Source organism: Amycolatopsis sp. NPDC114478 (assembly GCF_055633805.1).
In genome coordinates, this window is sequence record NZ_JBVKDO010000001.1 from 667,678 (window position 1) to 891,801 (window position 224,124).

Below are 224,124 nucleotides of genomic sequence, written 5' to 3' on the forward strand. Positions count from 1 at the left end.
CGCCGAACCGGCGTCCATGAACCCTTCGAAGTGGTGCAGCAGCACCGCCCCGGTCAGGTCGGGAACGTCCGAGTCCACCTCGTACAGGTCGTCGGGATCGAGTCCCACCGGATCCTCCTGCTCGCTGATGCTTCAATCCTTCAAGCACAACACACCCCGACGGCGTTTCCATTCCTCCGACGGTGTTGCCGATCGTAACGGCATGCGATCGAACCCGGACCGGATCGGCATCGTGACACTTGTCGTGGGCGCGCAAGGCGCCGATCGGGCACGCTTGACCCGTGAGCGAACACACCACGAACACAGCGGCGGTGCGGCTGCGGCCACCGGCGCACCGGGTCAGCCGCCGGGCCATCGGTTACTGGACGGCGATGGCGTCGATCTCCTGGATCGTCGTCATCGGGATCCTCACGGCCATCGTGGTGACCAGCGACGATCCGCCCGCGTTCCTCACGGTGGCGCTGGTGGTCGCCTGCGTGGTGGGTCCGCTGCACCTCGTCGTCATGCCGCAGTGGCGCTACCGCGTGCACCGCTGGGAGGTCACCGGCGAGGCCGTCTACACGCAGTCCGGCTGGCTGAAGCAGGAGTGGCGGATCGCGCCGATCTCCCGGATCCAGACCGTCGACATCGAGCGCGACCCCGGCGAGCAGCTGTTCCGGCTGGCGAAGATCACCGTGACGACGGCGTCCGCGGCCGGCCCGCTGCGCATCTCGGGCCTGGCGCACGACCGCGCCCTCGAGCTGGCGGACGAGCTGACCAAGACGACCCAGGCCGTCCGCGGGGACGCGACGTGAGCAGCGGCGCCGACGCACTGGCAGACGGCGCGGCAGCCGTCGTGACGCGACCCGCGGAGGGGACGCCGGAAGCGCCGTGGCACCGCCTCGACCGGCGCATGCTGCTCATCCGGCCGGTGCTGGACTTGGTGCGCTCGCTGCCGGTGCTGCTGGGCGCGCTGCTGTTCGGCCACGGCGAACCGTGGCAGTGGATCGGCCTCGTCTTCACCGCGGTCGCGGTCTTCACCGGTGTCTCGCACGTGCTGACCTCGCGCTACCGGATCACCGAGACGCAGGTCGAGTGGCACACCGGGTTGCTGCTGCGCAAGCAGCGCGCGATCCCGCGCGACCGGATCCGCACGGTCGACGTCACGTCCGAGCCGAAGCACCGGCTGTTCTCGCTGGCCGCCGCGCGGATCGGCACCGGACGCCACTCCCACGGCAAGGGGCCGGGCAAGGACGAGCTCGTCCTCGACGCCGTCACGATCGCCGAAGCGCAGCGTCTGCGGACACTGCTCTTACACCGTAAGGCTGTGCCCGTCACCGACGAGACCCCCGCGCCGCCGGAGCAGCTGGTCGCCGCCGTCGACAAGAAGTGGCTGCGCTACGCGCCGTTCACGCTGTCCGGGCTGGCCGTGGTCGGCGCCGCCGTCGGCACCGTCTACCACTTCGCGCACGAGCTGCACTTCGACCCGATCCGGTTCTCGCTGGTCCAGACGGTCGTCGGGCACTTCGCGGACACGTCGACGTGGGTGAGCCTGGTGCTCGCGGCCGTCGGACTGCTGGTGCTCGTCTCGCTGCTGTCGATCGGCGGGTACGTGCTGTCGTTCTGGAACTTCCGGCTCACCCGCGAACCCGCGGGCACGCTGCACATCCGGCGCGGGCTGATCACGACGCGCTCGGTGTCGATCGAGGAAGACCGCCTGCGCGGCGTCGAGATCCGCGAGCCGCTGCCGCTGCGGCTGGCCGGCGGCGCGCGTTGCGTCGCCATCGCCGGCGGTCTGCGCGAAGGCAAGGGCGCGGACAAGAGCGGCGGCTTGCTGCTCCCGCCGGCGCCGCTCGCGAAGGCGCACGAAGTCGTCGCGGAGGTGCTGGGCGAGGACCCCGCCGCGACGCCGCTGGTGCGTCATCCGCGCCGGGCGCTGTACCGGCGGCTCACCCGGGCCGTCACCGGGGTGCTGCTGCTCGCGGCGGCGCTCTACGGCCTGGCGTGGCTCGGTGCCCTGCCGGACTGGCCGTGGCAGGCGGCGCTCGTGCTGGTGCCGTTCGCCGCGCTCGTCGGCTGGGACCGCTACCGCGGCCTCGGGCACGCGCTCACCGGCCGCTACCTCGTGACGCGCTCGGGGTCTCTGGACCGCGGCACCGCGGCGGTCCGCTGCGACGGGATGACCGGCGTCGTCGTCGAACGCTCGTACTTCCAGCGGCGCGCCGGGCTCGTCACGATCATCGCGCCGGTCGCCGCCGGCAAGGGCCACTACCGGGTGCTCGACGTCGGCGAGTCCGACGGGCTCGCACTCGCCGACCGCGCCGTTCCCGGCCTGCTGACGCCGTTCCTGACCGATGAGCGGGACCGTGGTTGACGCTCCACCCGCACGGCTTCTAACGTGAATTTCGCCGTCCGAACCCGCTAACCGCGCTAGAGAGGACGGCAGGAATGTTCCGGAAGCTCCTTGGTGTGGTGGCCGCGGGTATCGTCGCGGCCTCGGTCCCGGTACCGGCCGCGGCGGCCGACAACCCGTACGGCGACCCGAACCTCGTTCCGATGTTCGACGGCACCAGCCTCAGCGGCTGGACTTCGTCGAAAACCGACCTTTGGTCGGCGAAGAACGGCGTCATCCACGGCAATGGCACGGCCCGCGGCTGGTTGTACTACAACAAACAGCAGGTCGGCACGTTTCGGTGGATATTCAATGTCCGTCAGGTCAAGGGCAACCACAAACCGACCGTGCTGATCTGGGGCACCACCGACCCGATCCGCGACGCGCTGAGCGCCATCCAGTTCCAGCCGCCGAACGGCGGGCACTGGGACTACCGGCCGGGCCACAACGACGGCGGCGGCAAACTGTTCACGCAGCTGCCGCACACGTCGATCGACATCAAGAAGTGGGCGCAGTGCGAGCTGATCGGGGACATGACGACCGGCGTGGCCCGGATGGCGTGCTGCCCGCTCACCGGGACGGCCGTGACCTGCAAGGGCACCGAGGTCCTGCGGTTCACCGACAAGACCGCCGGGCGCGTCGGCCCGCTCGCGCTGCAGGTGCACAACTCCGGGATCCAGGACGAGTACCGCGGGCTCTACGTCGAGTCACCGGTGGTGACGAAACCGGGCGAGTTCCTCACGCTCTGACCCCGTTTTTTCCCGAATGGCGGGCCGTCGGCGGATTACTGGCTTTCGTTTAACACAACGTGCTAATTTATTCACCCCGTGTGATAGCGAAGGTCGTTTTTGTCTCACCGAGAGGTCATGATGACGCCTGCCGTCAGTGCCGTCGACGGTTCCGCCACCACCACCGCCCCGCGCCGGACTCCCGGCGCCAGCAGTTCCCGCAAGGTCCTCCAGCTGCTCCTCGCGTTTTCCGAACGGCGCTGGGAAGCCAGCGTCGCCGAGCTCGCCGCGACGATCGGCACCCCGGTCGCGACGACCTACCGCTACGTCGCGCTGCTCAAGGAGCTGCAGCTGCTCGAAGAGGGCCGCGCCGGGCACTACCACCTCACCAGCCAGGTGATGCCGCTCGCGCGGGCCGCGCAGCTGGCGAACGACCTCGTGCGGCTGGCGAAGCCGGCCATGGAGGAAGCCTCGCGGGAGCTCGGCGAGACCGTGATGCTCTTCCAGCAGTTCGGCGACGCCGCCGTGTGCGCGGACCGCGTCGAGTGCGACCGCGCCATGCGGTTCACCTTCGAGCCAGGGCATTCGCTGCCGCTCGGCGTCGGCGCGTCCGGCAAGATGCTGCTCGCCCTGCTGCCGGAGATCGAACGCGACCGGCGGCTGGCGCCGGTCGTCGAGCAACGCGGCACCTACGTGCGCGACGAACTCAAGCACGCGCTGGAGAACCGGTATTCGGTCAGCTCCGGGGAAATCGACGAGGGCGTGTGGGCGTGTTCCGTGCCGGTGAGCGCCTACGGGCGGCGGCCGACGGTGCTGACCATGGCCGGCCCGGCCGCGCGGATCACCGAGGACGCCCGGCACAACGCCATCACCGCCCTGCGCGGGTACGCGACCCGCATCGAGCGAACGATTTCGTCTTATTCGCTGTGAAGAACCCGGCGGGGCGCGTACGAATGCCTGCGTGATCCGGCTCGCGCGCCCTGACGACCTGCCCGCGCTGATCGACGTCGAACGCGACGCCGGCAGCCTGTTCCGCGCCGTCGACATGGCGGCGATCGCCGACGACGACCCGGGCTCGGTGGCGGAACTGGCGGTATACCAGTCCGCCGGCCGCGCGTGGGTCGCCGTGGACGACGGCGACCGGCCGGTCGCGTACCTCGTCGCGGAGGTCGTCGACGGGTGCGCGCACATCGAGCAGGTCTCGGTGCGGCCCTCGCACGCGCGGCGCGGGCTCGGTCGAGCGCTGGTGGAGACGCTCGCCGGGTGGGCCGCCGCCCGCGGATTGCCGGCGCTGTCCCTTACAACGTACGAAGCAGTGCCGTGGAACGCGCCGTACTACGAGCGGCTGGGGTTCCGGGTCCTGGTGGACGCCGAGATCGGCGACGAGCTGCGGGCGATCCGCCGCGCGGAGGCGGCCCGCGGCCTCGACGCGTGGCCGCGCGTGGCGATGATCCGGCCCCTCTGAACGGTTCTCACCTGCGCGGGGGATGCGGTGGCGCGGACAGTCGAACATGTGTTCTACTGTGCTCGCCGGCCTCGGAGGGGGAAGCTCCTGGGCCGGCCCACAGACTTCGGGAGGTTGTCATGGCGGTCAAGATCACCCACCTGACGAACGGCCAGCAGGTGCGGTTCGCCAACGCCGACGGCGCCCGCCGCTACGCCGAGATCATGGGCGGCGGCGTCGACAAGTGGCGCTTCACGGTCGTGCCCGAGGACCCGATGCTCCGGAAAATGTCGGACTCGGTCGTTAACGTGCCCGTATGGCGCATGACTTCCAGGTAGTGGTGGATACGGCCGACCCGCACGTGCTCGCCGACTGGTGGGCCGAGACGCTCGGCTGGCCGGTCGAACCGACGGACGAGGACTTCATCCGCGAGATGATCGCGAAGGGGTACGCGAAGGAAGAGGAGACCCGGACGTACAACGGGTCTCTGGTGTGGAGAACGGGCGCGGCGATCCGCCACCCGGACTCGCCACCGGACGGTCCACCCCGGCGGATCCTGTTCCAGGAGGTCCCGGAGCCGAAGACGGTGAAGAACCGGCTGCACATCGACGTGTGGGTGGGCGCGGACAACGTCGAGGCGACGCTCGAGAAGCTGACGGCCCGCGGGGCGAAGTTCCTGTGGCGCGGGCGGCAGGGGCCGCACAGCTGGGTGACCGTGGCCGATCCGGAGGGGAACGAGTTCTGCATCTCGTGACGTCGTGAACGGCTCTTTCCTGCCGTCTCCAGGACTGGAAAGAGCCGTTCGCGGCGTCAGTTTCAGCTCTGCGCGGCCAAGCGGTCCAACGCCTTGGGCAGCGCCGAAGCCAGCAGGTCCAGCTCCGGCTCCGCCGCCACCAGCGGCGGCGACACCGCGACGCCGCGGCCGAGGTTGCGCACGATCACGCCCTCGTCGCGGCACGCGCGCTGCAGCTTCACCGGGGCTCCCGGGTCCGCGTCCATGACCTCCGCCGTCAGCTCGACCGCCGCCAGGAAGCCCAGCCCGGCCCGGACCTCCGCCACCAGCGGGTGCCCGCTCGCCGCCGACACCGCGTCGGCCAGGGGTTTCTCCAGCTCGCGGCCGCGCGGGATCAGGTTGTCGCGCTCGTAGATGTCCAACGTCGCCAGGCCCGCCGCGCAGGCCACCGGGTGGCCCGCGTACGTCGGGCCGTGGCGGAAGATCGGTGCGCCCGGCGCTCCCGTGAAGAACGGTTCCGCCACCCGCGGCGCCACGACCAGCGCGCCCAGCGGGATCGTGCCGCCGGTGATGCCCTTCGCCGTCGTGATCATGTCCGGCCGGACCGCCCAGCGGTCGATGCCGAACCACGTCCCGAGCCGGCCCCACGCGGCGATCACGCAGTCCGCGACGAACAGCACGTCGTGCCGGCGGCAGATCGCCGCGACCTCCTCGAGGTACCCGTCCGGCGGCAGCAGCACGCCGCCCGCGCCGATCACCGGCTCGCAGAAGAACGCCGCCACGCGCGACGCGCCGACTCGCTCGATCTCGGCCTCCAGAGCCGCGGCGTCGTCGAACGGGACGTGCGAGAACTCCGGCGGCTGCGGCCCGACGCCGGCCGCGTTGGCCGGGATGCCGCCGACGGCCGTGCCGAAGCCGTGCGTGCCGTGGTAGCCCTGCGTCCGGCCGATGACGTGCGCCTTCTCCGGCCGCCCGGTCTGCGCGAAGTACGCGCGCGCGAGCTTCACGGCGGTGTCGATGACGTCCCCGCCGCCCGAGCCGAAGAAGACCTTCGACCCCGGTGTCGGCGCCAGTGCGGCGACGCGGTCGGCCAGCTCGATCGCCGGCTCGTTGGCGTTGTAGCCGAACAGGTTGTACGAGTCGAGCGTCTGCAACTGCTTGGTCACGGCCTCGGTGATCTCGGGCCGGCCGTGGCCGAAGTTCGCGTACCAGAGCGACGCGGTGGCGTCGAAGTACCGTCGTCCGGCGTCGTCCCAGACGTAGGAGCCCTCACCGCGGGTGATGACCATCCGGTCGTTCGCGACCGCGCCCATGTCGGCGAACGGGTGCCAAAGGGCGTGCTGTGCTGACATCGGTCCTCCTCAGTCCTTCCCCCATCCCTACCAGGGCGAAGCGGGGAGCGCGAACACTCCATCGTGCACAGTTCGCACCACCGGACAGGCCGGAACGGCAGCGCAACCTGCAACGGCGACGCGCAGACCAGCCCGACGGTCTTCGCCTTCCGCACGCTCGCGGTCCTCGCCCCTGGCGGTTCCCGCTCTCCGGCCACGCCTGGTCCGACCCCGCACTGGTGCCCGGCCTCGCCGCGTGGGCGACCGGCATCCTGTTGACCGTCCTCAGCCTGCGACCGATCCGGCTCGCCGCGAAACGGCGGACAGTCGCCGACTACCTCCACTGGCGACCGCCGGGAAGCTGAGCCTCACCCGAACTCCGCGATCTCCTCCGCCGAGTAGCCCAGCTCCGCCAGCACCTCCGCCGTGTGCTGGCCCAGCGTCGGCGGCGCGGACGTCGGCCGCGCCGGGGTGTCCGACGCCTTCACCGGGAAGCCCGTCCCCAGGTACGTCCCCACCGTCGGGTGCGGCAGCCGGACCACTTGGTCGCGCGCGGCCGTCCACGGGTCCGCGTACACGTCGTCGATCTCGTTGATCGGGGCCGCCGGGATGCCCGCCGCGTCGAACGCCTTCAGCCAGTCCGCCGCCGTGCGCGTCAGCAGGACCGGTTCCAGGAGTGCGTTCAGCTCGTCGCGGTGAGCGGCCCGAAGGGCGTTCGACGAGAACCGCGGGTCCGCCGCGATGTCCAGGCTCAGCACCCCGCAGAACGCGTGCCACAGCTTTTCGCTGCCCACCGCGATGATCAGCCAGCCGTCCGAGACGTGGTACGCCTGGTACGGGACGATGCTCGGGTGCGCCGAGCCCATCCGGCGCGGCCGGGGCGCGTCGTAGAAGTGCGCACCCGCGGCGTAGACGTGCCAGGCGAGCTGACTGTCCAAAAGGGACACGTCGAGGTACTGGCCGCAGCCGGTCGTGTGGCGGGCCTGCAGCGCCATCAGCACCGCGATGATCGCCCACGTCCCCGCGTTCAGGTCCGCGACCGGCAGCCCGACCTTCGCCGGCGCGCCGTCCGGCTCGCCGGTCAGCGACATGACGCCGCCGAGGGCCTGCGCGACGAGGTCGTAGCCCGCGCGGTCGCGGTACGGACCCGTCTGGCCGAAACCGGTGATCGACACGTGGATCAGCCGCGGGATCAGCACCGCCAGGGCCGCGTACCCGAGGCCCCCCTTCTCCAGCGTCCCCGGCCGGAAGTTCTCGACGAGCACGTCCGCGTCGGCGACCAGCCGCCGGAGGGCTTCGCGGCCGCGGTCGCTCTTGAGGTCGAGCACGATCCCGCGCTTGTTCCGGTTCGCCGCGAGGTAGTACACGGCCTCGTCGCTCTCGCCGACGAACGGCGGTCCCCAGCCGCGGGTGTCGTCGCCGTGCCCGGGCGGCTCGACCTTCACCACGTCCGCGCCCATTTCGCCGAGGTACTGCGTGCAGTACGGCCCGGCGAGGATGCGGGACAGGTCGACGACCTTGATCCCGTCCAGCGGGCGGAATCCGGCGTGGTCGGCAGGCATCGACGTCATGACCCTTTCCTTCCGGTCGGCGGCTCACGCGCGGCTATCGCAGCCTTACGTTGTACGTGCGCTGAGCGCGAGCAGCAGCGCTTCGGCGTCGCGGAGGTAGCGGTCCAGCGCGGCTTCCGCCGCCGAGAACCGGCCGTCCCGCAGGTCGCGCAGGATCTGCTCGTGGCAGCCGAGGAACGGTTCGTAGAACTCGCGCGTGTTCTCGTTGAGGACGAAGAACAGCCGCGTTTCGGCGAGCACCTGGCGCATGGTCGCGGAGATGCGCTCGCTGCCGGCGAGATCGGCGAGCGCCTGGTGGAAGTGGATGCTCGCGGTGCCGACGGCCGGCCAGTCCTCGGCCGCGGCCGCCGTCCGGCCGTCCCGCAGGGCCAGCTCGACCGGCGCCAAGTCCACAGTGGACAGCTCGGCCGCCCGCCGGAGCGCGCCGCATTCGGTGGCGCGGCGGACGACGTACAGGTCCTCGATGTCCTCCGTGGTCAGTTCGCGGACGAACACACCGCGGTTCAGCTCGTGCACCGCCAGCCGCTCGTGGGCCAGCAGCTGGAACGACTCGCGCAGTGTATTGCGCGAGACGCCGAGCGCCGAGCTGATCACCGGCTCGGACAGCCGTTCACCGGGGGCGAAGACGCCGTCGGTGATGTACTGGCGCAGGATCGCGGCGACCCGCTCGGCCGTGCCGCTGCGTTCGAGCAGGTGCCGCTCGCTCTCCAGCCCCGAGGCGTCGATCGACACGGCACTACCTGACGCCGAGGTCGAAGTCGAGGCTGTAGCGGTTGCCCGGCATCGCGCCCGCCGCCTTCGCGCCGTCGATCGGCAGCACTACGCCGTTGATGAACCGCGACTCGTCGCTGGCCAGGAACACGACGGCTTTCGCGACCTCCCAGGCTTCGCCGACGCGTGCCGCCGGCGTGCTCGCGACCAGCTGGTGCTGCTTCGTTTCGAACTCCTCCGGCGAGTTCAGCGTGCTGCGCAGCATGTCCGTGTCGATCGCGCCGGGGTTCACCGTGTTGGCGCGGATACCCTGGTGCGCGTGCGCGACGGCGATCGACTTCGTCAGCCCGACCAGCGCGTGCTTCGTGGCGTTGTAGACCGGGTCACCGGGGCGGCCCATCACTCCACCGTTCGACGACGTCGTGATGATGCTGCCCGCCTTTTGCTCGATCATGTGCGGCAGCACGGCGCGGGTGCCGAGGAAGGCGGCGCGGACGTTGAGCGCGAAGATGTTGTCGAACTCGGCCAGCGTCGTGTCGGCGAGCGGCTTGCCGAGGTGGATGCCGACGTTGTTGAACAGCACGTCGATGCGGCCGGCCTCGGCGAGCACGCCGTCGACGAACGCCGCCACGGCGTCTTCGTCCGTGGCGTCCACTATGGAGTGCCGGTAGCCCTCGACGGGCTCCGCGGGCTCGCGGATGTCGGAAGCGAACACCGTCGCGCCCTCGGCGAGGAACTCCTTCACCGTGGCGAGGCCGATGCCCCGCGCGCCGCCGAAGACGACCGCCACCTTGCCGGCCAACCGACTCATGTCACTTCCCCGTTCTCAGTCGTGCTGTCTGCTCTTCGTCGACCGCGTAGTCCTCCGGCAGCCGGACGAGCGCGTCCGGGTATCCGTGGTACCTGATGGATACTCCGTATACATTGCGTGCGGCGTCGACGGAGACGTAACCGTCGACGACGTCTGCGAGCACTGCCGCCACGGGACGCTCGAACGGCGACCCGTACCCACCGCCGCCCGGCAGCGTGACGTCCACGACAGACTCCGGTGTCAGGGTGACGCGGCTCTTCGCGGGCAGGTCGGGCCCGTCGTGCAGGCCGAACCGCCCGGCCGCACCGGACAATCCACTGTCCACCCCGGAGGCCGCCGCGCGCACGCGATCGACGTTGCCGTTGACGCTCCACGCGCCGCCCTCGCGCAGTGCCATCGTCGTTACCTGGCCGAGGCCGCCGCGCCAGCGTCCGGCGCCGCCGGAGTCCGCGCGCAGCTCGCGCGTGTGCTGGACCAATGGCGCCATCGTCTCGATGACCTCGGTCGGCGTCGAACGCAGACCGCTCGGGAACCCGGTGGTGTTAAGGCCGTCCTTGTCCACGCGCGCGCCCATGCCGCCGGTCTGGAAGACGTTCAGCATGAACCCCGGACCGCGCCAGATGGTCATCCACAGCGCGTCCGCGCTCGGCGCGATCGCGGCACCGGGCAGCGCGCCGATCAGCAGCGACGGCAGGAAGTGCCCGATCAGGTGCCGGGACGCGACCGGCGCGGGCGGCAGGCAGTTCAGCACCGAACCCTCCGGCGCGCAGACGTGCACGGGCCGGAACGACCCGGCGTTGTGCGGCACCTCCGGCGAGATCGCCGCCTTGACCGCGAACGACGCGTACGCGCGCGTGTAGTTCAGCACGACGTTGATCCCGCGCCGGCTCTGCGGCGACGACCCGGCGAAGTCCAGGTGGATCTCGTCGCCGCCCACAGTGGCCGTCACGCGCAGGACGATCTCTTCGTCGTCGAAGCCGTCGGTAACGATCTCGTTGGTGTAGACACCGTCCGGCAGCTTCCGCAGTGCGTCGCGCAGAGCCTTCTCGGACCGGTTCATGATCTCGGCGGCGACGTCGTCGAGATCGTCGAGACCGAATTCCCCGAGGAGCCGCAGCAGGCTGGCCGCGCCGACCTCGTTGCCGGTGACCTGCGCGTACAGGTCGCCGATCGTCTCCTCCGGCGTCCGGACGTTGGCACGGATCAGCCGTTCCAGATCGGTGTCGACCTCGCCCGCGCGCAGGAACTTCAGGATCGGCAGCCGCAGTCCCTCTTCGAAGACCTCGTGGGCTTCGGCGGACACGAGCCGGCCGCCGATGTCGGGCGCGTGGCAGCAGGACGCGAACCACGCGACCAGCCTGCCGCGCCGGAACACCGGTGTCGCGACGGTGATGTCGTTGATCTGCCCGGCCGTCTGCCACGGGTCGTTGGTGAGCAGGACGTCGCCGGGCTCGAGGGTGTCGGGCGGGTACGCGGCGACGAAGTGGTGCATGCCGGTGGCCATCGCGTTGATGTGTCCGGGCGTGCCGCCGACGGACTGGCCGATCATCTCGCCGCGCGAGTCGAACACCGCGCAGGCCAGGTCGAGCGATTCGCGGACGACGGCGGAGAAGGCCGTGTTGACCAGCGCGTTCTGCTGCTCGGCGAGGATCGAGTGCAGGCGGTTGCCGAACAGCCCGACCAGGATCGGGTCGACGCTCACGCCGTCACCTCCAGCGCCGCGTCCTCCCGGACAACGCAATGCGCGCCCGGCGGGACGACGACGGTGGACTCGCGTTCCTCGACGATCGCCGGTCCGTCGACACGCTCCCCCGGCGTCAGGAGGTAGCGATCGAAGACCGCCGTGTCGACAAATCCACCAGCCGCCGGGAAGTAGGCCTTGCGGGTCCTCTTGCGCGCGTTGCCGCTCTTCGCCGGCACCTTAAGCCGTAAGGTGACGTCCGGCGCGGGGCCGCTCGAAACCACCCGCCAGTTCAGCACCTCGACGCCGACTTCCGGCCCCGATCGCTGGTAGAGCGCGCGGTAGGTGCGAGTGAACTCCTCGATCAGTGTTCGCGGCCAGTCGCCGCCGCGGACCGGAACGCGGATCTCGTAGCCTTGCCCGGCATAACGCATCTCGGCAATCCGCCGGTGCGTGACTTCGGCCGCGCCGGACTTCGCGAGCAGCGCTTCGCCCTCGGCCTCCATCTCGGCGAACAGCGCGTCGACCTGCTCCCACTCGAGGTCGTGCACAGCCGCGCGGGCCGACCGGACGAAGTCGAACGCGAGCGGCGCGGTGAGGAACCCGGCCGCGCTGAGCACGCCCGCGGCGGGCGGCGCGACGACCGACGGCGCCCCGAGCGCCCGCGCGACCCCGACGCCGTGCACCGGCCCCGCGCCGCCGAACGTGTACATCGGCAGTTTCGCGGGATCCTGACCGCGCTCGACGGCGTGCACCCGGGCGGCGTTGGCCATGTCTTCGTTGACGCTCGTGTGGATGCCCCACGCGGCCTCTTCGACGCTCACGCCGAGCGGGCCGGCGATCTTTTTCTCCAGCACCGTCCGGGCGGCATCGGCGTCCAGGCGCATGCCACCGCCGAGGAAGTAGGCCGGGTCGAGGTAGCCGAGCACCAGGTCGGCGTCGGTGACCGTCGGCTCGGTGCCGCCCCGGCCGTAGCAGGCCGGGCCGGGCTCGGACCCGGCCGAGTCGGGACCGACGGTCAGCAGGCCCAGCGCGTCGATCCGAGCGATCGACCCGCCGCCGACGCCGATCTCGATCATGTCCGTGACCGGCACCTGCACCGGCAGCCCGGAGCCGGGCAGCAGCCGGTACTTGCGGTCCACTTCGAACTGGTGCGTCACGAGCGGCGCGCCACCGGCGATCAGGCAGAGCTTCGCCGTCGTGCCACCCATGTCGAACGCGAGCAGGTCGTCCGGCCCGATCGCGGCCGCCGCCAGTGCCCCGCCCGCCGGTCCGGACTCGAGGATGCGGATCGGGTGCCGGGCCGCGGTGTCCACGGTCGCCAGACCGCCGTTGGACAGCATGATGTGCGGCGCTCCGGGGATCCCGAGCCGGCGCAAGCGGTGTTCGAGGTCGCGCAGGTAGCGTTCGGTGAGGTCCTGAACGTATACATTGGCGACAGTGGTCGACGCGCGCTCGAACTCGCGGATCTCGGGGACGACGTCCGACGACAGCGCCACCCTGAGCGAGGGCGCCACCTCCGCGAGAATCTCCGCAACGCGCCGTTCGTGCGCCGGGTTCGTGAACGCGTGCAGGAAGCAGACGGCGACCGCCTCGATCCCGCGGTCGGCCAGCTCGCGCCCGAGCCTTACAACGTACGGCTCGTCGAGTGCGGTGTGGACGGACCCGTCGGCGAGGATCCGCTCCGGGACGTCGAACCGCAGGTGCCGCGGGACCAGCGGCGCGGGCAGTTCGAGGTGCAGGTCGTACAGCTCGTACCGGTGCTCGCGGCGCATCTCCAGGACGTCGCGGAAGCCCGCCGTCGCCAGCAGCGCGGTCCGCGAACCCTTGCGCTCGATCAGCGCGTTCGTCACCAGCGTCGTCCCGTGCACGACCTGCTCGACGGCCCCGGCGTCGGTGAGCAGCGCGGCCAGTCCCTCTTCGACCGCCCGGGCCGGCTCGTCGTGCGTGGTCAGGACCTTGCCGACCGCGACGATCCCGGACTCGTCGACCGCGCAGAGGTCGGTGAACGTGCCACCGATGTCGACGCCGATCCTCATGTGCGGTACCACCGCGGGGACGTGTTCAGGGGCGGCTTCAGCCGGGCCTTCACGACCAGGACGTTCGGCTCGTCCGACTCGACGAACTCGCCGAGCAGCCGCCGGAACGCGCGCCCGAACCCGGAGACGCGGTCCGCGTGCACACCGAAGGACCGCGCGAGACCGACGAAGTCCGGGCTGTCCCAGTCGACTCCGCGACGCGGGAGACCGGCGCGTTCCTGGTCGTAGCGCAGCATGCCGTAGCCGCCGTCGTCGACCAGGACGACCGTGACCGGCAGCTGCTCCTGCGCGAGCGTCGCGAGATCGCCGCAGCCGTAGAGGAATCCGCCGTCGCCGGTGATGCAGATGGCGCGTCCGACACCCGCCGCGGCGGCGCCGAGCGACGCCGGGAAGCCGTAGCCCAGGGTGCCCCAGCCCATCGGGTAGGCGAGCTTGCGCGGCGCCCGCACCCGGTGGAAGCCGCCGACCCAGTAGCCGGCGACGCACATGTCGGACACCAGCACCGCGTCCATCGGCAGCACTTCGTCCAAAGTGGACAGGAAGTCGTAGGCCTGCGGTTCTTCGTCGCGGATCCGCTGGCGCACGCGGCGGCCGATGCCGGCCAGCCGCAGGGTGATGTCGTCCAGGCCCGGCCGTTCCTTGGGCAGCAGCCGCTCGACGATCCCGCGCGCGTCCCCGACCAGCGTCAGGTCGGGCTGGTAGTTCTTGGCGGCGTCGTCGGCGTCGACGTTGATCGCGACGAGCCTGCGCGGCTTCGGCATCCGCCAGTTCTGCGTCATCAGGCCGTCGAAGTCGGTGCCGATCGCAAGCACGACGTCGGCCTCGTCCCACAGCTCGCCGACCTCCGGCGTGTGCACCGGGTTGGGCGCGAGGCACGGGTGGTCGAGCGGGAGCAGGCCGCGGGCGCCGAAGGTGGTGATGACCGGCGCGGCGATCTTCTCGGCGAGCGCGCCGATGGCGTCCCCCGCCCCGGACCGCAGCGCGCCGCCGCCCGCCCAGATCAGCGGGTGCTCCGCGTCGGACAACAGAGCCTCGGCGCGCGCGAGGTCGGGGACGTCGCCGTCGGGCTTGCGGTGCGGCGCGGGCGGACGCCGGTGCGGCACCGTCTCGCGCAGGTAATCGGTCGGCACACCGAGGTAGACGGGACCGCTCTGCGGCTGCAGCGCGAGCCGGGCCGCGCGGTGCACGGTGGTGCCGATCTGGTCGGCGGCCCGCACGGTGAAGCCGCCCTTGGTCACCGGCGCGAACATCGCCTGCTGGTCGGACGTCTCGTGCAGCACGCCGCGCACGACGCCGGGCCGCCGCAGCGTCGAGGGGATGTCGGTGGCGATGACCAGCACCGGAGCCGCCGACGCCATGGCCTCGCCGACCGCGCCGAGGGTGTTCGCGGCGCCCGGACCGGTGGTGACGAGGGCGACGCCGAGCTTGCCGGTCGCGCGCGCGTAGCCGTCGGCCGCGTAGCCCGCGGTCTGTTCGTGGCGGACGCCGACGAGCTTGATGCTCGTCTCGGCGAGTGCCTCCCACAACGGCAGGTTGTGCACCCCCGGGAGGCCGAAGACGATCTCCGTTCCCAGCGCTTGAAGCGCGTCCACCAGCTCCCGAGCACCACTCACAGCCACGGCGCGGATACTGCCAGATCGTTGAACGATCTGGCAATCGGCCCCTAGATGATGTTGTGCTCCACCGGTGCGGTATCGGCGCTTTCGAAGCGCCGGACGTCCAGCTCGGTGACGTCCACCGCCGGCTCGCGCCCCAGGTAGAGGTCCCGGATCAGCTCGCCGGTGGCCGGCCCCATCTGGAAGCCGTGGCCGGAGAAACCGGTCGCGTAGAAGAACCGTGACAGCAGGACGCTTTCCCCGATGATCTGGTTGCGGTCCGGCGTCATTTCGTACAAGCCGGCCCAGGCCGTCCGGATGCCGGCGTCGAGCACGGCCGGGATCCGGCGGCCCGCCAGCTCGGCCAGCCGCGGCAGCCACTCGCCCGTTTCGTAGTGCGTGTCGAAGCCGGGGAAGCCGTCGTCCTCGCTGAACGACATGGCCAGGCCCGCGCCTTCGCGGTGGAAGTAGAACGCCGACGGCAGCTCGATGGTCAGCGGGACGCGCTCCGGCAGTCCGGGCACCGGGCCGGTGAACACGACCTGCCGCCGGAACGGCCGCACCGGGAGGTCCAGTCCGGCCAGCGTCCCGATCCGTCCGGACCACGCGCCCGCCGCGCACACGACCGCGCCGGTCCGGACGAACCCCGCCGCGGTGTTAACGCCGGTTAACGTGTCGCCGTCACGTTCGATGCCGGTGACCTCGACGCCGGTCCGGAGCGTCGCGCCGCATGTCCGCGCCGCACGCGCGTAGCCCCGGACAACCACGTCCGGCGTCGCCTTCGCGTCGTCCGGAGACCACAGCGCGGACACGACCCCGTCCGTCTCGAGCAGCGGGAGGACACCCTTCGCTTCCGCGGGAGTCAGCAGGTGGCTGCGCACTCCGTACTCCCGCTGCAGCTCCGCGCAATGTCCGATTGCAGACACCTCCGCGGGGTCGGCGAGCAGGTAAAGGTAGCCGTCGCGGCGGAAGTCGATCTCGACGCCGAAGCGCTCCGAGAAAGCGCTGTACGCCGCGAGCCCGCGCAGTCCCAGCTCGACGTTCACGCGGCTGGTGAACGACGACCGGACGCCGCCCGCGGCCTTCGCCGTCGAGCCCCCGCCGAGCCCGCCGCGCTCCACGAGCAGGACGTCGACACCGGCTTCCGCCAAGTGGAACGCGCAGCTCACGCCGATCACACCGCCACCGATCACGACGCACTCGGCCATCGGTGGCAACGACGTTTCCCCGGCGCTGGAGACGGTCATACTCGCCAAAGTAGAACGTGATCCACCCACGGCCGCCGAGCGCGTACAGTCGGCGTGCCGAGTGCGGAAGGTGATGTCCCATGGCGATGATGCCCGTGACCGACTCGATGTTCCTCCTCGTCGAAACGCGCGAGCATCCGATGCACGTGGGCGGTCTGCAGCTGTTCAAGAAACCGGACGGCGCCGGGCCGGACTACCTGCGCGACATCCGCAAGAACCTGCTCGAATCGGACAACATGCGCTCGGTGTTCCGGCGTCGCCCGGCGCGGCCTGTCAACACGATGGGACACGTGGCCTGGCGCACGGAGACCGACCTCGAGCTCGACTACCACTTCCGGCACTCGGCGCTGCCGCAGCCGGGCCGCATCCGCGAGCTGCTGGAGCTGACGTCCCGCTGGCACAGCACCCTGCTCGACCGGCACCGGCCGTTGTGGGAGACGCACCTCGTCGAGGGGCTCGCCGACGGCCGGTTCGCGGTCTACACCAAGGTCCACCACGCGCTGATGGACGGCGTCTCGGCGCTGCGCCAGCTGCAGGGCTCGCTCTCGGACGACCCCGCGGACCTCGACTGCCCGCCGTGGTGGGGCAGCCGGCGCAAGCCCAGCGAAGGCCGCGTCAAGCGGCCCCAGTCGTTCCTGCAGACCGCGAGCAAGACCGCCAACCAGCTCGCCAGTCTGGCACCGGCCGCGATGAAGGTCGCGCGCGAAGCGTTCGGTGAACACACGTTAACCCTGCCCGGACAGGCGCCGCGCACGATGCTCAACGTGCCGATCGGCGGCGCGCGGCGGTTCGCCGCGCAGTCGTGGTCGCTCGACCGCGTCCGGCAGGTGGCGACGGCGGCCGGGGTGTCGCGCAACGATGTCGTGCTCGCGATGTGCTCGGGCGCGCTGCGCGACTACCTCATCGAGCAGCGCGCGCTGCCGGACGCGCCGCTGATCGCGATGGTGCCGGTGTCGCTGCGCCGACAGAACGACCCGGGCGAAGCGGCGGGCAACAACATCGGCGCGCTGCTGTGCAACCTGGCCACCGACCTGCCGGACGCGGGCAAGCGGCTCGTCACGATCCACCAGTCGATGCGCAACGGCAAGCGGCTGTTCTCGGAGCTGACGCCGTTGCAGACGCTGTTGTTATCGGCCGTTAACGTCGCGCAGCTCGGCGTCTCGCCGATCCCGGGCGTCGTCAACAACACGCGGCCGCCGTTCAACCTGGTGATCTCGAACGTGCCGGGGCCGCGCAAGCAGATGTACTGGAACGGCGCGCAGCTCGACGGCATCTACCCGGCGTCGGTCCTGCTCGACGGCCAGGCCGTGAACATCACGCTGACGAGCAACGGCGACAACCTCGACTTCGGCGTCACGGGCTGCCGCCGGAGCGTGCCGCACCTGCAGCGGATCCTGACGCACCTCGACACCGCGTTGGTGGAGCTGGAAGCCGCGGTCCGCTAGCACCGCTGATCGGCACCCCACTGCGCCATCGGAAGGAAACTTTCCGAACTCCTCTGGCCAGCCGGCTCGTCGCGCTCTTACCGTGGCGGCGACCGGACCCCCGGGAGAGGAGCACGACATGACCGAGGTGTGGACGACCCCCGACTTCGTCGAATACGAAACACCCATGGAGGTGACCGCCTACGCGGCTCGCCTGGCGGACTGAACGATGCCCGTCGAGCCGCTCGCGGAAAGCGCATTCATCGCGGCCCTGCGCGGTCTTTCCGACCGCTACTGGGGCACGCACCCGTTCCACCACCGGCTGCACGCGGGCGAGCTCGACGCGCACGGGCTGCGGATCTGGGCGGCGAACCGCTGGTACTACCAGTGTCAGCTGCCGCAGAAGGACGCGGCGATCATCAGCAACTGTCCGCTGCCGGAGATCCGGCGCCAGTGGCTCGACCGGATCGTCTACCACGACGGCCCGCACGCCGGCGCCGGCGGGATCGAGCGGTGGCTGCGGCTGTGCGAGGCCGTCGGCCTGGACCGGGACGAAGTCCTCGACGAGCGGCACGTCGCCCCCGGGGTCCGGTTCGCCGTCGACGCCTACGTGACGTTCGCGCGGACCAAGCCGTGGTGGGAGGCCGTCGCGTCCGGACTCACCGAGATGTTCGCCGGGCACCTGATGCAGCAGCGCGTCGCGGACATGCTCGCGCACTACCCCTGGATCGCGCGCGAGGACCTCGCGTACTTCACCAACCGCATCGACAAGGTCTCCGGCGAGGGCAAGGACACGCTCGACATCGTGGTCCGCCACTGCGTCACGCGCGAGCAGCAGGACCGCGCGATCGCCGCGCTGTCGTTCAAGTGCGACGTCCTGTGGTCGATGCTCGACGCGATCGAGCGGGCGGCGCGGTGATCACCGTGGGTTCGGTCCCGCAGCTCCGGCGCGGTGTCCGATTGTCGTTCGACCACGTCCGGGAGACGCACGTGCTGCTGTTCCCGGAAGGCGTGCTGGTCCCGAACACGACCGCGGCGGCAGTGCTCGAACTCTGCGACGGCGCCCGGACCGTCACGGAAATCGCCTCGGCGTTGGGCACCCGCTTCACCGGCGTCCGGGAACAGGACGTCCTCGACGTGCTGACCCGGCTGGGCGAACGGCGGGTCGTCGCGTGGACGTGAAACCGCCGCTCGGGCTGCTGGCCGAGCTGACCCACCGCTGCCCGCTGCACTGTCCTTATTGCTCGAACCCGCTGGAGCTCGTTTCGCGCGAGGCCGAACTGTCCACGGCGGACTGGATTTCGGTGCTCTCGCAAGCGCGTGAACTGGGCGTCCTGCAGGTGCACATGTCCGGCGGCGAGCCACTGGCCCGGCCAGACCTGCCCGAACTAGTGGCACACGCGAGCTCGCTCGGGTGCTACGTCAACCTCGTCACCTCCGGGCTCGGGCTCACCGCCGCCCGGCTCGACGACCTCGTCTCGCGCGGGCTGGCGCACGTCCAGCTGTCGGCGCAGGGCGCGACGCGGGAGCGGTCCGACCTGCTGGCCGGCGCGCGGGCGTTCGACCACAAGCTCAACACGGCCACGTTGGTGAAGGAGGCCGGGCTGCCGCTGTCGCTGAACGTGGTGCTGCACCGGCGCAACCACGACCAGCTGGCCGGGATCATCGAACTGGCCGAGCGGATGGGCGCGGACCGTCTCGAACTGGCGAACACGCAGTACTACGGCTGGGCGCTGCGCAACCGCGCGGCGCTGATGCCGACGCCCGAGCAGCTCGCCGAAGCGGAACCGATCGTGCGCGCGGCGGTTTCGCGTTTGCGGGGCACGATGGAGATCGTCTACGTCGTCGCCGACTACTACGAGCCGTACCCGAAGCCGTGCATGTACGGGTGGGGCGCGCGGCAGCTGACGATCGCGCCGGACGGGACGGTGCTGCCGTGCCCGGCGGCGTCGGCGATCTCGACGCTGCGGCTTTCTTCCGTGCGCGATACGCCGTTGGCCGAGATCTGGTACCGGTCCGAATCGTTCAACGCCTACCGCGGCGAAGACTGGATGTCCGAGCCGTGCCGCACGTGCGACCGCCGCGAACTCGACTTCGGCGGCTGCCGCTGCCAGGCGTTCCTGCTCACCGGCGACGCGGCGGCGACCGACCCGGTGTGCTCGCGGTCTCCGCAGCGTTCGCTGGTCGACCTCGCGCTGTCCCGGCCTCCGGTCACCGACCTGGTCATGCGCCGGTGAAGGTGATCCTGCTCGGCACCGCGGCGGGCGGAGGCTGTCCACAGTGGAACTGCGCGTGCCGCCTCTGCGCGTCCGGACTGCCGCCGCGCTCGCAGGACTGCGTCGCGATCAGCGCGGACGGCGCCGGCTGGTACCTGCTCAACTGTTCCCCGGACATCCGCGCCCAGATCCTCGGGACGCCGGAGCTGCGGGCCGGGCCGGGGCCGCGGGAGATCCCGCTGCGCGGGGTGCTGCTCACCGACGCCGAACTCGACCACACGCTGGGGTTGCTGATGCTGCGGGAGTCCGGCGGACTCCCGGTGTGGGCACCCGACGCCGTGCTGCGCGCGCTGTCTCCGTTTCGCGAGATCGTCGACGGCTATGGCGGCTGGACGTCTCTCACGGACGTCCCCGGACTGCGCGTCGACGTACTGCCGGTGAGCGACAAGAAGCCGAAGTACGCGGCCGCCGGAGAGGGCCCGTGGGTGGTCGCGTACCGGATCTCGGACCTCGCGACCGGCGGCGTGCTGGTCTACGCGCCGTGCCTGAAGAGCTGGCCTCCCGGGTTCGATTCCTTTGTGGACGGCGCGTCGCTGGTCCTGCTCGACGGAACTTTCTACGCGCCGGACGAGATGGCGGGAGTCGGCGGACCGGACCAGCTCGCGATGGGGCACCTGCCGATCACCGCGAGCCTGCCCCGGATCGCCGGGCGGCGCTGGGCGTTCACGCACCTCAACAACACGAACCCGGTGCTGGACCCGGCGTCGCCCGAACACGCCGCCGTCCTGGCCGCCGGCGCTCTGCTCCCGCCGGACGGCACCACGTACGTGCTCTAGGCAATGCCCTCGGGTGCGGCGCCGGCGACCTGGACGGCGTCGGCGGTGATCCGGTCGATCTCGGCCAAGTCATCCGACGTCAGCTCGACGTCGGCGGCGGCGATGCTCGCTTCGATGTGCTTCGGCTGCCGCGCGCCGACGATGGCCGCGTGCACGCCGGGCCGGGCGAGCGTCCAGGCGATGGCGAGCTGGCCGACTTCGAGATCCTTTCGCGTGGCGTACGCCGTAAGGTTGTCGACGATCTTGAGATTGCGGCGCAGGTTGTCGCCCTGGAACGCGCTGGACTTCGAGCGCCAGTCGGTGGGTTCGAACGTCGTGTCCGGCGTGAGCGCGCCGGTGAGCAGACCGCTGCCGAGCGGGCTGTATACGAAGACGCCAATGTTTTCCGCGCGGGCGTAAGGCAGCGGATCGGTCTCGATGCCGCGGCGGAACAGGTGGTACGGCGGCTGCAGCGTCTCGGCCACGCCGAGGTCCGCCAGCTGTTCCGCGCTGTAGTTCGAGACACCGATGTGCCGGACCTTCCCGGCGTCGACGAACTCCTGCAGCAGTCCGGCCACGTCCGCGGCCGGCGTGTCCGGGTCGGGCCAGTGCACCTGGTAGAGGTCGATGTGGTCGACGTCCAGGTTGCGCAGGCTCTGGTCGAGTCCCTGGGTGAGCCACGCGCGGCGGGAGTCGCGCGGCCGTTCCGCGCGCGGGTTGATACCGCCTTTGGTGGCGATGATGACGTCCGGCTGGTTCTTGAGCGCACGTCCGAGCAGCACCTCGGACCGGCCGCGGCCGTAGGCCTGCGCGGTGTCGAAGAAGTTCACGCCGAGGTCGCGGGCGTGGTGGATGGCCGCGATCGCGGTGTCCTCGTCGAACGCGCCCCAGTCGCCGCCGAGCTGCCAGGTGCCGAAGGCGATCTTCGACACTTCCAGGCCGCTGCGGCCCAAGATCGTCATACGCATGCGTCCAGCACAGCACAGACGTCGGACGACTGGGGCAATCTTCCCGGCCAACGAGACCCCCAAATAACCCTTTGACAGTCGTGTCAGACTGACGTCATGCCCCACGACAACCTGCGCGTGCTGGCGCACCCGATGCGCATGCGGATCCTGTCGCTGCTGACGGGAACGGCCCTGAGCGCGGCCGAAGCGGCGCGCGAGCTGGGCGACACGCAGGCGAACATCAGCTACCACATGCGCCGCCTGCACGACGCGGGCCTGCTGGAGGTCGCGGAAGAGGTGACCATCCGCGGCGGCCGCGCGAAGCGCTACCGCCACGACCCGGCGTCGGGCCGCCGCTTGACCACCCGTTCACCGGCCGAGCAGCAGCTGCTGACCAAGGCGGTCGCGGGCGAGCTGCTGCGCCGGGCCGAGTCACGGGCCCCCGACCGGCGAGCATCGTTGACGGACGCGGAGCTGTGGGTGGACCCGGCCGTCTGGGCGCGCCTGCTGAAGCGGGCATCGGAGCTGAGCCAGGAACTCCACGCGGCGGCCCAGCCACCGCGGACCCCGGGAACGGTCCGGGTCAGCGCGAGCGTGGCCCTGTTCGAACTGGCAGAGCCGGACCAGTCCGAGTCCCCGTGACCGCGCGGGTGGCGCCCGCCTGGTTCGCCGAAGCCGTCCACCCGACTCACGTCTCGTTCGTCCCCACCTCGCCGGAGCAGCTGCCATGACTTCCCCGCTTTTCGCCCCGCTTCGCGAACCTCGGTTCCGCGCTCTCGTCACCGGACGGACGTTCGCCGACTTCGCCAACGTTGTCGCGCCCTTCGCGCTGGCCTTCGCCGTCGTCGACCTGACCGGATCGGCCGTGGACCTCGGGATCGTCGTCGGGGCGCGGTCGATCGCCAACGTGCTGCTCGTGCTCTTCGGCGGGATGCTCGCCGACCGGTTGCCGCGGTCGGTGATCCTGCAGGGCACCGAGACCGCCGCCGCGCTCACGCAGGCGGCCATCGCCGCGAGCGTCCTCTGTGGATTCGCCTCGATCCCGCTGCTGGTCGGGCTCAGCCTGGTCAACGGCGCCGTCTCGGCGATCTCGCTGCCCGCGGCCGCGTCACTCACGCCGTTGACGGTGCCCGCGCCGCTGCTCGCCCAGGCGAACGCGCTGGTCCGGCTGCTGTCCAACACCGGCCGCATCGCCGGCGCGGGTCTGGCCGGGGTCCTCGTCGCGTTCGCCGGCTCGGGGTGGGCGCTCGCCGGGAACGCGGTCCTGTTCCTCGCGGCCGCCGTCGCCTACCGGCGCATCCACCTGCCGAGCGGCGAACGGATCCCGAGCAGCCGCCCGCTCGCCGAGCTCGCCGAGGGCTGGCGGGAGTTCCGCGCCCGGTCCTGGGTGTGGATGGTGGTGTTGCAGTTCATGATCGTCAACGCGGTCAACGCGGGCGCGCTGCGGGTGGTCGGTCCACTGGTCGCCGACGACACGTTCGGCCGCACCGGCTGGGGCCTCGCGCTGGCGGTGCAGACAGCCGGGTCGCTCCTCGGCGGCGTCGTCGCGGCGCGCTGGCAACCCCGGCGGATGCTGCTGATCGGCGTCGCGCTGGTGATGGTCGACGCGCTGCCGATGCTCGCGCTCGGCCAGACGCCGTACCTGCTGCCGCTGCTGTTCGCGATGTTCCTCACGGGCATCGCGATCGAGCAGTTCGCGGTCGCGTGGGACGTCTCGCTGCAGGAAAACGTGCCGCCGGAGAAGCTCGCCCGCGTCTACTCCTACGACATGCTGGGCTCGTTCATCGCGATGCCGCTCGGCCAGATCGCCGCGGGGCCCCTGGTCGAGCACGCCGGCCGTTCGGCGACACTGCTGGGCGCTGCGGCCCTGGTCGTCATCGCGACGGCGGTCGTCCTGGTCAACCCGCAGATCCGCGGACTGGTCCGCCGCGCACCGGTCAGCCCGGCGTGACCGAACCGGTCTGACGGCCCGCGCGGGGTTCCGGCGTCCGGTCGCGGTGGCCGTCCAGGCGCCACCAGCTCTCCAGCGTCTCCCGCAGCACCTTCAGCAGCTCGCCGCCCATCTCCAGGGGGACCAGCGCCGGTTTGCCGTCGTCCACCCGCAGGGCCGCCGTCAGCCGGCCGCCCTGCTCGATCAGGCCGACCACCACCCGGGTCGGTTCCCCCGCCGGGTCGACGGTCGGAATGGCGCGCTCGTACCGCCAGCCTTCAGCGTTCACCCGGCGACAGTGGCACAGCCTTCGCCGCCCCGGCGCGGGTTTCACCCTCACGTGTGGTCACGCCGGTGCCCAGGGCCGGACTTCCTCCAAGAGCTTCGCCACCGCGAGCACGAGGTCGTCCGAATGCCGCGGCCCGATGATCTGCAGCCCCACCGGCAGGCCCGAAGACGTGGTGCCGGCCGGGACGCTGATCGCCGGCTGCTGGGTCATGTTGAACGGGTACGTGAACGGCGTCCACTCCGGCCACTCGCTCAGCCCGCTGCCCGGCGGCACGTCGTGACCCGCTTCGAACGCCGGGATCGGGACGGTCGGCGTGATCAGCACGTCGTAGCGCGTGTGGAACTCGCCCATCAGGATGCCCAGCGCGGCGCGCTCGGCGGTCGCGTCGAGGTAGTCGCTCGCGCTCCACTTCTCGCCGAGCTCCCAGACCTTGCGCAGGCCCGGGTCCGTCCGCTCCTCCGAACCCGGCGGGAACGTGCCGAGCAGCTTCGCCGCGCCCGACGACCACAGGATGTCGAACGCCGGCTTCGGGTCGGCGAACCCCGGGTCGGTTTCCTCGATGTGCAGGCCCGCGTCGCCCAGCGCGCGCACCGCCGCCGCGACGACCTCGGCCACCTCCGGGTCGACGTCGACGTACCCGAGCGTCGGCGAGAAAGCCGCGATCAGGCCGCGCACGTCCCGCCGGACGGCCTCGCGGAACGACGCCACCGGCGGCGCCAGCGCGGCCGGGTCGCGGTGGTCGGGCAACGACAGGACGTCCAGCAGCAGCGCGGTGTCGTCCACCGAGCGCGCCATCGGGCCGGCGTGCGAGAGCGGGCCGAACGGGCTCGCCGGGAACAGCGGGATGCGGCCGTGCGTCGGCTTCAGGCCGACGATCCCGCAGAACGACGCCGGGATCCGCACCGAGCCGCCGCCGTCGGTGCCGACGGACAGTTCGCCCATCCCCGCTGCGACGGCCGCGGCGCTGCCGCCGCTCGACCCGCCCGAGGTCTTGGACGGGTCGGCGGGGTTGCGCGTGATGCCGCACAGCGGGCTGTCGGTGACGCCCTTCCACGCGATCTCGGGCGTGGTCGTCTTACCTAGTAAGACCAGCCCGGCCTCGCGCATCCGCGCAGCGACGGGACTGTCGACGTCCCACGGCTGGTCCGGGTCGATGCTCTTCGAGCCCCGGACGGTCGGCCACCCCTGCGTGAGGAACATGTCCTTGATCGAGGACGGCACGCCGTCGAGCCAGCCGATCGGGTTGCCGTCCCGCCAGCGGACCTCCGACGCCTTGGCCTGCTCCAGTGCGCGGTCGGCGTCGACGAGGCAGTACGCGTTGCACTCGCCGTCGCGGGCTTCGATGGCCTGCAGCGCGTTCTGCGTCGCCTCCACCGGTGACAGCTCACCGGTCGCGTAGGCGGCGACGAGCTCGCTGGCGGTCAGCATCCTGTCGTTCATCCGGCTCCCTGGTTCCCCGACGGCACGTAGCCGAGCGTCTTGTCGACGACATTGCGCAGCGGCTCCCCAGCCAGCCAGCGGCGGAAGTTCTCGGTGAAGACCTCGACGAGCGTGTTCCGCCAGCCGATGAAGTCGCCGGACATGTGCGGCGAGACGAGCACATCCGGCATGCTCCACAGCGGACTGTCCGGCGGCAGTGGCTCGGTGTCGAACACGTCGAGCGCGGCGCCGGCGATGGCCTTGCTTTCGAGCGCCGCGACCAGGTCGGACGTGACGACCAGCTCGCCCCGGCCCACGTTCACGAACCGCGCCGACGGTTTCATCGCGGCGAACGCGCGCGCGTCGAACATGCCCTTGGTGTGCTCGGTCAGCGGCGCGACGGCGACGACGTAGTCGGCGTGCGGCAGGAACTCCGCGAGCCGCGAGGACTCGTGCACGACGCCGAAGTCCGGATCACCCGTCCGTTCGCTACGCCCGGCGCCGCGCACCCGCATGCCGGCCGCGCGCAGCAGCCGCGCGATGGCCCGGCCGATCGGCCCGGTGCCGACGACCACCACCTCGCGTCCGGCGATCCGCTCGCTCTCGCGGTGCAGCCAGCGACCCTCGCGCTGCAGGTCGTGCGACCGCGCGAAGTCCTTCGCGAACGCCAGGACGACGCCCAGCACGTACTCCGCGATGGCATCGTCGAAGACGCCGCGCGAGTTGGTCAGGACGACGTCGCTCTCCACCAGTCCGGGGAACAGCACGGGGTCGACGCCCGCGCTCGCGATGTGCAGCCAGCGCAGACGATCGGCCGCGTACCACGCGCCCGGCACAGCCGTGGAGAGGAAGTCGTAGACGAAGAGCGCGTCGGCTCCGGACAGCGCTTCGGGCAGGCCCGCCGCGTCCGTGTAACGCACGACCGCCCTGGACTCGACAGCACGCATGTCCGGTGGGCGGTGCTCGCCACAGAGCACTGCCAGGACCGGAGCTTCCTGGTTTTCCGAGGCGATCACGTTGACACGGTAAAAGCGGCTCGTATGATTGTCAACAATCCGAGGAACGACCCCCGGAGCACCGGACGTGTCATCAAGTGCAGACGTATTCCGGAGGCTGAGCCTTGGATTTCGACTTCCTGGCGTTCGACGGCCCGCTGGCGCAACGCGGCATCGGGGTCATCGCGCCCTTCGACCTGGCGCTGGAGCGCGAGCTCTGGCGCTGGGTACCGATGGAGGTGTCCCTCCACCTCGCCCGGACGCCGTACGAGCCGGTGCCGGTCAGCATGGAGATGGCTCGCCTGGTCAGCGACAGCCACCACCTCGCCAGCGCGACCCGCGATGTGCTGCACGTCGAGCCGGAGGTCGTCGCCTACCTCTGCACGTCGGGCAGCTTCGTCAACGGCGTCGACTACGAGCGCTCGCTGACCAAGGCGATCTGCGACGCCGGCGCGCCGGACGCCGTCACCACCTCGGGCGCGCTGGCCGAGGTGCTGCACCAGCTCGACCTGCACCGCGTCTCGGTGCTGACGCCGTACGACGCCGACCTGACCCGCGCGCTGCACGACTTCCTCGCGGAGCTGAACGTCGAGACCGTCGCCAGCGACCACCTCGGGCTGGGCGGCGGTATCTGGAAGGTCAGCTACCGCACCATCGCCGAGCGCATCCTCGCCGCCGACCACGGCGAGGCCGAAGCGATCTTCGTCAGCTGCACCAACCTCCCCACGTACGACCTGATCGAGCCGCTCGAGACCGCGCTCGGCAAGCCGGTCCTGACGGCCAACCAGCTGACCATGTGGGCGTGCCTGCGCCGGATGAACCTGCCCATCGTCGGACCCGGGAAGTGGCTTCGTGACGTGTCGTGAAGGTATTCCTTGACCACCCCTCTAGGATTGTCGACAATTTGCGTCCCTCCGGAGGTTCCGTGACCACCATCGGTTTCATCTACCCCGACCACGCGGCCGAAGACGACTACCCGCTGGCCGAGCAGCTGCTCGGCGGCGCGGCCGCCGACGAGGGCGACATCCGGCTCGCGGTCGAGCACATCTACGGCACCGACAAGCACGCGGTGGCCGAACTGCTCGACCTCGGCAGCGAGAGCCGTCTCGCCGACGGTGCCGCTCAGCTCAAGAAGCACGAGCCGGACGCGGTCATCTGGGCCTGCACGAGCGGCAGCTTCGTCTACGGCTGGGACGGCGCGCGCGACCAGGCCGACCGCCTCGCCGCCGTCGCCGGGGTTCCGGCCTCCAGCACCTCCTTCGCGTTCGTGCACGCCGCGCGCGCCCTGGACGTCAAGCGGGTCGCCGTCGCCGCCAGCTACCCGGACGACATCGCCCGGCTGTTCGTGGACTTCCTCAAGGCCGGCGGCGTCGAGGTCGTCGCGATGGCCAGCGCCGACATCTTCACCGCCGCCGAAGTCGGCGCCATGCCACCGGAAGCCGTCGTCGAGCTCGCCGTGCGCCACGACCACCCGGACGCCGACGCCGTCCTCGTGCCGGACACCGCCATGCGCACCCTCGGCGAGATCAACGCCATCGAAGCCGCGCTGAAGAAGCCCGTGCTGACCGCCAACCAGGTCACGGTGTGGGAGGGCCTGCGCCTGACCGGCCAGCACCGCCTCGTCCGCTCGCTCGGCGCGCTCTTCCGGCACCTGCCGGACGGGAGCGCCTGACATGGCCCTGCCACCGGGCATGCTGCCCGAGATCGAACCGATCAGCCGCGAGTCGACGGCCGCGGTGATCGCGCGTCAGCTGCGCGACGCGATCATGACCGGCGCCCTCCCGCCCGGGACCCAGCTCGGCGAAACCGAGCTGGCCTCCCGGTTCCAGGTGTCACGGGGGCCACTCCGGGAAGCAATGCAGCACCTGGTCTCGGAAGGGCTCCTGCGCAGCGAACGGCACCGTGGGCTGTTCGTGATCGACCTCGAGCCCGGGGACGTCTACGACATCTACGCAGCTCGCTCGGCGATCGAACGCGCCGCCATGCTTCGCGCCCTGCGTGGCGGCGAACGCGACCGGATCGCCGACATCCTGGAGCACACCGTCACGGAGATGGCGACCGCCGCGAGCGAAGACGACCCGAACGCGCTCTCCACCGCGGACCTCAGGTTCCACGAGGCCCTCATCAACGCCTCCGGCAGCAAGCGGCTCGTCCGGATGGCCCGGACGCTCCTCATCGAGACGCGGATGTGCCTCACCGCGCTGCAGAGCACCTACCAGCGGGTCGAGGAACGCGTGGAGGAGCACACGAAGCTCATCCAGGCGCTTCGCGACGGGGACGAAGATACGGCCCTGGCCCTCCTCGAGGCGCACATGGAGGACGCCGTCCAGCGGCTGGCTCCGGGGACGAGCCTGCGGGACGGGCAAGCCCCGCCGGTGCCGGGAAACGCGTGACCGGAGCGCCGGCAGCCGGGCTCCGACAGCGGACAGGCGTGATCGAAGAGTCGCCACGCGTGTCCGCACTTTCGACACGCGCAGCCGGATGGGCGGCTCGGGTACCCGGACGGAGTCCACGCGCGCGTGGACGGCAGGCACGGGTTCCGGGAAACAGCCTCGGGGCGGGGCGCACGGGCACTTAGCGGGCACGGCGCACCCCCAGGACCGGCTGGCCGCCGCGGCCGTCACGGTAGTCCGGAGACCACGGCCAGCGGCCGCACGCGTCCGGGTAGACCAGTTGCAGCGCCCGGATTTCCGGGCCGTACAGGTCGGCCGCGAACACCAGGTGCGCCGACGGTTCCGCCAGCGCGACCACCTCGATCAGCGTGCCGCCCGGCAGCGAGACGCGTTCACCCGCGGCCGGTGGCGAGCTGTCCAGGACGCGCGCGGCCGAGTCGTTGAGCAGCCTGCCGGCCGCCATGACCGGCAGGCCCGTCACGACCAGCTCGGGCAGGTCGTACCCGCTCAGGCCGATCGTGTAGGCCCATGGCGGGTACGACCCGCTGCTCTCGATCCCCTGCACCATCCAGCCGCGCTCGGCGACGCCGTCGCGAATCCGTTGCAGGTAACCGGGTCTGTCCGGGTTCTCGCAGGCAAAGCACATCGGTGGCTCCTCCCCCTCGGTGGGTGTGCGACCACCGTGCCGGAGGGCACCGACAAAAATCAGCCCAGCGCTTCGGCCACCGCCGTGCCGAGGCGTTCTGTGGTATCCGTGCCGCCGAGGTCGGGGGTGCGCACCCGGCCCTCGTCGAGCACCCGGTCCACCGCGGCCCGGATCGCTTGCGCGGCAACGGTTTCACCCAGGTGTTCGACCAGCATCGCGGCCGCCAGGATCTGCGCGACGGGGTTCGCGATCCCCTGTCCGGCGATGTCCGGAGCGCTCCCGTGGACCGCCTCGAACATCGACGGATTTTCACCCGATGGGTTGATGTTGCCGGACGGCGCCATGCCGAGGCCGCCAGTGATCGCGGCCGCGAGGTCGCTCAGGATGTCGCCGAAGAGGTTCGAGGCCACGACGACGTCGAGCCGGTCCGGCGCCTGAACCATCCGTGCGGCCAAGGCATCCACGTGCATCTGTTCACTGTGGACATCCGGGTACTCCGCCGCGACCTCGGCGAAGATCTCGTCCCAGAACGGCATGGAGTGGATAAGCCCGTTGGACTTCGTCGCCGAGCAGACGCGCGAAGACCGCGTCCGCGCAAGTTCGAAGGCGTACCGGATGATCCGTTCGACGCCGACGCGCGTGAACACCGACTCCTGCAGCACGAACTCGTCCGGCCGCCCGGCGTTGTGCCGGCCGCCGATCGCGGAGTACTCCCCTTCGGAGTTCTCGCGGACGATGACCAGCTCCAGCTCCTCGGCCTTCCGCCCGGCCAGCACGGACGTCGTGCCCGGCAACAGCCGCACCGGGCGCAGGTTGACGTACTGCTGGAACGCGCGCCGGAGCGGGATCAGCAAGCCCCACAACGAAACGTGGTCCGGAACGCCGGGGAAGCCGACCGCGCCGAGCAGGATCCCGTCGAACTCCGAGAGCTGCGCGACGCCGTCGTCCGGCATCATCGACCCGAGCTGGGCGTAACGCTCGCAGCTCCAGTCGAACTCCGTCCACTCCAACGAGAAGGCGAACAAAGCGGAAGCCCGGTCGAGGACCTTGCGGGCCTCGACCGTGACGTCCACGCCGATGCCGTCGCCGGGGATGCTCGCGATGCGGTAGGCCGTCACAGGGCCACCGCGATGTACTTGATCTCCAGGAACTCCTCGATGCCGACCGAGCCGCCCTCGCGGCCGAGCCCGGACTGCTTGATCCCGCCGAACGGCGCCGCCGGGTTCGACACGATGCCCTGGTTGAGCCCGATCATCCCGGCCTCGAGAGCTTCGGACACGCGCAGCGCGCGCTTGAGGTCGCTGGTGAAGAGGTAGGAGACGAGGCCGAACTCCGTGTCGTTGGCCTTCGCGATCGCTTCTTCCTCGGTGTCGAACGGCGTGATCGGAGCGACCGGTCCGAAGATCTCCTCGTGCGTCAGCCGCGCCTCCTGCGGGACGTCGGTGAGCACGGTGGCCTGGTAGAAGTGTCCGGGCCCGTCGACGGCGGAGCCGCCGGTCAGCACCTTCGCGCCGCGATCGGTGGCGTCCTTGACCAGCTCCTTCACCTTGTCGACAGCCTTGTCGTCGATCAGCGGGCCGACCACGACGTCCTTCTCGGTACCGCGGCCCATCGGCAGCGCCTGCATGCGCTCGGTCAGCCGCCGCGAGAACTCCTCGACGACGCCGCGCTGCACGTAGAACCGGTTCGCCGCGGTGCACGCCTCGCCGATGTTGCGCATCTTGGCCTGCATCGCGCCGTCGATGGCCGCGTCCATGTCCGCGTCGTCGAAGACCAGGAACGGCGCGTTGCCGCCCAGCTCCATCGACGTCCGCAGGATCTTGTCCGCGCACTGTTCGAGGAGCTTCCGGCCGACGCCGGTGGAGCCGGTGAAGGAGAGCTTGCGGGCGCGGCCGTCGCGGATCAGCGGTTCCATCACGCCGCCGGAGTCGCTGGTCGTGATCACGTTCAACACGCCCTCGGGCAGTCCTGCCTCGGCGAGGATGCCGGCCAGCGCGAGCATCGACAGCGGCGTCTGCGCGGCGGGCTTGATCACCGACGTGCAGCCCGCGGCGATCGCCGGGCCGATCTTGCGGGTGCCCATCGCCATCGGGAAGTTCCACGGCGTGATCAGCAGCGTCGGGCCGACCGGCTGCTTGGTGATGAGGAACCGGCCCGCACCGTTCGGAGCGATCGCGTAGCCGCCGTCGATGCGGACGGCTTCCTCGGCGAACCAGCGGAAGAACTCCGCGGCGTAGGCGATCTCACCCTTCGACTCGGCGAGCGGTTTGCCCATCTCGAGCGTCATGAGCAGCGCGAGCTCCTCCTGGCGCTTCATCAACAGCTCGTACGCCCGGCGCAGGATCTCGCCGCGCTCGCGGGGCGCCATCTTCGCGAAGTCGGCCTGCGCGGCGACGGCGGCGTCCAGCGCGGCGACGCCGTCCGCCGGCGACGCGTCCGCGACCTGGCACAGCTCCTTGCCCGTGGCCGGGTCGACCACGGGGAACGTCTTCCCGGCCTGGGCGGCGACCCACTTGCCGCCGATGAACAGTTCCTTGCCGACCGCGTCGACGACGCCGGACTCGGTGCTCGCGCTCATCCCGACTGCTCCTCACGTGTTGTCCCGAGGGCCATGCTATGGATATTGTCAACAATCGACAACCCGCTCAACCGACCAAGGAGCACGCTGCCATGGCCCAGCTATCTCCGCTGCTCAAGCAGGCAACGCCCGTCGTGGTCGACCACGGTGAAGGGGTTTACCTCTACGACGTCGACGGCAAACGCCACCTCGACTTCACCGCCGGCATCGGCGTCACGAGCACCGGGCACTGCCACCCGCACGTCGTGCGCGCGGCGCAGGAGCAGATCGGCAAGCTCGTCCACGGGCAGTACACGACGGTGATGCACAAGCCGCTGCTCGAGCTGACGAAGCGGCTCGGCGACGTCCTGCCGAGCGGGCTCGACTCGCTCTTCTACGCGAACTCGGGCAGCGAAGCCGTCGAAGCGGCGTTGCGGCTTTCGCGGCAGGCGACGAAGCGCCCGAACGTCATCGTCATGCAGGGCGGCTTCCACGGCCGGACCGTCGCGGCGGCGTCGATGACGACGTCCGGGACGCGGTTCAGCGCCGGCATCGGTCCGCTGATGGCCGGCGTGCACGTCGCGCCGTTCCCCTACGCCTACCACTACGGCTGGGACGAGCAGACCGCGACGAAGTTCGCGCTGCGCGAGCTGGACTACCTGTTCCAGACGGTCAGCGCGCCGAACGAGACCGCGGCGATCTTCGTCGAGCCGGTGCTCGGCGAAGGCGGGTACGTCCCGGCGAACACGGAGTTCATGGCGGGCCTGCGCGAGCGCGCCGACCGGCACGGCATCCTGCTCGTACTCGACGAGATCCAGACCGGCTTCGGCCGCACCGGCAAGTTCTGGGGCCACGACCACTTCGACGTCTCCCCCGACATCGTGCTCATCGCGAAGGGCCTGGCCAGCGGCTTCCCGCTGTCCGGCATCGCCGCTTCGCAGGAGCTGATGGCGAAGGCGTACCCGGGCTCGCAGGGCGGCACGTACGGCGGCAACGCCGTCTCGTGCGCGGCGGCGATCGCGACGCTCGAGGTCATCCAGCAGGAGAACCTCGTCGAGAACGCCGCCGAGCGCGGACGGCAGCTGCTCGAAGGCGCGCGCGTCATCGCAGACAAGACGCCGGCGATCGGCGAGGTGCGCGGGCTCGGGCTGCTGGTCGGCTCGGAGTTCACCACCGCGGACGGCGAGCCGGACGCCGCGACGGCCGCGGCCGCGCAGCAGACAGCGGCGAAGAACGGCCTGCTGCTGCTCACCTGCGGGCCGTACATGAACGTCGTGCGCATGGTGCCGCCGCTGGTCGTCAACGCCGAGCAGGTGGACGACGCGCTGCGCATCTGGGGCGACGTCGTCGCGTCCGTGACGGGGAGCTGAGCATGGCGCGGTACATCACGACCACCCTCGACAAGCGCGGGGTGTCCTGCCGCGCCCGCCTGCTCGACGACGAAGCACCGCGGACGTGCAAGGCCGTGTGGGACGCGTTGCCGCAGAGCGGCTCGGCCTACCACGCGAAGTACGCGCGCAACGAGGTCTACACGCTCGTGCCGCCCTTCGCGGAACCGAAGCCCGGACGCGAGAACCCGACGATCACGCCGATCCCCGGCGACGTCGTGTACTTCGGCTTCGAGGCCTGGGAGATCGGCAACCCGGCGTACGGCTACGACGACGAGAGCGAGGCGCACAGCGACCAGGGCGCGACCGACCTCGCGATCTTCTACGGGCGCAACAACCTGCTGATCAACGGCGACGCGGGCTGGGTGCCCGGCAACGTGTTCGCCACGATCGAGGAGGGCCTCGCCGAGATGGCGGCGGCCGCGCAGGACCTCTGGTTGCGGGGTGTCGAGGGCGAGACGCTCTCGTTCGCGCGAGCCTGATTTCCTTTCCTCCCAAGGGGACGCCGGGTGCGGTGACCGCACCCGGCGTCCCTTTTCGCTGTCCGCTGCCACCCGAAAGGGTGATCATCGGGAGATCACCTTTCGTGGCCGGTGATCACCGGATCGAGCTACTCACGTGCCCGTGATGCCGGATCAAGGACAGAATTACCGACAGTGATATTCCGCCTGCTTACTACCCAGAGTGGCTGACCGCCGAAACGGGGACCCCGGCATCAAACACGAACGGATTACGTGTTTAGCATGGGAAGATTCCGCGGCGGCACAATCTCTCGAAACGGCTCTTTGACAGCTCGCCAGCACAGTGAAAACCTGACTCCGCTCTCGCGAGAGCATCTCCAGGGAAACCATTTCGAATCAACAAGGAGCCGTTCCATGCAGACGTTCGCCCAGCATGCCCTCTACTGCCACGACATCATCACCGGCGCGCTGGCGCACCTGGCGCACGTTCTCGGCTGGCTCGTCTGAGCCTGACCGGAACACGACGCCCGGCCGCGGGAAACCGCGGCCGGGCCGTTTTCACGCCAACTCGGACAGACGCGCGAAATCGTCGTCGGAAAGCGTTATTCCGGCCGCGCCGCAGTTTTCTTCGAGGTGCGTGAGCGATGACGTGCCGGGAATGGGAATCACGACCGGCGAGCGTCGCAGCAACCAGGCGAGGGACACCTGAGCGGGGGTCGCTCCGAGGCCGGCCGCGACCTTTCCGAGCACCCCACCCGCCGTCGCGTGGTCACCGCGCGCGATCGGCAGCCAGGGGATGAAGGCGATCCCTTCGCGTTCGCAGTAGCCGAGGACGTTCTCGGACGCGCGGTCGGTCAGGTTGTAGCGGTTCTGCACGCTCGCAATGGGCGCGATCGCCCGCGCTTCGGCCAGTTGCGGGACGCTGACCTCGGACAAGCCGATCCGGGTGACTTTGCCTTCGTCCCGAAGCCGCGCGAGCGCGCCGATCTGGTCGGCGAGCGGGACCTGCGGGTCGAGCCGGTGCAGCTGCAGCAGGTCGAGGCGTTCGACGCGCAGGCGTCGCAGCGAGAGTTCCGCCTGCTGCCGCAGGTACTCGGGCCGGCCGAGCGGCACCCACTCACCCCGGCTCGGGCGCGCGTGTCCGCACTTCGTCGCGATGAACAGTCCCTCGTACGGGTGCAGTGCGTCGGCCAGCAGTTCCTCGTTCAGTCCCAGGTCATAGGCGTCGGCGGTGTCGAAGAACGTCACGCCGAGCTCGGCCGCGCGGCGCGCCACCGCGGCGGCGCCGTCCCGGACGTGGTCCCACTCGGTGAGCCGCATGGCGCCGAAACCCAGCCGCCGCACGGAAACGCCGTCTTCGAAGGTGTACGTCGATGTCATACCGGAAAGCTTCGCCCGGCCCGGAGTCACCCACCAGAGATTTAGTCTGAGCTAAATCCTGCTCAGTAACCGGGTGGTCACGCATTTCATCCGGATTTCATCACCCCTCCCTAACGTCCGCGGCGCAGTGATCAACTGACGGAGGGGACTGCGAAGTGAAGAGTCTGAAACGCCTATCACTGATCGGGGCGGCGGTGGCCGCGCTCGTAACCGGGTTCGTCACCACACCGGCCGCGCACGCCGAAGGCGCGCACTACTACATCCTCATCGGCGGCACCTGCAACGGGAACGCCGACCAGTACCAGGAAGCGTGGCTGCGCGGCGGGATCCGGAAGGTGGTGAACTACCCGGCCGGCGCGTCCGGGCTGCCCGGCCCCTGCGGCCAGACGCCGATGGACCAGAGCGTCGCGATCGGCCGCGAAGAGGCGAAGCGCGTCGCGCAGGACGCGTACCACGAAGATCCCGGCGGCGAATTCACGGTCGTCGGGTACTCGCAGGGCGCGATCGTCGCGAACTTCCTGCTGAACGACATCGCGGACGGCGTCGTCGACGTCGACCGGAGCCGCTTCACCGCGAAGCTCTACGCGGACCCGATGCAGCCGGTCGGACCGCCGGGACGCGGGATCAGTGCGGTGATCCCGGCAGGCGCGGGCGCACCGTCGCCGTTCGGCGGGTACGTCTCGTTCGGCCCCGGACGGACGGACTTCGGCGGGATTCCGTACATCCGCTACTGCATCCAGACCGACGGTGTCTGCCACTTCGACACGCTCGAAGCGCCGGGCGGCTACTTCGCCCAGCACTGGTGCTACGTCGAGCGCCCGATCATGGCCGACACCCTGGCCGACGGCGTGTACACGAACTCGTCGATCGAACTGCCGCGGCAGAACTGTCGTCCGCCGTGGCCGATCGGCTGAGCCGATCACTGCCGGGCGGGCGCTGTCTCGGCGTCCGCCCGGACTCGTCCGCGCAAATGTGAAAAACCTTCATGGCGGCGTACCGGCGGTACGTACTACGCTGCGGTAACCACAGCAACGGCGCGGAGGAGAGACTGTCGATGGGCGACGTGGCGGCACGGCTGGCCGAGATCGTCGGAGACAAGAACCTGCTGACCGGCGAGGCGATCTCCGAGGACTACGCGCACGATGAAGCGCTGACTGCGGAGCCACAGAAGCCTGCGTACGTCGCGAAGCCGGCAACCGCGGAAGAAGTCGCGGAGCTGCTGAAGGTCGCGACAGAGCACAACGTGCCCGTAACCGCGCGCGGTTCCGGCAGCGGACTGTCCGGCGCCGCGCGGCCACGCGAAGACGGGCTGCTGATCTCCTTCGAGCGGATGAACGCGGTCCTCGAAGTCGACACCGGGAACCACGTCGCCGTCGTCCAGCCCGGCGTCACGCTCGCCGAACTCGACGCGAAGACGGCCGAAGCCGGGCTCAGCTACACCGTCTACCCCGGCGAGCTGAGCGCGAGCGTCGGCGGGAACGTCGGCACCAACGCGGGCGGCATGCGCGCCGTCAAGTACGGCGTCACCCGGAACAACGTGCTCGGCCTGCAGGCCGTCCTGCCGACCGGCGAGATTCTCCGCACCGGCGGCAAGACGTCGAAGATCTCCACCGGCTACGACCTCACGCAGCTGATCATCGGCTCCGAAGGCACCCTCGCGCTGGCCACCGAGATCACCGTCAAGCTGCACCCGCGGCTGACGCACGGCGCCACCGTGCTCGCCCCGTTCGGCGACTTCGGCCAGGTGATGGCGGCCGTGCCGGCGATCCTCTCCAGCGGGCTCGGGCCGCACATCCTCGAGTACATCGACAACCTGACGATGGCGGCCATCGTCTACAACGAGAAGCTCGAGCTGGGCGTCCCGGACAAGATCCGCGAGACCAGCGAGGCTTACCTTGTAGTCGCTCTGGAGAACCGCGACAGCGGACGTCTGCAGGAAGACGTCGAGACGGTCGGCGAGCAGCTCGGCGAACTCGGCGCGACCGACGTCTACGTCCTCGAAGGCGGCGCGGCGCGCAAACTGATCGAAGCCCGCGAGAAAGCCTTCTGGACTGCGAAGGCAGCCGGCGCCGACGACGTGATCGACGTCGTCGTGCCGCGGACCGCCATGCCGCAGTTCATCACCAAGGCGCGCGAGCTCGCGATGGCCGCGGGCGGCGGCGCGCTCGGCTGCGGACACGCCGGCGACGGCAACGTCCACCTCGGGATCTTCTGCAAGGACGCGGACAAGCGCAAGCAGCTGCTTACCGACATCTTCGCCTACGCCATGGAACTGGGCGGCGCGATCTCCGGCGAGCACGGCCTCGGCCGCACCAAAGCGCACTACCACCAGGAACTCGAAGACCCGGCGAAGATCGAGCTGATGCGCCGGATCAAGCAGAGCTTCGACCCCGCCGGGATCCTCAACCCCGGCGTTCTCTTCCCCGAAGGAACCGCATGAGTGAGATGAACGGCGCCCAGTCCCTGATCCGCACGCTGGTCGACGCCGGCGTCGAAGTGTGCTTCGCGAACCCCGGCACGTCCGAGATGCACTTCGTCGCCGCGCTCGACACCGTCCCGGAGATGCGGGGCGTGCTCGCGCTGTTCGAAGGCGTCGTCACCGGTGCCGCCGACGGCTACGCGCGCATCGCGGACAAGCCCGCCGCGACGCTGCTGCACCTCGGCCCGGGCCTGGGCAACGGCCTGGCGAACCTGCACAACGCGCGCCGCGCGCACACGCCGATCGTGAACGTCGTCGGCGATCACGCGACCTACCACAAGCAGTACGACGCGCCGCTGGAGTCGGACATCGAGGCCATCGCGGGCTCGTTGGAAGGCTGGGTGCGTCGCTCCGAGCACACGAAGGACGTCGGGGCGGACGCAGCCGCCGCGGTCGCCGCGTCGCAGGACGCGCCCGGCCGCGTCGCCACGCTGATCCTGCCCGCGGACGCTTCGTGGGGTGACGGTGGCGAGACGTGCGCGCCCGTCCCGCCGCGCGTCCCGCAGGCTGTCGACGCCACCACCGTCAAGGACGTCGCCGCCGTGTTCGGCGCCGGCGAGCCGGTGGCGCTGCTCATCGGTGGCGGCGCGTGCCTCGAGGAAGGCCTGCGCGCGGCCAGCCGGATCGCCACCGCGACCGGCGCGAAGGTGTTCGTCGAGACCTTCCCCGCACGTCTGGAGCGCGGCGCCGGCCTACCGGCGATAGAGCGGCTCGGCTACCTCGCCGAGCAGGTCACCTACCAGCTCGACGGCATCAAGCACGTCGTCGTCGCGGGCACGAAGGCGCCGGTGTCGTTCTTCGCCTACCCGGGCAAGCCGAGCGACCTGGTGTCCGAAGGCGCGCAGGTGCACACGCTTGCGTCGGTCGGCCAGGACGTCACGCGCGCGCTGAACGAGGTCGCCGACCTCATCGCCGCGGACGCCGAACCGGTGCTGTCGCCCGCGTCGCGGCCCGCGCTGCCGAGTGGTCCGCTGACCCCGCAGAACTGGGTCGACGTCATCGGCGCGCTGCTGCCGGACAACGCGATCATCGCCGACGAGGCCAACACGTCCGGTCTGCTGCTGCCGACGGCGACGGCCGGCGCGCCGCGGCACGACGTCCTCACGCTGACCGGCGGCGCGATCGGCTACGGCATGCCGGTCGCGACCGGGGCGGCCGTCGCCGCGCCGGACCGGCCGGTGCTCAACCTGCAGTCCGACGGCAGCGCGCTGTACACGATCTCGGCGCTGTGGACGCAGGCGCGGGAGAACCTGAACGTCACGACGGTGCTGCTCAACAACCGCGCGTACGCCATCCTGCGGATGGAGCTGCAGCGCGTCGGCGCGGCGTCGGGCGGCCCGAAGGCGAACGACCTGCTCGACCTTTCGCGGCCGGACATGGACTTCGTCAAGATCGCGGAAGGCATGGGCGTCCCGGCGACGCGGGCGACCACGGCCGAGGAGCTGGCCGAGCAGCTACAGCGGGCCTTCGCCGAACCGGGCCCGCACCTCATCGACGCCGTGGTGCCGCCGCTGCTCTGAACCGGACTATTCTCCCGTCACACCTCGAGTCCGGGAGCGGCGGATGAGCGAAGACGAACACGCGAAGCGGGGCATCGACCTCGAACGGCCGAACGCGGCGCGCGTGTACGACTACATGATCGGCGGCAAGCTGAACTACGCCGTCGACCGGATGTTCGCCGACCGGATTCTGAGTGTGCTGCCGAACGCGCAGCACATGGCACTGACCAACCGGGCGTGGCTGCGCCGCGCGGCGCGGTTCGCGGCGGAGCAGGGCGTCCGGCAGTTCCTGGACATCGGCTCGGGCATGCCGACGGTCGGGCACGTGCACGAAGTCGTCCAGGCGATCGACCCCTCTGCACACGTTGTATACGTCGACAACGAGCCGATCGCGGTCGCGCACAGCGAGATCGTGCTGGAGGGCAACGACAACGCGGCGATGGTCCAGGCCGACGCCGAGTACCCGGACGAGGTGCTGGAGCACCCGACCACCGAGGCACTGCTGGACTTCAGCCAGCCGGTGATGGTCATCATGGCGGCGTTCGTGCACTTCATCCCGGACTCCCGGAACCCGGCGGGACTGATCGCGGCTTACCGCGACGTGCTCGCGCCGGGCAGCTACCTCGCGTTGTCGTCGGGCACGTGGGAAGGGCAGGGCGAGGAGTCGCAGCGCTCGGTGGCGCTGTACGAGAAGAGCGGCACGCCGCTGACGCTGCGTTCGCCCGACGAGCTGCGCGCGCTGGTGAAGGGCTTCGAAATCCTGCCGCCGGGAGTCGTGTTCACGCCGGAGTGGCGGCCGGACGAGCCGCTCGAAGACCCGCCGGAGCAGTCGGGCGGACTGGCTCTGGTCGCTCGCAAGGAGTAGCCGGCGCTATCCTCGCTGTCGCACCGACGGTGAGGGGACGGCGATGACCGACGACCACGCGAAGCGCGGGATTGACTTCGACAAGCCGAACGCGGCGCGCGTGTACGACTACCTGATCGGCGGCAAGCTCAACTACGCCATCGACCGGATGTTCGCCGAGCAGATCCTCCAGGTGCGCCCGGAGGCCAGGGAGCTGGCGTTGCTGAACCGGCGCTGGCTGCGCCGGGCGGTGCGGTTCGGCGCCGAGCAGGGCATCCGCCAGTTCCTGGACATCGGCTCCGGCATGCCGACGGTCGGACATGTGCACGAAGTCGTCCAAGCCATCGACCCCACTGCACACGTTGTATACGTCGACAACGAACCGGTCGCCGTCGCACACAGCGAGATCGTGCTGAAGGACAACGACAACGCGGAGATGGTGCAGGCCGACGCCGAGTACCCGGCGGACGTCCTCGAACACCCCACGACCGAGCGGCTGCTGGACTTCGACGAGCCGGTGATGCTGATCATGGCGGCGTTCGTGCACTTCATCCCGGACTCGCGCAACCCGGCGGGACTGATCGCGGCCTACCGCGACGCGCTCGCGCCGGGCAGCTACCTCGCGTTGTCGTCGGGCACGTTCGAGGGCCAGGGCGAGGAGGTCCGCCGCGCGGCGGAGATGTACCAGCAGAGCGGCACGGACGTCGTCGCCCGGTCGCGCGCGGAGCTGCAGGCCCTGCTGGACGGCTTCGAGCTGGTGCCGCCGGGGATCGTGTTCACGCCGGAGTGGCGTCCGGACGATCCCGCGGAGGTGGGCGAGCACCCCGAGAAGGCCAGCCAGCTCGCGCTGGTGGCGCGCAAGGCTTAGCCGCCCTCTGCAATCGGACATTCGCCGGACACGAACGACCCGCTATTCTCGCCGTCACACCGGACCGTGGAGCGGCGAATGAGTGAAGACGAGTACGCGCGGCGTGGCATCGACCTCGACAAGCCGAACCCCGCGCGCGTGTACGACTACATCCTCGGCGGCCAGCTCAACTACGCCGTCGACCGGATGTTCGCCGACCAGGTGCTCGCCGCGCAGCCGAACGCGCGGGAGCGCGCGCAGCTGAACCGGCAGTGGCTGCGCCGGGCCATCCGGTTCGGCCTGGACAACGGGATCCGGCAGTTCCTCGACATCGGCTCCGGCATGCCGACCGTCGGGCACGTCCACGAGATCGCGCACGCCGTCGACCCGACCGCCCGCGTGGTCTACGTCGACAACGAGCCGGTCGCCGTCGCGCACAGCGAGATCGTGCTCGAGGACAACGAGAACGCCGCCATGGTGCACGCCGACGCCGAGTTCCCGGACGACGTCCTCGAGCACGAGATCACCGAGATGATGCTGGACCTGGACCAGCCGGTGATGGTCGTGATGGCGCTGTTCGTGCACTTCATCCCGGACGAGCGCGACCCGGCCCGGCTGATCGCCGCCTACCGCGACGCGCTCGCGCCCGGCAGCTACCTGGCCATGTCGTCGGCGACCCCCGAGCAGCAGAGCGACGGCACCGCCCGCGCGGTCGCGATGTACCAGAAGAGCGCCAACCCGGTGACGCCCCGCACGGCCGACGAGCTGCGCGCGCTCGTGGACGGCTTCGAGATCCTCGACCCGGGCGTCGTCTTCATCCCGCAGTGGCGGCCGGACGACCCGGCGGACGTGCCGGAGAACCCGGCCGAGTGCGGCGGGCTCGCGCTGGTGGCGCGCAAGAACTAGCCGACACGAACTAGCCGACACCGACGAGTTCCGGCGCCACTCGCGTCTTCGGGACCAGTCCCGCCAGCAGCACGCCGGCAAGCGCGGCGCAGGCGGCCACGGCGAACGTCGCCCGGAAGCCGGACAGGGACGGCACCGTCAGCCCGCCGACGGTGATCGTCAGCTGGGCCAGCATCGCCGCCATCACGGCGCTCGAAACCGCCGTGCCGACCGAGCGCATCAGGGAGTTCAGGCCGTTCGCGGACGCCGTTTCGGTGACCGGTACCGAGCCCATGATCAGCGCGGGCATCGCTGCGTATGCAATGCCGACACCGGCGCCGATGAGTACCGAAGCCGTGATCAGCTCGGCCGTGTTGTCCATCAGCGCGATCGCGAACACGTACCCGAGGGCGATCACCAGCGCGCCGCACATCAGCGTCGGACGCGGGCCGAACCGGGCGATGAGCCGGGCCGACACCGGCGAGAGCAGCATCATCACCAGGCCGTTCGGGGCGAGGGCCAGACCGGACTCGACCATCGTCCGGCCCAGCCCGTAGCCGGTCGACGCGGACGCCTGCAGCAGCTGCGGGAAGGACAACGCCATCGCGTACATCGAGAACCCGACCATGATCGACGCCAGGTTCGTGAACAGCACCGGCCGGCGCGCGGACACGCGCAGGTCGACGAGCGGGTCGCGCCGGCGCAGTTGGTAGGCGCCCCAAGTGATCAGGATGACGACGGCCGCCGCGGCGAACCCCAGCGTCGGCGTGCTGGTCCAGCCCCACGTCGCGCCCTTGACCACCGGCAACAGCAGGCAGACCAGGCCGGCGGCCAGCCCGAACGCGCCGAAGTAGTCGAACGGCGCGGGGGTGCGCAGCGGCGACTCCGGCACGAACCGCATGATCAGCAGCGCGAAGAAGAGCCCGAGACCGGCGGCCATCCAGAACAGCACGTGCCAGTCGGCGTTCTCGGCGACGATCGCCGCGACCGGCAACCCGATCGCGCCGCCCACGCCGAGCGTCGCGCTCATCAGCGAGATCGCGCCGCCGACGCGTTCGGCCGGGAGCTCGTCGCGCATGATGCTGATGCCGAGCGGGATGACGCCCATCGCGCAGCCCTGCAGCCCGCGCCCGAGGATCTGGAACGCGAGCGCGCTCGTCGTCGCGGACACCACCGAGCCGGCGATGAGCAACGCGAGGCTGACGAGGATCATCCGGCGCTTGCCGTAGAGATCGCCGAGCCGTCCGCTGACCGGCGTAATGACGGACGCGGCCAGCAGCGTCACGGTGACGACCCACGACGCGTCGGCCGCCGAAGCGTTCAGCAGCCGCGGGAACACCGGGATGAGCGGCACGACCAGCGTCTGCATGAACGACGCGACCAGCCCGCACGAGGCGAGCACCACGACGATCGCGCGATCGGACCGCCCGGGACGGGACACCAGCACACCCCCGGTGTGTAGTTAGTACGCATCATGCAACTTGATGCACTGTACCTACCGGGTGGCCGCTTTCGGTCCGATTGGTGATTCGTCACAGCCAGGTGCGGACACCGCCGTGGCCGGAGCAGGTGCCGGAGCGGTGCTGGCTGTAGCTGTAGGTGCCGTCCTTGCAGAGGGCCGTGGCGCCGGACGGGTTGTCGCTGGGCCGGTGGACGCAGTTGCCGTCCGAGTTCCGGTAGGAGTCGGCACCGCACTCGGCCGGCTGCGGCGCCGCCTGCGTGGTGGTCTTCGGCGCCGCTTTGGGCTTGGCCACGGTCGTCTTCGGCGCGACGGCTTGCGCCTGCGTCGGCACAGTCGTGGCCACGGGGGCGTCGGACGTGGCGGTGGGCGTATCCGTCGTGCTCGGAGCGGAGTACGAAGGCGTTGTATACGACGTCGACGGTGCATCCAGAACTCCGACACCGCCCGGATCCTTTGCCGGCACCGAACCGACGCCACAGCCCGCGACCAGCAGGCCTGCGGCCAGGATCCACCCCCGTTTCTTTCCCACGACGACTCCTTAGCAACACCAACCAATGCCGCCTAGTCGCTGGCCCGGGAGCGTTTGTTACGACGTAGGTCTGACGCCGGAACCGTCACGGCTTGTTCGTCCGCCGCGCGATCGCGGAATGTCCGCTGCGACTGGAGGCTCGATCGCTGACAGTGCAATCGGACACCTCCGGACAGTTCCTGATCGTCGAGGCCGCAGTTCTCGCCGTGCACACGGACCCGCGCGTGGTGGTTCCGGACACCGAGCACGTCGACCCGTCGATGTGGAGCCCGCTGATCTACAACTTCCGCCACTACTTCGGCCTGGGCGCGGAACTCGGGCACAGCTTCCGCTCGGACACCGCGCGTACCGTCGAGCGCCTCGACGGATTGGGGAACCGAGCATGATCGCACGTACCTGGCGCGGCTGGGCGCCCGCCGCGACGGCCGACGACTACCGGCGGCACTACAAGACCGAAGTGGGCGGAGCATCTGCGTGAAGGCGCGCGACGAGCGCTGAGCCGGTGGGACGACCACGTCAGCCACGCCGAGGTGGCGGTCACGCTCTGAACGCCGTGAAGGCCACCTCGCGAAACTCGAGGTGGCCTTCACGGAGTTAATGCTTATTCGTAGATCTCGCCCTTGGCGGCCTTGTCCACCAGCGACTGCGGCGGCTCGAAGTGGTCGCCGTACCGGGCCGCGAGCTCACGCGCCCGGTCGACGAAGCCCTGCAGGCCACCGTCGTACTGGTTGATGTACTGGATGACGCCACCGGTCCACGCCGGGAAGCCGATGCCGAAGATCGAGCCGATGTTGGCGTCCGCCACCGACGTCAGCACGCCTTCGTCGAAGCACTTCACCGTCTCGAGCGCCTCGGCGAACAGCATCCGCTCCTTGAGGTCCTCGAACGGCACCTCCGCCGAGCCGGACTTGAACGCGTCGCGCAGCCCCGGCCACAGCCCGGTCCGCTTGCCGTCCTCGCCGTACTCGTAGAAGCCCGCGCCCGTCGAGCGGCCCTTGCGGTCGAACTCCTCGACCATCCGGTCGATGACGCCTTCCGACGCGTGCGCCTTCCACGTGCCGCCCGCGGCCTCGATCGCTTCGCGGGTCTCCTTGCGGATCTTACGCGGTAAGGTCAGCGTCAGCTCGTCCATCAGCTGCAGCGGCGGCGCCGGGTAGCCGGCCTGCGAACCCGCCTGCTCGATCGACGCCGGCTCGACACCCTCGCCCAGCGCGGCGACGGCCTCGTTGATGAACGTGCCGATCACGCGCGAGGTGAAGAAGCCGCGGCTGTCGTTGACGACGATCGGGGTCTTCTTGATCTGCAGCGTGTAGTCGAAGACCTTCGCGAGCGTCGCCGGGGATGTCTTCTCGCCGCAGATGATCTCGACCAGCGGCATCTTGTCCACCGGCGAGAAGAAGTGGATCCCGATGAAGTCCTCGGTCCGCTGCACGCCCTCGGCGAGCGTAGTGATCGGCAGCGTCGAGGTGTTGGAACCCAGGACCGCGTCGGCGTTGACGACGCTCTCGATCTCGCCGAACACCTTGTGCTTCAGCTCGACGCTCTCGAAGACGGCCTCGATGACGAAGTCGACGCCCGCGAAGTCGGCCGGGTCACCGGTCGGCTTGATCTTCGCCAGCAGCGCGTCCGACTTCTCCTGCGTGGTCTTGCCGCGCGAGAGGGCCTTCTGCTCGAGCTTCTCCGCGTAGCCCTTGCCCTTCTCGGCCACCTCGAGCGAGACGTCCTTGAGGACGACGTCGATGCCGGCCTTCGCCGACACGTACGCGATCGCGGCGCCCATCATGCCCGCGCCGAGCACGCCGACCTTCTTGGCCGTGTACTTCTCGAAGCCGTCCGGACGCGAGCCGCCCGAGTTGATCGTCTGCAGGTCGAAGAAGAACGCCTTCGTCATGTTCTTCGAGACCTGGCCGGTGGCGAGGTGGATGAAGTAGCGCGTCTCGATCGTGATCGCGGTGTCGAAGTCGACCTGCGCGCCCTCGATCGCGGCGGCCAGGATCGCCCGCGGCGCCGGCATGTTCGCGCCCTTGATCTGCTTGCGCAGGTTCGCCGGGAATGCCGGCAGGTTGGCCGCGAAGCTCGGGTTGGACGGGGTGCCGCCGGGGATCTTGTAGCCCTTGACGTCCCACGGCTGGACGCCGCCTTCGGGGTTCGCCTTGATCCACGCCTTCGCGGCGGGGACGAGCTCCTCGACCGTGCCGACGAGCTCGTGCACGAGGCCGAGCTCGAGCGCCTTGGCGGGACGGTGCCGCTGGCCCTGCAGCAGGACGTTCAGCAGCGCGCTCTGGATGCCCAGCAATCGGACAGTGCGCACGACACCGCCACCGCCGGGCAGCAGGCCCAGCGTCACCTCGGGCAGGCCGATCTGGCTGCCCTTGACGTCGGCGGCGATGCGGTGGTGCGTCGCCAGCGCGATCTCCAGGCCACCGCCGAGCGCGGCGCCGTTGATCGCCGCGACGACCGGCTTGCCGAGCTGCTCGATGCGGCGCATCTGCCCCTTCATCAGGGTGCTGCCCTCGGTCAGCTCGACCGCGTTCTCCGGCTTGGCCTGGATGAGGTCGTTCAGGTCGCCACCGGCGAAGAACGTCTTCTTGGCGGACGTGATGACGACGCCGGTGATGTTGTCCTTCTCCGCCTCGAGGCGGTCGACCGTGACGCCGAGCGACTCGCGGAAGGCGGCGTTCATCGTGTTCGCCGACTGGTTCGGGTCGTCCAGGGTCAGCGTGACGATGCCGTCTTCGTCCTGCTCCCAGCGGATGGTCTTGCTCTCGGCCATTTCTTTCCTCACACCCGCTCGATGATGGTCGCGACGCCCATGCCGCCGCCGATGCACAGGGTCACCAGGGCGCGGCGCGCCTGGCGGCGTTCCAGCTCGTCGACCACGGTGCCGACCAGCATCGCGCCGGTGGCGCCGAGCGGGTGGCCCATGGCGATCGCGCCGCCGTTGACGTTGACCTTGTCCTCGTCGAGGTGCAGGTCCTTGATCCACTTGAGCACGACGGAGGCGAACGCCTCGTTGAGCTCCCACAGGTCGATGTCCTCGGGCTTGAGACCCGCGGTCTTCAGGACCTTCTCGGTGGCCGGGGTGGGACCGGTGAGCATGATCGTCGGCTCGGAGCCGATCGACGCCGTCGCCACGATCCGGGCGCGCGGGGTCAGCCCGAAGGTCTTGCCGACCTGCTCGGAGCCGACGAGCACCAGCGCGGCGCCGTCGACGATGCCGGAGGAGTTGCCGCCGGTGTGGACGTGGTTGATCTTCTCGACCGAGTGGTACTTCTGCAGCGCCACGGCGTCGAAGCCGCCCAGCTCGCCGATGCCGGCGAAGGCGGGCTTGAGCTTGCCGAGGCCCTCGACGGTGGAGCCGGGACGGCGGTGCTCGTCGTGGTCCAGGACCGTGACGCCGTTGATGTCCTTGACCGGCACGACGGACTTGGCGAAGTAGCCGCCGGACCAGGCCGCCTCGGCGCGGTCCTGCGAGCGGACGGCCCAGCGGTCGACGTCCTCGCGGGAGAAGCCCTCGATCGTCGCGATCAGGTCGGCGCCGGTGCCCTGCGGGACGATGTAGTTGTCGTACGCCGTGGTCGGGTCCATGAACAGCGCGCCGCCGTCGGAGCCCATCGGCACGCGCGACATCGACTCGACGCCGCCGGCGATGATCAGGTTGTCCCAGCCGGAGCGGACCTTCTGCGCGGCGGTGTTGGTGGCTTCCAGGCCGGAGGCGCAGAAGCGGTTGAGCTGCACGCCCGCGACGGTCTCGGGCAGGCCGGCGTTCAGCGCGGCGGTGCGCGCGATGACGGCGCCCTGCTCGCCGACCGGCGAGACGACGCCGAGCACGATGTCGTCGATCGCCTTCGGGTCGAGGTTCGGGTGGCGGACCTTGAGCTCTTCGATCAGGCCGACCACCAGGTCGACCGGCTTGGTGCCGTGCAGGGCACCGCCCTTGTTCTTGCCGCGAGGCGTGCGGATCGCCTCGTAGATGTAGGCCTCGCTACTCACAGAACAACTCCTCGCGAGCGTGTGGGACGTCTTCGTACCGTGGCCGATGATACCGACCAGTAGGGCTAATGGCCATTAACATATCGCCGGATAACCCCATGGTGTCAATGGGTTGCAGGTGTGCCGTTAGCCGCTATCGTTCACTCACCATGACCGACGTTGAGCGCAGCACGCGACCGCGCGACCGCAAGGCCCAGCTGGCCGCGGTGGCGGCGGAGCTGTTCCGCGCCCGCGGCTTCCCCGGCGTCGGCATCAAGGACATTGCGGACGCGGCGGGCGTCACCGGGCCGGCGCTGTACCGGCACTTCGCGGACAAGCAGGCGATCTTGTCTTACGTTGTACTAAACGGCTTCGAGGACCTCGAGGCAGCGACAGCGGAGGCGCTGTCGGACTCAGATCCTGCTTCTGACCAGCTCCAATCCCTCCTCGGACGCCTTGCGACGCAGGCTGTCGAGCGACGCGAGATCGCGGCGCTGTGGCGCTGGGAGGGACGTCACCTCCCGAAGGGAGACCAGCGCGAGATCGCCCGCCGGTCGACGCTGGCGCTGGCGACCTGGTCGAAGGCGCTGCTGGCTCAGCGTCCGGACTTGCTGGCCGAGGACGCGGAGCTGCTCTGCTGGGCGGCGTTGTCGGTGTTCGGCAGCGTGTCCGTCCACCACACGTCCGTGGCGCGCCGACGCTTCGCCGCACTGCTGGTCGAGCTGGCCCTGGATGTGCTGAACGCCACACTCCCGGCGCCGTCTTCACCGCCTTCCGCGCCGGGCGTGAGCCTGCGCACGCCGTCGCGCCGCGAGCAGGTCCTGGCGGAGGCGACGACGCTGTTCGCCCAGCGAGGCTTCCACGACGTGAGCATGGAGGACATCGGAGCGGCGGCGGGCATAGCGGGTCCGAGCGTGTACCGCCACTTCCCGAGCAAGGCGGCCCTGATGGTCGCAATCGGACACCGCGCGGCAGACAGGCTGGCGTTGGCCGCGGAGCGCGCACTGCAGGCGCCGGACGAAGTGTCCGCACTGCGCCGCCTGGCGGCTTCGTATGTGCACACGATTCTGCACACGCCGGAGCTGCTGGTGTCGTTCTCGGCGGACCGCGTGACGATGCCGGACCGCGACAAGGCGGACCTGCTGCGAGTCCAGCGGGACTACGTGGCCCAGTGGGTGACGCTGTTGTCAGCGGTGCGTCCCGAGTTGCCGGCGCGGGAAGCGAAGATCACGGTCCACGCGGCGTTAACGATCGCTAACGACCTGGCCCGAACCCGTCGCCTGGCAGCGCGGCCACACTTCGAGGCGGAGCTGACGGCGTTGCTGCACACGGTGCTCGGCATCGCCTGAATCCGGGTCAGCGGCCCTCCGGCCACCGCGCGATCAGCTCGGCCAGCCGCGTGACTTCCGGAGAATGAGGATCGATCGTCACAACCGCGTCGAGCAGGCACTGCAGGCCACCTTCGAAACGAAGGCACGTCTTCGCCAGCGCGATCACGTGCAGCCGGTCCTGCGGGTAGTAGGAGACCTGCGAGGTGATTTCCTTGCGAGGAAACATTTCCAGCAGCAGCCTTCGACTGTCGCTGTTGCGCACCCACGGGACGTCCATCAGCGCTTCGATCAGCGCGGTGAAGTCGGGAGCAGAATCGGGGGCCGCCACGCGGCCGACTTCCGAAGCACCCATGAGGCGCAGCCACGCGATCGTGCGGGTTTCCTTGACCGACACCGGGATCCGCGCGTACTCGCCGGGTGCGGCGGCCGGGTCTTGGGCCACGACGTCGTCGTAGAACATGACGGACGCCAGCAGCACCAGGTCCGCGCCGGTGGCCTTCTGCGCGGCTTTCGCCGCCGAGGCGTCGAGGATGCGGAACGTGGCACTGATGGCCTTGCCGACGGCACCTTGGCCGCCCCACTGCACTTCGCCGGCGTTCAAGGCGACCCGCAGCTGGATCTGCGCCGCCTCGGAATGCACCACGTTGTAACGGCGCAGTTCGGCGTGCAGGCGCTCAGGCAGCTGCGCAACGAGGTCCGCTTTCGCGATTTCCGGCGGCAGCAGGATCATCGCGCCGTCGCCGGTGTTCTCCACGAAGCAGACGTCCCACGGGATGCCAGTCTCGGCGAAGCTGCCTTTGAGAACCGACCAAAACCCCTCGTGAACCTCGCGCAGATGGGCCAGAGTGCGGCTCGGGTTGTTGTAACCGGCGATGTCGACGGCCATGATCGTCCTGTGGTGCGCAGCCGAAAGCGAATCCACGCCACACCTCCCCGTCCCGTCGCTCATTGTCCCAGACCCATGCACCCTCGGCCATGTTCGCGCAGGGCGTTACCGGGAAACCGGTCCTCCTTGTCCTTGTTTCGTCCATAATTCGGCGTGCCCACGAGACGACTGCACCTGGTGACCGCGGATGAGGACCACCGTGTCTCCACCATCGAGCTCTTCTTCGACCTGGTCTTCGTCTACGCGATCACCCAGACCACCCAGCTGATGGCCGACCACCTGAGCCCCGCCGGGGTCGGGCAGGGGCTCGTCATGCTCGCCGTCCTGTGGTGGTGCTGGTGCTCATACGCCTGGCTCGGGACCACCATCCACGTCGACCACGGGGTGGCCCGGCTGGCCATGTTCGGGGCCATGACCGTGATGTTCCTCGTGTCGCTCACCATTCCCGAGGCCTTCGTCGACCGGCCCGGTGGCTTGTTCGCGCCCGTGCTCTTCGTCGTCTGCTACGCGCTCGTGCGGCTGCTGCACCTCGTCGCGTACCTGGGCGCGGCACGACACGACCCCGGGTTGCGGCACGTTCTGCTGCGGATGTTCGTCGGGCTGCTGCCGTCCGTCGGGCTGCTCGCGGTGAGCACCGCGCTGAGCGGGCCGTGGCAGCTGGGGCTGTGGGTCATCGCGCTGCTGGCCGACTACCTCAACGTCTACCTCGCCGGCCCTGACGGCTGGCGACTGAACTCGCCCGCGCACTTCGCCGAGCGGTTCGGGCTCATCGTGATCATCGCGCTGGGTGAGTCGATCGTCGCGATCGGCATCGGGATCGGGCCGCTGCCGATGTCGTGGCTGGTCACCGGGGCGGCCGTCTGCGGGCTCGCGCTGGCCGCCGGGATGTGGTGGACGTACTTCGACGTCGTCGCGCGCGTCTCCGAGCACCGGCTGGCCCGGGCGACCGGCGTCGAGCGCACCAAGCTCGCCACCGACACCTACACGTTCCTGCACCTGCCGCTGATCGCCGGCATCGTGCTCGTCGCGCTCGGCCTGAAGAAGGCCTTTGTATACATTGCCGACACTGGACACCATTCGCCGGACGAGGCGCTGCACGGCGTCCCGATCTGGGCGCTGACCGGCGGGCTCGCGGTCTACCTGATCGCGCTGAGTGCCCTGCGCAAGCGCAACCTCGGCAGCTGGAACGTCCAGCGGCTGGTCGTCGGCGTGCTGCTGGTCGCCGCGACGCCGCTGCTGGAGCACGTGCCCGCCGCGGCGTTGCTGCTGATCGCCGCCGCGGTCGTGCTCGGGCTCATCACTTTCGAGCGACTTCGGTTCGCGGACTGGCGCAGAAAGGTGCACACCGCCCACTCGTAAGTGAGCCCACACTGGCGCGATCCCCGCCCACCGGTTAACCTACTGGCGAGTAGGTAACGGATGGAGGGCCACATGGCTGCGCCAAGGAAACGGGACGCGATGGGCTGGGGCCTTTCCGCGCTGACCCGGCTGGCCGGGAGCAAGGTCGTCGATCGGGCGGGGCTGCGCAAGCCCATCGAAGGCCTGGTCACGGCGGGAACGCGCAACGGCTTCCGCGTCGCCGGCGCGGCGACCCGGTCGTTCAAGTCGGTGCAGAAGCTGGGCAAGCCCGCCCGGCTCGCGCCGTCCGCCGACACGGGGCTGTTCGACCTCACGCCGAGCGAGGACCAGCAGCTCATCGTCGAGACGGTCACCGAGTTCGCCGCCGAGCAGCTGCGCCCGGCCGCCGCGGACGCCGACGCCAAGCTCGAGGCGCCCGAAGGGCTGCTGACCAGGGCCGCCGAGCTGGGCATCAGCCTGGTCGGCATCCCCGAGGAGCTCGGCGGCGTCGGCACCGAACGCTCGGTCGTCACCAACGCGCTCGTCGCGGAAGCGCTTGCGCACGGCGACCTCGGCCTGGCCGTTGCCGTCCTCGCGCCGTCCGCGGTCAGCACCGCGCTGGTCAGCTGGGGCGACGAGCAGCAGCAGGCCGACTACCTGCCCGCGTTCGTCGGCGAGAACGTCCCCGCCGCGGCGCTGGCGCTGCAGGAGCAGAAGGCGCTCTACGACCCGTTCAAGCCCGCGACGAAGGCCCGCCGCACCCCGAAGGGCTACCAGCTCGACGGCGTGAAGTCGCTGGTCCCGCGCGCGGCGCAGGCCGAGCTGTTCATCGTCTCGGCCGACCTCGAAGGCCGCGGCCCGGCGCTGTTCCTCGTCGAGTCGTCGACCGCCGGCGTGACCATCGAGGCCGAACCGGCCATGGGCCTGCGCGGCGCCGCGACCGGCAAGCTGCACCTGGAGCACGTGAACCTGCCCGCGGGCGCGCTGCTCGGCGGCGGCAAGCTCGACGTCTTCACCGACCTCGTCCGGCTTTCGCGGCTGGGCTGGGCGGCGCTCGCCGCCGGCACCGCGAAGGCCGTCCTCGACTACGTCGTCCCCTACGTCAACGAGCGGGTGGCGTTCGGCGAGCCGATCAGCCACCGGCAGGCCGTGGCGTTCTCCGTCGCGGACATCGCGATCGAGCTGGAGGGCCTGCGCCTGGTGACGCTGCGCGCGGCGGCGCGCGCCGAGCAGGGCAAGTCCTACGCGCGGGAGGTCGCGCTGGCCCGGAAGCTCGCCACGGACAAGGGCATGCAGATCGGCAGCGCGGGCGTGCAGCTGCTCGGCGGGCACGGCTTCGTCAAGGAGCACCCGGTCGAGCGCTGGTACCGCGACCTGCGCGCCATCGGCGTCATGGAAGGCGCCGTCCTTCTTTAGAAAGGGCTTTGACTCATGATCAACCTGGAAGCTCCCAAGAAGGCCGGCGCCCTGATCAACCAGGCGTACCAGGCCGCGGCCGAGGTGTTCCGGCCGATCTCGCGCAAGTACGACCGCGCGGAGCACACCTACCCGAGCGAGCTGGACATGTTCGCGGCGCTGCTGGACGGGCTCAACTCCTCCGGCGAGGGCGGCGCGGGCGCGGCGGGCGTGCGGCGGTCCGGCGGCTCCGACGACAAGGAGAAGGGCAACCGCAACGGCGCCAACCTGAACGTCGTCCTCGGCACGATCGAGATGTGCTGGGGCGACGTCGGCCTGCTGCTGTCGATGCCGCGCCAGGGCCTCGGCAACGCGGCGATCGGCTCGGTCGCGACGGACGAGCAGCTCGAGCGCTTCTCCGGAATGTGGGCGGCGATGGCGATCACCGAGCCGTCCTTCGGCTCGGACTCCGCGGCGGTCAGCACAACGGCCCGCCTCGACGGCGACCACTACGTGCTGAACGGCGAGAAGATCTTCGTGACGTCGGGCGAGCGCGCGGACGCGGTGGTCGTGTGGGCGACCCTGGACAAGTCCAAGGGCCGCGCGGCGATCAAGTCGTTCGTAGTGGAGAAGGGCACGCCGGGCTTCGAGGTGGTGCGCGTCGAGCACAAGCTCGGCATCCGCGCTTCGGACACGGCGGTGCTGCGCTTCGAAAACTGCCGGGTGCCCAAGGAAAACCTCCTCGGCACGCCGGAGATCGATACGGCCAAGGGTTTCGCGGGCGTCATGCAGACGTTCGACAACACGCGTCCCCTGGTGGCGGCGATGGCGATCGGCGTCGCGCGGGCGGCGCTGGAGGAGACGCGTCGCATTCTCACCGAAGCCGGCGTTTCGATCGACTACGACCGTCCGGCGAACTCGCAGCACGCGGCGGCGGCGGAGTTCCTGCGTCTGGAAGCGGACTACGAGTCGGCGTACTTGCTGACGTTGGAATCCGCGTGGATGGCGGACAACCGCAAGCCGAACTCGCTGCAGGCGTCGATGGCGAAAGCCAAGGCGGGGCGCTCGGTGGTGGAGATCGCGCTCAAGTGCGTCGAACTCACCGGGGCTTACGGGGAAGAGTCTTTGCTCGAAAAGTGGGCTCGGGACGCCAAGATCCTCGACATTTTTGAGGGGACGCAGCAGATTCAGCAGCTAATCGTCGCGAGGCGGATCCTCGGGAAGACGTCGGCTGAGCTGAAGTAGGTCACTCGCGATCGGCCTCCGGCACCCTCGCGGGTCAGGGAGGCCGATCGTGACCGACTTCATCGTTCACCAGCCACGCGAAGCCCTTGCCACCCGGATCGCCGCTCGCGACGCTCCCGACACCGACGCGGACGCTGGGGAGAACATCGTCCGCGTCTTCCTGTCCGGCAGTCCCGGTGGCGCGATCGTGGCCCGGCCCCGGCTGGGCGGGGACGGCTTCGCGCGGCCGATGTGGGTGTCGAACATCTACGCGTGGGGCTCGGACCGCACGGGCGTCGGCCACAACCCGCGCAACTGCCGGGCCACGACCCGAAGCTGACGTCGCACCGGCGTTACGACGTGCCCGGCGCGGTGTGGGCCGACGTCCGCTACAGCGTTCGAGATCGACCTAGTCGGCTGAGATCTGGTCGTCGAGGAACTCGTCCAGGTAGCGCCACGTCGTCCCGCGGGCCTTTCGCCCCGTCAGCACGCCCAGGTGCCCACCCGGCGCCGTCTTGAAGCGGACCTCCGGGGCCTTGTCCAACAGCTCCACCACCCGCTCCACCGACGGGCGCGGCGCGATCGTGTCGTTCTCGCCCGCCACCACCAGCGTCGGGACGCGGACCGACGACAGCGAAATGATCCGCCCGTTCAGGTCGACCTTGCCCTCCGCGAGGTCGTTCGTGCGGAACAACCGGTGGTACAGCTGGCCGAACGTCCGCCCGGGGTAGGCGTACATGTTGCTCATGAAGTGGTCGACGGCCTCGATCTGCGCGAGGTAGTCGCGGTCGTCGAGGTGCGACAGGATCGCGATCGGCTTCGTGATCTCCTTGCTGATGCCCGTCGCGCGGAACACGCGGCTGACCAAATAGGACGGTGCCCCGCCGAACGCGCGGTAGATCGGCGTCAGCAGGTGGCCGTTCGTGAGGTCCACCAGCGGGCGGAACGGCGCCACGATCGGGATCGCCGTGAAGTCCACCGGGGAACCGATCGCCGTGATCGACGCGATCGGCAGGTCCGGCTGGTCGGCGTTCACCAGCAGCGAGAAGATCCCGCCCAGCGACCACGACACCAGGTGGACGTCCTGGCCACCCGCGTCCGCACTCACGCGCCGGATCGCTCGCGGCAGCACCTCGTCGATCCAGTGCTCGATGCCCAGGCGGCGGTCGGAGAACGCCACCATGCCGTAGTCGACGAGGTAGGCGTTGCGGCCGCGCTCGACCAGGTGCTCGATGAGGCTGCAGCCGCGGCGCAGATCGAAGCAGATCGCCGGCGCGGCCAGCGGCGGCACCAGCAGGATCGGCGGCCCGGACACCGGGCGGCTGCTGTGCGTCATCCGGTACACCGAGCGATTGGGACCCTGGTCGATCAGCACCCGCGGCATCGGCCGCAGGTCGGCGACGCCGCCGTGCAGCACCTTGCCGACCACGTTCGACGCCGCGGCGGCCAGCCGTGCGGGCGGTGAAACCATTTCCTCGAGCCTCCTGCGACGTCCCCGGGCACTTCCGGTCAATCTTGCCCGGTCAGGCCGGTGGACTCAACACCGTCCACGTCCAAATCGGACAGTCGCTAGGCCGTCCGAGTTACTCCGCACCGGCTCCTGGCGCGCTTTCCGCCGCGCGCGCCTCGTACTCCGCGCGGGCCGGGGAATGGGCCGCTGAAGCCAGAAGCTGGTCCGCCTTCAACGCACGGGCGAGCCCTTCGCCGAACCGCCGCGGGAGCAGCCGGGTGAGCTTGCCCATAGTTCCCACGGACCGGGGCACGTAGACGTCGAAACGAGGCTTGCGCAGCGTGGATACGATGGCGTCGGCCACATCTTCCGGCCGCGAAGACTTGAACAGCTTCGCCTCGCCGAGGCCGCTCGCGAGCTCCGTCCGCACGATCGCCGGCATCACGCACGAAACGTGCACGCCGGAACCGTGCAACTCCAGGTGCACCGCTTCCGACAGCCCGACGACCGCGTGCTTGGTCGCGCAGTACGTCGCCGCGCCGGGGAAACCCGCTTTGCCCGCGAAGGAAGCGACGTTGACGATGTGCCCGGACCGCCGCGGCCGCATCCGCTTCATGGCCTCGCGCGTCCCGTGGATGACGGCGTGCAGGTTGATCTCCAGCTGACGCCGGGTCGTCGCGTCGCTCTCCTCTTCGAGGTGGGCCAGCGGCATGATCCCGGCGTTGTTGATCAGCACGTCGATGCGGCCGTGCCGGCGTTCGACCTCGTCGAGGAACTCGGTGAAACCGGCGATGTCGGTGACGTCCAGCGGGAGCGCTTCGGCGTCGAGCTCGCCTGCGGTCTTCTCGGCCCGGACCTGGTCGAGGTCGCCGATCACCACCTTCGCGCCCAGCCGGGACAGTGCGGACGCGGTCGCCGCGCCGATCCCCTGCCCGCCGCCGGTGATGACGACGACCTTGCCCGCGAGCTCCTCGGCCATGGCGACTCCTTCGTCTGTTGGCAACGCGTCAACAGTGTCACCCCTGGCTCGCGATCGCGCTACCCCACGCGTTGCTCGAGGACCTGCCCGACCCACTCGTCGACGTGGAACTGCACGGTCGGCTTGAAGCCCTGGCTCTCGTAATAACGTTGTAAGGCGCCGTCGCCACCGGCCCAGCAGTCGACGCGCACGAGGTCGATGCCGCGCCGCCGCGCCTCGTCGAGCGCGTACTCGATCAGCCGCCCGCCGACGCGCCGCCCGGTGAACCGCCGGGACGTGATCAGCAGCCGGACGTACAGTTCACGCTCGTTGACCGGCGGCACATGCGGGTCGTGCTCCTCGGAGACGATCAGCGCGCCGGCCGGCTCGCCGTCGACGACCGCGATGCGCAGACCCGGGTCCGCGGCCATGCCCTTGACGCGTTCGACGCGCTTCGGCACGCGGCTCCACGGCTCGGTCCCCCACTGCTTCGAGCTGCCGCGCGCGACGAGCCATTCGACAGCTTCGTCGAAGAAGCTCAGCAACGTGTCGACGTCCCCAGAGTCACCCGATCGGATGACGGTGTTGTCCATGCCCTTGTTTACCGCACCGCGCGTACGCGCGGGCCGACTTCGGCGATCCACGTCGCGTTCAACCGGTGGCTCGCTTTGCGTCATCCGAGCTTCAAAGAGCGCTGATTGACTTTCTCCGTTCCCCACCTCTCTCGCGACGAGGACGAATTGACTCAGTCAGTGCCCCCGGGCGATCCGTTGGCCGCGTTCAGCGTCGAACTCGAAGAAATCCGGGCAAAAGCCGCAGCAGCCGAGGAAGCGCTCCGATCCGCCACCGCCAGCGTGCAGTCGCCGGACGGGGCGGTCTCGGTGACCGTCGGTCCCAGCGGCGTGCTGCAGGACCTCCGGTTCGGCCCCCGCGCGTACGAACGCCCGCCGCAGGCCTTGTCCGGCTTGGTGATGCAGCTGATCGGACGCGCGCAGCAGAAGGTCTCGGCCCAGGTCGCCGACGCGTTCGGCGGCATGGTCGGCGAGAACTCGGCCGCCCGTGAACTGCTCGACGAGTTCCTGCCGGCCCCCGAGACGGACGAAGGGCCGCCCCCGGACAAGAGCGACGTGTTCATGCCGGAGCAGGAGGCCGACGACCGCCCGCCGCGGCCGCCCGCGCCACCGCACCACCCGCCGCCGCACCACCCGCCGCCGCACCACCCGCCGCCGGCCCCGCCCCAGCCGCAGCGTGACCAGCCGCGCCGACGTCCCCGGCCCGCGCCGGACGAGGACGACGGCGAGAGCAATCCCTGGTAGCAGGAGGAGAAACCAGTGGTTTCCGGAGAAGGTTTCTCGGTCGACCCGGCCGAGCTGCAGAAGTTCAGCCAGTTCCTGTCGGGCACCACGCAACCGGCGGTGCAGGAAGCCGCGAACCGGATGCAGGCCGCCAACGGCTTCGACAACGCCGCGTTCGGCATCCTGCTCGCCCAGGTCCTCGCCGTGCCCTCGCGGATCACGATGGGCGTGATCACCGGGGAGATCAACAAGCTGGTCGGGGACATCGGCAAGTCGGCCGACGACGTCAAGAAGGCCGCCGAAACGTACGCGACCCACGACTCGAACACCGCCAAGGGTTTGAGCACCTTCGAGACGGAGCTGGGCAAGTGACCGTTCCCATCACGGCATCGAACTCCACGACCGGCGCCGGCGTCTTCGACAGCTGGAAGCAGGTCGGCGACTCGATCGGCAAGGTCCAGACCGAGCACGGCGGCGACCTCGCGGCCGTCAGCGTGGAGCTGGGCGTCAACGTCATCAGCGCCGTGCTCGACACCGTCGCGTTCGCCATGGACCCGCTGGCGAAGCTGATCGCGGCGGGGCTGGGCTGGCTGATCGAGCACGTCTCGTTCCTGAAGTGGCCGCTCGACCAGGTGGCGGGCAACCCCGCGGAAGTCACGAAGGTCGCCAACGAGCTGCACAAGATCGGCGAGTCCCTGCGCAACACCGGTACCTCGCTGGACGACACCCTCAAGTCGACGATCACCCAGTGGCAGGGCAAGGGCTACGACAGCTTCCTCAAGTCGATCAACGACCGGAAGGGCTGGATCGACGCGAACGCCAAGGCGGCCGACGTCGCCGGCTACATGGTCGAGACCACCGGGGCGCTGATCGGCGCGGTCCGCTCGCTGCTGCGCGACATCATCACGACGATCCTCGGCGACATCATCTCCACGATGCTGATCGCACTGGCGCTCGCCATCCCCACCTTCGGCGCGTCGATCGCCGTCGGGGTGACCAAGTGCGTCGCGACCGTCTCGGTGCAGGTCGCGGCGATGATGGCGAAGCTCGCCAAGGTCGTCGCCTACGCCGGCCGCACGCTGGCCCGGCTCACCGGGCTGTCGAAGCTGGTCAAGGGCAAGCCGGGCTCCTCGTCGAGCGCGGGCCACGAGCTGAGCAACCTGCCGCCGCACGGCGGCGGGGTGCCGAACTTCTCGCGGCCGCTGCCGAAGCCGCCGGGCACCGCCGTCACACACGACGGCCCGCCCACCACCGGCGGCGCGACGCCCAGCACCCGGCCTCCGGGCGACGGCACGACACCCAACTTCTCGCGGCCGCTGCCCCCGCCGGGCACGGCGGTCACCCACGACGGGCCGCCCGCGCCCGCGGGCGGTACTCCCAGCACCCGGCCGCCGGGCGACGGCACCACGCCGAACTTCTCGCGGCCGCTGCCGAAGCCGCCGGAGCCGCCCAAGCCGACGCCGCCGAAGTCGCACCTGAGCGACCACGACGTTTCGGTGATCAAGAAGCACGAAGACTGGCTGAAGACGAAGTTCGGCGACAGCTACAAGAAGATGAAGTTCGTCGACGACTGGCTGAAGGCCAAGCACCCGGACTACTACCCGATGCTGAAGGCGTTGTCCGACGCCAAGAGCTCGAAGAACTTCGTGGGCTGGGGCGGCAAGGACATCGTGCAGGTCGACCGCGGCCTGACCGACATCCAGATGCAGGCGGAAGCCGCGTGGGCCGAGGAAGACAAGAAGGAACAGCAGCCGAAGTAATCGTAAGGGGGGCACCTCCCGCGGGAGGTGCCCCCCTTACGTCGTCAGGCGACGCCGAGGTGGCGCGAGATCAGCATCTTCTGGACCTCGCTCGTGCCCTCGCCGATCTCCAGGATCTTCGCGTCGCGGTAGAAGCGGCTCACCGGGAACTCGTTCATGAACCCGTAGCCGCCGAAGATCTGCGTCGCGTCGCGGGCGTTGTCCATCGCCGCGTTGGACGCCACCAGCTTGGCGATCGACGCTTCCTTCTTGAACGGCTCGCCGCGCAGCATCTTCGACGCCGCCTGGTAGTACGCCAGGCGCGCGGTGTGCGTGCGGACCTCCATGTCGGCGATCTTGAACTGGATCGCCTGGTACTCACCGATCCGCTTGCCGAACGCGACGCGGTCCTTCACGTACTGCAGGCATTCGTCGACGCAGCCCTGCGCCAGACCCACCGACAGCGCGGCGATCGCGACGCGGCCTTCGTCCAGGATGGACAGGAACTGGGCGTAGCCGCGACCCCGGACGCCGACCAGGTTGTCCGCCGGCACGCGGACGTCCGAAAAGGACAGCTCGTGCGTGTCCGAGCAGTTCCAGCCGACCTTGGAGTACTTGGGCGCCACCTCGAAGCCCGGCGTTCCGGACGGGACGATGATCGCCGAGATCTCCTTGCGGCCGTTCTCCATCACGTCCGTCACCGCCGTGACCGTGACCAGGCGCGTGATGTCCGTGCCCGAGTTCGTGATGAACGCCTTGCTGCCGTTGATCACCCACTCGTCACCGTCCAAAGTGGCGCGCGTGCGGGTCGCGCCCGCGTCCGAGCCGCCGCCCGGCTCGGTCAGGCCGAAGCCGCCCAGCGCGGTGCCCTCGCACAGCGAAGGCAGCCACTTTTCCTTCTGCTCCTGGGATCCGAAGCGGAAGATCGGCATCGCGCCGAGCGAAACGCCGGCCTCCAGGGTGATCGCGACCGACGAGTCGACCCGCGCGAGCTCCTCCAGCGCCAGGCACAGCGCGAAGTAGTCGCCACCCATGCCGCCGAACTCCTCGGGGAACGGCAGGCCGAACAAGCCCATCTCCGCCATCTTCGCGACGATGGCGTACGGGAACTCTTCCTTGTCGTACAGCTCGCCGATCACCGGCGCGACCTCGGCGTGCGCGAAGTCCTCGACGGTCTTGCGGAGGGCCTCGTACTCCTCGTCCAGGCGGAAGTCGATCACTGCTGCTCCTCTTGGGGCGTCACTACGGCAAGGGTTTCGTCCAGCGCGACCTGCTGGCCGGCCCGGACGGGGAGTTCGCTGACGACGCCGTCGATCGGCGCGGTGACCGTGTGCTCCATCTTCATCGCTTCGACGACCAGCAACGGCGTGCCGGCCTTCACGACGTCGCCGGCGGCGACCTTCACGACGAGCACCGTGCCCGGCATCGGGCTGGTGACCGGCCCGGCCCCGGCGGCCTCGCCGCGAGACGAGAGCACGAATTCCTGCTCCCCGAAGGGAAAGCTCAGTCCGTCACGGGCGAGCCAGACCGTCCGATCGGGACCGCAGGCCTGCCGGTAGTGGTCGAACCCGCCGGCGTGCCGGATCTCCAGGACATCGCCGTCACGCCGCGCCGAGACCTCGGCTGGCTCGACGTCGTCGACCTGGACAACAGCGGCGGCCGGTGTGCCCTGCACCCGGACCACGGCGCGCGCCGCGCCGGACTTCAGCCGGAACACGACGCCACCGGAGCCGCCCATCCGCCAGCCGTCCGGCACGTCCCACGGGTCCACAACGGACCCCGACGGCTGCAGTTCCAGGAACCGGTCCAGCGCGGCCGCGACGAAGAACTCCGCCGGCACGTCCGACGAGACCAATTCGGACAGCCGCCGGTCGACCAGCTCGGTGTCGAGCCGGCCCGCGCGGACGTCGTCGTCGGCCAGCAGCCCGCGCAGGAACGCCGTGTTGGTGCCGACGCCCAGCAGCGCCGTGTCGGCCAGCGCGCGGTCGAGCCGGTGCAGCGCGGCCGCGCGGTCCGGGCCCCAGGCGATGACTTTGGCCAGCATCGGGTCGTAGTTCGAGCCGATGACCGCGCCGCGCGTCATCCACGAGTCGACGCGGACGCCGTCGCCGGCCGGCTCGTGCACCGCCAGCACGGTCCCGCCGGTCGGGATGAACCCTCGCGCCGGGTCCTCGGCGTACACGCGCGCCTCGACCGCGTGTCCATTGAGGACGAGGTCTTCCTGCGCGAGGGAAAGGTGTTCCCCCGCCGCGACCCGGACCTGCCACTCGACGAGGTCGAGGCCGGTGACCAGCTCGGTGACCGGGTGCTCGACCTGCAGGCGCGTGTTCATCTCCATGAAGAAGAACTCGTCGGGGTTCTTCGCGGACATGATGAACTCGACGGTGCCGGCGCCGACGTACCCGACCGAGCGCGCGGCTTCGGCGGCCGCCGAGCCCATCTTTTCGCGAGTCGCCTCGTCCAGCAGCACGGACGGCGCTTCCTCGATGATCTTCTGGTGCCGCCGCTGCAGGCTGCACTCGCGCTCGCCGAGGTGGATGACGTTGCCGTGCTTGTCGGCCATGACCTGGATCTCGATGTGCCGCGGCGTCGTGACGAACCGCTCCATCAGCAGCGTGTCGTCCCCGAACGACCCCTTGGCCTCGCGCCGCGCCGACTCGATCGCGGCGTCCAGCTCCTCGGGCGCGTGCACGAGCCGCATGCCCTTGCCGCCACCGCCGGCGGATGGCTTGAGCAGCAGCGGGTAGCCGACCTTCGCGGCGGCTTCGGCGAAGCCGCCTTCGGGAATGTCCACGTCGGACGCGCCGGGCACGACCGGGACGCCGGCCTTCGACACCGTCGCCTTGGCGCGGATCTTGTCGCCCATGGCGTCGATCGCGGCGACCGGCGGGCCGATGAACACGAGCCCGGCGGCCTCGCAGGCGCGCGCGAACTCGGCGTTCTCCGCCAGGAAGCCGTAACCCGGGTGCACGGCCTGCGCGCCCGACGAAACGGCAGCGTCCACGATGGCCGGAATGGACAGGTAGCTCTTCGCAGCTTCGGCGGGACCGATGCGGATGGCGGTGTCCGCCTCGCGGACGTGCCGGGCTTCGGCGTCCGCGTCGCTGTACACCGCGACCGCGCGGATGCCGAGCGCCCGCAGCGTGCGGATGACCCGGACCGCGATCTCGCCGCGGTTCGCGACCAGTACTGAGTCGAACATCATCACATCCGGAAGACGCCGTAGTTGACATCGGACAGGGGCGCGTTGGCCGCGGTCGAGAGCGCGAGACCGAGCACCGTGCGGGTGTCCGCCGGGTCGATCACGCCGTCGTCCCACAGCCGCGCCGTCGAGTAGTACGGGCTGCCCTGCGCCTCGTACTGTTCGCGGATCGGGTCCTTGAACGCCTCTTCGTCCTCGGCGGACCATTCGCCGCCGCGGGCTTCGATCGAATCGCGGCGGACGGTCGAGAGCACCGACGCCGCCTGTTCGCCGCCCATCACCGAGATCCGCGCGTTCGGCCACATCCACAGGAAGCGCGGCGAGTACGCCCGGCCGCACATCGAGTAGTTGCCGGCGCCGAACGAGCCGCCGATAACGACCGTTAACTTCGGCACCCGCGCGCAGGCCACCGCGGTGACCATCTTCGCGCCGTGCTTCGCGATGCCGCCGGCCTCGTACGCGCGCCCGACCATGAAGCCGGTGATGTTCTGCAGGAACAGCAGCGGGATCGAGCGCTTGTCGCACAGCTCGATGAAGTGCGCGCCCTTCATCGCGGACTCGGCGAACAGCACGCCGTTGTTCGCGACAATGCCGACCGGGTGGCCGTGGATCCGCGCGAAGCCGGTGACCAGCGTGGCGCCGTACTCCTTCTTGAACTCGCCGAAGCGGCTGCCGTCGACGATCCGCGCGATCACCTCCCTTACGTCGTAAGGGGTGCGCGGGTCGGTCGGCACCACGCCGTACAGCTCCGCGGGGTCGACCGCCGGAGCTTCGGTCGGCAGCACGTCCCACGGGCGCGGCGTGCGCGGCCCGAGCGTCGAGACGATCTGCCGGACGATCCGCAGCGCGTGCGCGTCGTCGTCGGCCAGGTGGTCGGTGACGCCGGACTGGCGCGAGTGGACGTCGCCGCCGCCGAGCTCCTCCGCCGTGACGACCTCGCCGGTCGCGGCCTTCACCAGCGGCGGGCCGCCGAGGAAGATCGTGCCCTGGTTCCGGACGATCACGGCTTCGTCGCTCATCGCCGGGACGTACGCGCCGCCGGCGGTGCAGGACCCGAGCACGGCGGCGATCTGCGGGATGCCGCGCGCGGACATCGTCGCCTGGTTGTAGAAGATCCGGCCGAAGTGTTCACGATCCGGGAAGACTTCGTCCTGCCTGGGCAGGAACGCGCCGCCGGAGTCCACCAGGTAGACGCACGGCAGGTTGTTGTGCAGCGCGACCTCCTGGGCGCGCAGGTGCTTCTTCACCGTCATCGGGTAGTACGTGCCGCCCTTGACGGTGGCGTCGTTGGCGACGACCACGCACTCGCGGCCGGACACGCGCCCGATCCCGGTGATGATGCCCGCGGAGGGTGCCTCGTCGTCGTACAGTCCGTTCGCGGCCAGCGGCGAGAGCTCCAGGAACGGTGAGCCCGGGTCCAGCAGCGTGTCGACGCGGTCGCGCGGCAGCAGCTTGCCGCGTTCGACGTGCCGCGTGCGCGACTTCTCCGGGCCGCCGAGACGGGCGGCGGACAAACGTTTGCGGAGGTCCTCGACCAGCTCCGCGTGGGATGTGGCGTTGCGGGCGTAGGCCTCGCTGTCCGGGGCAGCCGAAGTCCCCAGTGCCGGCGTGTCCATGGGCTCCCTCGAAGTTAGCGGTCGTTAACCTCCGCCTCGATGTTAGCGACCGCTAACGTGGGTGTCCAGTCGCCGGAATGCGGCAGCGTCGGAATGCAGAAAGGCCACCCCGGCGAACCGGGGTGGCCTCCGTACCGCGGGAGGTGCGTCAGCCGATGGCGCCGCGCAGCGGGGCGTAGTAGCCGCCCGACTGCCCGGCCACCGTCGGGTGGTAGGACTCGATCACCGGCCAGGTGAGGCTGTGCAGGTAGTCGTCGGCCGACGAGCAGATGTTGTGCCCGACGAACGACGGCCGCACGTCCACGAACGTCGCACCCGCCGACGCCGCGCGGGACTGGATCACCGAGGCGAGGGTGTCCGCGCCGGAGTTGATCGCGGTCCGCTTGGTGTCGCTGAGCCCGACCCAGCAGGAGCCGGGCACGGTGTAGAAGCGCGGGTAGGACAGGACGACGAGGCGAGCGCCCGGCGCCTTGGCCTTGATCGCGTTGTAGGTGTTCGTCAGCAACGGCGGCAGGGTGTTGTTGACGTAGGTCTTCGCGGTGTTGACCCGGTTGACGCAGTCCGAGTCGCTGCCGAGGGTGCAGGTCTGGATCACGTCGCTGAAGCCGGCGTCGTTGCCGCCCACGGTGACCGTGACCAGGGTCGCGTTGGAGGGGATGGAGTTGGCCTGGTTGATGACGTCGCCGGTCTTCGCGCCCGAGCAGGCGAGGAAGGTGAACGACGTGCCGCTGTGGGCGTTGGCCCAGAGCTGACCGTAGGCGTTGGAGCTGCGGTAGCAACTCCCGGAGCTGCCGTAGCTGCCGGCCCCGACTCCCGAGGAGTAGGAGTCGCCGAGCGCGGCGTAGACGGTCCCGGCGGCGTGGGCGAGGCCCGTGACGCCGAGAGTGGACAGGACGACGGCCCCGAGAGCCGTGCTCAACCTCTGGACAAACCGTCGCGAAAGACGGATCGGAACCCCCATGGGCCACTCCTTTGTGACAGAACCGACCTGAAAATCACAGCAGGTGGAAGCCCCACAAGGAACCCCTAGTTACCTGTAAGTAACCCACTCGGCCCACGCCGGAAGACGGGAACACGGTTAGCGCTCGCTAACAGGGAGTTTCGCCGGAACAGCGGGACGGACAGAGGCGGACATCGGCGACACGCGGCGAGGTTCACCCGGGCCGGTGACCGCACCGTCCGGCCGCGCCCGCGGACGTCCCGAAGCGAGGCGGGCGCCACTCGGTGTTAGCGCTCGCTAACCTGCCGCTCTACTATGACCGGATGCCGGCCAACCCCACTCCTCTCGTGAACGGCGAGAAGGCCAACAGGCGCGAACAGATCCTGGCCGCGGCCGCCGAGCTGTTCGCCCACCACGGGTTCCACGGCGTGGGCATCGACGACATCGGCGCCGCCGTCGGGATCTCCGGGCCCGCGCTCTACCGGCACTTCCGCAGCAAGGACGCGATCCTCGGCGAGATGCTGAACTCGATCAGCCGCTACCTGCTCGACGGCGGCACCACGTGGGCGGCCCGGCCCGGCACGCCGGACGACACGCTGGCCGGCCTGGTGGCGTTCCACGTCGGCTTCGCGCTCAACCACCCGGCGTTGATCACCGTTCAGGAGCGCAACCTCGCGAACCTCACCGACGCCGACCGCAAGCAGGTCCGCGCGCTGCAGCGCCAGTACGTCGAGGTGTGGGTCCGCGCGATCCGGGAAGCCACGCCGGAGCTGGGAGAACGGGAGGCGCGGTCGGCGGCACACGCCGTGTTCGGACTGATCAACTCGACGCCGTACAACCGCCATCTCGGTGACTCGGAGCTCGCCGAACTGCTCGCCCGGCTCGCGCTGGGTGCGCTCCGCGCGGTCGGATGACCGACCCGGATCAAGGTATCCCCACGACCGCCGTCGCTGGTGTTTGATGGGGCACGTGGATGCGGACTGGAACGAGCAGGAGCTCGTCGAGAAGGCTCAGCGCGCGCTGACGGCGTTGAGCCTCGGAGACGACGCCGAAGCCCTCGTCGAGGTCGCGCCGACGGCCGTCGAACCGCAGGCCCGCGCGGACGAGACGAAGGCGTTGATGCTGCTGCTGTTCGGCGAGTGCAGCGCGATGGTCTCCACCCTCGGCGACGGCGGCAGCGCCCCGGTGAAGGTCCAGGTCTTCGACGAGGACGGCGAAGAGGTCTCGATCGACCAGGCCGACCCGCCGGTGCGGACCGCGGTCCGGACGCTGCTGGCGGAGGTCCACGGCAACACCGAGGCCGCGCAGGAGCAGGTCGAGATCGCCCTCGCCAACGCGGCGCCCGACGAGGTGGACAGCCTGGTGCTGCAGGCCTTGCGCTGGACGATCCGGCTGTCGGTCGAATGCCTCGACCGCGACCTGCCGGTGGCCCCCTGGATCTCGGAAGCCGTCTCCGACTAGGCGCGGATGCCGTCGACGATCACCGCCACGATCCGGGGTGCCCGCTCGTCCCACTCGGCCTCCGGGATCCGCGAAAGCGCTCCGAGCAGCCGGATGACGTCGGCGGCGTCGACTCCGGCGCGGATCTCTCCGACCGCCTTTCCCTGGTCCAGCAGCGTTTCGAGCGCTTCGTCGAGCCGGTGGTGCTGGCCGGAGTAGAGGTCCTGCCACGCCGGCACCTCGATCGCCGCCATGACGCCGCGTTTGACGCGCGCGTACTCGACCAGCCGGTCCAGCCAGCGGGACAGCGCGTCCAGCGGCGAGTGCTTCGCCAGCAGGGGCTCGACGGTGTCGACGAGCTGGGTCAGCTCGGCCCGGTACACCTCCGCCAGCAGGTGCTCGCGCGTCGGGAAGTGCCGGTAGAGCGTGCCCTGCCCGACGCCCGCGGCCTTGGCGACCCGGTGCAGCTTCAGGTCGTCGGCCGCGCCGTTGGACTCGCTCAGCTCCGCCCGCGCGGCCTCGACGATCCGGTCGCGGTTGGCGACGGCGTCCGAACGGCGCTCACGACCGGCCACAGCACTCTCCTCGCATAAGTGGACAAGTGTCCGTTAGGGTTAACCGGACAGTTGTCAGTTTAACGGAGGACCTCATGACGAACGGACTGGACAAGGTCGTCGCGATCACCGGCGCGAGCAGCGGGATCGGCGAAGCGACCGCGCGGGAGCTCGCCGGCCGCGGGGCGGCGGTGGTGCTCGGCGCCCGGCGCACCGACCGGCTGGAAGCGCTCGCGGAAAAGATCCGCGACGACGGCGGCCGCGTCGAGGTGCTGGACGTCGACGTCACCCGGCGCGCCGATCTCGAGCGGCTCGTCACGCGAGCCGTCGACCGGTTCGGACGCCTCGACGTCCTGGTGGCCAACGCCGGCGTCGCCCGGATCGCGCCGATCGCGGACCTCGACGTCGACGCCTGGGACGCGATGATCGACGTCAACCTCCGCGGCGTCCTGCACGGCATCGCCGCCGCGCTGCCGGTGTTCCGCGCGCAGGGCCGCGGGCACTTCGTCACGACCGTCTCGACGTCGGGACTGAAGATCGTCCCGACCCAAGCCGTCTACGCGGGGACCAAGAACGCCGTGCGGACGCTGCTGGAGGCGCTGCGCCAGGAGTCCATCGACGGCGTCCTGCGCACGACGTCGATCTCGCCGGGGTACGTGCGCACCGAACTCGTCGACTACGTCGAGGACCCCGCGCAGCGCGAGCAGGCCCAGCAGGCGATGGCGACGCTCGGCATCAGCCCCGACGCCGTCGCGCGGGCCATCGCGTTCGCCATCGAGCAGCCCGACGACGTCGAGATCGGCGACCTCACCATCCGGCCCACCCGGCAGGGCTGAGTCAAGGACGCAGCGAGCGGACGATCGGCGCCAGGTACAGCTCGGCCAGCCGGCGGCGCTGGGCGTCGTCGTCCACCGGCAAGACCGTCTCCGGGGTCAGCACCAGCGACACGACGATCCGGATCAGCAGCTCGGCCATTCCGTCGACGTCGCCGGCGGGCAGGCGGAGCCGGCCCGCCGCGATCTCCGCGTGGAAGTGCGCCGCGATCCGCGTCCGGGCCGCCGCGAACAGGCCGCCCGCCTGGACCGTCAGGTGCGGGAGGATCAGCTCCGGCTCGGTGCGCAGCAGGCGGTTGAGCAGCCGGTGCCCGCGCAGGTACCCCAAGGAGAAGCTCAACCCCTCGATGAGCTTCTCCTCCGGGGTCGGCTGCGCCTCGACGACGGCGTCGACCTTCGTCAGGAACCGCTTCATCTCCCGCTGGATCAGCGCGCCCAGCAGCTGGTCCTTCTTCGGGAAGTAGCGGTAGATCGTCACCCGCGAGAGGCCGACGCGGCGCGCGACGTCGTCCACGGTGAACCGGCGCAGCCCGAAGTCCTCGGCCTGGGTGAGCGCCGCGCCCATGATCCGTTCCGCGGTCTCGTCGCCGGGCAGTTCGGCTTCGAGCGCGTGCTTCAGGAGATCGCGCATGAGCGGACTTTACATCTTGACGGAGATTGTTTCATGCGTTCTAGTGTTAAACGACACAGGGAGGCACGGATGGGTGATCGCGAAGCCACCGCGGAACGGCTGCTCCGCTCGAGCGCCCGGCTCTCCTACGACCCCGGCGTCGACGTCCACTGGGCCGCGCCGCTGAACGACGACCAGTTCTTCATCCCCGAAAAGCTCGTCTCCCTATACGGCACGCCGGTCTGGGACACGCTGAGCCGCGCGCAGCGGATCGAGCTGTCGCGCCAGGAGCTCGTGAACACCGTCAGCGTCGGGATCTGGTTCGAGCTGATCCTCATGCAGATGCTGCTGCGCGCGTCCTACCGCCAGGACCCGACGACCCGGCACGTGCACTACGCGCTGACCGAGGTCGCCGACGAGTGCCGGCACTCCACGATGTTCGCGACGCTGATCGAGCGCGTCGGCGGCCGGCCGTACCGCAACAACCGCTGGCTGCAGCTGTCCGCGCAGGCGCTCCCGGTGATCCTGCACGGCCCGGCGATGTGGGTGGCGACGCTGATCGGCGAGGAGATCTTCGACGCGCTGCAGCGCGAGCACCTCGACGACGAGTCCGTGCAGCCGGTGGTCCGCGCGGTGATGCGCATCCACGTCACCGAAGAGGCGCGGCACGTCCGGTACGCGCGTGACGACCTGGTCCGGGAACTCGCGGACGCGCCCTGGTGGCGCAAGGAGTTCGCGCGGATCGTCGTCGCCGTCGGCGCGCTGCTGATGTCCCGCCTGCTCTCGCGGCCACGGCAGTACCTGCGCTCGGGGATCGACCCCGGCGTCGCGGTGGCCGCCGCCCGGACCAGCCCGCACCGGCGGAAAACCCTGGCTTTCGGGGCCCGCAAGCTCGTCCGGTTCCTGCGGGAGAACGACCTGATCGGCGGCCCGAGCGCGGTGCTGTGGCGCCGCGCCGGAATGCTCTAGCGGAGGGGAAGTCATGGCACTCAAGGATCTGCTCGCCGCGGGCACCGGCCGGCTCGCCGACCGGATCACCACCGCCGGCGACGAAGCGGGCGACCGCGCGGACGACGTCGCGTGGCGGGTCGCGAAACTATCCGACCGCGCGGCCGAACGCCTCGGCGACTACGCGGCGGGCGCGTCACGCCGAGTGGCGAACCGGTTGGTGCGCCTGGGCGAACGCGTCGCCGGGCGCTGACCGCGCCGGAGCAGGATTTCGACGACGACCAGGTTGACGACCCAGCCCAGCGTCTGCCCGACGGGGATCAGCGCGGTCGCGCTCGCCGGGTCGACGCCGCCGAGCGGGGCCTGGGCCAGCAGCAGTACCGGCACGAGCACGCGTGAGGTGACGGCGAGGAACGTCAGCGCGTAGTTCCGCAGCATCCACGCCCGGTGGGCGGCGAAGTCGCGCCGCCTCGCCGCGCGGTACGCGAGGCCCCCGGTGACCAGCCACAGGACCGCCGCGGCGGTCAGGCTGACCTGCGCGAGGGGGCGCCCGGACCAGACGGCGACCGGGATCGCGGCCAGCGCCGACGGCACCACCCCGGCCAGGAGGTAGACACGGCCGAGCGTCCGGTGGAGCCGCTTGCGCGCCCGCACCTGGGGCACGAACTGCAGCGGACCGAGCACGAGCGCCACGGTGGCCGTGAAGATGTGCGCCACCAGGACCGAGTACTGGACGCCGTCGCGCACGTCGAGCCGGCTGTCGGCGATGTCGAGGCCCAGGTACGGGTAGCCGAGCAGCGCGCCGAACCCGATCGCGACGCCGAACAGCAGCCAGGTTTTCCGCATGCCGCCACGATCCCGCGGCGACGCGGGCCCGGTCGTCCGTCCGGGAACGGCTTGTCGTCGTACGCCCGGGAACGTACTAACCCAGCAACGCCTTCACCAGCGCCGAGATCTGGCCCGTCTCGATGAGGAACGAATCGTGGCCGTACGGCGACGACACCACCGACGGCTCCGGCGCGCCCGGGATGCCCGCGGCGATCTCCGCCGACTGGTACAGCGGGTAGAGCCGGTCGCTGTCGACTCCCCCGATCACCGTTCGAGCCGTCACCCGGCCCAGCGCCGCCGCCACGCCGCCGCGGTCGCGGCCGACGTCGTGGGTGTTCATCGACTCCGTCAGCACCAGATAGCTGTTCGCGTCGAACCGCGCGGCCAGCTTGTCCGCGTGGTGGTCCAAATAGGACTCGACGGCGAACCGCCCGCCCCGCAACGGGTCCTCGTCACCCTGGTACGACCGGCCGAACCGCCGGGCCAGCTCCGGCTCGCTGCGGTAGGTGACGTGCGCGATCCGCCGCGCGATACCCAGCCCGGCGTGCGGTCCCGCCGGCGACGAGTAGTAGTCGCCGCCGTGGAAGTGCGGGTCCGACCGGATCGCGTGCAACTGCGGCGCCGCCCAGGCGATCTGCTCGGCCGACGCCCGCGCCGTCGACGCCAGAACCAGCACCGACGCCACGCGCGCGGGCAGCGTCACCGCCCACTCCAGCGCGCGCATCCCGCCCATCGACCCGCCGACGACGGCCGCCCAGCGCTCGATGCCCAGCGCGTCCGCCAGCACGGCTTCGGAAGCCACCTGGTCCCGGACCGTCACGACCGGGAACCGGCTGCCCCACGGCTTGCCGTCGAAGTCCGACGAGGGTCCGGTCGAGCCCTGGCACCCGCCGAGCACGTTCGGGACCACGACGAAGAACTCGCCGGTGTCCAAGGCCTTCCCGGGGCCGATCAGCCCGTCCCACCAGCCCGCGCTGGGGTGTCCCGGTTCCCGCGGCCCGGCCGCGTGGCTGTCTCCGGTCAGCGCGTGTTCGACGAGAACCGCGTTGGACGCGTCCGAGTTCAGCGTCCCCCAGGTTTCGTAAGCGATCGTTAACTCCGGCAGCACGCCACCGGCCTCCAGCGCGAGCGCGCCGGGACCGGTGACGAACTGCCGGCGGCCTGGCGGGTCCCCGACCCGCCAGGCGCCGGTAACGGTCACAGTTCCGCCTTGGCCGCCCGGAATCCGGCCTCCAGGTCGGCCTTGAGGTCCTCGATCCCCTCCAGCCCGACGGCGATCCGGACCAGGCCCGGCGTCACGCCGCTGGCGAGCTGCTCCTGCGGCGCGAGCTGGCTGTGCGTGGTCGACGCCGGGTGCACGATCAGGCTGCGGACGTCGCCGAGGTTCACCAGCTGGCTGTGCAGCTCGGTGCCGTCGACGAACTTGCGTCCCGCCTCGACGCCGCCGCGCAGGTCGAACGCCAGGACCGCGCCCGCGCCGCGCGGCAGGTACTTCTGCGCCGCCGCGTGGTACGGGCTGGACGGCAGTCCCGCGTAATACACTGTATCGACCTCGTCGCGCTGCTCCAGCCACTCCGCGAGCGCCTGCGCGTTCTGCACGTGCCGCTCGATGCGCAGCGACAGCGTTTCGATGCCCTGCAGGATCAGGAAGCTGTTGAGCGGCGCGATCGCCGCACCCGTGTCACGCAGGAGCTGCACGCGCGCCTTCGCCGCGAACGCGCCCGGGCCGAGCGCCTCCCAGTACTTCAGGCCGTGGTAGCTCGGGTCCGGCTCGGTGAAGCCCGGGAAGCGCCCCGGGTCCTTGCCGAAGTCGAACGTGCCGCCGTCGACCAGGACGCCGGCGATCGTCGTGCCGTGTCCGCCGAGGTACTTGGTGGCCGAGTGGATGACGACGTCGGCGCCGTGCTCGATCGGCCTTACAAGGTAAGGCGTCGGGATGGTGTTGTCGACCAGAAGCGGGACGCCGGCCTCGTGCGCGGTGTCGGCGACGCCGCGGATGTCGAGGACGTTGCTGCCCGGGTTGGCGAGCGTCTCGGCGAAGAAGAACTTCGTGTTCGGCCGGACCGCGGCGCGCCACTGCTCGAGGTCGTCCTGGTCGTCGATGAACGTGACCTCGATGCCGAGCTTCGGCAGCGTGTAGTGGAAGAGGTTGTAGGTGCCGCCGTAGAGCGACTGACTCGAGACGAAGTGGTCACCCGCGCCCGCGAGGTTGAGGATCGCCGCCGTGGTCGCGGCCGAGCCGGAGGCGAACGCCAGCGCCGCGACACCGCCTTCGAGCGAGGCGACGCGCTGCTCCAGCACATCCTGGGTCGGGTTCATGATCCGGGTGTAGATGTTGCCGGGCTCGGCGAGGCTGAACAGGTCGGCGCCGTGCTGGCTGTCGCGGAAGACGTACGACGTCGTTTGGTAGATCGGCGTAGCCCGCGCGCCCGTGGCCGGATCCGGCGCGGCGCCCGCGTGGATCTGCCTGGTCTCGAAGGACCACGCCGAGGTGTCGTCCGCGCTCATCGGTTTCTCCTTGCGGGTCAAGGGGTCTGGTGGTTCGAAGCTACTTCGGCCGAACGGAGTACCCAACCGTTCCCACGTCCTGGGAGAGCAGTCTCCTTGTCAAGCCAATCTCTTTGTGTCTAAGATATTTGCACAGGGAGATTCACAGACAGGGAGGAAGTCATGCCGGAGCGAGTTCAGGTGCTGGTCGTGGGGGCCGGGCTGGGTGGACTGGCCGCGTCGCTGTTCCTGGCGCGGGAGGGAGTGGATGTGCTGACCGTCGAGCGGCACGCCGGAACGTCGGTCCACTCGCGGGCCGCCGGGCAGAACTGGCGCACGATGGAGCTGTTCCACTGGGCAGGAATCGACCGCGAGGTCCTGGAAGTGAGCCCGCGGGCGTCGCAGGGGCTGCGGATCACCGTCGCGACGAGCCTGGCGGGCCGCGTGTTGCACCGGCTCATGGAGGACGGCAGCGAGATCGACGTCTCCGCGTCGACGACGATGCCGGCCGGCATGGCCGGGCAGGACGTCGTCGAGCCGATCCTGCTGGCGCACGCGGAGAAGGCGGGCGCGCGGGTGCGGTTCCGCACCGAGCTCGCCGACCTGACCCAGGACGACGACGGCGTCACCGCGACACTGCGGCACCGCGACTCGGGCGAGGAGACGGTCGTGCGCGCGGACTACGTCGTCGCCGCCGACGGCGGCCGCAGCGGCATCCGGGCCCGCCTCGGCATCGGGACCACCGGCCTGGACGCGCTGAGCCACTGCCTCGGCGTCGTGTTCGACGCCGACCTCGGCGACCGCGTCCAGGCCGGCGTGACCGACCTGTTCTACCTGCAGCACCCGGAATTCACGGCGGGCCTGGTCAACACCGACATCCCGAACCGGTACGTCTTCGCGCCGGACTACTTCCCCGACCGCGGCGAGAGCCCGGCGGACTTCACCCACGACCGGCTGGTCTCGATGATCCGCGCGGCGACCGACCTGCCGGACCTGGAGCCGGAGATCGTCTGGACGGGCTCGTGGGAGGTCGCCGCGCGGCTGGCCGACCGGTTCCGCGACGGACGCGTATTCCTGGTCGGCGACGCCGCGAAGGTGACGCCGCCGACCGGCGGCCAGGGCGGCAACACGGCGGTCGGCGACGGCGCGGACATCGCGTGGAAGCTCGCCGCGGTGCTGCGCGGCGAAGCGGGTCCGGCGCTGCTCGACACCTACGAAGCCGAGCGCAAGCCGATCGCGCGGATGATCATCGACACCTCGCTGCACAACATGAAGCAGCGCATGCACCCCGGCCTCGACCTCTCGGGGGTCGGCGAGCCGGAGGACATGCTGAACGCCATGCTCGGATTCCGGTACCGCTCGACGGCCGTGCTGTCGGAAGAGCCGGACGACGGTGCGCGCGTCGAGGACGTCCACGCGCCGACCGGGCGGCCCGGCTTCCGGGCGCCCGGCCTCGCGTCCACTGTGGACCTGCTGGGCCGGTCGTGGGTGCTGCTCTGCGCGGGCGACGGGTCGCGGTGGTCCCCCGCCGCGGCGGACATCGCGGCCGAAACCGGCGTCCGCCTCGAATGCCACGCGCTCGACGACATCGCTGCCCGCTACGGCCTTTCGGCGGGCGGCGCGTCACTCGTGCGCCCGGACGGCATCGTCGCGTGGCGGGCGAAGGAGCCGGTCGACGACCCCGTCGGCGAGCTGCGGCGGGTGCTGACGGCCGTGCTGTCGCGCTAGTCGCTTCCCGACGGCAGCTCGTCGCGACGGGCCGGCCGCGGCAGTGCGCGCACGAAGTGTTCGTGCAGCTCACGGACGTGGTCGGCCCAGAACAGCCGGCGCCCGCCGCGGGTCCGGGGCGCGGGCAGGCCCTTCCGGCCCGCGAGCCGGTAGAACCCGGACCCGGCGTCGTCCGCGCCGAGGTCGCGCACGAACGCGCCGAGCAGCCGGCCGCCTGCCTCCTCGAAGGCGGCGTCCGAAATCCGGTCGACCAGGTACGCCATGCCGGCGCGGCCGTCCGCGGTGGTGAAGTCGAACCCGGCGTGGCCGGTGCAGCGGACCAGCGCCGCGGCGAATTCGCCGTAGGAGAGCGTCCGGTCCACCACCGCCCGCGCGATCAGGATCGCCTTGCCGGCCACGACCAGCCTTTCCCATTCCGCTTCGGCACGCCCGTGCAAGCCGATCACCTCGCGCTCCCGAAATCGATCGCTCCGGCCAAGCGCGAGAGAATGCCACAAGATCGACGAGCCGGTTCAGCGGGGCGGGTTTGTTGCCCCGCAAGGACATCCGCCGCCACCGGTCGGTTCTTTCCGTCCTCCCGGAGTTCGCGGCGGGAATTTTCGGCGATTGCGAAAATCGGGGGAACGCGCGGGGGAAGCTCGGTCCCGCCATTCCCGGAATAGCACGGATCAGTCGTCGTCGAATGGTCGGGCGCCCGGCGCACCGGCAGGCCCGCCCAGCACCCAGTGGAAGGTCGCCGCGCCCTCGGGTTCGTGCATGGTCACGGTTTCGTCGACGACGAGCGTGAACCCGGCCGCCGCCAGCAGGCGCCGGTTGACGTCGGGAGCGTGGCTGCTGAAGAACATCGGCGTGCCGAGCCAGTTCTCCTCGACGCCGTCCGCTTCGCTGCACCCCAGCGCGGCCAGGAACCAGTCGCCGGGCCGCAGCCAGCGCGCGATCCGCGCGAAGAGCGCGCCCTGCTCTTCGCGCGGCACGTGCAGCACCGAGTAGAACGCCGTGACGGCGTCGAAGCTCCCGTCCGGAAAGGACACTTCGGCCATGTCCGCCTTCTCGAACCGCGCGGCCGGGACGTTGCGCCGCGCGAGGTCGAGCTGCGCCGCGGACAGGTCGACGCCGAGGACGTCGTGCCGCTCGGCCAGCACCGCCGTGCAGGGCACGCCCGCTCCGCAGCCGAGGTCGAGGACGCGGGCGCCGTCGTCGAGCCGGGCGGTCAGCTCACCGAGGAAGCGCAACCGGGGGTCGTCGGCGATCCGGGCGCTCCACTCGAGGTAGCGCTCAGCCGAGCTGTCGTAGCCGGTTTCGACGATCCGCCGCGCGTCGCTCACCGTTTCGACCCTACCGAGCCGTCCAGCGGTTTCTCGGCCAGAATGACGTCGTGGTCTCGGTGCGCAGCGTGGTCGACCGGGTGGGGCCGACGCTGCTCCACGCGCTCCAGGTGCCCGACGACTCGCCCGCCGTCGCCGACGTCGTGATCGCCGAACCCGGCGGGGCGCTCGCCCTCGCCGCCGGCGACCTCGTGCTCGGGGTGGCCATCACCGGCCCCGAAGACGCCGCCCAGCTGGTGAAGCGCAGCGCCGAACAGGGCGCCGCCGCGGTGCTGCTCAAGCCGCCGGTGGCCGCGAAACCCGCCGTCAAGCGCGCCGCGAAGGCCAGCGGCGTCGCCCTCGTCCAGGTGCACGCCGCGACGTCGTGGGCGCAGCTGGTGTGGCTGCTGCGGACCGTCCTCGACGCGCTCGCCGACGAGTCCGAGGACCTCGACCCCGGCTCCGGCGACCTCTTCCGGCTGGCCGACGCCGTCGCGTCCGTTGTGGACGCGCCGGTGACCATCGAGGACACCAACTCCCGCGTGCTCGCCTACTCCGCGCGCCAGGACCTCACCGACCCCGCGCGCGTCGCGACGATCATGGGCCGGCGCATCCCCGACGACGTGCTCGCGCGGTTCCGGTCGCGCGGGGTGTTCCGCGAACTGTCCCGCGGGCGGCAGACGATCTTCGTCCCCGCCCAGCGCGACGGCACGCTGCCGCGGCTGATCGTGCCGATCCGGATGGGCGGCGAGCTGCTCGGCTCGATGTGGGCGGTGGTCGCCGGGCCGGTGTCCGACGAGCGCGCGGCCGCTTTCGCCGACGCTGCCCCGGTCGTCGCGCTGCACCTGCTGCGGCGTCGCGCGCACACGGACGCGCAGCGCCGCGCGTCGGCGGAACTGCTGCGCGGCGTGCTCGAAGGCCGGGCGAACCCGCGCAAGGCGATGGCGGAGCTGGACCTGTCCGACGAGCCGCACCGCGTGGTCGTCATCGAGGTCACCGGCGGCGACGGGCGTGACGCCGAAGGCCTGCGGCTCGCCCTGCTCGAACGGATCTCCCAGGGCATCGGCCGCCGCCCGGTGGCGACCGAGCTGGGCGGCCTGCTCTACGCCGTGGTCCCCGACCGGCCGGGCCCCGGCGGCTGGGAGGAGCTGCGCGGGGCGTTGTCGACGACGTCGTCGCGGCGCGGCGGCGCCCCGCGAGCCGCGGCCGGGGCGCCTGGCGAGATCGGTGACCTGTCGGCGTCGCGCCTCCAGGCCGACGAAGCGCTCGGCCTGCTGCGCGCGGAACTGCTCGACGAGCGCGTGATCACGTTCGACGAGGCCTGGACGGCGTTGACGCTGCACCGCGGCGCGACGGCGGCGGCCGGGGCGAAGGTCGCGGAGCTCGGCCCGCTGGGTGCGCTGCGCGCCCACGACGAGTCGGGCAAGGCCGGTTACGTCGAGACGCTCTACGAGTGGCTGCGCCACCCCGGCGACCCGCGCGCGGCGGCGCAGGAGCTGCGGATCCACCCCAACACACTGCGGTACCGGATGCGCAAGCTCCTCGAACTGGTCCCGATGGACCTCGACGACCCGGACGTCCGGCTGGCCCTGATCACCCAGCTGGTGGCGCTGCGCTGGAGCTGACGTTGGGCCGATCGGCCCAACACACGTCGTATGCGTTACTCCGCATGGATCGCGCCGAACGTTCCGATTGTCTTTTCCACCCGAAAGGTGGTGGATTCCGGTGATCGCCTGACTCACCTTCTTCGCAGCACCCGCGGTAGCCGGGTCGTCGCAGAGGAGTCTCCATGAGCAGTTCGGAGCGGTTCCGCAGGGCCGTCAAGCTGGGCGCGGTGTCCGCGCTCTCCCTGGTCGCCCTGGTCGTCCCGGGCACCACGACCGGCAGCGCCGTCGCGGCGCCGTCGGGCGACTGCTTCACCCCGACGCAGTCGGCCGACCGCAGCAAGGACGGCCAAGCCGACAGCCTGTCCCCGGCCGAAGCCGCCCGCGTCGAGGCCGACATGCAGAGCAAGCTCGCCGGCAAGCGCACGGCGCTGACGGCGAAGGCCGCGGCGGCCGTGTCGATCCCGGTGTACTTCCACGTGATCACCAGCGGCTCGACCGGCAACCTGCCGGCGGCGACGATCACCAAGCAGATCTCGGTGCTCAACAGCGCGTACGCCGCCAGCGGCTACAGCTTCTCGCTGGTCAGCACGGACTACACGAACAACTCCACCTGGTACAACGGCATCACCGACGGCACGTCCGCCGAGCGCAACATGAAGACCGCCCTGCACAAGGGCGGCAAGAACGCGCTGAACATCTACACCGCCAACCTCGGCAACAGCCTCCTCGGCTGGGCCACGTTCCCCTGGAACTACAACTCGCAGCCGACGATGGACGGCGTGGTGATCCTCGACGAGTCCCTCCCGGGCCGCTCGGCGACGAACTACAACGAAGGTGACACCGCCACGCACGAAATCGGCCACTGGATGGGGCTCTACCACACGTTCCAGGGCGGCTGCTCCGGTTCGGGCGACTACGTCTCGGACACGCCGGCCGAGTCGACGGCGACGTCCGGCTGTCCGGCGAACAAGGACACGTGCACGTCGACGGGCAAGGACCCGGTGCACAACTTCATGGACTACAGCTACGACAGCTGCATGTACGAGTTCACCGCGGGCCAGACCACGCGGATGAACAGCTCGTGGTCGGCCTACCGCGCCTGACTTCGTTCCCTGAAGGGCACTCTAATGACTTTTGAGTCCATAAGAGTGCCCTTCAGGGCGTTCAGGCGACCAGCAAGGTCTTGCCGATGGTCGCTCGGGATTCGATCGCCGCGTGGGCGTCCGCGGCCTTCTCCAGCGGGAAGCGCCGGCCGATCACCGGGACCAGGCGGCCCGCCGCTGCTTCGGACAGCGCCGACTCCGTGAACGCCCGCATGTCGGCCGGGCTCCCGATCGAACGGACCAGGGAGACTCCGCGCGCGGCAGCGTCCTCTTCGGACACTTCCGCCCACGAGCCGCCCGCCAGGCCGTACACCGCCATCCGGCCGCCCGGGCGCAGCAACCCGAACGCCGCGGTGCCGATCTCGCCGCCCACGCCGTCGAACACGACGTCGACCTCGCCGGCGCGCGCGGGCCAGTCCGGCGCGAGGTAGTCGACGACGACGTCCGCACCCTGGACGTGGGCCACCTTCGCCGGCCCGCCCGCCGCGCCGACGACGACCGCGCCCGCCGCCTTCGCCAGCTGCACCAGCAGTCCCCCGACGCCGCCCGCCGCCGCCTCGACCAGGACTCGATCGCCCGGGCGCACCCTGGTCGCATGCACCAAGCCGGTCGCGGTGCGGCCGTCCGCGAGCAGCGCCACCGCCGCGTCGAGGTCGAGCGCGGCCGGCACGGGGAACACCGCCGCCGCGTCCACCGCCACGCGCTGGGCGTACCCGCCGGAGCCGCCGGTCGACGTCACCACCCGCTGCCCCGCCAAGCCCGGATCCACCCCCTCGCCGACCGCGCTGATCACGCCGCCGACGCCGTTGCCCGGGATCAGCGGCGGCTCCGCGCGGAACGGCCCGGGAGCACCCGCCCGGAACTGCGTCTCGACGAACGTCGTGTTCGCGTACGCCACTTCGACCAGCACCTGACCGGGCCCGGGGACCGGGTCGGGCGCGTCTCCCGGGACCAGCACTTCCGGCCCGCCGAACTCCCGCAACCACACAGCTCTCATGCGGCCACGCTGCAACCTCCAGCGAGGTCGAAGTCAACGCACTTGTCCGCCGGGCACCACGAAACCGGCTCAGAAATGTCCGCCCAGCACGATGACACCGCCGTCCGGGTGGTTCACCGTGAGTGCCAACACCGCCTTGCATCCGGACGCAGACCGACCCAGGAGGCCGACCGTGCGTATCGCCGTTCCCCGTGAAATCAAGAAGCACGAGTACCGGGTCGCGCTGACCCCGGCCGGGGTGCACGAGCTGGTCGGCCGCGGGCACGACGTCTTCGTCGAGACGGGCGCCGGCGTCGGTTCGTCCATCACCGACGAGGAGTACGTCGCCGCCGGCGCGAAGATCCTCGCCACCGCCGACGAGACGTGGGCCGAGGGCGAGCTCGTCCTCAAGGTCAAGGAGCCGATCGCCGAGGAGTACCCCCGGCTGCGCGCCGACCAGGTCCTCTTCACCTACCTGCACATCGCCGCCGACCGCCCGCTGACCGACGCGCTGCTGGCCGCCGGCACCACCGCGATCGCGTACGAGACGGTGCAGACCGCGACCGGCGCGCTGCCGCTGCTCGCCCCGATGTCCGAGGTCGCGGGCCGGCTGGCCCCGCAGGTCGGCGCGTTCTCGCTGATGAAGCCGAGCGGCGGGCGCGGTGTCCTGCCCGGCGGCATCCCCGGCGTGCACCCGGCGCGCGTCGTCGTCATCGGCGGGGGCGTCGCGGGCCTGAACGCCGCCCGCGTCGCGCTGGGCCTCGGCTCCGACGTCGAGATCCTGGACACCAACGTCGACCGCCTCCGCCAGATCGACAACGACTTCGGCGGCCGCATCCGCACCGTGACGTCGACCCGGCTGTCGGTCGAGGAGTCCGTGCTGCAGGCGGACATGGTCATCGGCGCGGTGCTGGTCCCGGGGGCCAAGGCGCCGAAGCTGGTCTCGAACGAGCTCGTGTCCCGGATGAAGGCCGGCAGCGTGCTCGTCGACATCGCGATCGACCAGGGCGGCTGCTTCGCCGACTCGCGTCCGACCACGCACGACGAGCCGACCTACACCGTCCACGAGTCGGTCTTCTACTGCGTCGCGAACATGCCGGGCGCAGTGCCGCGGACGTCTACGTACGGCCTCACCAACGTCACGCTGCCTTACGCTGTACAGCTCGCCGAGCACGGCTGGAAGGCCGCGCTGCAGGCCGACGCGGCGCTGGCGAAGGGCCTCAACACCCACGCGGGCGCCCTGACGAACGGCCCGGTCGCGGTCGCGCACGACCTCCCCCACACGGCGCTGGAGACGGTGCTCGCCTGAGCTATCCCACCCGAGCGGGCCCCTGTCGTTCTCCGCCAGGGGCCCGCTCCCCTTTCCCGAACCTGCGCCCGAACGCGATCGCGGGCAGCTCGACCCACTTGCGCAGCGCGCAGGCGAAGAGCAAGGCCACGGCGGACGTCGCCGCGGCCTTCGCCAGACCGGTCGGGAAAAGCAGGCCGGTCACACCCGCCGCGCCCGTTTGCGCGAGGTAGAGCGCGTAGGACCGATCACCGATGAAGGCCAGCGGACGGCTCGAGAGCAGCCGCCGCACCGGGCCCGGTCCGAGCACGGCGACGAGCAGCAGCGCCGCGCCCACCGCGTAGACCGGCACGACGAACTGCCAGTTCCCGCCGAGCGACTGCCCGAGCGGCCTGACCGACAGCTGCAGGACGACGAACCCGAGCGCGACCAGCACCGCCGCGGCCGGGCTGGTCAGCGGCCGCAGCACCGCGAACCCGCGCGGGTGGTGCAGGGCCAGCGCGAGCAGACAGCCGACGACGAGCGAGCCGTAGTGCACGGTCAGGCTCGCCCACTGGTGCGCGGGCGAAAGCGGCAGCACGCCGAGCACGAACCCGATCGCGCCCGCGCCGATCAGCACCCGCAACGCGGTCTTGCCGGACTTCGCGAACGACGTCAGCACGAGCACCGCGGGCCAGACGAGGTAGAACTTCTCCTCCACGCCGAGCGACCACGACGTCGGGTACGGCGTGTTGAAGTCGACGACCTCGTTGAAGAACGTCAGGTAGTACGGCATCGCGTCGGCCAGCCGGCTGCTCTGGTACGTCCCGGCGAGCGTGACCGCCAACGTTGTAAGGCTGAGCAGCAGGAGGTACACCGGCATGATCCGGAAGACGCGCCGGACGTAGAAGGCGCGCAGCGAGATCCGGCCCGTGCGGTCCTCTTCGCGCAGCGCGAGCGTGGTGATGAGGAAGCCGGACAGCACGAAGAACAGCTGGACGGCGATCCAGCCCTGCAGCCCGTCGGTGCTCGGGCCGCCGTAGTGGAAGAACACGACGGCCAGCGCCGCGAGCGCGCGCAGGCCGGTCAGGCCGGGGAACCAGGACGACGACCGGTACGCGGCGTGGTCGAGCGGCCGCCAGGAGATGATCATGCGCGCAGCGTCGGTCGCCGACGCTGAACCGAGCCTGAAGCTGACTTAAGACGTCTTCAGCTCCGGCAGCCGGACGACGAACCGGCTCCTGGCTTCGACCGCGGCCGTGCCGCCGTGGGCGCGGGCGATGTCCGCGACGATCGCCAGGCCCAGACCCGATCCGCCGTCGTCGCGGGCCCGGGCGTCGTCGAGGCGGACGAACCGGTCGAAGACGCGCTCGCGGTCCGCTTCGGGGACGCCGGGCCCGTCGTCGGTGACCGAGAGCACGGCCCAGCCGTCCACAACGGACACTTCGACGGCCACCCGGGACACCGCGTGCCGCCGGGCGTTGTCGACGAGGTTGCGGACGAGCCGTTCGAGCCGCGACCGGTGGCCGCGGACGACGGGCGTCCCGCGCACGTCGACGTGGACGTCCCGGCCCGCCACCACCGCCTCGACCACTTCGGACAGTGCCACGGGTTCGAGGCGGTCCGGGCCGGCGTGGTCGAGCTTGCCGAGCAGCACGAGGTCGGCGACGAGGTCCTGCAGCCGGGTGACGTCGAGCAGCGCGTTTTCGCAGGAGCGGCGCCAGTCGAGGCGGTCGGGGTGGGCCAGCAGCACTTCGAGCTGCGTCCGCAGGGAGGCAAGCGGGGTGCGCAGCTCGTGCGACGCGTCGGCGGTGAACCGGCTCTGCCGCGTGACGGCCTCGTCGAGCCGCGCGAGCATGGTGTTCATCGTCCCGGCCAGGCGGGCGATCTCGTCGCCGGTGCGCGGGTCCGGGACGCGGCGGCTCAGGTCGTGCGCGCCGATCTCGGCGACCTCGCCGCGGATGGCCTCGACCGGGCGCAGCGACCGCCGGACGGCGAGCCACGCGATGACGCCGATGAGCAGCGCGACCGCGGGCACACCCGCCGTGAGCACGGTCCGGACGGAGTCGACCGCCGCCTGTCCCTCGGCGTCGACACTGGCGCCAGCGTATACATTGTATGCACTGTCACCACTGTCGGCGTGGACGACGTGCAGGGTGAGGTCGTCGTCGAGCCCGCGCAGCTCGGGCGCGCAGCCGACGGAAGCCTGCGCGGACCGGTCGTATTGGTACGGCCGCAGGGTGACTTCGGTGTCGTAGCCGGCCAGCGTCGCGTCCCGCAGCACCGGACAGGACGCAACGCTTTTGCCCGTGCGGTCGGTGACCTCGTAGATCGAGTCGCGGACGAGCAGCGCCAGATCGGGGGGCCGGGCCCCCGTGTTGAGGAGCTGGACAATCGCGTCTGCGTGAGCGTCGGCGAGCTGAGTGGCGGCGTTCTCGAGACGGCCCTGCGCCTGAAGCACGAACCAGACGGAGACAGCGCCGAGCGCGACAGCGGAAGCGGCGAAGGCGGTGACCGCGACGCGGAAGCGGGTGGCGCGAAAGAAGCTAGGCACCCGCCGGCACCACGTGGTAGCCGGCCCCGCGGACGGTCCGGATGGTCTCCGCACCGAACGGAACATCGATCTTACGACGTAAGGCACTCACGTGGACTTCGACGAGGTTGGCGGTCGCGGAGGCGGCGAAGTCCCAGAGGTTGTCGAGCAGTTCGGCTTTGGTGACAACCTGCCCAGGCCGTTGCATGAGGTAGGCAAGAAGAGCGAACTCCTTACCGGTGAGGGCGATGTCGGCAGTACCGCGCCGACAGGTCCGCCCAGCCGGGTCGAGTTCGAGGTCACCCAGTTTGAGGACCCCCGCCCGAGTGGCCCCACCCCGCCGGATGAGCGCGCGAAGCCGCGAAAGCAGGACACCGTAGGAGAAGGGCTTGGGCAGGAAGTCATCGGCCCCGGTATCAAGGGCCTCGATCTCATCATCCTCACCATCTTTGGCGGTGAGCATGAGAATGGGGGTGGAGTCCCCCTGATCCCGCAGCCGCCGACACACCCGATAGCCGTTCAGGCCGGGCAGCATGATGTCGAGAACGATGGCGGAGTAGGGATGTTCCCCAGCAAGCCAAAGAGCATCCCGCCCATTGTGGGCAACATCAACGGCATAGCCCTCAGCACTGAGCCCGGCCCGCAGAGCCTCAGCCAGCCGCCGTTCATCTTCAACGAGCAAGATCCGCACCGAGCAAAGATGCCACACCCACACAGAAGCGCCACCCACCCAACCCGCACTCGCCACCCCGAGAAGCCAGGAGAGAGGCACCGTGGGGGTCCGGGGGCTCGGCCCCCGGGAGAAACGGGATGAGTCGAGCGAAGGGCGAAGCCCGAAGCGGAGACGAAGGGGCGACCCGCTCAACCAGCCTGGGGGTCACTGGGAGCGGGCCGCCGGTACCTAGCTTAGAGGTGTCCGGCGGTCTGCGCTGCACCGGGTCGGCAAGTCACACGAATTCTTTACCAAGTTGATCTGACCTGTCGCTGACACCGCGGACGAAACCTCAGGTCAGCGCCCTTCCTGCGGCACGTGCGACCGCCGCGGCCGGTTGCCGAACGTGACGAAGGTCGCTCCGCGCGGGTTCGGCCGTTCCGTGCGCGCGGGTCGCGCCGGTAGGGCAGGATGACGCCGCATCAGCGGGGAACGTTAGGGGACGGTATGCACGACGGCAGTGGCCGGATTGTGGTGCAGAACCTGAGCAAGCAGTTCGGCGCGGTGAACGCGGTGCAGAACCTCAGTTTCACGGTCGAGCCGGGCTCGGTGACGGGCTTCCTGGGGCCGAACGGTGCCGGGAAGACGACGACGTTGCGGATGCTGCTCGGGCTGGTGACGCCCTCGGCGGGGCAGGCGACGATCAACGGGCGTCCGCACTCGCAGCTGGGGAACCCGGCGCGGGTGGTGGGTTCGGTGCTGGAGAACGAGGGGTTCCACCCGAGCCGGACGGCGCGCAACCACCTCCGCGTGTACGCGGCGGCGATCGGGGTGCCGGACCAGCGGGCGGACCAGGTGCTGGGGCTGGTCGGGCTGGGCAGCGCCGCGGACCGGAAGGCGGGCGGGTTCTCGCTCGGCATGCGGCAGCGGCTCGCGCTGGCGACGGCGTTGCTGGGTGACCCGCAGGTGCTGGTGCTGGACGAGCCGACGAACGGCCTCGACCCCGAAGGCATCCTGTGGCTGCGGAACTTCCTGCGCTCGTACGCGCGGGAGCAGCGCCGGACCGTGCTGGTCTCGAGCCACCTGCTCAACGAGGTCGAGCAGCTGATCGACCAGGTCGTCATCATCAGCCAGGGCGTCACGCGCTACTACGGCTCGCTGGACCAGCTGCGCAAGAGCCAGCAGTCGCGGGTGCTGGTGCAGCCGGCGGACCCGGGCGCGCTCGTGAAAGCGTTGCAGGAGAACGGCATCACCGCCGTCTCGCCGACGCCGGACGGCCGGGTCGCGGTCGCCGGGTCGAGCGTCCAGCAGATCGGCGACCTCGCCGCGAAGGCCGGGATCGCCGTCTACGGGATGCAGGAGGACCACGCCGACCTCGAGCGGATGTTCTTCCAGCTGACGCAGGGCCAGTACACCGGCGGCCCCGGTCAGCCGCCGCAGCCGCAGTACCAGGGTCCGCCGCCGCCCGGCTACCCGCCGTCGGGCCCGCAACAGCAGCAGTACTGGGGAGGACCGCAGCGGTGATGGGCAACCTGATCAAGGCGGAGTTCCGCAAGACGCTCTCGCTCAAGACGTGGTGGGTGCTGCTGATCCCGCTGGCGCTCGTGGCCTTCTGGCTGACGTTCGCGTGGGGGAAGATCACCAACGACTTCGCCGACTTCCTGAGCAGCGACAGCGACGCCCGGCAGGTCACCCGGCTGATCGGCCTGGACCCGAACCAGGTGCCGGTGGGGCTGCTCGCGCTGGCGCACGGCGTGAACATCGCGCAGCTCGTCCCGGGACTGTTCGGCATCTTCGCGCTGGCCGGTGAGTACCGCAGCAAGACGATCACGACGACGTTCCTCACCGCGCCGAACCGGTTCACGGCCCTGGCCGCGAAGATGCTCACCTACGTCGCGTGGGGCGCGATCTACGGGCTGGTCAGCTTCGGCGTCTCGGCGGTCGCCGTGATGTCGTCGGTCGACTCGGGCCGCTGGCCGTCGGCGGGCCAGTGGCTGGCCGCGCTCGGCGGGACGGTGCTGGCCTCGGTGCTGGTGACGCTGTTCGGCATCGGGTTCGGCGCGGTGCTGCGCAACGTGCCGCTGGCGGTGGTGCTGTTCCTGGTGTGGTTCCTGATCGTGGAGAACGTCCTGGTGATCCTGTTGTGGGGCCAGACGACCCTGCTGGGCGGGATCCTGCCGAACGGCACCGCGAACGGGATCGTCGGCGGCATCGCGGCGGACGCGTTCGGGTTCAACTCGCTCAACTTGCCCGACGACGTCAACTCGGGGGCGCAGCTGCTGCTGCAGTACACGGCCGCGGCGCCCGGCGTGCTCTCGTGGTGGGCCTCGGCGTTGATCTTCTTCGCCTGGACGATGGTCTTCTTCGGCCTGGGCTGGGCGGGCAACCAGAAGCGCGACGTCACGTAGATCACCCGTCCGTGAAGGCCGTCTCGAAGTCGCCGAGACGGCCTTCACGGCTTTCGGGGAAATATTTTGTCGGTGGCGGCGCTTAGTGTTGCAACGTGACCATCGCTCCGCCCCGCTCCCGTCAAGAGCTCCCACCCGCTGAGACCGTCGGCTGGGTCCGCCGGCTGTCCGCCGCGGCCTGGGAGCACCGCGCCATCGTCGTGCTGTCGCTGCTCGCCGCCGTCTTCAGCGTCGGCGTGCAGGCCGCGAGCCCGCTGCTGGTGCGCACGGCGGTCGACGACGCCGTGGCGGGGCGGACCGGTGCGCTGCCGGGGATCACCGTCTTCCTGGTGTCGCTGCAGCTGGTCGCGTTCGCCACCGCCTTCCTCCGCCGGTACTTCGGCGGAAAGCTCGCCCTCGACGTGCAGCACGACCTGCGCCAGCGCGTCTTCAACGCGGTCTCGCGCCTCGACGGCGGCAAGCAGGACGCGTTGCGCACCGGCCAGGTCGTCTCGCGCGCGATCTCGGACCTGCAGCTGGTCACCGGGATCCTGATGCAGGTCCCGCTTTCGTTCGGCTCGGTGATCTTCGCGCTGCTGTCGTTCGCGGCGATGCTGTGGATGTCGCCGGTGCTGACGCTGATCGCGCTGGTCGTCACGCCCGCGGTCGGCGTCATCATCGCCCGCAGCCGCAAGCGCCTGTTCCCGGCGACGTGGTCGGCGCAGCAGCGCGCGGCCGACGTCGCGCAGCAGGTCGAGGAGACCGTCACCGGTGTCCGGGTGGTCAAGGGTTTCGGCCAGGAGGCGCGGGAGGTCTCGAAGCTCGAAGGGACCGCGCGCAAGCTGTTCGGCGAGCGGCTTCGCGCGGCGAAGCTGTCGGCGGTGCCGACGGCGACGACCGCGGCCCTGCCCGCCGCCGGCCAGGTGGCCGTGCTCGGCATCGGCGGCGTCCTCGCGCTGAATGGCTCGATCACCCTCGGCACCTTCCTCGCCTTCGCGACCTACCTCGCGACGCTGATCGGCCCGGCCCGGATGCTGTCCGGCCTGGTCGTGCAGGCCCAGCTGACCCGCGCGGGCGCCGAGCGCGTCTACGAGCTGATCGACGCGCAACCGGAGGTCGTCGACTCCCCCGGCGCGCGGCCGCTGCCGTCCGGGCCGCTCGGCGTCGAACTCGACGACGTCCGCTTCGGCTACACGCGCACCGAACCGGTGCTGGCCGGCCTCTCGGTCACCGCGAACCCGGGCGAAACCCTCGCGCTGGTCGGCACCGCGGGGTCCGGGAAGTCGACGATCTCCTTGCTGCTGCCCCGGTTCTACGACGTGCACGCGGGCTCGGTGCGCGTCGGCGGCCTCGACGTCCGGGACGTGCCGCTGCGGCAGCTGCGGCAGGCGATCGGTGTCGTGTTCGAAGAGGCTTTCCTGTTCTCCTCGTCGATCCGGGAGAACATCGCGTACGGCCGCCCGGACGCGAGCGAAGAAGAGATCGTCGCGGCGGCTCGCGCGGCCGAAGCCGACGAGTTCATCCGCGCCCTGCCCGACGGCTACGACACGTTGGTCGGCGAGCGCGGCCTTACGTTGTCAGGCGGCCAGCGGCAGCGGCTCGGGCTGGCCCGCGCGCTGATCACCGACCCGCGGATCCTGATCCTCGACGACGCGACGTCGGCCATCGACACCGTCACCGAGGCGGCGATCCACGACACCCTGCGCTCGGTCACGGCGAGCCGCACGACGCTGCTGATCGCGCACCGGCGCTCGACGCTCGCGCTGGCCGACCGGATCGCGGTGCTGGACGAGGGCCGCGTCGTCGACGTCGGCACCGAGGCCGAGCTGATGGCGCGTTGCCCGCTCTTCCGCGAACTCGTCGCGGGCCCGGGCGACGACGTCGAGGAGAAGCACCGCTGCGAGGGCCTCGACTGCGGCCAGGACGGGATCACGCCGGCGCTGTGGCCGCGGGACGAGAGCCGCGACGAGGTCGACGACCTGGCGGACGCGGCGCGGCAACGCAGCGGCGACCCCACCAGCAGCGGGTTCGTCGGCGGGGGCGGCGGCCTCGACGTGCCGCCGACGCCGGAGCTGATCGAAGGCGTACGCAAGCTGCCCGCGGCGGTGGACGAGCCGCGAATGTCCGATGTGGACGTCACGGCGCCCGACCCCGGCTTCCGGCTGGCCCGGCTGCTGCGTCCGGTCCGCTGGCCGCTCGCGCTGGTCATCGGGCTGGTGGCGGCGGACGCGCTGGCGTCGATCGCGCTGCCGGCGCTGTACCAGTTCGGTGTCGACCACGGCGTGAAGCCGGGCATCGAGTGGATGGTGTGGCTGGCCGCCGGGATCGGCGCGCTGGTGATCGCGGCCGACTGGCTGGTCGTGTTCGCGCAGACGCGGCTGACCTCGCGGGTCGGCGAGACGGTGCTGTACGCGCTGCGCGTCCGCAGCTACGCGCACTTGCAGCGGCTCGGGCTCGACTACTACGAGCGGGAGCTGTCCGGGAAGATCATGACCCGGATGACGACGGACGTCGACGCGCTGTCGACGTTCCTCCAGACCGGCCTGGCCACCGCGGTGGTCAGCGCGCTGACTCTGGCCGGGATCACGGCGGCGCTGCTGGTCACCGACGCCGGGCTGGCGATGTTCGCGCTGGCGATGGTGCCGGTGCTGGCGGTGGCCACGGTGATCTTCCGGCGCGCGGCGTCGAAGGCGTACAACGAGGCCCGCGAACGGGTCAGCGTGGTCAACGCGGACATGCAGGAGAACGTCAGTGGCCTGCGGGTCGCGCAGGCGTACACGCGCGAAGACCGCTCCGCGGAGGCGTTCGCCTCGCGCAGCGACGACTACCGGCGCTCGCGGCTGCGGGCGCAGCGGTACGTCGCGACGTACTTCCCGCTGGTGGCACTGCTGTCCGACCTGGCGACCACGACGGTGCTGGTGGCGGGCGCGAACCGCGTCTCGGCGGGGACGCTGTCGGCCGGCGTGCTGCTCGCGTTCCTCCTGTACCTGCAGCAGTTCTTCTCGCCGATCCAGCAGCTGTCGTCGGTGTTCGACGGCTACCAGCAGGCCCGCGTCGGCCTGAACCGGATCGGCGACCTGCTGCGGACCCCGACTTCGGTGCCGGCGGCGGAGAACGCCGTGGCGGTGCCCGAGCGGCTGCGCGGCGAGGTGTCGTTCAAGGAGGTCGACTTCGCCTACGCCGGCACGGACGCCCCGGCGCTGGCGGAGTTCTCGCTGGACGTCGCGGGCGGCGAGACGATCGCGCTGGTCGGCGCGACGGGCGCGGGCAAGTCGACGGCGGTGAAGCTGGTGGCGCGCTACTACGACGTCACCGGCGGCGAGGTCCGGATCGACGGCACGGACGTCCGCGAGTACGAGCTCGCCGGGCTGCGGCGCCGGATGGGCGTCGTGCCGCAGGAGGCGCACCTGTTCTCGGGCACGGTGGCGGACAACGTCCGCTACGGCCGCCCGGCGGCGTCGGACGCGGAGGTCGAGGCGGCGGTCCGCGCGGTGGGCGCGTTCGACGGCGTCGCGGCCCTGCCGGCGGGCTTCCTGCAGCCGGTGGGCGAGCGCGGCCGCTCGCTGTCGGCGGGGCAGCGCCAGCTGGTGGCACTGGCCCGCGCGGAGCTGGTGGACCCGGACGTCCTGCTGCTGGACGAGGCGACGGCGGCCCTGGACCCCTCGACGGAAGCGGCGGTCCTGCGAGCGACGGAGACGGTGGCCCGCCGCCGCACGACGTTCGTGGTGGCCCACCGCCTGGCGACGGCGGCGCGGGCGGACCGCATCGTGGTCCTGGACCACGGCCGCATCGCGGAGACGGGAACGCACGAAGAGCTGCTGGCGGCCGAGGGCCTTTACGCCCGCCTGTGGGCCCTGGGCTGAACACCGAAAGTCCGTGGCCGAGGTCACGCCGCACTGGGACCATGGCGGGCATGTTCGAAGAGAACCGGGTCCCCGACCGGCAGATCCGGGCCGCCCGGACCGCGACGACGGTCCGGGTCTACCAGGCCTACTCGCCGTCGATCGCCGACGCCGCGCTCGAGAAGCAGACGTTCGTCGAGCCGTTCAAGCGCGACCGGATGACGTGGATCAAGCCGTCGTTCCGGTGGATGGCCTACTGCTGCGGCTACGGCAAGAAGCCGGGCCAGGAACGCATCCTCGCGATCGACATCACCCGCGAAGGCTTCGAGTGGGCCCTCGCGCACGCCGCGCTGAGCCACCCGCGCCGTGACCAGGCCAAGGACGCCTGGAAGCAGGAGCTCAAGACCAGTCCGGTGCGCATCCAGTGGGACCCGGAGCGAGACCTCCACCACACCGCGCAGAACTTCCGGGCCATCCAGATCGGCCTGAGCGGCGAGGCGGTCGACCACTACGTCGAGGAGTGGATCACCGCCATCACCGACGTCACACCGGTGATGCGCGACATCTCCGGGCTGCTGGCCACCGACCAGCTGCACAAGGCCGTCAAGCTCGTGCCCCACGAGCCGCCGTACCCGCTGAGCGAAGACCTCGCCAAGGCCGTGGACGCCACCGGCTAAGGCAGCGCCCGCCACTTCAGCGAGCCCATCCCCGCCGCCTCGACGTCCGGGCGCGATGCCCACCGGACCGTGCCCGGACGGACGTGCACCCCGGCTCCGACCAGCCAGTCGGGCTCGTCCGGCTCGACCCACTCCATCTCTTCGAAGTCGGCCAGCGTGGGCCACACGGCCGAGCACGAATCGCACGTCAGCACGACCGTGCCGGACTCCGTCACCAGCGGCCGCACCAGGCCCTGGTCCCAGAACGAAGGACATTCGACCAGCCACATCCTCCCAGTGGAACCCGCCGCGGTGAACGCCCGACGGCCACCGGGAGAAGCCGGACGAAAGAGACCGCGAACGCTGTACCGGGTCCAGCGCTTAAGGTTCCCTTAGCACATCTTGATCGAGTCAGTGACCGATCCCCTAGTGCGCCACGCCTCACACAGGCCGGTTCCATCACATCGCGGTCACCGAGGGGGTTAGCCTGGTAGGCGCATCAGCGGATTCAAGATCGAGATCGAGACGGATAGAGGCGAGCCCCAGCCGTGTCCAGCAGCAGCCCTGCGTCACAGTTCGGCCCCAACGAGTGGCTGGTCGAAGAGATGTACGACCAGTTCCTCGCCGACCCTTCTTCAGTCGATGCCGCCTGGCACGACTTCTTCGCGGACTTCAAGCCGACGCAGAACGCGCAGGCCAAGGCGGACACGGCCCGGCAGCAGGCCGAGACCAAGCCGGCCACCAACGGCCAGGCGGCGCAGCCGTCGCCCACGGCCGTGCGGAACGCCGAGTCGGCGGCCAAGCAGGCCGCCCCCGCGAAGACGGCCCCCAAGCCGGCCGCGAAGCCGGAGCCGAAGGCGGCCCCGAAGCCCGCCGCCAAGGCGGAGCCGAAGGCCGAGGCCAAGAAGGAAGAGCCGGAGTCGAAGCAGCTGCGCGGCGCCGCGGCGGCCATCGCGAAGAACATGGACGCCTCGCTGAGCGTCCCGACCGCGACCAGCGTGCGCGCGGTCCCGGCGAAGCTGATGGCGGACAACCGCATCGTCATCAACAACCACCTCAAGCGCACGCGCGGCGGCAAGATCTCCTTCACGCACCTCATCGGCTACGCCATGGTCCGGGCGCTGAAGAACTACCCGAACATGAACCGGCACTACCAGCAGATCGACGGCAAGCCGTTCGCGATCACGCCGGAGCACGTCAACTTCGGGCTCGCGATCGACATGAAGGGCAAGGACGGCTCGCGCAACCTCGTCGTGGCTTCGGTGAAGTCCGTCGAGGACATGACGTTCCTGCAGTTCTGGCAGGCCTACGAGGAGATCGTCAAGAAGGCCCGCAACAACAAGCTGACGGCCGACGACTTCTCCGGCACCACGATCTCGCTGACCAACCCCGGCGGCATCGGCACCAACCACTCGGTGCCGCGCCTGCAGGCCGGCCAGGGCGCCATCATCGGCGTCGGCGCCATGCAGTACCCGGCCGCCTTCGAGGGCACCAGCGAAAAGACGCTGGTCGACCTGGGCATCAGCAAGATCATGACGCTGACCTCGACCTACGACCACCGCATCATCCAGGGCGCGGAGTCCGGCGAGTTCCTCAAGCGCATCCACCAGCTGCTGCTCGGCGAAGACGGCTTCTACGACGACGTCTTCACCAGCCTGCGCCTGCCGTACGAGCCGATCCGCTGGGTCGCCGACATCCCCGAGGGCCCGGTCGACAAGACCGCCCGCGTGATCGAGCTCATCGACGCCTTCCGGATGCGCGGCCACCTGATGGCCGACACCGACCCGCTGAACTACCGCCAGCGCAGCCACGCCGACCTGGACGTCCTGTCCCACGGCCTGACGCTCTGGGACCTCGACCGCGAATTCCCGGTCGGCGGCTTCGCCGGCCAGGAGCGGATGAAGCTGCGCGACATCCTGGGCGTGCTGCGCAACTCCTACTGCCGCACGGTCGGCATCGAGTACACGCACATCCTCGACCCCGAGGAGCGCCGCTGGATCCAGGAACGCGTCGAGATCCCGCACGAGAAGCCGGACCCCGCGGTCCAGAAGTACGTGCTCTCGAAGCTGAACGCCGCCGAGGCGTTCGAGACGTTCCTGCAGACCAAGTACGTCGGCCAGAAGCGGTTCTCGCTCGAGGGCGGCGAGACGGCGATCCCGCTGCTCGACACGCTGCTGGACAAGGCCGCCGAGCACGAGCTCGACGAGGTCGTCATCGGCATGCCGCACCGCGGCCGGCTGAACGTGCTGGCCAACATCGTCGGCAAGCCGATCTCGCAGATCTTCCAGGAGTTCGAGGGCAACCTCGACCCCGGCCAGGCGCACGGTTCCGGTGACGTGAAGTACCACCTCGGCGCCGAGGGCAAGTACTTCCGCATGTTCGGCGACGGCGAGACGAAGGTGTCGCTGACGGCGAACCCGTCGCACCTGGAGACCGTGGACCCGGTGCTCGAGGGCATCGTCCGCGCGAAGCAGGACCTCCTGGACAAGGGCGGCGAGGGCTACACCGTCCTGCCGGTGCTGATGCACGGCGACGCGGCCTTCGCGGGCCAGGGCGTCGTCGCCGAGACGCTGAACCTGGCGCTGCTGCGCGGGTACCGCACCGGCGGCACCGTGCACGTCATCGTCAACAACCAGGTCGGCTTCACGACCGCGCCGGAGCACTCGCGCTCCTCGCAGTACGCCACCGACGTCGCGAAGATGATCGGCTCGCCGATCTTCCACGTGAACGGCGACGACCCGGAGGCCGCGCACTGGGTGGCCAAGCTGGCCGTCGAGTACCGGCAGGCGTTCCACAAGGACGTCGTCATCGACCTCATCTGCTACCGCCGCCGCGGGCACAACGAGGGCGACGACCCGTCGATGACCCAGCCGGCGATGTACGACATCATCGACACCAAGCGCTCGGTGCGGAAGACCTACACCGAGTCGCTGATCGGCCGCGGCGACATCTCCGTCGAGGAGGCCGAGGCCGCGCTGCGCGACTTCTCGAGTCAGCTGGAGCACGTCTTCAACGAGGTCCGCGAGCTGGAGAAGCACCCGGCGAAGGCCAGCCCCTCGGTCGAAGAGGAGCAGCAGGTGCCGGCCAAGGTGTCGACGGCGATCACCAGCGAGACGCTCGAGCACATCGGCGACGCGTTCGTGAACGTCCCGGAGGGCTTCACCCCGCACCCGCGCGTCAAGCCGGTCATGGAGCGCCGCCACAAGATGTCCCGCGAAGGCGACATCGACTGGGCGTTCGGCGAGCTGCTCGCGTTCGGGTCGCTGGCGATGGAGGGCCGGCTGGTCCGGCTGTCCGGCCAGGACTCCCGGCGCGGCACGTTCACCCAGCGGCACTCGGTGTTCATCGACCGCAAGACCGGCCAGGAGTACGCGCCGCTGCAGAACCTGGCCGACGGCCAGGGCCGCGTGATGATCTACGACTCGGCGCTGTCGGAGTACGCGGCCGTCGGCTTCGAGTACGGCTACTCCGTGGCCAACCCCGAGTCGCTGGTCATGTGGGAAGCGCAGTTCGGTGACTTCGTCAACGGCGCGCAGACCGTCATCGACGAGTACATCTCCTCCGGCGAGGCAAAGTGGGGCCAGCGCTCGGACGTCGTGCTGCTGCTGCCGCACGGCCACGAGGGCCAGGGCCCGGACCACACCTCCGGCCGCATCGAGCGGTTCCTCTCGCTGTGCGCGGAGGGCTCGATGACGGTGGCGGTGCCGTCCACCCCGGCGAACTACTTCCACCTGCTGCGCCGCCACGCCCTCGACGGCATCCAGCGTCCGCTGATCGTCTTCACGCCGAAGTCGATGCTCCGCAACAAGGCCGCGACGTCGGCGACGAGCGACTTCACCGGCGAAAGCCGCTTCATGTCCGTCATCGACGACACGACGCCGGACCCGGCGAAGATCCGCAAGGTGCTGCTGACCTCCGGGAAGCTGTACTGGGAGCTGGTGGCCGAGCGGACGAAGCGCGAGGCGGACGACGTCGCGATCGTGCGGATCGAGCAGTACTACCCGCTGCCGAAGAAGAAGCTGGTGGCGGCGCTCGAGCGTTACACCAACGCTTCGCAGGTCGCGTGGGTCCAGGAGGAGCCGGAGAACCAGGGCGCGTGGCCGTTCTTCGGGCTCAACCTGCCGCGGAAGTTCCCGGAGCTGTTCGCGAAGCTGGAAGTCGTGTCGCGCCGTCCGATGGCGGCGCCGTCGGCCGGCTCGTCGAAGGTGCACGAGGTCGAGCAGAAGGCGCTGATCTCGAAGGCGTTCGACTGATCGCTTGATGGGCCCGTGAAGGCCTCCTTGCCGGCTTCGGTGGCTGGCGAGGAGGCCTTCACCGCGTTCGGGGCCGGAAATCGGCTTTCGCCCGCGGCGAGTTCGCGGCAGGGTGACGACCATGCTGATCCGCCGCGAGACGCCCGCCGACCGGACCACCGTGCACGCGATCCACAGCGAAGCCTTCCGGCGCGAACCCGGTGTCACCCCGGTCGAGGCGCCGCTGGTGGACGAGCTGCGCGCGGACGGCGACCTGGTCGACGCGCTGTCGCTGGTGGCCGTGCGCGACGGCGAGGTCGTCGGGCACGTGTGCTGCAGCCGGGCCCGCGTCGGCGAGGACACGACGTCCGCGGTCGGGCTGGGACCGCTCGGCGTGCTGCCCGCGCACCAGGCGAGCGGCGTCGGCTCGGCGCTGGTGCACGCGGTGCTCGGCGCCGCGGACGCGCTCGGCTACGGCCTGGTCGTCCTGCTCGGCAGCCCGGGCTACTACTCGCGGTTCGGCTTCGTCACGGCGTCGACGCTCTCGGTCGCGCCGCCGGATCCCGCCTGGGGCAAGCACTTCCAGGCCCGCACGCTCACCGGCTACAAACCCACGCAAGCTGGCGCGTTCGAGTACGCGCCGCCGTTCTCCCGGATCTGAGGAGCCTGGCATGTACGCACCGAGCTCGTCCGTCGGCGTCCGCATCAACCGCGAGCAGCACCCGTCGAAGCTGGTCGACCTGGCCCGCCAGGCGGAAGACGCGGGTCTCGACGAAGTCTGGCTGGTCGAAGACTGCTTCTGGGCGGCCGGGATCGCCACGGTCGCGACGGCGCTGGCCGTGACGTCGACGATCAAGGTCGGCATCGGCGTGCTCCCGGCGGTGGCCCGCAACCCGGCGATCGCCGCGATGGAGCTGGCCGCGCTGGCGGAGCTGCACCCCGGCCGGCTGATCGGCGGGCTGGGCCACGGGGTGGCGTCGTGGATGCGCCAGATCGGCGCGTACCCGGCGTCGCCGCTGGCGGCGCTGGACGAGACGCTGGTGGCGGTCCGCCGCCTGCTGGCGGGCGAGCGGGTTTCGATGCACGGCCGGCACGTGCACCTGGACGAGGTCGAACTGGTTTTCCCGCCCGCTTCGGTGCCGCCGGTGCTGGCGGGCGTCCGGCGGCCGAAGTCGTTGGCGGTGGCGGGTTCCTCGGCGGACGGCACGATCCTGGCCGAGCCGTCCCCGCCGGAGTTCGTGCGGACGGCGCTGGCGGGCATCGCCGCCGGCGGCCCCGCGGAGCACGCTCTGGTGACGTACAACTGGCTGGCGCTCGGCGACCGCGAACGCGCGCGGCTCACCGTGGCGGAGTCCCTGACGCCCGGGGCGCGGGTGCAGGTGGCGGACTTGCCGTTCGCCGCCGAGCTGCTGGAGCTGGTGGACTCGGCGTCCACAGTGGACGAACTGGCGGCGGGCCTGCGCCCGGAGTGGCTCGACCGGCTCGCGATCTGCGGCGACCTCGACCAGTGCGTGGCGTCGGTCCGCGCGCTGCACGCGGCCGGCAGCGGCTCGGTGGTGCTGCTCCCGCTGCCGGAGGAACCGCCGGAGCGGGGCATCGAGGACGCGGGCAAGGTCGCGGCGGCGCTGCGCGCCTGACCGTCACTTCGACAGGCTCGCCTCGATGCCGTCGAGGAGGTAGTCGAGGCCGATCCGGAAGGTCTCGTCGACGTCCCAGTGGACGGCCTCGCGGATGACCTTCTCCAGCGCCGGGTACCGGCCCGTGGCGAAGGTGCGCTCCAGGTAGGGCCCGTAGGTGCGCTGCCACTCCGCCTCGTTCAGCCCGGTGGACCGTTCGGCGCGCCGCTCGGTGATCTCGCGGCGCACCGCGCCGACCACGTACGCGTTGACGGCCTTGACGACCGGCATCACGGCGTCCACGTCGATGCCCGTCAGCCCGGTCAGCACCGCCTCTCCCCGGGCCAGGGCGTGCGGCCCGAGCTGCGGCCGGCCGCCGAGCAGGTCGGCGAACCACTCGTGCCGGTGCGCGGCGCGCCGGGTCATTTCGGCGAGAGACAGCAGCACCTCCCGCCAGCCGTCGCCGACCGGCCGGATGGTCGCGTAGACGTCGTCGACCATCAGGTCGAGCAGCTCTTCCTTCGTGTCGATGTAGCCGTACAGCCGCATCGGCCCGACGTCCAGCACGCCGGCGACCTTGCGCAGCGACACCGCCGCCAGACCGTCCGCGTCCGCCAGCCGGATCGCCGCGCGGACGATCAGCTCCCGGCTCAGCGGAGCCGGCGTCGGCCTGTCCGGCGGCTCCGGCCGTTCCCACACCGTCACGCCGCAGACCATACAGCGCATGGTGCGATACAGTGTATCGAGAGATACAGCGTATCGAAGGGGGACCTCATGACCATCGCCATCATCGGAGCCGGTCCGGGCGGTCTGGCTCTGGCCCGGGTGCTGCACGTCCACGGCATCGAATCCGTCGTCTACGAACGCGAGACCTCGCGCGACGCACGCGGACAGGGCGGCATGCTGGACATCCACTCCGGACAGCGCGCGCTGCGCGAAGCCGGACTGCTGGACGAGTTCTTCGCGATCGCGCGTGGCGAAGGTCAGGACATGCGGCTCCTGGAGCCGGACGGCACCCTCCTGATCCAGGAGGACACGCCGGACGACGCCCCGCTCCTGCGTCCCGAGGTGGATCGCGCCGACCTGCGTGACCTGCTGCTGAATTCGCTGCCCGCCGGCACTGTCCAGTGGGGGCGAGCGTTCGAGTCCGCGGACAACGGCGTCGTGCGTTTCGCCGACGGCGGCAGTGCGGAGTACGACCTGCTGGTCGGCGCTGACGGCGCGCAGTCGCGGGTCCGCGCGCTGGTGACCGACGCGCGTCCGGCGCACACCGGCCAGAACGTCGTCGAGGTCGGCATCCCGGACATCGACCGCACGCACCCGGACCTCGCGGCGATGGTCGGCCGCGGCACCTACTGGGTGATGGGCGACGGAATCTCACTGGCTGCGCAGCGCAACGGCGACGGCCGCGTCCGCATCGGCGTCAGCTTCTACAACACCGGCGAGGACTGGTTCGCGACGAGCGGAATCCCGTTTGACGACCCGGCCGCCGCCCGGGCGCGGCTGATCGACCTGCTCCCGGGCTGGGACGCCCGGTTCACCGCCTTGATCGCGGCGAGCGACGACGCGGTCGCCCGTCGGTCGATGACCACGCTCCCGATCGGGTTGACGTGGCTGTCGAAGCCGGACGTGACACTGCTCGGTGACGCCGCGCACCTGATGCCGGCGGTCGGGGAAGGCGCGAACCAGGCGCTGATCGACGGCGCGATGCTCGGCCTCGCGGTGGCGGCGAACCCGGACGACTACGCCGCGGCCGTCAAGGAGTACGAGGGCGAGATGTTCGACCGCACCGGCGCGGCGGCGAGGATGTCCGCGGACATGCAGGAGATGTTGAGGTCCTCGGGCGCGGCGCGGAAACTGCTCGAGTTCTTCCAGCCGAGCTGACTCGCGCTCGGCTAGGACTTCAGGTTATTGCGCGCCAGGAAGTCCTCGGCGATGTCCAGCGGATTGCGCTTCTTCTCGGTGAACTCGACGTTCAGCTCGGTCAGCTGCTCGGTCGTCAACGCCGCCGAGACCCGGTTCAACGCGGTCACCTCGGACGGCGACAGCGTCCCGCGCGCCACCAGCGGCACGATGTTCTGCGCCGGGAACATGTTCTTGTCGTCGACCAGCGGCACGAACCCGTTCGCCGCGATCGTCGACGACGTGCTGAACAGGTCCGCCACCTGGACGTCGCCCGACTTCAGGGCGGCCACCGTCACCGGGCCGCCCGTGTCCGTCGTGCGGATCTCCTTGAACTCGCAGCCGTAGAGCGTCTTGATCTTGTCCTTCCAGCGGCTGCTCCACTGGCCCGGGCCGCCGAACACGAGGTCGCGGCAGCGGCGCCCCAGATCCGAGAACGTCTTGACGCCCGAAGAAGCCAGCTGCGGTCCGACGACGAGCAGGTCCTTGTCCTCGGCCGGTGCCTGGTCCAGGACCTCGAACCCCGCGGGGATCTTCTGCCGCAGCTGCGCGTAGACGTCCTGGGACGTCGTCGCGGTGGTCTGCTTGTCGAAGTACCGCAACAGGTTCCCGCTGTAGTCCGGCACCACCGACAGCGACTTGTCCTGCAGCGCCTTGACGACGACCTCGCGGCTGCCGACCGGCGGCCGGACCGTCACGTTCGAGGCGCCGGCGTCCCGGAGCGCCCCGGCGTAGATCTGGGCCAGCAGCAGGCTTTCCCCGACGTCGGACGCGCCGATGATGATGTCGCCGGACGCGCCGCCCTCACCGCCGCCCGCCAGCGGGTTGCCGCAACCGGCGGCCAGGAGCAAGGCAACCACAACGACCAGCCGTTTCACGCCGCCACGTTCTTCACGGCCGCCGCGAGCCGGACGCCCCGCGGCACCAAAGCGCGGTTCAGCAAGGAAAAGAGCAGATCCAGGACGATCGCGAGCGCCGTCGTCAGCAACGCGCCCGCGATGACCTCGGAATAGTCCAAAATGGCCAGTCCGTCGAGCAGGAACCGGCCCAGGCCACCGAGTCCGACGTAGGCGGCCACCGCGGCGGTCGCGACGAGCTGGAGCACGGCGTTGCGGATGCCGCCGAGCAGGAGCGGCAGCGAGATCGGCACCTCGACCTGCCACAGCCGCTGCCAGCCGGTCATCCCGATGCCCTGGGCGGCGTCGACCACGCCGTGGTCGGTCGCCTGCAGCCCGGCGTAGGTGCCGGCCAGGATCGGCGGCACCGCCAGCACGACGAGCCCGATGATCGTCGAGGTGACGCTTTGGGTGAAGAGCAGGAAGAGGAACGTCACGAGCCCCAGCGTCGGCAGCGCGCGGATCACGTTGCCCGCGCCCACCAGCACGACTCCGCCGCGTCCGGTGTGGCCGACGAACAGTCCCAGCGGGACGGCGATGACCAACGCGATCACCAGCGACAAAGCCGTGTAGCCCAGGTGTTCCAGCAGCCGCTGCGGGATGCCGTCCGGGCCGGACCAGTGCGCCGGGTCGCCGAACCAGTGGAAGAGATCGGTGATCACGCGGCACTCACCCGTTCCCACGGCGTCAAGAGGTTGCGCAGCAAGACCAGCACCAGGTCGACGACCAGCGCGAGCAGCAGCGTCAGCACGATGCCGACGACGATCGGCGAGAAGTACTCGCGCTGGAAACCGTCGGTGAACAGCACGCCGAGGCCGCCGGTGCCGATCAGCGCGCCGACGCTGACCAGGCTGATGTTGCTGACCGACGCCACCCGCACGCCGGCCGCCAGGACCGGCACGGACAGCGGCAGCTCGACGGCGAAGAACAGCCGCACCGGCTTGTACCCGACGGCGGTCGCGGCGGCGGTCACCGGCGGCGGCACGGCGTCCAGCGCGTCGAGCACCGGGCGGACCAGCAGCGCCGTGGTGTAGATCGTCAACGCGACGACGACGTTGACGCTGTCGAGGATCTTCGACCCGATCAGGCCGGGGATCACGACGAACAGCGCCAGCGACGGGATCGTGTAGAGCAGGTTGGCCAGCACCATCAGCACCTGCCGGGCGGCTCGCCAGCGGTGGCCGAGCCAGCCGGCGGCGATCGCCAGGACGATGCCCAGGCCCAGCGGGAGCAGCGCCAGGTAGACGTGGTCGCCCAGGTCACCGAGGATTTCGGCGCGCGTGTTCCCGCTGCTCAGGTACTGCCCGAGCTCGTCGAAGAAGCTCATGACGCCTGGGGCGTCGCCTCGATCACGTCCAGCACTTGCCTCGCGACGACGCCGCCGAGCACGCGGTGGTCTTCGTCGACGACCACGCCGAGGCTGGCCGGCGACGACAGGGCGGCGTCGAGGGCGCCGCGGATCGGGGTGCCGTGGATCCACAGCGAGCCGCCGGCGACGAGGTCGTCTTCGGTCAGCGGACCGTCCACAGTGGAGTTCGGCGGCAGCCAGCCGCGGGGCTGCTTGTCCGCGTTGACACCGAGCCGCCAGCCGTCGCTCGCCGGGACCGGCGCGCCGAGCTCGACCAGCTCGATCTCCTTGACCTCGACGCCGTCGGCGGAGAGGAAGGACAGGCCGCGGTAGCCGCGGTCGCGGCCGACGAACGACGCGACGAAGTCGTCCACTGGGTGGCGCAGCACGTCGGCGGGCGTGCCGTACTGGGCGAGCTTGCCGCCGACGCGCATCACCGCGACCTTGTCGCCGAGCCGGACGGCCTCGTCGATGTCGTGCGTGACGAAGACGATGGTCTTGCCCAGCTGCGACTGCAGCCGCAGCAGCTCGTTCTGCAGGTCCTCGCGCACGATCGGGTCGACCGCGGAGAACGGCTCGTCCATCAGCAGCACCGGCGAGTCCGCGGCGAGCGCGCGGGCGACGCCGACGCGCTGCTGCTGGCCGCCCGAGAGCTGGGCCGGGTACCGCTTGCCGAGCTCGACCGGCAGGCCGATGGTCTCCAGCAGCTCGGCCGCCCGCTTGCGCGCCTTCGCCTTGTCCCAGCCCGACAACAAGGGAACGGTGGCGATGTTGTCCAGCACCGTCCTATGTGGAAAGAGACCGGCGTGCTGGATGACGTAGCCGATGCCGCGGCGCAGCAGCGCCGGGTCGCCCTCGGCGACGTCCTTGCCGTCCAGCAGCACCTGCCCGCCGGTCGGCTCGACCATCCGGTTGATCATGCGCAGCGACGTCGTCTTCCCGCAGCCGGACGGGCCGACGAACACGGTGATCGTGCCGTCCTCGACCGTCAGGTTCAGCTTGTCGACGGCGACCGTCCCATCCGGATACTGCTTGGTCACGTCGCGGAATTCGATGGTCACTTGCCCACTCCCCATGTCCGGTGGAATCGACCGTAGCCGAGTCCGCGGCGGTTGGCACGGTGTTCCGCAGGGTGGTGACTAGGCTCGTAGCCCGTGAAGGCACTCGACGACGTCCTCGCCGCGCACGGTGTCGGCGTCCGCCCGCTGTACCGCGTCATCGACCTCCTGCGCACCGGTGACCACGACCTCGGCGAGCTGGTGCGGCTGTCCACCGCGCCGCGCCGCAGCGTCGAGGACGTCCTCGCCGCGCTCGGCGACGACCTCGACCGCAGCGGCGACCGGCTGCGGATCTCCCCCGGAGTCGCCGCCGCGTACCTGCAGTACAGCGCGCCCCGCTACGCCGACCCGCTCGACGAAGCCGTCGCGAACCACGAACTGCTGCCGAAGGTCGCCGAGTGGGTGGCCGAGGTGCCGCCGCCGCTGGCCGCGCTCGATCACGTGCAGGCGACGCCGGAGACCGTGCTGCGCCGCGCGCTGTGGCTGGACGCGCGCTACGACCTCGCGTCAGCCCGACTGCTGTTCCTCGGTGACCACGACCTGACGTCGCTGGCCGTGCGGGCGGTCTGCCCCGCGGCGTCCCTGACGGTCGTCGACCTCGACGAGCGCGTGCTCGCCTACCTCGACGACCGCGGCGGCCGTGAGATCGCCACCGCGCACGCGGACCTGCGCGTCGGCCTGCCGCCGGCCGTCACCGGCGGCTTCGACCTGGTGTTCAGCGACCCGCCGTACACACCGGAAGGCATGGGCTTGTTCGCGGCGCGCGGGGTGCAGGCGCTGCGGAACCCGAGCGAGGGACGGCTGCTGTTCGCATACGGCTACAGCCCCCGCCACCCGGCGCTGGGCGCGCAGGTGCAGCGGTCGCTGGCCACGCTCGGGCTGACGTTCGAGGCGATCCTGCCGGACTTCAACCGCTACTTCGGCGCGCAGGCGATCGGCAGCGCGGCCGACCTGTACGTCTGCCAGCCGACGGCGAAGGCCAAGAAGGTCCGCGCGGGCAAGGCGATCTACACGCACGGGCCGCAGTCGGTGGAGGCGGCCGGGACGAAGCCGGCGCTGCTGGAGAAGCTGAAGGAGATCGCGGGCACCGACGGGCTCGCGCTGGAGTCGCGGCCGGTGGACTGGTCGATCTCCGGCCCGGAGGGCGACGCGGTCGCGATGGACCTCTCGGCCGACCCGGGCCCGTGGCTGCTGCGCACCTTACTGGGTACGAACGCGCGCCGGCTCGCGCTGCTCGTCCCGAACGCGCACCCGGACCTGGCGGACCAGGCGTCGCAGGAGGCGCTGGCGTCCCTCGTCCGGGGCAAGTACGCGCTGCGGTACCTGCGGAGCACGCCGGACAACCGGCACGCGGTGGTCGTCGCGGACGCGGTCGAGCACCAGGACGAGGTCCTGACCCGCGCCCACGCCCGTCTGGCGAACGTCTCCCTGGACGTCCCGGCAGACCTGACGGACCTGCGCCTGGTCGACGTCCCCCGCCACCGCCTGGCCGACATCCTGGGGTGAAAGCGTCAAGGCCACCTTACGACGTAAGGTGGCCTTGACTGCTTCGGAACCTGCTAGGCCGTGACGCCGTCGGCTTCCGCGGCCTTCGCCACCGCCGCCGCGACCTCCGGGGCCACCCGCGGGTCGAGCGGCGAGGGGACGATCCGGTCCGCGCCCAGGTCGTCCATCGCCACCGACACGATCGCCTCGGCGGCCGCCAGCTTCATACCCTCGGTGATCGCCCGCGCGCCGGAGTCCAGCGCGCCGCGGAACACGCCGGGGAACGCCAGCACGTTGTTGATCTGGTTCGGGAAGTCGCTGCGCCCGGTGGCCACGATCGACGCGTACCGCGCGGCCACGTCCGGGTGAACCTCCGGGTCCGGGTTGGACAGCGCGAAGACGATGCCGCCACCCGCCATCCGGCCGAGCAGGGACTCGTCGATCGTCGCGCCGGACAGGCCGAGGAACACGTCGGCGCCTTCGAGCGCCTCCGCCAGGCCGCCCTTCAGGCCGGCCTTGTTCGTCGTCGCGGCCAGGCGTTCCTTGACCGGGTTCAGGCCGTCGCGCCCGGAGTGGATGATGCCACGCGAGTCGAGGACGGTGACGTCGCCGATGCCGGCTTCCCGCAGGATCCGGGCGCAGGCGACCCCCGCCGCGCCGGCGCCGGAGACGACGACGCGCTGGTCGGCGATTGCCCGGTCGAGGACCAGGTTGGCGCCGCGCAGGGCGGCCAGCGTGACGATCGCCGTGCCGTGCTGGTCGTCGTGCATGACCGGGCAGTCGAGCGCCTCCTTGAGCTTGTCCTCCAGCTCGAAGCAGCGCGGCGCGGAGACGTCCTCCAGGTTGACGGCCCCGTAGGACGGCCGCAGCCGCACCAGCGTCTCGACGATCTCGTCGACGTCGGTGGTGTCCAGCACCAGCGGGATCGAGTCGAGCCCGCCGAAGGTCTTGAACAGGACCGACTTGCCCTCCATGACCGGCAGCGACGCGCTCGCGCCGATGTCACCGAGGCCGAGCACCGCCGTCCCGTCGCTCACCACGACGACGAGCCGGTCCGCCCACGTGTACCGCTTCGCCTTGGCGGCGTCCTCGGCGATCGCGCGGCTCACCTTCGCCACCCCCGGGGTGTACGCGATCGAAAGGTCACGCGGGCTGGCAATCGGGCGGGTCGCCGCCACCGAGAGCTTGCCGCCCTCGTGCCCGGCGAAGATCTCTTCGTCGGTGACCGGCGCTCCGGCACCGGTGGGGTCGCTCATGGGGATTCCTGTCGTCGTTTCCGTCATTCCCCCAGTGGGAATGACGGAACTCGCGGATCGGACTTGGGTCACTGGAATTTCTCCTGGGCATGCGAGCGGGGGACCACGGCTACAGGGGAAACCATGGTTTGTTCCTCCGGCACGGCAGCCCAGCGCGGTAGCGCCGGCCTGTCGGCGAGGCGTCACGTCGGCCATCGGTGCCGTGGGTCTGGCGATGGCCGCGGACGCGGCGGTCCACTCATTGTGACAGGTCCGGTCCGGAAGGGGACCCCTCGGTGCGGCTGATGTCACATCGGACCCCTATTCCGGCAATTGCCAAGACGTCCGTTCGGTTTTTTAGCCGCCCGATAAGGTGACGCCATGGAATTCCGCCGGCTGAGCGTCCCGGACGCCTTCGAGTTCTCCCCCCGGGCGTTCCCCGACGATCGGGGCCTGTTCGTGGCCCCCTTCCAGGAGGAGGTCCTGCGCGAGGCGACCGGGCACCCCCTGCGGCTCGCGCAGGCGAACCACAGCGTGTCCCGGCGGGGCGCGATCCGCGGCATCCACTTCGCCGACACGCCTCCCGGGCAGGCGAAGTACATCTACTGCGCGCGCGGCTCGCTGCTCGACGTCGTCGTCGACATCCGCGTCGGCTCGCCGACGTTCGGCACCTGGGACGCCGTCCAGCTCGACTCGAGCCGGTACAACGCCGCGTACCTCGCCGAAGGCCTCGGACACGGCTTCATCGCCCTCGAGGACGACACCGTGATGGCCTACCTGTGCTCCGAGGGATACAACCCGACGGGCGAGCACGGCATCACCCCGCTCGACCCGGCACTCGGCCTGCCGTGGCCCGCGGACATCGAGCCGATCTTGTCCGAGAAGGACCGCACCGCTCCGACGCTGGCCGAGGCCCTGGAGCAGGGCCTGCTGCCGTCGTACCAGGACTGCGTCGCGTACTACGACAAGCTGCGCTCCGCGCACTGATCCCGAAAGACCTCTAGCGCCGATAGCCTGCGCGCATATAGTATGCGCGCATGGCACTTTACGAGTACGAGCACAGCGAGACCTCGACCGCCCCCGCCGCCGCGATCTGGCCGCTCTGGGCCGACACCGGCCGCTGGCCCGAGTGGGACGCGGGCGTCCGCTCGGTGGTCCTGGACGGGACCTTCACCGTCGGGACGAGCGGGACCATGACGATGGACGGCATGCCGCCGATCCCGTTCACCCTGACTGAGGTCACCGAGGGCCGGAGCTTCACCGACGAGACCCGGCTGCCGGACGCGTTCCTGCGGTTCGAGCACGTCCTGACCGACGTCGACGGCGGCACGCGCATTACCTACCGCGTCACCATCGACGGGCCCGAGGGCTTCGGTCCGCAGGTGACCGAAGACACTCCCGACGCGATGCGCGCGCTCGCACGTCTGGCTGAGGCATCCTCACGGGTATGACCGCCCCGGAGTCCCGCCTGCCCGGCCCGGAGCGCAGCCCCGGCTTCCTGCTGTGGCGCGTGACGCTGGCCTGGCAGCGGGCGATGCGGGCCGCGCTGGCCCCGCACGACCTCACGCACGTCCAGTTCGTCCTGCTCACGACGACGTGGTGGCTCACCCGCTCGGGCGAGCCGCCGACCCAGCGGCAGCTGGCCGAGCAGGCCGGCACGGACACGATGATGACCAGCCAGGTCGTCCGGAAGCTGGCCGACCGCGGACTGCTGGCCCGCGCCGACGACCCGGCGGACGCGCGCGCGAAGCGCCTCGAAGTCACCCCGGCCGGCCTGGACCTGGTCGCGAAGGCCCTGAAGGACGTCGAAGCCGCCGACGCGTCCTTCTTCGAAGGCGTCGGCGACGACTTCACCGACTCGCTCGCGAAGCTCAGCCCCTGAGGTCCTCGGCGAGCACGCGCTCGATGTTGCGCTCGGCCAGCGCCGTGATCGTCACGAACGGGTTGACGCCGGTGCTGCCCGGGATGAGCGAGCCGTCCGTGACGTACAGGTTCCGGTAGCCCTTGACCCGGCCGTAGTCGTCGGTCGCCTCACCGAGCACCAGGCCGCCCAGCGGGTGGTAGGTGAAGCGGTCCTCGAACGTGCGCGTGTCGCCGAACAGGTCGTAGCGGTAGATCGTCTTGTTCGCCCGGTTGACCTTGTCGAACAGCGCCTTCGCGGCGTCGATCGACGGCTGCCCCTGCGACGCCGTCCAGTGCAGCTTCGCCGAGTCGCTGGCGGCGTCGTAGGTGAAGTGCCCGCGTTCGGGGTTCTTCGTGATCGCCAGATACAGGCTGACCCACGTCTCCAGACCGGCGGGCACCGGCGCGATCTCGGCGAACGCGGGGTGCACGGGGTCGGCCCAGTTGTCGATGCCGAGCGCGGGCATGCCCGATTGCAGGCTGCCGGTGGTGTCCCAGACGTGGTTCGCGCGGCCGCACATGACGTTCCCGTTCGTGCCCCAGCCCTGTCCGATTGCGTCGTTCAGCTCGGGCAGCCGCTCGGTCTCGCGGGCGCGCAGCAGCAGCTCGGTCGAGCCGACGCTGCCGGCGCCGAGGAACAGGTACTTCGTGTTGACGTGCCGCGTGCCCAGGACGGTGCCGCGCTCGTCGATCTCGCGGACGACCAGCGTGTACGTGCCGTCGGGCTGCCGGAGGACCTCGCGGACCTCGCGCAGCGTCTCGATGGTCACGTTGCCGGTGCCGAGCGCGGCGGCGAGGTAGGACTTGTCGAGCGAGCGCTTCCCGTGGTTGTTCCCGTAGATGACCTCGGACGCGTCCGCCGAGCGCGGGACCTCACCCGCTTCTTCGCGCCGCAGGTAGTCGACGTTGTATACAGTGGATACAAAGGTCGTGTCGAAGCCCGCCTTGCGCGCGGCCTTCCGCGAGACGCGCGCGTACTGGTACGACCGGCACGTCTCGAACCAGTCCGGGTCGACGACGTTCACGCCGAGCGCCGCGTTCGCCCGCGGGAAGTACTTGCCGTACATCTCGCCGGCGTCGACGCGCGGCAGGATCTCCTCGAAGTACGACCGCTTCGGCGTCACGGCCATCGCGCCGTTGACCAGCGACCCGCCGCCGACGCCGCGGCCGAGGTACACCGCCATGTCGCCGTAGCTCACCCGGTCGAGCACGCCGGCGTACCGCCCGATGTCGCGGTTGGCCAGGTCGAGCCAGAGGAACGACGCCAGCGGCGCCTCGGTGCGGTCCTTGAACCACATCGCCCGCTCGTCCGGCGCGAGCATCGAGCAGAACACCTTGCCGTCGGCACCGGGCGTCGACCACAGCTTGCCCATCTCGAGCATCAGCGTCGGGATCCCGGCTTCGCCGAGCCGCAACGCCGTGACGGCGGCGCCGTAGCCGGTGCCGATGACCACCGCCGGCGAGTACTCCGGGAGCGGCGACGCGGCCGCGGGCCGCGTCGAGACCGTGGTCAGCCCGAGGGCGGCGGCGGAGTTCAGGGCGGCGAGGCCGAGGAACCGGCGGCGGGAGAAGGCAGACATGGTCCCGAGCATGCCCGACATCGGTAAACGGCGTTAACTATTCAGAACGCGTTTCACCCAGTCGAGGGAAATTCCGGACTTCCCCTGGGGGCGATCCCGGATGTCCGCGCCCGGCGGCGCGAGCAAGCTCACCGGCATGAAACTTCTCGCACTGGGGGCGACAGCGGTCACTGTGGCCGCGCTGGGGGTCGTGCCCGGGACGGCGTCCGCGGACGAGCTGCCGGTCTTCGACTTCACCGACTGCCCGGCACCGCCCGCGAACGCCGACCCGGGCACGTGGCGTTGCGAAGCCTTTGTCTCACAAGGAAAACTGACCATCCACGACCGAGAGGTCTCACTCGGGGAGATACGGCTGACGTTCAGCGAAGGCCGGGTGAACGGCCAGTACGCGCAGGTGTTCGGTGCGCTGCGGCACGAGCCGGTGCGCGTCCCCGGCCTGGCGGGCACGACGCTCCAGCTGCGCTACGGCGGGTACTCGGACTTCCTGAGCAACGACGACCGGCGCGGCGAACTGGACGTCTACGCCGTGCTGCGGCACCCGTTGCTGCACAAGGACTGCCGGCTCGGCGTCATGCACACGGTCGTCCACAACGACCCGGCGGTGCCGCCGACCGTCATCACGAAAACCCCGCCGACCATGCACTTCGGCGTCGTGGACCCGGATCTGGCCATCCCCGCGACCACCGGGTGCGGCCCGCTGGGCAAGCTCGTCGACCGGCGGCTGGGCCTGCCGTCGCCATCCGGCGAGAACACGTTCCACCAGACGACCTACGTGCAGTACAAGCCGCTTTAACGCTTCTTCGGCGTCACCCAGATCGTGATCGTCCCGGTGACCACGGGCTTGCCGCTCGTGTCCGAAATGGTCACCGGGACGGGCAGCTCGAAGCCCTCGTCGCCGAACTCCGGCAGCTCGGGCAGCGAGGCCACGGCACGCAGACCCGTCTCCGCCTTGGCGACGTACTCGACGGTCATGCCCTTCGGCAGCCAGCGGTGCGTGCCGGGGACCGTCGCCTCGGCGAGCATGCCCATCGCGATCTCGGCGAGGTTGCACGCGGCGATCGCGTGGAAGGTGCGGATGTGGTTGTAGACACCCCACCACTTCGGCGCGGTGACTTCGCAGTGGCCGGGACGCAGCTCGCGCACCGACGGCAGCACCGTGCGGAAGTACGGCACGCGCAGGCACATCGCGGCGCTGAACAGCTGTTTCCCGCCCGGCTTCGCGGCCAGCTTGTGCCACAGCGCGAACGTCGGCGTGTCGGGCATGAAGGTCTCCTCGAACTAAGCTACTGATCAGTAGCTAAGCAGACGCCCGGCCGGGTGGCAAACCGCCGGATATATTCGCCCGTGTGGCGAACCGTCTCTTCCTCCTCCGGCACGGCCAGACCGAATGGTCGGTGAACGGGCGGCACACCGGCCGCACCGACATCCCGCTGACGCCGGCCGGCGAGGGGCAGGCGCTGGCCGCCGGCGGCACGCTCCGGAGCCTCGTCGGCGGGCCGTCGCTGGTGCTGTCGAGCCCGCGGACCCGGGCGCTGCGGACGGCCGCGCTGGCCGGCCTGCGCGTCGACGAGGTCACCGAAGACCTGTCCGAATGGGACTACGGCGAGTACGAAGGCATCACCACGCCGGAGATCCGCAAGACCGTGCCGGGCTGGACGGTCTGGACCCACCCGATCCCCGGCGGCGAAAGCGCTTCGCAGGTGTCCGAACGCGCGGACCGCGTGCTGGCGCGCGCCCGGCGTGACATCGAAGCCGGCGACGTGATCCTGGTCGGGCACGGGCACTTCAGCCGTGTACTGGTGGCCCGCTGGATCGGCCTGCCCGCCACCGCCGGCGTCCACTTCGGACTCGACGCGGGCGGTATCGCGGTGCTCGGCGACGAGCGCGGCGAACCCCAGATCGAACACCTCAACCTGCCGCCCGCCCTGGAGGACTGACGTGCCCGACGACCGCATCCGCCGGATCCGCCCCGACGACGTCGAGGCCGCCGTCGGCCTGGCGTACGCGCTGGCCGACTACGAGCGCGCCCCGGACGAGTGCCACCTGACGGTTCCGCAGCTGCACGAGGCGCTGTTCGGCGAGGCGCCGAAGCTGTTCGGGCACGTGGCCGAAGTGGACGGCGAGATCGCCGGCTTCACGGTGTGGTTCCTCAACTACTCGACCTGGCGCGGGGTGCACGGGATCTACCTGGAGGACCTGTTCGTCCTGCCGTCGCACCGCGGGTCCGGCCTGGGCAAGGCCCTGCTGGCGGCGTTGGCGGCGGAGTGCGTCGAGAAGGGCTACGCGCGGCTCGAGTGGTCGGTGCTGGACTGGAACCCGGCGACGGAGTTCTACAAGGCGCTCGGCGCCGTCCCGATGGACGAGTGGACGGTCAACCGGCTGACCGACGAACCCCTGAAGGCGCTGGCCGCCCAGGCCTAGTCTTCGGGGCCTTCGCGCTCGGCGCGACGGCCCGCGAGACCACCTCGTTCGGCGGCTTCCGTCTCCGTCTCGCCTTCGCGCAGGCCCAGCGCCCAGGCCCGGGACGGCCGCCGGAACAGCAGGACGAGCGCCGCGATGCCGAACAGCGCGACCGGCACGCCCCACGCCGGCTCGCCCGACGGCCCGAGCAGGTACCAGCCGAGGCCGATCACGATCAGCGCGATCACCACGCCCGGCGAACGCGCCCACGTCTGCCCGAGGACCAGCCCGGCCGACGCGGCCAGGAACGCCAGCGCCACCACGATGAACGTGCCCGACTCGACGTAGACGTTGTTGCCCGGCTGCGCGGGCGAGCCCAGTCCGTTCACCAGGACGACCACCCCGAACACCAGCAGGGCGAGCGACGGCACCGCGGTGACCACGCCGGCCCAGCGGACCTCACGGGGAGCGGGCGAGAGCTTCACGGCGAGACCTTCCGGGGGTCCTTTGCGGGAGCACAGTGGACTCGACCAGGGCGAGTCACCGTGCGTGAGCTGATTCGATCGTATGCCACCCGGTCGGCCGTTTTCGCGGGACCGCCCGGGCGCTGAGAATTCAAGAGTCGTCGATGAGCGGGCGGTCGGCCCGGGTGCACTTGTCACGACGAGCGGACACTCGCACGTGAAGGAGGGCCGCCCGGCACAGGGTCTCGAAGGTGCTGTTCGTCAGGGTTGCGCCCGTCACCATGCGGGTCCGAAAGGTTCTCGGGCCGCGGGAAGTCACCTACCCTGCGGTAGTGCGCGCAATCCTCGTCGTGAACCCCCAGGCCACCTCGACCACCGCCGGTGGCCGGGACGTCCTGGCGCACGCCCTCGCCAGCCAGGTGAAGCTCGACGTGGTCGAAACGGACTACCGCGGCCACGCGATGGCTGTCGCGCGCTCGGCCGCGCGGGACGGCATCGACCTGGTCGTGGCGCACGGCGGCGACGGCACCGTCAACGAGGTCGTCAACGGCCTGCTGGCCGATTCGGACGGTGACCCCACGCAGATCGGGCGCATCCCGGCGCTGGGCGTCGTGCCCGGCGGCTCGGCCAACGTCTTCGCGCGCGCCCTCGGCATCTCTTCGGACCCGGTCGAGGCCACCCACCAGCTGCTGCACGCGCTGGAGAACGACCGCTCGCGCCGGGTCGGGCTCGGCCTGGCCGACGGGCACTGGTTCACCTTCAACTCCGGCCTCGGCTGGGACGCCGACGTCGTCGGCCGCGTGGCCAAGCGCCGCGGCAAGCAGACGACCGCCGGCCTCTACATGCGGGCCGCCGTCGGCTCCTACTTCCGCCCGCCGCTCGGCCGGCCCACCCTCACCATCCGCGTCCCGGGCGAGGAACCCGCCGAGGCGTTGACCGCTTTCGTGTCGAACACCGATCCGTGGAGCTACCTGGGCGAGCGTCCGGTCCACCTCAACCCGGGTTGCTCGTTCGAGGCGGGATTGGGCCTGTTCGCGTTGAACGGTCTCGGGTTGCCGACGGTGTTCAAGCATGTACGCCTAGCTTTGGCTACGAAGAGCAACCAAAAAGGGAAACGTCTCGTGCGTCACGACGACGTGCCGATGATCCGCATCGACGCAGCTGAACCGGTAAACTTCCAGGTGGACGGCGACCTCGTCGGCCAGCGGACCAGAGTGGAATTCTTCAGCGTCCCGAACGCACTCACGGTAATCGTGTGACGACGGGACCGCTGATCGCCTGCGGCAAAGTGCAAGCTGCCGTTCGTCGACGCAGAAGCTCCACTCACCGCATCAGCCTTCCCTTCGGGTGGCTGTTTCGGAGAGAAACCGCAGGTCAGACGTGTCGCTCGGCCGGGTGAGCTGACTCACCGATCTTCCGGAAACCCTTGTCGAAAGCGGTGCTTCGTGAAAGCATTCACAAGCACCCGAAAACACGACCGCCATTGACGACTGTGGCGCGGCCCTCCCGCGCCATGTGAAGGAGCTCACGAACATGGACTGGCGCCACGACGCGGCCTGCCGAGACGAGGACCCCGAGCTGTTCTTCCCGGTGGGAACCAGCGGGCCGGCTCTGTCGCAGGTTGCTCAGGCGAAGGCCGTGTGCCACCGCTGCACCGTCGCTTCCGACTGCTTGGCCTGGGCTTTGGCCAGCGGCCAGGACGCCGGCGTGTGGGGCGGCATGAGCGAGGACGAGCGACGCGCGCTCAAGCGCCGCCGTACGCACATCGGCACGCGTACCAACGCCTGAACCTTTCAGATCAGCACAGCTCTCCACAGAAATACCCGAACCGCGGGGGAATTCTCCCGGCGGAGCACTCGTGTGCTCATGCCGTCTGGGGCGATACCTACCCGGTTCGAGCTTAACAACCGAGGCGAAACCACCCGACGACGGGTGTGCTGAAACCTCACGAGGACTTCAAGTCCTCCCGCAAAACGTTGAACGGCCCGGCACTTGCTCACCAGGTGCCGGGCCGTCAGCGTGTTCCCCTCCCGCGACCCGCACCCGATCACGTCCACCGCCCGGAGATGCCCGGCGGTGCTCGAGTCCAAACGCGACGGTCTAGAGGCGCCGCGAAAGAGGGATGCGCAGCGCGGCTTCCGTGCCCGACACCCGGGTCGTCGACGACGCCTCCGCCCGCACCTTCCGCAGCGAAAGCGAGCCCCGCAGCTCGGACTCCACCAGCGTCCGCACGATCTGCAGGCCCAGCCCGTCCGACCGCTCCAGCGAGAACCCGGCCGGCAGACCGCGGCCGTTGTCGCGGATCACGACGTCCAGCCAGCGCGCCGAGCGCTCGACGATCAGCTCGACCTTGCCCGACCGGCCCACCGGGAACGCGTGCTCGATGGCGTTCTGCACCAGCTCGGCCAGCACCATCACCAGCGGTGTCGCGATCTCCGCGACCACCACCCCGAACGAGCCCTTGCGCTTCAGCCCGACCTGGGACTCCGCGGTGGCGACCTCGCCGACCATCGGCAGCACGTTGTCGAGCAGCTTGTCGAGGTCGACGCGCTCGTCCACCGAGATGGACAGCGCCTCGTGCACCAGCGCGATCGACGTCACCCGGCGCACCGACTCCGCCAATGCGAGCCGGGCTTCCTCCGACGACGTCCGGCGGGACTGCAGGCGCAGCAGCGCCGCGACCGTCTGCAGGTTGTTCTTCACCCGGTGGTGGATCTCGCGGATCGTCGCGTCCTTCGACAGCAGCGCGCGGTCACGCCGCTTGACCTCGGTGACGTCGCGGACCAGCACGAGCGCGCCCGCCGCCTGCCCGGCCGGCCGCAGCGGCAGCGCGCGGAACAGCACCACCGCGCCGCGCCGCGAGTCGGCCTCGGTGCGGCTCGACGGCTTCCCGTCGAGGGCCTCGATGATCCGGTGGGACACCTCGGTCGCGTCGAACGGGTCGCGGATCAGCGACCGCGTCAGCGGCGCCAGCCGGGTGCCGACCAGGTCGGACTCGTGCCCCATCCGGTGGTAGGCGGACAGGCCGTTCGGGCTGGCGAACACGACCGTGCCGCTCGAGTCGAGCCGGATCAGCCCGTCACCCACCCGCGGGGACGTGTGCGTGTCGGTGGCGTTGGTGCCGCTCGGCGGGAACGTGCCGTCGACGATCATCTGGCACAGGTCGCCGGCGCTGCCCAGGTACGCGATTTCCAGCGGTGACGGCACGCGCGGCGCGGCGAGGTTCGTCTCGCGGCTCATCACGGCGACGACCTGGTCGTGGAAGCGCACCGGGATCGCCTCGCGCCGCATCGGCAGGTCGCGGTACCAGTGCGGGTCCTCTTCGCGGCAGATCCGCACCTCGCGCATGGCCTTCGCCAGCTGCGGGTGCTCCTCCACCGTGAAGCGCGTGCCGACGACGTCCTCGGGGTGCGCGGTCGGCGCCGTCGTCGGGCGCGCGTGCGCGACGCAGACGAAGTCGCCGCCGTCGGGCTGCAGCTCCTCGGTCACCGGGACCCAGAGCAGGAAGTCGGCGAAGGACAGGTCGGCCAGCAGCTGCCACTCGGCGACGACGGTCTGCAGGTGGTCCGCCGCCTCCCCGGGGAGGCCGGTGTTGTCGGCGAGCAGTTCGGCGAGCGTGGACACGGGTTACTCGACCGTCCCGAGGACGTCACCCTGCTGGACGCGGTCGCCCTTCGCCACGGCGAGGCTGGTCAGCGTGCCGGCCCGCTCGCTCACGGCGGGCAGCTCCATCTTCATCGACTCCAGGATCAGCACGGTGTCCCCGGCGTTCAGCGCGGCGCCCGGCTCGGCGACGACCTCGAGCACGGTGCCGACCATCTCGGCCCTGATCTCCGCCATCGACACCCTCCTCGCGCTCGCCCGACCACCCCATCCAACCAGAACGGGACGTCATGACACACTTGAGAGGTTGACCAGCTTTGACGACGAGGAGTGAGCATGTCGAAGCGCGCCCGCAAGCGTCGCGACCGGAAGAAGAACGGCGCGAACCACGGCAAGAAGCCCAACGCCTGATTCCCGGCGTCGGCATGACGAAGGCCCCCACACACCGGTGCGGGGGCCTTCGTCGTGCTCGGGCGCTATTCGGAACGCTGCTCGAGGGTGATCTCGGTGCGCTCGACGGTGACACCGCCGCGCGTGGCGACGGTCTGGCGGATCGACGCGCGCAGCCGGCTCTTCAGCTCGGCCGGGGCGTGGTCACCGCCGCACTTGCGGGCCAGCAGCTGCTTGAGGTGCTCGTCGATGCCGTACTCCTCGAGGCACGGCGGGCAGTCGTCGATGTGGGCGCGCAGCGCGGCGTCGCGCTCGGGACTGCACTCGCGGTCGAGGAGCAGGTAGATGTCGGCGAGCGCCTCTTCGCAGCGGACCTTGTCGGACGAGCCCTCGCACATGTCGTTCATCGCCCCGCCACCTCTTCCTTGGCACCCCGGATGAAGCCACGTTCGCGGGCGACGTCGGCGAGCAGGTCGCGCAGCTGCGCGCGGCCGCGGTGCAGGCGGGACATCACGGTGCCGATGGGCGTGTCCATGATCTCGGCGATCTCCTTGTACGCGAAGCCCTCGACGTCGGCCAGGTAGACCGCCAGCCGGAACTCCTCGGGCAGCTTCTGCAGGGCGGCCTTCACGTCGGTGTCGGGCAGGTTGTCCATCGCCTCGACCTCGGCCGACCGCAGCCCCGCGGAGGTGTGGCTCTCCGCCTTGGCGATCTGCCAGTCGGTGATCTCCTCGGTGGGCTGCTGCACCGGCTGCCGCTGCCGCTTGCGGTAACCGTTGATGTAGGTGTTGGTGAGGATGCGGTACATCCACGCCTTGAGGTTCGTGCCCGCCTTGAAGGAAGCGAAGGCCGCGTACGCCTTCAGGTAGGTTTCCTGGACCAGGTCCTCGGCGTCGGCGGGGTTGCGGGTCATCCGCATCGCGGCCGAGTACAGCTGGTCGAGCAACGGCATGGCGTCCCGTTCGAAGCGCTCCGCGCGCTCGGCCTCGGTCGCTTCTTCCGGCGCTGAGTTCTCCGTGCTCGGCAAACCGTTCCCTTCCCGCTCGGCGTCGATGCGCGTACGCGCATACGGCGGACCCGAGTTTACGCGGGGGCCGGGCACACCGCGGTTCGCCGGTGCCTCAGGGCGGCGGCGGCTGCGAGAGCGTGTGGTAGCGAGCGTTGTGGTCACGCCCCGTACAACCGATCGGGTCACGCGGGCATTCCCTAGACTCCGCCGCATGGCAGGCAAGGGCACCCCGGCGACGGCGTTGCTGGGGAAGCAGAAGGTGGCGCACACGCTGCACGCGTACGACCACGACCCGCGCGCGGAGTCGTACGGGCTGGAGGCGGTGGAGGCGCTGGGCCTGGACCGCGCCCGCGTGTTCAAGACGCTGGTCGCGGAGGTGGACGGCAAGCTCGTGGTGGGCGTGGTCCCGGTCACGGGCCAGCTGGACCTGAAGGCGCTGGCGGCCGCGGCGGGCGGCAAGAAGGCGAAGATGGCGGACCCGGCGGCGGCCCAGCGGGCGACGGGGTACGTGCTGGGCGGGATCTCGCCGCTGGGTCACCGGAGCAGGCTGCCGGTGGTGATCGACGATACGGCGTCTTCGTTCGATACGGTGTATTGCTCGGCCGGCCGGCGTGGGCTGGAAGTGGAGCTGGACCCGGCCGAACTGATCCGGCTGACCAACGCCGTGGTGGCACCGATCGGCGCCTGACCTGCAGTTTCAGGCCAGCAGTGCACGCGCCCAGGCGGCGTGGTGTCCGGACAGGTAGTCCGCGCGCTCCCGCCAGTGGCCGCCGCAGCCTGCCAGGACGCGGGCCCGGCTCAGGCCAGCGGGCGCAGCACCCGGGACAGCCACTCCGTAGCCGCCCGCGACACGGTCTCCAGGTCCTTCGACAGGCTGTGGTCGCCGTCCACCACCACGATCTCGTGGTGCGGCCCGGCCGCCGGCCGGCCGAACGGGTCCCGCTCCCCCTGCACCACCAGCACCGGCACCTCGACCGCGTCCAACTCCGGCTGCCGCGTCTTCTCCGGCTTGCCCGGCGGGTGCTCCGGGAACGCCAGGCACAACACCGCCACCGCCTGGCCGGCCGCGGCCGTCCGGCAGGCCACCCGCGCTCCCGATGACCGCCCGCCGAACACCAGCGGCAGCGAGTCGAAGCGCTCCGACAGCTCGTCCGCGACGGTCAACCACGCCGTGTCCAGCTGATTCGCCGGGGCCGGCGCGCGGCGGCCGGCCACCCGGTACGGCTGCTCGACCAGCGCCACGTGCACGCCCGCCGCCTGGGCCGCGCGCGTCACCGCCACCAGGTCCTTCGCGCCGAGGCCACCGCCCGCGCCGTGGCCCAACATCAGCACCGCGTCGCCCTCCTCCGCGCAGTGCAGATACACCCGCGCGGGGCCATACGCTGTATCGACCGAGACGGCCGTCATGACTTCGGCACGTCGAAGAGAGCGTCTTCGTTCGCCGGGTCGACGCGCTCCAGCAGCTCGGGCCCGTTGTTGCGGACGTTGTTGACCTTGCTCGAGATCGGGCGCAGCTCCAGCGACGCGACGATGTCGTCCGGCGTCGGGACCAGCAGGTCCGTGACGTCTTCGCGGTCCGGGTCCAGCCAGCCGTCCCAGTTGGATCGGGGCACGATCAGCGGCATCCGGTGGTGGACGTCGGTGAGCTGGCCGGCCGCGTCGGTCGTGATGATCGAGAACGTGACCAGCGGCGGCGCGTCCTTGTCGTCCTTCGGGTGCCAGGTCTCCCAGATCCCGCCGAACGCGATCGAGGAGCCGTCGGGCTCCGTCATGTAGAACGGCTCCTTCTCCTTGCCGGTGCGGCGCCACTCGAACCAGCCGTCGGCGGGCACCAGGCAGCGGCGGGACACCAGCGCGCGCCGGAAGGCGGGCTTCTCGGCCGCGGTCTCGGCGCGCGTGTTGATCATCCGCGAGCCGACCGACGGGTCCTTCGCCCAGAACGGCACCAGACCCCACTTCATCATCCGCAGCGAACGCTCGGCGGGCTCGTCCTCGAGGACCTGGCCGTCTTCGTCACGCGGGTGCCGCTGCACGACGGTGACCACGTTCTTCGTCGGCGCGACGTTGTGGTCCGCGCGCGCGTGGCCTTCGGTGAGGTCGATCGCCTCGAACTCCTCGATCAGCTTCGCCGGGTCCTTCGTGGCGGCATAGCGGCCGCACATGACCAACCTCCTAGCCTGCCGGATACGTCCGGGACGCCATCGTTACACGCAGGCCAGGGCGCTGGCGAGCGGCGTGGGATCATTCGGGTGGCACCGGCGCACGAGAGGACGAGGGTTTGGCGCGCAACGACTGGAGCAAGCTGGACGAGTCCGACGTCCGCGTGCGTCCGGGCAAGGGCACCCGCCCCCGAAGCAAGCGCCGTCCTGAGCACGCCGACGCCGTCACCGCCATGGTCATCGGCAAGGACCGCGGCCGCTGGACCTGCGCGATCGACGCCGATCCCGACCGGGTGATCACCGCGATGCGGGCCCGCGAGATGGGCCGGACCCCCGTGGTCGTCGGCGACCGGGTCGGAATCGTCGGCGACGTCTCGGGCAAGCCGGACACCCTCGCCCGGATCGTCCGCGTCGACGAGCGCACCAGTTCGCTGCTGCGCACGGCCGACGACACGGACCCGTACGAGCGGCTGGTCGTCGCCAACGCCGAGCGCCTGCTGATCGTCACCGCGCTCGCCGACCCGCCGCCGCGCACCGGCTTCATCGACCGCTGCCTGGTCGCCTGCTACGCCGGCGGCGTCGAGCCGGTGCTATGCCTGACGAAGGCCGACCTGGCCAGCCCGGACGAGCTCTTGGCGGGCTACGCGGGCCTCGACATCCCGGTGATCGTCAGCCGCTACGACGAGCAGCCGGAAGGCCTCGACGAGCTGCTGAAGGACCACCTGACGGCCCTGGTCGGCCACTCCGGTGTCGGCAAGTCGACATTGGTCAACCGGCTGGTCCCGGCCGCCGACCTGGCCGTCGGCGTGGTGAGCGGAGTCGGCAAGGGGCGACACACGTCCGTCGCGGCGGTCGCGCTGCCGCTGCCGGACGGCGGCTGGGTGATCGACACGCCCGGCGTCCGGTCGTTCGGGCTGGCTCACGTCACCGCGGACGACATCGTCGACGCCTTCGAGGAGTTCGCCGCGGCCGCCGAGGAGTGCCCGTCGGGCTGCGGGCACCTCGGGCCGCCCGAAGACCCGGACTGCGCGCTCGACGACGTCGTCACCGAAGGCCGGGCGAGCGCCGAACGACTCGCGTCGCTGCGGCGCCTGCTGGCCTCCCGCGGCGGCCACGAAGTGACCCGCGCCACAGAGTCCTGAGACAACCGGGAACCGACTGCGGATCGTCACCGTCAGAGACGTAACCAATCGCCCGTTTGGGCGATATACCGTGCGGATCATCCGACTCTGAGGGGAATTCGATGCGCAAGACCACCTTGGTCGCCGCGAGCGCCGCCGTGCTGGCGCTGACGCTGACGGCGTGCAGTGGCAACTCCGGCACCGCCCAGCCCGCCGGCCAGACCCAGGCCGAGGGCCGCGGCATTCTCGCTTCGCCGTTCACCGACGCGATCCAGCTGGCGTCGGCGTCGAAGCAGGGCACCGAAAAGTCCAAGTCGGCGAAGTTCACCATGGAGGGCTCGGCCGCCGGCCAGACCATGAGCGCCACCGGCGCGATGGCCTTCGACGGCGCGAACACCAAGTTCTCGATGTCCACCACCGCCGCCGGTGAGACCACCGAGATGCGCATGGTCGACAAGGTCATGTACATCAAGCTGCCCGCCGCGCAGCAGAAGCAGATGGGCACCGACAAGTCGTGGGCCAAGATCTCGGCCGACGGCACCGACCCGGTCTCGCAGGCGATGGGCGCCGCGATGTCGCAGTCGGCGGAGCAGAGCGACCCGAGCAAGATCCTGGAGCAGGTCTCGAAGACGGGCCGGATCGTCTCGTCCGACCAGACCGAGCTGAACGGCGAGCAGGTCAACCACTACAAGGTGGAGCTCGACGTCACCAAGGCCATCGACCAGTTCACCGGCCAGGTCCCGGCCGCGGCGCGCGCCCAGCTCAACGAGAAGCTCAAGGGCAAGGACCTCAAGCTCCCGGCCGAGCTGTGGCTGAACAAGGACAACCTGCCCGTGCAGGTCACCATGGACCAGGGTCCGATGATGCAGGCGCTGGGCGCGCCGGGCGGGGACGCGAAGTTCACGATGAAGTACAGCGACTGGGGCACCACGGTCGACGTGACGCCCCCGCCGGCCGACCAGGTCGTCGACTTCGGCGAGCTGATGAAGAAGGCCGGTCGCTGACCGGGAAACTCTGAGTAGCAGCGGCTCCCCCGAACGGGTTCGGGGGAGCCGCTGTGTTTTTGTTGCGCCATGCGCAAAGCCGCCGTCGTGCTGGTCCTCGCCCTGTTCGCCGGCGGGTGCTCGACCCCGTCACCGCCTCCGGCGTTCGCCGACGCGCGGACCTTGGCCGACGCCGTCACGGCGGCCACCACGAGCGCCGGCTCGGCGAAGTTCGGCACGGACGTCGCGGTCGGCCAGGTCCGGTCCAAGAGCCAGGGCCAGGCGCGGTTCGGCGGGGGCGGGACGGCGCAGGTGCTGACGACCGACTTCATCGGCGAGCCGATGGAGCTGCGGCAGGTGGGCGGCAAGCTGTACGCGAAGGTGCCGGAGGGGTCGCGCGACGAGGTCGGCGCGGGCAAGCCGTGGGTGGCGGTCGCGGCGGACGGCACCGACCCGTTTTCCCAGGTGCTCGGCGGCAGCCTGGCGCAGCTGGCGGCCCAGAACGACCCGGCGCACACGCTGGGCGAGATCCGCACGGCGGGCACGATCGTCTCCGCCGAGCGCGGGCAGCTGGACGGCGTGACGGCGGAGCACTACCGCGTCGACCTGGATCTGGCGCGGCTGGGCACGGACCTGCCCGCGGGCTTGCCGGCGGATTCGGCCGGGCGGCTCGGCAAGTTCCCGGTGGAGCTGTGGCTCGACGATTCGCACCGGCCGCTGCGGATCGTGCTGGACCTTTCGCCGATCCTGCAGGGCTCGGAAGCGCGGATCACCACGCGTTATTCGGACTGGGGTGTGCCCGTCGACATCCAGCCGCCACCCCCGGGTGAAGTGGGGTAGTCACGTTTCCGCTCGCGGTCTCGTCCAGGCCGCATGAGCAAGCGAGTGATGGTGATCGGCGCGACGGGCGTACTGGGGCGGCCGGCGGTGGCCCGGCTGTTGGCGGCGGGATATTCGGTGAGCGGCCTGGCGCGGTCCGCTGCGCGGGAGGCGGCTGTGGGCGCGACTGGTGCGCAACCGGTCGCAGGCGATCTGTTTTCGACGTCTTCGCTGGTCACGGCGTTGCGTGAGCATGACGCGGTGCTGAACCTGGCGACGCGCATTCCGCGGAAGATGACCAGCAAGTCCGCGTGGGCGTTGAACGACGAGGTCCGGGTGTCGGGCAGCGCGGCGCTGGCGGCGGCGGTCCGGCAGGTCGATGAGGTGCGGACCGTGGTCCAGGAGGGGATCTCGTTCGTGTACGCGGACGGGGGTTCGACGCTCTTGACGGAGGAAGCACCGCTGCGTCCGACCGGGGTGACGGCTTCGTCGGTGACGGCGCACGCGAACGTGGCAGCGCTGGCCGACCGCACAGTGGTGCGGCTGCGGATCGGAACGCTGCTGGGCACGGACGTGATGACCTCGGCCCTGCTGGCCGCGGCTCGCCGCGGAGGGCCGTTGATCCTGGGGTCGCGCTCGGACTGGACGACGGCGATCCACCCCTCCGACGCGGCCGCGGCGGCGGTGGCGGCTTTGGAGGCGCCACCGGGGGTCTACAACGTGGGAGCGCCGGCGGTGCTGAAGGGCGAGCTGGGAGCGACCCTGGCCGCGGCGGCCGGGGTGCGCCGCGCCCGGGCGCTGCCGAAGTGGCTGGTTTCGCGGATCCCGCTGGCGGAGCCGATGGGGCGGTCGCAGCGGGTGGACTCGGGGAAGCTCACGGAGGCGACCAGGTGGAAGTGCGAACGGCCGGTGCCGGGCCCGGACTGGTTCACAGAGGACTGACCTGTGAGTTGTCCACAGGTCAACCCACCTGTGGACAACTCAGAGCAACTCCAGCAAGAACGGCAGTTCCTGCGGCGCATACCAAGCCAGCTCGTGGTCCTCGGCATCCCCCAAGGTGAACTCCGCGTCCGGGTCCCCCAGGTCGGCGGCGTCGATCACCGCCGCGGCCGCCGAGACCGCGTCGGCCGCCTCGGCCGCGTCCACGTGGATCGCCGCCACCGCCGACAACGGGATCGGGCCGCCGATCCGGACCACCGGTGCGTCCAGGTCCGGGCGCGGGGTCACCCCCTCGACGTCCGCCGAGATCACCACCCGGCGCGGCTCGCCCTTCTCCTCCGCCGCGATCAAGCGCAACGAGGCCCGGGCCGCGTCCAACAGCGCCGCGTACTCCAGCTCCTCGTCCGAGCCGCTCACGTACGCCTCGCGCAACGCCGGTGTCAACGCGAACGCCGTTCCGCTGCGGGCGCGGAACTCCCCCGAGGATTCGAGGTCGCGAAGCATCGCGATGGTCGCAGGCAGATAAACCCTCACCAGTGCGCACCCTTCAGCTCTTCCAGTGACTCTTCGATCATCCCGGCCACGAGGTCCACGTCGAACGCGGCCTTGCGGTCGCCGTTCAGTCCGAAGTAGACGCCACCGTGGTAGGACGTCACCCCGATCGCCAGCGCCTGGGTGCGCATCAGCGGCATGACCGGGAACATCTCGACCAGTCTGGCCTCTCCCGCGTACATCGGCACCTGCGGGCCCGGTGAGTTCGTCACCATGACGTTGAAGATGCGCCCGGACAGCGACCCCGCCGCCCGCGCGCCGAGCGAGTGGAGCGTAGCCGGGGCGAACCCGCCCACCTTGAGCAGCCCGCGCGCCGTCACCGGACGCCCCGAGTCGAGGTGCTCGGCCATCGCGTGCCCGATGTGCTGCAGCCGCAGCACCGCGTTCGGCTCGCCGACCGGCAGGTCGACGAGGTACGCGGCCACCTGGTTGCCGACCAGCGCCGGGGTCGAGTACTCGGCCGTCTCCGCGTCGCGGACCGCCAGCGGCACCAGCGCGCGGATCGTCGTCGTCGGCGTCAGCTGCTCCTCGCGCGACAGCAGCCACTCGCGCAGCGCGCCCGTGATCGCCGCGAGGACGACGTCGTTGACCGTGCCGCCGTGCGCGGCGCGGATCTTGCGGAAGTCCTCCAGCCGCGTGCGGACCACCGAGAACACGCGGCCGCCGGACACCCGGACGTTCAGCGGCCCGGTCGGCGCCGGCTTCACCAGCGTGCGCAGCGTCGAGGTCACCCCGCCGACGGTCTCGGCGAACTTGCCCGCCGCCGCGAACGCGTCGTTCGCCGCCGACCGGACGTTCTCCACGACCTCGCCCGGCCGCTGCACGCCCTCGCTGACCGCGTCCAGCACGAGCTGCGCGCGGCTCGGCTCGCGCCGCGGCGTCCAGATGTCCTCGAACGGCTCCGGCTCGGCCGGCGTCGGGTCGAGGATGAGCTGGCCGAGGTCGATCGTGCCGACACCGTCCACAACGGACTGGTGCGTCTTGGTCACCAGCGCGATGCGGTCGCCGGCCAGGCCCTCGATGAAATACGCCTCCCAGAGCGGCCGTTCCGGTGCCAGCCGGCGCGACATCAGGCGCGCGACCAGGTCGAACAGCTGATCGTCGCTGCCCGGCTGAGGCAGCGCCGAGCGTCGCACGTGGTAGTTCAGGTCGAAGTCGGCGTCGTCCACCCAGACCGGCCGCGCGAGGTGGCCCGGCACCTCCAGGACGCGCTGGCGGTAGCGCGGCAGGTACGCCAGCCGCGCGCCGACGAGGTCGAGCAGCTGCGCGTAGCTGAACCCGGACCGCGGCCGCTCGAAGATCGCCACCCCGCCGACGTGCATCGGCGTCGCGTGGTCCTCGACGTAGAGGAACGAGGCGTCCAGCGCGGAAAGGCGGTCGGGCATGAGCCGATCGTTGCACAGTGCGAGACTGCCCGGTGTGGGTGATGAGTCGACGATCTCGCCGAAAGACCGCTTTCTTACGGTGTATGGCCGGAAGCCGGTGCTCGAAGCGCTGGCCGACGGCGGCCTGCGCGTGGACAAGGTGATCCTCGCCGACACCGCCCGCGGCCCCGGCGCCGCGGAGATCCAGCGCGCGGCGAAGGACGCCGGCGTGCCGGTGCAGCGCGCCAGCGCGCACCGGGTCAAGGTGCTCGCCGGCAACGGCAAGCAGGACCAGGGCGTGCTCGCCGACGTCGTCGCGCCGCGGATGCGCGCGCTCGAAGCCGCGCTGTCGGACCGTCGCCCGCCCTCGCGGGTGCTGCTGCTCGACGGCATCACCACGCCCGCGAACGTCGGCATGATCCTGCGGACGGCGACCGCCGCCGGGCTGGACGGCGTGATCGTGCCGCGCCGCGGCGTCGCGGCGCTGGACCCGCTGGTGGTCAAGGCTTCGGCCGGCGTTGCGTTCCGCGCGCCGGTGCTGCGGTGCGGCTCCGCGCGTGAAGCCGCCGAAATGCTCACCGAAGCCGGCTACGGCCTTTACGCGCTGGGCGCGTCGGCGCGCACCACCGTGTTCGACGTCGACCTGCCGCAGCGCGCCGCGTTCGTGCTCGGGGGCGAGACGGCCGGGGTCGGCGGCGAAGTCGGCGAGCTCGTCACGGAATGGGTGTCGATTCCGATGCCGGGTGACGTCGAGTCGCTGAATGTCTCAGCCGCGGCGGCGGTCCTGTCGTTCGAACTGGTTCGCCGCGCGCGCTGACGCCTCATCGATCGGGGAAAAGCACGTCGAGCTCGGTGAGCGTTTCCTCGACCGTCCGGTGGTGCACGCCGACCATGCCCGCCTGGACGGCGCCGCGGATGTTCGCGGCGGAGTCGTCGACGAACGCGCAGCGCACGGCCGGCAAGCCAAGCCGATCGGCGGCGATGAGGTAGACGGCGGGATCCGGTTTGGCCACGCCGACCTCACCGGAAAACACGAGGGCGTCGAAATAGTCGAACATCGTGTTCTTGACCTCGGCCGACGCCCCGGGGGCGTTCGACAGCAGCGCGGTGCGGACGCCTCGTTCACGCGCCGCCGCCAGGTAGTCGTAGAAGCGGCCGGCGTCGGGATCCGTGAGAACTCCGGCGAAATCGACCAATAACCCCTTCAGCACCCGGCACACCATAGCCGGGGCGGCGACGCGTTGTCTCGCATAGCGCAACAACGCGACCTCGCGCTTACCGCACGTGCTCGCGCGAATCCATCGCTTCGGCGGTTCTTTGCCGAATCGGGCGATTCCCATCGCCTTTCCGGCCGGTTCCCGCCTCTAAGCCCTGGCGACGGCGAAATGCCGCGCCGGGGAGGGGAGGAAATGACCGAGGAACACCGCGTGAGAACGCTGATCCACGCCGAAGTACCGCGCCGGGCCGAGCGGCCGCCGGCGGTGCCCCCGCGGGGAAACCGCGGGGGCGACGCCCGGTGGCCGGCGCCTCGGCAGCTCGAAGCGAGTGAGGTGGGCCGGCTGCTGACCATGCTGCTGGAGGCCTACGACGGGCGCCGCCCGGTGCCGCAGATCCGCGGGCTGGTGGCACCGGAGGTGTACGCGGGCTTCAGCGGGCCACGGTGGACGCGGCCCCGGCACCGGTTGTGCCGGGTCCACACGTGCACCCCGGCGCCGGACGTGATCGAGGCGTGCACCCGCGTGGAGGCGGACGGCCGGTCGTTCGCACTGGCGGCCCGCTTCACGCGCACCCCGGCGGGGTGGCAGTGCGTGCGGTTCGCGCTGCTGAAGCCGAGCGGGCCGGCCCAGCGGACGCACCGGCAGGCGGCGGCGTGAGACGCGCCCGCTCAGCCCGCGCGCCGCCTGCGGCCCGCAATGGCGCGCCGGACCCAGCGGACCGGCGCGCCCACTCCAAGGGCGCGAGCGGCAATTCGGCTACCTAGTCGCCACTCGCGACCGGCAGCGTGGCCAAGCCGCGCAGAGTCGTTGTCGCGTTCCACGTCGGCTCGCCCGCCAATCGCAACCCCGGCAACCGGCGCGCCAGTTCGCGGAACACGATGCGGCCCTCCAGCCGGGCCAGCGGTGCGCCCAGGCAGAAGTGGATTCCTTGGCCGAACGCCAAATGCCGCCCGGGGGCCCGGGACGGGTCGAAGAAGTCCGCCCCCGTCGCCGGGTCGCGGTTGGCCGCTCCGATCAGGACGATCACCTGGCTGCCCGCCGGTACCGCGAACGACCCCAATTCCGTGTCCCGCAACGCGGTCCGCGCCGTCAGCTGGACCGGGGAGTCGTAGCGCAACACCTCCTCGACCACCCGCTCCGGATCCGCCACGTCGACGCCGCCGGCGCGCAGCAGCGCCAGGACTCCGTTGCCGATCAGGTTCGTCGTCGTCTCGTGGCCGGCGATCAGCAGCAACGTCAACGTCACCAGCAGCTCGCCCTCGCTGAGCACGTCACCCGCGTCCGATACCGCGACCAGCGCCGACAGCAGGTCCTCGCCGGGCTCGCGCCGCCGCTGGTCCGCCAGCTCGCGGAAGTACGCGACGAACGACTGGCGCGCCCGCACCGCCGGCTCGATCGTGTCCGGGTGCTGCAGGAACGGCGGGTCCAGCGCCCGCGCCATCGCGTGCGACCACGCCGCGAAGCGCTCGCGGTCGTCCAGCGGGACGCCGAGCAGCTCCGCGATCACCTCCACCGGCAGCGGCTTCGCCAGCGACGTCATCAAATCGAACTCTTCGCCGACGCCGTCGATGAGCGACGCGGTGAGCTCCTCGATCCGCGGCGTCAGCCGCTCGACCATCCGCGGCGTGAACGCCTTCGCCACCAGCCGCCGCAGCCGCGTGTGGTCGGGCGGGTTCAGGGACAGGAACGCCCGGACCACGCGTCCCGATTCGTCGACCGGCTGGTCCGGAAGCCGGTCCGCCGGATCCAGGTACTCCGGTTCGGGGTGGCCGAACGCCGGGTCGCGCAGCACCTGCGTGGCCTCGGCGAAGCTGCTGACGGCGAACATGCGCTCGTCCAGGGCCGCGACCGGCCACCGCTCGCGCCAGCGCCGGTACGCCGGGTACGGGTCCGGCCGCCGCTCGGCGGCGAACAGCGCGAAGAACTCCTGCGGATCCACCTGCTTCTCTCCCCCCACGAAAAACGGGGCCGGGGTGCGCGTGCACCCCGGCCCCGGAAACCACGTCAGCGACGCGGGCCCTTCTTGCCCTTCTTCTGGGCGTCGCGCTGGGCGGCGCGACGGTCCCGGCGGGTACCCCCGCCGCCACCGCCCGCGGCCTGCGCCCCGCCCTCGGCGTGGGACTCGACTTCGCCGTCCTCGCCCGGGCCGGACAGCGTCATGCCCTGCTGGCCACCGCCGCCGAGGCCCTTGCCGCGCAGCGCGGCCGGGACGGACTCGGTGTCGGTCGTCGGCGGCTGCGGCGGCGCCGGCCGCGCGTGGCGGCCCTCGGTCGCCTGGCCGTTGCCCGCCCCGACACCCGTCGGCACCGCGGCCGCGGCCTCCGCCGGAGGCGCCTCGGCCCGCTCGACCTGCAGGTTGAACAGGAAGCCGACGGCCTCCTCCTTCAGCGAGTCGAGCATCGCGCGGAACATGTCGAAGCCCTCGCGCTGGTACTCGATCAGCGGGTCGCGCTGCGCGAGCGCCCGCATGCCGATGCCCTGCTTGAGGTAGTCCATCTCGTAGAGGTGCTCGCGCCACTTGCGGTCGAGGACCGTCAGCATCACCTGGTGCTCCAGGGTCCGCATGCCGTCCGGGCCGACGAGCGCGTTGATCTCCGCCTCGCGCTTCTCGTAGGCGTTGCGGGCGTCCTGCAGCAGGGCCTCGCGCAGGCCGTTCGCGTCGAGGTCGCCGTCCTCCACCAGGTCGTCCCAGTCGATGCTGACCGGGTAGAGCTGCTTGAGCGCGGTCCAGAGCTTCTCGTGGTCCCAGTCCTCGGCGTAGCCGCTGGAGGTCGCACCGTCCACATAGGCGTTGACGACGTCCTCGAGCATGCCCTCGATCTGGTCGCGCAGGTTCTCGCCGGCGAGGACGCGGTGGCGCTCGGCGTAGATCACCTTGCGCTGCTCGTTCATGACCTCGTCGTACTTGAGGACGTCCTTGCGCTGCTCCATGTTGATCTGCTCGACCTGGGTCTGCGCGCTCTTGATGGCCTTGGAGACCATCTTGTGCTCGATCGGCACGTCGTCGGGCAGCCGCATGGTCGTCATGACGCGCTCGACCATGGTCGCGTTGAAGCGGCGCATGAGCTCGTCACCGAGCGAGAGGTAGAAGCGCGACTCGCCCGGGTCGCCCTGACGACCGGACCGGCCGCGCAGCTGGTTGTCGATGCGGCGCGACTCGTGCCGCTCGGTGCCCAGGACGTACAGGCCGCCGGCCTCGCGGACCTCCTCGGCCTCGGCCTTGGACTCCGCCTTGACCTGCTCCAGGACCTCGGGCCAGGCGGCCTCGTACTCCTCGGAGTGCTCGACCGGGTCCAGGCCGCGCTCGCGCAGCACCTGGTCGGCGATCAGGTCGGGGTTGCCGCCGAGCACGATGTCGGTACCGCGGCCGGCCATGTTCGTGGCGACCGTGACGGCGCCCTTCTGGCCGGCGCGCGCGACGATCAGCGCCTCGCGGTCGTGGTGCTTCGCGTTCAGCACCTCGTGCGGGACGCTCAGCTTGACCAGCAGCTTCGACAGGTGCTCGGACTTCTCGACGCTCGTGGTGCCGACGAGGACCGGCTGGCCCTTCTCGTGCCGCTCGGCGATGTCCTCGGCGACGGCCTCGAACTTGGCCTGCTCGGTCTTGTAGATCAGGTCCGCCTGGTCGACGCGGACCATCGGCCGGTTCGTCGGGATCGGCACCACACCCAGCTTGTAGGTCTGGTGGAACTCCGCGGCCTCGGTCTCGGCCGTACCGGTCATCCCGGACAGCTTCTCGTAGAGGCGGAAGTAGTTCTGCAGCGTGATCGTCGCGAGGGTCTGGTTCTCGGCCTTGATCTCGACCTTTTCCTTGGCCTCGATCGCCTGGTGCATGCCCTCGTTGTAGCGGCGGCCGACCAGGATGCGGCCGGTGAACTCGTCGACGATCATGACTTCGCCGTTGCGGACGATGTAGTCCTTGTCGCGGTGGAAGAGCTCCTGGACCTTCAGCGCGTTGTTCAGGTACCCGACCAGCGGCGTGTTCGCGGCCTCGTACAGGTTCTCGATGCCGAGCTGGTCCTCGACGAACCGGACGCCCTTCTCGGTGACGGCGACGGTGCGCTTCCGCTGGTCGACCTCGTAGTGGTACTTCGAGTTGATCAGGTTGGTCTTCTCGGTGCGCTCGCGCGACCCCATCGTGGTGGTGTCGATGCCCTGCATCAGCGGCGCGAGCCGCGCGAACTCGACGTACCAGCGCGACGACTGGTCCGCCGGGCCCGAGATGATCAGCGGCGTCCGGGCCTCGTCGATGAGGATCGAGTCCACCTCGTCGACCACGGCGTAGTAGTGCCCGCGCTGCACGCAGTCGTCGAGGCTCCACGCCATGTTGTCGCGCAGGTAGTCGAAGCCGAACTCGTTGTTCGTGCCGTAGGTGATGTCGGCGTTGTACTGGGAGCGCCGCACGTCCGGCTGCTGCTCCGACAGGATCACGCCGACCTCGAGGCCGAGGAAGCGGTGGATGCGGCCCATCCACTCCGAGTCGCGCTTGGCGAGGTAGTCGTTCGTCGTGACGACGTGGACGCCCTTGCCGGGGATGGCGTTGAGGTAGGCCGGGAGGACGCAGGTCAGCGTCTTGCCCTCACCGGTCTTCATCTCGGCGACCTGGCCGAGGTGCAGCGCCGCGCCGCCCATCAGCTGGACGTCGAAGTGGCGCTGCCCGAGCACCCGCTTGGCCGCCTCCCGGACGACCGCGAAGGCCTCCGGCAGCAGTTCGTCCAGGGACTCGCCATCGCCGTTCCGCTTGCGGAACTCATCGGTCTTGGCCCGCAGCTCGGCGTCGGTCAGGTCCTTGACGTCGTCTTCGAGGGTGTTGATGTGATCGGCGATGTTGCGCAGCCGCTTCACCATCTTGCCCTCACCCGCGCGGAGCAGGCGGTTCAGCACCATCCGGTTGACCTCACTAGCTGATCATGAGCGCGCCCGGGCCGGTCCCGGGCAGGTTTTCCCGCGGCGGCTGCCGTGGTCGGCGCCACCTTCCCACCCCCATCGTAGGGAACGGTGGGGGTCGTGTGCACACGCCGTACGTCCTGACATGCGGATGGCCCGCACGCGAGCCGCGTGCGGGCCATCCGGCGGGCCTCCTTAAGACCGGCTCAGCCGAGCCGGATCACGCCGTAGTCGAAGCCTTTCCGCCGGTAGACCACGCTGGGCCGGCCCGCTTCGGAGTCGTTGAAGAGGTAGAAGTCGTGGCCGACCAGCTCCATCTCGTAGAGAGCCTGGTCCACCGTCATCGGTTCCGCGGTGTGCTGCTTTTCGCGAACGACGCGACCGGGCTGGTGACCCAGGTCGTCGTCGGCCCAGCTCTGCTGCTGGGGCAGGTGGATCTCGCCGGCACTCGCGAAGCCGTTCGCCTGCGGTTCCGGTGCTTCGAGCACCGCGGTTCCCGCGACAGGACTGGCTGCGGCCGGGGATGCGCCACCCGGCAGTGCCGAGGTCGCTTCGGCGACCGATTCCGGGCGGCTGCGGCCGTAGTGCACGCGCCGCCGGTCGTGTGTCCTCCGCAGCCGGTTTTCCAGCTTGGTGACTGCGGAATCGAGCGCTGCGTAGAAGTCGGCGGCACACGCTTCAGCGCGTACGGCCGGGCCCCGCCCCTTTCCGGTGATTTCGACGCGCTGGCAGCTCTTGGCCTGGCGTCGGTTGGGTTCGTGGAACAGCTCCACGTCGTACCGGATGACTTTCCTGTCATAGCGCTCGAGCCGGGCCAGCTTTTCGCTGACAAGCGCCCGATAGTGGTCGGGCACCTCCACGTTGCGGCCCTTGACGACGATATCCATACACGACCTCCCTCGCTTCGATGACTGCGAGCTGTTGAGTTCACACACGGCGCCGGTGTAGCGGGGACGGAAGCCCGGATCGCGGGCTGAGAAGGAACTCGGGAGCGGATCACGACGTCTCGTGCCGGGAGCCCGAGCGCGGACTCAGCGCACCTCCGGCGCCAGGGACATGGGCTCGTCACCTCCCTGCCTGCGGGGATTGCTGATTGCGGAGCACGTTAGCTTCCTCACGCCGGTTGCAACAGCCCCCGAGCCGGGGGATGTCGAGGAATGAGACTCCGTCACCCCGCGCAGTGAGCGGAGGGTGAACACCAGAAAACACCCGCTGGTCGGACGCGCCGCGATTTTCGTGCTTTCACACGGACGGCGCAGCGCTGCCGGCTGGTGGACGCCGAGGGTGACGACCAGGTTTCCGGCAGCCGCCACTCCGGTGGAGTGGTGCGGCGGCCAGGTGGTCTTGATCGACACCCTCATGCCGGGACAACGGGCGGGGAGCGGGGTGCGTTCCCGGCCGAAGTCACTCGTGTAGGTGACGGGCGGGTTCACCCGGGTGCGGGTGAGGGGGCCGGTTGGCGGGTATGCGGTGATCATGTACGGGTCCGGGGTTCGGGGAGACGCAGGTGGGCGCGGGCCGCCGGGTTCGCGATGGGCGGGTTCGTGGCGGAGCGTGCGCTGTTGGCCACGGAGGGGCAGCAACCGGACCGCTGCGGCGCAGGCTGCGGGCTCACGATGGACGGGCCCGAGCATGCGTGGCAAATCCCGCCGACTATGGCCCCCACCTAGCGCGAGCCGGCGGGAGCACGATGACCAGGCCGGCACCGCGAAACCTCGCAGCCGCGGCAGTCCCCACCCCACGTTGAAATTCACCCGGCCGAGAGCAGCGTCAAAACCGCCGCCACCTCCACTCCCTCCCCCGCCAAGGCCCGCACGCAAGCCGCGGCGGTGGCTCCCGTCGTGATCACGTCGTCCAGCACCACCACCGGCATCCCCGGCGGCGGCCGCCCCGCTTCCCGGAACCGCAGCCGCCCCGCCAAGTTCGCCACCCGCGCCGCGCGATCCAGGCCTACCGCGTCCCGCGCGCCGCCCGCCAGCTCCAGTGCCGGGGCCACCGCGACCTCGAACCCCCAGCCCGCCAGGACCCGCGCGGCCGCGGCCGCCAGCAGCTCCACGTGCGGACCCCCGCGCACCCGCGCGGCCGACCGGCGGCTCGGGGCCGGCACCAAGCACACCGCGGAACCCGGAAGGGGCAGCACCACCAACGCCCGGGCCAGCGCCAGCCCCAGCGGACCGGCCAGATCCCGCCGCCCGCGTTCCTTGAACGCGATCAGCAACCGGCGCCCCACGCCGCGGTACCGGGACAGCGCGAACACCCGCGCCAGCCCCGCCACCCGCACCCGCACGACCTCGGACACCGCACCCCACACCGCCGCGCACCGGGCGCAACACGGCGCCCCACGGGCCCCGCAGCCGGCGCACCGGGCGGGGATCAGCAAATCGAGCAGCACCACACGGACAGTGTCCCAGCCACCACCGACAGTTTCCGGAACCTAGCCCGGGTAGAAGGGATCGGCGTCCTTCATTGAGTGGTTCTGCGGCCGCCACACCTCGCCCAGCACCGACGCCGTCCACAGGCCGCTCTGGTCCGCCACCACGATCGGGCGGCTCGGCGCCGCCGTCACGCCGTGGACCTGCGGCGTCAGGTTGGAGCTGTTGAACGCGTCCATCCGCTGGCCGTCCACCGTCACGCGGACCACCGGCTGGGACATCGACTTCGTCGCCGCCACCAGGGTGTCCTGGGCCAGCCAGTCCACGTCGACGACTTCCTTGAGGTCGTTCGGCTGCAGCAGCCGCGGCTCGCGCAGGGCCACCGAATCGCCGCTGCCGGTCACCGACGCCACCCACAGCTGGCCGTTCACCACCGCCGCCACGCGGGCGCCGTCGCGGGAAAAGCGCAGCTCGGTGATGCCGCCCTGCTGGATCAGGTCCGTCGCGTTGACCGACAGCGCCGTCCACTGGTTGTTCTGGTTGACCACCATCCGGCCGATCGACGTCTGGTCGACCACCGTCCACACCTCGCCGGTGCCGGGCCGCCACGTCGGGCGGCTCAGCGTCGTCCCGCCCAGGCCGACCATGGCCAGGTCGTGCCCGAGGTCGCCGATCCGCAGACGGACCTTGCCGTTGTCGCGCTCGACGACCGCCAGGCTCTTGCCGTCGATCGACTGGGCCGCGCTCACTACGTCGTAGCCCCCGTTGCCCGCCGGGCCGCCGACCGGCTCGCCGGTGTCCAGCGACCGCACCCGGCCGCCGACCGTCATCAGGCCGGGTAGCTCCCGGCGCGGCGACAGCGTCGCGTCGTACGCGGGCAGCTCGTTCGCGCGCCAGTCCGGGTGGTTGGCGACCAGCGGGGCGCCGTCGGCGAGGATCCGGATCCGCGCCGACGTCACGTACTGCAGCGTGAGGACGATCTGCGCGGCGATCAGGTTCCGGATGTCGTCGGCGGCTCCGGACAGGCCGGTCAGCGGCACCACCAGCGTCCCGTCGTCGAGGCTCTTGACGTTCGTGTCGACCTCGATCGGCTCGGCGAGCAGGTTCTTCACCGACCCGGCCAGGCTCGTCGACGGCCCGCTGACCAGCAGGTTCACCACCCGGCTCGGCAGCCCGGACTGCGGCTTCGCGATGACGTAGCGCCGGTCGGGGACGAAGGTGGCCGTCTGCTCCGAGTAGAAGTTCACCGGCACCGCGGTGTAGTTCTCGCTGAAGTCGGACTCGGTCGCGTACAGGTCGGGCGGCGGGTCGGTGATCCGCCACTGGCCGTTCGCCTGCTTGCGCACCTTGATCCGGAGCGCCGCCCCCGGGTTGTACTCCGGGACGAACGCGCTGCTCTGGTCGAGCGTGCCGACGCCGAACCCGCGCACGTTGACGACCAGCGTGTTCGGGTCGGGCTGGGGCGTCGGGTCGTAGACCGTGCCGAAGGTGTTCTGGATGATCGTCAGGCTGCGGTTCGGCCGCCAGGCGGCCCGGCTCTGGTCGTCCAGGTAGGCGCGGGCGGCCGCGTTGTTCTGCCCGGGCTTGAGCGTGGCGCCGATGAAGCCGCGGACCAGCGTCAGCGGGTCGATGTCCTTGTCCGGCTCGGGGACGACGTCACCCGAACCCTGGCCCTGCCGTTCCCCGGAGACGACGACCGGCTGGGACTCCAGCGGGACGTTCGCACACCCCGCCACGAGGACCAGGCACAACAAAGCGAGCAGAACGCGTTTCACTGACCGATTCCCTCACGTTCGGCGAAGATCGCCTCCGGCGCCGGCGTGATCTCGATCAGCCCGAGCGGCACCTCGCCGGCGACGCGGTCGGGCGGCGGCAGCACGAGCGGTGGGTCGCCGACGGGCACGTCCTGGCGGCGCGGCAGCACGAGCCGGAAGCAGGCGCCCTGCCCCAGCTCGCCCCACGCGTCGAGCCCGCCGCCGTGCAGGCGCGCGTCCTCCTGGCTGATCGCCAGGCCGAGCCCGGTGCCGCCGGTGCGCCGGTTGCGCGACGGGTCGGCGCGCCAGAACCGGTTGAACACCAGGTCGGCCTCGCCGGGCCGCAGGCCGACGCCGTGGTCGCGGACGGTCACCGCGACCGCGGTCTCGCTGGCGGCGACGGTGAGCACCACCGGCTTGCCCTCGCTGTGGTCGACGGCGTTGCCGAGGAGGTTGCGCAGGATCCGCTCGACGCGCCGGGCGTCGACCTCGGCGATGACCTCCTCGTCGGGCAGCACGAGCTCCACCGAGCTGCCCGCGTTGCCGGCGATCACCCGCACCTGCTCGACCGCGCGGGTGGCGATCGGGCGGACGTCGATGAACTCCGCGGACAGGTCTTCGACACCGGCGTCGAGCCGGCTGATCTCCAGCAGGTCGCCGAGCAGCGACTCGAACCGGTCGAGCTCGTCCACCAGCAGCTCGGTCGACCGGGCGAGCCCGGCCGGGAACTGCTCGCGGGACGCGTGCAGCACGTCCGCGGCCATCCGGACGGTGGTCAGCGGCGTGCGCAGCTCGTGCGAGACGTCGGAGGTGAACCGGCGCTGCAGCCCGCCGAAGTCCTCGAGCTGGCGGATCTGGCGCTGGATGCTGGCGGCCATCCCGTTGTAGGACACCGCGAGCTTCGCCAGGTCGTCCTCGCCGAGCACGGTGAGGCGCTGGTCGAGGTCGCCGCCGGCGAACTGCTCGGCCGCCGCCGCGGCCTGCCGGACCGGGCGGACCACCTGCCGCGTCACCAGGTTCGTGATGCCGGCCAGCAGGAGCAGCAGCACGAGCCCGCCGACGAGCAGCGTGTTCTGCACGGTCGCGACGGTGTTCTGCTCGGTCGTCAGCGGGAACAGCAGGTAGAGCTGCAGCGGGCTGGCGACGGTGTTGAGCGGCGTGCCGACGATCAGGTACGTCGTGCGGCCGCCGTCGGGGTCGGTGACCGTGTGCTCGAGCCAGCTCATCTCGTTGGCTTCGACGAACTGGCGCAGCCGCGGCGGCACGCTGTCGAACGGCCCGGCGGACGCGGGGTCCTCGCCGGACTGGTCGCGGCCGCCGCTGGCGAGCACCGGGACGAACGTGCCGGCCGCCGAGCCCGCCGCGTCCTGGCTGGTCGGCGTGATCGCGATCTTCTTCAGCGCGTTCTGGAGCCGGTTGCGCAGCGCTTCCGGCGTCTCGCCGCCGAGGCCGACCAGCTCACCGGCGGCGGTGTCCGCGGCCGCGCGGGTCTGCGCGATCGCAGCTTCGCGCTTGGTGTCGAGCAGCCGCTCGGTGATCTGGTTCTGCAGGACCATGCCCAGCACGAACACGACGGCCGAGGACAGCGCGAGCGTCGACACGGTGACACGGAACTGCAGCGAGTGCTTCCACAGCTCGTTGAACGCGACCGCGCGACGGCGCGCGAAAACGACGACACGCCGCATCAGGCGTGCCGTCGTACGCGCGAACGCGGGGAGCCGTCTGCCGGTCGCGAGCGTCATCGACTCATCACGGCGGGCCGGCCTTGTACCCGACACCGCGAACGGTCAACACCACCTCGGGGTGCTCCGGGTCCTTCTCCACCTTGGAGCGCAGCCGCTGGACGTGCACGTTCACCAGCCGGGTGTCGGCCGCGTGGCGGTAGCCCCACACCTGCTCGAGCAGCACCTCGCGGGTGAACACCTGACGCGGCTTGCGGGCCAGCGCCACCAGCAGGTCGAACTCCAGCGGGGTCAGCGGGATGGCCTTGCCCTCGCGCGTGACCTCGTGGCCGGGCACGTCGATGGCCAGGTCGCCGATCGTGAGCGACTCCGCGGGCTCGGCCTCGGTGCGGCGCATCCGGGCGCGGACCCGGGCGACCAGCTCCTTCGGCTTGAACGGCTTCACGACGTAGTCGTCGGCGCCGGACTCCAGGCCGAGCACGATGTCGACGGTGTCGCTCTTGGCGGTGAGCATGACGATCGGCACCCCGGACTCGGCGCGGATCGCCTTGCAGACGTCGATCCCGTTCATCCCGGGCAGCATCAGGTCGAGCAGGACGAGGTCGGGCTTCAGCTCGCGCAGCGCGGGAAGCGCGCGGGAACCGTCGGCGACCACAGCCGTGTCGAACCCCTCCCCGCGGAGCACGATGGTGAGCATCTCCGCGAGGGCGGGGTCGTCGTCGACCACGAGAACACGTGCCTTCATGTCCACATATTCGCACTAGTTCCGACGCCCGCACGCACGACCCGCGTGTTTGACCACCAGAAAGATCAAGATCGGCACGGGTGCCTGCTCCATCCGGGTGCCCCTGGACGGTCCGTGAAGGCCGGCACGCGGCCTTCACGGACCTGCGCGGACGGGTCAGGGAACCGCCGGGACGGGCACGTCGACGTGGACGTCGCCGGCGTCGACGACCACGGCGTAGGTGCGCACCGGCTCCTTGGCCGGCAGGCAGTCGGGCGCGCCGGTGCGCAGGTCGAACCGCGCGGCGTGCAGCGGGCACTCGACGAAGCAGCCTTCGAGCCAGCCGTCGGCGAGCGAGGCGTCCTGGTGGGTGCAGGTGTCGTCGACGGCGAAGAAGCCGTCCTCGGTGTGGAACACCGCGATCGGGACCGGGCCGTCGAGGCGGACGGCCTCTCCCACGGGCAGGTCGGCGACGGCGCACGCTCGGATCATCGAGGCCTCCGGAAATGACTGGCGGGGTGCCGGAACGGTTCGTGAATGTTGCGCAATGCGCGACGCTGCGCTTCCTGCGCAACAATCCGGCTCCGACGGCGGCCACGTCAAGCGATTCGCCCACTCAGCCGATAGGAACGCCGCGAAACGGATACTGTTGCGCTATGCGGAACCAGGACTCGGGCAACGCAACTCAAAGCCAGGTGCAGTCGGTCGACCGGGCGATCAGCGTGCTGGAGCTGCTCGCCCGCAACGGCGAAACCGGCATCACCGAGATCGCGGGCGAGCTGGGCGTCCACAAGTCGACGGCGTCGCGGCTGCTCAGCGTCCTGGAGTCGAGAGGCCTGGTCGAGCAGCTCGGCGAACGCGGGAAGTACGCGATCGGGTTCGGCGTCGTGCGGCTGGCCGGCGCCGCGACCGGCCGCATGGACCTGGCCAAGCTGGGCCGCGCCAGCTGCCAGGCGCTCGCCGAGGAGCTGGGCGAGACGGTGAACATCGCCATCGCCGACGACGGCGTCGCGATCAACATCAGCCAGGCCCGCGGCTCGGCGGCGATCACGACGCAGAACTGGACCGGCCAGCGCACGCCGCTGCACGCGACCTCCAGCGGCAAGATCCTGTTGGCGTACATGGCCGAAACCGAGCGCAAGCGCGTGCTGAAGCGGAAGCTCGAGCAGTACACCCCGCGCACGACGGTCGAGCCGGACGAGCTGATGACCGAGCTGGACCGCGTGCTCGAAGACGGTTTCGCGGCCTGCTACGAAGAACTCGAGCTCGGCATGCACGCGGTCGCCGTGCCGATCCACGGCCCCGGCGGCGACGTCGTCGCGGCGATGAGCGCGTCCGGCCCGTCGTACCGGCTGTCGAAGCAGCGGGTGAAGCAGATCGTGCGCCCGATGACCGAGGCGGCGGACGACCTTTCCGCGCAGCTGGGGTACTTCCGGGACTAGCCGCACGCCCAGGGGTACAGCCGCGCCATCGCCTGGATCGTGTTTCCCATGTGCGCCACCAGTTCCGGCGGTGCCAGCACCTGCGCGTCCGCGCCGAGCCGCAGCAACCCGGCGGCCGCGTGGGGCACGCTTTCCAAGGGCACGCGGGCGCGGCGCCACCCTTCGTCGTCCGCCGGTTCGAGCGTGCGCTTCACCAGCCGGGTGGCCCGCGGGCCCAGGATGTCCGGCAGGGCCTCGATTCCCGCCGGCGACAGCCGCACGACGGCGGTCTCGCCGGCTTCGCCCTCTTCGTAGCTTTCGACGTTCGCACGCCAGAATCCGGCCAGGTCGAAGCCGTCGGGCCGGGTGAAGTGCTCGTCGAGCGTCCGCAGTTCTTCGATGTTCCCGACGCGGTAGGTGCGCACGCGCGGCCCGGCGACGAGGTACCAGACGCCGGCCTTGAGCACGAGGCCGAGCGGGTGCAGCCGCCGCGTCACGACACCCGGCGTCGGCGACCAGCGGCGGTAGGCGATCTCGACGACCTGGTCCTGCCACAGCGCTTCGGCGGCCGCGAGCAGCTGCGGCACCGGTTCGGCTTCGCGGTACCAGCCCGGCGGGTCGAGGTGGAAGCGCTGCCGGATGCGCACCGACGCGTCCCGGTACGGCGTCGGGAGCGCCGCCATCAGCTTCAGCTCGGCCGCGGCCACCTGGGCGCCGAGGCCCAGCTCGGCGGCCGGCTGGGGCAGGCCGGTGAGGAACAGCGAGCCGGCCTCCCCCGCGGTCAGCCCGGTCAGCCGGGTCCGGTAGCCGTCCATCAGCTGGTACCCGCCGTCCGGGCCGGTTTCGGCGTAGATCGGCACGCCCGCCGCCGCGAGCGCTTCGACGTCCCGGTACACGGTCCGCGCGGTCACGCCCAGTTCGGCCGCCAGCTTCGACGCGCTCATCCGGCCGCGGTTCTGCAGCAGCAGAAGCAGGGACACCAGCCGGCTCGCGCGCACAACGGGAAGTCTGCCAGCGACCACTGACAAAAGGTGTCAGTGGTCGCGCCCCAGGATCGTCGGCATGAACGACTTCGACTTCTTGATCGGCTCCTGGACCGTGACCAACCGGCGGCTCGCCAAGCCGCTCGCCGGCAGCGACGACTGGGACGTCTTCCCCGGCACGTCGACCTGCTGGTCACTCTTCGAGGGCGGCGGCAACCTGGACGAGATCGCCTTTCCGACCCTCGGCAGCCGCGGCTGCACGCTCCGCATCTTCGACGTCGAGCGCGAGGAATGGTCGCTGTACTGGGCCAACAGCCGGACCGGGGTGCTCCAGCCGCCGGTCGTCGGCGCCTTCGCCGGCGGCCGCGGCGACTTCTACGGCGACGACACCCACGAAGGCGCGCCGATCAAGGTGCACTACGCGTGGACCGGCGTCGAGACGGCGGCACCGCGCTGGGAGCAGGAGTTCTCCGCCGACGGCGGCAAGACGTGGGAAGCCAACTGGGTCATGGAGTTCGCCCGCGCCTGAGCGGGCACCTCTTCGGGCGCTTGACACTGCGTCTCGCATCACGCACGTTGTTGCCGAAGACGCAACTTCGTCGCCCGGAGGGAACGCATGGCAGGACGGCCCCGGGTGGTCGTCGTCGGCGCCGGCCTGCTCGGCTGCGCGCTGGCCGACGAGCTGACCGAGCGCGGCTGGACCGACGTCACCGTGCTCGGCAGCGGCGAGGCGGACGACCAGCCGGGGCTGGTGTTCCGGACGGATGCCGACCGCACGCTGACGGAGTTCGCGAAGTACACCGTCGAGAAGTACGCCGGCCTCGACGGCCAGTGGTGCTTCAACCCGGTGGGCAGCCTGGAGCTCGCGATCACCCCGGAAACCCTCGCGGAACTGAAGCGGCACCACGGCTGGGCGACGTCGTGGGGCGTGCGCGCTTACCTGCGCACGCCCCACGAATGCGCCGACCTGCACCCGCTCCTCGACGAAACCCGGGTGCTGGGCGGGCTGCACGTCCCCGGCGACGGCCTGCTGCACGCGCGGCGCGCGGCGGAAGCGCAGGCCCGGCGAGCGAAAGCCCGGGGCGCCCGGTTCGCCACCGAGGACGTCGTGGCGGTCGACCGGTCCGGCGGGCGGGTGACCGGCGTCGTCACCGCGGCCGGGCGGTACCGCGCCGACGTCGTCGTGTCGTGCGCGGGCGGCCTCGCCGACTTGAGCGTGCCGCGGGTGCCGCGGACGCACGAGTACTCGGTCACGGCACCGCTGCCGGAACTGGCCGGGGACAACGACGAACACGCGCAGGCGGGCAAGCCCGTGCTGCGCCACCTCGACTCCGGGATGTACGTCCGCGAGCACGTCGACCGGCTCGGCGTCGGCGTGACCGCGGCGGCCGAGCTGCTTCCCGCCCTCCGCGGCGCCGGCTTCGAAACCACGACGACGGTGGTGCTCCCCGGCACCCCGGACGGCCGGCCGCTGCTCGGCGAGCACCCGGACCTCGACGGCTTCTGGGTGGCCGTGGAGGTCCGGCCCGAACACTCCGCGGGGGTCGCGCGCGAACTGGCGCGCTGGCTCGTCGACGGGCAGCCGTCGCTCGCCCTGCACGGCTGCGACCTCGCCCGGTTCGCGCCGTCGGCCCGGGTCACCGCGGAGCCGATCCGGGCGAGCCCCTTCCACGAGCGGCAGTTCGCGCTGGGCGCGCAGTTCGGCTCGGCGGACGGCTGGGCGCGGCCGGAGCACTACCAACCCGACGTCGGTGCGGAGGCGCGCGCGGCTCGCGAGCGCGTCGCGATGTTCGACCTGACGTCCGTGCCGCGGCTGGCCGTCACCGGACCCGGCGCGCTGCCGTTCCTGCGGGCCATGACGACCGGCGATCCGGCCGAGCCGGGCACGGTGGTGTCCACTTTGCTGCTCGGCGAAGACGGTGGTGTGCGGGGACAGCTGACCGTGGCCCGGCTGGGTCCCGAACGGTTCCACGTCGGCGCGGGTGGGCGTCTCGACTTCGCCTGGCTGCGACGGCACCTGCCCGGCGACGGCACCGTGCAGCTCCACGAGACCACGCCCGGCACGTGCTGCGTCGGCGTGTGGGGACCGGCTTCCGGCACCACCCTGCCCGAACTGTCCACAACGGACTTCTCGGCCGAGGAGACATACGTCGGCGATGTCCCCGTCGTCGCGTTGAGACTGTCCACTGTGGGGGAACCCGGCTGGGAGCTGCACACGACGGCGGACCTGGGCCGGCACCTGTGGGACACCCTGCGCGAGCGGGACATCGCCGTCGCGGGTTATCAGGCGTTGACCAGCCTGCGGCTGGAGGCCGGCGCGCCGGTCGCCGGCGTCGACTTCACCGCCGAGCACGACCCCTACGAGGCCGGGCTCGGGGCCGCCGTCCGGATGGACAAGGGCTACTTCGTCGGCCGCGACGCGCTGGCGGGACGGTCCGCGGCGACCGTGAGCCGGCGGCTGACGCGTCTGACGACCGATTCCGCCTTACAAGGTAAGGAACCGGTCTACGTCGAGGGCCGCCCGGCCGGGTACGTCACGAGCGCGGGCTACGGCCACACCACGGGCCGGGCCCTCGCGTTCGCCTGGCTTCCCGTGGAGCACAGCCGTCCCGGGACGCCGGTGGAGGTCGAGCACCTCGGCACGCGCGTGCGCGGGAGGACGCGATGACGCACTACGACGTGATCGTGCTCGGCCTCGGCGGGATGGGCAGCGCGGCGGCCTACCGGCTCGCGCGCCGCGGTCAGCGGGTGCTGGGCATCGACCAGTTCGCACCGGTGCACAACCGCGGGTCGAGCCACGGCGGTTCGCGGATCACGCGCCAGGCGTACCTCGAAGGACCCGAGTACGTGCCGCTCCTGCTGCGCGCGCACGAACTGTGGGCCGGTCTCGAGCGCGACAGCGGACGGCGGCTGTTCACGCGCTGCGGCGGCCTCATGGTCGGCGCCGCGGGTTCGCGGACGATCACCGGCAGCCTCGCGTCGGCGCGCGCGTTCGACATCCCGCACGAACTGCTGGACGCCGGGGAGATCCGGCGCCGGTTCCCCACGATGACCCCGTCCGCCGACGAGGTCGCGTTGTACGAGCCGGGCGCCGGGCTGGTGTCGCCCGAAGGCAGCGTCGCCGCGCACCTGCAGCTCGCCGCGCGGTGCGGCGCAGAGCTGCACCACGAGGAGAAGGTGTTCACGTGGAGCGCGACGGGCGGCGGCGTGCGCGTCGGGACCTCGCACAGCTACTACACCGCGGACATGCTCGTCCTGTGTCCCGGCGCGTGGGCGGGCGAGCTGCTGCACGGATTCGGCGTGGACACCGTACGACGTAAGGTGCAGTTCTGGTTCGCGCCTTCGGGCGGAGCCGAACCGTTCCGGCGGCATCCCGTGTACCTCTGGGAGAGCGACGGCTACACGTTCTACGGCTTCCCGGCGCACAACGCGCCGGCGGACGGTGTGAAGGTCGCGCTCCACACCGGCGGCCAGACGTGCACCGCGGACGGCATCGACCGGACCGTGTCCGCCGACGAGGTCCACGAGATGGCGTCCGTCGTGAAACGCCACCTGCCGACGCTGCCGGGCGCGTTCCTGCGCGCGGCGACCTGCATGTACACCGACACCTCCGACGAGAGCTTCGTCGTGGCGCCGCACCCGGACGAGGAGCGCGTGGTGCTCGCGTGCGGCTTCTCCGGCCACGGCTTCAAGTTCGCCCCGGTGATCGGCGAGATCGTCGCGGACCTGGTGGTCGACGGCGAGACGTCTTACCCGATCGCCCGCTTCGACCCGGCCCGGCTACTGCCCTAGCAGCGTCGTCGCGAGGGCTTCCAAGTCGACACCCGCGACGCCGTCCAAGACGTGCCACGGCGCCAGCCAGCCCGACGCCGCCAGCTCGTCGTACACCGCCGCGCAGCGCCGCTGCAGGCCGTCGTCGGTTTCGAAGGCGTCGCGCTCGCGGTCGGTCTCCGCTGCCGCGCGGCGCTCGGCGCGCTCGGCCGCCACCGCGGGCGCGACCCGAAGCAGCAGGTGCGCGTCCGGGCGCGGCAGCCCGAAGCGGTCGACCTCGAGCTCCCACACCCACTTCACGACTTCGCCGGCCGCGTCCTGCCGCAGCCGCGCGGCGGCGTACGCGGCGTTGGACGCGACATAGCGGTCGAGCAGGACGACGTCGTGCGCGTCCCGCAGCGCGCGGATGTCGTCGGCCGCGCCGCTGCGGTCGAGCGCGTAGAGCACGGCCATGCCGTACACCGAGTCCGCGAGGTCGCCGTGTCCGCGGTGCAGCGCCTCTTTTACGAGGTCGGCGTGCACGCTCTTGCCGTAGCGCGGGAACGCCAGCGACGCGACGCTCGCACCCTTCGCGCGCAGCTGCGCCGTCAGCCCGTCGGCGAGCGTGCGCTTGCCCGCGCCGTCGAGCCCTTCGATGACCACCAGTCGACCCACGGACATCACAGTAACGGTGGTGGACCGGCGGGCTCGGTGGAAGGGGATCGACGCCGAGCCCGCCGGTTCGTCTTCAGGCGGAGATCCGCCGCAGGTGCAGCACGTAGCCGGCACCGCTGACCGCCAGGACGCCGACGAGGATCAGCAGCGGCACCCAGCCGGTGTCGTTCGCGGACGGCGCCGGGCCGCCGTCGCCGCGGGGCATCACCTGCGACGTGGCGTCGTAGCCGCCGGCCTCGCCTTCGCGGGCGTAGACCGAGCCGGGGAGCTTGTCCGCGTAGCGGTGCGAGACCGTGCGCTGGTAGTCGGCGACGTTAACGGTCGTTCGCTCCGACAGCGACGTGAGCCGGCCGTCCCTTACGGCGTACCACGCGTCGACCTGCGGCTCGTGCAGGAGTTGCGCGCCCGCGGGCAGCGTGCGGGCGTAGCCGCCTTCGACGTCGCCAGACGCGATGTTGCCGACCTGCCAGGCACCGTCGTCGCCGCGGACCGACCAGAGCGTCGCGGTCCGGCCGTCCGACGCGCGGACGGGAACGGCAAAGTAGGCGAAGTCACCCGGCGCCGCGCCCGGCGTGCCCGCGACGAAGTCCGGCGAGAGCTCGTAGACGGGGTACGCGTCGGGCGTGATCTCGACCGAGACCGGACCGTGCGCGTCCGGGGCCTGCGCGAAGAACCGCACCAACGTGTCCCGGAGACCGGGCGCGGCAGCCGCGGTGTGCGCGGCCACGGCGTCGGCGCTGCTGATGCCGGCGGCCTGGGCCGCGCCTGACACCGGAGCCGTCATCAGCAGCGCCGCGCCGGTCAGCACGGCGAGCGCCAGCACTCGCCTGCTCATCGGACGATCCCGGTGAGCGTGTGCGTCCAGGTGAACGACGAGTTGTGGGTGTAGTAGCCGTAGGTCGACCAGTTGTAGCGCTTGGCCGGCCCCGGATCACCCCAGAACACCCAGTTCCCGCGGGTGTCGTAGCCGTCGAGGACGTGCGCGTGGCCGCCGCCGGAGCGGTAGCCGACGCGGGTCTCGACCGGCTGGTTCGCGGCGGTTTGCGTCCGGACGTCGGTGTAGGAGATGCGGCGGTCGAGGTAGCGCCCGGGCGAAGCAAAGCCGAGCCCGGCGAAGGCGCGCTGCGGGCCGGCGAGGGTGCTGGGCAGGTTCGCGCAGTCCTGGGTCGTCCCGCCGTGGGCGAGCCGGCAGAACTCCGCCTGGTCGACGGCGACGCCGTGGGCGGCCGCGATGGCGGCGCCGGCGGCGGCCCAGCACCACTGGGTCCGCTGCTGGGCCTGGATGGTGATCTGGGTCCGGTAGGTCGACGGCACTCCGGGCGCGGCTCCGGCGGTGACCGGGGCGACCAGGCACAACATCAGGCTCACGGCCAGTACGGCGTGGACCCGACTCGACTTCACCAGCACGGACGGCCTCCTGCTCGAACGTGGGCGAACCAGCGGTGGTCACAACGGTGAACAACGCGGTCACAAGGAGCAAGAACGCCATCCGGCGGAACGGACCGTTCCGGGGCACAGCCGGAACGCGGAACAGTCACCATAACGAGGCCAACCACCCTGAACGGGGGTCGGCACTGCCACCCTACGCTGCTAACGTGAACGTTCCGCGGTGTTCACGCCCAGCGCACACACTGGTCGGGTGAAGGGACGAGCGGTGGCACAAGACGGGAACCTCCCACTGATCATCGATGGCGCCCGCACGACCCGGGCATCGGTCGCCGAGCTGCCGAAAGAGCTGACCGAGGCACTCCGCACCGGCGAGTTCCACCACGCCCTGAGGCTGGCGATCGCCTACCGCGGCCTGTCGCTCGCGCGGCTGCGCGCGCACCTCGCGCTGCGCGGGGTCCAAATCGGACAGTCCACGCTGAGTTACTGGCAACGCGGGCTGCGCCAGCCCGAGGTGCCGAAGGCGCTGCCGGCGGTCCGGGCCCTGGAATCGGTCCTCCAGCTGCCCGCGGACGCCCTCGTGGTGCTGATCGGGCCGCGACTGGTCCGCCGCGGCCACCAGCCGGCGGCGTCGTTCCACGACCTGCGTTCCGGTGACATGGGGTCGATCGTCGAGGACCTGCTGGCCGAGCTCGGCGCGTACCCGTCGTCGAACCACTACAACGCCGACCTCGAGCTGCTGTCGGTGCACGACACGATCACGTTCGACGCGGAGCACCGCCAGGTCAGCCTGCGCACGCGGCTGGTCACGCGCGCGCGGCGGCACGGGCCGGACCGCTACCTCACGGTGTACAACGGCGATCCGGGCTGCCGCATCGACGACGTCGAGCTGATCACCGACGAGGGCTGCCGGGTGGGGCGGATGCGCCGCAACCCGGACGCGGACACGATGGCGACGGAGCTGCTGTTCGACCGCAAGCTCGCCGAGGGCGACATCCACGTGTTCTGCTTCGAGGTCCGCGACGACTCGGGGTCGGCGTCGCCGGGGTACTACCGGATGCTGCGCGACCGCTGTGCGAGCTACCTGGTCCAGCTGCGGTTCGACCGCAACGCGCTGCCCGCGCGGTGCACGCGCCAAGTGCGAGCGCGCGACGACGCCCTGCCGGTGGTGGCCGAGGAACTGGCGTGCGACATGGGCGGGGTGAGCAGCGCGTTCTTCAGCGACGCCGGCCCGGGTCTGGCCGGCGTCGCCGTGGAGTGGAACTGAGCTAACGCCCGCGGTGCTTGGCGCGCGACTTGGCCTTGGCCAGGGTCCGGCGCCGGGCTGCTTCAGCCGCGGCGCGGCGCTTGCGGGCGGCCTTGTTGACCCCGGTCTGCTCGGCGACGGCTTCCTTCAGCGCGCGCTGGGCAGCCGTGCCGATGCCCGCATCATCCTGGGCTTTCTTCGCGAGTCGCCCGGCGTTGAGACGAGCGGTCGGCCGGCTCGGCGCCGAAGACGTGCCGCGCGGCCCGGACGAGGCCGTCTTCGTGGATCAGCCTGGCGCCACCGGTTTCCCCGGAGGGGACAACGAGCCCGTGCTCGAGGTTACGCGGGCCCGCCGCCGATGCCGAGCTCGTTTCTTTCGGGGTCGCGATAGATGATCTTGCGCACATCGTTGCCGTAGGTCTCGCGATCGGCGGGTTCGATACCGCGCGCGGAGATGGCGCCGATCCGCTCGTCGAGGTCGTCGACGAAGAGGGTGTGGAAAGCATGACCGGCCCGATCCCGCCGCAGTTCGACGACGACCGAGCCGTGCGGGGTGACTTCCCAGAGGGCTTCGGTGTCGCTCACGACGTAGGTGGGCGGGGAGCCGAAGAGGCGTTCGTACCAAGCGAGAGCACCGGCGTAGTCCCGGACGGCGATGCCGGCGAAGAGATCGGTCACAGCACCTCGAATCCGTTGGCCTTGGCGGCATCGGCCTGGCGCTCGTCACGGGTGACGAAGGTGACCGGTTCGCCGCCGGTGAGGTCGGCTGTGGAGTGCATCGCGACCGCGATGTGGATCGCGTCCAGGGTGCGCACCGGGTAGTTCTCGGTGACCAGGCGCCGGGCCGCCGCGAAGATCCGCTGCGGGGCCAGCGGGATCACTCCCAAAATCGTCCGCGAGTCCCGGTCGAACTGGGTCAGGAACTCGCGGGCATCCGGAATCCGCCCGGTTCGTTTGGCCGCGGTGAACGCACTGGCGCACTCCAGCCGGGTCAACTCGCTGGTGAGCACGAGGTGCCCGCCGTCGATCAGGAGCTTTCGAAGCTCGGCGTGGTCGGCCTCATCGGTGAGGTAGGCCCCGACCACGGCGCTCGTGTCGGCGTAGAGGACAGTCACCATTCCCCCCGGGTCCAGTCGAGCGCTTCGCTGACAGCCGTTCCCCAGCCACGCGAGCGTTCTTCCAGCACATCGTGCCCAGGCGCTTCGCCCTCCGGCTCGAAAGTGATCAGCTTGCCTTCCGCCACCAGGCGGTCTCTCCGCTCAAGTGCGGTTTCGGTCTTCGCCACAACGCCCCTCAACGCTTCCGTGACCAGGTCGTTCATGCTGCGCCCTTCGGCTTCGGCCCTCGCCTTGAGCCGGGCGTGCAGCTCGTCGTCGATCCTCGTGATCAACTGCTTCACGCCTCCATGATAACACGTCACCCGATCGTGCTATCACTGTTCAGGACGCAGAACAAAAGGGCCGCCCCGAACACTTTCGGGGCGGCCCTGACCAGCTAAAACGCCGGAAACCTCAGTACCGGTAGTGCTCCGGCTTGAACGGTCCTTCGACGTCCACGTCGATGTACTCGGCCTGCTCCTTGGTCAGCTTCGTCAGCTCACCGCCGAGCGCCTGGAGGTGGATCTTCGCGACCTTCTCGTCCAGCTTCTTGGGCAGCCGGAAGACCTCCTTGTCGTACTCCTCGTGCTTGGTGAACAGCTCGATCTGCGCGATCACCTGGTTGGAGAAGCTGTTCGACATCACGAACGACGGGTGCCCGGTCGCGTTGCCCAGGTTCAGGAGCCGGCCCTCCGACAGCACGATGATCGTGTTGCCGTTCGGGAAGATCCACTCGTCGACCTGGGGCTTGATGTTGATGCGGCGGATGCCCGGGTAGCGGGCGAGCCCCGCCATGTCGAGCTCGTTGTCGAAGTGGCCGATGTTGCCCAGGATCGCCTGGTGCTTCATCTTCGCCATGTGCTCGACCAGCACGACGTCCTTGTTGCCGGTCGTCGTGATGACGATGTCGGCCTCGGGCAGCGCGTTCTCCAGCGTGCGGACCTGGTAGCCGTCCATCGCCGCCTGCAGGGCGCAGATCGGGTCGATCTCGGTGACGATCACGCGCGCGCCCTGGCCGCGCAGGGACTCCGCCGCGCCCTTGCCGACGTCGCCGTAGCCGCAGACCACCGCGACCTTGCCGCCGATCAGGACGTCGGTGCCGCGGTTGATGCCGTCGATCAGGGAGTGGCGGATGCCGTAGCGGTTGTCGAACTTCGACTTCGTCACCGCGTCGTTGACGTTGATCGCCGGGAACAGCAGCTCACCGGCCGCGGCGAGCTGGTAGAGCCGCAGGACGCCGGTCGTCGTCTCCTCGGTGACGCCGCGGATGCCTTCGCCGATCTTCGTCCACTTGCCCGTGTCGGCCGCGACCGAGTCGCGCAGCAGCTCGAGGAACACGCGGAACTCGTCCGAGGTGTTCTCGTCCGGGGTCGGCACGACGCCCGACTTCTCGAACTCGGTGCCCTTGTGCACGAGCATGGTGGCGTCGCCGCCGTCGTCGAGGATCATGTTCGGGCCCTCGCCGTCCCAGGTGAGCATCCGCTCGGTGCACCACCAGTACTCCTCGAGCGACTCGCCCTTCCACGCGAAGACCGGGACGCCCTTGGGCTCCTCGGCCGTGCCGTGCGGGCCGATGACGACCGCGGCCGCCGCGTGGTCCTGCGTCGAGAAGATGTTGCAGGACGCCCAGCGCACCTCGGCACCCAGCGCGACCAGCGTCTCGATCAGGACCGCCGTCTGCACGGTCATGTGCAGCGAGCCGGAGACCCGCGCGCCGCGCAGCGGGTAGACCTCCGCGTATTCGCGCCGCAGCGCCATCAGTCCGGGCATCTCGTGCTCGGCGAGGCGGATCTCCTTGCGGCCGAACTCGGCGGCCTCGAGGTCGGCGACGGCGAACTCGATGCCGTTGCGGGTCTGGTGCCGCTTGGCAACGCTTTCGGGGGTCATAGTGGCGATTCCTCCAAGACTCGATGACGTCCGAACACTACCGTTGTCCGCTCGACCTTCCCTAGGATCGCGTAGGAGGCCTTCACCGTGCCCATGCCCGGCCCGGACACCCGCGTCGTCGAAATCCGCGTCGCCGGGCTGGTCGGCACCAGCGGCGAGACCTTGCTCGACGCGGTTTCCACCGTCGACGTCGCCGGCGACGGGCTGGGCCGCGTGATCCGCCCGGCGGACCGGCTGCGAAGGCCGGCGCCCGGGCCCGTGCTGCCGGCGCTGGGCCGGTCGATCCCGCGGACGCTCGAAGGCTACCTCTGGAGCGGCATGACGTCCGGGGGCGCCGCGAAGGCGACGTGGGCGCTGCTGTTCCCGTTCTCCCTCGCCAACGTCGCCTTCTGGATGCTGCCGCCGGCCGCGCCGGGCCGCCGCCTCCCCCGCGTGCTCGGCGCGGTGTGCCGCGGCCTGCTGCGCGTCGGCGCCCTGCTGCTGACCATGCTGCTGATGGGCCAGCTCGCGACGATCGCGCTCGACCTGTTCGCCGGCCAGTGCCTCGCGCCCGGGTCGGGCTGCCTGCCCGCGGTCCCCGACACCCTCCGCTCGGTGCCCGCGCGGATCGCGGTCGGCCTGCTGCCCCTGCTGGTCGTGATCTTCGTCCTGCACCGGATCTCGAGCGCGACCTGGGCGGTGCACGCCGACGGCGACCTGACCGAAGGTCCGCTGCGGATGCGCGCCGACCCGGAGACGCCGGCGCTGCGCTGCCTGCACACGGTCGCGGCGCTGGTGTCGGTCGCCCTGCTGCTGCTCGGCGGGCCGTTCCGGGTACCGGGGAACGGCTTCGACCTGGTGGTCTGGATCGTGGCACTGGCGCTGGTCGTCGCGACGATCATCGCGGCGGCGATCGGCGTCGACACCGGGCGGTTCGCCCGGCCCGGCGTGATCGGGCTGGCCGTGGTGCTCGTCGTCCTGGCCGCTGTCCGATTGCGGCCCGGCACCGGCCCGCTGCCGGGGACGAACGGCGTCGTCGAAGGGCTCGGCGCGGCCCTGGTCGCCGTCACGGTCCTGTTCGCGCTGTTCCTGCTCCCGGCCGCGCTGCTGGCCCGGCCCGGCTGGCAGCACAAGCCGCGCCGGCTGCGGCCCTGGCTGGGCGGCTGGGCGGCCGCGCCGGTGCTCGCGCTGGCCGGGCTGCTCGGCGGCGGGTTCGGCGCGGGGCTCGCGGAAGCCGTCCGGCGGCTTACCGGGGCGGAGCTCCTGAAGGTCCCGGACACGTACCTGCTGGTCACCGTGCTGTGGGGCGCCGGGCTGGCGCTGGCCGCGGTGCTCGGCGTGCTGGGCTTCGCGGTCGCCGTCCCGCTGCGCCGGCTGCGGCGGGGCGTCCCGGCGATCGTCGAGCTGATGGAGCACGACGAGCGCCAGGAGGCCCAGGCCGCGGCGGCGTGGGCGCGCTCGGCGTGGGAACGGCGGCACCTGCACCACCTGGCGCTGGCGGTCGCGAGCGCGATGTCCGCGGGCGGTGCCGCGCTGCTGGTGCTGCGGTTCGGGTTCGGGCTGGTCCCCGGCTGGTTCGGGCCGCTGTCCGCGATCGGCGTGGTCGCGCTCGGCGCGCTGGCCGCGGGCCTGCTGCGCGTCGTCTACACAGCGGCGCGGACGCCGCAGCGCAGCCGGCACCTCGGCGCGCTGGCCGACCTCGTCTGCTTCTGGCCGCGGGCCGCGCACCCGACCGTCCCGCCGTGCTACGCGCTGAAGGTCGTCCCGGAGCTGGCCGCGCGGGCGCGCGAGCACCTCGCCGAGCCGGGGACGCGGGTGGTGCTCTCCGGCTACAACCTCGGCAGCCTGCTGACGGTCATGGCCGCCGCGCGGCTCGCGGCCGAACTGCCGGAAGCCGACCTCGAACGCGTCGGCGTGCTCACCGCGGGCTCCCCGCTGCAATGGGGCTACCAGCGCGCCTTCCCGGCGCTGCTCCCCCAGGAAGCACTCGAGACGCTCTTCGCCGACCTGGACGGCCGGTGGCGCGCCCTCTGCCGCGGCACCGACATCTTCGGCGGCGGCGTGACGACGTGGCGGCACGAGGTCGCCGACCGGCAGCTCTACGGCGTCGGCTACCAGCCCGAAGGCGGCATCGGGCCGCTGAAGGCGAAGGCCGACGAGAACGGCGTCCTCATCCTCGGCGGCGACCACTGGCTGCCGGACCCGCTGCGCGGCCCGACCGGACGCCACCGCTGGGCACCCGGCGTCCTGAAGCACCAGGACTACGTCGTCGACGCGGAGTGGGACCACGCCGTCGCGATGGCGGCCGGGCTCGGCAAGCCGTCCGGCGGTGAGCAAGGTCTGCTCTTCGGGGACTTCCCCCTGAAACAGTGAAGGCCCCTCGCCGGGGCGAGGGGCCTTCGACCGCGAGCTAGCTCAGCTTCACTCGGAAGCCTTGCGGCGGAACTTCAGCAGCGCGAGCAGGCCGCCGCCGCCGAGGATCAGCAGGGCCGCGATCCAGACGAGCCACATGTTGTCGAAACCGGTGTTGGCCAGGCCACCGCCGGTGCCGGACTCGTTGCCCGCCGGCACGACGGCCGCACCCGTGGTGCTGGTCGGCGCGACCGAGGTGTCCGAGGTCGCCGGGGCGCTCGGCTTCGTGGTCTCGGTCGGCTTGGTGGTCGGCGGCGTCTTGGTCTCGGTCGGCTTCGAGGTCTTGGTGCCGCAGAGGTACCAGTGGTCGATGTCGGCCTGGTGGCCGTTGCGGCTGAACGGCGCGCGCAGGTCGGTCCACGGCGCGGCCTTGTCGAGGCCGCGGGCGCCCGGGGAGTAGTCGTTGAAGCCGTCGTCGCCACCGACGACGACGATGCGCGTGACCGTGACGCCCTCGTGCACCGAGGAGATGGTGAGGCGGTTCTTGACGATCTGAGCTTCGACGTCGCTCTGCTTGAGGTCGGTGCCCTTGGCGCACGGCGTCGCCTGACCCGGCGTCGGGTGCGGGCGGTTGTCGTCGCTGTGGCAGGCCAGCGCGGAGCCGGCGGTGCCGATGAGGGCGGCGGTGGTCAGCGCCATGACGGCGACAGCGCCACGGAAGGTACGTCTGCGCATTCAGAACTCCTGATACCGGCGGGGAGAGAACACTGCGAAATCTGGGGTCGCGAAACCACCGAGCGTGTGAATCACGCTGCTGTAATTCACCCGTCAGTGGTGCGCGAAGGATCGAAAGGTATCGCACGTCACTCACCCCGCTACACCGGGTCCCCTTTTAAGCACGAACAGCAAGATCGTCCGATGTAAAGTGGCACGAAAAAGCCCCGCCGACCTGCGCGAACGCGGATCGACGGGGCTTCACGAACGAGTGAGTTGCTACGCCTCCGGGGCCTTGACGGGCTCGTCGACACCCTTGGCCTGCCGCTTGCCGAGCAGCGAGTGCCGCCGGCTGTAGGCGAAGTAGATCAGCACGCCCACGATCATCCAGGCGACGAACCGCAGCCACGTCAGCACCGTCAGGTTCAGCATCAGCCACAGGCACGCGAGGATCGCCAGGATCGGGATCAGCGGCACCAGCGGCACCTTGAACGCGCGGGGCAGGTCGGGCCGCGTCCGGCGCAGGATCAGTACGCCCGCCGAGACCAGCACGAACGCGAACAGCGTGCCGACGTTCACCATCTCTTCGAGCTTGTCCGCGGGGAAGAAGCCGGCCGCGAGCGCGACCAGGCCGCCGACGATCAGCGTCGCGCGCTTGGGCGTGCCGTGCTCGCCCGTCCTGGCCAGGCCGCGCGGCATCAGGCCGTCGCGCGACATCGCGTAGATGATCCGGACCTGGCCGAGCATCAGCACCATGACGACGGTGGTCAGGCCGGCCAGCGCGCCGAAGGAGATGATGTTGGCCGCCCAGTCGACGCCGTTCGCGGAGAACGCCGTGGCGAGGGTCTTGTGGCTGCCGTCGCCCGCCTTGGTCGCGAGGTCCTTGTACGACGTCATGCCGACGACCACCAGCGAGACCGCGACGTACAGCACGGTGACGATCGCCAGCGAGCCCATGATCCCGCGCGGGACGGCCTTCTGCGGGTTCTTCGTCTCCTCGGCGGTGGTCGCGACGATGTCGAAGCCGATGAACGCGAAGAACACCAGCGAGGCACCGGCCAGCAGGCCGAAGACGCCGAACGAGCTGCTCGCGCCGCCCGCGATCAGCGAGAACAGCGACTGGTCGACGCCGGTCTCGCCCGAGCCGCCGGTCGAGCCCGGCGGGATGTACGGCGAGTAGTTGGCACCCTTGATGTAGAAGATGCCCAGGATGATCACGAAGAGCACGACGGCGACCTTGATGCCGGTGATCACCATCGAGACCCGCGAAGACAGCTTCGTGCCGACGGCCAGCAGCGTCGTCAGGACCGCCACGACGAGCAATGCGCCCCAGTCGACGGTCACGCTGCCGATGTCGAACGTCGTCTTGGTGCCCTTGCCGAAGAGGTAGCCGAGCACCGTCTCGAGGTAGACCGACCAGCCCTTGGACACCGCGGCCGCGCCGACGGCGAGCTCCAGGATCAGGTCCCAGCCGATGATCCACGCCATGAACTCGCCGAAGGTGGCGTAGGAGAACGTGTACGCACTGCCCGCGACCGGCACGGTCGAGGCGAACTCCGCGTAGCACAGCGCCGCGAGCGCGCAGGCGATCGCGGCGAAGACGAACGCCAGCGAGACCGACGGGCCGGCGTAGTCACCGGCCGTGCGCGCGGTGAGCGTGAAGATGCCGGCGCCGATGACGACCGCGACACCGAAGACCGTGAGGTCCCACGCGCTCAGGTTCCGCCGGAGCTTCGTGTCCGGCTCGTCGGTGTCCTTAATGGACTGTTCGATCGATTTAGTGCGCCACAAACCCGTTCCGGGCACCGTTGACCTCCTGTGGCTGGCCTGCATGTATCGCAGTGGGTCACCCTATCGGGTCAGCCGCGTGACGGCTCGTTGAGAAGCTACTTCGCGAGACTGCGGTCGAGGTCCGGCTCGAGGTAGATCAGCTTCGCGACCGGCACCTTCGCGCGCACGCGCGCCTCGGCGTCGTCGATGGCCATGGCCAGCTGGGCGGTGTCGAGGCCGGGCACCATCGCCAGCTTCGCGGCGACGAGCAGCTCGTCCGGGCCGAGGTACTGCGTGCGGATGTGGATGACGCGCTCGACCTTGCCCGCGGCGAGCTCGTCGACGATCGTCGCGAGCACCGGCTCGGTGGCGCCTTCGCCGATGAGCAGGCTCTTCATCTCGACGATGAGGATGATCGCGATGACACCGAGCAGCAGGCCGATGGCGAGGGTGCCGACGCCGTCCCAGACGGGGTCGCCCGTGACGACCGAGAGCCCGACGCCGAGCAACGCGAAGACGAGGCCGAGCAGCGCGCCGGCGTCCTCCAGAAGAACCACGGGGAGCTCGGGCTCCTTGGCCTGCCGGATGAAGCCCCACCAGCTCGCGTCGCCCTTGATCTTCTTCGACTCGCCGATGGCGGTGTAGAAGCTGTAGCCCTCCAAGGCGACCGCGACGAGGAGGATGACCACGGCGACGATCGGCGAGTCGAGCGGCTCCGGGTGGCCGATCTTGTGGATGCCTTCGTAGATCGCGAACGCGGAGCCGAGGGTGAAGAGCATCAGCGCGACGATGAAGGAGTAGAAGTACCGGTCCCGGCCGTAGCCGAAGGGGTGCTCCTGGTCGGCGGCGCGCTTCGACGTCTTCTGGCCGAGCAGCAGCAGGCCCTGGTTCGTGGTGTCGGCCAGGGAGTGCACGGACTCCGCGAGCATCGACGACGACCCGGTGACGAGGAAGCCGACGAACTTCGCGGCCGCGATCCCGGCGTTCGCCCCGAGCGCGGCGATGATCGCCTTGGTTCCGCCTCCAGCTGACACGACCGCTCCCGTGGTTGGTCCTGTATGTCCGGGTGGAGCCTAATGGGGCGCCGCGGCCGCGAGGGTGCCCGCCCGGGGTAACGGGCGAACCGCCGGTTTCTGTCGGACCCCTTCGCTACGGTGGCCGCTCCGGCACTGGGGAGGGTGGACATGGCTCACTTCGGCGTGCTCGGGCCGCTCGCCGTCGAGGGGCCGCCGGGGCACTGGGTCACGCTGCGCGGCGACCGGCAGCGCACCCTGCTGGCCGTGCTGCTGCTCAACGCCAACCAGCACGTCCACGTCGACGTGCTGGTCGAAGCGCTGTGGCCGGAGCGGCCGCCGAAGTCGTACGCGTCGAACCTGCACACCTACCTCTCGCGGCTGCGCGAGCGGATCGACGGCCTGCGCGTCGACCACGGGCCGCCGGGCTACCGGCTGCGCGTCGAGCCGGACGAGCTCGACCTGCTCGTCTTCCGGGCCGCGGTCGCGGACGGGCGGCGGGCCGGGGACGCCGTCGCCGCGTCGCGGCACTACCGGCGGGCGCTCGCGCAGTGGCGGGGGCCGGTGCTGGCCGGGCTGCACGTCCCGCGGCTCGACGCCGACGTCGCGCGGCTGGAGTCCGAGCGGCTCGCGGTGTTCGAGGACTGCGTCGACGCCGAGCTCACCGCGGGGCGCCACGGCGAGCTGACCGGCGAGCTGCAGGCCATGATCACCGAGCACCCGCTGCGCGAACGGCTGGCCGCGCAGCTGATGATCGCGCTGCACCGGGCCGGGCGGCAGAGCGACTCCCTGGAGATCTACCGGCGGCTGCGGACGACGTTGATCGACGAGCTGGGCGTCGAACCGGGCGCCGAAGCCCGCCGCGTGCACGCCGCCGTCCTGCGCGGCGAGGACCCGGTGCCGCGGATGCCGCCGCCGGTCTGGCCGGTGTGCCAGCTGCCGCCGGACATCGCGGACTTCACCGGCCGCGACGCGGAACTGGCCGAGCTGACCGGCGTGCTGGGCAGCGACACCGGCGTCCCGGTGGCCGTGCTCAGCGGTGAACCGGGCGCTGGCAAGAGCACCCTCGCCGTCCGGGCCGCGCACCGGCTGCGGTCCCGGTTCCCCGATGGTCAGCTGTACGTGCCGCTGGGGCGTGACGTCGGCGAGGTGCTGGCAGACCTGCTGCGCGCGCTCGGCGTCCCCGGCCCGGCGGTGCCGGACGACGTGCGCGCCCGTGCGGCGGTGTTCCGCGGCCGGCTCGCCGACCGGCGGGTGCTGGTGGTGCTCGACGACGCCGTCGACCCCGAGCACGTCCGCGCCCTGCTGCCGGGCACGCCGGGCTGCGCGGTGCTCGTGACGAGCCGGCAGCGGCTGAGCGGGCTGGCCGGCGCGCACCGGCTGGCGCTCGGCCCGCTGTCCGACACAGAGGCCGCCGAGCTGCTGAACCGCCTGGCCGGGGCGCGGGTGACGCGCGAGCGCGCGGACGCGGGGCGGATCATCGCGGCGTGCGCGCGGCTGCCGCTGGCGCTGCGGATCGCGGGCAGCAGGCTGGCCATCCGCCCGCACCTGCGGCTGGGCGAGCTGGCCGACCGGCTGGAGGACGAGGTCCGCCGCCTCGACGAGCTGACTGTGAGCGACCTGGCCGTCCGCAGCAGCATCGCGCTGAGCCACGAAGGGCTGCGGCCCCCGGCGCGGCGCGCGTTCGGGCTGCTGGGGCGGTGCCGGCTGGTCGACCTGCCGGCGTGGGCGGTCGCGACGCTCGTCGGCACGCCGGACGCCGACGAAGCGGTCGAAGAGCTCGTCGAAGCGAGCCTGCTGGAGACGCGCGGACCGGACGCGACGGGCGAAGGCCGGTACCGGATGCACGACCTCGTCCGGCTGTACGCGGCAGAGGGGCCGGCGGACGAGGGTGGCGCATCGACGGTGCTGGCGGCAACCCTCGCCTTGGCCGACGCCGCCGCGGCCCGGTTGCCGCGCACGGTGCCGATGCCGGCGGTGGCGCACGAGCCGTTCGCGCAGCCGTTGCCGGACGCTCTGGTGTCGCGGCTGCTGGCGCGTCCGGAGGAGTGGTTCGCGGCCGAGCGCGCGAACCTGGTGCGGCTGATCGGCTCGCTGGGAGCGCGGGAAGCCTTGCTGCTGCTGGACAAGCTGAGCGTGTACCTCTACTTGCACGGGCACTACGCGGACCTGCGTGCGGCGTACGAAACGGTGCTGGTGGCCGCGGAAGACCGCGCGACGGCGGTGATCGCGGAGGCGAACCTGGCCCTGTTGCGGCACGCGCGCGGCCAGTACTTCGAGGCGGCGTCGGCGTACCGCTCGTGCGCGAAGGAGCTCGAGGCGAGCGGCGACCGGCGGACGCACGCGTGGGTCGCGGCGAACCTGGCGCACTGCCTGATCGGGCTGGGCCGCGCGGAAGAGGCGTTGCAGACGGCCGCCGAAGCTCGCGAACTGTTCACTGTGGACGGTCAGCCGGAGGCGTACCTGGTCCGGGCGGCGGAATCGGCGGCGCTGCTGCGGCTGGGCCGGGTGGCGGACGCGCACGAGGTCGACGGGCTGGCGTTGGCGGCCGCCCGCGAGACGGGCGACGCGCGCCAGATCGGCACGGCGTTGCACGGGTTCGCGTGGTCGTCGCTGCTGACGGGATCGGGCGCGGAGGCGGCGTCGGCGATCGCGGAGTCGGTGGATCTGCTGCGCGGGACGCCGGCGCGTTCGGCGTTGGCGAAGTCGTTGCGGACGCTGGGGGCGATCGCGGCGGCGACAGGTGCTCGTACCCGCGCGACGGCGGCGTTCGAGGAGGCCCGGGCGCTGGCTCGGGACCTCGACGAGCGGCCCCGGGAGCTGTCGTGCACGCGCGCGATAGCGGCCGGTTGGGTCGGCGAAGGGCGTGCAGCAGAGGCGATCCCGGTGTTGCGGGCGTGTCTGGCGGAGTTCGTCGCGATGGGCAGCCGCTCGGCGACGGGGTTGACGTGGCTGGTGCTGTCCCGGGCCTGCGAAGCGACGGGCGACCCGGCATCGGCGGCGGAGGCGGCCGAAGAGGCGGAGAAGCTGGCGGACCCGCGAGACGCGAGCGCGGCGGCGGTGAGGCGGGCGTTGGTGGCGCTGACCGAGCCCGCCTGACAACCGGACCGCGCCGGAGCGGGCGTTGGTGGCCCTGACCGAGCCCGCCTGACAACCCCGCCGCGCCGGAGCAGCCCTCCGGTGAACGCCCCTCGTCGTCACCGAAACGCCCCTCCAGCGCAGCCGAAACGGGGTGGTGCCGCCCCCTCGCGGCACCACCCCAAGCCCACGGACGCCGGGCCCCGCGACCGGCGTCACCCCCAGGGGGCTAGTGACCCTTGCGGGCCTTCGCGTACCGGTTGACCGCCGGCAGCCACGACAGCACCACGGCCACCAGCCCCGTCACCACGACCAGCCACGCCACCGCGCGGATCGCCGCCGTGCCGCCCTCGATGTCCGTCGCCAGGCGAAGCGCCACCCCCGCGTTGGCCAGCGCCGCCAGCGTCAGCAGCACTCGCACCCACGCCGCTCCCCGCAGCGCCAGCAGCCCCCACACCAGCAGCACCACGCCGAAGAAGATGGCCAGCCCGCCGCGGACCTGGAGGGTGCTCTGCACCTCGTCCGCGGCCGCCTGCAGGAGGGCACCGCCGTCGGCCTTCACCGAGTCGGCCGATGCTCCCGTCATCGACGCGATCGTCCGCGCCGAGACGTCCAGCGCCATGTCTCGGCCGCCCACGAAGTACAAGACCCCGTCGACGATCGCCGCCAGCGCCGACAGCACGGCCACCCCCACCAGCGCCAGCAGCGCTCCGGGCCGGGACGGCGCCACGACCGGGGCAGGCTGAGGAAGCCCGGTCGCGGCATCGGGATAAGAAGTCACCAGCTCGTTCTCCTCGAAAATCGCGCGTTGGGGCGGAACAACCACCCCTACGAGCGATAGTGGAGAAGAGCACCACACGGAACGCACACAGAAGTGCGTCAGTCCTCGCAGGTTCCCGCGGTCGCCCGGAACAGCTGCGCGCGCTCGCCGCCCAGCGGGCGGACGTGCACCGGCGGGTCCGCCGCCGGCAGCCACACCGACTGACCCCGCCGCAGCTCGACCTTCTCACCGTCGTCGGCCGTCACCAGCAGGTCGCCCGCCGTGCACAGCAGGATCTGCGGGCCCACGCTGTCGACCGAGATCTCGTCGTCCTGGCCCGGCGCCCACTCGACACGCGACAGCTCGAACTCCGGCGCGTCCGTCCGGTACACCGAAAGCCGGTCGCCGCCGTCGCCGCACTGGATCGGCATCTCGCCGCACGCGAAGTCGACCACGCGCAGCAGCTCCGGCACGTCCACGTGCTTCGGCGTCAGCCCGCACCGCAGGATGTTGTCCGAGTTCGCCAGGATCTCCACGGCCGTGCCGTGCAGGTAGAGGTGCAGGTTGCCGGCCGGCAGGTAGATCGCCTCGCCCGCGCGCAGCGTCAGCCGGTTCAGCAGCAACGCCGCCAGCACGCCCGCGTCCCGCGGGTGCGCCTCGCCGAGCTCCAGGATCGTCCGGCACTCGACCGCGAACTCGCCGTGCTCCTGGACGTGCCGGACGCACGCGTCGAGCACCTCCGGCAGCAGCGAGTCCAGCGACGCCTGCGGCAGCGTGATCCACGTCGTGAACAGCGCCCGCAGCCCGGACGGGTCCGGCTGCGCCTCGAGCAGCCCGGTGTACTTCGCCAGCCCCGGCGTCTCGATCGCCTTCAGCAGCTTCACCGTGCGGTCCGGCTCGCGGAACCCGGCCAGCGCGTGGAACTCCGTCAGCGCGCAGACGAGCTCCGGCTTCGCCGTCGGGTCCGGGTAGTTGCGGTTCGCCGCGTCGCGCGGGATGCCCAGCCGCTCCTCGCGGGCGTGCCCCTCCGCGGCCTGCGCCGCCGACGGGTGCGCCTGCATCGACAGCGGCTCCTCGGCCGCGAGGATCTTCAGCAGGAACGGCAGCCGGCCGCCCCACCGCTTCGCGCAGCGTTCACCCAGCTGGCCGAGCGGGTCGGCGTCCACCAGCTCGAGCAGGCTCCGCTCGGTCCCGTCGGGGCCGATGACGTGCGACGGGTCACCCGGGTGGGCACCCATCCACAGCTCGGCCTCGGGGTGCGGCGCGGGTACCGGACGGCCCAGCAGCTCGGGGATCGCCGTCCGCGATCCCCAGGCGTAGGGCCGCACCGCGTTGCGCAGCAGCTCCACTGTCACCTCAACTCCACTCCTTCGGCGCCGGCCGGGGCCGGTGCTCGGCGGGTCTCACGCCGTCGCGGGGGCGAAGCGGCCCGCGCCGCCGATGCTGCCCGCCGCCAGCCCGAGGTAGACCGCCGCCAGTTCGAACCGCAGCGCCAGCACCGCGGCCCGCACGATTTCGTCGGCCTCGATCTCCTCGGCCGGGGCGATGACGTCCGCCCCGGGCAGCAGATCCTCGGCTTGGTAGCGCGCCGCGTCCGTGGCCGGACCGGTTCGCACCGAGAGGAGCAGCACCCGGGTCGGGATGTCACCTGATGGATCGTCCGGATCAGCGAAGATGTCACGCTCCGCGCCACTCGATTGCGCGGCCCGCCGCAACGCGGGACGCGCAAGAGCCTGTCGAAAGTCCTCGACGTCGCACACAGTAGCCGCATGGGCCGCGAACGCGTGCGCAGCGTGCTCGCCGACGGCGACCGCGACCGGGTCCAGCCCCCACAGCAGCGGCACGCGGTCGGCGACCCGCAGCGCGAGCGCCTTGGCCGGGTTCGCGAACGAGTCGCGGGCCAGGTAGTCCTTCTCGGCCTCCAGGTCGAGCTGGTCGGCCAGCGCCTGGACGTCGGAGACCAGCAGGCCCAGCGCGTTCGCGGTGAGCAGCCCGGCGGCCAGGCCGCGCGGGAACGCCAGCTCCGGCGGCACCGGGATCCGCGGCGCGAGCAGCACACCCTTGCCCGCGACGGCGGCCGCCACCGGACCTTCCGCCGGCGCCGAGAGCACCACCGAAGCGCCGTAGCGCGCGGCGCGTTCCAGCGACGCGGCGAGCTCGCGGTCGCCGGGGTCGTCGGTGTGCGCGAAGACGACGTCGAGCGCGCCGATCCAGCTCGGCACCACTTCGGCGACGACGACCGGCACCGGGCACGACGGCGTCAGCAGGGCGGCCAGCAGCCGCGTGAGCGTGCGGCTCACGCCCGGCCGGTCGATCAGCACGACGGCGCGCGGCCGGCCCACGTCGAGCCGCTCGGACAGCTCGAGCTCGGCCGCCAGCTCGGCGGTCGCGCGCACCTGGGCGCCCGCCATCGCGGCGGCCCGGAGCAGCCCCGCGCTGTCGGCCTCGGCCAGCCGCGCGGGGTCGTCGAGCAGCGTGTCGTCAAGCACTGTCGGCATCGGAGTTCCCGTTGTCCCCGGGCACGGTGGCTTCGTCGAGGAGCAGCACCGGGATCCCGTCACGGACCGGGTACACCCGGCCGCATTCGGTGCACGTCAGGGCGTCGGCCTCGGGGTCGCCCGGTGCCCCGGGGCGCAACGGGGCGTGATCCGGCGACGGGCACGCCAGGATCTCGAGGAGCTGGGCGTCGAGCGTGATGGCCATGGTTCCTCCATACCACGCAGAGGGGTGTGGTGAAGGGCACCTTCAGGACACGGTTGGCCCTTCACCGTGGACGGTCAGTTGCGGATGATCGCGAGTACCTCGTCCACCAGCCCCTGCACGGCCTCGGCGTTCGCGGCTTCGACGTTCAGCCGGAGCAGCGGTTCGGTGTTCGACGGGCGCAGGTTGAACCAGGCGCCGCCCGGCAGCTGCACGGTCAGGCCGTCCAGCTCGTCGATCTCGACGCCGGAGCGGGTGCCGAACGCGTCCTTGACGGCCATCATCTTCGCGACCTGGTCGTCGACCGTGGAGTTGATCTCCCCCGAAGCCGCGTAGCGCGAGTACGCGCTGGTCAGGTCGGACAGCGGGCCGGTCTGCTCGCCGAGCGCGGCGAGGACGTGCAGCGCCGCCAGCATGCCGGTGTCGGCGCGCCAGAAGTCGCGGAAGTAGTAGTGCGCGGAGTGCTCGCCGCCGAAGATGGCGCCGGTGCGGGCCATCTCGGCCTTGATGAACGAGTGCCCGACGCGGGTGCGGACCGGCTTGCCGCCGTGTTCGGCGACGATCTCCGGCACGCCCTTGGACGTGATCAGGTTGTGGATGATCGTGCCGCCCTGCTCTCCGTTCAACGCAGCCTTCGCCAGCTCGCGGACGGCGACCAGCGCGGTGATCGCGCTCGGCGAAACCGGCTCGCCGCGCTCGTCGACGATGAAGCAGCGGTCGGCGTCGCCGTCGAAGGCCACACCGGCGTCCGCGCCGACCTCGCGCACCTTCGCCTGCAGGTCGACGATGTTCGCCGGGTCCAGCGGGTTGGCCTCGTGGTTCGGGAAGGAGCCGTCGAGCTCGAAGTACATCGGGACGACCTCGATCGGCAAGCCGTCGAAGACGGTCGGGACGGTGTGCCCGCCCATGCCGTTGCCGGCGTCGACGACGATCTTCAGCGGCCGGCTGCCCGACAGGTCGACGAGGTTGCGCAGGTAAGCGGCGTAGTCGGCGAGGACGTCCCGCTCGCTCACCGTGCCGCGCTGGCCCTCGAAGCCGGGCACGCCCTGCTCGACGGTGTCGCGGATCTCGGCGAGCCCGGTGTCCTGGCCGACCGGCGACGCGCCCGCGCGGCACATCTTGATGCCGTTGTACTTGGCCGGGTTGTGGCTCGCGGTGAACATCGCGCCCGGCAGGTTCAGCGAACCCGAGGCGAAGTACAGCTGGTCGGTGCTGGCCAGCCCGATGCTCACGACGTCGAGGCCCTGCGAGGTGACGCCGTCGGCGAAGGCCGCCGCCAAGCCCGGCGACGAGTCCCGCATGTCGTGCCCGATCACCACCGCCGGCGCTTCCGGCTTGATGAGCAGCGCGAACGCGGCGCCGAAGTCGCGGACGAGGTCCGCGTCGAGCTGCTCGCCGACCACGCCGCGAATGTCGTAGGCCTTCACGATGCCCGAAAGGTCTGGCACGCCGTCTCCCCGCGAATAGTCGTCCCGGCGCCCGCTGCGCCGCGCGGAAAGCCTACCGGCGCCGGAGGTGGGTTACGCGCTCAGGCGCGACCGGGGAGGACCCGCAGGTGGCCGCGGCGCCCGGACGGGCCCTCCGGCTCGGGCGCGGGGGCCGGTTTGCCGGGGCGGCCGGCCTCGCGCACGGCCTCGGCCAGCGCCGTCAGCTCGTCGGCCGACGGGTCCGGCGCGGCGAAGGCGCCTTCGTGCCGGACGACTTCCCAGCCCTTGGGGACGGTCAGCCGGAGCGCGTGGGCTTCGCAGAGGTCGTACGAGTGCGGCTCGGAAGCGGTGGCCAGGGGGCCGACGACGGCGGTGGAGTCGCTGTAGGCATACGTCAGCGTGGCCACAGCCGGCTCGAGGCAGCCGGTACGCGAACACTTCCGTACGTTCCGCACGATCGGAAACGATAGCGCGTCGCCGCAAGCTAGTAGGAGCGACACGCGCTGGGACGCGCCGACCGCATAGACTTCCGGGGTGGCGACGGCTCGTGACTACCGACAGCGGCGGCGTTCGCGACGGGACCGGCACGGCCGGGGCCTGCGCGGGACGCTGTACCCGGCGACCCTGCCCGCCGCCGCGAGCCGCGCGGAGCGGTTCGACGCGCTGGTGCTCGACGCGCTGGAACCGATCGAAGCCCGCTGGCGCCACGAGCTGACGAAGCTGGACGTGGCGGTCGACGACGTGCCCGAGGTCCGCGAGAACGGCCGGGCACCATCCGACGGGGTGCTGCACGACGGCGCGGTGCCGCTGTCGCGCCTGGTCCCGGCGGGCGTGGACCGCACGGGAATGCCGACGCGGGCCCGGATCGTGCTGTACCGGCGGCCGCTGGAGGCAAGGGCGAAGGACCCGTCGGAACTGGCGGACCTGGTGCACGACGTGCTGGTCGAGCAGGTGGCCGGCTACCTCGGCGTGGAACCGGACGTCATCGAAGGCGAGTAGGACGGGTTCCGAGTGGCACCGGGCCGGACGTGGCGGCGGCGGTTGCGAACGGACCACTCGCGCCTTGTCCGCCGGGGCGAACGGACCCACTGCGCCTCTGCCCGCCGACACGAACGCCCTCCAAGCCTGGCGAAAGGTCCACTCGCCCCCAAGGGGCCGGGAGGAACGGGCCGTTCGCAGCGCCCTCACCTCACGGGCGGCGCCGGGCCGGGACCGCCGTCAGCAGCGTGAACAGCACCGCCGCCAGCTGGGCCAGCAGCAGCAGGTTCCGTTCCGTGCCCGGGAACTCGATCGTCACCTCCGACGACGCCGGTGGCACCGACACCCCCACCTGGTGCCCCCACGCCGGCACGATCGGCACGCTCTTGCCGCCCACCGAGGCCTTCCAGCCCGCTTCCTGCTCCGCCGCCAGGACCAGCAGCCGTCCGGTCGGGCCGTCGGACACGCGGACGCGCACGTCCGGCAGCCCCGCCTGGACCGGCGCCACGCCCGGCGCGTTCCCGGGCGCGCCGCCGCCCGTCACCGCCGCCTTGGCCTGCTCCGGCGAGATCAAGATCACCTGTCCGGCCGGCGGGAGCAGGCGCAGCACGCCCCGGCCGTCGGACGTCGGCGCGGCCACCGAGACCAGGTCCTTCGCCAGCGGCGGGTACGCCTGCGGGTCGACGCCCGCCGGGAGGACCACGAACTGCACCCCCGCGGCCGCCGCGGCGGCGAGCGCCCGCTGGACCGCCGCCGCGTCGCCCTGGCCGAGGTCGCGGCGCCACGCCGCCAGCCGGGCCGGGGTGCCGGGCGTCGGCGCGAGGTCGTCGTCGCCGTAGTGGGGCAGGCGGCCGGCGATCTGGCGGGTCGCGTCGGTCGCCAGGTCGAGCACCGACCGGCCGGACGCCGCGAGCTCGGCGGACACCTCCGGCGCGAGTGCGGGCCGTTCGCCGGCGCGAAGCGGCCCCTGGCCGCCGACGACCACCGCGCCCGCCGCGAGCGCGAGGAACACCACGACCCCGGCGACCGCGAACACCTTCGGCAGCCACGACGCCGGCACCCCGGCCGAGCCGCCGCGCTGCCACGACCCGAGCACGACCCACAGCAGCCCGGCGCCGACGATCAGCAGCGGCACGCCCGCGTAGCCGTGCGCGGGTGATCCACCCTGCATCGGCGTCGCCGTCACCAGCCGCACCAGGACCAGCCCGCCCGCGCCCAGCGCGGCCAGCGCGAGACCGCCCGCGGCGAGCTTCGTCGGGCGCACGACGATCGCGATCAGGGCCGCCGCGATCACCGCGACGCCGATCGGCCACGCGCCCGGGCCGCCGGGGTCGAGGCCGGCCAGGTCGGTGCCGGACACCGTCGCCGCCGCGCCGCCGAGCCCCTGCACCAGCAGTTCCGGGTGGCGCAGCAGCACCGTCGGCCACGGCAACAGCAGCGCGAGCGGCAAGAGCACGACGATGCCGACCGACGCGATGCGCCGCGCGAGCCCGGTCGGCGCCGGCAGCACGACGAACCCGACCAGCAGTCCGGCGAGCGCGAGCCCGTGCGCGAGCGGGGAGAAGGCGCCGAGCACCGCCACCCCGATCGCCGACAGCGCGGACACGTGCAGCCAGCGCGTGTCCGCGCGCACGAGCAGCCCGGCGATGCCCGCGGCCACCAGCGGCAACGCGATGTGCACGACGACGACGTCGAGCCGGCCCTGCGCGACGCCGGCGGTCGCGGCGGGCAGCAGCGCGTACGTCGCGGCGATGACCGCGCGGACCCAGCGGCGCACGCGCAGCCGTCGAGTCGCCGCATACGCGCTCAGCGCCGCCAGGGGGATGTCGCCGAGGAGCAGGATCGCGACGAGCGCGGCCGGACCGCCGATCGGCGCGAACACCGCGCCGAGCGTGCCGAGCACCGGCAGCGTCGCCGACGCGGGCGCGCCGGTGCCGCCCGCGACCGCGTGCCACGGCGTCAGGTACGACGACCAGAGCTCGCCCAGCCCGCCGACCGGCAGCAGCTTGCCGCCGAAGAGGTCGAGGCCGAGCCGGGCCCGGTTGACGACCAGGCCCAGCGCCGTCATCACGACGAGCAGCACGACCGGCGGCGCGAAGATCGTCGCCGCGAGCACTCGCCGCCGGTTCACCTCGACGAAGACGATCTCCGGTTCGGTCTCTTCGACGACGGCCTGCGCGTCTTCGGTGTCGACCGCTTCGGGCGCCGGGGTTTCCGGCAGCGCGACCGCGACGAGCGTGCCCGGCTTGCGCAGCCCGTTCCCGCGCGAGCTGAGCCCGCGCAGCGCGCCCGCCGGGAGCGCGTCCGGCCCGACGGGACGGGTCTCGCGCGCGTCGAGCGCCTCCGGGGTCACCCACGCGGACTCGGTTTCGACGGTCTCGGGCACGCGGCCGAGCGCGACGTCTTCCTCGACGCCCCGGCGCACCAGGCCGACGACGCCGGCGCGCACGGCGTTGCGCAAGCGCGTCACGCGTCCGGTGAAGAGCCCGCGAACCGTGCCCGGCCGCGGATTCCGCCGTCGCCGGGCCCGAGCGGCGCGCAATCCGCCGCGTCCACTGAGGAGGTACGTCGCCGCGGCGAACTCGGCGCGGGCTTCGCCGGTGCGGCGCAGCAGGACGAAGGCGAGCGCGCGCAGCAGGGAGAGCAGCGGGAGCCGGATCATGCCCAGCCAGAAGGAAAACGGCGAGCAGTTCACGAGGAACACGCGCAGCCCGTGGGCGCGGTTCGCGGCGGCGAGCGGGGTGGCGACGGCGTCGGCCGCGCGTTGCCCGGTGGTGACGGCGCGCGCGTGCCGCACCCGCGCGGTCGGCACGGAGAGGACGAGCCCGCCGGCGGCGTTCGCGCGCCAGCCGAAGTCGAGATCCTCGCGCAGCAACGGGAATTCGGGGTCGAAGCCGCCCAGGTCGTCCCAGGCGTCGCGGCGCACGAGCGAGCCGGCGCTGGGCACGGCGAGCACCTCGGCGGGTTCGTCGCCGAGCGCGGCGATCTGCTGGCGGTGGCCGGAGGCGTCGGTGGACAGGCCGGCTTCGACGATCAGCCGCGGGTCGGTCCAGTCGAGGCCGAGCGAGCCGAGCACGGTCGCCGACGGGGTTTTGGTGGCGACGCGCAGGAGTTCGTCGAGGCAGTCGGGCTCGGGGGCGCAGTCGTCGTGGAGCAGCCACAGCCAGGATCCGGGGTCGCCCCAGCGCTCGGTGGCGTGCGCGACGGCTTCGGCGACCGCGGCGGCGAAGCCGGTATCGCTCGAAAGAGTGATGACCCCGGAGAGCACAGGCGCGGAATCCGGCCCGGGATCGGCGGCCGCTTCGGCGAGCAGCCGCGGGGTGGCGTCGGTGGACCCGGTGTCGACGGCGAGCACGTGCCGCGGCCGGACGGTGCTGCGGCGCAACGAAGAAAGCGCCAGCGGTAGCCAGTTTTCGCCGTTGTGACAGACCACAATGGCCAGAACGGGCGCGGTGCGCAGGACGGGCGGCGCGGCGGTGCGGGGCAACGAACACTCCGGATCAGGCGGCGGATCGGTGCGGCCACCCTACGGCCCCGGTTCGTCACCCGGTGGTGAACCCACGCCGTGTTCACCTCGTGGAATCACCGGTGACGCCACGCATCACCGGTGACTCCCCCTCTAGATCGCGCGTTTCTTCAGCTTGCGGCGCTCCCGCTCGGACAGACCGCCCCAGATGCCGAAGCGCTCGTCGTGGGCCAGCGCGTACTCAAGGCACTCGTCCTTGACCTCGCAGCCCAGGCAGATCCGCTTGGCTTCACGGGTGGAGCCGCCCTTCTCGGGGAAGAACGCCTCCGGGTCCGTCTGCGCGCACAGAGCGCGTTCCTGCCAATCCTGCTCTTCTTCGGTGGCATCGATGAGCTCGGTGAGATCTCCCAGAGCCTGCTCCGGGATCTCGCCCCAACTCATGACGTGCCCCCATTCCTTCCCATCGGCTTCCAACCGCACGTCCGCCTCCTCGCTCCCTAGCACTCCCCAGGCTGGCGGTGGTGAAACGACACTCGCCGTCCCCTCTAGGCGGCGAATGACATCACTGTGATTACACCCGTGTAGTGCGGTCAGGTCAAGCGGAGTAGCGAGTTCGGGGGACGTTCGGGCCCGATCGCGCAAGGGGACACGCCGGTAACTTCACACCGGGCATACGGAAGACTGGAAGCGTGCAGAAGTCAGCAGTGCGTCCCAGCCCGGTCTTCCTCGGCATCCTCGCGCTCACCGTCGCCGGCGGTGCGATGGCGGCGTTCGGGGACATCAACACGGTTTTCGTCCGCGACCGCGATCCGCTGCTCATCGCCGGCGTCGTGATCTTCGTCGCCGCCGGCTGGGTGGCGTCGCTGTCGCTGCACGAGTTCGGGCACGCGATGGTCGCCTACCGCGGTGGTGACTACAGCGTCGCCCACAAGGGTTACCTCACGCTGGACGTGCGGAAGTACACCGACCCGGTCCTGTCGATCGTCCTGCCGCTGATCTTCCTGATCATCGGCGGCATCCCGCTCCCGGGCGGCGCGGTGTGGATCAACCGGGGCGCGCTGCGCAACCGCGCGACGTCGTCGTGGGTGTCGCTGGCCGGGCCGCTGAGCAACCTCGCGGTGGGCGCGGCGCTGGCCTTGGTGGTGTCGCTGGTCCCGATGGCGGGCGGCCTGGTGATCGCGATGTCCTACCTGGCGCTGCTGCAGATCGTGACGTTCATCCTGAACATCCTCCCGATCCCGGGCCTCGACGGCTGGGGCGCGATCGAGCCGTACCTCCCCGCACAGGCGCGCGAACTCGGAGCGAAGGTGCGGCCGTGGGCGCCGATCATCCTGTTCGCGATCCTGTGGTTCTTCAAGCCGGCGAACACAGCGCTGTGGCAGGGGGCGTACGCGATCTTCGGCTCCTTCGGCGGCTATGTGGACGGTGCGCAGATCGGGTTCAGCGTGTTCCAGTTCTGGAACTGAGGTTCGCGCCGGGCACCGGGCGCGGAAGGTCACCGCGCGGCGGCGCGTGCTCGCTCAGCCAGCCGTGCGCGCTCTGCCACGCCTGCCGCAGCCCGGAGCGCTCGCCGAGGTAGTCCCCCGCCATGCCGACGACCGGCAGCTTGCCGATCGCCCGGTGCAGCAATCGCCCGCGGGGCCGCTTCTCCAGCTCTTCGGTGATCCCGCGTAAGCCGCGGCCCAGCCGCCAGAGCGTGCTCGCGGCGGCCTTGACCGTCGCCTTGCCGTGCTTCGTCTCGGACGCGGTGAGCTCTTCGGTCAGCCGGGCCGCTTCGTGCGCCTCCGCTGCTTCGTCGTGGCCCGCGGCGAGTCCGGGGGCGATGTCGCGGTGGAACAGCACCCACGCGATCAGCCGGACTCGCGTGCCGACGTCGGTGGTGCCGTACTCACCCGCGACGGCGCAGAGCAGCAGCCCCTGCGACGCCGCCCCGAGCGTGTCCTGCACCGGCACCTGGTCAGCGAGCGCCCCGCCGAGACCGGGGATCGCCGTCAGCAGGGCCGCGAACCGGCCGACGCGGTTCATCCACCAGCTCGACCGGTCGTGCGCGGACATCCGGGTCCACGCTTCCGTGCCGGGCACCTTCGCCGACGCCACGCCGCTGATCAGCTTCGCCTTCAGGCCGGACTCGACTCCGGCCAGGTCGTCCGCCGCGCGCGCCTGCACGCCGAACGGATCGGAGTCCCGCAGCGCGTCGAGCACCGGCCCGCACGCCAGTACGAACGGCCGCAACACGGCCACGATTCGCCCGTCGGAGATCGTCACGTCATGGGTCCTTCCGCCGCCGGATCCGGCGCCGGTGCGCCAGGCGTGGACCGGAGTCGGCGCCGGGCCGGGCCTTGTTACGGCTCCTCGGGCGGGAAGATCACGTGCGGTGCTCGGTCAACCAGACGTGCGCCCGTTTCCAGACCTCTCGCAACCCCGACCGCTCACCGAGGTAGTCACCCGCGGCGCCGACGATCGGCAACATGCCGATCGCACGGTGCAAGAAGTTCCCGCGCGGCCGCTTCTCCAGCTCCTCGGTGATCCCGAGCAACCCCCGGCCGAGCCGCCAGAGCGTGCGGCCCGCGGCCTTGATCGTCGCCTTGCCGTGCTTCTTCTCCGACGCCGTCAAATCCTCGGTCAGGCGCGCCGCTTCGTCGGCCTCCGCCGCTTCGTCGTGGTCCGGGTGTTTGCCCGCCGCGAGGTCCGCGTCGATGTCGCGCTCGAACAGCACCCACGCGATCAGCCGGACCCTCGTGCCGACGTCCGTCACGCCGTACTCGCCCGCGATCGCGCACAGCAGCAGCCCCTGCGACGCCGCCCCCAGCGTGTCCTGCACCGGGAGCCGGTCGGCCAGCGCGCCGCCCAAGCCCGGGATCGACGTCAGCAACGCCGTGAACCGGCCCACCCGGTTCATCCACCAGCTCGACCGGTCGTAGCCCGTCATCCGCGCCCACGCCGCCGTGCCCGGCACTTTCACCGACGTCACGCCGTGGATCAGCTTCGCCTTGAGACCCGACTCGACCTCCGCCAAGTCGTCGCCCGCGCGCGCCTGCAGGCCGAACGGGTCGGACTCGCGCAGCGCGTCCAGCATCGGCCCGCACGCCCGCACGAACGGCCGCAGCACCGCCACGACCTGCTTGTCGGAGATCGCTTCAGCCACGTCCCGAGTTCCTTCCCGCCGCCCGGCCCAGCCCGCCGCCGAGCACCAGCGCCCCCGGCAGCGCGCTCGCGCCGAGCAGCACCAGCGCCCGCCAGTCCTGGATCAGCACCACGTCGCCGCCCGGACCCAGCAGGCCGAGCCCGAACACGACGACCACCCACACCGCGAGGGGTACCCACGAAAGCCCGGGCCGCACCAGCTTCGCCGTCGTCGACACCAGCCACGGCGTCGTGACGGCGCCGACGACGACCGTCACCGGCAGCGGCACCACGCCGATCCGCAGCGGCAGGAAGAACAGCTCCAGCACGGCCAGCAGGACCGTGTCGAGGACGAGCAGCACCAAGAGCAGCCGCTGGTCCCAGGTCAAGGGCTCCGGCACGGTCACAGCCCGCCGAACAGGTCGTCCGCCGCACCCTCGGCCGGGCCGTGCGCCAGGACGAAGGAGTCGTGCGCCGGGATCGGCTGGGCCACCTCGTTCGTCAGCGCGAAGTACGGGACGGCGCCGTCGACCACGGCCAGCTGCGTCGCGTGCGCGCGCAGCGCCGCCAGCTTCGCCGGGACGTACGCGGCGACGTCGAGCGTCGTCGTGATCTCTTCGTCCGGCGTCGCGGGCAGCTCGTCGTCCGGCGGCACGGCGAACACCGTGTCCCCGCCGGTACGCAGCGCGGCCAAGCCGGCGCGGACCGCGTCGCGCGACGTCACCGTGTGGAACACCCGCGTCACCGACTCCGCGCGGGGAGCCGCGGCCATCGTGATCTCGTGGGCGCGGATGTGGTCGGGGTGGCCGTAGCCGCCGAAGGCGTCGTAAGTGACGACTACCTGCGGCCGGACCTCGTCGAGGATCTCCGCCAGCTGCGCGGCCTGCTCCTCGGCGCTGCCGCCGGTGAAGGCCCGCGGGTGCGACGCCGAGGGCGTGCCCGCCATGCCCGAATCGCGCCACCGGCCGATCCCGCCCAGATAACGATGTCGTGACACCCCCAGCGCGGCGCACGCGCGCTGCAGCTCGGCGACGCGGTAGCCGCCCAGCTGGTCGGCGGCCCACGCACCGAGCCCGGCCAGCTCGCCGAGGCCGGCCATGACCTCGCCTTCCTCACCGAGCGTGCAGGTCACCACGGTCACCTCGGCGCCTTCGGCAGCGTATCGTGCGATCGTGGCGCCGGTGGTGATGCTCTCGTCGTCGGGATGGGCGTGAACGAGCAGCAGCCTGCGCGGTACCGGGGAGATCACGGGTTGAGCGTAATTCCCGTGCTCCGACCTTAGTCGGGGACACCCTCGGTTATCCTCGCGCGAGTCGCGACCGCCGCGTCGCGATCGTCTGTACCCCCACGAAGGGCATCTTGGTGAGCACTGAAGCAACTTCGGCGGACGTCGCCGGCGTGTCCGGATCCGTTCTGTCGATCTCCGACCTGAGCGTGTCGTTCCAGACCGAGGACGGCGTCGTGGACGCCGTCAAGGGCATCGGGTTCGACGTGCAGCCGGGCGAGATCGTCGCCGTGGTCGGGGAGTCCGGGTCCGGCAAGTCCGTCACGTCGATGTCGGTGCTGGGCCTGCTGCCCAAGACCAGCCGGATCGCCGGCGAGCTGCGCCTCGGCGAGCGCAACCTGGCGGATCTCAAAGAGAAGGACATGCAGAAGATCCGCGGCAACCAGGTCGCGATGATCTTCCAGGAGCCGATGACCGCGCTGAACCCGGTCTACACGGTCGGCTGGCAGCTGCGCGAGGCCCTGCGCTCGCACCTGGACATCTCCAAGGCCGCCGCGGACAAGCGCGCGGTCGAGCTGCTCGACATGGTCGGCATCCCGAACCCGGAGCTGCGGTTCAAGCAGTACCCGCACCAGCTCTCGGGCGGTCTGCGCCAGCGCGTCGTCATCGCGATGGCGATCTCCTGCGACCCGAAGGTGATCATCGCCGACGAGCCGACCACCGCGCTCGACGTCACCGTCCAGGCGGAGATCCTGGGCCTGCTGCGCAAGCTGCGCGACACCCTCGACACGGCGATCGTGCTGATCACGCACGACATGGGCGTCGTCGCCGACATGGCCGACCGCGTCATCGTGATGTACCAGGGCGAGATCGTCGAAGAGGCCCCGTCGCGCGAGCTGTTCGCGTCGCCGAAGGAGGACTACACCCGGCGGCTGCTGGCCGCGGTGCCGGTGCTCGGCCAGCGCCCGGAGGGGCGCCGGCTGCTCGACGACTCCGGGATCGCCCCCGACAGCACCGAGGCGGCCAAGATCGCCGAGGAGATCCGGCTGGCCGACGCCGAGCTCGAGGCCGTGATCGAGGAGGCCGCGCCGGCCCTCGAGATCAAAAACCTGGTGCTCGAGTACCCGGGCCGCCGCGGTCAGGGCAAGAACCGCGCGGTCGACGACGTCTCGCTGACCATCGCCAAGGGCGAGATCGTCGGCCTGGTGGGCGAGTCCGGCTCGGGCAAGACGACCGTCGGCCGCTGCGCCGTCGGTCTGCTCCGGGCGACCCAGGGCACCATCGCGATCGCGGGCAAGGACATCACGAAGATGTCGGCGAAGGAGCTTCGCCCGCTTCGCCGGTACTTCTCGATCGTGTTCCAGGACCCGGCGTCGACGCTGGACCCGAAGATGACGATCGGCGAGTCGATCGCCGAGCCGATGGTGCTGCACAAGGTGCTGTCCGGCAAGGAGCTGTCCGCGCGCGTGCGCTCGCTGCTCGACAAGGTCGAGCTGGGCGGGCACTACATGAACCGCTACCCGCACGAGCTCTCCGGCGGCCAGCGCCAGCGCGTCGCGATCGCCCGCGCGCTCTCGCTCGACCCGGCGCTGCTGATCGCGGACGAGCCGACGTCGGCGCTGGACGTGTCGGTGCAGGCCCGCGTGCTGGACCTGTTCCTCGACCTGCAGCAGTCGCTGCAGTTCGCGTGCCTGTTCATCAGCCACGACCTCGCGGTGGTCGACCTGCTGGCCGACCGCGTCGCGGTGATGCAGCACGGCAAGCTCGTCGAGGTCGGCACGCGCGACCAGGTGCTGCACTCGCCGCAGCAGGACTACACGCGCCGCCTGCTGTCGGCGGCGCCGGTGGCGGACCCGGTGCTGCAGGCCGAGCGCCGCGCGGCCTGGGAGGCCGGCAAGCTGGCCCCCGTCGCCGACTGAGACCGGCTCACGCCGAAGGCCGCCACCCGGACCTGGGTGGCGGCCTTCGGTGTTTCACGGGTGGTGGGGCAGGCCGAAGGCCGGGTCCGCCTCGTCCGGCTGCTCCGGGGCGTACTGGCGCAACTCGCCGTCGCGGAACATCCAGACGCGGAAGAACAGCTGCTCCTGGTCCATCAGGAAGAGCTGTACGGCGTGCGGGACCGACCACGGGAGCGTCCGCACCCGGCCCAGCAGCGCCTCCGGATCGGCGTGGTTGAGCACGCCGGCCCAGACCGCGCACTCCGGGTACTTCCCGCCACCCCAAGGCGGCTCCGCACCGTCGGTCATCCTGCGGAGGAAGCCGCAGCCGAGGGCGGCGGAGTCGTGGCGGAGCGGCGCTTCGGTGCGCAGCCACTCGCTCAGGGTCTCGACGGCCTTCCAGTCCTCCATCGCGGTGGACAGCATCATGTTCGTCACCCAGCTCACCAGGCGATCCTGCCTGGTCATCGCGCGAAAACGGAAGCGGGGGTGACCGGAAACCGGTCACCCCCGCGTCACGCGTTCAGGCGGTCAGGCCTTCATCCTCCGCTGCCGCGGGTCGAAGGCGTCGCGCAGACCGTCACCGATGAAGTTGATCGTCAGCGAGATCAGCACGAGCACGATGAACGGCCCGAAGAACAGCGCCGGCCGCGTCTGCAGCTGGGCGTAGTTCTCCAGGATGACGCGGCCGAGCGAGGTGTCCGGCAGCTGGACACCCAGGCCGATGAACGACAGCGCGGCTTCCGCCAGCACGGCCTGCGCGACCGCGAGGGTCGCGTTGACCGTGATGCTGCCGACCATGTTCGGCACCAGGTGCTTGAAGATGATCCGGAACGTGCCGGCACCCGAGGCGCGAGCCGCGTCGACGAACTCGCGCTGGGACAGCGACATCGCTTCGGCGCGGGTGATCCGGGCGATCTGCATCCAGCCGAACGCCGCCAGCACCAGCGCGACGATGTACCAGGAGCCGCTCCCGAACACCTTCGCCAGGATGGCCGCCGCGGCGATCTGCGGGATGATCAGGAACAGGTCCGTCACCCGCGAGACCGCCGAGTCGGTGAACCGGCGCAGGTAGCCCGCGAGCGCCCCGAGCACGACGCCGACCACGGTCGACAGGATCGACACCGTGAGCGCGATGAGCAGCGAGAACTGGGTGCCGCGCAGGATCTGCGACACCATGTCCTTGCCGACCTGCGTCGTGCCCAGCGGGAAGTCGCCGTTCGGCTTCGCGAACGAAGGGAACGAGCTGTCCTCGTAGCTGTGCTTCCAGAATAGCGGCAGGATGATGCTGAGCAGCACGATCAGCACCAGCACCGCGGTCGACGCCATGGCCAGCTTGTGGTGCAGGAACTTCCGGAGCACCAGCTTGCCCTGGCTCCGGGGTTCGGGCAGCGCCTCCGGTGGGAGGGTTCCGTCCTTGGTCGCGCTCTCGGTCGCGAGAAGGGAGTTCAAGTCAGCCAACGCGAATCCTCGGGTCCAGGATGCCGTACACCAGGTCGGCGATCAGGTTGGCGACGATCACGCTGGTGGCGATGACCACGAGCCAGCCCATCATCACCTGAGTGTCGTTCTTCGAGACGGCTTCCACCAGCAGTGTGCCCATACCGTGCCAGTTGAACACCGTTTCGGTGATGATCGCCCCGGCGAGGACCGAGCCGAAGTTCACCGAGAACAGCGTCGTCACGGGGATCAGGGCGTTGCGGAACGCGTGCCGGAAGATGACCCGGCCACCTCCGAGGCCCTTGGCCCGCGCGGTGCGCACGTAGTCGGAGTTCATCACCTCGAGCATCGAGGCCCGCTGGAACCGGCTGTACGCGGCGAAGCTGATCGCCATGATCGACAGCGTCGGCAGCAGGTAGGCGCCGATGGTGCTCGTGATGAAGTCCCCGACGCCGTCGGTCTTCAGCTGTTCCGGGCTGGTCGTGCGTAGCCATGGATTGCCGAGGACGTCCTGCAGACCGAGGTCGCGGACCCAGCCGTTGATCTCGATCGCGTAGTTCTTCAGGACGATCGCGATGCAGAAGATCGGCATGGAGAACAGCAGGAAGGCCAGCGTGGTGGCCAGGTAGTCGATGATCGAGTACTGCTTCACCGCGGCGAGGACGCCGACGATGATCCCGATGATCAGCGCGAGGATCTCGGCTCCGACGACCAGCTTGAACGTGACGCCGAACGCGGCCATCACCTTCGGCGCGACCGGCTGCAGCGCGTTGCCCTGCGCGATGGACGTGCCCCAGTCACCCGACAGGAAGTCGCCGAGCCAGCTGAAGTAGCGCGGCACGACGCCCTGGTCCAGGCCCAGCTTGTGGGAGAGGGAGTCCAGGGCTGCCTTGCTGATGTTCGGGTTGTGCCGCAGCTCGCCGAGCGGGTCACCGGTGGCGGCGACCATCACGAACGACAAAAAGGTCCCGACCAGCAGGACGGGAATCGATATCGCCAGACGGCGAAGGATGTAGATCACCAGGTTCAACGAACTGCTCCTCATCCGGGCCTGGTCGTCAGAAGTGCGCTGGGACCGCTGCCCGGTTGTCTACCGTAGTGGGGGTAACCCTACGGTCAACAGCTACTTCCGGTGGGTCCCGGGGCCCGGCTCGTGGCCGGGCCCCGGGACCTTCCAGGTCATCTGGAACGAGGGGAACGAAGAGGCGGGGCAAGCCCTACTTCTTCTGCTCCCACTCGCCGACGTTCCACAGGACACCGTTGTAGGACTGCATGTACGCACGGTCGATGCCCTTGAACGCCCACATGCTCGGCGTCTGGAACAGCGGGAGCGTCGCGTACTTGTCCGCGATGGCCTTGTCGGCGGCCTGGTAGCTCTGCAGCTTCACCTGCTCGTCGGTCGCGCCCACAGCGGTCTTGAACGCCTCATCGATCTTCGGGTCGCAGAGGTTCTGGTAGTTCTGGTCACCACCGGCTTTCGGGCAGACGTAGATCGAGCGCGACTGCGACTTGAACGGCGGGGAGGACCAGCCGAACAGGGCGATGTCGTAGTCACCGGTCGAGACGCGGCCACCCTTGAGGAAGTTGGCGTCGGTCTCGTCCTTGACCTCGATACCGGCCGCCTTGGCCTGCGAGATGATGATCTCGACGGTCTGGCTGCGGCGGGCGTTCTGGTTGTGCGTGATCTTGAACGAAGCCCGCTGGCCACCCTTGGCGAAGATGCCGTCGGCACCCTTCGCCCAGCCCGCGTCGGTCAGCGTCTTCGCCGCCGCCTCGGCACCCAGGCCGGCCTTGCTGCCGTACAGGTCGGTGTAGCCCTCTTCACCCTGGAAGAACACGATCGAGTTCAGCGGGGCCGCGTCGGCCTGGACTTCCTTGAGCAGCTTGTCGGTGATCGCCTTGCGGTCGACGACCTCGAAGAACGCCTTGCGGAGCGCGTCGTCCTTGAACATGCGGTTGAACTGCAGGTCAAGGTGCTCGTAGGTCAGCTGCGAGGCCGAACCGTAGGTCACGCCCTGCGCCGCGAGGCCCTTCATCGTGTTGGCCGCGGTGGCGTCCGGCTGGGTCGACGCCGCGACGTCGATCTCGCCGTTCTGCAGCGCGGTCGCCATGGCCTTGGTGTCTTCCATGGCGCGGACCACGAGCTTGGCCGGGCCGCCCTTGCCGCCCGCCCACTTCGGGTTCTTGACCAGTGTGACGGACTTCTGGTTCGCGTCGAACGAGTCGATCATGTACGGGCCGGAGGCCGGCATGATCGACTTGTCGAAGCCCTTCCACTTGTTCGTCCAGAAGTCGCCGGCCTTGGAGAGCTGGGCCGGGTCACCGGTCGGCGCGAGCTTGGTGATGTCCGCGATGCCGGTCTTCTGCTCGAGGATGTGCGCCGGCAGGATCTGGACGCCGCTGAACAGGCCCTTGTAGTCGAGGTACGGCTCGCTGAAGTCCGTCTCGAGGGTCAGGTCGTCCTTGCAGGTCGCCGTCTTGATCTTGTCGTAGCCGGTGGTCGAGGCCGCGTCGAACGGGTTCTTGCCCTCGGCGCCCTTCGCCTGGCCGCTCTGCGCCAGCCAGGCCAGGTAGAAGTCCTTGCAGTTGAAGGGGGCGTCGTCCGACCACTTCAGGTTCGGCTTGATCTTGTACGTGACGACCTGGGGGTCCTTGGAGGTCACGTCGACCGAGTCGAGGATGTCCTTGTTGAGCAGGATCTTGTTGTTGCCGTCGAGGACGAACGCGTCTTCGAGCACGGCGGTCAAGATGTAGGTGTTGTACGAGCTGTTGGTGTCCGGGGTGTTGTTGTTGTACCCGGAGTACCCGTCGTCGATCCCGACCGTGACCGTGCCGTCCCAGCCCTTGACGTCCGCGAGCTTGAACGTGTCACCCTGCTCGGCCTTGCCGACCGCCATCGCCTTGACGTCGGTCGACGACCCGTTCTGGTCGGTGCTGCCCGAGCCCGAGTCGCCACCGCTGCAGGCGCTCAGCAGCAGCGAGGCGCCTGCGACGAGCGACAAGGCGGAGACTGCTTTGGTTCTCCTCATGAAGTGTGCCCTCCTAGCACTGAGCCCTTGAATTGTGACAAGGACCCACACCGCTCCGGTTTGGTGCCGGAGCCTACGACACGCCAAGCGACACTCAACTGGCGCACTGCGGGAGCACGCTAGAAAGGAAAAGCACCGACAGTCACCAGTTCAGGGTCGATCGTGACCAAAGGGTGACTTCCAGCCGACATCCAGAAATACGACGGTTACCTCACGGATTCATCCAGTCCCACTCGAAGGCGTGCGTCAAGATCACCCGGTAGTACTGAATGCGTAGCCGAGCGATTACTTCGGGCCGCGAGTCCAGTTCACGGCGGACCCGAACGGGCCCACCATCGGTGGACCGGGGGTCACGCCCGAGATGCCCGAACCGATCGCCAGGGTGTCAGCCGATTGGAACAGCGGAATGACCACGTTCTGGCGCCAAAGTTCAGGCTCCAGGGTGGTCAGGGCTTCGGCGATCGGCGTCGCCCCGGAGAGCGCCGCGTCGATCGAGGGCTGCAGCGCCGGATCGCAGAACCCCGCCGAATTGCCCGGAACGACGGGCTTCGCCCGGTCGGCGCCGGCGGCGGTCTGCTCGGGGCGGCAGCCGAAGGTCGAGGCGAGCACCGAAGCCGTGTCGCCGCCCACCGCCTGCGGCACGACCGCGATGTCGACACCGACGCTGCCCGCCGAGTCGCCGGTCGCCTGCTGGACCCCGTTGACGACGGGCATCGCGAGCAACCCGCTGAACAGGTCCCGCGGCTGCGGCGTGATCGCGTTGACCTCGACGCCCTGCGCGACGAGCTGGCTGGTGAGCTCCTTGGCGATCGTCGCGTACGGCTCCTGGGTGCCCGGCGAGGCGATGACCAGCGAAAGCGCCTTGCCGTTCTTGCGCCAGGTGCCCGCGGTCTTGGCGTAGCCGGCCGCCTTCAGCGACTCCTCGGCCTTCGCGACGTCGGGCGCGGTCGGCGGGCCGGGCGGGATGGTCGCCGTGTAGCCCTTCACCGACGGCGCCGTCACCTGCGCGTCGGCGTGGAGCTGCGACGACGGGCCGCCGTTGACGCCTTCGGTGATCAGCTTGGTCCGGTCGATCAGCGCCGCGATCCCGGCCCGCACCTGGGCGTCCTGCAGGGTGGCGCTGACCGGGCGCAGCAGCACGTCGGCCACCAGCGGCCGGGCCACGGTGTGCAGCTGCACGGCCGGGCCGAGCTCGCCGAGCAGCTTGAGCTCGTCGCCGGTGGTCCTGGCCAGCGCGAACTGGTCGTTGCCGCTGCGCAGCGCGGCGAGCAGCGTGCTCTGGTCCGAGCGGCGCAGCACGATCCGGTCGATCGCGGCGGGCTTCTCCCAGTAGCGCTCGTTGCGCTCGAGGATGACCTCGCCGCGGGCGGTGTCGAGGCTCTTGATCGAGAACGGGCCGGCGATGGCCGGGAAGTTCGAGGCCAGGGCCCCGCGCCAGCCGTCGGGCGCGTCCTTGAGCAGGTGCGCGGGCAGCAGGTCCGAGAAGAGCGTCTGCCAGCCGGGGTACGGCTTGGCGAAGGTGACCTCGACGCGCTTGCCGCCTTCGCGGGACTGCAGGTCGGAGATCTGCCGGTAGCCGGCGGGCTCGATCACGCCGGGCTGGTCGCGCATCTGCGTGCGCAGGTAGTCGAAGTCCTCGGCGGCGATGGGCGCACCGTCGGACCAGGACGCGTCCGGCCGGATCTCGTAGGCGACCACGAACGGCTGCTGCGAGATCACCTCGGCGGACTTCATCAGGTTCTTGTCGAGCTGGGTGCTGCCGTCGTCCTTCTGGCGGAACACCGAGGGCAGCAGCAGCTGCGACAGCGCCGAGGTGACCTGCGAGGAGTCGGCGAGGTTGTGCGGGTTGTACCCGCCGAGCACGTCGTCGACCCCGACGACGATCTGCGACGGCGTCTTCCCGGTGGTCGAGGCCGGCGGCACCGACGACGACACCAGCGGTGGCGGCGGGGTGTTCGAGCAGGCGGTGACCAGCACGGCCGCGAGCGCCAGCACCGGCACCGCCTTGCGATTCACCCGCACGCCCCGTTCCTCCCCAGATTCCGCCGATCGGGTCAGCCATGCTCCCACGGCCGCGTCCGCCGCCGGAACCGAGATTCCCACACCCGGATCGGCCGGGTCCGGCCCCCCTGGGTGCCGCTATGGGAAAGGACGCGCAAACCACCGTCCGGGTTCCCGGACCGTTCCGGAACGGCGGAACGAACACGCGCCGGACACGGGCCGGGATTCACGCGGTGGTGAACACCAGGCTTCGAGCCCTCCGCGACCCCTATAAAGATATAAGGAGAAGAACGGCGGAATTCGTGACGTCGCGTCGGCCTATTCTCCACCCACCGTGACGGATGGGCAACGAAAAAACCTCCCGGCGGGATACCCCGGGAGGTTTTTTCGCGTTATTCGCCGATCAGCCGTTGTCGCGGCTCTTCGCGCGCGAACGCTCCTTCGCGCGGGTATTGACGTCCAAAGTCACCTTGCGGACGCGGACGACCTCCGGCGCGACCTCGACGCACTCGTCGACCGAGCAGAACTCCAGCGCCTCTTCCAGCCCCATCTTGCGCGGGCGGGCCAGCGTCTCCATCACGTCGGCGGAGGACTGACGCATGTTGGTCAGCTTCTTCTCCTTGGTGATGTTGATGTCGAGGTCCTCGAAGCGCGGGTTCTCGCCCACGACCATGCCCTCGTACACCTCGGCGCCCGGCTCGACGAAGAACGTGCCGCGGTCGGCCAGCTGGATCATCGCGTACGCGGTGACCGGGCCGGTGCGGTCGGCGACCAAGGAGCCGCTGTGCCGGGTGCGGATCTCGCCGGCCCACGGGAAGTAGCCCTCGAACACGTGGTTCGCGATGCCGGTGCCGCGGGTCTCGGTGAGGAAGTCGGTGCGGAAGCTGATCAGGCCGCGCGACGGGAGCACGTACTCGAGCTTGATCCGGCCGGTGCCGTTGCCGCTCATGTCCTCCATGCGGCCCTTGCGCGCCGCCAGGAGCTGCGTGATCGCGCCGAGGTGCTCCTCCGGCGAGTCGATGTAGAGGCGCTCGAACGGCTCGTGCAGCTTGCCGTCGATCGTGCGCAGCACGACCTGCGGCTTGCCGACGGTCAGCTCGAAGCCCTCGCGGCGCATCTGCTCGACGAGGATGGCCAGCGCCAGCTCACCACGGCCCTGGACCTCCCAGGTGTCGGGTCGCTCGGTCGGCAGGACGCGGATGCTGACGTTACCGATCAGCTCCTGGTCCAGGCGGGCCTTGACCAGCCGCGCGGTGACCTTGTCGCCGCCGTTGCGCCCGGCCAGCGGCGAGGTGTTGACGCCGATGGTCATCGAGATGGCGGGCTCGTCGACGGTGATCCGGGGCAGCGCCACCGGGTTGTCCGAGTCGGCGAGGGTGTCGCCGATCGTGATGTCCGGGATGCCGGCGATGGCGACGAGCTCGCCCGCGCTGGCCTCGGTCGCCGGGACGCGGGTCAGCGCCTCGGTGACGAGCAGCTCGGAGATGCGGACGTTCTGGACGGTGCCGTCTTCGCGCATCCAGGCCACGGTCTGGCCCTTGCGCAGCTTGCCGGCGTGGATGCGGATCAGCGCGATGCGGCCGAGGAAGTTGGACGCGTCGAGGTTGGTGACGAGCGCCTGCAGCGGCGCATCGAGGTCGGCGGCCGGCGGCGGCACGTGCCGGAGCAGCGTGTCGAACAGCGGGTCGAGGTTCTCACTCTCGGGGATCTCGCCGTCGGCGGGCTGCTCCAGGCTCGCCTTGCCGGCGCGCGCGGAGGCGTAGACGACCGGGAGGTCGAGGATCGCGTCGTGGTCGGCGTCCTCGATGTCGCTGGCCAGCTCGAGCAGCAGGTCGTGCGTCTCCTCGACGACCTCGGCGATCCGGGCGTCCGGGCGGTCGGTCTTGTTGACCAGCAGGATCACCGGCAGGCCGGCTTCGAGCGTCTTACGCAGTACGAAACGGGTCTGCGGCAGCGGGCCCTCGGACGCGTCGACCAGCAGGACGACGCCGTCGACCATGGCCAGGCCGCGCTCGACCTCGCCGCCGAAGTCGGCGTGACCGGGGGTGTCGATGACGTTGATCGTCACCGAGCCCTCGGGCGTCTGGCGGTGGATCGAGGTGTTCTTCGCCAGGATCGTGATGCCCTTTTCCCGCTCGAGCTCACCGGAGTCCATCACGCGGTCGACGAGCTCGGCCCGTTCGGCGAAGGCGCCGGACTGGCGCAGCATCGCGTCGACGAGCGTGGTCTTGCCGTGGTCGACGTGGGCGACGATCGCGACGTTGCGCAGGTCGGGCCGGGTCTTACCGGTCGGCCGGCCGGTTTCGACGGTAGCGCTGGCTGCGGGCACGCGAAGACTCCTGAACTTCAAGGGGTGGGTGGCCGCGCAAGCCGTTCAGGCATCCCGTGACCGGCTCTGGTCACACGCGGACCTCACCCAGGATACCTGCCACCCCATTGTGAGCGGCCCCACGCCCCCTAGACGGTTAGGCTGACCTAACGTGGAAACCCGGTGAAGGTCGCCGATCCGGAAGGTGCGTGCGCGTGGGCAAGAAGCACGACGACCCGCGGAAGGTCGTGCGCAAGCTGATGAAGGCCGGCAAGGTCAAGAAGAAGTGCTGCCGGTCGAAGCCGCGCTGCAAGAAGTGCCCGGTGTTGGCTCTGAAGAAGGCGAAGCTGGACCTGGCCGCTTGAGTTCTAGTGGGGCACGGCCTCGTTGAGCAGCCTGAGCTCCGGCGCGGTCTTCGTCGGCGAGAACTCGATGACCTCGTACTGCGCGAGGTGCTTCACGCAGAACGGGTCGGACGCCAGGATGGCGTCGAGCTTCCCGCGGGACATCGGGCGCGTGATGATCACGCCGCCGGTGCGCGGGTTCCGCCGCCCGGACGCCAGGAAGTGGCCGTGCTCGTACTGCTTGTTCAGCCACTCGGCGTGGTCCGGGAGCGCGTAGTCGATTTCCTCGATCGGGGCCGTGTAGTTCAGCAGGACGACATACATGGTTAAGACGGTAGACCCGCGCGGCCGATCCCGCGTCCGGACGATACCGAGTGGTGACGGTCATCGGCTATGCTCGGTGTATGCAAGCGCAGACGTCCAGCTGGTGGCCGCCCTCGGCGGCCGTCTAGTCCTGCGCTGATCACCAGCGGCCGCCCCGGACGGGCGGCCTTTTTCATGCCTTCTCCGGGGTGGTCCCCACCTCGGAAAGGTCGTCCCATGAGCAAGCTGTCCGGCATCACGCCCTCCGGTCACGTCCACCTCGGCAACTACCTCGGGGCCGTGCGCCGCTGGGCTCGCGAGGGCGGCGCGGACGACCTGTACTTCGTCGCCGACCTGCACGGCATGACGACGCCGCACAACCCGGCGAAACTCCGATCCCTGGCCCGCGAACAGCTGGCGGTGCTGATCGCCGCCGGCATCGATCCCGAGCGGGTGTTCGTCCAGTCCGACCTCGCCCGCGAGCTGGGCGCGCTGACGTGGGTTCTGGAGTGCACCTGCAACTACGGCGAAGCCGCGCGGATGATCCAGTTCAAGGAGAAGTCCAAGGGGCAGGCCGGCGTGCGGCTGTCCCTGCTGACCTACCCGGCGCTGATGGCCGCGGACATCCTGCTGCAGGGCGCGGACGAGGTGCCGGTCGGCGAGGACCAGCGCCAGCACGTCGAGCTGACGCGCACGCTGGCCAAGCGCTTCAACGGCACGTACGGCGACGTGTTCACCATCCCGCGGGCAGTGCTCCCACCGGCGGGCGCGCGGGTGAAGGACCTCGCGGACCCGACGCGCAAGATGTCCAAGTCGGCGCGCGACGCGGCGGGCGTGGTATTCGCGCTCGACGAGCCCGACCAGATCCGCCGCAAGATCCGCCGGGCGGTAACCGACGGCGAGACGGTCCCGGCGCACGAACCGGACACCCGGCCGGGGATGGCGAACCTGCTGGAGATCCTGGCCGCGTGCCGGGGAGGTTCGCCGGCCGACCTGGCTTCGGAGTTCTCCTCGTACGGAGCGGTGAAGGACGCGGTCGCCGACGCGGTGATCGAGGAGCTGCGCCCGCTGCGTGAACGCGCGTTAACGCTGCTCGACGACGTAGCGGAGCTGGACCGGGTCCGCAAGGCGGGCGCGGAGCGCGCCCGGGAGCGCGGGTCCCACCGGCTCGACGCGGCGCTGCGGATGATCGGGGCGAATTGAAGGTCCGCGTCCTGCTCCCGGCTCAGGAGAGCAGCTCCCGGAAGGCCGGGAGCAGGATGCGGTCGGCGGGCAGCCAGTCGACGTCGTCGAGGTCATCGAGCCCGAGCCACCGGACGGCGAGGTGTTCGACCGCGCGCGGCTCTTCCCCGGGCGAAACGAGCTTCGCGGCATAGATGCGGAGGACCTTCCCGCCGGGCAGCGGGACGTCTTCCCCGACGCGCGCACCGACCTCGATGACGACGTCGAGCTCCTCACTGCACTCACGAGCCAGCGCGAAGGCCTCGGACTCGCCCTCCTCGACCCGGCCACCAGGCAGTTCCCACTGCCCGGTGTGCTTCGGCGGCCAGGCCCGCTGCTGGGCGAGCAGCTTGCCGTCCCGCACCAGGGCGGCACCCACGATCACACCGTTCACAGCCCCGGAATCTACCCGGAAGCCCCTCTGACTGGCCGGACGACGCCACCTTACGGCGTAAGGCACCTTACGTCGTAAGAATATGCCGCGCTGCTGTCGTGCATGTCTGGGTGCGGTCGTGCATGTCCGCGCTGCAGTCTGGCATGTCCGCGCTTCAACCGTGCACGTCCGCGCTGCAGTAGCGCAGGTCCGCGCTCCAGCGGTGCATGTCCGCGCCGCAGTCGCGCAGGTCCGGACTGCAGCCGTGCATGTCCGCACTGCAGTCATGCATGTCCGCGCCGCAGTCGTGCATGTCCGCGCTTCAGCCGCGCGAGCCCGCGTCCTCCCCCGCGGCCGTGCGCCAGGCGACCACGAACCGCGCCCCGCCGTCCGGGGACTCGCTCACCTGTACCCGGCCACCTCGGCGCCGGACCGTCTCCGCCACCATCGCCAGCCCGAGTCCCGTCCCGCCGGACGATCGGGCTCGGTCGTCGGCGATCCGGTAGAACCGGTCGAACACCTTCTCGCGGTGCTCCGGTGCGATGCCCGGGCCGTCATCGTCCACCACCACCCGCACCGACGAGCGCGACGCCAGCACCGACACCACTATCTCCCCGCGCGCGTAGCGGCACGCGTTGCGTAGCAGGTTGTCCAGCACCAGCTCCACCTCGGCGTGCGCGGCCGACGCCCACGCCTGCGGGACCGCGTTGCTCACCCGCGCCTCGGGCGCCCCCGTCGGCAGCCGCGCGACCGCCGCGCGGACCTCGCTGACCAGCTCGACCGGCTCCGCGGGCGGCACCTCCCCCGCGTCCGACCTGGCCAGTGACAACAGCCCATCCAGCAGCGACGACAGCCGCTCGGCCTCCGTCAAGATGTCCGACAGCGTCTCCTGGGACAGCTCCGGATCCGGGTTGGTCACCGCGACCTCGGCCTGCACCCGGATCGACGCGACCGGCGACCGCAGCTCGTGCGCCGCGTCGCCGGTGAACCGCCGGAGCCGGTCGCTCGCCAGCTCCTGCCGCTCCATCAGCGCGTTGAACTCCTCCGCCAGCGCGCGCAGCTCGTCGTGCGAGTCCGGCAGCGCCAGCCGCGCGCCCGGCGGCAGCGCGCGCACCGAACCCCGCATGCGCGCCACCGGGCGCAGCGACAGGCGGACCACCAGCCACGTCGCGAAGCCGGCGACCAGCGCGCCGACCGACGCGACGACCACCAGCCACACCCCGCCGTAGTGCACCGCCGCGGAGAACCCGACGAGCCCGGCCCCCGCCACGACCAGCCGTTGCGACCCGTCCGGTGTGCTGACGACCGTCCCGAGGTACCGCGCGCCGTCGCGCTGGACCGGCTGTCCCGCTTTCAGCGTCGAGATGTCGTACAACGTAAGGCCGGTCGGTGTGCCGCCGTCCACCGGCGCGCCCGCGATGTCGAGCACGCGCAGCGTCACCGGTGCCGCGCCGGACAGCGGGCGCCCGGCGCTTACGTCGGCGCCGGCCGGGCCGAGCGCGGCCGAGAGCTCGCGGTCGACCGAGCCGATGAGCAGCGGGGAGAGGTTGGACGCGGCCAGCGCGGCCAGCCCGAGCAGGCAGGCCAGGGTGACCGTCGCGGCCAGCAGGGTGATCCGGACCTGCAGGGACCGGCCCCGCCACCAGGAGCTCACGGGGTGATGACCTCGTCGAGCTGCGCGTCCGAGGCCAGGTAGCCGTGCCCGCGCACCGTCCGCAGCAGCGCGCCGGCGCCGACAGCGTCCAACTTACGTCGTACGTATCCGACGTATACCTCGACGAGGTTGCGCGTGACCGCCTGCTCCTCGCCCCAGACCGCGCGCAGCAGCTCGTCCTTCGTGACGACCGTGCCAGCCCGGCCGACGAGCACCTCCAGCAGCGCGAACTCGCGCGGGCTCAGCCCGACCTCCTCGCCGTGCCAGTGCACCTGCCGCAGCCCGCGGTCGACCGCCAGCGCACCGAGGCGCAGCGTGCCGCGGCCCGCTTCCGGTCCGGCGCGGCGCAGGGTCGCGCGGACCTGTGCCACCAGCACCACGAAGGAGAACGGCTTGACGAGGTAGCCGTCGGCGCCGAGATCGAGGCCGTCGGCCTGGTCGATCTCGCCGTCCTTGGCCGAGACGAGCAGCACCGGCGTCATGACGCCGTCCTTGCGCAGGCGTTCCAGCACGCGGTAGCCGGACAGGCCCGGCAGCATGATGTCGAGCAGGATGACGTCGAACGAGCCCGTGCTCGCCAGCTGCAGCCCGGTGGGGCCGTCCGCGGCGGTGACCACGTCCATGTCTTCCGCGCGCAGCCCGCGTTGCAGTGCTTTCCGCACACCCGGTTCGTCGTCGACCACCAGCACCCGAGGTTTCACGAGGTTCATCATGGCCGGTTCGCACAGGTCGTGCGCCGGCTCTCAGCACGATCTCAGCCGGAGAGGGAGAACCTTCAGGGGTATCTCAGTCTCGAGAGGGAAGCGTCGGTGCCGGGAAGCCGGGCACACTCGAGCCCGGGAACACCACAGGGAGAGACGCATGAAACCGAAGACGAAGGGCATCACCGCCGCGGTCGTCGGCACCGCGCTCGGTGCGGGCGGGCTCGCGTTCATCGCGATGCCGGCCAGCGCCGACGCCAAGCCGGCGCTGCCGCAGGTGAGCGCCGAGGACCTGGTGCAGTCGGTCATGAAGGCCAAGCCGGGCGCGTTCGACGGCACGGTCAAGATCAGCAACGACCTGGGGCTGCCGTCGGTGGGGAACGCGATCCCGGGGGCGTCGGCGCTGAACATCGACTCGGCGCACATCTTCAGCGACGGCGCCGGCAAGAGCCGCCTGGCGGCCACGCAGGGCGCGAGCCAGGAGACCGTGGTCCACGACGGCACGACCGTCTGGGACTACAGCTCCAAGACGAACACCGCGACGAAGGTGACCGTCCCGGCCGAGGTGGCCAAGCAGAAGGGCGCGGGCAGCGAGAAGCTGGCCGACCCGGTCGCGGCGTCGACCGAACTGCTGGCGAAGGTCCGCGAGAGCAGCACGGTGTCGGTCGACGGCACCGCCACCGTCGCCGACCGCCCGGCCTACGAGCTGGTCCTGACGCCGAAGCCGACCGAGCGGACCCTGCTGCGCGAGATCCGCGTCGCGGTCGACTCGCAGACGCGGATGCCGCTGCGGGTGTCGGTGCTGAGCAACGGCACGTCGACGCCGGCGCTCGAGGTCGCGTTCAGCGAGATCCAGTTCACGCAGCAGCCGGCCGACCTCTTCACCTTCACCCCGCCGAAGGGCGCGAAGGTGCAGGAGAAGACGCCGACCGTCGACCAGAAGGACAAGAACCTCGCCGAGCAGGCCAAGCAGGACGTCAAGGTCGTCGGCGACGGCTGGGACACCGTCGTCACGGGCAAGGTCCCGGCGGACGCGCTGAACGCGGCGCCGAAGCAGCAGTCCGGCCGTGAGGGCCGCAACGCCGACCCGAAGGCGCTGCTCGAGCGGTTCGCCAAGAAGGTCAACGGCACGTGGGGCAGCGGCTACCTCGTCACCACGAAGGTGGGCAGCGCGGTGCTGACCGATGACGGCCGCTTCGCCGCCGGCGCGGTGCCGGAGCAGGTCCTCTACGAAGCGCTGGGTCAGAAGTGACCAGCACGGCCATCGAGTCCGGGGCGGACGTCTCTTCGGAGGCGTCCGCCCCGGCGGTCCCGCTGGCCGCGCGCACGCGGGGGTTGCGCAAGGTCTACGGCAGCACCGTCGCGGTGGACCACGTCGACCTCGACATCCCGGAGGGCGCGGTCGTCGGGATGCTCGGGCCGAACGGCTCGGGCAAGACGACCACCATCCGGATGCTGCTCGGCCTGGTCCGGCCGACCGAGGGCGAGGTCGAGCTGCTCGGCCGTCCGATGCCGGACGCCGCGGCGCACGCGCTGCCGGACGTCGGCGCGCTGGTCGAGGGGCCGGGCTTCCACCCGTTCCTGTCCGGGCGCGACAACCTGCTGCGCTTCGCCGCGGCGGAACCGCGGCTGACGTCGGCCGGGATCCCGGTCGCGGTGGATTCCGCGCTGGAGCGCGTCGGGCTGACCGGCGCGGCGCGGCGGCGCTACAAGGGCTACTCGCTCGGCATGAAGCAGCGCCTCGGGCTCGCTTCGGCGTTGCTCGTGCCGCGGAAGATGGTCGTGCTCGACGAGCCGACCAACGGCCTCGATCCTGCGGGTACCAGGGAGATCCGCAGGATCGTCGCCGAGCTGCACGCCGCCGGCGTCACGGTGCTGGTGTCGTCGCACCTGCTGGCCGAGGTGGAGGCGACGTGCACGCACGTGGCCGTGCTGCAGGCCGGCAACGTCGTCGCGCAGGGCGAGCTGGCCGAGCTGCTGGAGTCCGGCAACGCGGCGCTGCTGGTCCGCACGCCGGACGCGGAGAAGGCCGTCGAAGTGTTGCGCGAGCACCGGATCGGCGCCCGGCTCACCCCGGACGGCGTCCGCGCCGACCTGACGGCGACCGAAGCACCGCGCGTGCTGGAGGTCCTGGTGGGCGCGGGGGTCGCGGTCCACGAGGCGACGCGGGCCCGCACCGGGCTGGAAGACCTGTTCGCACGGCTGACGGAGGGGGCGGAATGACGGCGGTCCTGGAGGCACCGGCGGCCCGCACGGGCCACGACACGGTGCCGTTGCCGCGGCTGCTGGCCGCGGAGCTGCGCTGGATCTTCCGGCGGCCGCGCACGCTGGCCGTGCTGGGGCTGCTGGCGCTGATCCCGATCGTGATCGGCATCGGCCTGACGCTGGTGAGCGACAACGCCAACACCGGCGGCGGCCCGGACGGAGGCGGCGGCGCGCTGCTGGCGTCCGCGGTCAACAACGCGTTCGTGCTGCCGATCGCGGCGATCGTGATGTCCCTGGCGTTGCTGCTGCCGCTGGCGTCGGCGATGGCGGGCGCGGACGCGATCGCGGGCGAGACGTCCCACGGCACGCTGCGCGGCTGGCTGATCGCCCCGGTCGGCCGGGGCCGCCTGCTGGCGGTCAAGGCGTTCGGCGTCGCGACGGTGTCGGTGGTCTCGGTGCTGGCGATGTGCGTGACGGGCGTGGTGACCGGGCTGATCATCAACGGCACGGATTCGCTGTTCACGCTGTCGGGCACCACGCTGTCCCTGGGCGGCGCGCTGGCCCGCATCCTGCTGGTGGCGGGCTGGGTGGTGCTGCAGCTGTGGGCGGTCGGCGCGGTGGCGCTGGCGATCTCCAGCTGGACCGAGCACCCGATGCTGGTGGTGGCGTCGGTCCTGGCGGCCGACATCGTGTTCACGATCCTCGGGTTCCTGTCGTCGCTGAAGTGGCTGCACCCGTTCCTGCTGACGCAGAACTGGTCGCTCGCCCCGGCGGAGGTCCTGCAGGACCCGATGGGCGGACAGCTGCTGGGCGAAGGCGCGTTGCGGGCGGCTTGCTACATCGTGATCGGGCTGTCGCTGGCTTACGCCCGACTGTCCACACGCGACGGCTGAGGTTCCTTCCGGACGGCGTCAGCCGACGAGCGCGACGCCGTCCGGGTCGAACTCCAGCCGCACCGCGTCCCCGGCGCGCAGGTCCGACGCCGCCGGGGCGATCGCGTCCACAGTGGACCCTTCGAGCTTCACGACCAGCCGGATGTGCTCCCGGCGGTGCACCGCCGCCACGACCTCGCCCGGCACCCCTTCGGCCGCCACTCGCAGCGCGTGCGGCCGCAACCCCAGCCGCACCGGGCCGTCCTCCGCGTCCGGCAACGCCACGTCGCCCAGCCTCGTGTGCGCCACCCAGCCGGCCACGACGCCCTCCACGAACGTCGTCACCCCCAGGAAGCGGGCCACGTCATCGTCGGCCGGGTTGCGCCATACCCGCCGGACCGCGCCCTCCTGGCGCACTTCGCCGGCGTCCAGCACCGCCACCCGGTCGGCCAGCGTGAACGCCTCTTCCTGGTCGTGCGTCACCAGCAACGCCGTGATCTTGCTGCGGCGCAACAGGTCCGCCAGGTCGATGGCGAGCTGCTCGCGCAACCCCGCGTCCAAACCGGACAGTGGCTCGTCCAGCAGGAGCAACCGCGGCTTCGGCGCCAGCGCCCGGGCCAGCGCCACTCGCTGGGCCTGCCCGCCGGACAGCTCCGTGACGCGCCGTCGCTCGAAGCCGGAAAGTCCCACCAGCTCCAGCAGCTCGGCGACTCGCGGTGCCCATTGTATACGCGGTATACCGTGCATCCGCAGACCGAACGCGATGTTCGCCGCGACGTCGCGGTGGCCGAACAGCTGGCCGTCCTGGAACACCAGGCCGAAGCCGCGCCGGTGGACGGGCACCGCGCCGAGGTCGTCACCGTCCCAGCTCACCGTGCCGCGCGCGGACGGTTCCAGCCCGGTGATCGCGCGCAGCAGCGTCGACTTCCCCGAGCCCGACGGGCCGAGCAGCGCCAGCACCTCGCCGTCGGCGATGTCCAGCCGGACGTCGCGGACCGCCGCGAACGATCCGTAGTGGACGGTCAGGTCCCGCACCGACAACGCCATCAGAACTCCCCCACCCGGCCGCGCCCGAGCCGGTCGATCAGCGCGACCGCCAGCACCGTCACGAGCATCAACAGCGCGCACGCGGCGTACGCCATCTGGTTGTTCAGCTCCCCCGGGCGCGCCATCAGCGACGCGATCGCGACCGGCAGCGTCGGCGCCGTCGGCCGGGCGAGGAAGCTCGTCGCGCCGAACTCGCCGAGCGCGACGACGAACCCGAAGCCGGCCGCCGCGACCAGCGGCCGCAGCGTCAGCGGCAGGTCGATCTCCCGCCAGACCCGCAGCGGGCTCGCGCCGAGCGTCGACGCGGCCTGCCGCAATCGGACATCGACCGAGCGCAGCACCGGCAGCACCATGCGCACGACCAGCGGGATGATCACCAGCGCCTGCGCGAGCGGTACAAGGTAAGGCGACGTCCGGAGGTCGCCGGGCAGCGCGTCGAGCGTCACGAGGTAGCCGAACCCGACGGTCACCGCGGACACGCCGAGCGGCAGCATCAGCACGGCGTCCATCGTCTCGCCGAGCCCGCGCGCGGCTTTCGCCGGCGACCGGCGCAGCGCCACCAGCACGACGGACGCGAGCACGCCGACGACCATCGCGAGCAGCGTCGCGTCGATGGCCACCTTCACCGAGTTCACCGCGGCGTCCCAGCCGGACACCTGCAGCGCGCCCTTCTCACCGGTGCTCGTTAACGCTCGATAACCGGCGAAGCTCCACCCGTCCGGAGTGGAGACCGACTCGGCGAGCAGCGCGACGATCGGCGTCACGAGCAACGCCAGGACGACCCCCGCGGCGCCGACGACCCACCATTCGCCGCCCCGCGGCCGACGCGTCCCGCCGGAACCGATCCGGGCGCCGTCCTTGCGCCGTCGCGCGAGGCCGCCGAGGACGAGCGCGGCGACGACGGCGGCGAACTGGATCAGTGAGAGAGCGGCCGCGCCCGAAAGGTCCAGGAGGTCGACCGTTCGCAGGTAGATCTCGGTTTCCAGCGTCCGGTAGCGCGCGCCGCCGAGGATCAGGACGACGCCGAAGCTGGTGGCGCAGAACAGGAACACGACGGCCGCGGCGGACGCGATCGCCGGAGCCAGCGCGGGCAGCGTCACCGAGCGGAACGCCCGCCACGGCGACGCGCCCAGCGCGCGGGCGGCGTCGGTCGTCCGCGAGTCGAGCCGCGCCCACAGCCCCGCGACGGTCCGCGCGACGACGGCGACGTTGAAGAACGCGTTGGCCAGGACGATCGGCAGCACGCCGCCGTCCGGCCAGAGGGCCCGGAACGCCAGACCGACGACGACGGTCGGCAGCACGAACGGCACGAGGACGAGCGTCCGCGCGAGGCCGGCGCCGGGCAGCCGCACCCGCGCGAGCAGGAACGCCACCGGCAGCCCGGCCACCACGGCGACTACGGTCGACGCCGCCGCGCTCCCGACGGTGAACCCGGCCAGCTGCCAGGTCCGCGCGTCGCCGAGGACGACGTCGAGGCCGCCCGCGGCGAACCCACGGCCGACGATCGCCAGCACCGGCCACGCGAAGAACACCACCAGGAACCCGATCGGCGCCAGCCCGAGCAGTGCCAGGCCGAGCCCGCGAGCCGTCCTCGGCGGGGCCGTCACTGCACGAGCGTGCGCCATTCGCCGATCCACTTCTCGCGTCCGGCTTGCACCTGGTCCGCCGGCAGCGTCTGCGGCTTCTGCGGCAGCGGTGCGACCTGCGCCCAGCCCGCGGGCAGGTCGACACCCTGGCGCGCCGGGTAGACGTACATGTTCGCCGCCACCGTTGCCTGGAACTGCTGCGACAGCAGGAAGTCGACGACCTTGCGCGCGCTCTCCGTCTGCTTGCCGTTCGCCAGCACCCCGGCGTACTCGACCTGCCGGTAGCAGGTGTCGAGCAGCGCCTTGGTGCGCGGCTTGCCGTCGTCGCCCACCTCCGCGGCGGGCGAAGACGCGTACGAGACGACGATCGGGCGCGGCCCCTTGCCGGACGAGCCGGAGAAGTCCTTGGTGTAGGCCTCTTCCCAGCCGCTGACGACCTTGACGCCGTTGGCCTTCAGCTTCGTCCAGTAGTCCTTCCAGCCGGCCTCGCCGTACTTCGCGATGGTGCCGAGGAGGAACGCCAGGCCGGGCGACGCGGTCGCGGGGTCCTCGGCGACCAGCAGGTCCTTGTACTTCGGGTCGGCGAGGTCGTCGTAGGACTCCGGCGCCGGAATCCCCTTGCTCGTGAAGTAGTTCGTGTCGACGTTGACGCAGACGTCGCCGACGTCGACCGCGGACAGCCGATGCTCGGGGTCGACGGCGTAGCGCTGCGGTCCGCGGTCGGCCTCCGGGCTGGTGTAGGGCTCGAAGACGCCCTCCTGCAACGCGCGCGAGGCGAAGGTCGAGTCGACGCCGTACGCGACGTCGCCGATCGGGTTGGCCTTGGTCAGCACGAGCTTGTTGGTCAGCGAACCGGCGTCGCCCTGCTTGAGCACGGAGATCTTGATGCCCGACTGCTTCTGGAAGGCGTCGAGCACGTCCTGCGGCGCGAGGAAGGAGTCGTGCGTCACGAGGGTGACGGTGGGCGTCTGCTGCGTGCCACCGCCACCGTCCGACAGCGAGCACCCCGCGGCGACGACGCTGACGGCGGCGACGGCCGTCGCGGCGCGAACAGCCCTGCGTTTCATCTACCCTCCTGCACTTCTCCGGACGAGGAGGGGAAAGCCCTCCCTTCGCCGGCATGATCCGGTCAGGTGCGAACGGTCGCGGGTAACCCGCCTCTCAGCCCGGCTGACCGGACTCCCGTGGCAACCGTGCAGCGTAGTCCAGGACGTACGACCATGGAGACATGACGGAAATCTTGAGCGACGCCGAGGCCGACGAACGGCTGGGCGCCGGCTGGACGCGGTCCGGCGCGGTGATTTCGCGCGAGGCGGAGCTGGCGAGCTTCCCGCAGGCGATCGAGGTGGTGGACCGCGTCGCGGTGCTGGCCGAAGCGGCCGACCACCACCCGGACATCGACATCCGCTGGCGCACGCTGACGTTCCGGCTGAGCACGCATTCGGCGGGCGGCCTGACGGAGAAGGACTTCTCGCTGGCGGCGCAGATCGACTCGGTGCTCGACTCGATGTGACCTCGATTACGCTGGGTGCACTTTTTCGCCGTTTCGACGTCTCTCGGTAAACAGCTCTGCTACGGAGGGACGGAATGACTCAGGCGATCGTGGTCGGTACGGCGGCATTCGCGACGATGGTGGCAGCGGCCGGCGGGGTGCTTTGGTTCACCGCCCGGGGCCGCCGTCACCCGGATGCCGGTGAGTTCGATCACAGCCGCTAACAAAGGGCATGATCAGCGCGCTGAGCAGGGCGGAAGCATCGGTTTCGGCCCTAGGAAACATCATGAACAGCACCGCCACCCTCACCTCCGCCCAGCGCGCCTGGATCAACGCCCTCGCCCCCGCGGTGGTGCTGATCGTGATCGCCCTGATGGGCCTGCTCGGCTGATCCGGTCGCCGGCCCGGCTTTCGGGTCGGGCCGGCGTCCGCGCCGCTCAGTAGCGCGGCATGTTCGGGATGGCCTTTTCGGCCACTTCGATGATCGCCAGCACCTTCGGCACGTCGGCCGCCACGTCCTCGGCGGTCATCGACGGAGCCTCCGAAGACCGGTAGGCGATTTCGTTGCGACGGGCCCGCATCCGGTTGAAGGGCCGCAGAACCGGCCCCAGCGGCGGATCCAGCTGGGCGAGGACCGCCTCGTAGACGGTCACGTGGCCGCCCCGGCTCGTCACGCGCAAACCCTCGTTCTGCAAGACGGCCGCCAACGCGCGGCGGGCGCTGTCGTAGGCCAGCGTGTACGCGCCTTCCGGGTCCGTTTCCTGCAGCTGCCGCGCCGAAGCGAGGTGGGTGCGGGCTCTGACCAGTTCGGCCTCAGCCGCCTCCCGCGACGCCGGAACGTGTTCGATGGCGCCGCGCGCGATGAAGGCGTCGATCCGTTCGCGCCCTTGGTTCCACTGGGGCATCAAGCCTCCTGGTCGAGGTTCAGCCGGGCCAGCGGACGTTCACGAACGCTGGTGAGGAACGGATCCGCCGTGTCCGCCGCCCACGACCCGGGCGAGATCCGATGGACGTTGACCTCGCGGCCCAGCCGTCGCGACACGCTCTCGGCCAGGTCGAAGAGCGCGTCCGGATCGGGCGAACCGACGACGAGGACGTCGACATCGCCCGGGGGCGGCCCCGGTTCGCCGCTGTAGCGCGCGGCCCAGGACCCGTAGATGTAGGCCTCGTCGACGCCCGGCAGCCCGGAGAGGGCCTCGGTGAGCAGTGACATCGGCCCGAACGTGACCGCGATGACGTCACTCAGCGGACGGTAGAGCGGGGTGTCCGTGCGGGCCTTGACGAGCCGGCTCCGGCCCACCCGCCGGTCTTCCAGGATGCCGCCGCCGACCAGCCGCTCGACCTCGCGCAGCACGGCCGTGGGCGTGACGCCGCAGGCCTCGGCGAGCTCGGTGATGCTGTACTCGCGCTCAGGGTGCAGCAGGACCAGCGCGAGCAGCTCACCCTGCATGCGCGATCGCAGCAGGGGTAGCAGGCTCGGCGAAGCTTTCATTGGACGCAGCATATCCTGCGCCCAATGAAAGTAACAACCAGTAGTTAGGGGCTGCGATGACAATCGTCGAAGTGGAACGGCACGGCCTTGTCTCGATCGGCGAAGGCGATCATCCCGCGGCGTACCGGGCCGCAGAGTGGCTGCGGTCGTCCCGGGCTGGCACCGGCGCCGTGGCGAACCCAGTCCGGATGCACGTCGAAGTCCTGCGACGGTTCGGTGGTCTCGCTCCACGCGCTCTTGTCGGCGGACAGTTCGTGCCCGGCCGGAGCGGCCAGACGCAGTTCGCCGTTGCCGTGGCGACCTTCGGACTGTTCGACGCCGACGACGAGCCGACCTGCCCGAGCATGTTGTGGAGGGAACCGTTCACAGTCGGGCTGCCCAGCGAGTTCGCCGGGGCTATGGCCAGTGCGCTCGACGAGGGGCCTGGCCTCCCAGCAGGCACGCTCACGATCGACCGTGCGGGCTTCGACCTGGTCAATTCGTCCGAAATGATCTTCGGGCAGGCGGCAGCCGTGCTGAAGGCCGCCATGGCCGCGCGACTTTCGGGCCGAGATGCCGACGCCGCGACCAGGTCGCTCGTCAGCACCTGGTGAGTCCGACGGACTCCGCTCAGACGTTGAAGCGGAACTCCACCACGTCGCCGTCGGCCATGATGTAGTCCTTGCCCTCCATGCGGACCTTGCCCGCCGCTCGGGCCGCGGCCATCGAGCCCGCCTCCATCAGGTCGTTGTACGAGACGATCTCCGCCTTGATGAAGCCGCGCTCGAAGTCCGTGTGGATCACGCCCGCCGCCTGGGGGGCCGTTGCGCCCTGGGGGATCGTCCAGGCTCGGGATTCCTTCGGGCCCGCCGTCAGGTACGTCTGCAGCCCCAGCGTGTGGAAGCCCGCGCGGGCCAGGGAGTACAGGCCCGGCTCCGGCTGGCCGACCGACTCGAGCAGCTCGCGGACCGACTCCTCGTCGTCCAGCTCCAGCAGCTCCGCCTCGACCTTCGCGTCGAGGAACACCGCGTCCGCCGGTGCGACCAGCTTCGTCAGCTCCTCGCGGCGGGCGTCGTCGGTGAGCACGGACTCGTCGGCGTTGAAGACGTAGAGGAACGGCTTCGTCGTCAGCAGGCTCAGCTCGCGCAGCGCGTCGAAGTCGACTTCCTTCTGCGCCTGGAAGAGCGTGCGCCCGGCGTCGAGGATTTCCTTCGCCTTCCGCGCGTTGTCGAGCGCGGGCTTGTTCTCCTTCTTCGTCCGCGCTTCCTTCTCCAGCCGCGGCAACGCCTTGTCCAGGGTCTGCAGGTCGGCGAGGATCAGCTCGGTGTTGATCGTCTCGATGTCGCTCGACGGGTCGATCCGGCCGTCGACGTGCACCACGTCGGGGTCGTCGAACACGCGGATGACCTGGCAGATCGCGTTGGCCTCACGGATGTTCGCGAGGAACTTGTTGCCCAGTCCGGCACCCTCGGACGCGCCCTTGACGATGCCCGCGATGTCCACAAAGGACACCACGGCGGGGACGGTCTTCTCCGACTTGTACAGCTCGGCCAGCTTGTCCAGCCGCGGGTCCGGCAGCGGCACGACGCCGACGTTCGGCTCGATCGTCGCGAACGGGTAGTTCGCGGCGAGCACGTCGTTGCGGGTCAGCGCGTTGAACAGGGTGGACTTGCCGACGTTGGGCAGGCCGACGATACCGAGGGTGAGACTCACGATCCCGCAGTCTACGTGGGCCGCCCGGCCAGGGCCCACGCGCCCAACGCGGCGTCGGATTTCCGCCAGCGACGGCCCTGACCTGCTGGCATGCTCGGATCCATGGTCACCTCAACGGAGGCACCGGCGCTCTGGCGCGACGCCGAGCGCTGCTACCGCGTGGTCACCGCCCGCGACTCGCGCTTCGACGGCCAGTTCATCATGGCGGTCCGCACCACCGGGATCTACTGCCGGCCGTCCTGCCCGGCGTCGACGCCGAAGGAGCGGAACGTCCGCTTCTTCCCGACGTCGGCGGCCGCGCAGGCCAACGGCTTCCGCGCCTGCCGCCGCTGCCTGCCCGACGCGGTGCCCGGCTCGCCGGACTGGAACGTGCGCGCCGACCTCGCCGCGCGGGCGATGCGCCTGATCTCCGACGGAACGGTGGAGCGCGAAGGCGTCCCGGGTCTGGCGCGGCGGCTCGGCTACTCGGAACGCCAGCTCGGCCGGGTGCTGACCGCCGAGCTGGGCGCGGGCCCGCTCGCGCTGGCCCGGGCGCACCGCGCGCACTCGGCCCGGCTGCTGATCGAGATGTCGGGGCTGCCGCTGACGGACGTCGCGTTCGCGGCGGGCTTCTCCAGCGTGCGGCAGTTCAACGAGACGATCCGCGAGGTGTTCGCGACGACGCCGTCGCAGCTTCGCGCCTTCGCCGCGTCACGGCGTCGGCACGACGTGAGCGGAACCCGGCTCAGCCTCCGGTTGCCGTTCAGGCCACCCTTCGACGCTGTCGGGTTGCTTCGCTTCTTCGCCGCCCACGCGCTGCCGGGCGTCGAAGAGGTGACTTCGACGTCGTACGCGCGGACGCTGCGGCTCGCGCACGGCACCGGCGTCGTCCGGCTGACGCCTGAGCCCGACCACGTGCGCTGTGAGCTGCTGCTGACCGACCTGCGCGACCTCGGCAGCGCGGTCAGCCGCGTGCGCCGGCTGCTCGACCTCGACGCCGACCCGGCGGCGGTCACCCGGGTCCTGGGCGTCGACCCGGCGCTGGCTCCGGTGGTGCTGGACGTGCCGGGAATCCGCGTCCCGGGCACGGTCGACGGCGAGGAGCTGCTGCTCCGGGCGTTGCCCGAGGTTCCGCTGCCGCGCGGCGACGAGGTTCCGGGCGAGTGGGGCGTGACGCGGCTGTTCCCGACCGCGGCGCAGGTCGCCGAGACGGGCCACCCGGTGGCGGTGGCGCTGGCCGAGGGACGGCTCGACGTGCACGTCGGCCGGGACGCGGCCGAGCTGCGCGCGGAGCTGGTGGAGTGCCCGGGCATCGACGCGTCGACGGCGGACTACGTGCTGATGCGCGTGCTCGGCGCCCCGGATGTCCTTCTCTCAGAGGACGCGGTGGTCCGGCAGGGGGCCGCGGCGCTGGGCATCGCGCCGGACTCGCTGGCCGAGCGGGCACGGGCGTGGACACCGTGGTGCTCGTACGCGGGCATGTACCTGCGCCACGCGGCGACGGCGGGGCTCGGCTGAGCTCGCGCCGGCCATGCCCGCGGCCGGCGTCAGCCTTGCCAGAGCAGCGCCTGGGCCACGATCACCTGGTTGCCGTCGAACGTCGCCGCCGGGGAGCCGTGGAGCCGGTAGCCCAGCTCCAGTGCCTCGCTGACCCGGTGGCAGAACTTCGCGTCGTCCGGGCCGGTGAGCAGGCGGTAGCGGGGCAGGCCGTTCGGGGGCTGGTCCGTCATGGCTTCATCTTGTCCGAGTCCTCAGCCGGCGCGCACCTCCACCGTAGAGCCCGTGCGGGACTTGCGGACCCGCAGGCGCGTCGGGATGCGCTGGCGCAGTTCCTCGACGTGGGACACCAGGCCGACCACCCGGCCGCCCGCGCGGAGCTCGTCGAGGATGTTCATCACCACGTCGAGGGTCTCGGCGTCCAGCGTGCCGAACCCCTCGTCGACGAACAGGGTGTCCAGCAACGCGCCGCCCGTCTCGCCCGCTACGACGTCGGCCAGCCCCAGCGCCAGGGCCAGGGACGCCAGGAACGACTCACCGCCGGAGAGCGTCTTCGCCGGGCGGATCGTGCCCGAGTAGTCGTCCAGCACGTCGATGCCCAGGCCGCCGCGGGTGCCGCGTGCCCCGGCCGCGTCCGAGTGCACGAACGAGTACCGCCCCTGGCTCATCGTGCGCAGCCGGTGCGTCGCCGCGACCGCCACCTCTTCGAGCCGCGCCGCCAGCACGTACGACCGCAACGACATCTTCCGACTGTTCTGCCCGCGCCCGTTGACGACGTCCGCGAGCGCACGTAGCTCCGCGTACGCCGCTTCGGCCGGCGCGAGACCGGCGAGCGCTTCGCGCAACAGGACGGCCAGCCGCGCCAGCTCTTCGTGCTGGGCGGTCGCCACTCGCAGCGCCGCGTACGCGGAGTCGGCGCGCGCCCGCGCCAGCTGGGCCGCGTCGGCCGCGCGGTCGACGTCCGCGACGTCGTCCGGCGAGATCCCGAACAGGTCAGGCTCGGACAGCAGCGCCCGCGCCCCCGCCGTGGCGGCTTCGGCTTCGGCGATGCCCTGCTCCAGCTTCTCGATCTGCTCGTCCGGCAGCATCGCGGCCCGCGCCTTCTTCAGCGACGTGAACCCCTTCGCCTTGACCGCCGCCTCGACCAGCGCGCGCTGCTGGGCGACGCGCTCCCGGGCGCCCGCGACGGCCGTCCGCGCCTCGGCGACCCCTTCGAGGGCCTCGGCCAGCCCGACCAGGTGCTCCCGACGGGCCGTGACGTCCGCGAACTCGCCGCGCCCGGCGACGAGCCGGCGTTCGCGCTCGGCCAGCCGTTCTTCGAGGGCCCGGACGTCGGTCGTGGCCTCGGTCGCCGCCTGTTCGGCCTGCCGGCGACGTTCGGTCCGCAGCTCGAGATCGCGTTCCAGGAGCACGACCTGCTCGCCGAGCTTCGCCTTCCCGGCCGCCCGCTCGGTCAGGGCCGCGACCGTGGACCGGGCTTCGGCCAGCTCCGCGGTGATCGACTCGGCCGTGCGCCCGGCCAGCCGTTCGAGCAGACCGGCCAGCCGCGCCTTCGCCTCTTCCAGCGCGACGACGACCCGCTGCCGCACCGCGTCCGCGGCCTGCTCGGCTTCCTCGGCGGCACGTTCCTCGGCCGGGTCGACCAGTTCGGCGCTCCGGTTCGCCGGCGCCGGGTGCTCGGCCGATCCGCAGACGGGACAGGGCGCGCCATCCGGCAACGCGGCGGCCAGCTCGGCCGCCATCCCGTCGAGCCGCCGCTCGCGCAGGTCGAGCCGCCGCTGCCGGGCCGCCTGGTGCGTGTCGACGACCTCGCGCAGTTTCGCTTCGCCGCGCCCGACTTTCGCTTGTGCTTCGGGGAGTTCGGCCGCGTCACGCGCGAACGCCCGCAGCTCGTCCACCCTGGCGCGCACGCCGTCGAGCTTCGCCTCGGCTTCGGCCGACGCGAGGGCGTCCGCGCGCAGCTTGGCCAGCTGTCCCGGAATCGCGGCCAGCTCGGTGGTCAGCGTTTCGACCTGCTGCTGCGCCGTGACGGCGGCCAGCTTCCGGTCGTCCCGCCGCATGATGTCGAGCTGCTGCTGCTCGGCCTCGGCAACGAGTTCCGCGACCGCGCCGGCCTCCTCCCGCGCAGCGGCCGCCCGCGCCTTGAGGTCGCCGGTCGCCCGGGTGCCAAACTCCCGCAGCCGAGCGCCACGCTCCTTCTCGGCCTGCTCGGCCTCGGTCAGTTCCGCGGCCCGCCGGTCCAGCAGGTCAGCCTCCACGGCGACCCCTGCCGCCCGCCGCGCGGCCGCGACCTCCTGGGCCCACTCGGCGCGTTGCGGCGCCTGTTCGGTGATCTCGACGAGCCGCAGGTGCGCCGTGCGGACCCGGCGGATCTTCTCCGCGCCGGCCCGTTCTTCTTGCAGGTAGACATCGGCGCGCCGCGCGGCCGACCGCGTCCGTTCCTCTTCGGCGGTGACCTGCCCGACGCGTTCGGCGGACGCCGCCAGCACGACGTCGACCCACTCCGCCACCTCGGTCTCGGGCGGGTCCTGCTGTGCTTCCTGCGCGTACCGGGCCAGCAGCTCGCGCACTTTCCCTTGCCGCTGCTCGAGTTCCCGGCCACGCTCGGCCCGCAGGTCCGCGAACCAGCGTTCGACGTCGGCGAAGCGTTCGGTGCCGAACAGCCGCTCCAGCAGCTTCTCGCGCTCGGCGGTGTCGGACCGCAGGAACCGCGCGAACTCGCCCTGCGGCAGCAGCACCACCTGGAAGAACTGGGCCGCCGTCATCCCGAGCAGCCGCTCGACGGTGCGCGCGACCTCCTCGATCCGGATCAGGCCCTCCGGCGCCAGCCCGGCGGGCGCGGCGCCGACCCAGCTCAGCGACACCTTCGCCTGCTGCGTGGTCGTGCCCTCGCCGCGCCGCTTCGGCCGCTGGTACTCCGGGTTGCGCACGATCTTCAGCCGGTGGCCCTGCACGGTCAGCTCCAGCGCGACCTCGGTGACCTGGTCGGGCTCGGCCAGGTCGCAGCGCAGCCGCTTGGCCTCGTTGCGGGCTCCGGGGACGACGCCGAACAGGGCGAACGCGATCGCGTCGAGCAACGTGGTCTTGCCCGCGCCGGTTTCGCCGTGCAGGAGGAAGAGACCGTCGGCGCCGAGCACGTCGAAGTCGACCACTTCGCGTGCGCAGTACGGCCCGAAGGCTTCGACCTCCAGCCTGTGCAGCCTCATTTCGCGAGCGCCCCCCGGTCGGCCGCTTCCAGGGCCCGGAACAGGAGCTGCTCTTCGCTTTCGGTGGGCGGGGCACCGCGGCAGTCGTCGAGGAAGCTGCGCGAGACCTCGATGTCCGACCGGCCGCGGACGGCGTCGGAGTACCGCAGCGGGGCGCCGCTGTGGCCGCCTGCGGGTTCCCACTCCAGGTGCACCGCGAACGGGAACCGCTCGCGCAGCCGCCGCATCGCGTCGACCGGACGGACCCGGTCGGTCACCGTGACCGACAGGAAGTGCTCGAGGAACTGGTCGTGTTCCGGCGCCACGAGCAGGTCTTCGAGCTCGCCGCGCAAGGTGGCGAGCGCCCTCGGCACCGGCAGCTCATGCCGGCGGACGTCGGCGAGCCCATCCGCGTCGAAGTCGACCAGCCAGACCGATTTGCGTTGCCGCGCTTCGGAAAACGAGTACGCCAGCGGACTGCCGGAGTACCGCAGGTGCTCGGCGAGCGTCTGCGGACCGTGGAGGTGGCCGAGCGCCACGTAATCGGCGCCGTCGAAGACCGAGCCGGGCACCTGCTCGACGCCGCCGACCGCGATCGTCCGCTCGGAGTCGGTCGGCTCGCCGCCGGTCACGAACGCGTGCGCCAGCACGACGGATCGGACACCGGGCCGGGTTTCGAGATCCGCGCGAATTCTTCGCATGGCCTCGGTGAGCACGCCGGTGTGGCCGCGCGCGTCCGGCACGCCCAGCGCGTGGCGCGCCGGTTCCGGCTCCAGGTAAGGGATTCCGTAGACGGCGACCGGGCCGTGGGCGTCTTCCAGGAGCACCGGATCGGCCAGGCCGCCGACGGTGGTGCGCAGGTGCAGGCCCCCTGCCGCGGCGAACTCGGCGAACGCGCCGAGCCGCGGCGCGGAGTCGTGGTTCCCGGGCGTGACGATCAGCTGCGCGCCGGCGGCGCGGATCCGCGCGACCGCCGCGGTGGCCACCCGGACGGCCTCGGCCGACGGCACCGCGCGGTCGTAGATGTCGCCTGCCACCAGGACGGCGTCGATCGCCTCACCGGCCACGAGGTCGGCGAGGTGCCCGAGCACCGCTTCCTGTTCCGCGAGCAGGTCGGCGCCGTGGAACGTGCGGCCGACGTGCCAGTCGGAGGTGTGCAGGAATCTCACGAGGGCCAAGGTACGACCCGGCCCCGACGAAACCGCGGCGACTCGCCGCGGACTCACTCGAACGTGTGTACGAACACTAGCAGGTGCCCAGTTCGAAGGCGAGGTCCTCGAAGGCCGCCAGCTGCTCGTCCACGCCCAGGCCGACGACGTTGAGGTCCCAGATCACCTCCGTGACGCCGAGATCCGCCGCCCGGCCGAGGTCTTTGACGATCGTCGACTCGAGGAACGCGGTGCCCGGCGGCCCCGCGCGGAGCACGATCCGGCCATCGCCGCCCGCCTCGCGGTAGATCCGCAGCTGCTCTTCCGTGCTCTCCCAGGAGAGGAAGGCGACGATCAAGCCGTCGCCCAGCCGCGCGGCGCGCTCGACGGCTTCGGGTGCGACGGCGCCGAGCAGGATCGGCAGCGGCCGCTCGGGCTTGGGCCCGATGAGCGCCCGCGCGACCGGGTAGCGCGGGCCGTCGTGCTCGACGGGGTCGGGTGCCCAGCAGGCGCGAAGGACTTCGAGGTACTCCTCGAAACCGCGGCCCCTTCGAGACGGGGGCACGCCGCTGACCGCGAACTCCTCGGGCAGCCAGCCCTGGCCGAGACCGGCGGCGACGCGGCCGCCGGAGAGCCGGTCGAGGGTGGCCAGCCGCCGCGCGAGCAGCACGGGCGGCTGGAACAGCGCGTTGACCACGCCCGGGACGAGGCGGACGTGCTCGGTGACCGCCGCGACCCAGGTCAGCGTCTCCACGGCGTCGAAGGCCGCGTGCTCGGGCAGGCCGGCGTCGTTGCGCCAGCCGGGGGTCGCGGGCACGAGGAGGCGGTCGTGGGTGCCGACGCTGTGGAAGCCGAAGCGGTCGGCGGCGAGCGCGATGCGCCGGATCGCATCGGGGCCCGCGAGCGGTTCGATGATCGGTAAGCCGACGCCGACGAGGGGGAACGTCATGGCGTGCTCCGTTCTCTTCTTCGAGTACTGCCGAAGGGGTCGGAGCGGGGCATCCGAACCGGACACGCCCTGCCGGAATTTCATTTGTTCCCAGGTCAGCTACCCAGAGCGACGGTTCGGCTGCGGTTTTTGTCGGTGCTGTCCGCCATGATGTCTGCGCGGTCCGAACCAGGCGGCCCGGAGGGAGGAGAGGGAAGTGGCAACGGTGCTGACCACCGCGGCGATCGTGCTCGCGGTCCTGCTGCTGTTCGCCGTCGCGGTGCTGTGGCGGCTGTACAACGACGGGATGCGCCGGGCGGACGCGGCGGCCCGGCAGGTGGCGGCCGAGCGGGCGAAGTCGGACCAGCAGCAGCTGGCGCTGCGGCGGTACGAGGTCGCGTTCGCCTCGATCAGCGGGCGCGGCGAGCTGGGCGAGCAGGTGCTGGTGGAGACCGCGCGGGCGCTGGGGCTGCGCGAGAACCTGCACTTCACGCTGCAGACCGACGTGGGCGGCGGCGGCTCGGCGAAACCGGACATGGTGCTGCGCGTGGGTGGCGACCGCACGGTGCCGGTGGACGCGAAGGCGAGTATGGCGATCTGGGCCGAGGCGGTGGAGACCGACGACCCGGCGGAGCGGATCGACGCGTTGCGCGCGCACGTCCGGCAGATCCGGTCGCGGGCGGCCGAGCTCGCCGGCAAGGGCTACCAGCGCTGGGCCGACGCGATCTACGGGACGATCATGTTCGTCCCGTCCGACGCGGCCGTGGTCGCGGCGCTGGACACCGACCCGGAGCTGCTGCGCTGGCTCATCGACCGGCGGGTGTTCCTGTGCGGGCCGACCGGGTTCGGGGTGCTGGCCTCGGCGGCGTTGTTCGCGGCGAGCGACCGGACGCTGGAGGCCGACGTCGAGCAGGTGCGCGCCGGGGCGGCGGCCGCGCACCGGGCGGCGGGCGGCGCGGTGGACGCGCTGAACCTGTCGAGCACGCACCTGCAGCGGTTCCTGTCGGCGCGACGGCGGGAGCTGGAGGCGCTGGAGGTCTTCCGGGCGACGGTGGCACCGCTGACGGACGCGGCGGGGAGTCCGGCCGCCGTTCCCCAGGTGCGGAAGGGGGACGAGCTGGCGGCCAGCTGAGTGGACGGATTTTCCGCTGTCGACCTGAGGTGACTGAAGCTCGGCTCGGCGGGTACTCGGGCCTGCTGGGCGGCCGCACTCGCGCCGAGCTACGCCCCGGACGTCAACGCCAACCTCATCGGCTTCACCGAAGGCGGCGTGCTCGTCGACCCCGCGCACAACCTGAAGTACGTCGGCGGCAGCCCGGTCTGGTCCGGCGTCATCCCGATGGCGCTGATCGGCGTCGCGCGCGGCTTCGGCATCGACCTGCGGCCATACGCGAGCGAGTACGGGCTGAAGGTGCTCGACGAGCTGGAGCACGCGTCGATCATCGACGCGCTCGGCCGGTACCCAGGGCTGACGTGGCAGAAGATCGCGAAGCCGGAGTACGCGAACCCGAACTCGGTGCCGCCGTTCGTCGACGCCGTGAACAAGGTCAACATCGGATCCGCGCCGACCCCGTCCGTCCCCGGGTTCATCGCCCAGGGCAACGCCGGGTTCCTCGAAGGCACCACGAGCAACCTCCCGGGCATCGGCACCGGCGACGGCGTGATGGTGGCCGGCGACGTGCGGGCACTGGCCCGGCAGTACTGCGCCACCGGCAACCGGTCGATCGAGTACCAGCAGTACGACCTGCTCAGCCACGTCGGCGGCGCGGCGGCGTGGGCGCCGGCGGCGATCGGCTGGCTGGCCGACCGGTTCGCGGGCAAGCCGGCGCCGTCCAGCTGCGGGCGCATCCCGGCCGGCAACTCCTTGGCCCCGGAGCAGCCGGCCTGACTCACGACCGGCGGACCGGTTCTGCCGACCGGTCCGCCGGGTACGGTCCCGCGGATGAAGACGCGGGACCGCCGGCTCCCCAAGGGGCCGCACAGCCTCAGCCGGGAAGAAGTGGCCGCGGCGCAACGTGTCCGGCTGGTCGAAGCGGTGCTGGCCAACGTCGGCGAACGCGGTTACGCCGCCACGACGGTCGGCCACGTCACGGCGTCCGCGGGCGTCTCCCGCACGTCGTTCTACGAGCAGTTCACCGGCAAGCAGTCCGCGTTCCTGGCCGCCTACCGGTCGGTGACCGGGCAGTTCCTCGACCAGGGCGTCGCGGTGGCGGCCGAGGCAGCGGCCCCGCTGGACGCGGTCGCCGCGTGCGGTGACTTCGTCGTCGGCTACGTGCGCCGCCGTCCGGTGGTGACCCGCGCGGTCCTCCTGGAGATCTACGCCCTCGGCGACGCGGGCCTCGAAGCGCGTGAAGAGGTGCTGCGCCAGAGCGAAGCGGTATTCGACCGGACCGCGGCGTGGTTGCATACAACGGATCCAATGGTGCCGTTGCCGCCACCGTTCACGGCGCGCACCGTCGTCGCCGCGACGATCGAACTGCTCACCCAGGCCATCTGGCTCGACACCGGCGAGGCCTACGACCGGGCGCGCGAAGCCATCCGGCACACGTGGCTGCTCGGCCTGCTCGGGCACCGGAACATCCCCGCCTGAGCCACCGGGCCGGGCTAGGATCGGCTGTGTTCTCGATCACCGCCATCCACCACTGGCTGGAGCGAGCATGACTGAAGTTCCTGGGGACTCCTACGACCTCGTGATCATCGGCGCGGGCCCGACCGGCCTGTTCGCCGCGTACTACGCCGGGTTCCGCGGCCTCTCGATGGCGGTGGTCGACTCGTTGCCCGAGCCCGGCGGCCAGGTCACCGCGATGTACCCCGAGAAGATGATCTACGACGTCGGCGGGTTCGCCGAGGTCCGCGGCCGCGACCTCGTCGAAGGCCTGGTGAAGCAGGCCGCGCCGTGGAAGCCGAAGTACTTGCTGGGGCGCAAGGCCGAGAAGCTGGAGACCGTCGGCGAGCAGGTCGAACTGACCCTCGACGGCGGCGAAACCCTGCGCGCGGGCGCGGTGCTGATTACCGCGGGCATCGGCGAGTTCACCCCGCGCCCGCTGCCCGCCGGCGACGGCTGGTTGGGCCGCGGCATGGTCCACTTCGTCCCTTCGCTGGCCGCGCACGCCGGGCAGCACGTCGTGGTTGTCGGCGGCGGCGACTCGGCGTTCGACTGGATCCTCGCCCTGCACCCCGTCGCGGCGAGCGTGACGCTCGTGCACCGCCGCGCCAAGTTCCGCGCCGCCGAGTCGATCGTCCGCCAGGCGCGCGAGCTCGGGACCCGGATCATCACGGACGCCGAGGTCACGCGGTTCGTCGAGAACGCCGACGGCGAGCTCGAAGCCGTCGACATCGCGGTCAAAGGCGCCGGAGAAGAGCGGCTGCCGGCCAACGCCGTCGTCGCGGCGCTCGGGTTCACCGCCGACCTCGGGCCGATCGAGAGCTGGGGCCTGGAGATCGACCACCGCGCGATCGCCGTCGACTCGACGATGGCGACCGCGCGCGAACGCGTCTACGCCGCCGGCGACGTCGCCGCGTACCCGGGCAAGGTCAAGCTGATCGCGACCGGCTTCGGCGAGGCCGCGACGGCCGTCAACAACATCGCCGTCGCGCTCGACCCGGACGCCCACCTGTTCCCGGGCCACTCGAGCAACGCCGAGTAGGTCAGGCCTTCGTCTTCTCCGCGATCCACGGTGCGTACGCGACGACCGACGTGTAGATCGACGGCGCCGTCGCGCACTGCGGGTCGTTGTTGCCCGGACGGCTCGTGACGCCCGCGAGCAGCCAGTGGTCGCCGTCGCGGACGATCTCGGGGCCGCCGGAGTCGCCGAAGCACGCTCCGGACTTGCCGCCGGGGTTGTCCGTGCACAGCTCGGCCGTGCCGTCGAACACCGACGTGCACTTCGCGCCCTCGACGATGTGCGTGTCGAGCTGCTGCAGCGTCGTCGGGATCTGGCCGCAGTTGACCTTCGGGCAGGTCTGGCCCCAGCCGAGGATCCGGGTCGCCGTGCCGGGCGACGCGGCCGTCGCGAGTGCGATCGGAGCCGCCTTCGCCGGCGTCGCCAGCCGCAGCAGCGCGATGTCGCCCGCCGGGCTCTGGGTGTTGAAGGCCGGGTTCACGACGATGTCCGCGACCTGGCCGACCTCGCCGCCCTGGCCGACGTCATTGGTCCCCGCCCGCACGGAGATCGCGGGCGGGGTCTTGTCGAACGCGCAGTGCGCCGCGGTGACCACCCAGTCCGGGGCGATCAGCGCGCCGGCGCAGAAGAACCTGCCCGACGAGGTGTGCAGCGACACCGCGAACGGGTACGGCTGATCGGCGTCGCCGCCCCCGACGATGGCGGGGCCGGCCGACGCGGTACCGGGGACCAGGGCGAACACCAGGACCAGCAGGACCAGCAGTCGCCTGGGCACGGATCTCCTTAAGGCAGCGGGGGAACGACGTCGTCGGCGGGCGCGTCCAGGTGGCCGTCGAAGTTGACCGAGGAGTACGCCCGCAGCTTGTTGAGCCGGTGGTAGCCGTCGATCATTCTGACGGTCCCGGACTTGGACCGCATCACGATGGACTGCGTCGTCGCGCCGCCCTCGCGGTAGTGGACGCCGCGCAGCAGGTCACCGTCGGTGACGCCGGTGGCGCAGAAGAAGACGTTGTCGCCGCGCACGAGGTCGTCGTTCAGCAGGACGCGGTCGAGGTCGTGCCCGGCGGCGAGGGCCTTCTCGCGCTCTGCGTCGTCCTTCGGCCACAGCCGGCCCTGCAGCTCGCCGCCGAGGCACTTCATCGCGCAGGCCGCGATGATGCCCTCGGGCGTGCCGCCGATGCCGATCAGCATGTCGACGCCGGTGGTCGGGCGGGCCGCGGCGATCGCGCCCGCGACGTCGCCGTCGGAGATGAACCGGATCCGCGCGCCGGCGTCGCGGACCTCCTTGATGATCCGCTCGTGGCGAGGGCGGTCGAGGATGCACACGGTGACGTCGCCGACGCTGCTGTTCTTCGCCTTGGCGACCCGGCGGATGTTCTCCGCGATCGGCGCGCCGAGCTCCACCTTGCCCGCCGCCTCCGGCCCGACGGCCAGCTTCTCCATGTAGAACACCGCGGACGGGTCGAACATCGCGCCGCGCTCGGCGACCGCGAGGACCGCGAGCGCGTTCGGCATGCCCTTGGCCATCAGCGTCGTGCCGTCGACCGGGTCGACCGCGACGTCGCAGTCCGGGCCGTCGCCGTTGCCGACCTCTTCGCCGTTGAACAGCATGGGCGCTTCGTCCTTCTCGCCCTCGCCGATCACCACGACCCCGCGCATCGACACCGTCGAGACGAGCTGGCGCATGGCGTCGACGGCCGCGCCGTCCCCGCCGATCTTGTCGCCGCGGCCGACCCAGCGGCCGGCCGCCATCGCGGCGGCCTCGGTCACGCGGACCAGCTCCATCGCGAGGTTGCGGTCGGGCGCTTCACGACGACTCTCTGCGCTGGACATCTGGGCCTCCCGGATCGTGGAACTGGCGGGTCAACAGTCTGTCAGATACCCGCGTGCTTTCCAGATACCGTCGGCATGGCCTACCTCACTGTTCGGAGTCGTCCTCCACGGACGCCAGGGCAGCCTCGATCCGCTCGCGGGCGCCTTCGAGATGGCGCTCACAGACCTTCGCGAGCTTCTCGCCCTTCTCCCACAACGCGAGCGACTGCTCGAGGGACAAACCACCGGCCTCGAGCTCCCGGACGACCTCGACGAGGCGGTCGCGGGCCTGCTCGTAGCCGAGCTCCTCGCTGGGTGCTTCACTCACGCTCGGTGTTCTCCGACCTTCCGGGCTTCCACGCTGTTCGCGCACACTACCGCGCTGGCCATCGCGTGGTCGTACCCGACGAAGGCGAGGGCGAACTCCTGCCCGTCACCGTCCGCGATCGCCTCTTCGAGGTTCTCCTGCGCGCCGGCCACCCGCTTCCGGTGCCCGGCTCCGTCGGCGAACCACCAGCGTGAGCCGACCTGCATCGACGTCGCCTCGGACAGCCGCCGCAGCTGCGGGCCCAGGTCGCGGCGCGCCGCGCTGCCGCAGCCGGCGAGCAGCGCCGTCCAGCACTCGGCGGCCGCCCGGTCGGTGCGCACCGCCTGGTCCAGCAGCGGCCGCGCCCCCAGGCGCCGGGCCGCGTCCACGGTGAGCGGGAGGAACGTCGCTCTCACCCCTGCTCTCCTTCCGCCACCGCGCCGATCGCGCCATCGCCCACGCGCACGCGCAGCTGGGCACCGGCCTCGACTTCGGAGACGGAGCGGAGTACCTGGAGGTTGCCTTCGGAGTCGAGGAACTGCACGACCGCGTACCCGCGGGCCAGCGTCGCGGCCGGGCCGAGGGCGGTCAGGCGGGCTCGCGCGCTCACCAGTTCGGCCTGGTCCTTGGCGAGCAGCGTCAGCATCGCGCGGCGCGCGCGTTCGCGGTGGACGTCGACGTCGTCCTGGCGCCGCTGGACCGGGCCGAGCGGGTCGGCCAGCGACGGGCGGCTGCGCAGCTGCGTCAGTAGCCGCGTCTGGGTGTCGACCCAGCCGTGCAGCGCGCGGCGCCCGCGGTCGCGCATCTGCCGGACGCGCTCGGTCTCCTCGCGGACGTCCGGGACGATGCGCTTGCTCGCGTCGGTCGGGGTGGAACACCGCAGGTCGGCGACGTGGTCGAGCAGCGGCGTGTCCGGCTCGTGTCCGATTGCGCTGACCACCGGCGTGCCCGCGGCCGACACCGCGCGGCAGAGCGCCTCGTCGGAGAACGGCAGCAGGTCCTCGACGCTGCCGCCGCCGCGCGCGATCACGATGACGTCGATCTCGGGATCGGCGTCGAGGATCCGCAGCGCGCGCATCACCTGCGGCACGGCCTGCGAGCCCTGGACCGCGGTGTTGATGACCTTGAACCGGACGTGCGGCCACCGGGTCTGGGCGTTGACCAGCACGTCCCGTTCGGCCGCCGACGCGCGGCCGGTGATCAGCCCGACGCCCTTCGGCAGGAACGGGATCGGCCGCTTGCGCTGCGGCGAGAAGAGGCCTTCGGCGGCCAGCAGCTTCTTCAGGCGTTCGATCCGGGCGAGCAGCTCACCGATGCCGACGGCGCGGATCTGGTCTGCGCGCAGGCTGAGCGTGCCGCGGCCGAAGAAGAACGACGGCTTCGCGTGCACCACGACGCTGGCACCCTCGCGCAGCGGCGGTTCCATCTCGCGGATCAGCCAGTTCGGGCAGGTCACCGACATCGAGACGTCTGCCGACGGGTCGCGCAGCGTCAGGAACGCGGTCTGCGTGTTCGGCCGCGAGTTGACCTGCGTGACCTGGCCTTCGACCCAGACGCTGCCCAGCCGGTGGACCCAGTCGCCGATCTTGCGCGCGACCGTGCGGACCGGCCAGGGTTTTTCGGCGGTGCTGGCTTCGGTTTCGGTCACTGGCCGTTCTCTTGACCGTCTTCCCCGGCCTGCTCGGCCTTGCGGGCGTTGGCGATCCGGCGCGAGAGCATCCCGGTGAACGACGAGCGGTCGGCGTTCGCGCGCTCGTACTCGAGGATGGTCTCGAGCTGGGGGATCGACAGCTGGCGCAGCCGGGCCCGCAGCTGCGGGAGGGTGAGCTGGTCGTAGCCGGTCAGCCCGGCGGGACCCTCGTACCCGGCGGCACTGGTCCGCGGCGTCTCGCTCTTGGTCTTCTTGTCGATCGCGGGCGTGCCGGGCTTGGGCTTGTTGTCTTCCGGGGCGTCGTTCTCACCGTCGGCGTGCTCCTCGGCGAGCGCGCGCTCCTCTTCGGCCCAGGGATCGCCCAGTTCCGCTTCGAGCTCGGCCACTGACGGAACGTGACCGTTGATCTCCGAGCGCGGCTCGGGCACTTCGGCGACCGTCGTGAGGTTCGGCCGGACGTCCGGCTCGATGTCTTCGTCGAAGGTCGCCCAGCTGGGCGCGTCCTCGACCGGGCGCAGGCTGGAGAGGGCGTTGTCGCCCTTGATCGCCAGCTCGGTGACGTGCTGCTGGACGCGCATGGAGGCCTGCAGCACCTGGCTGACCACGGTCACCGGGAGGCCGGCGAGCTGCCGGGGAAGCTCACGAACCCGCTCGGCGGTGGAGACGGCGAGGCCCGCGGCGACCCGGAGGGGGAGCGGGAATGGCTTCATGCGTCCAGCCTGCCGTATTCACGCCATCCTGCCCAACCGAACGGGTGGGTTCGGGCGCGTTGCGTGACCCCGGGCACAGCTCGGTAGAGGGACGAAGCTCACCCGAAAGGGACTTCGGGTTCGCCTCCGGGCTGCCCGTACCCTGGGTGCCATGAGTTCAGCGAGTCCCGGAATCGAGCCCGCGGGTACCCCGACGATCACCGGAACCGCTTCCGGCAAGCGGGTGCTGCTCGCCAAACCCCGTGGTTACTGCGCCGGCGTCGACCGCGCGGTGATCGCCGTCGAGAAGGCCCTCGAGGTCTACGGCGCCCCGGTCTACGTCCGCAAGGAGATCGTCCACAACAAGCACGTGGTCGAGACGCTGCGCGACCGCGGCGCGATCTTCGTCGACGAGACGTCCGAGGTGCCCGAGGGCGCGCTGGTGGTGTTCTCCGCCCACGGCGTCTCGCCGATGGTGCACCAGGAGGCCGCGGACCGGAACCTGCGCACGATCGACGCGACCTGCCCCCTGGTGACGAAGGTGCACAAGGAGGTCAACCGGTTCGCGAAGGACGACTACGACATCCTGCTGATCGGCCACGAGGGCCACGAAGAGGTCGAGGGCACGGCCGGCGAGGCGCCGGACAAGGTCCAGCTGGTCGACAAGGCCGAGGACGTCGACAAGGTCGAGGTCCGCGACCCGTCGAAGGTGATCTGGCTGTCCCAGACGACCCTGTCGGTCGACGAGACGATGGAGCGCGTCGACCAGCTCCGCGAGCGCTTCCCGGGTCTGGCGGACCCGCCGAGCGACGACATCTGCTACGCGACGACGAACCGCCAGGTCGCGGTCAAGGCGATGGCCGCGGAGTGTGACCTGGTGCTGGTGGTCGGGTCGACGAACTCGTCCAACTCGAAGCGTCTGGTCGAGGTGGCCTTGAAGGCGGGCGCGCGGGCGTCGTACCTGGTCGACTTCGCGCACGAGGTGGACGAGGCGTGGCTGTCCGGCGTGACGACGGTCGGGGTGACCTCGGGTGCGTCGGTGCCTGATGAGCTGGTCATGGAGCTGCTGGACTGGCTGGCCGAGCGCGGCTACGGCGACGTCAACGAGGTGACGACGGCCAACGAGAAGATCACCTTCGCGCCGCCGAAGGAGCTGCGAAAGGTCTGAGGCCACTCAAGCGAAAAGGCCGGTCACCATCCGCGGATGGTGACCGGCCTTTTCACTGGTCGTCAGCGCTCTTCGTCGTCCCAGGGACGGTTCCGGCGCGGCGGCTGACTCCGGCCACCTGACGGGCGGCGCGGCGGCGGCGTGTCACGGCCGTCTTCCGCCGGTGGGCGCGGACGCCGCCGGGGAGCGTCGCCGCGACGACGGGGGTCGCTGTCCGCCGGGGGCGGGGTCCGGCGGCCGGCCGGCGGCGGCTTGTGCGCGCCACGGTCGCGTTCGGCGGAGGCGCCTCCGCGCGGCGTCCGGCGTTCGCCGTCCGCCGTGGCACGGCGTTCGCCGTCCGCGGGCGGGCGGGGCCGCCGCGGCGGTTCGCCGTCACGCCCACGCCGCGGGGGCACCGGTGTCTGGCCGGTGCGGCTCGATCCGGGCGGCCGCGGACGACCGCCGGCCGAGGTGGCCGCGGCCCGCGTCGACGGCTTCTCGTCGTCTTCGTCCGCCCGCCGCCGGTCGGCCGCCTTGCCCTTCTTCGGGGCGTCGGGGTCGCGTTCGCGGAAGATCCGGACGAACCCGATCAGCAGCGTGATGCCGGTCGTGATCGCCATGGTCGGGAAGCCGTTGATCAGCGGCGTGCCGATGTTCAGGGCCTTGGACAGCATGTCGTCGCCCTGGGACCCCGAGGTCAGCAGGATCACGCCGGGCACGACCACGGCCAGCACGAGCGGCGGCATCACCATCGGCCCGAACAGCCCCCGCCGCCGCACCGCGCAGACCGCGATGACGGCCCCGGCGATGTAGCAGACGGTGAAGATCACCGGGATGCTGCCCTGGCTCGGCTTGCCGATCAGGGCGCCCACGATGGCCAGGCCGAAGCCGACTAGAACGGCGGCCCACCACGGCAGTCCACGCCTCGAACCGACGACGGGACGCTCGTCCCACGGCACGGAGACGTCGTCGGCATCTGGATCGCTTTGGCGATCGCGAATCGCGGTCACGAGACAACACCGTATCTCGTGGATGTGAAGATCTTGCCAGCACCGCCGCCGACGTGGGCGTATCGCCACCCGGCGGCGTGACCCGAATGGCCCCGCCGGGCGCTGTCGTGGTGTGGTCCAGCCCTTCGCGCGCGCTGCCGGTTTGTCTCCTTTCGCCGCCGAGGCGTTCGGGTCGTCGCAGGTGAGCGGCTTACGGGTCAATCCGTGTCAGGACGCCACCAGCCGGTCGCGATCGCGCCGCCCGAGTAGCCGAGGAGCCCGAACTTCGTGTGCGCGGTCATGCCCGTGGCGGCCGAGCTCGTCGCGGCGCGGATCGAGTCGAGGGTGGTCGTGCCGTACTCCGGCCCCGCGGCGAAGTCCGCGGTCTGCCCCTCGGTGTCGGGCACGACGACGTTGTAGCCCAGCAGGAGCGACGGCAGGAGCAGCAGCGACTCGCCGTTGGGCAGGAGGCCGCCGAGGGTGACGTCCCCGGCGATCGCGCGCGACGGCGCGTCCGCGGGGTCGAGCGAGTCGTAGGCCGACTGGTACGACACGGCTTTCGTGCTGTCGCCGGTGATGCTGCGGACGACCGAGGTGACGTCGGCGACCGGGCGGCCCTGCGCGTCGGTGGTGCGGTAGAGCAGCTGGACGGCCTTCACCGGCGTCGCGAGACCGACGACGTGGTAGTTGAGCGTCCGGGTCTTGAGGACCGTCCCGGGTGCGTAGGACGACAGCGGTGCGCTGCCGTCGTAGGAGTAGAAGGAATCGGCTGACGCGGCGGCCGGGCTCGCCGGCGCGGCGGCGAAGGTCAGCGCGAGGGCGGCGGCGAGCGCGGCTGAGCGGACGTGGCTACGGATCATGACTCCCCTTTGAATCATGAAGTGGATCACGCGGATCGCCGTAACCTACCAGCGAGTAGGTGTGGTGTACAGCCGCGTACACGATCGGCGGGTTACCGCACGACGGGCTCGTGCCGCACCGGGAAGTTCACCGAGTTCGCGATGAAGCACTGCTCGTGGGCGTCGTGGTGCAGCGCGGTCGCCTTCTCGCGCATGCCCTCCTCCGCGACCGCCACCTCCGGGCGCAGGACGACTTCGGTGAACCGGCCACCGTGGGCGCCGTCCTCCCGCATGACGCCGCTCGCGCTGTCGGCGTAGCCCGTCACCACCACGCCGGTCCGGGCGCACAACGCCAGGTACGTCAGCATGTGGCACTGGGACAGCGCCGCGACCAGCAGCTCTTCCGGGTTCCAGCGGTCGGCCGCGCCCAGGAACGCGGGGTCGGCGCTCGCCGCCAGCGTCGGCTTGCCCGCCGCCTCGACGTCGTGGTCGCGGGCGTAACCGCGGTAGCTCGTGGTGCCGGTTTCGCCGGTCCAGCGCACCGTCACGCCGTAGTGGTGCTCCCGGCTCATTTCCGGGCTCCTTCCAGGGCGTAGATCGTCGACATGACGTGCTGGCGAGCCATGAAGGCGGCGTCGTCGGGCCGCCCGCCGGCGATGGCGGCGACCAGGTGCCGGTGCTCGTCGTCGACCTGGCCGGAGCGGATCGGCGCGGCCAGCGACGCCCGGGTCGAGACGATGATCCGGTCCCAGATCCGGTCCAGGACTTCGACCGCGGGCGGGTTCTCGGCGAGGGTCGCGATGTACCCGTGGAAGGCCCGGTTGTGCCGGACACCCGCGGCGAAGTCGCGCTTGCGGGTGGCCCGGTCCGCTTCGGCCGCGAGCTTCTCGAGCCGCGCGAGTTCGGCCGGGGCCAGTTCGCCGTCCCGCTGCCGGCTCGCCGTCAGTTCGGCGGTCAGCCCCTCCAGCGCGGCACGGACGAGGTAGTCGTCCCTCAAGGCCTTCAAGTCCAGCTCGATCACCGTCACGCCGCGGCGCGCGGGCTCGACCAGGCCGTCGCTCTCCAGCCGGCGCAGCGCCTCGCGCACCGGCGTGCGGCTGAGGCCGAGCCGGTCGCACAGCTCCTGCTCGTTCACCGGCTGTCCCGCCGGGTAGGTCCCGAGCACGATCAGGCCGCGCACGTCTTCGTACACCGAGTTCACGAATCCTCCCCCTCTTCGTATCCAATGTATACAAAGGCGCCGAAGTGCGCAACGCCACCACGCGGTGACCGCGGAAGAGGTCCAGAATCGGGGTATGGCTGACGAGGAATACCGGATCGAACACGACACGATGGGCGAGGTCCGCGTGCCGGCCGCCGCGCTCTACCGCGCGCAGACCCAGCGGGCCGTCGAGAACTTCCCCATCTCCGGCCGGGGCCTGGAGCGCGCCCAGATCCGCGCGCTCGGCCTGCTCAAGGCCGCCGCCGCGCGGGTCAACCTCAAGCTGGGCGTGCTCGACGCCGACGTCGCGAACGCCATCGCGGCCGCCGCCGACGAGGTCGCCGAGGGCGCCCACGACGCGCACTTCCCCATCGACGTCTTCCAGACCGGCTCCGGGACGTCGTCGAACATGAACGCCAACGAGGTCATCGCGACGCTCGCCACCCGCGCCCTCGGCCGGGACGTGCACCCGAACGACCACGTCAACGCGTCGCAGTCGTCGAACGACACCTTCCCGACGACCATCCACGTCGCCGCCACCGAAGCCGTCACCAAGGACGTCATCCCCGCCCTCGAGTACCTGGCCGGCGCCATCGAGGTGCGCGCCGCGGAGTGGGCCGGCGTCGTGAAGTCCGGGCGCACGCACCTGATGGACGCCGTCCCGATCACGCTCGGCCAGGAGGCCGGCGCGTGGGCGTCGCAGATCCGGTTCGGCGTCGAACGGCTGAAGTCCGGCCTGCCGCGCCTGGGCGAGCTGCCGATCGGCGGCACCGCCGTCGGGTCCGGCCTCAACGCGCCGGACGGCTTCGGCGAGGCCGTCGCGACCGAGCTCGCCACCGTCACCGGCCTGCCGCTGACCGAAGCCCGCGACCACTTCGAGGCGCAGGCGACGCAGGACAGCGTCGTCGAGACGTCCGGGCACCTGCGCACGATCGCCGTGTCGCTCAACAAGATCGCCAACGACCTGCGCTGGCTGGGTTCCGGTCCGCGCACCGGCCTCGCCGAGCTGGCGCTGCCGGACCTGCAGCCGGGCTCGTCGATCATGCCGGGCAAGGTGAACCCGGTGATCCCGGAGGCGACGCTGCAGGTCGTCGCGCAGGTGATCGGCAACGACGCGGCCGTCGCCTTCGCCGGCGCGGCCGGCAACTTCCAGCTCAACGTCAACCTGCCGGTGATCGCGCGGAACGTCCTCGAGTCGGCGCGCCTGCTCGCCGCGGTGTCGCGGCTGCTGGCGGACAAGGTGTTCGCGGGCATCACCGTGAACACCGAGCGCACGCGCACCTACGCCGAAGGCTCGCCGTCGATCGTGACGCCGCTGAACAAATACATTGGATACGAAGAGGCCGCCGCGGTCGCGAAGCAGGCGCTCAAGGAGCTGAAGACGATTCGCGAGGTCGTCATCGAGCGCGGCTACGTGAAGGACGGCAAGCTCACCGAAGAGCAGCTCGACGAAGCGCTCGACGTCCTCCGCATGGCCCGCGGCGGCAAGTGACCGCTACCGCCGGCGCAGGCGCTTGTCCGCCAGCGCCGGCGGGGTGTAGTCCTTCTCGGCCGGGTTGAGGTCGGTGCCCGGCGGGACGATCTCGTCGATCCGGTCCAGCACGTCGTCGTCCAGCACCAGGTCCGCGCCGGCGAGCAGGTCGTCCAGCTGCGCCGGGGTCCGCGGGCCGATGATCGCCGACGTCACGCCCGGGTGCGCCCGGACGAACGCCGTCGCCAGGTGCGTGAGCGGGCGGCCGAGGTCGTCGGCGATCTTCTTGAGCTGGGCGATCGCCTCGAACTTGACCGCGTTCTCCGGTAGCGCGGGGTCGAACTTGTGCGCCTGCAACGTCCGGCGGCCTTCCGAAAGGTCCACATCGGACGGTTTCGTGTACTTGCCGGACAGCCAGCCGCTGGCCAGAGGGCTCCACGTCAGCACGCCCATGCCGTACTTCCGCGCGGTCGGCAGCACGGCCGCTTCGATCGCCCGGTTGAAGATCGAGTACGGCGGCTGCTCGGCGCGGAACCGCGCCAGGCAGCGCTTTTCGGCCACCCACTGGGCTTCCACGATCTGCTCGGCCGGAAAGTCCGACGACCCGATCGCGCGGACCTTGCCGGCGCGCACGAAGTCCGTGAGCACCGAAAGGGTTTCCTCGATGTCGGTCGCCGGGTCCGGCCGGTGGACCTGGTAGAGGTCGATGTAGTCGGTGTCGAGGCGGCGCAGGCTGTCGTCCAGCGCGCGGGTCAGCCAACGCCGGGAAAGCCCACCCTGGTTCGGGTCGGACCCCATCTGGAAGAAGCCCTTGGTGGCCAGCACGACGTCGTCACGCCGGCCCTTCAACGCCTTGCCGACGATCCGCTCGTTCTCGCCGTGGCTGTACATGTCCGCGGTGTCCCAGAAGTTGACGCCCGCGTCGAGCGCGGTGCGCAGCATCCGGACCCCCTCTTCGTGGTCCGGGTTGCCCCACTGCCCGAGCATCATCGCGCCGAACGCGTACTCGCTGACCGAAATCCCCGTACCGCCCAGAATTCGTCGTTCCATGGGTTCCACCCTGACCGCGGGAAAAGCACCGGACCAGGTCACACTCAACCTGGGTCCGGCAGTACCAGGCGGGAAACCGCGAGCCGGGGATACTGGAGGCATGAGTGACGCAGCCGAGCTGGGTGCCTTCCTGAAGGCGCGCCGCGCCGCCTTGGACCCCGCCGACCTGGGCCTACCACCCGGGATCACGCAGCGGCGGGTCAAGGGCCTGCGCCGCGAGGAGCTGGCGCAGCTGTCCGGGATCAGCGTCGACTACTACACGCGGCTGGAGCAGGGCCGCGCGAAGAACGTCTCGGACGCGGTCCTCGACGCGCTGGCCCGCGCGCTGCGCCTCACCGTCGGCGAGGAGTCCTACCTGCGCAACCTCGCCGCGCCGAAGCGCCGGGACGAGCGCGCACCGCAGCGGATCCGGCCCGAGCTGCAGCAGCTGCTCGACGCGATCCAGGCGCCCGCGTTCGTCTTCGGGCGGTACATGGACGTGCTCGCCTGGAACGCCCTCGGCGGCGCGGTCGCGTTCGCCTTCGCCGACCTCGAAGAGCGCAACATGCCGAAGCTCATCTTCACCGACGCACGCGCGAAGGAGCTGCACCCGGAGTACGACGCGGTGTGCCGCGAGCTCGTCGCGAACCTGCGTGCCGAAAGCGGACGGCACCCCGGCGACCCGCGGTACGCGCAGCTGATCGGCGAGCTTTCGCTGGCCAGCGAGCAGTTCCGGAAGCTGTGGGCCGAGCACACCGTCCAGGAGAAGGCGCAGGGGTGGAAGGTGCTGAACAACCCCGTCGTCGGCGAGCTGCGGCTGCGCTACGAGACGCTGCGGCTGCCCCAGGACCCCGACCAGGGCATGGTCGTCTACCACGCCGAACCGGGGTCCGCGACCGAACGCGCGCTCGGCCTGCTGGCCAGCTGGATCGCCGCCGATGAACGGCCGGTGAACAGTCGGCCATCGCGCACCCGCCCGGCGTAACGGCTGCTTAGGCTGCTGCACCTGGGGAGTCGGGGGTAGAGGAGCGGCACGGTGGGCATCGGCGCGACGATGCAGTCCCTCGCCGAAATCCTGAGTTCGGACTCCGGCAGCCTCGTCCTCGGGATCGCCGCGCTGGTGGCGATCGCCGCGCCGTTCGTCGACCGCTACTTCATCCGGCGGCGGCGGATGACGTTCCGCGTCCTCTACAACTCCAAGATCGGGCTGTCCCCGATCGACCTGCACGACGGCGAGAACGGCTCGGCGCAGGCCGACCCGCAGCTCGAGCAGGTCGCGCGGCTGCTCGACCGGATGAGCATCGTCGTCATCCGGATCCACAACACCGGCGGGTTCGACATCGCGCCGGGCGACTTCGAGATCCCGCTGTCGTTCACCTTCGGCAGCCGGATCGTCTGGGACGCGCGCGTGTCCGACGCGACCGACGACGGCTTGCGCCAGCACGTCCGCGACGGCCTCGAGTTCTTCACGCGCGAGACCCCGCAACGGCCGGTCGAAGGCGTGAAGCTGTCGCGCGTGCGCGCGCTGCTGCCGAAGCGGTTCGCGGGGCTCGCCGCGGCCGAAGCACCGCCGGAGGCGCCGGAGTGGCACGGCGTGCGGTTCGCGCGGCTTTCGTTGAAGCGCAAGGAGAAGTTCAAGCTGGTCGTCGTGCTGCGCGAGTCCGACGGGAACGACGGCGAGATCAGCAAGGAGATCGACCACCACGCGCGGCTCGCCGCCGGCCGGATCAAGGACGACCGCAAGCAGCGCCGGTTCGGCTGGCCGGTCATCACGACGGCCGTCGGGGTGCTGCTGACCGGCGCCCTGCTGGCGACGCTGCTCGTCTCGTGGTCGCGGCCGGCCGACTCCGCGCAGTGCGCCACCGGGAAGCTCTCGGTCGAGGGGTCGAGCGCGTTCGTGCCGATCATGGACAGCATCGCCGCGGAGTACCACGGCCAGTGCGACGGCGCGGCCATCACGACCCGGGCGACCGGCAGCGTCACCGGCGTCCGCGCGCTGGCCCCGGTCGACGCGGCGGGCAAGGACGAGCTGGCGGTGCTCTCCGACGGCAAGTCCGGCGAAGCGGGCCCCGACCTGGAGGCGAAGGCCGTCGCGGTGGTCGTGTACAGCCTGGTCGTCAACCGCGCGGCCGGCGTCGACAAGCTGACGACCCAGCAGGTCAAGGACATCTTCAGCGGTCGCGTGCGCAACTGGGACCAGCTGCGGCCGGGGCCGTCGGTGCCGATCGGGATCGTGGGGCGCGGGCAGGAGTCGGGCACGCGCAAGACGTTCGAGCAGAAGGTCCTCGGCGGCGCGGAAGACCGGCTGACGTCGGATTCGTGCCGCAAGCCCGAGCGCGACCCGGCCGCGGCGACCACCCGCTGCGAGCGCGGCACGACCGCCGAAGTGCTCACCGAGGTCGGCGCGGTGCCGGGCGCGATCGGGTACGCCGACGTCCCGGCGGCCAAAACAGCGGCCGCCCGCGACCAGCAGGTGACGATCGTGCAGCTCGACGGCCACTACCCCGACGTCACGACCGTCGACGCCGGGTACCGGTTCTGGACCGTCGAGTACCTGTACACGAAGGGCGTCCCGTCGAACGGGAGCGTGCTGAAGCGGTTCCTCGACTACCTGGCGAGCCCGACTGCGCGGGCCGAGCTGCAGGACGCCGGGTACACCCCCTGCGTGGCCAAGGACGGGCTGCTCGACCCCCTCTGCACCAGGCCGGACATCTGATCGGCAGGAAATTGTCGGTGGTGCGGGTCATGATGTCCGGGTGTTGCTGAGCGAGTTGGTCCGGGCGTCCGCCGAGCTGGCGGCGACGAGGTCCAGGAAGGCGAAGATCGCCCTCCTGGCCGAAGTGCTGCGCGCCGCCGAGGTCGGTGAACTGCCGGTGGTGATCGCGTACCTGACCGGGCAGACGGCGCAGGACCGGCTGGGTGCGGGCTGGCGCACCCTGGCCGGCCTGGGCGCAGGTTCGGCCGACGCGCCGGAGGTGACGGTCACCGAGGTCGACGGGGCGCTCACCGCGGCGGCCGGCGTCGCGGCGGGCACGGGCTCCGCGACGCGGCGGCAGGAGGTCCTGCGGGCGTTGTTCGAGCGGCTCACGAAGGACGAGCAGCAGTTCCTGTTCCGGCTGGTCACCGGCGAGCTGCGGCAGGGCGCGCTGGAAGGTGTGATGGTCGACGCCGTCGCGGCGGCGGCCGAGGTGCCGGCCGAGGACGTGCGGCGGGCGTTCATGCTGTCCGGGAAGCTGGGCGTCACCGGGGTCGCGGCGATGACCGGCGGGCCGGCCGCGCTGGCGGAGTTCCGGCTGACGCTGGGCACGCCGATCAAGCCGATGCTGGCGTCGCCGGCGGAGTCGCTGGACGAAGCCGTCGCCGAGCACGCCGAGGCGATCGTCGAGTACAAGATGGACGGTGCGCGGATCCAGGTGCACCGCCACGGCGACGAGGTGCACGTCTGGACGCGGACCCTGCGCGAGATCACCGGGAGCGTCCAGGAGCTGGTCGAGCTCGTGCGGGCGCTGCCGTGCGAGTCGGTGGTGCTGGACGGCGAAACGCTCGCCCTGACCGACGCGGGGCGGCCGCGGCCGTTCCAGGACACGATGAGCCGGTTCGGCAGCACGCGCGAGGAGCAGGTCAAGGCGTTGCTGCTGCGGCCGTACTTCTTCGACTGCCTGCACCTCGACGGCGTCGACCTGCTGGACGCGCCGCTGTCCGAACGCAACGCGGCGCTGCGCAAGGTCGCCGGGGCGCACGTGATCCCCGGCGAGATCGGCACTTCGCGGGCCTCAGCGGTCCTGGACGCGGCGATGGAGGCCGGCCACGAAGGGGTGATGGTCAAGGACCTGGCATCGCCGTACGCGGCCGGGCGGCGCGGGCGGGCGTGGCTGAAGGTCAAGCCGGTGCACACGATCGACCTCGTCGTGCTCGCGGCGGAGTGGGGGCACGGGCGGCGCACGGGCACGCTGTCGAACCTGCACCTGGGCGCCCGCGACCCGGACGGCGGCCCGCCGATCATGGTGGGCAAGACCTTCAAGGGCATGACCGACGAGCTGCTGGCGTGGCAGACGAGGACGTTCCAGGAGATCGAAACCCACCGCGACGACTGGACGGTGTACGTCCGGCCGGAGGTGGTGGTCGAGATCGAGCTGGACAGCGCCCAGGTTTCGACGCGCTACCCCGGTGGCCTGGCGCTGCGGTTCGCGCGGGTGGTCCGCTACCGCCCGGACAAGGACCCGGCGGACGCCGACACGATCGACACGGTCCGCGGTCTGCTGCACGGCGACCGTTCGGAAGGGAGCTGACGACGAAAGTCTTGATCACGACATCTCGCGCGTCGGCGGTGCTTTCCTCCTAAAAGGAAAGACGAAAGTCTCTTGGTGCGCGCCCGCCGATCTCGCCAGGGTGGAGTTTCCACGACTGCTGGGGAGAAAAGCATGAGACTGCGCGCTGTGGCCGGCTTGTTCGCGAGCACCACCCTGCTCGTGACCGCGTTCGCCGCACCCGCCGGTGCCTCGCCCGTGCCGAGCACGCCGGATGCCGGGCACCAGCCGTCGAAGCACCACTTCTCGGCGGCCGCGCAGTCGTTCGTCGGCGCCGACACCGTGCAGAAGCGCGTCGCCAAGCTGGAGGCGGCGATGGCGTCGCTGCCGAAGGAAAGCACCGCCTACAACGCGACGAAGCTGTGGAACGCCGGCATCACCGGCGCGGGCAGCACCGTCGCGACGCTGGTGTCCTTCGGCGACGACAAGGTCAAGCAGGTGCTCGACACCTACTCGAAGAACCACGGCTTGCCGCCGGCGAACGTCGAGGTCATCGAACCGTCCGGCGCGGTGCCCGCGTGCACCGACCCCGGCGTCGACACCGCCACCTGCCAGGGCTGGGGCGGCGAGACCGACCTCGACGTCACGATGATGCACGCCATGGCGCCGAACGCGAAGATCATCGTCGCGGCGACGCCGGTCGCGGAGACGCAGGGTTTCACCGGGCTGCCGGAAATGATGCACGCGGTCGACTACATGACCGAGCACAAGCTGGTCGACGTCATCTCGATGAGCTTCGGGACCACCGAGGAGAACTTCCCTTCGTTCGACTCGATCAAGACGCTCGACCCGGCGCTCGACCGCGCGAGCAAGGCCGGCATCACGATGGTCGCGTCCTCGGGTGACGACGGCCCGACCGGCGGCTACCTCTACGGCCCGGGCGACTACCCGTACCGCGTCGCGAGCTGGCCGGCGTCCGACCCGCGCGTCACGACGCTCGGCGGCACGCAGCTGCACCTCGACGCGAACGGCACCCGCACCAAGCCGGACGACCTGGTGAACGTCGCCGACGACGGTTTCGCCGAGGGCGCCGGGCTGTCGAAGACGTACGCGCGGCCGAACTGGCAGGACGGCGTCAAGAAGATCACCGGTAGCAAGATGCGCTCGTTCCCGGACATCAGCATGGAAGGCGTG

At 71.0% G+C, this 224,124-nt stretch carries 220 protein-coding genes and 1 riboswitch (2 of these 221 cut by a window edge); of the genes, 98 read left to right on the forward strand and 122 right to left on the reverse strand.

What is annotated here, in order from left to right; all coding sequences use genetic code 11:
* Positions 1–108: the start of a proteasome assembly chaperone family protein gene (locus ACZ7OH_RS03265; RefSeq protein ID WP_470279353.1), read on the reverse strand. 810 nt of this gene lie to the left of the window's left edge; the window shows 108 of its 918 coding nt (coding positions 1–108); the start codon lies at positions 106–108; its stop codon lies off the left edge, out of view.
* Between the two features lie 173 nt (positions 109–281).
* On the opposite strand from ACZ7OH_RS03265, the gene ACZ7OH_RS03270 reads away from it, so the two are divergent.
* The 7 genes from ACZ7OH_RS03270 (at position 282) to ACZ7OH_RS03300 (ending at position 5,297) form a co-directional block, all read left to right on the forward strand.
* Positions 282–794 (forward strand): PH domain-containing protein, encoded by a 513-nt coding sequence (locus ACZ7OH_RS03270; protein WP_470279354.1) that lies wholly within the window; start codon positions 282–284, stop codon positions 792–794.
* A 98-nt stretch (positions 795–892) separates the two neighbouring features.
* Positions 893–2,353, forward strand: a complete 1,461-nt coding sequence (locus tag ACZ7OH_RS03275; protein WP_470279579.1) for a PH domain-containing protein — start codon at positions 893–895, stop codon at positions 2,351–2,353.
* Between the two features lie 74 nt (positions 2,354–2,427).
* Positions 2,428–3,120, forward strand: a complete 693-nt coding sequence (locus ACZ7OH_RS03280) for a 3-keto-alpha-glucoside-1,2-lyase-like domain-containing protein (RefSeq protein ID WP_470279355.1) — start codon at positions 2,428–2,430, stop codon at positions 3,118–3,120.
* A gap of 120 nt (positions 3,121–3,240) precedes the next feature.
* Complete coding sequence (locus ACZ7OH_RS03285) at positions 3,241–4,029, forward strand: IclR family transcriptional regulator (protein WP_470279580.1); 789 nt, start codon at positions 3,241–3,243, stop codon at positions 4,027–4,029.
* A gap of 31 nt (positions 4,030–4,060) precedes the next feature.
* Complete coding sequence (locus ACZ7OH_RS03290) at positions 4,061–4,564, forward strand: GNAT family N-acetyltransferase (RefSeq protein ID WP_470279356.1); 504 nt, start codon at positions 4,061–4,063, stop codon at positions 4,562–4,564.
* Between the two features lie 119 nt (positions 4,565–4,683).
* Complete coding sequence (locus ACZ7OH_RS03295; RefSeq protein ID WP_004561810.1) at positions 4,684–4,881, forward strand: hypothetical protein; 198 nt, start codon at positions 4,684–4,686, stop codon at positions 4,879–4,881.
* Positions 4,860–5,297, forward strand: a complete 438-nt coding sequence (locus tag ACZ7OH_RS03300) for a VOC family protein (protein ID WP_470279357.1) — start codon at positions 4,860–4,862, stop codon at positions 5,295–5,297. Before ACZ7OH_RS03295 ends, ACZ7OH_RS03300 begins: the two co-directional genes overlap by 22 nt.
* A gap of 62 nt (positions 5,298–5,359) precedes the next feature.
* Here ACZ7OH_RS03300 and ACZ7OH_RS03305 read toward each other — a convergent pair whose 3' ends face one another.
* The 8 genes from ACZ7OH_RS03305 to ACZ7OH_RS03340 form a co-directional block, all read right to left on the reverse strand.
* Positions 5,360–6,628, reverse strand: coding sequence for an aminotransferase family protein (locus ACZ7OH_RS03305; RefSeq protein ID WP_470279358.1), 1,269 nt, complete (start codon positions 6,626–6,628; stop codon positions 5,360–5,362).
* Positions 6,629–6,975: 347 nt separating this feature from the next.
* Positions 6,976–8,178: a CaiB/BaiF CoA transferase family protein gene (locus ACZ7OH_RS03310; RefSeq protein ID WP_470279359.1), complete on the reverse strand. Its 1,203-nt coding sequence runs from the start codon at positions 8,176–8,178 to the stop codon at positions 6,976–6,978.
* A gap of 45 nt (positions 8,179–8,223) precedes the next feature.
* A complete protein-coding gene (locus ACZ7OH_RS03315) occupies positions 8,224–8,910 on the reverse strand; it encodes a GntR family transcriptional regulator (RefSeq protein WP_470279360.1) in 687 nt (228 codons plus the stop codon).
* 4 nt (positions 8,911–8,914) lie between these two features.
* The gene (locus ACZ7OH_RS03320) at positions 8,915–9,700 is read right to left on the reverse strand and encodes an SDR family NAD(P)-dependent oxidoreductase (protein WP_400894287.1); all 786 of its coding nucleotides are present in this window, start codon (positions 9,698–9,700) and stop codon (positions 8,915–8,917) included.
* Between the two features lies 1 nt (position 9,701).
* Positions 9,702–11,402, reverse strand: coding sequence for a hydantoinase B/oxoprolinase family protein (locus ACZ7OH_RS03325; protein WP_470279361.1), 1,701 nt, complete (start codon positions 11,400–11,402; stop codon positions 9,702–9,704).
* A complete protein-coding gene (locus ACZ7OH_RS03330) occupies positions 11,399–13,420 on the reverse strand; it encodes a hydantoinase/oxoprolinase family protein (protein ID WP_470279362.1) in 2,022 nt (673 codons plus the stop codon). Before ACZ7OH_RS03330 ends, ACZ7OH_RS03325 begins: the two co-directional genes overlap by 4 nt.
* A complete protein-coding gene (locus tag ACZ7OH_RS03335; RefSeq protein ID WP_470279581.1) occupies positions 13,417–15,012 on the reverse strand; it encodes a thiamine pyrophosphate-binding protein in 1,596 nt (531 codons plus the stop codon). Before ACZ7OH_RS03335 ends, ACZ7OH_RS03330 begins: the two co-directional genes overlap by 4 nt.
* Positions 15,013–15,083: 71 nt before the next feature.
* Positions 15,084–16,262 carry an NAD(P)/FAD-dependent oxidoreductase gene (locus ACZ7OH_RS03340; RefSeq protein WP_470279363.1) on the reverse strand — a complete coding sequence of 393 codons (1,179 nt, stop codon included), beginning with the start codon at positions 16,260–16,262 and terminating at the stop codon, positions 15,084–15,086.
* Between the two features lie 80 nt (positions 16,263–16,342).
* On the opposite strand from ACZ7OH_RS03340, the gene ACZ7OH_RS03345 reads away from it, so the two are divergent.
* The 6 genes from ACZ7OH_RS03345 to pqqB all read left to right on the forward strand — a co-directional run bounded on the left by ACZ7OH_RS03345 (position 16,343) and on the right by pqqB (position 20,738).
* The gene (locus tag ACZ7OH_RS03345; RefSeq protein ID WP_470279364.1) at positions 16,343–17,707 is read left to right on the forward strand and encodes a WS/DGAT/MGAT family O-acyltransferase; all 1,365 of its coding nucleotides are present in this window, start codon (positions 16,343–16,345) and stop codon (positions 17,705–17,707) included.
* Between the two features lie 82 nt (positions 17,708–17,789).
* Positions 17,790–17,912, forward strand: coding sequence for a pyrroloquinoline quinone precursor peptide PqqA (gene pqqA / locus ACZ7OH_RS03350; RefSeq protein WP_470279365.1), 123 nt, complete (start codon positions 17,790–17,792; stop codon positions 17,910–17,912).
* A gap of 3 nt (positions 17,913–17,915) precedes the next feature.
* Positions 17,916–18,605 carry a pyrroloquinoline-quinone synthase PqqC gene (gene pqqC, locus ACZ7OH_RS03355; protein ID WP_470279366.1) on the forward strand — a complete coding sequence of 230 codons (690 nt, stop codon included), beginning with the start codon at positions 17,916–17,918 and terminating at the stop codon, positions 18,603–18,605.
* The gene (gene pqqD / locus ACZ7OH_RS03360) at positions 18,602–18,868 is read left to right on the forward strand and encodes a pyrroloquinoline quinone biosynthesis peptide chaperone PqqD (RefSeq protein ID WP_470279367.1); all 267 of its coding nucleotides are present in this window, start codon (positions 18,602–18,604) and stop codon (positions 18,866–18,868) included. Before pqqC ends, pqqD begins: the two co-directional genes overlap by 4 nt.
* Positions 18,859–19,923 carry a pyrroloquinoline quinone biosynthesis protein PqqE gene (gene pqqE, locus ACZ7OH_RS03365; RefSeq protein ID WP_470279368.1) on the forward strand — a complete coding sequence of 355 codons (1,065 nt, stop codon included), beginning with the start codon at positions 18,859–18,861 and terminating at the stop codon, positions 19,921–19,923. The genes pqqD and pqqE overlap by 10 nt, the downstream gene beginning before the upstream one ends.
* Positions 19,920–20,738, forward strand: coding sequence for a pyrroloquinoline quinone biosynthesis protein PqqB (gene pqqB / locus ACZ7OH_RS03370; RefSeq protein WP_470279369.1), 819 nt, complete (start codon positions 19,920–19,922; stop codon positions 20,736–20,738). The genes pqqE and pqqB overlap by 4 nt, the downstream gene beginning before the upstream one ends.
* Here the strand turns inward: pqqB and ACZ7OH_RS03375 are convergent.
* A complete protein-coding gene (locus ACZ7OH_RS03375; protein ID WP_470279582.1) occupies positions 20,735–21,679 on the reverse strand; it encodes an aldo/keto reductase in 945 nt (314 codons plus the stop codon). The two genes, pqqB and ACZ7OH_RS03375, sit on opposite strands and share 4 nt — an antisense overlap.
* A gap of 102 nt (positions 21,680–21,781) precedes the next feature.
* On the opposite strand from ACZ7OH_RS03375, the gene ACZ7OH_RS03380 reads away from it, so the two are divergent.
* Both ACZ7OH_RS03380 and ACZ7OH_RS03385 read left to right on the forward strand, forming a co-directional pair.
* Positions 21,782–22,306: a helix-turn-helix domain-containing protein gene (locus ACZ7OH_RS03380; protein ID WP_470279370.1), complete on the forward strand. Its 525-nt coding sequence runs from the start codon at positions 21,782–21,784 to the stop codon at positions 22,304–22,306.
* 85 nt (positions 22,307–22,391) lie between these two features.
* Positions 22,392–23,615, forward strand: coding sequence for an MFS transporter (locus tag ACZ7OH_RS03385; RefSeq protein WP_470279371.1), 1,224 nt, complete (start codon positions 22,392–22,394; stop codon positions 23,613–23,615).
* Here ACZ7OH_RS03385 and ACZ7OH_RS03390 read toward each other — a convergent pair.
* Genes ACZ7OH_RS03390 through ACZ7OH_RS03400 form a run of 3 tightly spaced genes read right to left on the reverse strand, consistent with a single transcriptional unit; the run spans position 23,602 to position 26,318 of the window.
* On the reverse strand, positions 23,602–23,883 hold the full coding sequence (locus tag ACZ7OH_RS03390; protein ID WP_470279372.1) for a hypothetical protein: 282 nt from the start codon (positions 23,881–23,883) through the stop codon (positions 23,602–23,604). The genes ACZ7OH_RS03385 and ACZ7OH_RS03390 overlap by 14 nt on opposite strands.
* A gap of 57 nt (positions 23,884–23,940) precedes the next feature.
* Complete coding sequence (locus ACZ7OH_RS03395; RefSeq protein ID WP_400894317.1) at positions 23,941–25,323, reverse strand: amidase; 1,383 nt, start codon at positions 25,321–25,323, stop codon at positions 23,941–23,943.
* Positions 25,320–26,318 carry a D-2-hydroxyacid dehydrogenase gene (locus tag ACZ7OH_RS03400; RefSeq protein ID WP_470279373.1) on the reverse strand — a complete coding sequence of 333 codons (999 nt, stop codon included), beginning with the start codon at positions 26,316–26,318 and terminating at the stop codon, positions 25,320–25,322. Before ACZ7OH_RS03400 ends, ACZ7OH_RS03395 begins: the two co-directional genes overlap by 4 nt.
* Before the next feature lie 104 nt (positions 26,319–26,422).
* Between ACZ7OH_RS03400 and ACZ7OH_RS03405 the strand changes: the two genes are divergently transcribed.
* Genes ACZ7OH_RS03405 through ACZ7OH_RS03415 form a run of 3 tightly spaced genes read left to right on the forward strand, consistent with a single transcriptional unit; the run spans position 26,423 to position 28,690 of the window.
* Entirely contained in the window at positions 26,423–27,163 is a 741-nt protein-coding gene (locus ACZ7OH_RS03405) for a maleate cis-trans isomerase family protein (RefSeq protein ID WP_470279374.1), read from the forward strand.
* A 59-nt stretch (positions 27,164–27,222) separates the two neighbouring features.
* Positions 27,223–27,969 carry a maleate cis-trans isomerase family protein gene (locus ACZ7OH_RS03410; RefSeq protein ID WP_400894323.1) on the forward strand — a complete coding sequence of 249 codons (747 nt, stop codon included), beginning with the start codon at positions 27,223–27,225 and terminating at the stop codon, positions 27,967–27,969.
* Position 27,970: 1 nt separating this feature from the next.
* A complete protein-coding gene (locus ACZ7OH_RS03415; RefSeq protein WP_470279375.1) occupies positions 27,971–28,690 on the forward strand; it encodes a GntR family transcriptional regulator in 720 nt (239 codons plus the stop codon).
* A 181-nt stretch (positions 28,691–28,871) separates the two neighbouring features.
* On the opposite strand, the gene ACZ7OH_RS03420 is transcribed toward ACZ7OH_RS03415, so the two are convergent.
* Genes ACZ7OH_RS03420 through ACZ7OH_RS03430 form a run of 3 tightly spaced genes read right to left on the reverse strand, consistent with a single transcriptional unit; the run spans position 28,872 to position 31,914 of the window.
* Positions 28,872–29,336, reverse strand: coding sequence for a DUF4262 domain-containing protein (locus ACZ7OH_RS03420; protein WP_470279376.1), 465 nt, complete (start codon positions 29,334–29,336; stop codon positions 28,872–28,874).
* A gap of 59 nt (positions 29,337–29,395) precedes the next feature.
* Entirely contained in the window at positions 29,396–30,454 is a 1,059-nt protein-coding gene (locus tag ACZ7OH_RS03425; RefSeq protein WP_470279377.1) for a tartrate dehydrogenase, read from the reverse strand.
* On the reverse strand, positions 30,451–31,914 hold the full coding sequence (locus tag ACZ7OH_RS03430) for an NAD-dependent succinate-semialdehyde dehydrogenase (protein WP_470279378.1): 1,464 nt from the start codon (positions 31,912–31,914) through the stop codon (positions 30,451–30,453). Before ACZ7OH_RS03430 ends, ACZ7OH_RS03425 begins: the two co-directional genes overlap by 4 nt.
* Positions 31,915–32,006: 92 nt before the next feature.
* On the opposite strand from ACZ7OH_RS03430, the gene ACZ7OH_RS03435 reads away from it, so the two are divergent.
* On the forward strand, positions 32,007–33,263 hold the full coding sequence (locus ACZ7OH_RS03435; protein WP_470279379.1) for an aspartate aminotransferase family protein: 1,257 nt from the start codon (positions 32,007–32,009) through the stop codon (positions 33,261–33,263).
* A 2-nt stretch (positions 33,264–33,265) separates the two neighbouring features.
* A complete protein-coding gene (locus ACZ7OH_RS03440; RefSeq protein ID WP_470279380.1) occupies positions 33,266–33,763 on the forward strand; it encodes a DUF3830 family protein in 498 nt (165 codons plus the stop codon).
* 537 nt (positions 33,764–34,300) lie between these two features.
* Here ACZ7OH_RS03440 and ACZ7OH_RS03445 read toward each other — a convergent pair.
* Positions 34,301–35,122 (reverse strand): aldo/keto reductase, encoded by an 822-nt coding sequence (locus ACZ7OH_RS03445; protein WP_470279381.1) that lies wholly within the window; start codon positions 35,120–35,122, stop codon positions 34,301–34,303.
* 155 nt (positions 35,123–35,277) lie between these two features.
* On the opposite strand from ACZ7OH_RS03445, the gene ACZ7OH_RS03450 reads away from it, so the two are divergent.
* The 6 genes from ACZ7OH_RS03450 to ACZ7OH_RS03475 all read left to right on the forward strand — a co-directional run bounded on the left by ACZ7OH_RS03450 (position 35,278) and on the right by ACZ7OH_RS03475 (position 41,697).
* Positions 35,278–36,036, forward strand: a complete 759-nt coding sequence (locus tag ACZ7OH_RS03450; protein ID WP_470279382.1) for a PE-PPE domain-containing protein — start codon at positions 35,278–35,280, stop codon at positions 36,034–36,036.
* Positions 36,037–36,176: 140 nt separating this feature from the next.
* Positions 36,177–37,562 carry an FAD-binding oxidoreductase gene (locus tag ACZ7OH_RS03455; RefSeq protein WP_470279383.1) on the forward strand — a complete coding sequence of 462 codons (1,386 nt, stop codon included), beginning with the start codon at positions 36,177–36,179 and terminating at the stop codon, positions 37,560–37,562.
* A gap of 5 nt (positions 37,563–37,567) precedes the next feature.
* Positions 37,568–39,121 carry an acetolactate synthase large subunit gene (locus ACZ7OH_RS03460; protein ID WP_470279583.1) on the forward strand — a complete coding sequence of 518 codons (1,554 nt, stop codon included), beginning with the start codon at positions 37,568–37,570 and terminating at the stop codon, positions 39,119–39,121.
* Between the two features lie 43 nt (positions 39,122–39,164).
* A complete protein-coding gene (locus ACZ7OH_RS03465) occupies positions 39,165–39,965 on the forward strand; it encodes an SAM-dependent methyltransferase (protein ID WP_470279384.1) in 801 nt (266 codons plus the stop codon).
* Between the two features lie 43 nt (positions 39,966–40,008).
* Positions 40,009–40,812 carry an SAM-dependent methyltransferase gene (locus tag ACZ7OH_RS03470; RefSeq protein ID WP_470279385.1) on the forward strand — a complete coding sequence of 268 codons (804 nt, stop codon included), beginning with the start codon at positions 40,009–40,011 and terminating at the stop codon, positions 40,810–40,812.
* Between the two features lie 78 nt (positions 40,813–40,890).
* On the forward strand, positions 40,891–41,697 hold the full coding sequence (locus ACZ7OH_RS03475) for an SAM-dependent methyltransferase (RefSeq protein WP_470279386.1): 807 nt from the start codon (positions 40,891–40,893) through the stop codon (positions 41,695–41,697).
* A 10-nt stretch (positions 41,698–41,707) separates the two neighbouring features.
* Here the strand turns inward: ACZ7OH_RS03475 and ACZ7OH_RS03480 are convergent, their stop codons facing one another.
* The gene (locus ACZ7OH_RS03480) at positions 41,708–43,123 is read right to left on the reverse strand and encodes an MFS transporter (protein ID WP_470279387.1); all 1,416 of its coding nucleotides are present in this window, start codon (positions 43,121–43,123) and stop codon (positions 41,708–41,710) included.
* Between the two features lie 85 nt (positions 43,124–43,208).
* Complete coding sequence (locus ACZ7OH_RS03485; RefSeq protein WP_470279388.1) at positions 43,209–43,481, reverse strand: DUF3761 domain-containing protein; 273 nt, start codon at positions 43,479–43,481, stop codon at positions 43,209–43,211.
* Positions 43,482–43,819: 338 nt separating this feature from the next.
* On the opposite strand from ACZ7OH_RS03485, the gene ACZ7OH_RS03490 reads away from it, so the two are divergent.
* Positions 43,820–44,053 carry a hypothetical protein gene (locus ACZ7OH_RS03490; RefSeq protein ID WP_470279389.1) on the forward strand — a complete coding sequence of 78 codons (234 nt, stop codon included), beginning with the start codon at positions 43,820–43,822 and terminating at the stop codon, positions 44,051–44,053.
* 215 nt (positions 44,054–44,268) lie between these two features.
* On the opposite strand, the gene ACZ7OH_RS03495 is transcribed toward ACZ7OH_RS03490, so the two are convergent.
* On the reverse strand, positions 44,269–46,440 hold the full coding sequence (locus tag ACZ7OH_RS03495; RefSeq protein ID WP_470279390.1) for a 3-hydroxyacyl-CoA dehydrogenase NAD-binding domain-containing protein: 2,172 nt from the start codon (positions 46,438–46,440) through the stop codon (positions 44,269–44,271).
* An 8-nt stretch (positions 46,441–46,448) separates the two neighbouring features.
* Entirely contained in the window at positions 46,449–47,660 is a 1,212-nt protein-coding gene (locus ACZ7OH_RS03500) for an acetyl-CoA C-acetyltransferase (RefSeq protein ID WP_470279391.1), read from the reverse strand.
* A gap of 149 nt (positions 47,661–47,809) precedes the next feature.
* On the opposite strand from ACZ7OH_RS03500, the gene ACZ7OH_RS03505 reads away from it, so the two are divergent.
* The gene (locus tag ACZ7OH_RS03505) at positions 47,810–48,988 is read left to right on the forward strand and encodes a TetR/AcrR family transcriptional regulator (RefSeq protein ID WP_470279392.1); all 1,179 of its coding nucleotides are present in this window, start codon (positions 47,810–47,812) and stop codon (positions 48,986–48,988) included.
* A gap of 7 nt (positions 48,989–48,995) precedes the next feature.
* Here ACZ7OH_RS03505 and ACZ7OH_RS03510 read toward each other — a convergent pair whose 3' ends face one another.
* On the reverse strand, positions 48,996–49,856 hold the full coding sequence (locus ACZ7OH_RS03510) for an effector-associated domain 2-containing protein (protein WP_470279393.1): 861 nt from the start codon (positions 49,854–49,856) through the stop codon (positions 48,996–48,998).
* 153 nt (positions 49,857–50,009) lie between these two features.
* Here ACZ7OH_RS03510 and ACZ7OH_RS03515 point away from each other — a divergent pair, with 153 nt between their 5' ends.
* From ACZ7OH_RS03515 to ACZ7OH_RS03530, 4 genes are all read left to right on the forward strand, one after another.
* Positions 50,010–51,215, forward strand: coding sequence for a low temperature requirement protein A (locus ACZ7OH_RS03515; protein ID WP_470279394.1), 1,206 nt, complete (start codon positions 50,010–50,012; stop codon positions 51,213–51,215).
* 99 nt (positions 51,216–51,314) lie between these two features.
* Entirely contained in the window at positions 51,315–52,610 is a 1,296-nt protein-coding gene (locus tag ACZ7OH_RS03520) for an acyl-CoA dehydrogenase family protein (protein ID WP_400897452.1), read from the forward strand.
* A gap of 15 nt (positions 52,611–52,625) precedes the next feature.
* Entirely contained in the window at positions 52,626–53,834 is a 1,209-nt protein-coding gene (locus ACZ7OH_RS03525; RefSeq protein ID WP_470279395.1) for an acyl-CoA dehydrogenase family protein, read from the forward strand.
* 49 nt (positions 53,835–53,883) lie between these two features.
* Complete coding sequence (locus ACZ7OH_RS03530) at positions 53,884–54,153, forward strand: hypothetical protein (RefSeq protein WP_470279396.1); 270 nt, start codon at positions 53,884–53,886, stop codon at positions 54,151–54,153.
* A gap of 69 nt (positions 54,154–54,222) precedes the next feature.
* On the opposite strand, the gene ACZ7OH_RS03535 is transcribed toward ACZ7OH_RS03530, so the two are convergent.
* From ACZ7OH_RS03535 to ACZ7OH_RS03545, 3 genes are all read right to left on the reverse strand, one after another.
* Positions 54,223–55,284 (reverse strand): alpha/beta fold hydrolase, encoded by a 1,062-nt coding sequence (locus tag ACZ7OH_RS03535; protein WP_400894413.1) that lies wholly within the window; start codon positions 55,282–55,284, stop codon positions 54,223–54,225.
* A 112-nt stretch (positions 55,285–55,396) separates the two neighbouring features.
* Positions 55,397–56,242, reverse strand: a complete 846-nt coding sequence (locus ACZ7OH_RS03540) for an SDR family oxidoreductase (RefSeq protein WP_400894415.1) — start codon at positions 56,240–56,242, stop codon at positions 55,397–55,399.
* 59 nt (positions 56,243–56,301) lie between these two features.
* Positions 56,302–56,814: a GNAT family N-acetyltransferase gene (locus tag ACZ7OH_RS03545; protein ID WP_470279397.1), complete on the reverse strand. Its 513-nt coding sequence runs from the start codon at positions 56,812–56,814 to the stop codon at positions 56,302–56,304.
* Between the two features lie 159 nt (positions 56,815–56,973).
* Here ACZ7OH_RS03545 and ACZ7OH_RS03550 point away from each other — a divergent pair, with 159 nt between their 5' ends.
* Genes ACZ7OH_RS03550 through ACZ7OH_RS03560 form a run of 3 tightly spaced genes read left to right on the forward strand, consistent with a single transcriptional unit; the run spans position 56,974 to position 59,276 of the window.
* Complete coding sequence (locus ACZ7OH_RS03550) at positions 56,974–57,537, forward strand: YbaB/EbfC family nucleoid-associated protein (protein WP_470279398.1); 564 nt, start codon at positions 56,974–56,976, stop codon at positions 57,535–57,537.
* Positions 57,538–57,552: 15 nt separating this feature from the next.
* Entirely contained in the window at positions 57,553–57,888 is a 336-nt protein-coding gene (locus ACZ7OH_RS03555; protein WP_400894421.1) for a hypothetical protein, read from the forward strand.
* The gene (locus tag ACZ7OH_RS03560; RefSeq protein WP_470279399.1) at positions 57,885–59,276 is read left to right on the forward strand and encodes a hypothetical protein; all 1,392 of its coding nucleotides are present in this window, start codon (positions 57,885–57,887) and stop codon (positions 59,274–59,276) included. Before ACZ7OH_RS03555 ends, ACZ7OH_RS03560 begins: the two co-directional genes overlap by 4 nt.
* Before the next feature lie 44 nt (positions 59,277–59,320).
* Here ACZ7OH_RS03560 and ACZ7OH_RS03565 read toward each other — a convergent pair whose 3' ends face one another.
* The 4 genes from ACZ7OH_RS03565 to ACZ7OH_RS03580 form a co-directional block, all read right to left on the reverse strand.
* Positions 59,321–60,475, reverse strand: a complete 1,155-nt coding sequence (locus ACZ7OH_RS03565; RefSeq protein ID WP_470279400.1) for an acyl-CoA dehydrogenase family protein — start codon at positions 60,473–60,475, stop codon at positions 59,321–59,323.
* On the reverse strand, positions 60,472–62,457 hold the full coding sequence (locus tag ACZ7OH_RS03570; protein WP_470279401.1) for an acetyl/propionyl/methylcrotonyl-CoA carboxylase subunit alpha: 1,986 nt from the start codon (positions 62,455–62,457) through the stop codon (positions 60,472–60,474). Before ACZ7OH_RS03570 ends, ACZ7OH_RS03565 begins: the two co-directional genes overlap by 4 nt.
* Positions 62,458–62,459: 2 nt before the next feature.
* On the reverse strand, positions 62,460–64,073 hold the full coding sequence (locus tag ACZ7OH_RS03575) for a carboxyl transferase domain-containing protein (RefSeq protein ID WP_470279402.1): 1,614 nt from the start codon (positions 64,071–64,073) through the stop codon (positions 62,460–62,462).
* A gap of 148 nt (positions 64,074–64,221) precedes the next feature.
* Positions 64,222–64,992, reverse strand: a complete 771-nt coding sequence (locus tag ACZ7OH_RS03580) for an SGNH/GDSL hydrolase family protein (RefSeq protein ID WP_400894431.1) — start codon at positions 64,990–64,992, stop codon at positions 64,222–64,224.
* 344 nt (positions 64,993–65,336) lie between these two features.
* On the opposite strand from ACZ7OH_RS03580, the gene ACZ7OH_RS03585 reads away from it, so the two are divergent.
* Together ACZ7OH_RS03585 and ACZ7OH_RS03590 are read left to right on the forward strand one after the other, a co-directional pair.
* Positions 65,337–65,927 carry an SACE_7040 family transcriptional regulator gene (locus ACZ7OH_RS03585; protein WP_470279403.1) on the forward strand — a complete coding sequence of 197 codons (591 nt, stop codon included), beginning with the start codon at positions 65,337–65,339 and terminating at the stop codon, positions 65,925–65,927.
* 46 nt (positions 65,928–65,973) lie between these two features.
* Positions 65,974–66,474: a hypothetical protein gene (locus ACZ7OH_RS03590; RefSeq protein ID WP_086670478.1), complete on the forward strand. Its 501-nt coding sequence runs from the start codon at positions 65,974–65,976 to the stop codon at positions 66,472–66,474.
* Here ACZ7OH_RS03590 and ACZ7OH_RS03595 read toward each other — a convergent pair.
* Positions 66,471–67,028 (reverse strand): TetR/AcrR family transcriptional regulator, encoded by a 558-nt coding sequence (locus tag ACZ7OH_RS03595; protein ID WP_470279404.1) that lies wholly within the window; start codon positions 67,026–67,028, stop codon positions 66,471–66,473. The two genes, ACZ7OH_RS03590 and ACZ7OH_RS03595, sit on opposite strands and share 4 nt — an antisense overlap.
* A gap of 74 nt (positions 67,029–67,102) precedes the next feature.
* On the opposite strand from ACZ7OH_RS03595, the gene ACZ7OH_RS03600 reads away from it, so the two are divergent.
* A complete protein-coding gene (locus ACZ7OH_RS03600; RefSeq protein ID WP_470279405.1) occupies positions 67,103–67,843 on the forward strand; it encodes an SDR family oxidoreductase in 741 nt (246 codons plus the stop codon).
* A 1-nt stretch (position 67,844) separates the two neighbouring features.
* On the opposite strand, the gene ACZ7OH_RS03605 is transcribed toward ACZ7OH_RS03600, so the two are convergent.
* Positions 67,845–68,471 carry a TetR/AcrR family transcriptional regulator gene (locus ACZ7OH_RS03605; protein ID WP_470279406.1) on the reverse strand — a complete coding sequence of 209 codons (627 nt, stop codon included), beginning with the start codon at positions 68,469–68,471 and terminating at the stop codon, positions 67,845–67,847.
* Positions 68,472–68,540: 69 nt separating this feature from the next.
* Here ACZ7OH_RS03605 and ACZ7OH_RS03610 point away from each other — a divergent pair, with 69 nt between their 5' ends.
* Together ACZ7OH_RS03610 and ACZ7OH_RS03615 are read left to right on the forward strand one after the other, a co-directional pair.
* On the forward strand, positions 68,541–69,419 hold the full coding sequence (locus ACZ7OH_RS03610) for an AurF N-oxygenase family protein (protein ID WP_470279407.1): 879 nt from the start codon (positions 68,541–68,543) through the stop codon (positions 69,417–69,419).
* A gap of 13 nt (positions 69,420–69,432) precedes the next feature.
* Positions 69,433–69,651, forward strand: coding sequence for a hypothetical protein (locus ACZ7OH_RS03615; protein WP_086670488.1), 219 nt, complete (start codon positions 69,433–69,435; stop codon positions 69,649–69,651).
* Here ACZ7OH_RS03615 and ACZ7OH_RS03620 read toward each other — a convergent pair.
* From ACZ7OH_RS03620 to ACZ7OH_RS03630, 3 genes are all read right to left on the reverse strand, one after another.
* On the reverse strand, positions 69,579–70,244 hold the full coding sequence (locus tag ACZ7OH_RS03620; RefSeq protein WP_470279408.1) for a DUF2306 domain-containing protein: 666 nt from the start codon (positions 70,242–70,244) through the stop codon (positions 69,579–69,581). The genes ACZ7OH_RS03615 and ACZ7OH_RS03620 overlap by 73 nt on opposite strands.
* Positions 70,245–70,320: 76 nt before the next feature.
* Positions 70,321–71,427, reverse strand: a complete 1,107-nt coding sequence (metX, locus tag ACZ7OH_RS03625) for a homoserine O-acetyltransferase MetX (RefSeq protein WP_470279409.1) — start codon at positions 71,425–71,427, stop codon at positions 70,321–70,323.
* Entirely contained in the window at positions 71,424–72,734 is a 1,311-nt protein-coding gene (locus ACZ7OH_RS03630) for a bifunctional o-acetylhomoserine/o-acetylserine sulfhydrylase (protein ID WP_470279410.1), read from the reverse strand. The genes metX and ACZ7OH_RS03630 overlap by 4 nt, the downstream gene beginning before the upstream one ends.
* 162 nt (positions 72,735–72,896) lie before the next feature.
* Here ACZ7OH_RS03630 and rdmE point away from each other — a divergent pair, with 162 nt between their 5' ends.
* Complete coding sequence (rdmE, locus tag ACZ7OH_RS03635; protein ID WP_470279411.1) at positions 72,897–74,441, forward strand: aklavinone 12-hydroxylase RdmE; 1,545 nt, start codon at positions 72,897–72,899, stop codon at positions 74,439–74,441.
* On the opposite strand, the gene ACZ7OH_RS03640 is transcribed toward rdmE, so the two are convergent.
* Positions 74,438–74,887 carry a hypothetical protein gene (locus ACZ7OH_RS03640; protein ID WP_470279412.1) on the reverse strand — a complete coding sequence of 150 codons (450 nt, stop codon included), beginning with the start codon at positions 74,885–74,887 and terminating at the stop codon, positions 74,438–74,440. The two genes, rdmE and ACZ7OH_RS03640, sit on opposite strands and share 4 nt — an antisense overlap.
* 222 nt (positions 74,888–75,109) lie before the next feature.
* A complete protein-coding gene (locus ACZ7OH_RS03645; protein ID WP_470279413.1) occupies positions 75,110–75,766 on the reverse strand; it encodes a class I SAM-dependent methyltransferase in 657 nt (218 codons plus the stop codon).
* A 50-nt stretch (positions 75,767–75,816) separates the two neighbouring features.
* Here ACZ7OH_RS03645 and ACZ7OH_RS03650 point away from each other — a divergent pair, with 50 nt between their 5' ends.
* Both ACZ7OH_RS03650 and ACZ7OH_RS03655 read left to right on the forward strand, forming a co-directional pair.
* Positions 75,817–77,370: a PucR family transcriptional regulator gene (locus ACZ7OH_RS03650; RefSeq protein ID WP_470279414.1), complete on the forward strand. Its 1,554-nt coding sequence runs from the start codon at positions 75,817–75,819 to the stop codon at positions 77,368–77,370.
* Positions 77,371–77,534: 164 nt separating this feature from the next.
* Positions 77,535–78,455: a zinc metalloprotease gene (locus ACZ7OH_RS03655; RefSeq protein WP_470279415.1), complete on the forward strand. Its 921-nt coding sequence runs from the start codon at positions 77,535–77,537 to the stop codon at positions 78,453–78,455.
* A 61-nt stretch (positions 78,456–78,516) separates the two neighbouring features.
* On the opposite strand, the gene ACZ7OH_RS03660 is transcribed toward ACZ7OH_RS03655, so the two are convergent.
* A complete protein-coding gene (locus tag ACZ7OH_RS03660) occupies positions 78,517–79,452 on the reverse strand; it encodes a zinc-binding dehydrogenase (protein WP_470279416.1) in 936 nt (311 codons plus the stop codon).
* Between the two features lie 172 nt (positions 79,453–79,624).
* On the opposite strand from ACZ7OH_RS03660, the gene ald reads away from it, so the two are divergent.
* Positions 79,625–80,740 carry an alanine dehydrogenase gene (gene ald, locus ACZ7OH_RS03665; RefSeq protein ID WP_470279417.1) on the forward strand — a complete coding sequence of 372 codons (1,116 nt, stop codon included), beginning with the start codon at positions 79,625–79,627 and terminating at the stop codon, positions 80,738–80,740.
* 1 nt (position 80,741) lies between these two features.
* On the opposite strand, the gene ACZ7OH_RS03670 is transcribed toward ald, so the two are convergent.
* Genes ACZ7OH_RS03670 through ACZ7OH_RS03680 form a run of 3 tightly spaced genes read right to left on the reverse strand, consistent with a single transcriptional unit; the run spans position 80,742 to position 83,922 of the window.
* A complete protein-coding gene (locus tag ACZ7OH_RS03670) occupies positions 80,742–81,851 on the reverse strand; it encodes an acyltransferase family protein (protein ID WP_470279418.1) in 1,110 nt (369 codons plus the stop codon).
* Between the two features lie 45 nt (positions 81,852–81,896).
* Positions 81,897–83,252: a sensor histidine kinase gene (locus ACZ7OH_RS03675; protein WP_470279419.1), complete on the reverse strand. Its 1,356-nt coding sequence runs from the start codon at positions 83,250–83,252 to the stop codon at positions 81,897–81,899.
* Entirely contained in the window at positions 83,245–83,922 is a 678-nt protein-coding gene (locus tag ACZ7OH_RS03680) for a response regulator transcription factor (RefSeq protein ID WP_470279420.1), read from the reverse strand. The genes ACZ7OH_RS03675 and ACZ7OH_RS03680 overlap by 8 nt, the downstream gene beginning before the upstream one ends.
* A 468-nt stretch (positions 83,923–84,390) precedes the next feature.
* Here ACZ7OH_RS03680 and ACZ7OH_RS03685 point away from each other — a divergent pair, with 468 nt between their 5' ends.
* The 4 genes from ACZ7OH_RS03685 to ACZ7OH_RS03700 all read left to right on the forward strand — a co-directional run bounded on the left by ACZ7OH_RS03685 (position 84,391) and on the right by ACZ7OH_RS03700 (position 90,789).
* On the forward strand, positions 84,391–85,407 hold the full coding sequence (locus ACZ7OH_RS03685; RefSeq protein WP_470279421.1) for an ABC transporter ATP-binding protein: 1,017 nt from the start codon (positions 84,391–84,393) through the stop codon (positions 85,405–85,407).
* Positions 85,407–86,291 (forward strand): ABC transporter permease subunit, encoded by an 885-nt coding sequence (locus tag ACZ7OH_RS03690; RefSeq protein WP_470279422.1) that lies wholly within the window; start codon positions 85,407–85,409, stop codon positions 86,289–86,291. Before ACZ7OH_RS03685 ends, ACZ7OH_RS03690 begins: the two co-directional genes overlap by 1 nt.
* A 95-nt stretch (positions 86,292–86,386) precedes the next feature.
* Positions 86,387–90,133 (forward strand): ABC transporter ATP-binding protein, encoded by a 3,747-nt coding sequence (locus ACZ7OH_RS03695; protein ID WP_470279423.1) that lies wholly within the window; start codon positions 86,387–86,389, stop codon positions 90,131–90,133.
* 50 nt (positions 90,134–90,183) lie between these two features.
* Complete coding sequence (locus ACZ7OH_RS03700; RefSeq protein ID WP_470279424.1) at positions 90,184–90,789, forward strand: DUF4291 domain-containing protein; 606 nt, start codon at positions 90,184–90,186, stop codon at positions 90,787–90,789.
* Here ACZ7OH_RS03700 and ACZ7OH_RS03705 read toward each other — a convergent pair.
* Positions 90,786–91,058, reverse strand: a complete 273-nt coding sequence (locus ACZ7OH_RS03705; RefSeq protein ID WP_364453130.1) for a hypothetical protein — start codon at positions 91,056–91,058, stop codon at positions 90,786–90,788. The genes ACZ7OH_RS03700 and ACZ7OH_RS03705 overlap by 4 nt on opposite strands.
* Before the next feature lie 258 nt (positions 91,059–91,316).
* Between ACZ7OH_RS03705 and ACZ7OH_RS03710 the strand changes: the two genes are divergently transcribed.
* The 3 genes from ACZ7OH_RS03710 (at position 91,317) to ACZ7OH_RS03720 (ending at position 96,637) form a co-directional block, all read left to right on the forward strand.
* A complete protein-coding gene (locus ACZ7OH_RS03710; protein WP_470279425.1) occupies positions 91,317–95,021 on the forward strand; it encodes a multifunctional oxoglutarate decarboxylase/oxoglutarate dehydrogenase thiamine pyrophosphate-binding subunit/dihydrolipoyllysine-residue succinyltransferase subunit in 3,705 nt (1,234 codons plus the stop codon).
* A 121-nt stretch (positions 95,022–95,142) separates the two neighbouring features.
* Entirely contained in the window at positions 95,143–95,661 is a 519-nt protein-coding gene (locus ACZ7OH_RS03715) for a GNAT family N-acetyltransferase (protein WP_470279426.1), read from the forward strand.
* Between the two features lie 10 nt (positions 95,662–95,671).
* Positions 95,672–96,637, forward strand: coding sequence for an LLM class flavin-dependent oxidoreductase (locus tag ACZ7OH_RS03720; protein ID WP_470279427.1), 966 nt, complete (start codon positions 95,672–95,674; stop codon positions 96,635–96,637).
* Between the two features lie 3 nt (positions 96,638–96,640).
* On the opposite strand, the gene ACZ7OH_RS03725 is transcribed toward ACZ7OH_RS03720, so the two are convergent.
* On the reverse strand, positions 96,641–97,321 hold the full coding sequence (locus tag ACZ7OH_RS03725) for a TetR/AcrR family transcriptional regulator (RefSeq protein WP_470279428.1): 681 nt from the start codon (positions 97,319–97,321) through the stop codon (positions 96,641–96,643).
* 69 nt (positions 97,322–97,390) lie between these two features.
* Here ACZ7OH_RS03725 and ACZ7OH_RS03730 point away from each other — a divergent pair, with 69 nt between their 5' ends.
* Positions 97,391–98,500: an FAD-dependent oxidoreductase gene (locus ACZ7OH_RS03730; RefSeq protein ID WP_470279429.1), complete on the forward strand. Its 1,110-nt coding sequence runs from the start codon at positions 97,391–97,393 to the stop codon at positions 98,498–98,500.
* An 11-nt stretch (positions 98,501–98,511) separates the two neighbouring features.
* Here ACZ7OH_RS03730 and ACZ7OH_RS03735 read toward each other — a convergent pair whose 3' ends face one another.
* The 4 genes from ACZ7OH_RS03735 to ACZ7OH_RS03750 are packed head-to-tail and all read right to left on the reverse strand — an operon-like array spanning position 98,512 to position 101,823.
* The gene (locus ACZ7OH_RS03735) at positions 98,512–99,396 is read right to left on the reverse strand and encodes an ABC transporter substrate-binding protein (RefSeq protein ID WP_470279430.1); all 885 of its coding nucleotides are present in this window, start codon (positions 99,394–99,396) and stop codon (positions 98,512–98,514) included.
* On the reverse strand, positions 99,393–100,076 hold the full coding sequence (locus ACZ7OH_RS03740; protein ID WP_470279431.1) for an ABC transporter permease: 684 nt from the start codon (positions 100,074–100,076) through the stop codon (positions 99,393–99,395). Before ACZ7OH_RS03740 ends, ACZ7OH_RS03735 begins: the two co-directional genes overlap by 4 nt.
* Positions 100,073–100,741, reverse strand: coding sequence for an ABC transporter permease (locus ACZ7OH_RS03745; RefSeq protein ID WP_470279432.1), 669 nt, complete (start codon positions 100,739–100,741; stop codon positions 100,073–100,075). The genes ACZ7OH_RS03740 and ACZ7OH_RS03745 overlap by 4 nt, the downstream gene beginning before the upstream one ends.
* Positions 100,738–101,823 (reverse strand): ABC transporter ATP-binding protein, encoded by a 1,086-nt coding sequence (locus ACZ7OH_RS03750; protein WP_470279433.1) that lies wholly within the window; start codon positions 101,821–101,823, stop codon positions 100,738–100,740. Before ACZ7OH_RS03750 ends, ACZ7OH_RS03745 begins: the two co-directional genes overlap by 4 nt.
* Before the next feature lie 93 nt (positions 101,824–101,916).
* On the opposite strand from ACZ7OH_RS03750, the gene ACZ7OH_RS03755 reads away from it, so the two are divergent.
* On the forward strand, positions 101,917–103,326 hold the full coding sequence (locus ACZ7OH_RS03755) for a bis-aminopropyl spermidine synthase family protein (protein WP_470279434.1): 1,410 nt from the start codon (positions 101,917–101,919) through the stop codon (positions 103,324–103,326).
* Positions 103,327–103,379: 53 nt separating this feature from the next.
* Here the strand turns inward: ACZ7OH_RS03755 and ACZ7OH_RS03760 are convergent, their stop codons facing one another.
* Complete coding sequence (locus ACZ7OH_RS03760; protein ID WP_470279435.1) at positions 103,380–104,561, reverse strand: NAD(P)-dependent malic enzyme; 1,182 nt, start codon at positions 104,559–104,561, stop codon at positions 103,380–103,382.
* Between the two features lie 360 nt (positions 104,562–104,921).
* Here ACZ7OH_RS03760 and ACZ7OH_RS03765 point away from each other — a divergent pair, with 360 nt between their 5' ends.
* From ACZ7OH_RS03765 to ACZ7OH_RS03775, 3 genes are read left to right on the forward strand one after another with little or no spacing between them, the layout of a single operon-like run.
* The gene (locus tag ACZ7OH_RS03765) at positions 104,922–105,527 is read left to right on the forward strand and encodes a dTDP-4-dehydrorhamnose 3,5-epimerase family protein (protein ID WP_470279436.1); all 606 of its coding nucleotides are present in this window, start codon (positions 104,922–104,924) and stop codon (positions 105,525–105,527) included.
* Between the two features lie 50 nt (positions 105,528–105,577).
* On the forward strand, positions 105,578–105,991 hold the full coding sequence (locus ACZ7OH_RS03770; RefSeq protein ID WP_470279437.1) for an SRPBCC family protein: 414 nt from the start codon (positions 105,578–105,580) through the stop codon (positions 105,989–105,991).
* A complete protein-coding gene (locus ACZ7OH_RS03775) occupies positions 105,988–106,422 on the forward strand; it encodes a MarR family winged helix-turn-helix transcriptional regulator (protein WP_400894509.1) in 435 nt (144 codons plus the stop codon). Before ACZ7OH_RS03770 ends, ACZ7OH_RS03775 begins: the two co-directional genes overlap by 4 nt.
* Here the strand turns inward: ACZ7OH_RS03775 and ACZ7OH_RS03780 are convergent.
* Positions 106,412–108,022 carry a GMC oxidoreductase gene (locus ACZ7OH_RS03780; RefSeq protein WP_470279438.1) on the reverse strand — a complete coding sequence of 537 codons (1,611 nt, stop codon included), beginning with the start codon at positions 108,020–108,022 and terminating at the stop codon, positions 106,412–106,414. The two genes, ACZ7OH_RS03775 and ACZ7OH_RS03780, sit on opposite strands and share 11 nt — an antisense overlap.
* A gap of 136 nt (positions 108,023–108,158) precedes the next feature.
* Between ACZ7OH_RS03780 and ACZ7OH_RS03785 the strand changes: the two genes are divergently transcribed.
* Complete coding sequence (locus ACZ7OH_RS03785) at positions 108,159–108,815, forward strand: hypothetical protein (protein WP_470279439.1); 657 nt, start codon at positions 108,159–108,161, stop codon at positions 108,813–108,815.
* Here ACZ7OH_RS03785 and ACZ7OH_RS03790 read toward each other — a convergent pair.
* The gene (locus tag ACZ7OH_RS03790) at positions 108,812–109,285 is read right to left on the reverse strand and encodes a hotdog fold domain-containing protein (RefSeq protein ID WP_470279440.1); all 474 of its coding nucleotides are present in this window, start codon (positions 109,283–109,285) and stop codon (positions 108,812–108,814) included. The genes ACZ7OH_RS03785 and ACZ7OH_RS03790 overlap by 4 nt on opposite strands.
* Positions 109,286–109,368: 83 nt before the next feature.
* Between ACZ7OH_RS03790 and ACZ7OH_RS03795 the strand changes: the two genes are divergently transcribed.
* Both ACZ7OH_RS03795 and ACZ7OH_RS03800 read left to right on the forward strand, forming a co-directional pair.
* Complete coding sequence (locus tag ACZ7OH_RS03795) at positions 109,369–109,959, forward strand: acid phosphatase (protein WP_470279441.1); 591 nt, start codon at positions 109,369–109,371, stop codon at positions 109,957–109,959.
* Position 109,960: 1 nt separating this feature from the next.
* On the forward strand, positions 109,961–110,443 hold the full coding sequence (locus ACZ7OH_RS03800; protein ID WP_470279442.1) for a GNAT family N-acetyltransferase: 483 nt from the start codon (positions 109,961–109,963) through the stop codon (positions 110,441–110,443).
* On the opposite strand, the gene ACZ7OH_RS03805 is transcribed toward ACZ7OH_RS03800, so the two are convergent.
* Complete coding sequence (locus ACZ7OH_RS03805) at positions 110,440–110,907, reverse strand: hypothetical protein (protein WP_470279443.1); 468 nt, start codon at positions 110,905–110,907, stop codon at positions 110,440–110,442. The genes ACZ7OH_RS03800 and ACZ7OH_RS03805 overlap by 4 nt on opposite strands.
* 311 nt (positions 110,908–111,218) lie before the next feature.
* Here ACZ7OH_RS03805 and ACZ7OH_RS03810 point away from each other — a divergent pair, with 311 nt between their 5' ends.
* Positions 111,219–112,145: a diacylglycerol/lipid kinase family protein gene (locus ACZ7OH_RS03810; RefSeq protein ID WP_470279444.1), complete on the forward strand. Its 927-nt coding sequence runs from the start codon at positions 111,219–111,221 to the stop codon at positions 112,143–112,145.
* A gap of 274 nt (positions 112,146–112,419) precedes the next feature.
* Positions 112,420–112,674 carry a WhiB family transcriptional regulator gene (locus ACZ7OH_RS03815; RefSeq protein ID WP_072481920.1) on the forward strand — a complete coding sequence of 85 codons (255 nt, stop codon included), beginning with the start codon at positions 112,420–112,422 and terminating at the stop codon, positions 112,672–112,674.
* Between the two features lie 312 nt (positions 112,675–112,986).
* Here the strand turns inward: ACZ7OH_RS03815 and ACZ7OH_RS03820 are convergent, their stop codons facing one another.
* Positions 112,987–114,510 (reverse strand): sensor histidine kinase, encoded by a 1,524-nt coding sequence (locus ACZ7OH_RS03820; RefSeq protein WP_470279445.1) that lies wholly within the window; start codon positions 114,508–114,510, stop codon positions 112,987–112,989.
* A 3-nt stretch (positions 114,511–114,513) separates the two neighbouring features.
* Complete coding sequence (locus tag ACZ7OH_RS03825) at positions 114,514–114,726, reverse strand: biotin/lipoyl-binding carrier protein (protein ID WP_372663965.1); 213 nt, start codon at positions 114,724–114,726, stop codon at positions 114,514–114,516.
* A 99-nt stretch (positions 114,727–114,825) separates the two neighbouring features.
* On the opposite strand from ACZ7OH_RS03825, the gene ACZ7OH_RS03830 reads away from it, so the two are divergent.
* A complete protein-coding gene (locus tag ACZ7OH_RS03830) occupies positions 114,826–114,900 on the forward strand; it encodes a 50S ribosomal protein bL37 (RefSeq protein WP_098515123.1) in 75 nt (24 codons plus the stop codon).
* Between the two features lie 65 nt (positions 114,901–114,965).
* On the opposite strand, the gene rsrA is transcribed toward ACZ7OH_RS03830, so the two are convergent.
* Positions 114,966–115,286, reverse strand: coding sequence for a mycothiol system anti-sigma-R factor (rsrA, locus tag ACZ7OH_RS03835; RefSeq protein WP_470279446.1), 321 nt, complete (start codon positions 115,284–115,286; stop codon positions 114,966–114,968).
* Positions 115,283–115,906, reverse strand: coding sequence for a sigma-70 family RNA polymerase sigma factor (locus ACZ7OH_RS03840; protein ID WP_400894528.1), 624 nt, complete (start codon positions 115,904–115,906; stop codon positions 115,283–115,285). Before ACZ7OH_RS03840 ends, rsrA begins: the two co-directional genes overlap by 4 nt.
* A gap of 193 nt (positions 115,907–116,099) precedes the next feature.
* On the opposite strand from ACZ7OH_RS03840, the gene ybaK reads away from it, so the two are divergent.
* Positions 116,100–116,576: a Cys-tRNA(Pro) deacylase gene (gene ybaK, locus ACZ7OH_RS03845; RefSeq protein WP_470279447.1), complete on the forward strand. Its 477-nt coding sequence runs from the start codon at positions 116,100–116,102 to the stop codon at positions 116,574–116,576.
* A gap of 110 nt (positions 116,577–116,686) precedes the next feature.
* On the opposite strand, the gene ACZ7OH_RS03850 is transcribed toward ybaK, so the two are convergent.
* Together ACZ7OH_RS03850 and ACZ7OH_RS03855 are read right to left on the reverse strand one after the other, a co-directional pair.
* Entirely contained in the window at positions 116,687–117,295 is a 609-nt protein-coding gene (locus ACZ7OH_RS03850; protein ID WP_400868817.1) for an alpha/beta hydrolase family protein, read from the reverse strand.
* Entirely contained in the window at positions 117,292–118,050 is a 759-nt protein-coding gene (locus ACZ7OH_RS03855; RefSeq protein ID WP_400894532.1) for an SOS response-associated peptidase, read from the reverse strand. The genes ACZ7OH_RS03850 and ACZ7OH_RS03855 overlap by 4 nt, the downstream gene beginning before the upstream one ends.
* 116 nt (positions 118,051–118,166) lie before the next feature.
* Here ACZ7OH_RS03855 and rsgA point away from each other — a divergent pair, with 116 nt between their 5' ends.
* The 4 genes from rsgA (at position 118,167) to ACZ7OH_RS03875 (ending at position 121,912) form a co-directional block, all read left to right on the forward strand.
* Complete coding sequence (gene rsgA, locus ACZ7OH_RS03860; RefSeq protein ID WP_470279448.1) at positions 118,167–119,189, forward strand: ribosome small subunit-dependent GTPase A; 1,023 nt, start codon at positions 118,167–118,169, stop codon at positions 119,187–119,189.
* A 101-nt stretch (positions 119,190–119,290) separates the two neighbouring features.
* Positions 119,291–120,172, forward strand: coding sequence for an SCO4651 family lipoprotein (locus tag ACZ7OH_RS03865; protein WP_470279449.1), 882 nt, complete (start codon positions 119,291–119,293; stop codon positions 120,170–120,172).
* A gap of 69 nt (positions 120,173–120,241) precedes the next feature.
* Positions 120,242–120,991, forward strand: a complete 750-nt coding sequence (locus ACZ7OH_RS03870; RefSeq protein WP_470279450.1) for an SCO4651 family lipoprotein — start codon at positions 120,242–120,244, stop codon at positions 120,989–120,991.
* A 33-nt stretch (positions 120,992–121,024) separates the two neighbouring features.
* Positions 121,025–121,912 carry an NAD-dependent epimerase/dehydratase family protein gene (locus tag ACZ7OH_RS03875; protein WP_470279451.1) on the forward strand — a complete coding sequence of 296 codons (888 nt, stop codon included), beginning with the start codon at positions 121,025–121,027 and terminating at the stop codon, positions 121,910–121,912.
* 39 nt (positions 121,913–121,951) lie between these two features.
* On the opposite strand, the gene ACZ7OH_RS03880 is transcribed toward ACZ7OH_RS03875, so the two are convergent.
* The gene (locus ACZ7OH_RS03880) at positions 121,952–122,443 is read right to left on the reverse strand and encodes a DUF6912 family protein (RefSeq protein ID WP_470279452.1); all 492 of its coding nucleotides are present in this window, start codon (positions 122,441–122,443) and stop codon (positions 121,952–121,954) included.
* Positions 122,440–123,846 carry a WS/DGAT/MGAT family O-acyltransferase gene (locus ACZ7OH_RS03885; protein ID WP_470279453.1) on the reverse strand — a complete coding sequence of 469 codons (1,407 nt, stop codon included), beginning with the start codon at positions 123,844–123,846 and terminating at the stop codon, positions 122,440–122,442. Before ACZ7OH_RS03885 ends, ACZ7OH_RS03880 begins: the two co-directional genes overlap by 4 nt.
* Before the next feature lie 34 nt (positions 123,847–123,880).
* Here ACZ7OH_RS03885 and ACZ7OH_RS03890 point away from each other — a divergent pair, with 34 nt between their 5' ends.
* Complete coding sequence (locus ACZ7OH_RS03890; protein ID WP_470279454.1) at positions 123,881–124,642, forward strand: TrmH family RNA methyltransferase; 762 nt, start codon at positions 123,881–123,883, stop codon at positions 124,640–124,642.
* 4 nt (positions 124,643–124,646) lie between these two features.
* On the opposite strand, the gene ACZ7OH_RS03895 is transcribed toward ACZ7OH_RS03890, so the two are convergent.
* The gene (locus ACZ7OH_RS03895) at positions 124,647–125,021 is read right to left on the reverse strand and encodes an HAD-IA family hydrolase (RefSeq protein ID WP_400897454.1); all 375 of its coding nucleotides are present in this window, start codon (positions 125,019–125,021) and stop codon (positions 124,647–124,649) included.
* A 231-nt stretch (positions 125,022–125,252) separates the two neighbouring features.
* Between ACZ7OH_RS03895 and ACZ7OH_RS03900 the strand changes: the two genes are divergently transcribed.
* Positions 125,253–125,699, forward strand: coding sequence for an Rv3235 family protein (locus ACZ7OH_RS03900; RefSeq protein WP_470279455.1), 447 nt, complete (start codon positions 125,253–125,255; stop codon positions 125,697–125,699).
* 103 nt (positions 125,700–125,802) lie between these two features.
* Here the strand turns inward: ACZ7OH_RS03900 and ACZ7OH_RS03905 are convergent, their stop codons facing one another.
* The 8 genes from ACZ7OH_RS03905 to ACZ7OH_RS03940 form a co-directional block, all read right to left on the reverse strand.
* Complete coding sequence (locus ACZ7OH_RS03905) at positions 125,803–126,981, reverse strand: cytochrome P450 (protein WP_470279456.1); 1,179 nt, start codon at positions 126,979–126,981, stop codon at positions 125,803–125,805.
* A gap of 65 nt (positions 126,982–127,046) precedes the next feature.
* Positions 127,047–129,929 (reverse strand): preprotein translocase subunit SecA, encoded by a 2,883-nt coding sequence (secA, locus tag ACZ7OH_RS03910; RefSeq protein WP_470279457.1) that lies wholly within the window; start codon positions 129,927–129,929, stop codon positions 127,047–127,049.
* 206 nt (positions 129,930–130,135) lie between these two features.
* Complete coding sequence (gene hpf / locus ACZ7OH_RS03915) at positions 130,136–130,816, reverse strand: ribosome hibernation-promoting factor, HPF/YfiA family (protein ID WP_400894554.1); 681 nt, start codon at positions 130,814–130,816, stop codon at positions 130,136–130,138.
* 863 nt (positions 130,817–131,679) lie between these two features.
* Positions 131,680–132,321, reverse strand: a complete 642-nt coding sequence (locus ACZ7OH_RS03920) for a ComF family protein (protein ID WP_470279584.1) — start codon at positions 132,319–132,321, stop codon at positions 131,680–131,682.
* A gap of 42 nt (positions 132,322–132,363) precedes the next feature.
* Positions 132,364–134,076, reverse strand: a complete 1,713-nt coding sequence (locus ACZ7OH_RS03925) for an LpqB family beta-propeller domain-containing protein (RefSeq protein ID WP_470279458.1) — start codon at positions 134,074–134,076, stop codon at positions 132,364–132,366.
* Complete coding sequence (gene mtrB, locus ACZ7OH_RS03930; RefSeq protein ID WP_470279459.1) at positions 134,073–135,797, reverse strand: MtrAB system histidine kinase MtrB; 1,725 nt, start codon at positions 135,795–135,797, stop codon at positions 134,073–134,075. The genes ACZ7OH_RS03925 and mtrB overlap by 4 nt, the downstream gene beginning before the upstream one ends.
* Positions 135,798–135,804: 7 nt before the next feature.
* A complete protein-coding gene (mtrA, locus tag ACZ7OH_RS03935; RefSeq protein ID WP_005150760.1) occupies positions 135,805–136,482 on the reverse strand; it encodes an MtrAB system response regulator MtrA in 678 nt (225 codons plus the stop codon).
* A 156-nt stretch (positions 136,483–136,638) separates the two neighbouring features.
* Complete coding sequence (locus ACZ7OH_RS03940) at positions 136,639–136,953, reverse strand: bifunctional 3-phenylpropionate/cinnamic acid dioxygenase ferredoxin subunit (RefSeq protein ID WP_400894562.1); 315 nt, start codon at positions 136,951–136,953, stop codon at positions 136,639–136,641.
* 164 nt (positions 136,954–137,117) lie between these two features.
* Between ACZ7OH_RS03940 and ACZ7OH_RS03945 the strand changes: the two genes are divergently transcribed.
* Positions 137,118–137,903 (forward strand): IclR family transcriptional regulator, encoded by a 786-nt coding sequence (locus tag ACZ7OH_RS03945; protein ID WP_470279460.1) that lies wholly within the window; start codon positions 137,118–137,120, stop codon positions 137,901–137,903.
* Here the strand turns inward: ACZ7OH_RS03945 and ACZ7OH_RS03950 are convergent.
* On the reverse strand, positions 137,900–138,880 hold the full coding sequence (locus tag ACZ7OH_RS03950; protein WP_470279461.1) for a helix-turn-helix transcriptional regulator: 981 nt from the start codon (positions 138,878–138,880) through the stop codon (positions 137,900–137,902). The two genes, ACZ7OH_RS03945 and ACZ7OH_RS03950, sit on opposite strands and share 4 nt — an antisense overlap.
* Positions 138,881–138,944: 64 nt before the next feature.
* Here ACZ7OH_RS03950 and ACZ7OH_RS03955 point away from each other — a divergent pair, with 64 nt between their 5' ends.
* The 3 genes from ACZ7OH_RS03955 to solA all read left to right on the forward strand — a co-directional run bounded on the left by ACZ7OH_RS03955 (position 138,945) and on the right by solA (position 142,657).
* On the forward strand, positions 138,945–139,394 hold the full coding sequence (locus ACZ7OH_RS03955; protein WP_470279462.1) for a hypothetical protein: 450 nt from the start codon (positions 138,945–138,947) through the stop codon (positions 139,392–139,394).
* 87 nt (positions 139,395–139,481) lie between these two features.
* Positions 139,482–141,533, forward strand: a complete 2,052-nt coding sequence (locus ACZ7OH_RS03960; protein WP_470279463.1) for an FAD-dependent oxidoreductase — start codon at positions 139,482–139,484, stop codon at positions 141,531–141,533.
* Positions 141,530–142,657 carry an N-methyl-L-tryptophan oxidase gene (gene solA / locus ACZ7OH_RS03965; protein ID WP_470279464.1) on the forward strand — a complete coding sequence of 376 codons (1,128 nt, stop codon included), beginning with the start codon at positions 141,530–141,532 and terminating at the stop codon, positions 142,655–142,657. The genes ACZ7OH_RS03960 and solA overlap by 4 nt, the downstream gene beginning before the upstream one ends.
* Here the strand turns inward: solA and ACZ7OH_RS03970 are convergent.
* From ACZ7OH_RS03970 to ACZ7OH_RS03980, 3 genes are all read right to left on the reverse strand, one after another.
* The gene (locus ACZ7OH_RS03970; protein ID WP_470279465.1) at positions 142,646–143,296 is read right to left on the reverse strand and encodes a dTMP kinase; all 651 of its coding nucleotides are present in this window, start codon (positions 143,294–143,296) and stop codon (positions 142,646–142,648) included. The genes solA and ACZ7OH_RS03970 overlap by 12 nt on opposite strands.
* Positions 143,297–143,363: 67 nt before the next feature.
* Positions 143,364–144,125 carry a hypothetical protein gene (locus ACZ7OH_RS03975; RefSeq protein ID WP_470279466.1) on the reverse strand — a complete coding sequence of 254 codons (762 nt, stop codon included), beginning with the start codon at positions 144,123–144,125 and terminating at the stop codon, positions 143,364–143,366.
* Positions 144,122–144,697 carry a papain-like cysteine protease family protein gene (locus tag ACZ7OH_RS03980; RefSeq protein WP_470279467.1) on the reverse strand — a complete coding sequence of 192 codons (576 nt, stop codon included), beginning with the start codon at positions 144,695–144,697 and terminating at the stop codon, positions 144,122–144,124. Before ACZ7OH_RS03980 ends, ACZ7OH_RS03975 begins: the two co-directional genes overlap by 4 nt.
* A gap of 247 nt (positions 144,698–144,944) precedes the next feature.
* Between ACZ7OH_RS03980 and ACZ7OH_RS03985 the strand changes: the two genes are divergently transcribed.
* Entirely contained in the window at positions 144,945–145,943 is a 999-nt protein-coding gene (locus ACZ7OH_RS03985) for a hypothetical protein (RefSeq protein ID WP_003085563.1), read from the forward strand.
* Position 145,944: 1 nt separating this feature from the next.
* Here the strand turns inward: ACZ7OH_RS03985 and ACZ7OH_RS03990 are convergent, their stop codons facing one another.
* The 5 genes from ACZ7OH_RS03990 to ahcY all read right to left on the reverse strand — a co-directional run bounded on the left by ACZ7OH_RS03990 (position 145,945) and on the right by ahcY (position 148,906).
* The gene (locus tag ACZ7OH_RS03990; RefSeq protein WP_470279585.1) at positions 145,945–146,097 is read right to left on the reverse strand and encodes a DUF2992 family protein; all 153 of its coding nucleotides are present in this window, start codon (positions 146,095–146,097) and stop codon (positions 145,945–145,947) included.
* A gap of 164 nt (positions 146,098–146,261) precedes the next feature.
* Positions 146,262–146,600, reverse strand: coding sequence for a VOC family protein (locus ACZ7OH_RS03995; RefSeq protein ID WP_470279468.1), 339 nt, complete (start codon positions 146,598–146,600; stop codon positions 146,262–146,264).
* Positions 146,597–147,040, reverse strand: coding sequence for a type II toxin-antitoxin system VapC family toxin (locus ACZ7OH_RS04000; protein ID WP_470279469.1), 444 nt, complete (start codon positions 147,038–147,040; stop codon positions 146,597–146,599). The genes ACZ7OH_RS03995 and ACZ7OH_RS04000 overlap by 4 nt, the downstream gene beginning before the upstream one ends.
* Positions 147,034–147,321, reverse strand: coding sequence for a FitA-like ribbon-helix-helix domain-containing protein (locus tag ACZ7OH_RS04005; protein ID WP_400894586.1), 288 nt, complete (start codon positions 147,319–147,321; stop codon positions 147,034–147,036). The genes ACZ7OH_RS04000 and ACZ7OH_RS04005 overlap by 7 nt, the downstream gene beginning before the upstream one ends.
* Positions 147,322–147,433: 112 nt before the next feature.
* On the reverse strand, positions 147,434–148,906 hold the full coding sequence (gene ahcY / locus ACZ7OH_RS04010; protein ID WP_470279470.1) for an adenosylhomocysteinase: 1,473 nt from the start codon (positions 148,904–148,906) through the stop codon (positions 147,434–147,436).
* 93 nt (positions 148,907–148,999) lie between these two features.
* Here ahcY and ACZ7OH_RS04015 point away from each other — a divergent pair, with 93 nt between their 5' ends.
* Positions 149,000–151,258, forward strand: a complete 2,259-nt coding sequence (locus tag ACZ7OH_RS04015) for a hypothetical protein (RefSeq protein WP_470279586.1) — start codon at positions 149,000–149,002, stop codon at positions 151,256–151,258.
* 48 nt (positions 151,259–151,306) lie between these two features.
* Here ACZ7OH_RS04015 and ACZ7OH_RS04020 read toward each other — a convergent pair whose 3' ends face one another.
* From ACZ7OH_RS04020 to ACZ7OH_RS04030, 3 genes are all read right to left on the reverse strand, one after another.
* Positions 151,307–151,972 carry an LPXTG cell wall anchor domain-containing protein gene (locus ACZ7OH_RS04020; RefSeq protein WP_470279471.1) on the reverse strand — a complete coding sequence of 222 codons (666 nt, stop codon included), beginning with the start codon at positions 151,970–151,972 and terminating at the stop codon, positions 151,307–151,309.
* 258 nt (positions 151,973–152,230) lie between these two features.
* A complete protein-coding gene (locus ACZ7OH_RS04025; protein WP_470279472.1) occupies positions 152,231–153,757 on the reverse strand; it encodes an amino acid permease in 1,527 nt (508 codons plus the stop codon).
* An 80-nt stretch (positions 153,758–153,837) separates the two neighbouring features.
* Positions 153,838–154,755 carry a cation diffusion facilitator family transporter gene (locus ACZ7OH_RS04030; RefSeq protein WP_470279473.1) on the reverse strand — a complete coding sequence of 306 codons (918 nt, stop codon included), beginning with the start codon at positions 154,753–154,755 and terminating at the stop codon, positions 153,838–153,840.
* 150 nt (positions 154,756–154,905) lie between these two features.
* On the opposite strand from ACZ7OH_RS04030, the gene ACZ7OH_RS04035 reads away from it, so the two are divergent.
* Positions 154,906–157,833 (forward strand): AfsR/SARP family transcriptional regulator, encoded by a 2,928-nt coding sequence (locus tag ACZ7OH_RS04035; protein WP_470279474.1) that lies wholly within the window; start codon positions 154,906–154,908, stop codon positions 157,831–157,833.
* Positions 157,834–158,041: 208 nt separating this feature from the next.
* Here the strand turns inward: ACZ7OH_RS04035 and ACZ7OH_RS04040 are convergent, their stop codons facing one another.
* The 6 genes from ACZ7OH_RS04040 to ACZ7OH_RS04065 all read right to left on the reverse strand — a co-directional run bounded on the left by ACZ7OH_RS04040 (position 158,042) and on the right by ACZ7OH_RS04065 (position 163,154).
* Positions 158,042–158,593, reverse strand: a complete 552-nt coding sequence (locus tag ACZ7OH_RS04040) for a hypothetical protein (RefSeq protein ID WP_470279475.1) — start codon at positions 158,591–158,593, stop codon at positions 158,042–158,044.
* Positions 158,594–158,691: 98 nt separating this feature from the next.
* Positions 158,692–159,921 carry a mannose-6-phosphate isomerase, class I gene (gene manA, locus ACZ7OH_RS04045; RefSeq protein WP_470279587.1) on the reverse strand — a complete coding sequence of 410 codons (1,230 nt, stop codon included), beginning with the start codon at positions 159,919–159,921 and terminating at the stop codon, positions 158,692–158,694.
* Between the two features lie 54 nt (positions 159,922–159,975).
* Positions 159,976–161,070 carry a serine/threonine-protein kinase gene (locus ACZ7OH_RS04050; protein ID WP_470279476.1) on the reverse strand — a complete coding sequence of 365 codons (1,095 nt, stop codon included), beginning with the start codon at positions 161,068–161,070 and terminating at the stop codon, positions 159,976–159,978.
* Entirely contained in the window at positions 161,054–161,275 is a 222-nt protein-coding gene (locus ACZ7OH_RS04055) for a Trm112 family protein (protein WP_400894602.1), read from the reverse strand. Before ACZ7OH_RS04055 ends, ACZ7OH_RS04050 begins: the two co-directional genes overlap by 17 nt.
* Positions 161,276–161,349: 74 nt before the next feature.
* On the reverse strand, positions 161,350–162,720 hold the full coding sequence (locus ACZ7OH_RS04060; protein ID WP_470279477.1) for a phosphomannomutase/phosphoglucomutase: 1,371 nt from the start codon (positions 162,718–162,720) through the stop codon (positions 161,350–161,352).
* Between the two features lie 80 nt (positions 162,721–162,800).
* Complete coding sequence (locus tag ACZ7OH_RS04065; RefSeq protein ID WP_086677666.1) at positions 162,801–163,154, reverse strand: DUF3499 domain-containing protein; 354 nt, start codon at positions 163,152–163,154, stop codon at positions 162,801–162,803.
* A 79-nt stretch (positions 163,155–163,233) separates the two neighbouring features.
* Here ACZ7OH_RS04065 and ACZ7OH_RS04070 point away from each other — a divergent pair, with 79 nt between their 5' ends.
* A complete protein-coding gene (locus ACZ7OH_RS04070; protein ID WP_167379605.1) occupies positions 163,234–163,698 on the forward strand; it encodes a metallopeptidase family protein in 465 nt (154 codons plus the stop codon).
* Positions 163,699–163,888: 190 nt separating this feature from the next.
* Here ACZ7OH_RS04070 and ACZ7OH_RS04075 read toward each other — a convergent pair whose 3' ends face one another.
* Entirely contained in the window at positions 163,889–167,164 is a 3,276-nt protein-coding gene (locus ACZ7OH_RS04075; RefSeq protein WP_470279478.1) for a glycosyltransferase, read from the reverse strand.
* A 132-nt stretch (positions 167,165–167,296) separates the two neighbouring features.
* A complete protein-coding gene (locus ACZ7OH_RS04080; protein ID WP_167379630.1) occupies positions 167,297–167,584 on the reverse strand; it encodes a WhiB family transcriptional regulator in 288 nt (95 codons plus the stop codon).
* 263 nt (positions 167,585–167,847) lie between these two features.
* On the opposite strand from ACZ7OH_RS04080, the gene ACZ7OH_RS04085 reads away from it, so the two are divergent.
* A complete protein-coding gene (locus ACZ7OH_RS04085) occupies positions 167,848–168,609 on the forward strand; it encodes a site-2 protease family protein (protein WP_470279588.1) in 762 nt (253 codons plus the stop codon).
* Here ACZ7OH_RS04085 and ACZ7OH_RS04090 read toward each other — a convergent pair.
* The 4 genes from ACZ7OH_RS04090 to mshB form a co-directional block, all read right to left on the reverse strand.
* Positions 168,584–169,408 (reverse strand): hypothetical protein, encoded by an 825-nt coding sequence (locus ACZ7OH_RS04090; protein WP_470279479.1) that lies wholly within the window; start codon positions 169,406–169,408, stop codon positions 168,584–168,586. The two genes, ACZ7OH_RS04085 and ACZ7OH_RS04090, sit on opposite strands and share 26 nt — an antisense overlap.
* Before the next feature lie 100 nt (positions 169,409–169,508).
* On the reverse strand, positions 169,509–170,288 hold the full coding sequence (locus tag ACZ7OH_RS04095) for a hypothetical protein (protein WP_470279480.1): 780 nt from the start codon (positions 170,286–170,288) through the stop codon (positions 169,509–169,511).
* Positions 170,281–170,673: a hypothetical protein gene (locus ACZ7OH_RS04100; protein ID WP_470279481.1), complete on the reverse strand. Its 393-nt coding sequence runs from the start codon at positions 170,671–170,673 to the stop codon at positions 170,281–170,283. The genes ACZ7OH_RS04095 and ACZ7OH_RS04100 overlap by 8 nt, the downstream gene beginning before the upstream one ends.
* Positions 170,670–171,515, reverse strand: coding sequence for an N-acetyl-1-D-myo-inositol-2-amino-2-deoxy-alpha-D-glucopyranoside deacetylase (mshB, locus tag ACZ7OH_RS04105; RefSeq protein WP_470279482.1), 846 nt, complete (start codon positions 171,513–171,515; stop codon positions 170,670–170,672). Before mshB ends, ACZ7OH_RS04100 begins: the two co-directional genes overlap by 4 nt.
* A 113-nt stretch (positions 171,516–171,628) precedes the next feature.
* Here mshB and ACZ7OH_RS04110 point away from each other — a divergent pair, with 113 nt between their 5' ends.
* Positions 171,629–173,410 (forward strand): ABC transporter ATP-binding protein, encoded by a 1,782-nt coding sequence (locus tag ACZ7OH_RS04110; RefSeq protein ID WP_470279483.1) that lies wholly within the window; start codon positions 171,629–171,631, stop codon positions 173,408–173,410.
* Between the two features lie 54 nt (positions 173,411–173,464).
* On the opposite strand, the gene ACZ7OH_RS04115 is transcribed toward ACZ7OH_RS04110, so the two are convergent.
* The 6 genes from ACZ7OH_RS04115 to typA form a co-directional block, all read right to left on the reverse strand.
* The gene (locus tag ACZ7OH_RS04115; protein ID WP_470279484.1) at positions 173,465–173,875 is read right to left on the reverse strand and encodes a hypothetical protein; all 411 of its coding nucleotides are present in this window, start codon (positions 173,873–173,875) and stop codon (positions 173,465–173,467) included.
* 84 nt (positions 173,876–173,959) lie between these two features.
* Positions 173,960–174,880 (reverse strand): ABC transporter permease, encoded by a 921-nt coding sequence (locus ACZ7OH_RS04120; RefSeq protein ID WP_470279589.1) that lies wholly within the window; start codon positions 174,878–174,880, stop codon positions 173,960–173,962.
* 1 nt (position 174,881) lies between these two features.
* The gene (locus tag ACZ7OH_RS04125; protein WP_470279485.1) at positions 174,882–175,898 is read right to left on the reverse strand and encodes an ABC transporter permease; all 1,017 of its coding nucleotides are present in this window, start codon (positions 175,896–175,898) and stop codon (positions 174,882–174,884) included.
* Positions 175,899–176,085: 187 nt separating this feature from the next.
* A complete protein-coding gene (locus tag ACZ7OH_RS04130; protein WP_470279486.1) occupies positions 176,086–177,897 on the reverse strand; it encodes an ABC transporter family substrate-binding protein in 1,812 nt (603 codons plus the stop codon).
* Between the two features lie 285 nt (positions 177,898–178,182).
* Entirely contained in the window at positions 178,183–179,919 is a 1,737-nt protein-coding gene (locus tag ACZ7OH_RS04135; protein WP_470279487.1) for an ABC transporter family substrate-binding protein, read from the reverse strand.
* A gap of 382 nt (positions 179,920–180,301) precedes the next feature.
* The gene (gene typA / locus ACZ7OH_RS04140) at positions 180,302–182,227 is read right to left on the reverse strand and encodes a translational GTPase TypA (protein ID WP_400894628.1); all 1,926 of its coding nucleotides are present in this window, start codon (positions 182,225–182,227) and stop codon (positions 180,302–180,304) included.
* A 194-nt stretch (positions 182,228–182,421) separates the two neighbouring features.
* Between typA and ACZ7OH_RS04145 the strand changes: the two genes are divergently transcribed.
* On the forward strand, positions 182,422–182,571 hold the full coding sequence (locus ACZ7OH_RS04145) for a hypothetical protein (protein WP_166641800.1): 150 nt from the start codon (positions 182,422–182,424) through the stop codon (positions 182,569–182,571).
* Positions 182,572–182,574: 3 nt separating this feature from the next.
* On the opposite strand, the gene ACZ7OH_RS04150 is transcribed toward ACZ7OH_RS04145, so the two are convergent.
* Entirely contained in the window at positions 182,575–182,874 is a 300-nt protein-coding gene (locus tag ACZ7OH_RS04150) for a YciI family protein (RefSeq protein WP_086677642.1), read from the reverse strand.
* Between the two features lie 216 nt (positions 182,875–183,090).
* On the opposite strand from ACZ7OH_RS04150, the gene trpS reads away from it, so the two are divergent.
* A complete protein-coding gene (gene trpS / locus ACZ7OH_RS04155; protein WP_470279488.1) occupies positions 183,091–184,056 on the forward strand; it encodes a tryptophan--tRNA ligase in 966 nt (321 codons plus the stop codon).
* Positions 184,057–184,078: 22 nt separating this feature from the next.
* Here the strand turns inward: trpS and ACZ7OH_RS04160 are convergent, their stop codons facing one another.
* From ACZ7OH_RS04160 to ACZ7OH_RS04170, 3 genes are all read right to left on the reverse strand, one after another.
* Positions 184,079–184,468 (reverse strand): NUDIX domain-containing protein, encoded by a 390-nt coding sequence (locus ACZ7OH_RS04160; RefSeq protein WP_470279489.1) that lies wholly within the window; start codon positions 184,466–184,468, stop codon positions 184,079–184,081.
* Positions 184,469–184,769: 301 nt separating this feature from the next.
* Complete coding sequence (locus ACZ7OH_RS04165; protein ID WP_470279490.1) at positions 184,770–186,101, reverse strand: sensor histidine kinase; 1,332 nt, start codon at positions 186,099–186,101, stop codon at positions 184,770–184,772.
* Positions 186,098–186,814: a response regulator transcription factor gene (locus ACZ7OH_RS04170; protein WP_400894638.1), complete on the reverse strand. Its 717-nt coding sequence runs from the start codon at positions 186,812–186,814 to the stop codon at positions 186,098–186,100. The genes ACZ7OH_RS04165 and ACZ7OH_RS04170 overlap by 4 nt, the downstream gene beginning before the upstream one ends.
* A 148-nt stretch (positions 186,815–186,962) precedes the next feature.
* Between ACZ7OH_RS04170 and ACZ7OH_RS04175 the strand changes: the two genes are divergently transcribed.
* Genes ACZ7OH_RS04175 through ACZ7OH_RS04185 form a run of 3 tightly spaced genes read left to right on the forward strand, consistent with a single transcriptional unit; the run spans position 186,963 to position 189,900 of the window.
* A complete protein-coding gene (locus tag ACZ7OH_RS04175; protein WP_470279491.1) occupies positions 186,963–188,054 on the forward strand; it encodes a LolA family protein in 1,092 nt (363 codons plus the stop codon).
* Positions 188,051–189,025, forward strand: a complete 975-nt coding sequence (locus ACZ7OH_RS04180) for an ABC transporter ATP-binding protein (RefSeq protein ID WP_470279492.1) — start codon at positions 188,051–188,053, stop codon at positions 189,023–189,025. The genes ACZ7OH_RS04175 and ACZ7OH_RS04180 overlap by 4 nt, the downstream gene beginning before the upstream one ends.
* Positions 189,022–189,900 carry an ABC transporter permease gene (locus ACZ7OH_RS04185; protein ID WP_470279493.1) on the forward strand — a complete coding sequence of 293 codons (879 nt, stop codon included), beginning with the start codon at positions 189,022–189,024 and terminating at the stop codon, positions 189,898–189,900. The genes ACZ7OH_RS04180 and ACZ7OH_RS04185 overlap by 4 nt, the downstream gene beginning before the upstream one ends.
* 18 nt (positions 189,901–189,918) lie before the next feature.
* Here the strand turns inward: ACZ7OH_RS04185 and ACZ7OH_RS04190 are convergent, their stop codons facing one another.
* The 3 genes from ACZ7OH_RS04190 to ACZ7OH_RS04200 are packed head-to-tail and all read right to left on the reverse strand — an operon-like array spanning position 189,919 to position 193,579.
* Positions 189,919–190,926 (reverse strand): ABC transporter ATP-binding protein, encoded by a 1,008-nt coding sequence (locus ACZ7OH_RS04190; RefSeq protein ID WP_470279494.1) that lies wholly within the window; start codon positions 190,924–190,926, stop codon positions 189,919–189,921.
* Positions 190,926–192,551, reverse strand: coding sequence for an ABC transporter permease (locus ACZ7OH_RS04195; RefSeq protein WP_470279495.1), 1,626 nt, complete (start codon positions 192,549–192,551; stop codon positions 190,926–190,928). Before ACZ7OH_RS04195 ends, ACZ7OH_RS04190 begins: the two co-directional genes overlap by 1 nt.
* Positions 192,530–193,579: a thiamine ABC transporter substrate-binding protein gene (locus ACZ7OH_RS04200; RefSeq protein WP_470279496.1), complete on the reverse strand. Its 1,050-nt coding sequence runs from the start codon at positions 193,577–193,579 to the stop codon at positions 192,530–192,532. Before ACZ7OH_RS04200 ends, ACZ7OH_RS04195 begins: the two co-directional genes overlap by 22 nt.
* 22 nt (positions 193,580–193,601) lie before the next feature.
* Positions 193,602–193,708: riboswitch (TPP riboswitch) on the reverse strand.
* A gap of 32 nt (positions 193,709–193,740) precedes the next feature.
* On the opposite strand from ACZ7OH_RS04200, the gene ACZ7OH_RS04205 reads away from it, so the two are divergent.
* Positions 193,741–194,025 (forward strand): 4a-hydroxytetrahydrobiopterin dehydratase, encoded by a 285-nt coding sequence (locus tag ACZ7OH_RS04205; protein WP_400894657.1) that lies wholly within the window; start codon positions 193,741–193,743, stop codon positions 194,023–194,025.
* 74 nt (positions 194,026–194,099) lie between these two features.
* The gene (locus tag ACZ7OH_RS04210; protein ID WP_364453334.1) at positions 194,100–194,228 is read left to right on the forward strand and encodes a hypothetical protein; all 129 of its coding nucleotides are present in this window, start codon (positions 194,100–194,102) and stop codon (positions 194,226–194,228) included.
* Positions 194,229–194,441: 213 nt separating this feature from the next.
* Here the strand turns inward: ACZ7OH_RS04210 and ACZ7OH_RS04215 are convergent, their stop codons facing one another.
* Together ACZ7OH_RS04215 and ACZ7OH_RS04220 are read right to left on the reverse strand one after the other, a co-directional pair.
* The gene (locus tag ACZ7OH_RS04215; protein ID WP_400894659.1) at positions 194,442–194,909 is read right to left on the reverse strand and encodes a hypothetical protein; all 468 of its coding nucleotides are present in this window, start codon (positions 194,907–194,909) and stop codon (positions 194,442–194,444) included.
* Positions 194,909–195,496 (reverse strand): ArsR family transcriptional regulator, encoded by a 588-nt coding sequence (locus tag ACZ7OH_RS04220; RefSeq protein WP_470279497.1) that lies wholly within the window; start codon positions 195,494–195,496, stop codon positions 194,909–194,911. The genes ACZ7OH_RS04215 and ACZ7OH_RS04220 overlap by 1 nt, the downstream gene beginning before the upstream one ends.
* 56 nt (positions 195,497–195,552) lie before the next feature.
* On the opposite strand from ACZ7OH_RS04220, the gene ACZ7OH_RS04225 reads away from it, so the two are divergent.
* Positions 195,553–196,089: a hypothetical protein gene (locus ACZ7OH_RS04225; protein WP_470279498.1), complete on the forward strand. Its 537-nt coding sequence runs from the start codon at positions 195,553–195,555 to the stop codon at positions 196,087–196,089.
* Between the two features lie 16 nt (positions 196,090–196,105).
* On the opposite strand, the gene ychF is transcribed toward ACZ7OH_RS04225, so the two are convergent.
* Complete coding sequence (ychF, locus tag ACZ7OH_RS04230) at positions 196,106–197,188, reverse strand: redox-regulated ATPase YchF (RefSeq protein ID WP_470279499.1); 1,083 nt, start codon at positions 197,186–197,188, stop codon at positions 196,106–196,108.
* Positions 197,189–197,290: 102 nt separating this feature from the next.
* Here ychF and ACZ7OH_RS04235 point away from each other — a divergent pair, with 102 nt between their 5' ends.
* Complete coding sequence (locus ACZ7OH_RS04235) at positions 197,291–198,685, forward strand: DNA-3-methyladenine glycosylase 2 family protein (RefSeq protein WP_470279500.1); 1,395 nt, start codon at positions 197,291–197,293, stop codon at positions 198,683–198,685.
* 29 nt (positions 198,686–198,714) lie between these two features.
* Here the strand turns inward: ACZ7OH_RS04235 and ACZ7OH_RS04240 are convergent, their stop codons facing one another.
* From ACZ7OH_RS04240 to ACZ7OH_RS04255, 4 genes are all read right to left on the reverse strand, one after another.
* The gene (locus ACZ7OH_RS04240; RefSeq protein ID WP_470279501.1) at positions 198,715–198,897 is read right to left on the reverse strand and encodes a DUF1737 domain-containing protein; all 183 of its coding nucleotides are present in this window, start codon (positions 198,895–198,897) and stop codon (positions 198,715–198,717) included.
* 21 nt (positions 198,898–198,918) lie between these two features.
* Positions 198,919–201,870, reverse strand: a complete 2,952-nt coding sequence (locus ACZ7OH_RS04245) for an AAA family ATPase (protein WP_470279502.1) — start codon at positions 201,868–201,870, stop codon at positions 198,919–198,921.
* Entirely contained in the window at positions 201,867–203,018 is a 1,152-nt protein-coding gene (locus ACZ7OH_RS04250) for an exonuclease SbcCD subunit D (RefSeq protein ID WP_470279503.1), read from the reverse strand. Before ACZ7OH_RS04250 ends, ACZ7OH_RS04245 begins: the two co-directional genes overlap by 4 nt.
* Positions 203,019–203,094: 76 nt before the next feature.
* Entirely contained in the window at positions 203,095–203,946 is an 852-nt protein-coding gene (locus ACZ7OH_RS04255) for a TIGR03619 family F420-dependent LLM class oxidoreductase (RefSeq protein WP_470279504.1), read from the reverse strand.
* A 196-nt stretch (positions 203,947–204,142) separates the two neighbouring features.
* On the opposite strand from ACZ7OH_RS04255, the gene ACZ7OH_RS04260 reads away from it, so the two are divergent.
* The 4 genes from ACZ7OH_RS04260 to ACZ7OH_RS04275 all read left to right on the forward strand — a co-directional run bounded on the left by ACZ7OH_RS04260 (position 204,143) and on the right by ACZ7OH_RS04275 (position 207,572).
* Positions 204,143–205,057: a DNA recombination protein RmuC gene (locus ACZ7OH_RS04260; RefSeq protein WP_470279505.1), complete on the forward strand. Its 915-nt coding sequence runs from the start codon at positions 204,143–204,145 to the stop codon at positions 205,055–205,057.
* Between the two features lie 33 nt (positions 205,058–205,090).
* Positions 205,091–205,813 (forward strand): lipase family protein, encoded by a 723-nt coding sequence (locus ACZ7OH_RS04265; RefSeq protein WP_470279590.1) that lies wholly within the window; start codon positions 205,091–205,093, stop codon positions 205,811–205,813.
* Between the two features lie 54 nt (positions 205,814–205,867).
* Positions 205,868–206,515 (forward strand): TetR/AcrR family transcriptional regulator, encoded by a 648-nt coding sequence (locus ACZ7OH_RS04270; RefSeq protein WP_470279506.1) that lies wholly within the window; start codon positions 205,868–205,870, stop codon positions 206,513–206,515.
* A gap of 67 nt (positions 206,516–206,582) precedes the next feature.
* Positions 206,583–207,572: an NAD(P)/FAD-dependent oxidoreductase gene (locus ACZ7OH_RS04275; protein WP_470279507.1), complete on the forward strand. Its 990-nt coding sequence runs from the start codon at positions 206,583–206,585 to the stop codon at positions 207,570–207,572.
* Position 207,573: 1 nt separating this feature from the next.
* On the opposite strand, the gene ACZ7OH_RS04280 is transcribed toward ACZ7OH_RS04275, so the two are convergent.
* From ACZ7OH_RS04280 to ACZ7OH_RS04305, 6 genes are all read right to left on the reverse strand, one after another.
* A complete protein-coding gene (locus tag ACZ7OH_RS04280; RefSeq protein WP_470279508.1) occupies positions 207,574–208,323 on the reverse strand; it encodes a S1 family peptidase in 750 nt (249 codons plus the stop codon).
* Positions 208,324–208,331: 8 nt separating this feature from the next.
* Positions 208,332–209,381 carry a class II fructose-bisphosphatase gene (gene glpX / locus ACZ7OH_RS04285; protein WP_470279509.1) on the reverse strand — a complete coding sequence of 350 codons (1,050 nt, stop codon included), beginning with the start codon at positions 209,379–209,381 and terminating at the stop codon, positions 208,332–208,334.
* An 85-nt stretch (positions 209,382–209,466) separates the two neighbouring features.
* Complete coding sequence (locus ACZ7OH_RS04290) at positions 209,467–209,688, reverse strand: exodeoxyribonuclease VII small subunit (protein WP_400868671.1); 222 nt, start codon at positions 209,686–209,688, stop codon at positions 209,467–209,469.
* Complete coding sequence (locus ACZ7OH_RS04295) at positions 209,685–210,083, reverse strand: hypothetical protein (protein ID WP_400894696.1); 399 nt, start codon at positions 210,081–210,083, stop codon at positions 209,685–209,687. The genes ACZ7OH_RS04290 and ACZ7OH_RS04295 overlap by 4 nt, the downstream gene beginning before the upstream one ends.
* The gene (gene xseA, locus ACZ7OH_RS04300) at positions 210,080–211,315 is read right to left on the reverse strand and encodes an exodeoxyribonuclease VII large subunit (RefSeq protein ID WP_470279510.1); all 1,236 of its coding nucleotides are present in this window, start codon (positions 211,313–211,315) and stop codon (positions 210,080–210,082) included. Before xseA ends, ACZ7OH_RS04295 begins: the two co-directional genes overlap by 4 nt.
* Positions 211,312–212,028, reverse strand: coding sequence for a lipid droplet-associated protein (locus tag ACZ7OH_RS04305; protein ID WP_470279511.1), 717 nt, complete (start codon positions 212,026–212,028; stop codon positions 211,312–211,314). The genes xseA and ACZ7OH_RS04305 overlap by 4 nt, the downstream gene beginning before the upstream one ends.
* Before the next feature lie 151 nt (positions 212,029–212,179).
* Between ACZ7OH_RS04305 and ACZ7OH_RS04310 the strand changes: the two genes are divergently transcribed.
* Positions 212,180–213,175, forward strand: coding sequence for a 4-hydroxy-3-methylbut-2-enyl diphosphate reductase (locus tag ACZ7OH_RS04310; RefSeq protein ID WP_470279512.1), 996 nt, complete (start codon positions 212,180–212,182; stop codon positions 213,173–213,175).
* A 62-nt stretch (positions 213,176–213,237) separates the two neighbouring features.
* Here ACZ7OH_RS04310 and ACZ7OH_RS04315 read toward each other — a convergent pair whose 3' ends face one another.
* The 4 genes from ACZ7OH_RS04315 to ACZ7OH_RS04330 form a co-directional block, all read right to left on the reverse strand.
* The gene (locus ACZ7OH_RS04315; RefSeq protein ID WP_470279513.1) at positions 213,238–214,164 is read right to left on the reverse strand and encodes a DUF6542 domain-containing protein; all 927 of its coding nucleotides are present in this window, start codon (positions 214,162–214,164) and stop codon (positions 213,238–213,240) included.
* A gap of 197 nt (positions 214,165–214,361) precedes the next feature.
* Complete coding sequence (locus ACZ7OH_RS04320; protein WP_470279514.1) at positions 214,362–215,003, reverse strand: lipase family protein; 642 nt, start codon at positions 215,001–215,003, stop codon at positions 214,362–214,364.
* A 92-nt stretch (positions 215,004–215,095) separates the two neighbouring features.
* Positions 215,096–215,554 (reverse strand): OsmC family protein, encoded by a 459-nt coding sequence (locus ACZ7OH_RS04325; protein ID WP_470279515.1) that lies wholly within the window; start codon positions 215,552–215,554, stop codon positions 215,096–215,098.
* On the reverse strand, positions 215,551–216,183 hold the full coding sequence (locus ACZ7OH_RS04330; RefSeq protein ID WP_470279516.1) for a GntR family transcriptional regulator: 633 nt from the start codon (positions 216,181–216,183) through the stop codon (positions 215,551–215,553). The genes ACZ7OH_RS04325 and ACZ7OH_RS04330 overlap by 4 nt, the downstream gene beginning before the upstream one ends.
* A 94-nt stretch (positions 216,184–216,277) precedes the next feature.
* Between ACZ7OH_RS04330 and ACZ7OH_RS04335 the strand changes: the two genes are divergently transcribed.
* Complete coding sequence (locus ACZ7OH_RS04335) at positions 216,278–217,675, forward strand: class II fumarate hydratase (RefSeq protein WP_470279517.1); 1,398 nt, start codon at positions 216,278–216,280, stop codon at positions 217,673–217,675.
* 3 nt (positions 217,676–217,678) lie between these two features.
* Here the strand turns inward: ACZ7OH_RS04335 and ACZ7OH_RS04340 are convergent, their stop codons facing one another.
* Entirely contained in the window at positions 217,679–218,704 is a 1,026-nt protein-coding gene (locus ACZ7OH_RS04340) for an aldo/keto reductase (protein WP_470279518.1), read from the reverse strand.
* A 100-nt stretch (positions 218,705–218,804) separates the two neighbouring features.
* On the opposite strand from ACZ7OH_RS04340, the gene ACZ7OH_RS04345 reads away from it, so the two are divergent.
* The 4 genes from ACZ7OH_RS04345 to ACZ7OH_RS04360 all read left to right on the forward strand — a co-directional run.
* Complete coding sequence (locus tag ACZ7OH_RS04345; RefSeq protein WP_470279519.1) at positions 218,805–219,668, forward strand: helix-turn-helix domain-containing protein; 864 nt, start codon at positions 218,805–218,807, stop codon at positions 219,666–219,668.
* A 51-nt stretch (positions 219,669–219,719) separates the two neighbouring features.
* Positions 219,720–221,399, forward strand: coding sequence for a PstS family phosphate ABC transporter substrate-binding protein (locus ACZ7OH_RS04350; protein WP_470279520.1), 1,680 nt, complete (start codon positions 219,720–219,722; stop codon positions 221,397–221,399).
* Positions 221,400–221,439: 40 nt separating this feature from the next.
* The gene (locus ACZ7OH_RS04355) at positions 221,440–222,972 is read left to right on the forward strand and encodes an ATP-dependent DNA ligase (protein WP_470279521.1); all 1,533 of its coding nucleotides are present in this window, start codon (positions 221,440–221,442) and stop codon (positions 222,970–222,972) included.
* A 132-nt stretch (positions 222,973–223,104) separates the two neighbouring features.
* Positions 223,105–224,124, forward strand: partial view of a S53 family peptidase gene (locus tag ACZ7OH_RS04360; RefSeq protein ID WP_470279522.1) — the 5' portion only. 273 nt of this gene lie beyond the right edge of the window; 1,020 of the gene's 1,293 nt are visible here — the first part of the coding sequence; its start codon is at positions 223,105–223,107; its stop codon lies off the right edge, out of view.

Bases quoted from the DNA above. Each gene is read 5' to 3' on its own strand.
- ACZ7OH_RS03275 (WP_470279579.1), top strand. From the start codon at position 893: ATGCTGCTCATCCGGCCGGTGCTGGACTTGGTGCGCTCGCTGCCGGTG.
- ACZ7OH_RS03280 (WP_470279355.1), top strand. From the start codon at position 2,428: ATGTTCCGGAAGCTCCTTGGTGTGGTGGCCGCGGGTATCGTCGCGGCC.
- ACZ7OH_RS03285 (WP_470279580.1), top strand. From the start codon at position 3,241: ATGACGCCTGCCGTCAGTGCCGTCGACGGTTCCGCCACCACCACCGCC.
- ACZ7OH_RS03295 (WP_004561810.1), top strand. From the start codon at position 4,684: ATGGCGGTCAAGATCACCCACCTGACGAACGGCCAGCAGGTGCGGTTC.
- ACZ7OH_RS03300 (WP_470279357.1), top strand. From the start codon at position 4,860: ATGGCGCATGACTTCCAGGTAGTGGTGGATACGGCCGACCCGCACGTG.
- ACZ7OH_RS03305 (WP_470279358.1), bottom strand. From the start codon at position 6,628: ATGTCAGCACAGCACGCCCTTTGGCACCCGTTCGCCGACATGGGCGCG.
- ACZ7OH_RS03310 (WP_470279359.1), bottom strand. From the start codon at position 8,178: ATGACGTCGATGCCTGCCGACCACGCCGGATTCCGCCCGCTGGACGGG.
- ACZ7OH_RS03320 (WP_400894287.1), bottom strand. From the start codon at position 9,700: ATGAGTCGGTTGGCCGGCAAGGTGGCGGTCGTCTTCGGCGGCGCGCGG.
- ACZ7OH_RS03330 (WP_470279362.1), bottom strand. From the start codon at position 13,420: ATGAGGATCGGCGTCGACATCGGTGGCACGTTCACCGACCTCTGCGCG.
- ACZ7OH_RS03340 (WP_470279363.1), bottom strand. From the start codon at position 16,262: ATGACCGTCTCCAGCGCCGGGGAAACGTCGTTGCCACCGATGGCCGAG.
- ACZ7OH_RS03345 (WP_470279364.1), top strand. From the start codon at position 16,343: ATGGCGATGATGCCCGTGACCGACTCGATGTTCCTCCTCGTCGAAACG.
- pqqC (WP_470279366.1), top strand. From the start codon at position 17,916: ATGCCCGTCGAGCCGCTCGCGGAAAGCGCATTCATCGCGGCCCTGCGC.
- ACZ7OH_RS03375 (WP_470279582.1), bottom strand. From the start codon at position 21,679: ATGACGATCTTGGGCCGCAGCGGCCTGGAAGTGTCGAAGATCGCCTTC.
- ACZ7OH_RS03380 (WP_470279370.1), top strand. From the start codon at position 21,782: ATGCCCCACGACAACCTGCGCGTGCTGGCGCACCCGATGCGCATGCGG.
- ACZ7OH_RS03385 (WP_470279371.1), top strand. From the start codon at position 22,392: ATGACTTCCCCGCTTTTCGCCCCGCTTCGCGAACCTCGGTTCCGCGCT.
- ACZ7OH_RS03395 (WP_400894317.1), bottom strand. From the start codon at position 25,323: ATGAACGACAGGATGCTGACCGCCAGCGAGCTCGTCGCCGCCTACGCG.
- ACZ7OH_RS03415 (WP_470279375.1), top strand. From the start codon at position 27,971: ATGGCCCTGCCACCGGGCATGCTGCCCGAGATCGAACCGATCAGCCGC.
- ACZ7OH_RS03420 (WP_470279376.1), bottom strand. From the start codon at position 29,336: ATGTGCTTTGCCTGCGAGAACCCGGACAGACCCGGTTACCTGCAACGG.
- ACZ7OH_RS03430 (WP_470279378.1), bottom strand. From the start codon at position 31,914: ATGAGCGCGAGCACCGAGTCCGGCGTCGTCGACGCGGTCGGCAAGGAA.
- ACZ7OH_RS03435 (WP_470279379.1), top strand. From the start codon at position 32,007: ATGGCCCAGCTATCTCCGCTGCTCAAGCAGGCAACGCCCGTCGTGGTC.
- ACZ7OH_RS03440 (WP_470279380.1), top strand. From the start codon at position 33,266: ATGGCGCGGTACATCACGACCACCCTCGACAAGCGCGGGGTGTCCTGC.
- ACZ7OH_RS03445 (WP_470279381.1), bottom strand. From the start codon at position 35,122: ATGACATCGACGTACACCTTCGAAGACGGCGTTTCCGTGCGGCGGCTG.
- ACZ7OH_RS03455 (WP_470279383.1), top strand. From the start codon at position 36,177: ATGGGCGACGTGGCGGCACGGCTGGCCGAGATCGTCGGAGACAAGAAC.
- ACZ7OH_RS03460 (WP_470279583.1), top strand. From the start codon at position 37,568: ATGAACGGCGCCCAGTCCCTGATCCGCACGCTGGTCGACGCCGGCGTC.
- ACZ7OH_RS03465 (WP_470279384.1), top strand. From the start codon at position 39,165: ATGAGCGAAGACGAACACGCGAAGCGGGGCATCGACCTCGAACGGCCG.
- ACZ7OH_RS03470 (WP_470279385.1), top strand. From the start codon at position 40,009: ATGACCGACGACCACGCGAAGCGCGGGATTGACTTCGACAAGCCGAAC.
- ACZ7OH_RS03475 (WP_470279386.1), top strand. From the start codon at position 40,891: ATGAGTGAAGACGAGTACGCGCGGCGTGGCATCGACCTCGACAAGCCG.
- ACZ7OH_RS03495 (WP_470279390.1), bottom strand. From the start codon at position 46,440: ATGGCCGAGAGCAAGACCATCCGCTGGGAGCAGGACGAAGACGGCATC.
- ACZ7OH_RS03505 (WP_470279392.1), top strand. From the start codon at position 47,810: ATGACCGACGTTGAGCGCAGCACGCGACCGCGCGACCGCAAGGCCCAG.
- ACZ7OH_RS03510 (WP_470279393.1), bottom strand. From the start codon at position 49,856: ATGGCCGTCGACATCGCCGGTTACAACAACCCGAGCCGCACTCTGGCC.
- ACZ7OH_RS03520 (WP_400897452.1), top strand. From the start codon at position 51,315: ATGGGCTGGGGCCTTTCCGCGCTGACCCGGCTGGCCGGGAGCAAGGTC.
- ACZ7OH_RS03525 (WP_470279395.1), top strand. From the start codon at position 52,626: ATGATCAACCTGGAAGCTCCCAAGAAGGCCGGCGCCCTGATCAACCAG.
- ACZ7OH_RS03535 (WP_400894413.1), bottom strand. From the start codon at position 55,284: ATGGTTTCACCGCCCGCACGGCTGGCCGCCGCGGCGTCGAACGTGGTC.
- ACZ7OH_RS03540 (WP_400894415.1), bottom strand. From the start codon at position 56,242: ATGGCCGAGGAGCTCGCGGGCAAGGTCGTCGTCATCACCGGCGGCGGG.
- ACZ7OH_RS03545 (WP_470279397.1), bottom strand. From the start codon at position 56,814: ATGGACAACACCGTCATCCGATCGGGTGACTCTGGGGACGTCGACACG.
- ACZ7OH_RS03570 (WP_470279401.1), bottom strand. From the start codon at position 62,457: ATGTTCGACTCAGTACTGGTCGCGAACCGCGGCGAGATCGCGGTCCGG.
- ACZ7OH_RS03575 (WP_470279402.1), bottom strand. From the start codon at position 64,073: ATGGACACGCCGGCACTGGGGACTTCGGCTGCCCCGGACAGCGAGGCC.
- ACZ7OH_RS03585 (WP_470279403.1), top strand. From the start codon at position 65,337: ATGCCGGCCAACCCCACTCCTCTCGTGAACGGCGAGAAGGCCAACAGG.
- ACZ7OH_RS03590 (WP_086670478.1), top strand. From the start codon at position 65,974: ATGGGGCACGTGGATGCGGACTGGAACGAGCAGGAGCTCGTCGAGAAG.
- ACZ7OH_RS03600 (WP_470279405.1), top strand. From the start codon at position 67,103: ATGACGAACGGACTGGACAAGGTCGTCGCGATCACCGGCGCGAGCAGC.
- ACZ7OH_RS03605 (WP_470279406.1), bottom strand. From the start codon at position 68,471: ATGCGCGATCTCCTGAAGCACGCGCTCGAAGCCGAACTGCCCGGCGAC.
- ACZ7OH_RS03610 (WP_470279407.1), top strand. From the start codon at position 68,541: ATGGGTGATCGCGAAGCCACCGCGGAACGGCTGCTCCGCTCGAGCGCC.
- ACZ7OH_RS03615 (WP_086670488.1), top strand. From the start codon at position 69,433: ATGGCACTCAAGGATCTGCTCGCCGCGGGCACCGGCCGGCTCGCCGAC.
- ACZ7OH_RS03620 (WP_470279408.1), bottom strand. From the start codon at position 70,244: ATGCGGAAAACCTGGCTGCTGTTCGGCGTCGCGATCGGGTTCGGCGCG.
- ACZ7OH_RS03630 (WP_470279410.1), bottom strand. From the start codon at position 72,734: ATGAGCGCGGACGACACCTCGGCGTGGTCCTTCGAGACCAGGCAGATC.
- rdmE (WP_470279411.1), top strand. From the start codon at position 72,897: ATGCCGGAGCGAGTTCAGGTGCTGGTCGTGGGGGCCGGGCTGGGTGGA.
- ACZ7OH_RS03655 (WP_470279415.1), top strand. From the start codon at position 77,535: ATGAGCAGTTCGGAGCGGTTCCGCAGGGCCGTCAAGCTGGGCGCGGTG.
- ACZ7OH_RS03660 (WP_470279416.1), bottom strand. From the start codon at position 79,452: ATGAGAGCTGTGTGGTTGCGGGAGTTCGGCGGGCCGGAAGTGCTGGTC.
- ACZ7OH_RS03670 (WP_470279418.1), bottom strand. From the start codon at position 81,851: ATGATCATCTCCTGGCGGCCGCTCGACCACGCCGCGTACCGGTCGTCG.
- ACZ7OH_RS03685 (WP_470279421.1), top strand. From the start codon at position 84,391: ATGCACGACGGCAGTGGCCGGATTGTGGTGCAGAACCTGAGCAAGCAG.
- ACZ7OH_RS03690 (WP_470279422.1), top strand. From the start codon at position 85,407: ATGGGCAACCTGATCAAGGCGGAGTTCCGCAAGACGCTCTCGCTCAAG.
- ACZ7OH_RS03700 (WP_470279424.1), top strand. From the start codon at position 90,184: ATGTTCGAAGAGAACCGGGTCCCCGACCGGCAGATCCGGGCCGCCCGG.
- ACZ7OH_RS03705 (WP_364453130.1), bottom strand. From the start codon at position 91,058: ATGTGGCTGGTCGAATGTCCTTCGTTCTGGGACCAGGGCCTGGTGCGG.
- ACZ7OH_RS03715 (WP_470279426.1), top strand. From the start codon at position 95,143: ATGCTGATCCGCCGCGAGACGCCCGCCGACCGGACCACCGTGCACGCG.
- ACZ7OH_RS03720 (WP_470279427.1), top strand. From the start codon at position 95,672: ATGTACGCACCGAGCTCGTCCGTCGGCGTCCGCATCAACCGCGAGCAG.
- ACZ7OH_RS03730 (WP_470279429.1), top strand. From the start codon at position 97,391: ATGACCATCGCCATCATCGGAGCCGGTCCGGGCGGTCTGGCTCTGGCC.
- ACZ7OH_RS03745 (WP_470279432.1), bottom strand. From the start codon at position 100,741: ATGAGCTTCTTCGACGAGCTCGGGCAGTACCTGAGCAGCGGGAACACG.
- ACZ7OH_RS03760 (WP_470279435.1), bottom strand. From the start codon at position 104,561: ATGAGCGACCCCACCGGTGCCGGAGCGCCGGTCACCGACGAAGAGATC.
- ACZ7OH_RS03765 (WP_470279436.1), top strand. From the start codon at position 104,922: ATGGAATTCCGCCGGCTGAGCGTCCCGGACGCCTTCGAGTTCTCCCCC.
- ACZ7OH_RS03770 (WP_470279437.1), top strand. From the start codon at position 105,578: ATGGCACTTTACGAGTACGAGCACAGCGAGACCTCGACCGCCCCCGCC.
- ACZ7OH_RS03775 (WP_400894509.1), top strand. From the start codon at position 105,988: ATGACCGCCCCGGAGTCCCGCCTGCCCGGCCCGGAGCGCAGCCCCGGC.
- ACZ7OH_RS03780 (WP_470279438.1), bottom strand. From the start codon at position 108,022: ATGTCTGCCTTCTCCCGCCGCCGGTTCCTCGGCCTCGCCGCCCTGAAC.
- ACZ7OH_RS03785 (WP_470279439.1), top strand. From the start codon at position 108,159: ATGAAACTTCTCGCACTGGGGGCGACAGCGGTCACTGTGGCCGCGCTG.
- ACZ7OH_RS03790 (WP_470279440.1), bottom strand. From the start codon at position 109,285: ATGCCCGACACGCCGACGTTCGCGCTGTGGCACAAGCTGGCCGCGAAG.
- ACZ7OH_RS03815 (WP_072481920.1), top strand. From the start codon at position 112,420: ATGGACTGGCGCCACGACGCGGCCTGCCGAGACGAGGACCCCGAGCTG.
- ACZ7OH_RS03825 (WP_372663965.1), bottom strand. From the start codon at position 114,726: ATGGCGGAGATCAGGGCCGAGATGGTCGGCACCGTGCTCGAGGTCGTC.
- rsrA (WP_470279446.1), bottom strand. From the start codon at position 115,286: ATGAACGACATGTGCGAGGGCTCGTCCGACAAGGTCCGCTGCGAAGAG.
- ybaK (WP_470279447.1), top strand. From the start codon at position 116,100: ATGGCAGGCAAGGGCACCCCGGCGACGGCGTTGCTGGGGAAGCAGAAG.
- ACZ7OH_RS03850 (WP_400868817.1), bottom strand. From the start codon at position 117,295: ATGACGGCCGTCTCGGTCGATACAGCGTATGGCCCCGCGCGGGTGTAT.
- ACZ7OH_RS03855 (WP_400894532.1), bottom strand. From the start codon at position 118,050: ATGTGCGGCCGCTATGCCGCCACGAAGGACCCGGCGAAGCTGATCGAG.
- ACZ7OH_RS03865 (WP_470279449.1), top strand. From the start codon at position 119,291: ATGCGCAAGACCACCTTGGTCGCCGCGAGCGCCGCCGTGCTGGCGCTG.
- ACZ7OH_RS03870 (WP_470279450.1), top strand. From the start codon at position 120,242: ATGCGCAAAGCCGCCGTCGTGCTGGTCCTCGCCCTGTTCGCCGGCGGG.
- ACZ7OH_RS03875 (WP_470279451.1), top strand. From the start codon at position 121,025: ATGAGCAAGCGAGTGATGGTGATCGGCGCGACGGGCGTACTGGGGCGG.
- ACZ7OH_RS03885 (WP_470279453.1), bottom strand. From the start codon at position 123,846: ATGCCCGACCGCCTTTCCGCGCTGGACGCCTCGTTCCTCTACGTCGAG.
- secA (WP_470279457.1), bottom strand. From the start codon at position 129,929: ATGGTGCTGAACCGCCTGCTCCGCGCGGGTGAGGGCAAGATGGTGAAG.
- hpf (WP_400894554.1), bottom strand. From the start codon at position 130,816: ATGGATATCGTCGTCAAGGGCCGCAACGTGGAGGTGCCCGACCACTAT.
- mtrB (WP_470279459.1), bottom strand. From the start codon at position 135,797: ATGACGCTCGCGACCGGCAGACGGCTCCCCGCGTTCGCGCGTACGACG.
- mtrA (WP_005150760.1), bottom strand. From the start codon at position 136,482: ATGAAGGCACGTGTTCTCGTGGTCGACGACGACCCCGCCCTCGCGGAG.
- ACZ7OH_RS03940 (WP_400894562.1), bottom strand. From the start codon at position 136,953: ATGATCCGAGCGTGCGCCGTCGCCGACCTGCCCGTGGGAGAGGCCGTC.
- ACZ7OH_RS03945 (WP_470279460.1), top strand. From the start codon at position 137,118: ATGCGGAACCAGGACTCGGGCAACGCAACTCAAAGCCAGGTGCAGTCG.
- ACZ7OH_RS03955 (WP_470279462.1), top strand. From the start codon at position 138,945: ATGAACGACTTCGACTTCTTGATCGGCTCCTGGACCGTGACCAACCGG.
- ACZ7OH_RS03960 (WP_470279463.1), top strand. From the start codon at position 139,482: ATGGCAGGACGGCCCCGGGTGGTCGTCGTCGGCGCCGGCCTGCTCGGC.
- solA (WP_470279464.1), top strand. From the start codon at position 141,530: ATGACGCACTACGACGTGATCGTGCTCGGCCTCGGCGGGATGGGCAGC.
- ACZ7OH_RS03970 (WP_470279465.1), bottom strand. From the start codon at position 143,296: ATGTCCGTGGGTCGACTGGTGGTCATCGAAGGGCTCGACGGCGCGGGC.
- ACZ7OH_RS03975 (WP_470279466.1), bottom strand. From the start codon at position 144,125: ATGAGCAGGCGAGTGCTGGCGCTCGCCGTGCTGACCGGCGCGGCGCTG.
- ACZ7OH_RS04000 (WP_470279469.1), bottom strand. From the start codon at position 147,040: ATGGTGACTGTCCTCTACGCCGACACGAGCGCCGTGGTCGGGGCCTAC.
- ahcY (WP_470279470.1), bottom strand. From the start codon at position 148,906: ATGACCCCCGAAAGCGTTGCCAAGCGGCACCAGACCCGCAACGGCATC.
- ACZ7OH_RS04015 (WP_470279586.1), top strand. From the start codon at position 149,000: ATGCCCGGCCCGGACACCCGCGTCGTCGAAATCCGCGTCGCCGGGCTG.
- ACZ7OH_RS04020 (WP_470279471.1), bottom strand. From the start codon at position 151,972: ATGCGCAGACGTACCTTCCGTGGCGCTGTCGCCGTCATGGCGCTGACC.
- ACZ7OH_RS04035 (WP_470279474.1), top strand. From the start codon at position 154,906: ATGGCTCACTTCGGCGTGCTCGGGCCGCTCGCCGTCGAGGGGCCGCCG.
- ACZ7OH_RS04050 (WP_470279476.1), bottom strand. From the start codon at position 161,070: ATGCCGACAGTGCTTGACGACACGCTGCTCGACGACCCCGCGCGGCTG.
- ACZ7OH_RS04055 (WP_400894602.1), bottom strand. From the start codon at position 161,275: ATGGCCATCACGCTCGACGCCCAGCTCCTCGAGATCCTGGCGTGCCCG.
- ACZ7OH_RS04080 (WP_167379630.1), bottom strand. From the start codon at position 167,584: ATGAGTTGGGGCGAGATCCCGGAGCAGGCTCTGGGAGATCTCACCGAG.
- ACZ7OH_RS04130 (WP_470279486.1), bottom strand. From the start codon at position 177,897: ATGAGGAGAACCAAAGCAGTCTCCGCCTTGTCGCTCGTCGCAGGCGCC.
- ACZ7OH_RS04150 (WP_086677642.1), bottom strand. From the start codon at position 182,874: ATGTATGTCGTCCTGCTGAACTACACGGCCCCGATCGAGGAAATCGAC.
- trpS (WP_470279488.1), top strand. From the start codon at position 183,091: ATGAGCAAGCTGTCCGGCATCACGCCCTCCGGTCACGTCCACCTCGGC.
- ACZ7OH_RS04170 (WP_400894638.1), bottom strand. From the start codon at position 186,814: ATGATGAACCTCGTGAAACCTCGGGTGCTGGTGGTCGACGACGAACCG.
- ACZ7OH_RS04175 (WP_470279491.1), top strand. From the start codon at position 186,963: ATGAAACCGAAGACGAAGGGCATCACCGCCGCGGTCGTCGGCACCGCG.
- ACZ7OH_RS04185 (WP_470279493.1), top strand. From the start codon at position 189,022: ATGACGGCGGTCCTGGAGGCACCGGCGGCCCGCACGGGCCACGACACG.
- ACZ7OH_RS04190 (WP_470279494.1), bottom strand. From the start codon at position 190,926: ATGGCGTTGTCGGTGCGGGACCTGACCGTCCACTACGGATCGTTCGCG.
- ACZ7OH_RS04195 (WP_470279495.1), bottom strand. From the start codon at position 192,551: ATGGCGCACGCTCGTGCAGTGACGGCCCCGCCGAGGACGGCTCGCGGG.
- ACZ7OH_RS04200 (WP_470279496.1), bottom strand. From the start codon at position 193,579: ATGAAACGCAGGGCTGTTCGCGCCGCGACGGCCGTCGCCGCCGTCAGC.
- ACZ7OH_RS04205 (WP_400894657.1), top strand. From the start codon at position 193,741: ATGACGGAAATCTTGAGCGACGCCGAGGCCGACGAACGGCTGGGCGCC.
- ACZ7OH_RS04210 (WP_364453334.1), top strand. From the start codon at position 194,100: ATGACTCAGGCGATCGTGGTCGGTACGGCGGCATTCGCGACGATGGTG.
- ACZ7OH_RS04215 (WP_400894659.1), bottom strand. From the start codon at position 194,909: ATGCCCCAGTGGAACCAAGGGCGCGAACGGATCGACGCCTTCATCGCG.
- ACZ7OH_RS04220 (WP_470279497.1), bottom strand. From the start codon at position 195,496: ATGAAAGCTTCGCCGAGCCTGCTACCCCTGCTGCGATCGCGCATGCAG.
- ACZ7OH_RS04225 (WP_470279498.1), top strand. From the start codon at position 195,553: ATGACAATCGTCGAAGTGGAACGGCACGGCCTTGTCTCGATCGGCGAA.
- ACZ7OH_RS04235 (WP_470279500.1), top strand. From the start codon at position 197,291: ATGGTCACCTCAACGGAGGCACCGGCGCTCTGGCGCGACGCCGAGCGC.
- ACZ7OH_RS04240 (WP_470279501.1), bottom strand. From the start codon at position 198,897: ATGACGGACCAGCCCCCGAACGGCCTGCCCCGCTACCGCCTGCTCACC.
- ACZ7OH_RS04245 (WP_470279502.1), bottom strand. From the start codon at position 201,870: ATGAGGCTGCACAGGCTGGAGGTCGAAGCCTTCGGGCCGTACTGCGCA.
- ACZ7OH_RS04255 (WP_470279504.1), bottom strand. From the start codon at position 203,946: ATGACGTTCCCCCTCGTCGGCGTCGGCTTACCGATCATCGAACCGCTC.
- ACZ7OH_RS04270 (WP_470279506.1), top strand. From the start codon at position 205,868: ATGAAGACGCGGGACCGCCGGCTCCCCAAGGGGCCGCACAGCCTCAGC.
- ACZ7OH_RS04275 (WP_470279507.1), top strand. From the start codon at position 206,583: ATGACTGAAGTTCCTGGGGACTCCTACGACCTCGTGATCATCGGCGCG.
- glpX (WP_470279509.1), bottom strand. From the start codon at position 209,381: ATGTCCAGCGCAGAGAGTCGTCGTGAAGCGCCCGACCGCAACCTCGCG.
- ACZ7OH_RS04305 (WP_470279511.1), bottom strand. From the start codon at position 212,028: ATGAAGCCATTCCCGCTCCCCCTCCGGGTCGCCGCGGGCCTCGCCGTC.
- ACZ7OH_RS04310 (WP_470279512.1), top strand. From the start codon at position 212,180: ATGAGTTCAGCGAGTCCCGGAATCGAGCCCGCGGGTACCCCGACGATC.
- ACZ7OH_RS04320 (WP_470279514.1), bottom strand. From the start codon at position 215,003: ATGATCCGTAGCCACGTCCGCTCAGCCGCGCTCGCCGCCGCCCTCGCG.
- ACZ7OH_RS04325 (WP_470279515.1), bottom strand. From the start codon at position 215,554: ATGAGCCGGGAGCACCACTACGGCGTGACGGTGCGCTGGACCGGCGAA.
- ACZ7OH_RS04335 (WP_470279517.1), top strand. From the start codon at position 216,278: ATGGCTGACGAGGAATACCGGATCGAACACGACACGATGGGCGAGGTC.
- ACZ7OH_RS04340 (WP_470279518.1), bottom strand. From the start codon at position 218,704: ATGGAACGACGAATTCTGGGCGGTACGGGGATTTCGGTCAGCGAGTAC.
- ACZ7OH_RS04345 (WP_470279519.1), top strand. From the start codon at position 218,805: ATGAGTGACGCAGCCGAGCTGGGTGCCTTCCTGAAGGCGCGCCGCGCC.